This window comes from Roseospira marina (assembly GCF_014197855.1).
GTDB classification, from domain to species: Bacteria; Pseudomonadota; Alphaproteobacteria; order Rhodospirillales; family Rhodospirillaceae; genus Rhodospira; species Rhodospira marina.
Genome location: NZ_JACIGJ010000006.1, coordinates 1 through 226,887, shown reverse-complemented (window position 1 = coordinate 226,887; position 226,887 = coordinate 1). Strand labels below are relative to the sequence as shown.

Genomic DNA, 226,887 nt, shown 5'->3' with positions numbered 1-226,887 from the left:
GAGCAACTTCCGCCGCAGCCTGCTTCACCTGTAGCGGCGAGCCCTGAAGCTTGGCGACGAGTTCGTCCAGTTCGCCCAGGGATGTGACCGCGCCAAAAACGCTTCGCCTGTCTCGGGTTACGAAGACGTATGGTCTAAGATCGTTTTCGGCGAGCGGCGGATCAATGGCCGCCCACTGCTTCGCCCATTCGATGTTTGGCCAATCGGGCAACGAAGTCTCCGTGGACGGACCAGTCGTTTTCCCGTCCGCCGACTTCGTCTCCAAGCCGGAGGGAGGGGCCGCGACCACGGCTTCGAGCGCCGCGAGTTCCTCCGACGCTCCGGTGTTCGCGGAACCGCGCGCCATCGCGTCGTAGAGCTCAGGGGCGAAGCGTTCCGCGAGCATGATCTTTGCGAGTACCGAGATGTTCAGTTCATCGCGGAAGCCGCGCTCCTCCGCGATAGCCAGGCCACTTGACGAGCAAAGCTCCTCGACAAACTGCTGAGACAGATATCGCACGCGTTCATAGCTGAACGGCCCGTTGGCGTCCGAGCCATTAAGAGCGCGTGTTTCGGGTTCTCCAGCCGCCCACTTCACCCTTACCTTTGCGTCACCCACAAGTGGGCGAGCGCGAACGAGGAAGGAGGGGTTTGCCCATTCGTCTGCTTTCCAGGCATCGTCAGGGATCGAGTCGCAGCCCGCTGCGATCATGTCTGCCAGCGCCGTCTTGCCGGAACCGCGGGCCCCGATGATCGCCACCAGGCCCGGATTGAGCGGTATGGTCGACGTCTTCATCCATGGCGCATCGAGAACCTCGATCCCGGCAATCACCTGCGAAGGCGTTGCCGACGCTGGCGGCTCGCTCCCGACATGCGCCCGGTCGCCCGGGTCGATACATGCTTGCCGCAGCGCGTCGAATTCAAGCCCACCCTTGATCCAGGAGAAGCGGTCCCCGAACGGAGAAGCAACACTCTCGAGGTCATGTGCGTCGCTTCCATGCAGGCACGGCTTCAAGCCACCGTACACTTTACGAATTTCATCGGCCGACATTGAAGGTTTGCGGCCTAGCCAGAATTCCCGCTGCGCTTCGCTGCTGGCGAATATCACATGGGCAAAGCCTTCGATCTCACGTCGGATGGTTTGATCGGCCGCCTCTCGAACGCCCGATGTTCCATCGTTCGCCCCACCCGCCACGCCGATCAGAATGTTCTTCTTCGCCCAGCCGCTCTCCGCATACACTTCCCGAAGCTGCTGGAAATTGACCTTGAACTGGCTAGCGCCATAGGCGAGTGCGGCTCCATCGTCGGTAATGTTCGGATCCGCTTTCTTACCCAGCCTGATCAGGTCGGCGCGCGTGCAGTCGAACCGATCCTGCATCGCGTTGAACTGCAGACGCGACAATAGCCGTTGCAACTCTTCGATGTGCTGGGGATCTTCGGGGCTGACGAACAGGTGCAGATTGACGAAGCCTCCTTTCGAAGTCGCAACGTCGAGCCTTACCTCCACGTTCGGAAAGATGAGGGCTGTGTTCGGGAGTCTGCCCGCATCCCGGTGTCGCAGGACTTCCCGATAAGTGTCGGTAACGTAGTAGTCAGTGACAGCAATCGCCTCGATGATTGGCGTCGCCTGTTCAAGCGCCTTGAGATAGTCGTCCCATGCGTTCGGCCCGCTGAACTGATTGTTCATCACCGTGCCAGGTGCATGGATATGTGGCTCCCACCTGCGCCACTCCGATCCGCGATTTAGCATAAGCCCCCCATAAATGCTTTTGCCCCTGAATGTTTTCCTCAGTGCAACCTTCCACTCTACTACTATTGATCCAATTCATTAGCTCGTCTGGCCCGTGGCATCAAAAAGCCAGCGAGTTCTTCGAGAACCAGCGCAAGAGGCCCTGGTTCAACCGCAACATCCTCGACAAAGGCGCGCCACTGCTGCTGTTTCTGTTCGTCTGCGGCGAAAGCCGGCGTGAGCGCATCGGGCAACTCGGTCGGAACCGTGGTTTCGCGCCTTGCGAAAGTCGCGGCGATCGCCTGCGCAAGCCTGTCATCATCGAAGCTGAACGACCGGCTGAGAATCCAGATGTCGTAGAAGTCCTTCATACGGCTGTTGGCGCGGCCCAGCGCCACCATCGCCTGGAACTTCTCGGCAATGACCGTCTCCCGCGAATAGGCGCGCAATCTCGGCGCGGGGAGATCGAGCATGACCGGGTAGTCGATGACTTCCGCCCCGGGCTCCAGCGCATCGCCGAAGCCGATATCGATCGTCAGATTGATCCGGGCGCCGCCGACCGAAGCGATCGCACGCAGCCGGAGACCGCCATAGTCGAGTTCCTCGCGAATGCGGTCGACACGCAGCGTATCCGTATCGAACACGACGCCGTCTTCGACATCCTGAGACAGGATATCCCGGAATGTGGCCAGCATCGCGTCTCCGCTCGGGTCACCGAAACCAAGAAGATCAAGATCGCGCGTCCCGCGGTGCGGATCGTCGAACCAGCTCATCATCAACATCGCGCCTTTCAGCACGAAGCGGTCGGCATGGGGTGACTGGCTGAGCCGGAACAGAAGGCGCTCCAGCGCGAAGCGCGTGAGCACCAGATCGAAGCTCTGTCCGTTCGCCTTGGAGAGGTTGAGGAGCCGGGCGCGCACTGAGGCGCCAATATTCTTGATCTCCTTAGCCATTGGCGGTCAGCGCCTCCAGATAGGGGCGGATGACCGTGCCGACCCCGCCTGTATCCGCCGCCCTCGCGATCTCTGCCGGCGTGGCCTTTCGTTGGCGCAGAGCCTCCTGCAGACCTTCGAGCGCGACGGGCAGACCGATCTTGCCGCGATGCCGGAAGCAATCCGCGACGGTCTTTGCCACGCCGAACACCTTTACCGATACGCCTTCGATCACGTGGGTTTCGACGCTGTCGGCGAGCAGATCGTCCGAGAAACGCAGCACACGGATCGGCATGTCGCTTGGCTTCGGCGTCCAGTCGTTCCGGCCGATCGCCATCCACACCTTCTTGGGAAGCTGATCCGTGAGGCCATGAAAGGCGAGTGCCGAGGCGAGGCAGATCACGCCCTTGGGGAAACGCTTGGCCGCCTCGGCAAGGCTGTGGTTTGCGTCGAGCTCTGCATCAGGAAGCTGGTACAGCCCACGCGCCAGGCGGATCACCTCGCCATCCTTTTCCATGCGGCTGACGGTTGCGGCGGTGACACCGGCTTCTCTGAGTTCCGCAAGTCGCATAATCCCACGAGTCGCTAGGAGGTCATGGGCTATCGCGCGCTGGGACCGGACCTGAGGCATGGATACATATTCTCGCACTTCAACAGTCATGGTGAGAGGTTTTGTATCACGTGGAGCAGTAGAGGAAAAGACCAACGACGTTGTTGACTCGGCTGTTTGGAAGCCACCGCGCCGCTGATTGGAAGCGTATGGACCGCAACGTGGAAAGCCCGGGAGGGGAAAGCCTTCCCCTGCGGTCGAGCCCGTAGTCTCGTCCGACCCCTTCGAGCGGGGGATTCCCCCGCAACGCCCCCTTTGAGAGTGAGAGTGCGGACGGGATTGCCGTGACGGGTTGAGGGCTGGAGGAGAGGCCTCCGGCGCCCGTCGTGGAGAACCGCGATGTCCAGACTGAACCGCAAATCCGGCGCCAGGGGCGACCGGACCAATCTCTATTCCGAAATCACCGACAAGATCATCGCCGAGTTGGAGGCCAGCCGGGTCCCATGGGTCCAGCCCTGGGGCACCGCCGCCGCGAAGGCGCCGCTGTCCATGCCGCAGAATGCCTCGACCGGCCGGACCTATTCCGGGATCAACGTGCTGCTGCTCTGGGGCGCCGTCATCGAGCGCAGCTTTTCCGGCCAGAGCTGGCTGACCTTCCGCCAGGCGCTGTCGCTCGGCGGCAATGTCCGCAAGGGCGAAAGCGGAACCACAGTCGTCTATGCCGACCGCTTCGTGCCCGAGGATGAGAAGCGCCGCGCGCGCGAGACCGGCAAGGATGCCCAGGCGATCCCGTTCCTGAAGCGCTTCACCGTCTTCAACACCGACCAGTGCGAGAACCTGCCCGAGGACGTGGCAACCGCCGCGCCGCCAGTGCCGGCCGGATTGATCGAACCGCGCGTCGAGGCGCTAATCGCGGCAACGGGGATCGACTTCCGCATTGGCGGCAACCGGGCCTTCTACGTGCCGGCCCATGACTATGTGCAGGTGCCGCCGCCGCAGGCCTATTTCGAGCCGATCAATTGGCACCGCACCGCGCTGCACGAGCTTGGCCACGCCAGCGGCGCTCCCCATCGGCTCAACCGCGATTTCTCCGGCTCATTCGGTTCCAAGAAATACGCGTTCGAGGAGCTGATCGCCGAGATCAACGCCGCCTTTTGCTGCGCCTCGCTCGGCATTACGCCGACCGTCCGGCATGCGGATTACATCGGCTCCTGGCTCGAGGTGCTGCGCGAGGACAATCGCGCCATCGTCCGCGCCGCCAGCCAGGCGAGCAAGGCCGCCGACTGGCTGCTGGCCTTCGCCCCGGACGATGCCGATCAGACAAACCGGGTCGAACCTGCTTGCGACAGGAGGGTGGCATGATCCTCTTGACCGACGAGCTGCGCGACCGGCTGCTGGCCAACCACAACCGACCGATGGCGAGATAAAAGGGCGCACATTGCGCCTCGGACGGTCGGTTGTTTTTCCTGGGTTTTTCGCTGCCTCCGGCACATTGCGCAGGACTGCAGCAATGTGTCCGAACGGCTTATCTTTCTGTTTTCGTTGAAATTTGTACACATTGCGGGTTTTCGCCATGACTGACGAGCGCGAATTCCGCATCCGTCCGGGCCGCCCCCGTTCGTCCAGTACGCAGCGGGCAAAACCCTTTATCGCACAGGCCTTGGCAGCGGCGCGCAAGGCTGGCGGCAACGTCTCCCGCTCGGGCCGGATCAGTCCTGGCAACCGCTCGCGCTTCGGCCGCGGGCGAACGGCGAGCATCCAGGCGAACCGCCTGCTCACTGGCCGATCGCGCGTTGTCGTCATCAAAACCCGTGTTGTGCGCCAGACCCGCCGCTCCGCGCCGCTCACGGCGCATCTCGATTATTTGCGGCGCGACGGCGTGACCCGGGACGGGGAGAAGGCGCGGCTGTTCGGGCCGGAGACGGAGAACGCGGATGCCGGCGCCTTTGCCGATCGCTGCGCCGATGACCGACATCATTTCCGGTTCATCGTCTCGCCCGAGGATGCAGCGGACCTTGCCGACCTCAAGGGCTTCTCGCGCGATCTGATGGGCCAGATGGAGAAAGATCTTGGCACGCCGCTCGACTGGGTTGGGGTCGATCACTGGAACACCGACAATCCCCATGTGCATATCATTCTGCGCGGCCGGATGGAGGACGGCCAGGACCTTGTCATCTCCCGCGACTATATCAAGGAGGGGATGCGCGCGCGGGCCGCCGATCTCGTCACCCAGGAACTCGGGCTCCGAACCGATCTCGACATCCGGCGCGACCTGGAACGGCAGGTCGAGGCCGAGCGCTGGACCCGGCTCGATCGCCAGCTCCTGCGCGATGAACGCGCCGTCGGGGTGATCGACATGGCGCCGGTTCCCGATCGCCAGCCCGACGAATACCAGCCGCTCAAGGTCGGCCGTCTGTGCAAGCTGGAGACCCTCGGTCTCGCGGCCGAGGTCGGCCCCGGCCAATGGGTGATCGATGGCAAGGCCGAGGCAACCCTGCGTGAGCTCGGCGAGCGCGGCGACATCATCAAGCGCATGCACCGGGCACTGACGGATCGCGGCATCGACCGTGGGTCTGCGAGCTATGTGCTGGCCTCCGAAAGCCTCGACACGCCGATCATCGGCAAGCTGGTCGACCGCGGCCTCGACGACGAGTTGAAGGGCACGGCCTATGCCGTGGTCGACGGCGTCGATGGGCGCACACACCATATCAGACTATCCGACCTCGATGCAGCCGGGGACTCGTCGCCCGGCTCGATCGTCGAGTTGCGCCGGTTCGACAATGCGAAGGGAGAACGGCGTGTCGCACTCGCGGTGCGCTCCGATCTCGACATCGAACGGCAGGTGACGGCGCCGGGTGCAACCTGGCTCGACCGGCAGAACGTCGCCCGCGAACCGGCGGCATTGTCCGATGGCGGCTTCGGCGCCGAGGTGCGCCACGCCCTCGACCGGCGCGCCGATCATCTTGTCGATGAGGGCTTCGCCGAACGGGCAGGTCAACGCATCCGGTTCACCACCAATCTCATCGACAGGCTGCGCAACCGCGAGGTGGAGCAACTCGGCAAGACGCTCGCCGCTGAGACCGGCATGAGCTTCAACCGCGCGGGAAGCGGCGACTATGTCGCTGGCTCCTATCGCCAGCGCTTCTCGCTCGCCTCTGGCCGCTTCGCCATGATCGATGACGGCCTCGGCTTCCAACTCGTGCCCTGGACACCGTCGCTCGAAAAGCAACTCGGCAAACACATCTCCGGCGTCGCCCGCACCGATGGCGGCATCGACTGGAGCTTCGGCCGCAAGCGCGGCCGCGGTCTCTGATCCATCACGCAAGAAAGGCAACACCCATGTCCGGCACCAAGATCCTCTGGGGGCAGATCCTCACCGTCTTCCTGATTGTTCTTCTCACCACCTGGGGCGCCACCGAATATGTCGCCTGGAGGCTCGGGTTTCAGGCGCAGCTTGGATCGCCCTGGTTCATCCTGCTGGGCTGGCCGGTCTATCTGCCGCCGTCCTTCTTCTGGTGGTGGTACGCCTATGACGCCTACGCCCCCGACATCTTCGTCCGTGGCGCCTTCATTGCCGCGTCGGGCGGGTTCATTGCGATCGCCGTCGCGGTCGGCATGTCTGTCTGGCGCGCACGCGAAGCCAAGAAGGCGGAAACCTATGGCTCGGCGCGGTGGGCAGAGCCGCAGGAGGTGAAGTCGGCGGGGCTGCTGCATCCCGACGGCGTCGTGCTCGGCCAATATGATCGTGACTATCTGCGCCACGACGGGCCGGAGCATGTGTTGTGTTTCGCCCCGACCCGATCGGGCAAGGGCGTGGGCCTCGTCGTGCCTTCGCTGCTGACCTGGCCCGGATCGGCGATCGTCCACGACATCAAGGGCGAGAACTGGCAGCTCACGGCCGGGTTCAGATCGCGCCACGGCCGCGTGCTCCTGTTCGACCCGACCAACGCCAAATCCGCCGCCTACAATCCGCTGCTCGAAGTCCGGCGCGGCGAATGGGAAGTGCGCGACGTCCAGAATATCGCCGACATCCTGGTCGACCCCGAAGGCAGCCTCGAGAAGCGGAATCACTGGGAAAAGACCTCCCATGCCCTCCTGGTCGGCGCGATCCTCCACGTCCTTTATGCGGAGGTGGACAAGACGCTGGCCGGCGTCGCAGCTTTTCTCTCTGATCCGAAGCGGCCGATCGAGTCGACGCTGGCCGCCATGATGAAAACCGCGCATCTAGGGGAGGCGGGACCGCATCCCGTAATTGCCAGCGCCGCGCGCGAGCTGCTCAACAAGTCCGATAACGAGCGCTCGGGCGTGCTTTCCACGGCCATGTCGTTCCTCGGCCTCTATCGCGATCCCGTGGTGGCCGAAGTCACACGGCGCTGCGACTGGCGCATCGGCGACATGGTGGGCGCGAAACACCCCACCACGCTCTACCTCGTCGTCCCGCCTTCCGACATCAACCGCACCAAGCCGTTGATCCGCCTGATCCTCAATCAGGTGGGCCGTCGATTAACAGAAGAACTGCAGGCGAAAGCGGGCCGCCACCGGCTGCTGCTGATGCTCGACGAGTTTCCGGCGCTCGGCCGGCTCGACTTCTTCGAGAGCGCATTGGCCTTCATGGCCGGATATGGGCTGAAAAGCTTCCTGATCGCGCAATCGCTGAACCAGATCGAGAAGGCCTACGGCGCCAACAACTCGATCCTCGACAATTGCCATGTTCGCGTCAGCTTCGCGACCAACGACGAACGTACCGCCAAACGCGTTTCCGATGCACTCGGCACGGCCACCGAGATGAAGGCGATGAAGAACTATGCCGGGCATAGGCTGAGCCCCTGGCTGGGACATCTCATGGTCTCACGCTCGGAGACCGCGCGGCCGCTGCTGACCCCCGGCGAGATCATGCAGCTCCCGCCAAGCGACGAGATCGTCATGGTCGCGGGCACGCCGCCGATCCGGGCGAAGAAGGCCCGCTACTACGAGGACGCCCGCTTCAATGAACGCATCCTGCCACCACCGGCACACACCGCGCCGAAGGAGGGCCGCCCCGACGACTGGACCACACTGCCATTGCCGGTGCATCCGGCAGTGGTCGAACCGAAGGATGCGGCAGCGATCCAGGACAACGAGGACCCAACCGATTCCGAGCGCCGCCATCAACCCGAACTCAGCCGGGTGAAGCCCGTCGAAAAGAAGGTGCCCATCGAGAATCCCTTCGAACTGGATACTGACCGGGACGAAGATGTGGATGACGCGGCAACGCGCAATCGACGCATGACCGGGATTATGCAGGGGGTGGCGCGGCAGGTCTCGCTTGATCCGAATGACGGCATGGAGCTGTGATTGCGATGATCGCACGCAAGAAAAAGGCGCAAATCTCCGTCTATCTCGATCCCGCAATCATGGAGATGCTGGCGGATTACGCCGCACGTCGCGATCAACCGCAGTCGATGATCGCTGAAGCCGCCATCGCCTCGTTCCTGTCGCCAGATGCCGCTGAGCGGCGCGAAGCGGTCATCGTCAAACGTCTCGATCAGATCGACCGACGCATGACTCGGCTCGAACGTGATATGGGAATCGCCATCGAGAGCTTGGCCGTGTTCATCAAATACTGGGTCGCAACCACGCCGGCGTTGCCGGAACCTGCCGCTCAGGCAGCTCGCGCCAAGGCCGGGGAGCGCTACGATCAATTCGTCACGGCGCTCGGCCGCCGTCTCGCGAAGGGCCCGAAACTTCGACAGGAAATATCTGAAGACGTTGGGCAGACGCAGGAATCGGGCAGCGGAACCTGATCAGTTGCTGATTTAAAAGCTCGCTTCGCAGATCGGAGACGATCGCTGGCACGTGCAAGCTCACGCTTCGACCGCCGCCGTTTTCCTGTATTTGCACGCCACGCTACTACGACGCTAAATACTTGTTGAATCAGCTATAAATCAGGATCTTTTACTCATCCCCGCATGGGGATCGCCTTTTTGTCCCCGTTGGAATCGGGGATCGGATGGCAGCCTCACATCACAATTCGGAAGGGATCGCTCGAGGCGCGCGGATGCTGCGCACCGCGCTCGGTCCGGCCATCGCGGCCTTCCTTGAGGACCGCGGCGTCGTCGAGGTGATGCTGAACCCGGACGGGCGCCTCTGGATCGACCGCCTCTCCGAAGGTCTGTCGGATACGGGCGAGCGCCTGGCACCGGAGGACGGTGAACGCATCATCCGGCTGGTCGCTCACCATGTGGGTGCCGAGGTCCATACCGGAAGCCCGCGCGTCTCGGCGGAACTGCCCGGAACGGGGGAGCGGTTCGAGGGGCTTCTGCCGCCGGTCGTGGCGGCGCCGGCTTTCGCGATCCGCAAGCCCGCCGTGGCCGTGTTCTCCCTCGATGACTATGTCGCCGCCAGCATCATGACGGCCGAGCAGGCATCGGCCTTGCGGGCCGGGGTCGCGGCGCGCGCAAACATCCTCGTCGCCGGCGGCACATCGACGGGGAAGACCACACTCACCAATGCGCTGCTGGCCGAGGTCGCGAAGACCGCCGACCGCGTCGTCATCATCGAGGATACGCGCGAGTTGCAATGCGCCGCGCCGAACCTCGTCGCCATGCGAACGAAGGACGGCGTCGCCTCACTCTCCGATCTCGTCCGCTCTTCTTTGCGCCTGCGGCCCGACCGCATTCCCATCGGCGAGGTTCGCGGCAGCGAGGCGCTCGATCTCCTCAAGGCCTGGGGAACCGGCCATCCGGGCGGCGTCGGCACGATCCACGCAGGCACGGCGCTCGGTGCGCTGCGCCGTCTTGAGCAGCTCGTCCAGGAAGCCGTCGTCACCGTCCCGCGCGCGCTGATCGCGGAAACCATCGATCTCGTGGCCGTGCTGTCCGGACGCGGCTCCGCACGCCGTCTCTCGGAACTCGCCCGCGTCGAGGGACTCGACCCCGCAGGCGACTATCGCGTCGTCAGAGCGATGGAGGCTCCGGACACACCTCCTCCCACAGCAACCGCAAAGGAAAGCTCCCATGAACCAGATTCTGCATAAAACCCGCCAGAGACTGGTGACCGCCGCGTCGATCGTGGTCATTGCCATGACGACGGCGCCCGCCGCGCACGCCTCCGGCTCCTCTATGCCCTGGGAGGCGCCGCTCCAGTCGATCCTCGAATCCATCGAGGGGCCGGTCGCCAAGATCATCGCCGTTATCATCATTATCATCACCGGCCTGACACTCGCTTTCCCGACGCCGCATCCGCTTTGGTCGATGCCGAACGCAAAGCGAGCTTCGAGGAAGCAGGGACGCATTTCGAGTCGAGCTATTTCCTCACCTTCACCTATCTGCCGCCGGCCGAGGACGCTGCGCGCGCCGAGAGCTGGCTCTATGAAGGCCGCGAGACCAAGGGCGTCGATCCGCACGAGGTCCTGACCGGTTTCGCTGACCGCACCGACCGCGTGCTCCGCCTGGTCGACGCCTTCATGCCGGAATGCCGCTGGCTCGATGACGCCGAAACCCTGACCTATCTGCACGGCTGCGTCTCCACCAAGCGTCACCGTGTCCGCGTCTTCCAACCGCCCGAGTGCTGCGACGTCCTTCGCCCCATTCTGGACGCTTTCTAGGGCTGTTCGCGCACGGCGCAAGAAACGCTGCCCTGCTAGCGTCAGGGTGACACCTGTGCTTCTACGTTGAAACAGAGAGGCACCGAGTTGGTCTTCGAGATCACGGATCCGCCGACTGATTGCAGATTCCTGAATCCCCAGCGCAATGCCAGCTTTGCGAAAACTTCCGAGTTCCGCTGCTGTCACGAAATAGCGCAGATGTCGAAGTTCCGTTATCGCCTTGCGGCGATGTCGGACAGGTTCGGTATCGCTCCATTCGGTGTCCTCCGCCCCTGTCAGAACGTGACACCCGTCATTTCCTCACTCACTTTCCACAAATGCTCAGCAAGCGAAGGATCGATTGCCCACGGCCGTACACCGAGAAGCTCGGTGCAATCTGCCGGTACGGCTTGTGCGATATTGCAGTCCTCACAGTAGACGCCACCCATGCCATCGAGCAGTGGGCTCGTGGCGCACCACACTTGCGTTGCAGCTCCCTGTTCCGGCGTCTTCTTATTGTTCTGGGGGTCTATGATCGCCTTGCCATCGGCATCGCGATAGCCGGAGGCGATACTGGCCTCGATCGGCATATCTCGGGTAAACCCAGACTCGACAATACCGCCTGGATGCAGCGCGAAGGCCCGCACTCCATGAGGCTGGCCCAGTCGATCCAGCCAAACCGAAAACAGTGCGTTGGCGCTCTTGGACTGACCGTAGGCAACCATTGGATCGTAGCCGCGTGTTTCGAAATTGATGTCATCGAAATCGATGGCGCCGGCGGCATGACCACACGAGGATACCGTGACCACACGGGCATGCCCGTTGACCAGAGCCGACCAGAGCCGGGCAGTAAGCTGGAAATGACCGAGATGATTGGTGGCGAACTGCGCTTCGTAGCCGCGCGCATCATGCTCTAGCGTCAAACCGATATAGCCGGCATTGTTGACGAGCAGGTGGATTGCGTGATGGACGGCGAGAACCTGCTCGGCAAATGTGTCGATCGAGGTGGGATCAATGAGATCGAGCGCCGCAATCTCGACACCACCAATCCCCTTCAGGGCTTTCTCCGCCTTTTCAACGTTGCGCGCTGGTACAATCACGGTTGCCCCCGCGTTCGCGAAAGCCTTTGTGGTCTCGAGACCGATTCCGGAATACCCACCGGTGACGATGGCGACTTTCCCTGAAAGGTCGATTCCCTCGATGACATCCCGTGCCGTGCTGGCTGCCCCGAAAGGTGACCGGATCGGGGATTGAAGAGTGTTCATAGTGCATCCTTTTTATGTCGCAGCGTATTGTTGGCGACTTAGTAGATAGGAGCACAAATAGGACTTTTAATATTTGAAAGTCCTGAAAATTTGCGAGATAGTCCTGAATTTGGACTCGGCTCAAGTCAGCGCATATTTCCATAATTCACAATGAGACGCTCGTCATACAGGTCGGGTATCATGGTTGCCCGGTCGGAGGCGCATGGCTACTTCTGCCAGCATTGCTTGCAGACCGCGTTGACGAATTCTGGTCGTTGAATCCGGTGTATCCTTTCAGCCATCGACATTGCCTGAAGAGAACTGGAAGCGTTTCGGCGCGATACCTGTCACGCGTTTGAACGCGTTGCTGAATGCGCTGACAGAGGTGTAGCCAAGCATCGTTGCGATCTGCGACACCGGCTTGGTTCCTTCCTCAAGCGCCCGCACGGCCAGCCGCATGCGCCACTCGGTCAGATACGTCAGCGGCGGTACGCCACAAACCGCCTTGAAACGTGCGGCGAGCACAGAGCGGGACATGCCGGTGGTTTTCGCGAGTTCATCAAGGTGCCAGTTCCTAGACGGCTCGGAATGCATCAACGCGATCACCAGCGCAATTCGCGGGTCGCCAAGCCCGCGCAGCCAGCCGACATTCGCTTGCCCTCCAGCCTCCAGATGGGCGCGAAGCACGCGGACAAACAGTAACTGCGCCAGAGAAGCGGTCGAAAGACCCGCGCCGACTTTCTTCGTCTGCACCTCGCTCACCACTTCGCGTGCGAGCCACTGCAGCCCCGCTGCCTGCTCGGAGTCGCTGGCGACGTGAATGATTGGCGGCAATTCATCGAGCAGCAGATTGCGTCGTGTTTCGTCGAGCTCGACATGGCCGCCCAGGTAAAGAACGTCCGCTCCGTCACCCAGGGAAGCCATGTTGTTTGGTGCTTCGCGGAAGACCTTCCTGGCATCCAGCGGAGCGGCATCGAGGTCGCTTAACACGTCGAAGGCACGGTCGCCCTTAACGAAGAAGACGTCACCCGCCTGCAATTGCTGCGACGTGTCAAGACCATCGACTCGCATCCAGCATGCGCCGTTTACGACAACGCCAAACTTGATGGCGTCGGGACGCGGAAAACGAATGCCCCAGCGACCGCCGGCCGTAAACCCGCCTGCCACCTCGCAGCGCGCGCCAACAAAAGCAAGGATTTCGGAAAGCGGGTCATCAAGCATATTCAGGACTATCGCGCAAGTTATCCAGATTGACAAGCATTCACCGTCTTCCTTTGGGAGTCTATCCTCTTATCTCGACCCGATGAAACCAGCGCTGGCTGGGGCCGTAGTCCCTGAAACCCCGGGCCGCGGACAGTTCACCGCAACGAGTGGTCAATGCGACCCACCATGAAAGAACAGGCATGTTGATACGAAAATTGGGTGCGTCCGGGCTTGAGGTTTCCGAGATCGGCTTCGGCTGCATGGGACTCAATGCAGTCTATGGCGGCGCAGGGGACCGGGAGGAGATGATCGCTCTCTTGCGCGAAGCGGTGGATATAGGCGTCACCCTGTTCGACACCGCGCAGGTCTATGGGCCAAAGATCAATGAGGAACTTGTCGGCGAGGCGCTGCAGCCCGTACGCGAACGCGTTGTCATCGCCACCAAGTTCGGTTTCGAACTCGACCCATCCGGTGGTCCGGCGCCCATCGGCCTTAACAGCAGGCCGGAGGCAATCAAGGCGACTGCTGAGGACTCCCTGCGGCGGCTGAGAACGGACCATATCGACCTCTATTATCAGCACCGGGTCGATCCGCAGGTGCCGATCGAAGATGTTGCCGGTGCCGTGGCCGAGCTGATTGCCGAGGGCAAGGTTCGCTGTTTCGGCCTGTCCGAGGCCGGTGCGGCAACGATCCGCAAGGCCCATGCGGTCTGCCCCATCACGGCGCTGCAGTCGGAATACTCGCTTTGGGCGCGCGAGCCCGAGGTAGAGATTTTTCCGCTGCTCGATGAACTCGGTATCGGCTTCGTTGCCTACAGCCCGCTTGGCCGCGGATTCCTGACTGGTAGCATCACCACCGACACCTCCTTTGATGACGGTGATTTCCGCAGCTTCCTGCCGCGCTTTCAGAAGGACGCAGTGGCCAGAAACATGGCTGTGGTCGAACGCGTAAAAGCGTTGTCTGCCGCCAAGGGCATCACTCCGGCGCAACTCGCCATCGCCTGGGTGCTGGCCCAAAGGCCCTGGATCGTGCCGATCCCAGGCACCACGAAGCGAACGCGCCTTGAAGAGAACATCGACGCGGCAGCGGTGGAGCTCTCTGAGACGGAACTAGCCGCCATCATTGATGCGCTGGCATCCGTCGAAATCGACGGCACCCGCTATGCCGAAAGCGAAATGGCAAACCTGAACCGCTGAAACGGCGGCGAACACCTCTGGAGGGAAATCAAATGACAATCACCAGACGACAACTTGTCGCCAAAGCTTCCGCCATCGGCGGCGGGGTGGCAGTTGGATTGGCCTCGGTCCCCGGTCAATCGCTTGCGCAAGCGGAAACACCTGCCGTCGACCTCTCCCTCGATAGCCTCTTTTCCGCATCTATAGCGAACACCGCCCTGACCGGCGAAGCCGCCGACCGGATCGCAATCCGAAAGCTGATCGATGCCTGGGGCCATTTCGCCGACCGGCGTATGGCGGATGAGCAGGCGGCCTTGATGGAGGAGGATGGGAATATCCTGATCTACGACCGGGAACCTGAGGGGCAGAATCCCGTTGGCGTGCGCCGCGGACGCGAAGAAGTGCGCAATTCGGTGGGACCCTTTCTCGCCCAATACAAGCATACCACCCATTTCATGGGACAATCGGCGATATCCGTCTCCGGCGACGAAGCCTTCGGTGAGACATATTGCCTGGCGCATCACATCTATGACGAGGACGGCCAGAGGATGCTTAAGGTGTTGTCCATCCGATACTACGACAGCTTTCACCGCACGGATGGCGTGTGGTTGTTCTCAGAGCGCCAACTGATCATCGACTGGAGCGACACTCGCTCCTCGCAGGCCTAGCGCGCCGACGATGTTCACCCGCGGTCCGGCACCACCGGTTCCCGCCAGGCTAGAAACCAGCAAGGAGATCCCGGTGATGTCAGTCTCGCTTACGATCAACGGAAACCCGCGCACGCTCGAAGCTGACCCGGAAAGCCCATTGCTCTGGGCACTGCGCGATGAGCTCGGAATGACCGGAACGAAGTTCGGCTGCGGCATCGCGGCCTGCGGCGCCTGCACCGTCCATTGGGACGGGGTCCCGATCCGCTCCTGCCAGACCATGGTTGGCGATCTGGAAGGCGCCGAGATCACCACCATCGAAGGCGTTGGAGGTAGGGCCGCCGAGGCCGTCAAGGCGGCATGGACCTCTCTCGAGGTTCCGCAGTGTGGTTACTGCCAATCGGGCCAGATCATGTCGGCGGTGGCGCTGCTGTCCGAAACGCCAAGGCCGACCGACGGTGACATCGACGCGGCGATGGACGGCAATGTCTGTCGCTGCGCCACCTACGTCCGCATCCGCAAGGCGATCCACACCGCCGCCGACATGTTGGAGGGCTGAGCCATGCAAACGCTGTCGAGAATACCGGGCGAACTAACGAGACCGGACCGCCGCACATTCCTGAAACTTTCGGCCGGAGCCGCGGGCGGATTGCTGCTGGCGACGAGGCTGACGTCTGCAGCCTATGCGCAGGGCACGGAAACCGAGTTCGAGCAGCCCTTCCTACACATCCGACCGGACAACAGCGTCACGATCCTGTCCAAGCATCTCGACAAGGGCCAGGGCACTGCGACAGGGTTGACGACGCTTATCGCCGACGAGCTGGATGCCGCACACGACCAGATGCGCGTCGAATTCGCGCCGTCGAACCCGGACCTCTACAAGAACCTGATCTACGGGATTCAGGGAACTGGCGGTTCGTCAGCGATGGCGAATTCCTTCCTGCAGTACCGGCAGGCTGGCGCCGCGGCAAAGGCCATGCTCGTTGCCGCAGCGGCCAGGCAATGGGACGTTCCGGCAAGCGAGATTGCGGTCTCGCAGGGTGTCGTCAGCCATGCGTCCGGCCATACCGCCAGGTTTGGCGAACTTGCAGGTCTCGCCGCACAGGAAGATGTGCCGGCAGAGCCGGTTCTCAAGACGCCGGAGCAATGGGTCTATATTGGCAAGGCGTTCCCGCGCCTCGACGTGGCGAACAAATCCTCCGGCTCGCCCGATACCTTCACCATGGACTTTCAGCCCGAAGGCCTGCTGGTCGCCGTGGTCGCCCGTCCGCCGCGCTTTGGCGGAAAGGTTGCATCCTTCGACGCCACCGCAGCCAGGAACGTACCCGGCGTGGTCGATGTGTTTCAGATTCCAAGCGGCGTGGCAGTGCTTGCCCGGTCGACATGGCCAGCGATCAAAGGGCGCGAAGCCCTTGTGGTCGAATGGGATGATAGCGCGGCAGAGGTCCGCTCCAGCGATGCGATGATCGCTGAGCTGCGGGACATGACCGCGGAGCCCGGCGTGATGGTTCACGAAGTCGGCGATACCGGTGCTGCGATGGAGCAGGCGGAAAAAGTCGTCGAGCTCGATTTCGATTTCCCGTTCCTGGCTCACGGCCCGATGGAGCCCCTGGATATCGTGCTGCTCTTCGACGGGGAAACGGCGGAATTCTGGTACGGCTGCCAGAGCCAGACCGGAGACCATGCCGGCGCCGCGGAATCCCTCGGGATCGGTTTCGACAAAGTCAGCATCAACACGATATGGGCCGGCGGTTCCTTTGGGCGGCGCTCACCCCCGGATCGGCATCCGGTGATCGAGATCTGCGAGGTGGCCAAGGCGATGCTCACCGCCGGCATGGCGCCGGTGCCGGTCAAGGTGGTCTGGACGCGCGAGGACGACATCACCGGCGGCTACTACCGTCCGATGTCAGCTCACAAGGTCAGAGTCGGGCTCGACGGCGAGGGCAGTGTGACCGCCTTCAAATACGCCATCGCGGCGAAGTCGATCATCAAGGGCAGCGCCTACGAGGCGGTGATGATGCCTAACGGCGTAGACCCGAGCATGACCGAGGGTGCACACGACACGAGCTATGCCTTCCCGGCGATGCGCGTGAATCAGGCCTTCCAGGAGACACAGGTTCCGGTCCTGTGGTGGCGCTCGGTCGGGCACACGCACACCGCCTATGTCATGGAAGTCACGATGGACCGCATTGCCCTTGAGACCGGCAAGGATCCGGTCGCTTTCCGGCTGGAGATGATCAAGGACGATCCTCGCAAGGCGAACGTGCTACGGCTGGCAGCCGAGAAAGCCGGGTGGGATACTCCACTGCCGGAGGGCCGGTATCGCGGTGTCGCTGTGCACAAATCCTTCGGCTCCTATGTCGCCGAAGTCGCCGAAATTTCCCTGCGCGATGACGGGACGATCAAGGTCGAGAAGGTCACCGCTGCGGTCGATTGCGGCGTTCCGATCAATCCGGACAATATCGTCGCCCAGGTCGAGGGCGGTATCGGCTATGGCCTTGGTGCGATCCTGCGCAATCAGGTGACCCTGGCCGAGGGTGTCGTAGAAGAGACAAACTTCGACACCTACGAGCCGCTGCGCATCTCCGACATGCCGGAAATCGAGGTGCATATCGTCCCCTCGAACGAAGCGCCGACCGGCATGGGGGAGCCCGGAACGCCTCCGATCGGGCCGGCTATTGCCAACGCGGTCGCAGCGGCAACCGGCAAGTGGATCACGAGTCTGCCCATGGCGAAGGCCGGGTTGGTCTAGGCGTTTCGGCCACATCCGATGACGCGCATCGTTGATCGACAAACAATCTCAAAGGACTGCGGATGACGAAAATGGCAAGGCGCGTGCAACAGGTTGCCGGAGCATTGATCATCGTTTGCTCCTCTACGGCCATCTCCGCCCGCGCTCAGCAATCATCGGGTGAACAGCAATTCCAACGTCGCTGCGCGAGTTGCCACAGCATGGAACCGGACCAGAACCGGGCGGGACCACATCTGTCCGGAATAGTGGGCCGCAGGGCCGGCGCTGTGGAGGACGCCAACTATTCGGATGCGCTCCGGGAATCGGGAATAGTCTGGGACGAGGAAGCGCTCAATTCGTTCCTCTCAAACCCACGTGATATGGTCCCTGGATCGCGTATGACCTTCAGAGTGGCGGATGCTGAGGACCGGCAGGCCATTGTCGAGTACCTCTTGCGGAAGTAGCCGAACTCTTTCGCGGTCTAGACTCTGGCTATAAATCCAGACGAAACCGGCTCGGGTGGCGGGTGGCTTTCCACGGCTTCATCCAGTCGAGGCGATAGAACTCTCCACAAGGGTGCGATGGCGCGAGAGTTTCGCTTCGATAAATCTTTCCATGCGCCGCAGCTCTGCGATCCGCCCTTGTACGACCGCAAGCCGTTCTTCCAGAAATGTGATGGTCTCCGCCTCTGTCACTTCGCGGCTTTCGTGGACGTCGAGCAACGGTCCGATTTCTTTCAGCGTCAGGCCCAGTTGCTGCGCTTGGCGAGCCTTCTCGATCCGGTCGAGATTGGTCGGGTCGTACTCGCGGTAGATCCGGCTGCCGGCCTCACGCGGTACTGAGTAAACAATGCCCATTTCCTCGTAATGGCGGATGCCGTCCTTCGACAAGCCCGAGAGCCGCGCCAGATCGCCAATCAGCATTTTCAAAATTCCTTATTGCCGGCCCTTGACTGTGGGGTTTCCCGACAGCCTACATCACGTGTCATCGCAATTCCAGAAGCCTGAAAGGCAGATGACAATGAGCAAGCAAAAACACAAACGCGTCGCGCTGATCACCGGCGCATCGTCCGGTATGGGCAAGGATTTCGCCCTGCGGCTCCTTGAAGAAGGATATGTGGTGTACGGCGCGGCAAGGCGAACAGAGCGAATGCAGGACATCGCCAACAAGGGCGGGGTCGTCCTTGCCATGGATATGACGGACGAAGCCGCGATGCGGGCCGGTGTCGACAGGATCATTTCGGAGCATGGCCGCATCGATTTGCTGATCAATTGCGCCGGATACGGCCAATACGGGACGCTTGAAGAGGTGCCGATCGAACTGGCGCGGCGCCAATTCGAGGTCAATCTCTTTGGTCTTGCCCGCCTGACCCAGCTTTGCTTGCCGCATATGCGTGCGCAAGGGGGCGGGCGGATCGTCAATATCTCCTCCATCGGCGGCAAGATGTCCACGCCACTAGGGGGCTGGTATCATGCGTCCAAATTCGCGCTCGAAGCCTTTAGCGACGTGCTGCGTAACGAGACCCGCCAGTTCGGCATCAAGGTGGTGGTGATCGAGCCGGGCGGGATCGCCTCCGAATGGAGAGGGATCGCCGCGGATGAGGCCGCCCGCCATTCCGGTAGCGGGGTCTATGCGGGGTTAGTGACGGCCTTTGCCAAGGCGCAGGCTGCCCTTGGCAAGCAGCCCGGGCCGAAAGTCATCACCGACCTGCTGATGCGCGCACTTTCATCCCGGCGCCCGAAACCGCGCTATGTTGGCGGACAGATGGCCATGCCGATCCTGTTCCTGCGCCGCTGGTTGTCGGATCGCATGTTCGACCGGGTGGTCATGGCCTCGTTCAAATAGGAGCTAGGCGACTTTGGGAACGCGGACATGCCTATGACATGCCGCTCCCCTAAAAGACAAACGCCTTGGCCGACGGCCGAATGATCGGGCAAGGAAACGCCTGCCATTACCGCCGAAACCGATCCTGAACACCGACACCGACTAGGCAGAATCGACATTGGTCACCTTCTCGGCTGCCGGTTGGATGGTGTTTCGGAAGGAGCCGCATGAAGGTTAAGCAGCGGCGGTCATCCGTTCTCGTGCCAGACGAATGTCGCGCGCGGGCGGTTGACCAAACAGTCGCCCGTACTCACGCGTGAACTGCGGGACGCTCTCGTAGCCGACCCCATAGGCGGCATCGCTGATTGCTTCGCCTCGGGCGAGCATCCGCCGCCTGGCCTCGATCAAGCGGAGCTGCTTTTGGAATTGCAGGGGCGTCAACGACGTGATGTTGCGAAAATGAACGTGAAAGGCGGACAAGCTCATGCCAGCAGTCTCCGCCAGTGCTGCGATCCGCACCGGCTCGGCATAGTGGTTGCGGAGGAGCGTAACCGCGCGTGCGATCCGCTGGGCGTGGCTGTCGGTCACACCAAGCTGGCGGATGCTGCCGCCATGACGGCCGCTGAGCAGCCAATAGTGCAGCTCGCGGCTAAGCTGCTGGCCGAGCACAGCCAACGTGTCCGGCCGATCGCATAGCCGCAGGAGACGCAGCGCCGCGTCGGCAATCTCCGCTTCGGTTTCATCGACCCGCACCGGCTGATTCGCCCGGAGCGGCGTGGCGCCGATTTGATCAACCAGGTCGCCGATGGTCGCGGGGTCGAGTTCGAGAACCAGCGAATAATAAGGCAAGATCCTGCTGGCGCTGGTGATCTGGCTCACGGTCGGCACATCGGTGGTGATGAGGAGGGATTCACCTGCTCCGAAATCGAAGGGGCGGCGTCCCATCATGACCCGCTTTCTACCTTGAAGAACCAAGGCGACCAGTGGCTTCGAGATGGCATATTCCAGCATGCTCGGCGCTGTTTCGCGCAGGATCACCAAACCTTTGAACGGCGTTACAGCGATGCCATCCCGGCCGGCATGGGCGTCGGCATAATGGCGGGCGTGGTCGAGGAGTTGGTCGGTCATACCACTATACTATACGGCGAGCGGCTGGGCCCAACAACATATCGGGATAAATAGGCAAGAATTCCGGATGATCGCGCAACATCGACCGAGCCTGCAGGAACATAAGGATGCCACCCCAAAGGAGGCATTCATGACGACCATTTCTCTCGTGACCGGTGGCAGCCGCGGCCTGGGCCGCAACACCGCACTCAGCATTGCCCGCAACGGCGGCGATGTGATCCTTACCTATCGCAGCGGCAAAGACGATGCGGACGCCACTGTCGCCGAGATAGAGGCGATGGGCCGTAAATCCGTGGCGTTGCAGCTCGACACCGGCAAGGTCGCAAGCTTTCCGACCTTCGTGGATACGTTGCGCGCTGCGCTGACGGCCACCTGGGACCGCGACACGCTCGACCACCTTGTCAACAATGCCGGTCACGGCGAGATGGTCGACTTCGCCGACACCACCGAAGCGCAGTTCGACCTGCTGTTCAGCGTCCACGTGAAGGGCGTGTTCTTCCTGACGCAGGCGTTGCTGCCTGTGCTGGCCGATGGCGGGCGCATCATCAACTTCTCGTCGGGCCTCACCCGCGTGTCCTTCCCCGGCTTCTCGGCCTATTCGGCAGCCAAGGGCGCGGTCGAGATCTTGACGGTCTACATGGCCAAAGAACTGGGCGGCCGCGGGATCACAGCCAACACGGTCGCCCCCGGCGCAATCGAAACCGACTTCCTGGGCGGGGCGGTGAGAGACATCCCTGACTACAATCAGGCGTTCGCCGGCATGACCGCGCTTGGCCGCGTTGGTTTGCCGGGCGATATCGGGCCGATGGTGGCGAGCCTGCTCGGTTCCGACAATCGCTGGGTGACCGGTCAGCGCATCGAAGTCTCGGGCGGGCAGACAATCTGACAGGGAGGGCGAGGTACTTCATGCACAAACTCATGACCACTCTCCCGCCGGGACGTTCGATGCGGCTGGTCACCGCAACCTCACCCAGATCGGCGTTGCACCCGGCTGGACGAAGCACGGCTTTACAATACCGTTGTGGCTCGTGGCGTGTCAGGTTCATTTTACCACGCCGTCGCTGAGGAAGGTGTTCCGGTTCGCGAAGCTGCGGAGGCCATCGGCTCTAGGCTGAATATTCCCGTCAAAGTCATCTCGGTCGAAGCAGCACCGGCGCATTTCTGTCGGCTTTCCAGGATTGTGCAGGTGGATGTGCCGACATCGACCTCTTTAACCCGCGCTGAGCTCGGCTGGGATTATATGTCTGCCACCATTCGTTTGGTGGCATTCGGCGCGATCCGCAACAGCGTCGGGAGCATCTTCATCGGCCCGGGCAGCGCCATATCCCGGTGGCGTGCCAGCGCCTTGAGCGTGACGGCGGCGACTTCTGTCGTGGTCATTTTCTTCCGGGTCTCATGTGCGGTGCCGGGCGTGTCTGTCGTGGTTGGCAACAGCTCAAGCACATGGGTGCCATTGGGTGCAAGCTGGCGGCGGAGCCCTTCCGCAAACCCATGCAGTCCAGCCTTCACCGCGCCGTAGGTTGGCGCTCGCGTCGGCGACACCAGGGCAAAGCCTGAAGTGACGAAAATGAGCGCCGCGGGTTTCGGCCAGCGCTCCAGCACCTCAGCGGTCAGTTGGATCGGCGCGGTCAGGTTGAGAGTAATCTCGTCTTCGAGGTCTTTCGCTGCATCGGACCTCAGGAAATCTCGCTCGACAAACCGGCCCGCGTTGTTGACCAGAACATCAAGGCGCCCGAACCGATTGGCGACCGCCTCCAGCATGGCGGCCCTGTCCAGGCTTTTTGTCACATCAGCCTTGATTGCCAGCGCCTGCGGATGGGCGCGAGTGAAGGCCTCAAGGGCCTCTGCGGATCGCCCGCAGACCGCAACCTCGTCCCCTTGTGCGAGAAACGCTTCCGCGAGTCCCTGACCAATGCCCATCGTGCCGCCGGTGATGAGGACAACTTGCTTCATACTATCATTTCCAATCCTTGCACCCCAAAGAGGTGATTTCATTTTGTTACAAGGTATATATTGGAGAGCAGAGAGGGTCGCCAAGGAGGCACGTTTTTGAAACAAGGCAACATTCAGGAAACTTCGACCTGCAATCCCCTGACCGAGGCATTGTCACGGATTGGCGACAAGTGGACGATCCAGGTCGTCATGGAATTGGAAGCGGACCCCAAACGGTTCAGCGAGCTTCGGCGCGCTGTCGGAGGAATATCGCAGAAAATGTTGACGCTCACGCTTCGTGCGCTGGAACGGGACGGCCTTGTCACTCGGACCGTGTATCCGACGAAGCCGCCGAGTGTCGAATATGCGCTAACTGATCTCGGCAAGGAAATGGTCGTGCCGGTCAGGGCGCTCGGCGGATGGGTGATCGAGAATCTTCCCCGGATCGCAAGCGCACGCCAGCGTTTCGACGCGGAGGCCGGTTCGGCAGTGTCGGATGGATGCCGTTGATGAGATTGCGATGCAAGCCGCGGCTTGTGGGCAGGGGGCAGAACGCGTTGCGGCTCAGTCCGGTCAGACGTCCTGCTTGTTTGCTGTGGATCGCAACGTCTTTCCGTTGAAGGCGCCATGTGGACTGACAAAGTTGTAGAAGCGCTCCCATTCATCCAGCGCTGCCTCCAAGAAAACATCATCCTTGTGACGTTACCCTTGCTCAGCCACGCGCGCTCGATGCCTCGATCTCTGCTGCGAGTTGCTTGCACTTGGCGCTTGCCCATTCGTGCGCATCGGCGCCGAACAGGAGCCGTCTCGCAGGGTCGAGAGACGACGCTTCGGCGACGATCAGAGCAGCAAGGTCCTCGGGATCGTTCTGCTGCGCGCCGTTCGCTTGCTCGACAAAGCTTCGGAAGCCCTCGACGGCCTCGGCGTAATCCGCAATCTCGACGTTTCCCTGCCGCGCAGTGGTCGGATCAAGGAAGTTCGTACGCATCATCCCCGGTTCCACGATAAGAGAGCGGATGCCAAGCGGCGCGATCTCTTCGGCGAGACCCTCCATCCAGCCTTCGAGCGCGAACTTGGACGCCGAGTAGACCGATCCACCGGGGTTCGAGACGAGACCGTTCACCGACGAAATGGTAACCACGAGGCCCGAGCGCTGCCGACGCATCGTGGGCAGCACCGCGCGCGCCACGTTCATCGCGCCGAAGAGGTTGATCTCGAATTGCCGACGCACGTCCTCCTCCGGGATCGTCTCGAACCATCCAAGCTGGGCGCGTCCGGCGTTGTTGACCAGAACGTCGATCCGGCCGAACGTCTCGATCGCTGCGTCATGTGCAGCCGAGGCCGCCCCGGGATCGGTCACGTCGAGCGGCAACACGAGCAGGCTGCTGTTCGGGGCGGAGAGGCTTTCTGCAATCCCGTCGACGGACTGGCTGGTCGCAAGGACCTTGTCACCGGCCTTCAATGCATCGCGAGCGAGCAGATAGCCCAGCCCTCTGCCTGCTCCGGTGATGAACCATACCTTGTCTGTCAATGTCAGCTCCTCTTGTTTGCTGACTTTTGATTAGCACATCTATACAGCTCGCGATTATAGCCTTAATTATTGTAGGACTAAGTAGTAAGGCTACTGAATGAATCCGCGCAGATTTTCCGACCTCTTCATCTTCAACCGGGTTGCCGAACAGCGCAGCTTTACCGCTGCGGCACGCAGCCTGGGGGTGACCCAGTCCGCCGTCAGTCAGACCGTCAAGCGCCTTGAGCGGGAGATGGGGATCAGGTTGCTGTCACGCTCGACTCGCAGCCTTGCCCCGACCGCGGCGGGCGAACGGCTGCTCGCCACGCTCTCTCCGGTCATCGCGGAGATCGGCGCAGAGATCGAGGCCCTTGAACGGCTGCGCGAAGAACCGGGCGGGCGCCTGCGGGTGACCTGCGGGAAACACGCTGCGGATGCGCTTGTCTGGCCGGCCTTCTCGCGGCTGATCGCGGCCCACCCCGAGATCGAGGGCGAGCTGAGCGTGGAGGACAGATATGTCGATATCGTCACCGAGCGGTTCGACATCGGGATACGGATGCGCGACGATCTGGAGATGGACATGGTCGCCATGCCTGTGGGGCCGCCCCTGCGCACGGTGGTCGTGGGCGCGCCGCGATATCTCGATACCCGCGATCCGCCGCGCGCACCGCGCGACCTGTCGGCGCATCGCTGCATCGGCTTCAGAAACGCGGGCGGCACCTTGTCGCCGTGGTCGTTCGAGAAAGACGGAAATGCGGAAACGGTAAAGGTCTCGCCCTCCGTCATCGTCAACGACGGCGACGCGCTCGTAGGGGCGGCCTGCGCGGGAATGGGTCTGGCCTACATGCTCGAGGACCTCGCCGCGCCCGCCCTGGGCGAAGGCCGGCTCTACGAGGTGCTCGCCGACTGGTGTCCGCCGTTTCCAGGTTATCACGCCTTTTATTCGAGCCGACGCTATCCGACCCGCGCCTTCACCCTGTTTCTCGAGGCCTTGCGACAGGAGAGCCGAGGGAAGCCCGACGGATAGGCCACAGTGTCCGTAGCGAACTCGAAGCCGCTTACTCATGCGCTGGGGATGGTAATATCTGGCGACGATCCCCGACGACTTTTCCCGTTACGTCATGACCTGAAAGCTGTGCACGACGATGAAGGCCGGAGACGTCACCAACACCACTTTCACTCCGTCTGCGTCATGCGATGTTCGAATGTCCGGTGAAGCAATGTCAGGAATGCACGGACCGCTGGGTTCGCACGGCGGCTTTCCGGCCAAACGGCAGTGATGTTGTGACGTTCGATGGAAAATTCGGAAAGCACGGGGACGAGTTCACCGCGCGCGACGTAAGGTGCTGTGACAAATGTTGCGGCCATCCCGATGCCGCCATGGGCGGCGAGAACGGCAACCAATGCGTCGCTTGCGTCGACCGTCGTGCCTGATGTTGGCCCGATTTCCACGATCCTGGTTCCGATCTTGAAGGGCCAGCGGAAGGTCTGGCCCGTGCTTTGGTAGCGAAGGGAGACGGTCTGATGCTCGGCAAGGTCATCGGGGTGTTTTGGCGTCCCGTGTCTGTCGAGGTAGCGCGGCGATGCAAAACAGCAGAGCCGGTGCGGCGCGAGTTTGCGCGACAACAGCCGCGAATCCGCCAGGTCGCCGATCCGCACGGCGATATCGATCCCCTCATCGACGATATCGATAATCTGATCGCTCAGCCGGAGGTCGACCGTCACTTTCGGATATGTCTCGCGAAAGGTCGGTAGGACCGGCGCGATCACATGCAGCCCGATCGGCAGCGATGTTGCGATCCGCAAACGTCCCGACGGTTCGGAACGCGCCGTCATCGCGACCTGCTCGATCTCCTCCGCATCACGCAGCAGCCTGATCGCGCGCTCGTGCAGATCGCGGCCTTCAGCGGTCAGTGTCAGCGATCGGGTTGTCCGCGTGAAAAGCGCCACCCCCAACTGAGCCTCGAGCCGCTGGACACTCTTGCTCACGGCGGATGGTGACACCGACAAGGCACGGGCCGCCGCGGTGAAACTGCCCAGCGAACCGGCGCGCGCAAAGGCAATCAGGCCGGTCAGCCGCTCAAGTACCATTTGTTCCTTCATGGCACGACTTAACTGCTCCGGAGCCCAATAATCAATCGCAGTTCAAAAGATTACATCCGGCTGAGCAATTCAATGAATGGAGCAAGCCTGTGAACAACATGATGAAAGCGGTCCGCCTGCACGCATTCGGGGCACCAGAAGTTCTCGTTTACGAGGACGCACCGATCCCGGATCCAGGAGCGGACGAGGTGCTGGTGCGCGTCCATGCCGTGGGCCTCAACCCACCCGACTGGTATTTGCGCGACGGCTACCGGTCTCTGCCGCCGGAGTGGCGGCCAGACCCAAATTTTCCGATGATTCTCGGCTCGGACGTGTCGGGCGTGATCGAGAGGGTTGGCGCGGGCGTTACGGGGTTCTCCGTCGGCGACGCGGTCTATGCCATGGTGCGTTTCCCGGCGGACGTGATGGAGGGCGGCAAAGCCTATGCCGAATATGTGAGCGTGCCGGTCGCGGAGATTGCACCCAAACCCGATGGCATCGATCATCTCCATGCAGCCGCTGCGCCGATGTCGCTGCTCACCGCCTGGCAGTTCCTGATCGACCTCGGCCATGACGAGCCGAACCCGTTCCAGTCCTTCAAACACGCGCCGGTCCCGCTCGCGGGCAAGACGGTGCTCGTCAACGGTGCCGGGGGCGGTGTCGGCCATCTGGCCGTGCAACTGGCGAAGTGGCAAGGCGCCCATGTGATCGCGGTGGCGTCGGGCAAGCACGAGGCGCTCATGCGGGAGTTCGGCGCTGATCGGTTCATCGACTATACGCAAACGGCGGCCGACGCGATCGTGCAGGACGTCGACCTTGTGCTCGATACCGTCGGCGGAAAGGACGCGGCGCGCTTCCTGCGCGTGCTGAAACAAGGCGGCGCGCTCTTCCTTGTGTACCCGCTGGGGTTCGATGCACAGGATGAGGCAGACCGGCTCGGCATCACCGTATCCTCGACGCAGGTTCGCTCCAGCGGCGCACAACTCACCGAAGCGGCCCGTCTGCTGAATGACGGCACCCTCCGCGTCGTGATCGACAGCACCTTCCCGCTGGCCGAGGCGACACGCGCGCACGAACGCGCCGCGACCGGCGGTATCCAGGGCAAAATTGTCCTGACTGTCACGTGACCGTCCATGGTGAAAAGGAGACGGCCATGCTGATCGTGACCGGATACATCCACCTGGCGCCGGCGGATGTCGCCGCCTTCATTGAGGACATCGCGGCGTTCGGCCGAACGACGCGGGCCCGCGACGGGTGCCTGTTCTATGCGGTTGCCCCCGACGATCTGGTGAGCGGGCGGATGCTCGTGGTCGAGCGGTGGCGGGACCAGGCAGCGCTCGACGCCCATCTCGCCGCTAACGACACCGCGGCCCTGGTCGCGCGGTGGCAGCACCGGATGACCGCAAACCTCGCCAAATTCGATGCCCTGAACGAGCGCGCCCTCTTGGCTGAGTAAGGAGACAGATCATGACGCAAGACACGGACACGACGGGTGGCACCCGCTTCCTGGAAGTCGAAGGCGGGCGGATAGCCTATGACGACAGCGGCGGCGACGGCCCGCTCATTGTCACCATTCCCGGCATGGGCGACCTGCGCTCAGAATATCGCCATCTGTCACCGCGATTGCGGCAGGCGGGCTTCCGGGTCGTGACAATGGACGTGCGCGGCTTCGGCGAAACCAGCGCGACTTGGAATGACTACTCGGCGCGCGCGGTCGGTGGTGATGCGCTGGCGCTCGTCAAGCATCTGGGTGCTGGCAAAGCCGTGATCCTCGGCAATTCCTTCGCTGCCGGGTCGGCCCTGTGGGCGGCCCGGGACGCTCCCGATCGAGTGAGGGGCGTGGTTCTCCTGGGCCCCATCGTTCGCGATGGGCCAATCTCGCCGACCACCATGCTGGCGTTTCAGGTTGGGTTTGCCGGCCCGTGGCGAACCGAGTTCTGGGCGGCGTACTGGGACGCGTTGTTCCCGACGCGCAAGCCCGACGACCACGACGCCTACCGGGCCCAGCTGGTGGCCAACCTTGGTGAGCCCGGACGTATGGATGCGCTGCTGGCGATGCTCGGCTTGTCAAAAGCAGAGACAGCGACCATCGTTTCGCAAAGCCACGTGCCCGCGCTGGTCGTGATGGGCAGCCTTGATCCGGACTTTGACGATCCGGCAGCGGAAGCGAACTGGCTTGCCGGCCAGATCGGGGCAGAAAGCCTGATAATCGAGGGTGCCGGCCACTATCCGCATGCCGAGATGCCGGAACAGGTCGCACCAAAACTCCACACGTTCGTCCGTGCTCTATCCGGTTGAAGTTTTTGCGCGATCCGGATCGCTTCAACCAGAGCGTGCTCCCACATACAGGGAAGCGTGTGAACGCATACCGATTGAAGTCACGTCGAGTCTCCGACGGGAGGCAGGCGCGCGCGCCGACGGTCGCCGAGCCCCTCCATGCGTTTGGATGGTCGTCGAACCGAGTTGGATGGAAGACGACACGATCATGCGTCTCCTTGTTGAGCAAAAGCAGCCGCCGCCCTGGGCAGGTTGCCGATCGGCCCTAGGTGGGTGTGGCGGAAGCCGGCAGCGTATTTTAGCCCGTAGGCTCATGATCTTTATGTCAGCTTCGCACCCCAATTTCAGCGAATGAAGCCCTGCCGCCGTTTGCTTGGAAGCGGACAAAGGCTCATCTTCCTTCGGCTAACCTGAATATCAGCACTCCGGAATGCCGGTTCCGACCGGTCGCTTTGCGGTACCACCGTGGGGCGAGCAGGTTCGACTGCTCGGGCACGTTCGCCAAACGAAGGCTTACGGCCCAAGCAGCCTGAGTGTCGCGCGGTCGTGGGCAGTACGCAGCAGCCCCGGCCGCATTTCGGCTTACGCCGGATGACGTTCCGCTAGAGCCACGGCATCGGCACCCGCCGGAAAGTGCAGCCGGTCCTGTTTATCGGCAACAGCCTGCCAGACGGCTTCGGCAACGTCGGCTTCCTTCGTCGTCAAGGCGGGGTGGGCGAAGGCTTCCATGATGGGCTGCGCGAGGGCGGCATAGGTATCGGGAATAAGCTGGTCGACCGGGATAATGGCATTGGCGCCGAACTGCGTTGTCGGCGCATAGCCCGGCTCCACCAGTTTCGCCCGAATGCTAAAATGGTTGAGCTCATGCGCCAGCGAACCGGTGAACCCTGCGATCGCCTGCTTGCTCGCGGTATAGGCGGCGGCCAGCGGGAAGGCGCCGAGCGTGACGCTGGATGTAACGTTTACGATTATACCAGCGCGTCGTGCCCGCATCTGCGGAATGATCGCCTGGCACATTGCCATCACGCCAATGGTATTTGTCTCGAAGAGCTGGCGCACCAATGCCATCGGCATCGCCTCGAAAGCGCCAACCGCCCCAACACCGGCGTTGTTGACCAGCACATCGACCGGCCCCGCGGCCTCTATAAGCGATGCGATGCTGTTTTCGTCGGTCACGTCGAGCGGCAGTACCCGCAGCCGACTGGTGTCTCCGGCAAACTCGGCTGCTTCAGGCCTGCGCATCGTGGCGATGACGTTCCAGCCTTCGTTGAGAAAGTGTTCTGCTGTCGCTTTGCCATAACCGGACGAGGTGCCGGTGATGAGAATTGTATCGGTCATTCGCTGTCTCCTTTGGTTTGGACGCCTAGGAGATAGACAACCGATCTGGCACGATATATAATGGTAGCTCCATAATTCATTACGGATCGTACAATTGGACCCCTTGAGCGACATCATTGCGCTGTTGCGGCCCCGCGCCGCTGTCTCCAAACCCATCTCGGGCAGAGGGCAATGGGGCGTGCGCTATGCTGCGTACGATGCGCCGGGCTTTACCATCGTTCTTTCAGGTGAGGCTTGGCTGAGCTTCGACGAGGAGGAGCCGCTCAGACTTGCTCCGGGCGATTTTTTGCTGCTCCCGACGACACCGGCCTTTTCGCTGAGCAGCGCGCCCGGCCTCCGATGCGAGACGGTGGAACCGCGCAGCGATGCGGTGCGCCATGGCGAGCAGGAGGGCGATCCGGATTTTATCGCTCTCGGCGGGAGCTTCTCCTATGAACGGGTCAACGCACCCCTTCTTCTCTCCTTGCTCCCTGAACGCATCCATATTCCCGCCGCCGAAGGCAAGGCGACACGGCTTGAGCAGTTGATCAAGCTGATAGCCGAGGAGTGCGCCACCGATCATCCCGGCGGCGAACTGATGCTCCAGCGGTTGCTGGAGGCACTGTTGATAGAGACCCTGCGCTGGCCGAGTCTAAGGACGGATGGATCCGCGGCGGGCTTGTTGAATGGCATGCGCGATCCAGCGCTCGCCCGCGCGTTGCAGGCGATCCATGGGGATGTCCGCGGCAGTTGGACCGTCGCAAGGCTCGCTGGAATCGCCGGCATGTCTCGTTCGGCATTCTCTGGCCGGTTCGGAGAAGTGATGGGCTGCGCACCTATAGAATATCTAGCGCGGTGGCGCATAGCGATCGCCAAGGAGGAGCTGGTGCAAGGCGGCAAATCACTTGATCGGATCGCAGATGAGATCGGATATGAATCGGCGAGCGCATTCAGTACGGCATTTCGCAGGCGGCTGGGTTGTCCGCCAGGCAGATTTGCAAGAGAGGTGGCCGCTTAGATGCGAAGATCTGGCCGCCTGAGCAAACTGGTAGCCGGCCAGTGAAGGCGGCAGGGAGCTTCCACCCTTTACAGCGATGCGGTTGGGAGGAAGTTCGTTTGCTTGACGGAACTGTTCGTCAGCGTCCGCTATGTCGTGCGCTCGCGTTGAAATCAGAAAGACCGCTTTCGGCCCAATAATCGACTTGAAATGCTAGTAGCCACTACACTGTAACGAACTTAGAGTGACCGCGAATAGGTGGATGAGATGCTCGCGTTTCAAGCTGCTGAGTGAGTAGTGAAAGTGCTGGTGGCCACGATGGCCGCCAGCAATCGCATTAGCGGGTTTGCGCTAGCGCCACTGCATCTGGTCCTGCGGGGAGATGCGCCAATGCGAGGCCGACCGCCGGTCACTGTCCGAACGTGAATGCCTTCTGCTTGCCCAGGTAGCGGTAGTTCATTTTCCAGCTGCGGGCACCGGTGGGCCAAATCACGAGATAAAGCCCATCGCGATCGGTGAGCTTGTACGACTTTTCGCGACTCTTGACGGCTTTGATCGCAACCGCTGACAGCGCCATGATGGTCTCTCCTCAATCACTGCCGCCGAGACCATCAACTTGATAGTTAGTGATGGTTTCGAGCGGTTTCCGATGAGAAACATATACCACGACAAACGCCGGAAAACAGCCAATTCTGGGGCGTTTTGAGCCGTCCTGAGAAGGGTAGATGGTGCCAGAGATCGGTCATGGTATTCTCCTGAGTTGGGGGATGTGAGTGGGCGCGAGGATCAGAGCTTGCCGTCGGCGAGCATCTCGCGGGTGCGCTTCAGCGTGGACAGCAGGGCAGCCTTGTAGCCCTTGTCGCTGTCGAACTGCTTCTGTTCGGCTTGCTCCTCGGGGCCGTTCGGCGATTTGTCGCGTAGTCCGAGATAGCAGTAAAATTTGAGGTGAAGCGCGCCGGCTTCGTCCTCGAACAGCTCGTTGACGATGGCGCCTTCGCGCGGGCCTGTTGCCTGGAAGAAGGTGACCTTTCGTTGCGGCTCGAGCACGATGATCTCACGCAGGTCGGCGCCACCGATGGTGGCGTCACGGACGAAGTGCGTGGCGCTTTCCTCGGTGACGTCGCATTTGGTGCAAAGGCCGGGCGGGAGGAACAACCGGGCGTCGCGCGCTTTCAGCTCGAGGCCCTTCCAGACCTGTTCGCGGGTGAGCGGGGTTTCGCCTTCCGGATTCACCGGAACGGTTGCAGTTGAATAGATCATGATTTTGGTCCTTGTCGGTGTGGGTTGGTGACGTCAGCCGGCGATCTGCTTGACGTAGTCGCGGTAGGAGCGCAGCGGGCGGCCAAGCAGCGTGGTGAGCCGATCCACATCGCCAGCATCAGGCAGCATGCCGTCGGACACGAAGCGCTCGGCCATCAGGCGCATGTCGTAGGCCATCCAGCCGGGCATGAACTGACGCATGTTCTGCTCGAACCCGGCGGTGTCGTCGCCCGGATAGCCGATCTCGCGCCCCAGAACCTCGCTCCAGATGGCGGCGGCGCGCGCGCCGGTCAGCGTGTCCGGGCCGACTAGATTGATGCGGGTGAGCGGGAGCGGCGTGGGCGATTGTTCGCGGCGGATCAGCTCGATCGCGGCGATCTCGCCGATATCGCGCGCGTCGATCATCGCCAGACCCTTGTCGCCGATCGGCATCGGATAGATGCCATAGCCGGTGACCACGTCCTTGATCGTGATTTCGTTGTCCATGTAATAGGCCGGGCGCAGGATGGTGGCGTTCATCCCCATCTGCTCGATCATCCGCTCGACGCCGAACTTGCCCGCGAAATGCGGCACGTTGACGTAGATGTCGCTGTGGATCACCGAGAGGTAGACGATCCGCTCGATCCCCGCTTCGCGGGCGACGTTGAGCGCGATCAGCGCCTGGGTGAATTCGTCGGCGACGACGCCGTTCAGCAGGAACAGCGTCGACACGCCCTGCATGGCGCCGCGCAGCGAGTCGACGTCGAGCAGGTCGCCCTGAACGACTTCGACACCAGCGGGGAAATTCGCCTTCGAGGGATCGCGGGCGAGAGCGCGAACATCGGCGCCGCGGTTGACGAGCTGTTCGACGACGTTGCTTCCGACATTGCCGGTCGCGCCGGTTACGAGAATGGTCATGGCGTTGTTCCTTGGGTTCAGGTGTTTGCCTGATCTCAAAATAGCGATCCACATTCGTGCCGATAGGCGCTATATCTAGACAGACCGTCTCACTGCTGGAACATTTATGGATCTTCTTGCTCTCGCCGACTTCAACCTGGTCGCCCGCCACGGCGGGTTCGGAAAGGCATCCCGAGCCGCGGGACGTCCCAAGGCGACATTGTCCCGCCGCGTGGCTGAACTGGAGGCGAGCCTCGACCTACGGCTGTTCGAGCGTGGCGCGCGCGACCTGAAGCTGACAGAGGAAGGGCGCGCGCTGTTCGAGCGGACGAGCCTGTTGCTCACCGAGATTGACGAGACCGCCACTGCGATCGCCTCGGGTGGCCAAAACCCACGCGGAAGATTGCGGATCAGCGCACCCCTGCTCTTCTCGCAGACCGCGATGGGAAAGCTGGCCGCCGGCTTTGCGCTGAAATACCCGGAAGTCCGGCTTGAGGTGACGACCGAGGACCGGGCCGTCGATATGATCGAGGAAGCCTATGACCTGGTGATCCGGGTCAACCCGGAGCCGGATGAGAGCCTTGTCGGGCGGACCTTCCTGCGCGACCGGCTGGTGGTCGTGGCAAGCCCCGATCTGCCGCGACCGGCAAACGGAGCGGCGGCTCCCGCCGTCGTACGCGGGACGGCGCAACAGACGGAAGCATGGAACGTGATGGCGACAACAGGCCGGGTAAGCATTTCCGTCACTCCGATCCTTAGCCTGTCGTCGCTCGTCATGGTTCGCGATGCGGCCCGAATGGGCGTGGGCGCCGCGCGCCTGCCGATATCTCTCGTCAGCCACGATCTCGCCGACGGGACGCTTGTCCACTGGGGCGACGTCGAAGGATCGGAGATCTCATTGTGGACGCTCTACCCGACGCGCCGGCTGCTGAGCGCCCGCGTGTCGGCTTTCCTCGATCATTTGAGGGAAGCTTTCCCGCATGGAACGCCCGACGAACTCGCTGCCTATCTCAGGAAATGAGATCTCTTGCGCGCAAGTAGGTATCCGAGTCAGCGGTGAGAAAATTGATCTCTCGAACGGAGAAGTGGCTCGCCGCACGGCTCTTCAACCGCTCGATACACCACCTGGACTGAACTGCCGAAGGCTGCGCTTTCAAACCGGGACCGTTCAGTGTGAAGACCAAGTCATTGTATTTTACAAAAATGGCGCACCGCGCCGGGCGAAGACGAGAACTATGTCTACGCTATAGCCCTCTAAGTTCGTTCTTTTCTGAAAAATCCGGTCAGCCGGCACTCAAAAAAGCCGGGCGGTGATGCATGCCCTAGACTTACATTTTTAGACGATCCATAATTCTATATCTTTATTATTTTATGGATCATCCAAATGGACCCGCTCAGCGATGTGATTGCCTTGCTTCGACCAAATACGGCCATCTCGAAGCCCATTTCCGGGCGGGGAGCCTGGGCCGTGCGCTATGCCGCGTATGACGCCCCCGGCTTTACGATCATTCTCAAAGGTGCGTGCTGGATTCAATTCGAGGGCGAGCGGCCCATGAGGCTGGAAACGGGTGCATTTTTACTGCTGCCCTCGACACCCGCCTTCACCCTGAGCAGCCATCCCGGCATGGTTGGGACGCCGACAGACCCGATGGATGTGCCCGTCCGTCATGGCGACCAAGAGGATGAAGCGGATTTCACAGCACTTGGGGGCACGTTTCGTATCGAGGCGGCGAATGCGCCGCTTCTGCTCGCCCTGTTGCCGAGCATGATCCATGTTCCGCCGTCCGAAGGGCGATCGGCGCGGCTCGTCCGGCTGATCGATCTCATTGCCGATGAGTGCCGCGGCGACGAGCCGGGCAAGGACATTGTCCTCCAGCACATGCTCGAAGTTCTTCTCATCGAGGCGCTTCGCTCGCAGGAAACGGTGATGGACCAAAGCTGCGCCGGTTTGCTGCATGGCATGCGCGATGCGGCGCTTGCGCGGGTGCTTTCGGCCATGCATGCGGATGTCCGGGCAGACTGGACGGTTGCAAGCCTTGCCCGCATTGCCGGCCAATCGCGTTCCGCCTTTGCCGCGCGCTTTGGCGCGGTGCTCGGCTGTGGGCCGATCGAATATCTCGCCCGCTGGCGTATGGCGTTGGCTAAGGATGCCTTGCTGCGCGGGACAAAGACACTCGACCGGATCGCTGACGACATCGGCTACGACTCCGCCAGCGCCTTCAGCACAGCGTTCCGCAAGCGGCTCGGCTGCCCGCCCGGGCAATTTGCCCGGATGAATGGCAGCGCCGGGCACGCCTGAAATCGAGGCGCGGATGCGATTTATTTTGATCTGGACGATTGAGCAAAATAATTGGATCATGAATTATAGAGCGTCCAGACGATCGGGGCTATCAGGAACCATCCGAAACGAATGGAGGTTCCCATGCAAACGATCCTGATCACCGGCACATCCTCTGGCTATGGCCTGGAGACGGCGCGCCATTTCCTTGACAAGGGCTGGGATGTCATCGCCACGATGCGTCGCCCCGACGCCAGCCTTTTCCCGGCCTCGCCCCGACTGCGCATTCTGCCGCTGGATGTCACAAGCGACGAGAACATCGCCGCCACCGTCGCAGCCGCCGGCCCCATCGACGTGCTGGTCAACAATGCCGGCATCGGTGTTGTCGGCGCATTCGAGGCGACGCCGATGGCGCATCTCCGCAAGGTCTTCGCCACCAACACGTTCGGCGTCATGGCCATGTGCCAGGCCGTCATTCCGCAGATGCGTGAACGCCGCTCCGGCGTGATCGTCAACGTGACTTCAAGCGTGACGCTGGCCGCCATGCCGCTGGCCGCCGCCTACACCGCCAGCAAGCAGGCGATCGAGGGCTTTACCGGCTCGCTCGCGCATGAACTTGGCTATTTCGATGTCCGCGCCAAACTCGTTGAGCCGGGCTATGCGCCGACGACGCGCTTTGCACAAAATACGGATGTGCGGATCGAGGATCTGATCCCGCCCGCCTATGCCGGCTTCGCGGGGCCGATCTTCGCGGAGTTTGCGCACCCTGCCATGACGACCAAGGAAACCGACGTCGCCGAGGCCGTCTGGCAAGCCGTTCACGACGCGTCAAATTGGCTTCAATTTCCGGGTGGTGCAGACGCGGTCGCACTCTATGAGGCCCGTCATCGCTAAGTGCAAAATCGCTGATCATCAGGGGGCAATCACAGCGCGACATCAGCCTCCCGGCCGGTGCCGCCGGTTCGTCGACCATTTTTGCCATCCCAGAAATGCGAACTTTTCCTCCGCCGAATGCCGCCGTTCTTACAAGCGGTGAGAGGGAGCTTAGCTCTATCTATCCAATTAAGCGTATAATCGGCTGCAAAAGCGCATGATAGCGTGCAATCGGCGGAATTTTGGCGCACCCGACAGGATTGGAGCCTGTGGCTTTCGCCTTCGGAGGGTGATGCTCAAGTGTGTTGTCGCGTTGTCGCTAGCGCTAAGCCGCTGCTCGAAATAACAATCGCAAAACGCTGGCCGTCTCAGCAACCACCGCTACTTGCTTGGCGACATTCCTAACGTCATTCGGCCCCACAGGTCGACCGTCTGGCGGCAAGTTATGATGGGTGCGCCCTCCCGCAACCAACTTTACTTGCTCGGGGCGCAAGTTGTGATCAAATCCTGCCCAGGACCCGGAACATCAGACCGATGCCGAGGCTGACCAGGATGGAGGGCACGATCAGGCTGGCCACGGTCAGATAGAACAGCCCCGTGGAGCCCAGGAACCGGCGGCGGAAGGCCAGCCCGGCCATCACCGAGACGACCACGGTCACGACCATGACCACCAGGGCCAGGATCAGGGACCGCTGGAGCGAACCGCCGAAGTCGCCCACCATCTGGGGCTTGAGGAGATCGGCGAACCAGTGCAGGGACACCCCGCGCATGGGGAAGGTCAGCCCGCCCTCCGGCCCCTGGAAGGACAGGATGAAAATCGCGATCATCGGGCCGTAGAGGAACAGCACGAACAGGGCGAAGAAGGCGGCCAGATAGGGGAACGCCTTGGAGCGTCTCTCGGTGGTCACGGGCGGTCCTCCCTCACAGCTCGCGGCGGATGTCGACGGCGCGCAGCATGCCGAAGACCATGACCAGGACGACCAGCAGCAGAACCACCGCGTCGGCGGCCGCCGCCGGGTATTGCAGCAGCGAGATCTCGTTGCTCATCATGACCCCGACCGACGCCCCCTGCCCGCCGCTCATCAGGCGCACCGTGATGAAGTCGCCCATCACCAGCGTCACCACGAAGATGGAGCCGATGACGATGCCCGGGCGCGACAACGGAACGATCACCGCCCACAGGGTGCGCCAGGCGCTGGCCCCCTGGTCGGCGGCGGCCTCCAGCAGCGAGCGGTCGATGCGCATCATCGAGTTGAAGATCGGCACCACCATGAACAGCGTGTAGAGGTGGACGAAGGCCAGGATCACCGCGAAGTCCGAGAACAGCAGGAACTCCAGCGGCTGGTCGATGAGGCCCAGGCGCATGAGCCCCGTGTTGACCAGCCCGTTGCGGCCCAGCACCGGAATCCAGGAGATCATGCGGATGACGTTGGAGGTCCAGAAGGGGATGGTGCAGACCAGGAAGAGCACGATCTGCCAGGTCAGGCTTCGCACATGGAAGGCCAGGAAATAGGCCACCGTGAACCCGATGCCCAGGGTCAGGATCCAGGCCGCGATGGCATAGCCCAGGGTCGAGGCGAAAATCGACCAAGTGACCCGGGACGTCAGCAGATCGGCGTAGTTGTCGAAGATGAAGTCCGGGATCAGCGCGAACTCGCTGTAGTCCCAGAAGCTGACCACCACGATGGTCAGGATGGGGAAGATCAGGAACAGTCCCAGGACCAGCGCCAGCGGCGCGGCCTGAAGCCACGACATGGCGCTCGTGCCCAGGCGGACGAGGCTCCGGCGGGGTGCGTCGGTGCCAGTGCCGGGGCCGGTGTCGATCGTGGTATCGGCGGCGGCGTGGGACGGGGGCATGGGACGTCTCCGGGTGGGACGGGACCGGGAACACGACCCCGGCGCGGGGCGGCCGCGCCGGGGCGGGCGGGCGTCAGGCCGCGATGAACTCGTTCCACTTCCGGATCATGTAGCGGTTCTCGTCCATCACCGAGTTCCAGCAGGCCACGGCGCCCATGCGCTCCTCGAACGAGCCGCCATCGCGGCGCGCGCCCGCCTGTTCCATGACCGTGCCGTCGGGGGAGAGGATGTCCGCCTCGGCGGCCTCACCCTGCATCCAGTAGCCCCATTCGTCGTCGCTCATGAACAGCTTGGCGGTGGACGGACAGGCGGAATAGTACCCCTGGCGCAGCAGATAGGCGCCGACCCACCCCGAGAGATACCAGTTGATGTATTCGTAGGCCGCGTCGCGCTCCAGGCCGGTCAGGTGCTTGGCCAAGCCGATGCCGCCGCCCCAGGCGCGATAGCCTTCCTTCAGGGGTTGGTACTTGCAGGGAATGCCCTTGGCGCGCACGGCGGCGACGGCCGGCGACCACATGGACTGGATCACCACCTCGCCGGAGGCCATCAGGTTCACGCTCTCGTCGAAGGACTTCCAGAAGGCGCGGAACTGGCCGTCGCGCTTGGCCTTGATCATCAGGGCGATGGTCTGGTCGATCTCGTCCTGGGTCATGTTGCCCTTGTCGGCATACGTGACCTCGCCCATGGCCTCGGCGACCATGGCGGCGTCCATGATGCCGATGGACGGGATGTTGAGGATCGAGGCCTTGCCCTTGTAGGCCGGATCCAGCAGGTCGGCCCAGCTTGACACCGCCTTGGTCAGGTCGGGGCGGATGCCCAGGGTGTCGGCGTTGTAGATGGTCGGGATCAGGGTCATCCAGCCGGTGGGGGCGTCGGCGAACGTGGTGGAGGTCTCGGAGTCCACGAAGCCCACCGTGTGGGGCGCCGTTCCCTGGGCGATGGTGCTGTCCGGGGTCAGCTTGCCGGTGGTGAACAGGGGGACGATCTTGTCGTAGTTCGTGATCCGCGCGACGTCCATCGGCTGCATCACGCCGGCCGGGAACACCTTCTTGCAGATCCAGTATTCAATGTCGGCGATGTCGTAGGACTGCGGCTGGGTCACGGCGCGCTGGGCGACGGCGTCGGAGTCCAGCGCGGTCAGTTGCAGGGTGAAGCCCAGGTCTTCCTTCACCTTCTCCGCGACGGCGTTGAGGTTGGACACGCCCGTTCCGAACTGGCGCAGGGTCACGGTCTTGATGTTCTGCGCCCAGATGGTGGGGAAGCCGCCCAGCGCGCCGGAGCCAGCGGCGACGCCCGCCAGCGCGGCAGCGCCCTTGATCAGACCGCGCCGGGACGGGCCGCTGTCGGTCGCGGACGGCGCGGCGGGAGAGCCGGCGCCAGTGGTGTCGGTCACAGTGCTCATGGTGATCTCCTCGTGTGGCGCCCGGTCCCGGGCGTGGGGACGGATCGCGCGGAGCGGACGAGGCCCCGAACGGATCCCCTGATTACGGACTATCGAGCAGGTGAGCGGCGTCCGACGGCCATGTGGCGACGACGGGATCGCCCGCCTCCGCCGGAGCCGCGAAATAGGCGGCCTCATCCATCAGGACGACGAAGTCCTCCGCCCCCTCGCCGCGCAGGGTCAGGCGGACCTGCTGACCGTTGTATTCGGCCTCGGCGACCGTGGCGTTCAGGTGGTTCGCGCCCGGCGGGAGCGCGTCGGCGGCGGTCGGCGTCGGCGTCGGCGTCGGCGCTGGCGTCGGGCGGCGGGTCAGGGTGACGCGGTCGGCGCGCACGGCGAAGGGAACCGGTCCGCGCCCTGAGGCGGCCCCGGCGGAGGTCTCGGCGGTGGACACGGTAAACCGTCCGCCCTGTGGGCCGGTGAGGATCGCCGTGTCGCCCTCCACACCCTCGAGGGGAGCGGACAGCACGTTGTGACCGCCGATGAAGCGGGCGACGAAGGGGGTTCGGGGGCGGGTGAAGACCTCGCGGGGCGGACCCGCCTGCCGGATGTGGCCGTCTTCCATGACGACCACCAGATCGGCCAGGGCGAGGGCTTCTTCCTGGGAGTGGGTGACGTGGATGAAGGTGATCCCCAGTTCCCGCTGCAGGCGCCGCAGCTCGGCGCGCATCTTGACCCGCAGGAAGGGGTCGAGCGCCGACAGCGGCTCATCGAGGAGCAGGACCTTGGGGTCGGTCAGAAGCGCCCGGGCCAGGGCGATGCGCTGCTGCTGCCCACCGGACAACTGGCCGGGCATGCGCTGGGCATGGGCCTCCATGTGCACGAGCGTGAGCATCTCCATGGCCCGGCCCCGGCGTTCGGCCTTGGAGACGCCACGCATGCGCAGGCTGAAGGCGACGTTGTCGACGCAGGTCAGATGGGGAAACAGGGCGTAGTCCTGGAACATCATGGCCGTGCCCCGCTTGGCCGGGGGCAGGGTGGTGATGTTCTGGCCGTCCAGGATGAGGTCGCCGTCGGAAATGGTCTCGTGGCCGGCGATCATCCGCAAGGTCGAGGACTTGCCGCACCCCGATGGGCCGAGGAGACAGCAATACCCGCCACGAGGAATTTTCAGATTTATGGCGTCCACCGCGACGGTCGCGCCGTAACGCTTGGTAACCGCGGCCAGTTCCACCTTGCCTTGCAGGGCCATGCGTCGTCTCCGCCGGACCTTCCCCCGTCTAAGGCGCGCGGCCCGAGGACGGGGGCTTCCTTGTTGACACGATTGTCAACAATGGGTTCAACAATAAGCAATCGCTATGCCAGAAACTGAAATGGCCGGAGAACCAAGAGCTTAGGGTTCGTCCGCGCAGGGGTGTTGGTGCGCCATTGACCACAAATGGTGCGACAAAAACAGAAGTGATGAAAAAGAAGGCATTCGCGCGGTTTCGCCCGCGTTTCAGCCCGTCCGGGAGTGCGTCTGGTGAGGCGGACCCGCCGTATGGATGTGCGCCTTTGGTCTCCCGCTGACCGCGGCCCAGGTCCGGGCCGGGCCCGGTGCGATCCGTTTCAGGGATTTCGGCGGGTTTACACCCCGGAGGCGGACCGGGCGATCCCCCTGTGGGTGCCCTCTTTTTCATCACAGCCGTGCGGTGTCATCGGACCGACGGCGTGAATAGGCCTGGCCTCAGCTCCCGGCGGCACCGCCCGCGCCGTGCGAGACCGAGGCGATCGAGAGCGGCGCGATGGTTCCGGTGATGAAGGACGACGCGGGGGAGGGCATTCCGCCGAGTGCCGTCTCCGTGGACGGTCGCGCCCTGCCGCGCAAGGTCCGCGCGTCGATCGCCTTCGCCGCGCAGGACCTCACCCGGGTGAATATCATCGGGCCCAGCCGGGGCCGCGCTTGAGTCGCGCTTGAGCCGCGCCCCGGCCGGGCCGTTGCGGGGATCAGGCGGTGACCAGTTCCTCCAGTGCGGCCTCCAGGATATCCATGCCCTCCTCGGCCAGGGCTTCCGGCATGGTCAGCGGCGGCAGGAAGCGGACGACGTTGCCCAGAACGCCGCAGGTCAGCACCATCAGCCCCTTTTCCGCCGCCTTGGCCGCGAGCGCCTTGGTGAGGGCGGCATCGGGCGCGCGGGTGTCGCGATCCGTGACCAGCTCCATGGCCAGCATGGCGCCCAGGCCGCGCACCTCGCCGATGCAGGCGAACTGGTTCTTGGCGGCCATGGCCTCCAGGCGGCCCCGGATGATGCCGCCGATCACGTCGGCGCGGGCGACCAGCCCTTCCTCCTCGATCACGTCGAGGACCGCCAACGCGGCGGCGCACGACATGGGGTGACCGCCGTAGGTGCCGCCGATGGCCCCGACCTGGGGATGATCCATGACCTCGGCCTTGCCGACCACACCGGAGATCGGGAAACCGCCGCCGAGCGACTTGGCCACCGTCATCATGTCCGGGGCGACGTCCGCGTGTTCGGTCGCGAACAGCTTGCCGGTGCGGCCGAACCCGGTCTGGATCTCGTCCATGATCAACAGAATGCCGTGCGTGTCGCAGATCTGGCGCAGGGCGCGCAGAAAGGTCGGCGGCACCGGGTTGAAGCCGCCTTCGCCGCGCACCGGCTCGATAATGAAGGCGCAGACGCGGCTGGGCTCGACCTGGGCGCGGAACAGGGTGTCGATGGCGGCCAGCGCGTCGGCCTCGGAAACCCCGTGGTACGGATCCGGAAACGGCACGTGGAAGATATCGGCCGGCAGAGGGGCCACGCCGACCTTGTAGGGCACGACCTTGCCGGTCAGCGCCACGGTCAGCAGGGTGCGGCCGTGGAAGGCGCCGGTGAAGGCCACCACCGCCGGGCGGCCGGTGGCGATGCGGGCGATCTTCACCGCGTTCTCCACCGCCTCGGCGCCGCTGTTCAGGAACAGCGACCGCTTCGGCCCCGGCCCGGGCATCAGCGCGTTCAGACGCTCGGCCAACGCCACATAGGGCTCGTACGGGTTCACCTGGACGCAGACGTGCGCGTAGTCGTCAAGCTGGGCCTTGGCCGCCGCCATCACCTTGGGGTGACGGTGGCCGGTGGCCAGCACGGCGATGCCGCTGGCGAAGTCGATGTAGCGCTTGCCCTCGACGTCCCAGATCTCGCTGTTTTCGGCCCGGGCGGCATAGACCGGCTGATTGGTGAACAGGCCCCGGGGGACAGCGGCTTCGCGCCGCGCCTGAAGGGACACATTGGTGGTCATGGGTTCCGCTCCTAAGGCAGAGAAAGGGGATCACGTTCGGCGGTGGCGAGCACGGCGTCGCACAGCACGGCGCAGCCGGTCGCGGCCTGGGCGGGGTCGATGGCTTCGGCCGGGTTGTGGCTGATGCCGTCGACGCAGGGGATGAAGACCATCGCGGTGGGCACGACCATGGACATGTAGACGGCGTCATGGCCGGCGCCGGAGACAATGTCGCGGTGGCGAAGGCCGCGCGCGGCGGCGGCGGCGCGGACCCGTTCGACCAGCCCCGGGTCGAAGGGCAACACCGGGAAGCTCCAGAAGTCGCGAAGCTCGACGGTGCGGCCAGCGTCGGTCAGGCCGGCGACGGCGGCCTTCAGCTCCGCCTCCATGGTGTCCAGCACCGCCGTGTCCGCGTGGCGCAGGTCGATGGTCAGGGTGCAACGGCCGGGGATGACGTTGCGCGAATGGGGATGGACGTCCAGGATCCCCACGGTGGCGGAGGCCTCCTCGCCGTGCGCCGCGCCGATCGCCTCCACGGCCAACACCAGCGTCGCGGCCGTGACCAGCGCATCCTGGCGCAGGCGCATCGGCGTCGGTCCGGCGTGCGCCTCCCGCCCGGTGACGACGGCATCGTACCACCGTTGGCCGCGCGCCCCGGTGACCACGCCGACCTCCAGGCCGTCGGCTTCAAGCACCGGGCCCTGTTCAATATGCGCCTCGAAATAGGCCGCGACCGGATGCGCCGCCAGCGATGCGGGCCGCGTACCGCGCCAGCCCAGCCGTTCCAGATCATCGCCGAGACGCGCGCCGTCCTGGGCGACTTTGTCGAGAATCTCCGCCTCGGTGAACCGGCCGGTGAACACGCCGGAGCCCATCATCGGGGGGGCGTACCGCGCGCCCTCCTCGTTCATCCAGACCGCGATTTCCAGCGGATGGCGGGTGTGTCTGCCGGCGTCGTTCAGGCTGCGCACCACCTCCAGCGCGGCGAGCACGCCATACACCCCGTCGAAGCGTCCGCCCGTGGGCTGGGTGTCCAGGTGACTGCCCATCATCACCGGAGGCAGGGTGGGATCCGTGCCCGGACGGCGGGCGAACAGGTTGCCGATGGCGTCGGTCTCCAGGGTCAACCCGGACTCACGGCACCACCCGCTGAACAGGGCGCGGCCGGCGGCGTCCAGGTCGGTCAGCGCCTGGCGGCCGCTGCCGCCGCCGGGGATCGGACCGATTTCAGCCATCTCCATCAGCGACCGCCAGAGCCGGTTGCCATCCGGGGTGATCGTCGGTGCCGTCGGTGCCGTCATGGGGGGAACCGCCTGCGTTGTCATGATGCGGCCCGGCTGCGGGCGCGCAACTCCGTCAGGGCGTGGATGGTGCGCAGCGTCGGCACCTCCACCCCCACCCTATCCGCCAGTTCGAGGACCGCGCCGAGGATGGCGTCCAGTTCCAGACGGCGGCCCGCCTCATAGTCCTGAAGCATGGAGGTCTTGAACGCGCCGATCTCCGCCGCCATCGCGATGCGCTCATCGATGCTGGCACTGAGGGTGATCCCCAGCCGTTCGGCGACGGCGCGGGATTCGGTCATCATCCGCGCGGCCACCTGCCGAGTGCCGGGGTCGTGGCAGAGCGCGTCCATCCGCGCCCCGGTCAGCACGCTGATCGGGTTGAAGCACAGGTTGCCCCACAGCTTGATCCAGATCGCCTGGCGGATGACCGGGGTGGCCTGGGCGTCGAACCCGGCGCGGCCGAAGACATCGACCAGCGCGCTCAGCGCCGGCGTGGACCGCCCGGCGGGGTCCCCGAACACGAAGCGCTCGCCCTTGACGTGGCGAATGGCGTCGTCGCCGTGACGCTCCACCGCCACATGGGTCACCGCCCCGATCACCCGGTCCGGATCGATCGCCGCCGACAGCACGCCGCCCGGATCGACCGACGTCAGGGTCCGACCGCTGAGGGGCGCCGGCTGATCGACCGGGTACCACCACGGAATGCCGTTGAGGATGGGCACCACGACCGTGTCCGGGCCCGTCAGCGGGGACAGGTGGTGCAACACACCGGGCAGGTCGTGCGCCTTGACGCAGAGCAGCACCGCGTCCCGCGGTCCCAGAGCGACCGGATCGTCGGTTACGGTCAGGGGGGTGCGCACGACGCGCCCGTTCGGGGTGGTCAGGCTGAGGCCGCCCCGTCGGATCGCGGCGGCGGCGGCGGGGCGCCGCACCACCAGGGCCGTCTCGGGCGCGACGGCGGCGAGACGGGCGGCGACGAGGCATCCGACCGCCCCGCCCCCGATGACGGCGATCCTCACGAGGGGGGGCCTCCCGACGGCGGATGGGACGCATGCCACGCCTGACCCGGAATGGCGTCCAGAAGGGCCCGCGTATAGGGATCGGTGGGGTGTCCGAAGACCTCGGTGGCTGCCCCGTACTCCACGATGCGGCCATGCTGCATCACACCGACGGTGTCGCAGATCTGGGCCGCGACCCGCAGATCGTGGGTGATGAACAGCATGGCGAGGTTGAGCTTCGCCTTGATGTCCGCCAGCAGGTCCAGCACCTGGGCCTGCACCGAGGCATCCAGGGCCGAGACCGGCTCGTCCGCGATCAGCAGTTGGGGCTCCATGGCCAGGGCGCGGGCGATGGAGATGCGCTGGCGCTGACCGCCGGAGAACTCGTGCGGATAGCGGCCGCCCGCGCTGGCGTCCAGCCCGACGACGCCGAGCAACTCGCGCGCCCGGGCCAACGCCTCCGCCCGGGGGGTGCCGAAGGCGATCGGCCCCTGGGCGATGATCTCCGCGACCTTGTGGCGGGGATTCAGCGAGGCATAGGGGTCCTGAAACACCATCTGCACATGGCGCCGGAACGGTCGGAACCCGGCGCGGTCCAGCGACAGTAGATCGGTACCCTGGAACAGGATGCGCCCGCCGTCCGGCTTCAGCAGGCCGACGATGGCCCGCGCCAGGGTGGACTTCCCGGAGCCGGACTCGCCCACCAGACCGACCGTCTCGCCCGGATGGATGGTCAGATAAATGTTGTCGGAGACGACCAGTTCCGTGCGTTTGCTGACTCGGGTGCCGCCCGACCGGTAGACCTTGGTCACACCCTCGGCCGCCAGCAGCGCCGGACCGCCGCGCGCCACCGTCGCGTCCGTCGGCCGCCCGTGCGGCAGGGAGTCGATCAGCGCGCGGGTGTACTCCGCCTTGGGCGCCGTCAGAACCTCCTGGGCGGGCCCCAGTTCCACCACCCGCCCGTGCCGCATGACCGCGACCCGGTCGGCGATCTCCGCCACCACGCCGAAGTCGTGGGTGATGAACAGCACGGCCATCTTGTGCTCGCGCTGGATGGTCTTGATCAGATCGAGGATCTGCTTTTGCGTGGTGACGTCGAGGGCGGTGGTCGGCTCGTCGGCGATCAGGATGTCGGGCTTGAGCGCCAGGGCCATGGCGATCATGACGCGCTGCCGCTGGCCGCCGGACAGCCGGAACGGATAGCTCTTGCGCAGGGTCTCCGGCGACGGCAGCCCGACCGCGTCCAGCATCTCCACGACCCGGGCCTTGCGGGCCTTGCGGTCCAGGTCGGTGTGGATGATCAGGGCTTCCTCGATCTGGTCGCCCACGCGCATCAGCGGGTTCAGGGCGGTCATGGGCTCCTGGAAGATCATGGCGATGCGGTGCCCGCGCAGCGCCCGCTGCTCCGCCTCGCTCATGGCCACGATGTTCTGGCCGCGATACAGGATGCGCCCGGCGGCGATGCGCAGGTCGGGTTTCGGCAACAGCCCCATGATGGCGTGGGCCGTGACCGACTTGCCCGAGCCAGACTCGCCGACGACGCACAGGATTTCGTCGGGGTTGAGGGTGTAGCGGACCTTCTCCACGGCGAACGGGCGTTCCGCCTCGTCCGGCAGGGCGACGGTCAGGTTCTTGATCTCGAGCAGCGGCGGCGCGACGCCGGGGGCCTGGGTCTCTGTCTCTGTCTGGGGCATGGGTCAGGCCGTCCTCTTGCGGCGCAGGCGCGGGTTGAAGGCATCGTTCAGCCCCTCGCCGATGAGGTTGAGGCCCAGCACCGTCACCAGAATGGCGACGCCCGGGAAGAAGCTCATCCACCAGGCTTGGCGCAGCACCGTGCGGGCGCTGCCGACCATGAAGCCCCAGCTCATCGCGTTCGGATCGCCCAGGCCCAGGAAGGACAGCGAGCTTTCCAGCAGAATCGCCGTCGCCACCATCAGCGAGGCCGAAACGATGATCGGTGACAGGCAGTTGGGCAGGATCTGCTTGACGATGATGGTGCCGTTGGACTGGCCGCAGGTGACGGCGGCCTGCACGAACTCGCGCGAGCGCAGGGACAAGACCTCGCCCCGCACCAGCCGGGCCAGCGGCGCCCAGCTCACCAGGGCGATGGCCGTCACGATGCTGGTCAGACTGGGCGTGAAGATCGCGACGATCACCACCACCAGCACGAAGTTCGGGATGGTCTGGAACAGCTCGGTGAAGCGCATCAGCAGATCGCCCAGCCAGCCGCCGTAATAGCCGGCGATGGCCCCGATCAGCACCCCGATGAAGACCGCCGCGAGGGTCGAGGTCAGCCCGATCAGCAGGGAGACCCGGGCGCCGTGGACGATGCCGGCGGCGATGTCGCGGCCCAGCATGTCGCTGCCCATCAGCATGCCGTCGGTCATGGGCGGGGCGAACGGCAGGCCGACCATGTCCCAAGGGTCCTGCGGGTACAGGACATCGGCGAACACCGCCATCAGGATGATGACTGCGACGATGGCGAGCCCGATCACGGCGCCCTTGTTGCGGGCGAAGGCAAGGAGGAAATCGCGGGTCATGTCGTGATCTCCACCCGCGGATCGATCAGCACGTACAGCAGATCGGTCAGGATATTGAAGGCGATGACCAGCACCGAGGTGACGAAGAACACACCCAGCAGCACTTGATAGTCCCGCTGCAGCACGGCATCGAAGGTCAGCCGGCCGAGGCCGGGCCACGCGAACACGCTCTCCACCAGGATCGAACCGCCAATGAGCTGGCCCGCCTGGATGCCCGCGACTGTCAGGATCGGGAGGATGGCGTTGCGCAGGACATGGCGGGTGACGATGTTCCACTCGGTCTGGCCCTTGGCGCGGGCGGTCTTGACGAAGTCCATCGAGGCGACCTCAAGCGCCGAGGCCCGCATCATCCGGGTGTAGACGGCCATGTAGAACAGGCCGAGGGTCACCACCGGCAGGAACATATGGGACCCGATGTCCGCCAGCTTCTCCACGCCGGAGTAGCCGGCGCCGATGGTCTCGTAGCCGAACGCCGGCAACCAGCCGAGGTTGACCGAAAACACCAGGACCAGCATCAGGCCGACCCAATAAATGGGCGTGGCATAGGACAGCAGGGCCACGACCGTGATGGCGGAATCGGCCCATTTGCCCACGTTCAGGGCCGCCAGAAGGCCCAGGGCAACGCCACCCACTAGCGCCAGCACGAAGGCCGACAAGGTCAGCACCACCGTGGCCGGCAGCCGTTCCAGCAGCAGATCGGCGACCGGCCGTTGCTGGCGGAAGGAGAACCCGAGGTCCCCCTGAACGATGTGGCCGACATAGGTGCCGAGCTGAACGTAGAGCGGCTGATCGAGGCCGAACTGGGTGCGGAGCTGGTCGACGAAGGCCTGGTCGGCCGCGCCCGCCTCGCCGGCCATCACCGTGGCTGGATCGCCCGGTGCGGCGTGGATCAGCAGGAAGTTGAGGATGACGACGACCCCGAGGACCAGGACCGCCTTGACCAGACGACTGAGCAGAAATTGCAGCATGGGCGGCACGAGGGCAGATCCTCCGGTCCGGGGGGCGGCCGGCACGCGGACCGGGGTCCGTGTGCCGGCGCCTCGGGTGAGCGGTCCCTACTCGGGGGAGATCCACGTGTCGGCGTAGGTCTCGTTGACGCCGATGGCCGTGGTGATCGCGTCATGAACGCGGGTGTTGAGGATGTTCGGGAACTCCATCTCCAGCAGCCACGCCACCGGCACGTCCTCGACAATCAGCCTCTGGAGCTGGGAGTAGTCGTCCTGACGCTTTTCGGGATCGACTTCCTTTGCCGCCTCTTCGAACAGCCGATCCACCTCGGGGTTTTTGTAGCCCATCGTGTTGGTGAACAGCACACCCTGGCGGATGTTCGAAGACAGATAGGTGCGGCTGACCCCGATAGAGGGATCGGCGTACTGGTACAGGAAATCGGTGGTGATCTCGTAATCCCAGTTGGCGACCCGCTTGCCCCAACCGGCGGCATCGGTGCTTTCCAGAACCACCTTGACCCCGACCTTGCCCAGGGCCTGTTTGACGTATTCGGCCAGCCGCTGCCACGTCTCGCCGTAGGCCAGGGGCAGGAACTTCACCGTGGCGCGCACGCCGTCGCCGTCGGGCTCCAGACCCATCTCGTCCAGCAGGGCGATGGCCTTGTCGGGATCGTAGTCATACCGGGGCACGTTCGGGTCGTAATACTTGGTGACCGAATTGATCGGCCCGGTGGCGACACGGCCGAGGCCGAACCAGATGCGGTCGCGGATGAACTCCCGGTCCAGGGCGTACAGGATCGCCTGACGGAAGCGCTTGTCGCCCAGCGGCTCGACACGGTGGTTGATCTCCAGCCACATCAGCGGGGCCACGAACTCATAGCCTTTGCGGATGACCTGAAGGTGCGGCAGGGCGGCGAGGCGCTGGACGTCGAACGGCTCGATGTCGTTGTACTGGGACTGCATGACCTCGCCGTTTTCGAGGGCCAGGGCGCGCGACGCGGCGTCCGGAATGACCTTGAAGTAGATGTCATCCAGGTAGGGCTTGCCCTCCTGCCAGTAGTTCGGGTTCTTGACCAGGTGGATGTAGCTGCCCTTGACCCACTCGTCGAACATGAACGGCCCGGTGCCGATGGGCGTGTTGTTGTTCGGGTTGTTCTGGTAGTCGGTGCCCTCGTAGATGTGCGCCGGCATGATCGGCGTGGTGGACATCTCGAAGCCTTGCAGGAACGCCGGGAACGGCTCCTTCAGGGTGATGACCACCGTCCGATCGTCCGGCGCTGTGATGCTCTCGGCGCGCGACATCAGGGCGCGGGCGCGCGGGTGGGTGTCGGGCAGGAACTTGGTGAACGAGAACAGCACATCCTTGGACGTGAACGGCTCGCCGTCATGCCACGTCACACCCTCTTGCAAATGGAAGGTGTAGGTCAGGCCGTCGTCGGAGACCTCCCAGCTCTTGGCGAGGCTGGGGCGGGGCGACAGGTCGAAGTTGTAGGTCAGCAGGCTTTCATAGATCTTGCCGGCGACCGTCTGCGTCGGCGCCTGCTGGTTCAGGCCCAGGATCAACATCGGCGGTTCGGGCTGGATGATCGCCGTCAAGGTCCCCCCATGTACCGGGGTCTCCTCAGCGGCCACGGCCTGTGGCGGCGCCATCAGAGACGTCCCGGTGCAGGCCAGCGCCGTGGCGACCGCCAGACTGCGCAGGAAACGGATCGGGTGTTTCATATCTGAATCCCTCCTGTGGTCATCCGACCGTCGGACCGTGTGGGCCCTCCGGTCGGCTCAGCCGGCGCATAGGGCACCGACCCTCACGCTCCCCCCTGGCGAGACAGGCCGCACCACGCTGCCATGAACAGCGCCAGAACAGCCGTCACGTCCCGCAGGCTTTGCAGCGATACGGACTCGTCGATGGTGTGAATGGCGGTGGCCTCCGGGCCGTAGCAGGTCGCCGGGGTGTCGCCGTACAGGTTGAAGAAGCGGGCGTCCGTGGTGCAGGTGCAGGCGATGGTTCCGGCCGGCCGCCCGGCCACGGACCGGTGCGCGTCGTCCAGCAGGCGCAGCATGGGATGGTTGGCCGCGATCTCGAACCCGGGCGCCTGGAACCCCTGCCACGTCACCGTGGCGGCGCAGCCGGCCAGACGCGGGTCGGTCTCAAGGGCCTTGCGGATGCGCTGCTCGACGGTGGCGCTGGCCTCGGCGGCGGTCATGCCGGGGTAGAAGCTCAGGCGCCAATGGGTCGTGCAGGTCTCCGGGACGGACGAAGTCCACTCGCCGCCCTCGATGCGCCCGAGGTTGAAGTTGATGGGGTGCGGCACGTCGGCATAGGCCGGATGGGGGGCCGCGTTCCATTCGGCCTCCAGCGTCTTCATGTGCTCGGCCAGAAGCAGGGCCGCGTCGATGGCGCTGGTGCCCTTGGTGCGGTCGATCATGTGCGCGGCCAGCCCGGTTACCGTGATCGAGCACCACAGCACGCCGATCTGTGCGGTCATCAGGGTCTGCGCGAAGGGCTCGGGGATAATCGCCGCGTCGGCGCGGTATCCCCGCACCAGACAGGCGAGCGCGCCGTTGCCGGTGCATTCCTCCTCCACCACGGATTGGAGAAACACCGGCGCGGCCGGGGCGTAGCCCAGCGATTGAAGCGCCTTGAACGCCAGGGTGTAGGCCACGATGCCGGCCTTCATGTCGCCGGAGCCCCGGCCGTACAGGCGGCCGTCGCGCACCACCGGCTCGAACGGCGGATGGGTCCAACGGCTGGCGTCGCCCGGGGGCACCACGTCGATGTGGCCGTTCAGGATCAGCGATTTGCCGGTCGTCTGTGCCGGGCGGTGGCAGCCCACCACGTTCCGCCGGCCGGCGTAGGAGATCAGCGAGGGCGAATAGCCCGGATGGGTCCGGATGGCCGCCTCGTCGATCTCGAAGGCATCGACCTCCAGGCCGAGCCCGGCGAAGGTCTCGGCCATGAGGACCTGGGCGCCGGCCTCCTGCCCCATCTGGGAGTCCTCGCGCACCAGCGCGGACAAGAGGGCGATGGCGTCGTCCTGAAGCCCGTCGACCGCCGCACCGATGGCGGTTCGAAGGGCCGCATCCAGAGCGTCGAATTCCGTTGCAAGGCTCGTCCCGTCCGCCATGACCGTCCTCCCGACTCGACCTGTCGCGTCTTCGACCCCATCAGCAGAGCCCGCGCCGGGCGGATCCGGCAAATTGCGATTGTTGATTTATGACATTCGTTTGATTTATGTGAGGTGCGGAACCATCGGATCTCCACGGGCTTTTTGCCCGATGGCAGCCGGTTTTTCAGGCAGGATTTCCGCCGATAAAAGCCCAATGCCGTATTTGGGGGCACGTGTTTCGGCGTTCTCGGGTTCCGGTCTTAAACCAAATTTATGGGGAAGCCCGCCATGGAGTCTCCCGGTCACGCCGATCCCGACCGCTTTACCCGGGCGTTGGACTGGAACCTGCTGCGCACCTTTATGGTTGTGGTGCAGGAGGGCGGCATCACCAGCGCCGCCTCCCGCCTGTACCTGACCCAGCCGGCCGTCAGTCAGGCCCTGAAGCGGCTGGAGCAGAACCTCGGCCGCCAGCTTATCGAGCGCGGTGGGGGGCGCTTCCAGGTCACGAAAGCCGGCGAGCGCATCTACCGTGAAGTGGTGGAGATCTACGGCAACATCTCCCGGTTCGACCTGTTGATGCAGGATGTGAGCGACGAGATTTCCGGTCATGTGCGCATGTTGATGATCAGCCGGGTGCAGACCGCCCTGCTGGACGATGCGCTTCAGAGCTTCCACCAGCGCCACCCCCTGGTCACCTTCCGCGTCGATGTGCAGTCGGCGGTGGAGGTGCACCAGGGGCTGTTGCAGAAGACGGGTGCCATCGGGATCTGCCTGATGCGCGAGCCGATGCCGGGGCTGGACTCCGAGATCCTGGCCCGCCAGACCTACCGCCTGTATTGCGGTGCGTCCCACCGGTTCTTCCGCCAGGGCGCCATGACGGTGCGGGACCTGCGCCAGGAGAATTTCGTCTCCTTCGTGTCCGACCAGATCGACGGCATGCTGTCGCCCCTGGCCGTGTTCCGCGCCAAGGAGGGATTCGCCGGCCGCGTGATCGGGGCGTCCTCCAACCTGGACGAGGTGCGCCGCATGATCGTCTGCGGGCTGGGCATCGGCCCCCTGCCGGAACACATCGCCGCGCCCGACGTCGCGGCCGGACGGTTGTGGCCGTTGCCCCCGGAAGAAGGGGTGGCGCCGGTCGACATCCACGTGGCGTGGAACCCGTCGGCGCGGCTGCTGCCGGCCGAGCAGGCGTTTCTCGACCACCTGTTGGGCCGCATCCGCGACGTGCCCGCCTCGAAACGGCGCCCCCGGTAACGGTGTTCCCGCCGAGGACCGGTGGTGACCCGGGTTCAGCCCGCACGCCGCTCGTCCACCGCGTCCCCCGGAGAGGCGGGCACTGCGGTCGGGGTCTCTCCCTCGGGCCGTGCCGGCTTGGACACGTCACCCTACCGCGACCGCGCCGCCCCGAGTCCTCCTCATGCAAGCCGTTCGAACACGGCGGCGAGCCCCTGGCCGCCCCCGATGCACATCGTTTCGAGTCCGTAGCGCGCCGTGCGGCGCTCCATCTCACGCAGCATCGTGGCCAGGATGCGCACCCCCGTGGCGCCCACCGGGTGTCCGAGCGAGATGCCGGAGCCGTTGACGTTCAGCCGGGCAAAGTCGTCCGGCCCAAAGCCCCAGACCGTCGTGCAGGCCAGGACCTGGGCGGCGAAGGCCTCGTTCAGCTCGATGAGGTCCATGTCGGCCAGCGTCAGCCCGGCGCGTCCCAGCGCCTTCTCGACCGCCGGGACGGGGCCGATGCCCATGCGCTCCGGTCCGACGCCCGCGACACCCCAACTGACCAGCCGGCCGAGCGGCTTCAGCCCGAGGGCTTCGGCCTTTTCCCGCGTCGTAACGAGGCAGGCGGCGGCGGCGTCGTTCTGGCCGCTGGCGTTGCCTGCCGTCACGGTCGCCTCCGGGTCGGATTCGGCCAGGATCGGGCGCAGCGCCCCCAGGGAGTCGCGGGTGGCGTCGGCGCGCGGATGCTCATCGGTGTCGAAGATCTGTTCGCCCTTGCGCGTCTTCAGGGTCACGGGCACCCGTTCGTCGGCGAACCGGCCCGCTGCCTGGGCCGCGACCGCCTTGGCGTGCGACCCCACCGCGAAGGCGTCCTGGGCGTCGCGGGAGATGGCGAACTCGCGACGCAGGGTCTCGGCGGTCTCCAGCATGCCGCCCGGCACGGGGTGGAACCGCCCACCGGAGGTCACGCGCCCGCGCCCGATGCGACAATGCAGGGCCGCATCCCGGCCGCGCAGACCCCAGCGCATGCCCATGGTGTAGTACTCGGCTTGGCTCATCGATTCGGCACCGCCGGCGATGATCAGATCCGCCGCCCCGGTCTGGACGCACATCGCCGCGGTGATGACGGCCTGAAGGCCCGATCCGCACCGGCGGTCGATCTGCGTGCCCGGCACCGAGATGTCGAGGCCGGCGTCCAGCGCCGCGATGCGCCCGATCGCCGGGGCCTCGCTGTTCGGATAGACCTGCCCGAAGATGACGTCGTCGATCGCCTCACTCGTCACCCCGGTCCGGCGCACCAGCTCTTTCACCACCGTGGCGGCCAGATCGGCCGCGGGCACGTCGCGGAGGGCTCCGCCATAGCCCCCGACGGGGGTCCGGATCGGCTCGCAGATGACCGCATCACGCATATAAGGGCGTTCCTTCTCAATCCAGTCGCGGCCCGCCGGGGCGCCATGGTGCGCCCCAGTCTCGCCGCATCAGTCTCGCCGCACCCGTCCGCGCGTCAACGACGGAAGCGCCACGCCGTCCCTCAGGCGCCCCCGTGACGACGCCCGCGCCGGTGTCTGCCGTTGCTGCCGTGGACGAGAGGGGAGGCTCGCGGTGAGCGCGGCGGTCATCTCCCCGGCCGCGACCGGCGCCACGCCGATCCGGCCGGGAGCCCGGCACACGGCGACGCCGCTGCTGTCCACAATCTCGGGTGTCTGGGGGGAACCACGAGGGCTCCGTGGTGCTGTGGGCCCTTGTGCTCGCCACGCTGTGGGTGGCCGCATTGCCCTGGTGGTTCTTAAGCGCCTGGGACTCGGCCGCCGCCATGGGGTGCCGCCCGACGGCCGGCCGCAGAGCCTGTTCGTCGGGCGGCCGTCATCACTCGCACTTTTCGTACTCCGTGATCGTGCCGCTTTTCAGATTGTACTTCTTCAGCTCGATCCCGGAGACGGTGATGGTGTAGTCGGTGGTGCCGCTGTGCGGGCTGTTCAGCTTGTTCAGGCGGAATTCGATCCGGTTGGTTACGGGGCTTTCATAGCGGTAGCGCCCCCGGGCGAACCCCCAGTTGGTCGGACCATCGCGCCAGCGGTAACCGCCGTTGGACAGCACGATGAGGGGCGCGCTGTCGCTGTCGCAGGCGCCGCCGACCACCCAGGTTCCGGCGAACTGCTCCGGCAGTTCGGTGGTCCAGCCGTCGACCGGCCCCGCCGCCTCGTCGGGCGCCGTGCCGGTCTTCTCCGAAATGCTGTCCAGATAGATGACGATGGCCGCCGAGGCCCCTAGGGCCACCACGGTGCCGACGATCATTTTCCACAGGGGCGGGGCGTTCGGATTCGGATCCGGCTGGGACATCAGGCCGCCCCCGCCGTCGCCCAGGGAACGGCTTTGATGCCGCGCGTCTCGAACCGGGCGATCCGGATCGTAGTGGACCAGTGGGTGTCTGGCAGTCCGGCCTTGCGCATCAAATGGGTCAAAAACGCCTCCGGCGTCGGCAGTTGCTCCCAGACCTGGGGCAGGAAGACCCCGCGCCGGCCCTGGTCCTCCAGGATCAGGCCGTCCACACCGGGCTGCATCCGCGCCAGCAGATCGTCGCGATCGGTGACCGGCATCGGCATCGGCGGCGTCAGCACCGAGACCGACAGCCGCAACCCGGCCAGTTCATCATGATCCACCGGCGGAAACCGGGAATCCCGGAAGCCGGCGTTGAACCCGTGCTCGGCCACATCGCGGGCCAGCGGGCGCCGTGCCTCAACCGAGCCGATGCAGCCGCGCAGGGCGTCGTCCTGGGCGCGCGTCAGGGTGACGAACGCGGCCCCCGGCGCTTGTAGGGGCGGCGGCTCGTGCGTCAGATCGACCGGCCGGGGCCGACCGTACAGCGTGCCATGCTCCAGGCTTGTGGCGGCCAGCCGGAGCAGTTCGGCGCCGTGCTCGCGCACCAGGGCTTCGGTGGCCGCGACCGGGTCGTCCGCATTGGCGGCGACCTCACCCGAAGCTGCACCGGCGGCGATATGCCCGGCCCCCTGTTTGGGCGGGTCCGTCTCATGGAACGCCCAGGCGCCGTAGCCGACCACGCGGTCCCGCGAACCGGCCGTGTCGCCGCTGTTGCGCACGTCCAGCCGGTCCACCCGCAGGCCGCGCTGCCGCGCCAGGGCGAGCAGACCGTTGACGGCGGCGCAGCCGCAGGCCTCGTGCGGGCCGATGGCGGTGGGGTCCAGGGATTCGATGGCGGCGGCGGTGCCCGCGTCCTTCCGTTGGCAGGTCTCGTAGTCCAGGAAATGGCTCAGGTCCGAGCTGATGACCACCGCCGTCTCCGGCCCGCCCCACAGAGCGTCCAGCGCCCGCGCCGCCTGCGCCGGGTCGCAGCGCCCGATGACCAGCGGCACCAGCGCCACGGCGTCCAGCACGCATTGGAGGAAGGGCAGATGGACCTCCAGGCTGTGCTCGGCCGCGTGCGCCTTGTCGTAGACGGTAACGTCGGCGAGCCTCTCCAGGCGCGCGCGCGCCCAGGCCTGATCCAGCCGGATATCGCCCAAGGGGGTGTGCCACGCCGCAGCCCCCGACAGCGCGAGGCCCGCGACCGGCACCCGATGGGTCGGGCCGACGAGCACGATACGCCGCAGCCGGTCCCGCGCCGGTTCCAGCCGGACATAGGCCTGCGCGGCGACGGCGCCCGAATACACATGGCCGGCGTGCGGCGCGATGATGGCCTTCGGCACCGGGGCGTTGTGGGCGCGCCCCCGCCGCGCGGCGTCCACAAGAGCGGTGACGGACTGGCGGAGCGCGTCGGGATCGTCCGCGTAAAAGGTGCCGGCGACGGCGGGCGGCCGGATGGTGGCGGGCGCGGCGGCGTGCGTCATGACCCGGACTTTCCTTGCTGGCGATCAACAGCTTCGGCGCGAGTATACTCCCGAACCCGGCCGGTCCCAAGGCTTGTACGGACGGGACTCGCTTGACGGGTGCGCGCGGAACCGGCACGGTGAGGTGGCTCACCCGGGGAGTCTCGACAAGAGGCTGAGATACTGATGGCCGGGGCCGTAGGGCTTCCGTGCAGCGCAGTGACCCGAAGAACCTGATCCAGTTCACACTGGCGTAGGGATGGTGCCCCGGCTTCTCGGGTCTCACAGGGTCCTTCGGCGACAGCGCCGCACACACCCCGACCTCCGACACGAAGCCCCCTCCATTCTTCCACGCAGAACTGGGTCTCCATGCTTCACCGAGCGAGGAGGCTCACACCGATGACTCCGACCAAGACCACGCCGACCCCGCCCACCGTCACCACCGGTCCCCTGCCGGCCGCGCGCAAGGTGTTCCAGGCCGGAACGCTGTACCCCGACGTCCGCGTACCGACGCGCGCCATCGATCTGCACCCCTCGGCGGGGGAGCCGCCGGTGATGGTGTACGACAGCTCCGGCCCCTACACCGATCCGGCCGCCACGATTGCCATCGACCAGGGCCTGCCGCGCTTGCGGGCGGGCTGGATCGCCGCGCGCGGCGACACCGAAGCCTATGAGGGCCGGACGATCCGGCCCGAGGACGACGGCGGCACCGGCAACGCCCACCCCCTGCCGCCGTTCCCGACCGCGCATGCGCCCCTGCGGGCCAAGGACGGCGGGGCGGTAACCCAGTTCGCCTACGCCCGCCGGGGCATCGTCACGCCGGAGATGGAGTTCGTGGCGATCCGCGAAAACATGGGCCGGGACGCCGCCCGGGCAACGGCCGAACGGGACGGCGAGGATTGGGGCGCATCCCTCCCAGACTACGTCACGCCGGAGTTCGTGCGCGACGAGATCGCCCGGGGCCGCGCCATCCTGCCGGCCAACATCAACCATCCGGAAAGCGAGCCGATGATCATCGGCCGAAATTTCCTGGTGAAGGTGAACGCCAACATCGGCAACTCGGCCGTCACGTCCTCCATGGCGGAGGAGGTCGAAAAGATGGTCTGGGCCACCCGCTGGGGCGCCGACACCGTCATGGACCTGTCGACGGGCCGCAACATCCACACCATCCGCGAGTGGATCCTGCGCAACGCTGCCGTGCCCATCGGCACCGTGCCGCTGTATCAGGCGCTGGAGAAGGTGGGCGGCGTGGCCGAGGACCTGAGCTGGGAGGTCTACCGCGACACCCTGATCGAACAGGCCGAGCAGGGTGTGGACTACTTCACCATCCACGCCGGATTGCGGCTGCCGCACATCCCGCTGACCGTGGACCGGGTGACGGGCATCGTCAGCCGGGGCGGCTCCATCATGGCCAAGTGGTGCCTGCATCACCACCGCGAGAGCTTCCTGTACGAGCACTTCGCCGAGATCTGCGACATCTGCCGGGCGTACGACGTCGCGTTCTCGCTGGGCGACGGCCTGCGCCCCGGCTCCATCGCCGATGCCAACGACCGCGCCCAGTTCGCCGAGTTGGAGACGCTGGGCGAGTTGGCCCGCATCGCCTGGGACAAGGACTGTCAGGTGATGATCGAGGGGCCGGGCCATGTGCCCATGCACAAGATCCAGGCCAACATGACCAAACAACTCGCCGTCTGCGGCGAGGCCCCGTTCTACACCCTGGGGCCGCTCACCACCGACATCGCGCCGGGGTACGACCACATCACCTCCGGCATCGGCGCGGCCATGATCGGGTGGTTCGGCACCGCCATGCTCTGCTACGTCACGCCGAAGGAGCATCTGGGTCTGCCCGACCGCGACGACGTGAAAACCGGGGTGGTGACCTACAAGATCGCCGCCCACGCCGCCGATCTCGCCAAAGGGCATCCGGCGGCCCAGGCGCACGACGACGCCATGAGCCGCGCCCGGTTCGAGTTCCGCTGGGAGGATCAGTTCAATCTGGCGCTCGACACCGAGACGGCGCACCGCTTCCACGACGAGACCCTGCCGGCGGCGGCGCACAAGGTGGCGCACTTCTGCTCCATGTGCGGGCCGAAGTTCTGCTCCATGAAAATCAGCCACGATATTCGGGACGCCGCCCGGGAGGAAGGCGCCCGCACCGAAGGCATGGAGCAGATGGCGGCGCGCTACCGCGATGGTGGTGATCTTTACGTGGCGGTGGATCAAAACGCCGTGTAAAGGTGACACGATCCGGGGGTGGGGGCGGTCAAGGAGGCGGGACAACCGCCTCCGTCCGCAACGAGGCCGTTATGCGTAAGCCGGCGAGTGAAGGCGACAGGCACCCGTCATCCATGACGACCAAGACGATGGCCTGTGTACGACGTTTGACCCGGCGTGACGTCCTGCACACGACGGCTCTCGGTCTCGGATTGATGGCGATGGACGGTTCTTTCGTGATGGATGGTACGAACGCTCCCGATCCCGAAGCCCTGGCGGCCCTGCGACCAGGCATGCCCATCTCCCGTGTCGCCGAGGCCATGGGCTCGGCGTGGCGGGCCCCGCCGGACCACACGGGCGGTGTCATCGATGGTCTGGAACACAGTCATGGGGTGGTCGTTCGCCTCGACCAGGATGACGTGATCGCCTCGATTGAGTTCGGTTGGCGGTTCACCAAGGCGGCGGTGGACGGCTTTCGGATCGGCATGACGCTGGCGGACGTTCAGGCCTTGGACCCGGACGTGACGGTTGGAGACGATCTGCCGCGGATGCGGGGCGTGCGGGAGGGACGGCGCCGTCTGCCGACGGGCGTGGAGATGCGCCTGCGGTTCACACGCGAGTCGCTGCGGAGCATCCGGTTCACCGACCACTCCGCCACCTCTCGCGACCCCACCGCGCCGCCCTACCCAGAGCCCGCCGGTGAGCCAGGGGCCCCGTTCGCCGACCCCAACTTCAAGCTCGTCGTTCTGTCGTCGCTGCTGAGGGAAAAAGAGTTGGACCTGGGAACGCCGGAAATGCTGGCCACGCATGTTCTGGGCCGGCCCGTCGATCTGGAGGATGAGGGATACGATCTCATACCGGAGGTGCTGGAGTATCTCAGACGCTACCCCTTGACCGATACGCTTCTGGCCAAAGTGCGATCTCTATATTTCGATGGGGGAGAAAATATATACGTATACCCATGGTATTTCTGGGATGGCGAGTCTTACGAGTTTGAGGTCTCCAGCCTGCAAGGCATTGAGCACTGTCCAAACGTGACGGATATTGACGCGATCGCCATGATTGACGAAATCGACATTCGTCAGCTCACGTCTCTCCCTCATTTGGAATCACTGTCGATTTCGACGGACTTCGTCGGCCTTGATGCGCTCCTTGAGCTTCCCAGCCTGAAGACGTTTCGTCTGATCGATACGGACACCTACAAAGAGGCCATCACACCGGGCCATCCGACGCGATCCCTGCTGGAGAGCCTGAAATCACAAGGCGTCTCGGTCGCGGTCCGTCCCGGCACCTGGGGTGGGGGCCGGCAGCCCGTGTTCCGGTGAGGGCGGCGTGTGCCGCCCGCGCTTCCTGCGCGCGCTAGCGGACCAGCAGCACCGGACTGTGGACCGTGCGGATCGTGCTGGTCGTCGTGCTGCCCAGGAAGAACGACCGCAATGGCGAATGCCCATAGGCGCCCATGACCAGCAAGGCGTCCGGCTGGTCCGTCATATAGCCGCTGAGGGCCTTGTCGGCTGCGCCCGACAGCAGGGTCGCCACCGGGGCGGCGCCGCCCTCGGGCCGGCGCTCCGACAGCCGAATCACCGCCGTATCGAGGCACCGGCGATGCGTGGTGTCGTCGGCCCCGGCGACGATCACATGGACGTCCAGCCCCGCGAACAGCGGCGACGTCGCGACAACGTCCAGGGCACGGGTTGCGGCCGCGCTGCCGTCGAAAGCGACCACGGCCACGCGCGGGGTCGTGATCCGGCTGGAGGCGATCAGCACCGGTTTCACGCTGGCGCGCACCACCTGCTCGATCAGGGCGCCGATGTGCTCGGTATCGCCCGCGCTGGACACACCGCGCTTGCCGACCACGACCAGATCGGCATCGGCCTCGCGCTCCACGATGGTCTCGACGATGTCGCCGTGGCGATGCAGCGGGGTCACCTCGCGAACCCCGGCCTCGGTCAGGCGCTGTTCGGCGGCGGCCAGCAGGACGCGGCCGCGCTCGATCGCGAGGCGGCCCTGCTCCTGGTCGATCCGGGTCAGTTCCTCCAGCAGTTCGCTCTTCACCCCCAGGCCGATGGCCCCGCTGAGGTCGTGGCGCGCGGCCACCGCGTCCGACCGCTGGACCACCTGAAGAATCTCCACGCTGGCGTCCAGGCGCGGGGCGGCCCATGCGGTCAGGTCGCACACGCTGGTGGCGTAGGCGGAGCCGTCGATGCAGGCAAGAATGCGGGTCATGGCAGGGTCCTCAATGCCCGGGGCCGGCCGAGGCCGCATCGGGTTTGTCATGAACGGCGAAACGGTCGACCATCGCGGCACTTTCAGGGTTCAGGCCGACGATCTCGACGCTGGCGCCCTCGCGGCGGAACTTGAGCACAGCCTTGTCGAGTGTGTCGACGGCCGAAATGTCCCAAAAATGCGCGTCCGAGACGTCGATGATCACGCGGTCGAGCACCTCCTTGAAGTCGAAGGCCTCGGTGAAGCGCTCGGTGGAGGCAAAGAACACCTGACCGGACAGGCGATAGGTTCGGCACCGGCCGTCCGCCGACAGGTCCGACGTCACGGTGAACAGGCGGCGCACCTTGCTGGCGAAGAACAGGCCGCTCAGCACCACGCCGGCCACCACGCCCTGCGCGAGATCATGGGTCCAGACCACGACCACCACCGTCACCACCATGACGACCGACGACGGCCAGGGGTGGTGGCGCAGGTCGCGGATCGAGCGCCAACTGAACGTGCCGATGGACACCATGATCATCACGGCGACCAGCGACGGCATGGGGATCTGGCTGACGAACGGCCCCAGAACCACGATCAGGAACAGCAGCACGCTGCCGGCGACGAAGGTGGACAGCCGCCCACTGCCGCCCGACTTCACGTTGATGACCGACTGGCCGATCATGGCGCAGCCGCCCATGCCGCCCAGGAATCCGGTCACAAAGTTGGCGAAGCCCTGGCCCTGGCACTCCCGGCGCTTGTTGCTGGGCGTGTCCGTGAGGTCGTCCACGATCTGCGCCGTCATCATGGATTCCAGCAGGCCCACCGCCGCCATGGTCAGGGAGTAGGGCAGGATGATCTGCAGCGTCTCCAGCGTCAGCGGCACGTCCGGGATCAGGAACGACGGCAGCGCCGATGGCAGGCGCCCCATGTCGCCCACCGTGTTGACGTCCAGTCCGCCGAAGATGGAGATCGCCGAGAGCACCAGGATCGCCACCAGCGGCGAGGGCACCGCCCGGGTCAGGCGCGGGAACAGGTAAATGATCGCCAAGCCGCCCGCGACCATCGCATAGGTCACCCAGGTCACCCCGGTGAGCTGCGGGATCTGCGCCAGAAAAATCAGGATCGCCAGCGCGTTGACGAAGCCTGTGACCACCGACCGCGAGACGTACTGCATCAGCAGGTCGAGCCGCAGCAACCCGGCGACGCCTTGCAGCACGCCCATCAGGATGGTGGCGGCGAACAGGTACTCGACGCCGTGATCGCGGACCAGCGGCACCACCAGCACGGCCACCGCCGCCGTGGCGGCCGAGATCATGCCGGGCCGCCCGCCGACCAGGGCGATGATGACGGCGATGGAGAACGAGGCGTACAGCCCGACTTTCGGGTCTACGCCGGCGATGATCGAAAACCCGATGGCTTCGGGGATCAGGGCCAGCGCCACGACGAGTCCGGCGAGGATGTCGCCGCGTGGGTTGGCGAGCCAGTCGCGGCGCAGGGCGGCGAGTGTGGTCATGTCTCTATCCGTCCCGGGAGCGACACACGCACCCGCCCCTGTCGTGCCCGCGCGGCGCGTCACGGCTGTGCGATGATGGTGTGTGTCGAGAGGTTTGCGGAAAGGGGTACGGCGCGCGCAGGCGTCCGCCGGCACGCCGGACCCGATGGCAGCGACTCACCCTACCGGAGGACGGGGCCGACCCGCAAGGATTCATCCCTACGAGGGGTGCGGGTGTTGACCACGCGGCGACGCCGGAACGATCAGGTCCAGCGTATCGCCGGTGTCCACATGCGCGACGGCCGGCAGCGTGCCCGCCAGATCGCCGTCCGCCTGAAGCGGCAGCGGATCGGCCGCGTGCAGCGTGACACGGCGGGCAGCGCGTCGCTCGACACCCTCCATCCCGGCCAGCCGTCCCGTCAGCAGCCCGAGGCCATAGCGCGCCAGCGCCGGCCTCCCGCCCCGGCGCAGCACCAGCACATGCAGGCAATCATCCCCGACGTCCGCGCCCGGCAATGCGGTCAGCGGGCCGCCGTACAAGCGGGAGCGTGCAACGACGACCAGCGACCCAACGAGGGTTTCTCTTTCATCGGCGAGGCCCTCCATCTCCACCGTGATGGACGGAAAGGTGTAGGCGGGCATCTCGCGGACCAGCGCCCACAGATAGGCCAGCACGCCGGTGTGTTTCTTGAGCGCGCCATTGATCCGGCGGACCACCTGCGAATCGATCCCAACACTGGCCACCGCCACGAACGGTCGCCCGTTCAGGCGCCCCGGCCGCAACACCCGCCGGTGCCCGGCGTGCAGCACCCGCGCGGCCGCTTCAGGGGCACGCGGCGGCAAACCGATATCGCGCGCCAGCACGTTGACGGTGCCGGACGGCAGCAGCCCAAGGGCGGGACCGGGCGCTCCCGTAGCCCGGCGCGCATCCAGCAGGCCGGCCGCCACCTCGGCGACCGTGCCGTCGCCACCGGCCGCGACGACCACACCGGCGCCCTCCCGTGCGGCGCGCGCGGCGAGGGGAATCGCGTCGCCGGGCCCCTCGGTGTGCCACAGCGCAGGCGCACACCCCAGGGCGCGCAACGCCGCCAGGGCGCGGGCCAACTGCCGGGCGGAGCCGCCCCCGGCGGTGGGGTTGGCGATCACAACCAGTGCGCTGCGGCGCGCCATCGACGATCCATGGAATGAATTATTTATTTCAGGATCAAAATGCGGTGTACTCATCAGGCTTCTACACTATCCTTTGTGCTGCGGCGCAACCGCGGCCGAAATGAAATCTGCGAACGGGTGTCGTTTCCCTTGCGATGCGGCGTGTGACTGCGTAGACGGTCCCCATCGGCTGGAGGCTCGGGGACCGATCTTCCGGAAGAGTGACCGCGACCGGGGCGCCTGTCGAGCGACCGGCCGCGCCGGTGCAACGGCGGCAGGTGGTGGGACGATGCAGCCACGGCAACAGGCCCCGGGCGGTGACGCCCGACCGCGCACGACGTCAGGAACGCAGACCCAAGACATGACAGCACAGGCACCGACGCCAAGGGTCTACAAGACCATCTTTCTGTCCGACATTCACCTGGGAACGCGCGGCTGCAAGGCCGAGATGCTGCTCGACTTCCTCAAGGCGACCGAGTCCGAGACCCTGTATCTCGTCGGGGATATCGTCGACGGCTGGCGCCTGAAAAAGCACTGGCACTGGCCGCAGGCCCACAACGACGTGATCCAGAAGCTGCTGCGCAAGGCCCGCAAGGGCACCCGCGTCGTTTTTATCCCCGGCAACCATGACGAATTCGCCCGCGATTACTGCGACACCCAGTTCGGTGATATCGAGCTGAAGCGAGAGCTGATCCACGAAGGCGGGGACGGCCGGCGCTATCTCGTCATCCATGGCGACGAGTTCGACGGCGTCGTGATGTACGCCCGCTGGCTCGCGGTGCTGGGCGACTGGGCCTACGTGATCGTGCTGGAGGTGAATCACTGGTTCAACCTGCTCCGGCGGCGGCTGGGCCTCCCTTACTGGTCGGTCTCGCAGTACCTGAAGCACAAGGTCAAGAACGCCGTCCAGTTCATCACCAAGTTCGAGGAAGGCATGGCCGACCTCGCCAGCAAGCGCGGCGTCGACGGCATCATCTGCGGCCATATCCACCATGCCGAGATCCGTCAGGTTGGCGAGGTGCTGTACTGCAATGACGGCGACTGGGTGGAAAGCTGCACCGCCCTGGTGGAGCACCCCGACGGCCGCATGGAGATCCTGGACTGGACGAAGGTCCGCGACGTCTCGATGGTCGAGGAGTACCGCCGCCGGCCGAAGCGCACCAAGGGCGGGCGCGGCACGGCCAAGGCTCCGACCCCGGCGGAGGTGATGGCGCAGGTGGACGAGGGGCTGGTGTCGCGCCCGGCGCCCGGCCTTGTCTCCACGCACCCCGAGGCGGACCCGAACGCACACCAGGACCCGAACCAAACCGAGACCGAAGCGGAGACCGAGACCGGGGCCACGCCCCCGCCGGCGCGCCGCCGGGCACGGGCCTCCTTCTGACCGGCACCCCACCATGACCGTTTCGTTCCCGCCATCCTCGTCCGCCGCTTCGGAATCGCTCGGGTCCCGGGGAGCGGAGCGCATCATGATCGTCACCGACGCCTGGCTGCCCCAGGTCAACGGCGTCGTGCGAACCCTGGATACGCTCCGCGATCATCTGGAGCGACGTGGTCATGCCGTGCGCATGGTCACCCCCGACCAGTTCGACACCGTGCCCTGCCCCACCTATCCCCAGATCCGGCTGGCCCTGGTGCCGCGCCAGAAGATCGCCGCCGCCATGGACGACTGGCGCCCGACCGTGGTGCACATCGCGACGGAGGGCCCACTGGGCTGGGCCGCGCGCGGCCTGTGCATCGACCGGGGCTGGCCGTTCACCACCGCCTTCCACACCCGCTTTCCCGAGTACGTCCAGGCCCGCTTCTGGGTGCCGGTGGACTGGAGCTATGCGTTGCTGCGGCACTTCCATGGCCGGTCCAAGGCCATCATGGTCGCCACGCCGTCGATCGAGGACGAACTGACCGGCTGGGGGTTCCACAACATCCGGCGCTGGGGCCGGGGTGTGGATACCACCCTGTTTCGGCCGCGCGACAAGACCGCGCTGGACGCCGCCATTCAGGGGCCGCGCCCGTGGTTCGTCTACGTCGGCCGGGTGGCGATCGAAAAGAATATCGAGGCCTTCCTGTCCCTCGACCTGCCTGGCACCAAGATCGTCGTCGGCGGCGGCCCCCAGCTTGACGACCTGCGCGCCCGCTTCCCGGACGTGGTGTTCCCGGGCGAGAAGCGGGGCGAGGAACTGGCGCTGCACTACGCGGTCGCCGATGCCTTCGTCTTCCCCAGCCTGACCGATACCTTCGGGCTCGTACTGCTGGAGGCGCTGGCCAGCGGCGTGCCCGTGGCCGCCTTCCCGGTGGCGGGACCGCTGGACGTGATCGGCGACGCCCCGGTGGGCCGACTGGACGAAGACCTGCGCGCAGCGGCACTGGGGGCGCTGAAGGCCGACCCGATGGTCTGCCGCGCCTTCGCCGAGGCCCGCTCCTGGGGGGCCAGCGTGGACCAGTTTCTATCCAACATCTGCCCGTTCGACGCCGAGGCCCTGGCGGCGGAGGGGGCGGGGGCGAACGCGGAAGCCGGCGCGGGCGCGGGTGGCGCTTGACCCGGCTCGTTCCGGCTCGTAAGCCTCGCCCGGCGGATCCACCCTTGAGCCTGGCAATCGGATGCCCTTGCTGACTCTGTACCGGGGCCTGATCGATATGTCGGCCCCCGCCGTGCGCGCGACCCTGTGGTATCGCCGGATGCGCGGCAAGGAGGACGCCGAGCGGTTCGGCGAACGCCTCGGAGAGGCCGGCCGCCCGCGCCCCGAGGGACCGCTCGTGTGGTTGCACGGCGCCAGCGTGGGCGAGTCGCTGTCGCTGCTCCCCCTGATTGAGCGCCTGCGGGCGGAGCGGCCCGCCCTGACCATGCTGTGCACCACCGGCACAGTGACGTCGGCCGCGTTGATGGCCGAGCGGCTGCCCCCCGGTGCCGTGCACCAGTTCATTCCGGTCGACCGCACGCCTTACATCCGGCGTTTCCTCGATCACTGGCGGCCGGACCTGTTGTTGCTGGCGGAAAGCGAGCTGTGGCCGACGCTGGTGCTGGAAACCGCCGCCCGTGGCGTGCCGATGGCGCTGCTCAATGGGCGGATGTCGGACGGCTCGTTCCGGCGCTGGCGGCGCTACGCGGCCGGCGCCGCGCGGGGGTTGCTGTCGCCGTTCCGCCTGGCCCTGGCGCAAAGCGAGGCCGACGCCGAACGCTTGCGGGCGCTGGGGGCCGATCCGGTGGCCTGCGTCGGCAACTTGAAGTTCGCCGCCGCGCCCGCGCCCGCCGATCCGGCGGAGGTGGCACGGTTGCGTGAAGCCCTGGGCGGCCGGCCCTGCTGGCTCGCGTTGTCGACCCACGATGGCGAGGAGGCCCTGACCGCCCGCGTGCATCAGGCCCTTGCGGCGCGCGTGCCGGATGTGCTGACCCTGGTCATGCCCCGCCATGCGGCGCGCGGCGACGCGGGGCGCGCGGCTATGGAGGAGATCGGCGTGCGCGTGGCGCAGCGCTCCCGGGGCGAGGCGGTGACGGCGGACACCGACGTCTATTTGATGGACACCATGGGCGAGGTGGGGTTGGCCGCGCGGCTGGCCCCGGTGGTGTTCATGGGCAAGAGCCTGATCGGCGAGGGCGGCGGCCAGAACCCGCTGGAGCCGGCGCGCCTGGGTGCGGCGGTGTTGTTCGGCCCGCGCATGGAGAACTTCCGCGACATCAGCGCGCGCATGCTGGCCGCCGGGGCGGCGCGTACGGTCCCCGACGAGGCCGGTCTGGTCGACGCGGTGGCCGAACTCCTGACCGATGCCGCCGCGCGCGAGGATCTGGGGCGGCATGGCGCGGCCTTCGCGGATGGCGAACAGGGGGTGTTGCCGCGCGTGCTGGACGCGCTGGCGCCGCTGCTTGATCCCATCGCGCCCCAGGCGGCTTGCCCAGAGGAGACGACCAGCCGTGCGGGCGCCTGAGTTCTGGTGGCGACGCGACGGCGGCGGGCTGCCGGGCCGCCTGCTGGAGCCGGCCGGCTTGCTCTATGGGTGGGCGACCGCGCGGCGGCTGGCGCGGGGCCAACCGGCGCGCCTGCCGGTGCCGGTGATCTGCGTCGGCAATCTGGTCGCCGGTGGCGCAGGCAAGACTCCGGTCGTACTGGACATCATAACACGATTACGCCGGGACCTCGGCCTGAACGCGGTGGTCCTGTCGCGCGGCCACGGCGGGCGGGAGGCTGGACCGCTGCGGGTCGATCCCGGGCTTCACACGGCTGCCGACGTGGGCGACGAGCCGCTGATGATGGCGCGCGCCGGCCTCCCGGTGTGGATCGCCCGCGACCGCGCCGATGGGGGCCGGGCCGCTGTGGCGGAGGGGGCCGGGGCCGTGGTGATGGATGACGGCTTTCAGAACCCGGCGTTGGTCCAGGATCTGCCGCTGGTGGTGGTGGATGGAGCGCGCGGCTTCGGCAACGGCCGCCTCGTGCCCGCCGGTCCCCTGCGCGAGCCGGTGCCGGTCGGTCTGGCTCGCGCCGGCGCCGTGGTGGTGATGGGCGAGGACACGGCCCGCGTCGCCCGCCATGTCCCCCGGGGTGTGCCCGTCCTGGCCGCCCGCATCGAACCAGGACCGCGCGTGCGCTCCTGGGACGGGCAGCGGGTGGTCGCCTTCGCCGGCATCGGCGATCCGGACAAGGTGTTCCGCCTGCTGCGGGACGTCGGCTGCCGGGTGGTCGCGACGCACCCGTTCGCCGATCATCATCCCTACCAGCCGACCGACATTCAGCCGATCCTGGACGAGGCCTTTGCGTTGGGGGCGCTGCCGGTCACCACGGCCAAGGACGCCGCGCGTCTGACCCCCGACCAGCGCCAGCAAGTCGATATCATCGATGTCACGGTAACCTGGTCCGACCCGGTCGCGCTGGACCGGTTGCTCGGGGCGCTCGCGGCCCGCCCGCCAAAGGGCCATCCGTCCGAGTGACTGCGGCACGGGGCACGGTCACTCGGACGAGTCGGCCTACCGCGACGGATATTACAGGCCGTGGCCGTTTCGAAGTTGCTCGACCCAGGCCGTGATGCGGTCGCCGGTCTTGTTCGGCTCCTGATCCTCGTCGAGGGCGAGTCCGACGAACTGGCCGCCCCGTTCGGCGAACGAGGCCGTGAAGTCATAGCCGGCCACGTCCGTGAACCCGATCACCTCGGCGCCGCGCGCCACCGCCGTGTCATAGAGCACGCCCATGGCGTCGACGAAGGTGTCGGGGTAGGTGAACTGGTCGCCGGTGCCGAACAGGGCGACGCGCTTGCTGGCCAGATTCGCCTCCTCCAGGAGGTGATAGTTGGCCTCCCAGTCGGACTGCAGGTCGCCCATTCCGTAGGTCGGCGCGCCCAGCACCAGCAGGCGGGGGCTTTCGAAATCCGCCACGGTTGCCGCGGCGACATCGACGGCGCGGCCTTGAAGCCGTTTGGCGATGCGGTTGGCGACGGCGCGGGTTGCGCCCGCGTCGGAACCGAAAATGACGTTCACGCTCATGGTGGGGCCTCGCGGTGGTGTGAGGGGACAGGCGGGTGACTCCGCCCAGGGTGTGCGACCCTTGAGCTAACGCGAATGCGACGCATACGCAATGCGAATCGTCAAGACAAGCGCGCCCTTTATTGGCGGGCTGCCGGTCCGGCTCAGAAGAAATGGGGTGAGTAAAGACCCGTTCGAAGGCTGGGTTCGCAGAGTGCATAAAGACGGGTCCTTAATGACCCGAGTTGTCAATCCGGTGTGCCTGGCCTTCGGCGCGTACCGCGCACCGAGCGTTTCATAAGAAGACGTTTGCGCTCAAGTTTTGTCTCTCAAACGGGATACTTCACTTGAATCCACGTTGATTTTGCGACTGAGTTGCATTACCGATACCCCGCCTGATGGAGCAAGAACCCTGGGGGACTCGCAATGATCCGAAGTGACCGGACGGGCCGGCATGCCGCGCTTTTTGCCGGAGGACTGCTTGGGACCGTGTTGGCGGCGCCCGCCGTGTGGGCGCAGGCGACCGAGACATCCGAGACGTCGGCCGCCGGTCGGTCGTCTTCTGGGCAATCGTCCCCGGGGCACCTCTCAACAGGGCACCTCTCAACGGGGCCGATCCGGCTCGATCCGGTCTCCGTGACCGCCACGCGAACCGAGATCGACCCCTTCACCTACCCCGGCATGGTCACGGTGATCGACCGCCAGAGGGTCCAGGATCTGAATGCCTCGACGCCGGACGACCTGCTCAAGATGGTGCCCAACGTGCAGTTCTCCGGCGGACCGCGCCGGACGGGCGAGGTGCCCTCGATTCGCGGCTTTTCCGGGGACGATATCGTCATTCTTATCGACGGGGCCCGGCAGAACTTCGGCTCCGGTCACGACGGCCGGTTCTTCCTCGATCCGGCCCTTCTGAAGGGCGTCGAGGTGCTGCGCGGCCCGGCGTCGTCCCTCTACGGCAGCGGCGGCACCGGCGGCGTCATCGAGTTCCGCACCGTGGAGGTCGACGACTTCCTGGAACCCGGCCAGACGTTCGGGTTCACCAGCTCGCTCGGCGGCCAGACCGTGAACGATGAATGGCTGGTGACCACCACCGCCTATGGCCGCCCGATGGACGGCGTGGATCTGTTGGGCAGCGTCGCCCGCCGGCGGTCGGGCGAAATCGAGCTGGGCGACGGCAGTACGTTGACCGACAGCGACGACTCCATCGTTTCGGGGCTGGTCAAGGGCGGGGTCGACCTGACCGACCATCACCGCCTGGAGGTGTCGTTCAGCCACTTCTCGAACGACGCCGAGGAGCCGAACAACGCCCAGGGGCGCGGCGGCGAGGATCTCGTCGACAAGGAAATCGCCACCGACAACGCTCGCGTCGCCTATTCCTATCGGAATCCCGATAACGACTGGGTCGATCTGGACGTCGTCGCCTACTACACGCGCTTCAAGGCCGACGAGCTGCGGCTGGACGATCTGGGCGCGGGGCCCGAGGGTGAGCGCCTGACCCGCGATGTGGAGACCATCGGCGCGCGGATCGACAACCGCACCCGGTTCCGTCTGGCGGAGCAGTCCCGGGTGATCCTGACCTACGGGGCCGAGGCCTACCGCGACGAACAGGAGGGCGAGAGCGCCTCCGGCGACCGCGAGGGTGTGCCCAACGCCGACGGCACCTTCGCGGGCCTCTATGGGCAGGCGCAGGTCGTGCTGGTCGAGCCGCTGAGCCTGCCCGGTGAGGTCCACGTCATCCCGGGGCTGCGCTTCGACCACTACGACTTTTCCAGCGACGTCGCGTCGACCGATACGACGGAGAACCGGCTGTCGCCGCGCATCGGCCTGACCTACAAGCCGGTGCCGTGGTTCATGGTGTTCGGCAACTACGCCGAGGCCTTCCGGGCGCCGACGTTCAACGAGATGTACCTGACCGGCACCCACTTCGAAATGGCGGGCCTGGGCATCGTGAACCGCTTCGTGCCCAACCCGGATCTGAAGCCGCAGACGACGCGGACCGTGGAGTTCGGCGCCGGGCTCGATTTCAAGGACATTCTGTTCGAGCGCGATCGCTTCGACGTCAAGGTCTCGCACTTCCACATGTGGGGCGATGACTTCATCGACCTCGCTGTGAACCAGCCGGCGCCGTTCGCAGACTGCAACCCGTTTCGACCGGGCGCCTGCGACGGCACCACGACATCGACCAACGTGCCGAACGCGGAGTTGTGGGGCACAGAGATCGAAGGCAACTACGAAAACGACCGGATCCGCCTCGGTCTCGGCTTCTCCTCCATCGACGGTGAGAACACCGACACCGGCGAAAAGCTCGGCATGCTGACGCCGACGCGGGTCACCCTCGACACCGGTCTGAAGGTGCCGGAGATCGATTCGCTGATCGGCTGGCGCATGACCGTGGCCGGGCGCTTCGACAAGGTGAACGATCCGGCGGAGAAGCGGGACGCCTACGACGTCCACGACGTCTACGCCGTCTATCAACCGTCGGACGGCGTGTTGAAGGGCCTGCGCGTCGACCTTGGGATCGATAACGCCTTCGACGAGGACTACTCGCGCGTCTACACCGGCGCGTCGGAATCGGGCCGCAATTTCAAGGCCCTCGTCAGTTACAGCATGGCGTGGTGAGGCCGCGATGATGACCCGTTTTTTCCGTCCGTTTGCAGCCGCGCTGCTGCTGGTTGCCCTTGGGATCGTCCCCGCGTCGGCCGAACCGCCCGTCCGCGTGGTGTCCGTGGGGGGCGCCGTCACCGAGATCGTTTACGCCCTGGGGATGCAGGACCGGCTGGTCGCCGTGGACGCCACCAGCATCTATCCGCCGGCGGCCGAGGATCTGCCGGATGTCGGCTACATGCGACAGTTGGCGGCGGAGCCCATCCTGGCGTTGGATCCTGACCTCGTGTTGATGATCGAGGACTCGGGGCCGCCCGAGACGCTCGCCCAGCTTGAGGCCGCCGGCCTTCCCATCGCGCCCATCCCCGACACGCCGACCATCGCCGGCGTACGCGACAAGATCCGGCGGGTGGCGGACGCCCTGGACCGGCCGGAAGAGGGGGCCGCCCTGGCCGCCGAGGTGGAGCGCGCCTATACCGCCGTCGTGGATCGCCTGGAGGGGGTGACCCACCGGCCGCGCGTTCTGTTCCTGATGGCGATGGGCGGCGGCGCCCCGATGGCCGCCGGCGCCGATACCCCGGCCGCGGCGGTGATCGCGATGGCCGGGGGGCAGCCCGCCGTGCCGGAGATGACCGGCTTCAAGCCCCTGTCGCCGGAAGCGGCGGCGGCCGCCGCGCCGGACGTCATTCTCGTGCCGGACCGGACCGTTGAGGCCCTCGGCGGCGCCGAGGCCATCCTGGCGCGGCCCGAGCTGGCGGCCACGCCGGCCGGGCGCACCGGTCGGCTGGTCAGCATGGACATCATGCTGCTGCTCGGCTTCGGTCCCCGCCTGCCGGAGGCCGTGGCCGATCTGGCGACGGAGCTGCATCCCGACCGCATGGCGGCGCGGTGACGGCGATGCACGGACCGATCCCCGATCCCCGCGTCGCGACCGTACGCCAGATCACGACGGACACCGCCGGCCGGAGGCGCCGGCGCGCCGGTGCCGGTCTTGGGGTGCTGGCGGTGACGCTGGTCGGCTGCGTCGTGCTGTCCATCGGCATCGGGGCGGTCCCGATCACGCCGCTGGAGGCGCTGTCGATCCTGGCGACCCCGCTCGGGTTCGAGCCCCTGACCGGCCACACGCCGGTGCAGGAGCTGGTCCTGTGGTCGATCCGTCTGCCGCGCACCGTTCTGGGGCTTCTGGTCGGTGGCGTCCTGGCGGTCTCCGGGGCCGTCTTGCAGGGGCTGTTCCGCAACCCCCTGGCCGATCCCGTGCTGATCGGCATTTCCAATGGAGCGGCGCTCGCCGCCGCCGTGGTCATCGTGTTGTGGGGCGTGCTGCCGTTCGCGACCGCCGGCATCGGCCGCGACGTCGCCCTGCCGGTCTCGGCCTTCGCCGGGGCGCTGGTGGCGATCGCGCTGGTCTATCGCATCGCCAGCCACGACGGTCGCGCCGATATCGCCACCATGCTGCTGGCTGGGGTCGCGCTGACCGCCATGGCCGGCGCGGGCATCGGCACTCTGGTCTTCATGAGCGACGATCAGGCCTTGCGGGATCTGAACTTCTGGCTGCTCGGCAGTCTGGGGGGCGCCAACTGGGAGCGGCTGATGATCGCGGGCCCCCTGATGCTGGGCGCCGGACTGGCGGCGCTTGCCCTGGCGCGCCCCCTGAACGGGTTGCTGTTCGGCGAGACCGAGGCGCTCCACATGGGCTTCGACGTGGAGCGGACCAAGCGGATCGCGGTGCTGGTGACGGCCCTGGCCGTGGGCGCGGCGGTGGCCCTGAGCGGCGTGATCGGGTTCGTCGGCCTGATGGTGCCGCATCTGGTGCGGATGGTCCTCGGGCCGGATCACCGCGTCCTGTTGCCGGCCGCGCTGATGGGGGGCGGGGCGCTGATGCTGCTTGCCGACCTCGTGGCGCGCACCATCGTGCTGCCCGCCGAACTGCCGATCGGCATCGTGACCAGTTGTGTCGGGGGGCCGTTCTTCCTGTGGCTGCTGCTGCGGCGGCGCGCCCTGGGCCTGTGGTAGGGGAGGGGGGCGTGCTCGAGGGTCGCGATCTGACCGTCATCCGCCGGGGCCGTCGCATCGTGGACGACGTCACCCTGGACGTTCCGGCCGCCACGGTGACCGCGCTGATCGGTCCCAACGGTGCCGGAAAGTCCACCCTGCTGCACCTGCTGTCCGGGGCGTTGGCGCCGCAGGCCGGCACCGTGACCTTCGCCGGGCGCCCGCTGGCCCAGTGGTCGCGCGCCGCCCTGGCCCGCCATCGCGCGGTGCTGCCCCAGGCCTCCGAGCTGTCGTTTCCGTTCCGCGCGCTCGACGTGGTGCGGATGGGGCGGGCCGTCCACGCCGGCCGTTCGGGGCGCGACCACGATGCCGCCGTGGCGGTCGCGGCCCTGGAGGCCGTCGACGGCCTTGCCCTCGCCGACCGCGTCTATCCCACGCTGTCCGGGGGCGAGCGCCAGCGGGTCCAGCTCGCCCGCGTGCTGGCCCAGATCTGGACCGATCCCGCAAGGCCGGAGCCGGAGGGCGCCGGGCGCGCGCTGCTCCTGGACGAACCGACCAACAATCTCGATCTGACTCATCAGCATCAGTTGATGCGCTTCGCGCGCCGGCTCGCCGACGAGGGCGTCGCGGTGCTGGCGGTGCTGCACGACCCGAACCTCGCCGCGCTCTACGCCGATCGGATGGTGGTGCTGGCGGACGGGTGCGTGGCCGCCGAGGGGCCGGTCGAGGCCGTCATGACCGAGACCGTTCTGACCCGGACCTTTGGCCTGCCGGTGACCATCCAGCGCCATCCGGGTCGGGGCACCCCGCAGTTGGTGCCGTCCTAAGTCGGGCAGCGGGCCGGCCCGAAACACCGCTCAGTCAGGGAGAACGCTGCATGTTTATCGCCATGAACCGCTTTTCGGTCCTCAAGGCGCACGCCACCGAGTTCGAGGCGGTGTGGAAGACCCGCGAAAGCCGGCTGACCGACCAGCCGGGCTTCGTCGCCTTCCACATGCTCAAGGGGCCGGAGGAGGAGGAGATCATCCTGTACGCCAGCCACACGCTGTGGCGCACCAAGGCGGATTTCGAGGCCTGGACCCAGTCGCAATCGTTCCGCGACGCCCACAAGGATGGGGGCCGGACCAAGCACATGTACAGCGGGGGGCCCCGGTTCGAAGGTTTCGAGGTGATCCAGGAGGTAAAGGGTGGAGATGGCTGACGACGCGGCGACCTTGGCGTCGCCGGTCCCGGAGGCGGCGCGCGCGATCCTCGGGGGCGATCCGCTGACCGGCGCGTTTACGGCGCGCCGCTCGTCGCACTGGTTCGCGGGCCGCCCGACGCCCGTAGAGCATCCCGCGACGGCGTGGGAGGCCCTGATGGCCATGCCCCGGTCCGGTAAGACCGTGGCCTACATCCACGTGCCCTTCTGCGCCAACCACTGTCTGTTCTGCGGGTTCTACCGCAACCCGACCCGCGATCCGTTTTCGGGGCCGTACAGCCGCGCCCTGATCCAGGAGTTGGAGGCGAGCGCCGACCATCCGGCGGTTCGGTCGGGCCCGGTGCATGCCGTCTACTTCGGCGGCGGCACGCCGACCGCACTCGACGAGGCGGATCTGCACCGGGTTATCGCGGCCGTGCGCGCCAACCTGCCGCTGGCGCCGGATTGCGAGATCACCGTGGAGGGCAGGGTTCACGGCTTCGACGACGCGCGCATCGCGGCCTGCCTGGAGGCGGGCGCGAACCGCTTTTCCATCGGCATCCAGACCTTCGACACCGCCTTGCGGCATCGGTTGGGTCGCAAGGCCGACCGGGCCGGCGCGGAGGGGATGCTGGCCGCCTTGCGGGCGCGCGATCAGGCGGCGGTGGTCTGCGACCTGATCTACGGCCTGCCGAACCAGACGCTGGAGATGTGGCGCCGGGACCTCCGCTTGGTGGTCGACTTGGGGCTCGACGGCGTGGACCTGTACGCGCTGACCCTGAACCCGAGCAGCCCATTGGCCCGCTCCATCGAAAAGGGCGCGCTGCCGCCCGCCGCCGACCTGCCCGCCCAGGCGCGGTTCTACGCCGCGGGGCTGGAAACCTTGGACGCCGCCGGCTGGCACCATCTGACCCAGGCCCATTGGGCGCGCACCACCCGCGAGCGCAATCTGTACAACCAACTCGTCAAGGAGCAGGCCACCTGTCTGGCCTACGGGGCGGGTGCGGGCGGTCTGTTGGCCGGCCACCGTTATGTGCTGGACAGCGATGAGGCGGCCTACCGCCAGCGGGTGGCGGCGGGCGAAAAGCCGCTGTCCATGATGTTCGCGCCGATGCCCGATCTCTCGGCGCGCGGCGCGGTCGCCGCCAGCCTGGAAACCGGGCGCGTCTCGGCGGAACACCTGGAGGCCCGGGTCGGTCCCGGGTTCGCGGACCGCCTCGCACCCGTGCTCGCCCACTGGGCCCAGGCCGGGCTTCTGGCGCCCATGCCGGGCGGCTATGCCCTCACCCCGGCCGGCTGGTTCTGGCAGGCCAATCTGATCGCCGGCCTGCACGCGGTCATGTCGCAGCACCGCGACGGCCAGGGCGCCCCACTCCCCCCGCAACAGGAGACCCCGTCCCATGCCCGACGTCCCCATCCCGGATGAGGCCCGCGCCGCCGCGCTGGCCGCCGTCACCGCGCGGTTCGCGGCCTCCACCGACGGCGTGTTGGAACAGATCGCCGCAGACTACGGCCTGACGCCCCGCGAGGTGGCCGCCTGCCTGCCGCCGGAGGTCGGACCAACCGTCTCCGGTGCCCTGTTCGAGGCCATCCTGCATGACGTCGCAGAGTGGGGCGTGGTCCTGTTCCTGGTGCACACGCCGGATCTGATCCTGGAGTGTTCGGGGGCGGTGCCGAAGGGCGTGGTCGCGCAAGGCTACTTCAATCTGTTCGGCGACGGTCCGATCGGCGGCCACCTCCGGCACGGGCGCTGCGCCGCCATCCAGTTCATGAGCCGGCCGGTCATGGGCCGCATGAGCCACGCCATCGTGTTCTTCAACGCGGAGGGGGGCGTGATGTTCAAGCTGTTCGTCGGTCGCGACGACCACCACGCCCTGAAGGCCGATCAGGTCGAGCGGTTTCTGGCCCTGCGGGATCGTCTGAGCCGGGAGGAGGCCGCGCATGTGGCGTCGTGAGGCCTTTGGGCCGCCGCGTCTGCTGCTGTTCGGCGGCACGCGCGGCACCGGGCGGGAGGTCGCCGGCTTGGCCCGCGCCCGCGACTGGGAGGTGGTGGCGCTGGCGCGCGCCTCGGCCGCCTTCGAGCCGTTGACGGCGTTGGGCTGCACGGTGGTCATCGGCGATGCGCTGGAGCCGTCGCATGTCCACGGCATGATGCGTGTGCACGGTCGGGGCGCGGCCGTCGTCTGTACCCTCGGCGGCGGTCCGCTGGGGGCCTCGGCCGACTTTCAGGGGGTGGTCAACATCGTCGACGGCATGGTGGCGACCGGGTTGCGCCGGCTGGTTCTGGTCTCGTCCCTGGGCGCGGGGGACAGTCGCGCGTTCGCGTCGGAGCGGCTGCTGGCCGCGATCGGTGCGGTGCTGGAAGAGAAATCCCGGGCGGAGGCCCACGCACGGGCCGCCGACCTTGACCTGACCATCCTGCGGCCCGGCGGCCTTCTGTCCACGCCGGCCACGGGGGACGGCGCGCTGTTCGAGGACCCGCGGGTGCACGGCCGCATCGCGCGGGCCGATCTGGCGGCACTGATCGAGCGCTGCCTCGACGACCGGACCACGGTTGGCCGGACGCTGTCGGCCCTCGACCTGACGACCTTGCAGGCGCCGGAGGGCGTCGTGCACCTGCACTCCGTCGCGCGCGCTGTTTCGGGGGCGAGTGGCCCGCCCGATGCGCCGCCCTGGCATCCGGGCCAAACACCGCCGCACCTTACGGGTCCGCACCACGGATAGCACGCACGGTGCGCCCGTGGCGCCCCTCCGGCGGGCTCGGCGTCAGGCTGGAATCGAGGCTCAGCTCGACATGGCGGTCTGGATCGTCGGGCAGCGGCCGTTCGCCGGGACACTGCGGTCCAGCGCCGCCAGCCGAAACGGACCGGCTGACGACACTGTACGGTTTTAGAGCACGGCGCGTGATATGTGGATCACGCGCCGTGCTTGGGGCGCGCTCCCCTCGTACGGGGGAGGCCGATCAGGGCTCGCCGACCCGCTCAATCACGCCGCAGGCGATGCGCGGTCCGGCGGCACCCGAGGGCTGGCTTTCATAGTCGTCGGCGCCGTCATGCAGCACGACGGCCGCGCCATCGGAATCGAACAACGCGGCGTCCCCGAGCCAAAGGCCCTCGTCCACCGACAGCCGCTGGAGGAAGAACTCCGCGTCGAGCCGGCCGTCGTCGTGCACCGTCACGTTGGGCAGATCCCCGGGATGCGGGCCGCGCGCGTCCAAGACCCCGTGCGCATGGCCGCCGGCCAAATGCCCGCCGGCCGACTTGAAGTCGGTGTCCGCATCGCAGGTGCCCGTCTCATGGATATGGAAGCCATGGCGTCCGGGCGGCACGTCCGTGGCGTGCGCAGCCACCCAGAGCATGCCGGACGGCGTTTCGTGGAACGACACCGTGCCCAGCACCTGTCCCTCCGGGGTGCGGAGTTCGGCCGTGGCCTCGGCCTTGCCCTGCATGACCTCCTCGGTGCTCGAGGCCGCGGCGTCCGCGGCCAGGGCGGGACTGGAGGCGACGACGAAGAGGGCCGCCAGCCCGGCGGCACACGTGGGCGCGGCCCACTTGGGCATTGTCGTGGTCAGCATGGTCATCCTCGTTTTTGCGAGACACAGACACTCCGGCATCCCGGCCTCGATCCAAGGCCCGGGAGGCGCAGAGCTATCGCAGGAACGCAGGATGGCGACCGAAGGTTCCAGGAATCGCGACCATTGGTGTGCTTCCCTCGATGTTTAGTCCCCGTGTTCCATGTGGGAGTGGCCGGCGTGGCTGTGCTGCAGGGCGTCCGCGGCCTCGACCATCGCGGCGATCTCCAGGGCGCCCAGGCTGGTGTGCAGCGTCAGGTGGACGTGGCCGCCGTGGGGCAGGGGGGCGGTGATGCCGGTGAACCGCAGGGCGACCTCGTCCGGGCGCAGCACCAGATCATGGCCGGGCGCGATCGGGATGGACGGCAACGGGGTGTAGCGGCCCTCGCCGTCCTTCAGCGTGAACCCGACGATCGCTGCCGAGGCCGCCCAGTCGGCCGCGGCGCCGGTCAGGGTGATCGGGGCGTCGCCCGTGTTGTCCAGGTCCATGAACACGACGGCGTCGGGGCCTTGGGTCGCGCGCGTCCAGGGGTGGACGACCCGCAGCGGTCCCAGCGCGAAGGCATGGGCCACGCCGGTCTCATGGTCGTGGGCATGGACGCCGTGATCGTCGGAGGCAGACCCGGCGGGATCGTGATGATCCTCGGCGGCCAGAGCGGGCGCCGTGGTCAGCATCACGATTGCCAGAGCGCGGGACATGCGGGACAGCATCGGACAACCCTTTCATTGTGAGGAGGGCGGGGCGGGGTGTGCGCGGGACGGCTCAGGCGCGCAGCCCGTTGGTGATCGGCTGGCGCAGCAGGACCAGCGCGGGCAGCAGGGACAGCAGGCTGGTGATCGCCAGGAAGGCGGCGGCGAGGTGGACCTCGTTCCAGCCGAGCGAGGCCTGCACCAGAACATCGGTGCGGTGCGTGACCAGCCACGACAGCAGGGTGGCGGCACCCAGGCCCAGCCCAAGACCGAGCGCGGTGCCGGCGGCCAGCAGCGTGACGCCATAGCTCCATATCACGGCGATGACGAAGCGGCGCGGCGCCCCCAGGGCCCGCAGCATGGCGGTCTGACGCTGGAACAACCGGGTCAGGATGGACAGGCCAAGCAGAACCGACGCCGCAACCAGGACCTGCGTCAGGCCCGACATCACCGACATGGCCTGACGCACGTCACCCATGATCCGGTACAGGTTGGCGAGCACGGTGCCGGGGAAGAAGGCCATGGTCTCGTTGTCGCGGCTGAACTCGGACTTCAGGGCGTAGTTGGCCCACAGCGCCGAGGTATGGACCACGATGGCGGGCGTGCCGGGGAACAGGTCGGGATCGAACGGCGGGCCGATCTGGTCGCCCGCGCTCAGCGGATGCCCGTTGGCCAGCCCGTGGACCATCCACACGGCCTCGATCGGGATCAGGATGGCGGTGTCCCACGGCGTGCCGGTGCGGGCCATTTTGCCGACCACGGTGAAGCGCACGCCCTCGTGCGCCCCCTGTTCGGCGGCGGCGCCGTGTCCATGGGCGGGCGTGAACGTGTCCCCAAGCGCCACCGGCGCGGCGGCGCCGGCCACCGCCTCGAACGGGTCGGTCCACAGGTGGCCGGTGATGCGGTCGTCGCTGAGATAGGTCGCGAAATCGGCGATGGTTCCGACCACCGACGATCCCTTGTAGCTGTCGCCGAAGGCCAGCGGCGCGGCGATCTCGACGTTCTCGTGGGTGGCGATGGCGGTGTAGGTCGCCCCCGACAGCAGCGGCACGTCGGACGGTTGCAGGAACACCGCCGCCAACAGCATCGTCATCTCCGAGCCCGGGGCGGCCACCACCAGATCGAACTTGTCGGCGGCCTGCGCCATGCCGATGCGCAAGCCGCGCTCCTGCGCGATCAGGCCGATGCTCATGCCGACGGACAGCGCGATCAACAGCACGAAGACGAGGTTGGCCCAGCGGAAGCGGCGCAGCAGGGCGCCGATCAACGGGCCGGGTGCGTACCCCCGCAGGACAATGGCGGCGATCAGCAGCACCGGCAGCAGAAGGCCCACGAGGAGGAGCGCGTCCTGCGCCAGCGGGGGCAGTTGGTACCAGAGGTCTTCCATCACGCGGTCTCCCTCGCCGTCCTCGCCGCGCCGACGGTGTCCTCGGGGACCAGACCGCCGTCCTGGAGGGTGATGACCTGATCCATCCGCTCCAGCAGCGCCGGGTCATGACTGACCGCGACCAGCGTGGTGCCGCGCGCGCGGGCCAACTCCGCCAGATCGTCGATCAGGCGGTCGGCGGCTTCGCGGTGCAGGCTGGCGGTCGGCTCGTCGGCCAGCAGGACCGGCGCGTCCGCCGCCAGCGCCCGGGCCACGGCCACGCGCTGGCGCTCCCCGCCGGAAAACGTGGCGACGGGGCGCGGGGTCTCGGGCAGGCCGAGTTGCTCGAGCAGGGACGCGGCCCGGGCGCGCAGCGGCGCGCGGCGGCGGCGGGGATGGAACATGGCCGTCAGCGTCGCATTGGCCATCGGGCCCAATTCGTCGAACAGCAGGAAATCCTGAAAGATCATGCCGATGGTCTCGGCGCGGAAGCGGGTGCGGGCTTCCGTCCGCAGGCTCAGCAGATCGGTGTCCTCCCACGCGACGCGGCCCCGGGCGCCGTGCATGAGGCCCGCGATGGCGTAGAGAAAGGTCGACTTGCCCGCGCCCGACGGGCCGCGCACCCCAAGGCGGGCGCCGGCCGGCAGCGACAGGGTGTCGAGGCGGAGAAGAACGCGGCCGTCGGGGCCGGGCACCTCCAGCCCCTCGACGCGCAGCGACAATCCCATGCCTCAGGTCCTTTCGTAGCGGGCGTTGCCCAGGCGCACCTTGGACCAGAACCCGGTATCGGGGTCTGTGAACTCGCCCAGATCCAGCGTGCCCGTGGCCGTGATCGGCACGTTGAAGGGCACCACGTCGACGGTACGCCGCGTGTAGACCGGCAGGATGGTGCGGGGCCATTCGACGCCCGGCTCGCAGAACGGGCAGGTGGCCATGGGCATCTTGGTCAGGACGAAAAAGCGTGCGTCGGCCTTCAGGGGCGGCGCCATGTAGCCCTCGACCGTGATCCTCCGGCCCTCGTTCGCCAGGGCGAGGTCGGAGAACGAGCGGTCCTTGTTGTACAGCTCGCGCAGCTTGATGGGCGCTTCGGCAGCGCGCGAGGCCTGCCAGGGCAGGGCGCAGGCGCCAACGAGCGCGCTGGTGCCGACGAGAAAGACGCGGCGGGTGAGCATGGCGGCCTCCGTCAAACAGCGTCCAACAACACACGGCGTCAAACGGGTGCGGAGGGCCCGGGAGCCCTCCGCGGTCTGAGGTATGCGGGTGCGCTTATTCGCCGTTGTTCACGGCGTAGTTCATGACGTGGAAGATGTAGTTCTGCTCGATGGTGCCGTCGAACAGGTGCGCCCACGGGCCCTTGGCGTACAGGGCCACGTCCACGCCCGAATGCGATTCGGAGCTCTTCGGGATCAGGACCTGCTGGGTGTAGTCCAGGTCCTGCGCCTCATCCTGCGTGATCTCCGGGCGACCCTCGGGGGCGGTGTAGGTGCCGTCCGCCTGCTCGATCATCACGGAGGAGGCGCCGTTCAGGTAGCCCACCACGGTGTACGGCTTGCCGTCGGAGGCCAGCACCGGCTCATCGGCGTGCATGATGCCTTCGTTGGCGACGTCGTAGCACAGGCCGTCGATCGGGGTGCCGCGCCCGCAGTAGCCGTTCATGGCGATGGCGTGCTCATGGTCGGCGGTGACGATGATCAGGGTGTCCGCGTCGTCCGTCATCTCGTCGGCCAGGGCGATGGCGTCGGCGAAGGCCTTGCCGTCGATCATGGCGCGCTTGGCGTTGGTGGCGTGGTTGGCGTGGTCGATGCGGCCCGCCTCAACCTCAAGGTAAAAGCCGTTCTCGTTCTGGCTGAGGACCTCGATGGCCTTCTGGGTCATGTCGGCCAGCGAAGGCTCGCTCTCCGGACGGTCCGCCTCGTAGGAGGCGTGGCTATCGCTCCACAGACCCAGGATCGGCGCGTCGGTGCCGGCGGCCGCGAGGCCGGCCATATCCGCCACCACCTGAATGCCGTCCGCCTGGGCGCGTTCGATCAGATTGACGTCGTTCTCGCGGCGGCCCGACCCGCCGTTCGGGGTTTCGACGCCCTTCGGCACGAAGTAGCGCGCGCCGCCGCCCAGCGCGACGTCGACCGTGCCGGCCTCCATGGCGTCGATGAGCTGGGTCGCGATGTCCTTCGAATTGGTGCACTCGGCCGGCACGTCGCCTTCCCAGTTGCGGTACGCGGTCTTTGCGTACACCGCCGCCGGGGTGGCGTGGGTCAGGCGCGCGGTGGTGGCGATGCCGACCGACTTGCCGGCGTCGGTCACCAACTCAGAGAACAGCGTCAGCGCGTTGTCGGCCTCGGTGGTGCAATCCTCGGTGATGGCGTTCTCACCCAGGTTGATCAGGTTGAAGCGCTGCTTGACGCCGGTGTTCATTGAGCCGGCGGTCGGGGCGGAGTCCGGGGTCTGGGCGTTGATGTTGTAGGTCTTCACCAGCGCCAGCTCGGGGAAGGCTTCCTGCGGCTGCACGTAGTCGTCGCCCAGGCCGCCCGCCTGCTGGCCCGCCCACAGGCGGTTCATGTAGTTCGACGCGACACCGTTGCCGTCGCCGATGAACAGGATGACGTTCCGGGCGCGGTGGGTGTTGGGCGTCTCGCCCAGGCGCTGCTGCAGCGCGGCCTCGGCGTCGGTGTACATTTGGCTGCCCGACTGCGCGACATCCTGAGCGAACGCCGTGCCGCTGATAGCGACCGTCGCGAGCAGGGATACACTAAGGCGATGGAACATACCCGTCTCGTCCTCTGATGTGATGGGTCCGAAAGGTGATGGATTGGTTCTCGTGTTCGTTCCGAGGAAACGTCACGTGTATTACAGAAATAAACGTCCCCAATATGCGCGGTACTCCTTTAGAGATCTGCACAGAGAGTCCAAGGGCCACGTTCTTCCTAAATCAATATAACCCCATGGCACCCACAATGCTTCCGGTTCCGCGCCATAGGCGGGTGCCGAGACACTGTGGTCTGCCTGAGTCTTGAAGGATTTTCTGTGTAATCCCCGGTCCGGCGAAAGGGTGGCAACGATCGGGAAAGGGGGCAAAAGAAGTTTCTGTGAACCGCCCCGGGCATGCGGCGAGCGTGGGGCGGGCGGTCCCGGGGGCGTCCTGATGCGCCCAATCGTCGCGGCGTTTGCCCGCACGGACGACCGCCGCCCTGGGTCCAAAGGATCGCATCGTACTATCGCAGTTAGCGTATCATATACGATTACTTTACCCGAAATGGGTATACGGGTGGCGTCGGCTGCCAGTTCCAGCCATTAAAGATTGCACACACGCGCGCAAAACCATCACTCAGTCGGTTGGGCTCCCAGGCGGGATGCCGGGACCATGACACCGGGGGCCTGTGACACCACAGCCCAGGGGTGCCGTGATCCGGGGCCGGTTGCGGACAGGGTCCGCTCTATATGCGGGTTCTTCTGCGCCAGGCATACACTTCGGGTCGGTCAGGAGTCGGGCGATGCAGGCCGTTTTGCGCTCCCGGATGCGAGGCGCCGCTTATGTCTCACGCGCCGCCGTGGCCTCGCTGTCGATCAACATTTTATCGCTCTCGCTGCCAATATTCATCCGTAAAGTGTACGACCGAATCATTCCCAATCAGGCGGAGACGACCGCGCTGCTTCTGGCGTCGGGCGTCGGGACCGCCCTCGCTTTGGAAACGCTGCTGAAGGTCGGCCGCGCCCAAATCCTGGGGCCGGTGGCGTCGCGCTACGAGGCCGTGACGACCGTTGCGGCGGCGCGCCACCTGCTGGCCGCCAACCTCGCCGCGTTCGAGCGGGTTTCTCCCGGTCGTCATCTGGAGCGCCTGTCGGCGATCCCCCGCCTGCGCGACCATGGCTCAGGGCAGGCGCTGCTGCCGGTCTACGACATTCCGTTTCTGTTCGCGTTCCTGGCCCTGATCTGGGTGCTCGGCGGCGTGCTGGTCGTGGTGCCGATGGTCGGGTTTCTGGTGCTGGCCGTGGCGGCCCTACCGGCCGGGGTGCAGTCGCGTCGGGCCCTGCAGGCCGCCGCCGACACCGACGATGTCCGCTATGACTTTCTGATCGCGACCCTGACCGGGTTGCAGGCGCTGAAGATCATGGCCGCCGAGCGGCTTTTGCTGCGCCGGTACGAGGCGCTGCAGCGGCGCCGCCTGGCGGCGCAGGGCACGGCCTATATGGCCGGTTAGCGGTTTTCGGAATTCGGCCGCCTGGTGGTGCAGCTTGCCACCATCGCGACCATCGGCTTCGGCAGCACCCTGGTGCTGAGCGGCGCCATCTCGGTGGGGGCCCTGTCGGCCTGCACGCTGATCGTCGGGCGCTTTCTGGCGCAGAGCCAGACCCTGGTGCAGATCTCGTCCCGCGTTCAGGTGACCCTAACGCCGCCCCCGAACGACGCGACGGACGTGACGCCGTGGCCTATCGGCGGTGGCGGGCCATCAAGCGGGTGATCGCCTCGTACCGGCTTCCGCCGGCCTCGATCCCGGTCCCGGTTCTCGGGGACGAGGCGTAGCGCGCGGCCCACCCCCGGCCCAAGGCCCCGTAATCTTACGCTCCGCGAATTTCGGCGGACACCGCCGCCATGGCGTTCAGGAGCGTCTGAACCGCCGGATCGAGCGTGGCGGCGTCCGCCAGTCCTTCCGGCGCGGTTCCGTTGGCCAGCGTCTCCACCCGGCGGGCCACGGTCGAGATGGTCTCGTGCCCCAGGGTCTGGCCCCGTCCGGTCAGGCGGTGCGCGATCGAGGCCAGTGCGACCCAGGCCGGGGCCGCCGGGTCGGGCGCGCCACCAAGACTGTGTCGCAACATCGCGATGGCCGCGCCATCCTGATCCAGGCGGTCGGCGAACTCGCGCTGGAACTCCGCCAGAAGATCGTCGTCGTCGTCCATCACGGGGACTCCTCGGACCACAGGGCGCGGAGGTGATTGCCCAACTCGCGCGGCTCGTAGGGCTTGGTCATCACGCCCAGGGCGCCGAGAGCCTTGAAGCGCGCGACCTCCTCGGGTTGGGCCTTGGCGGTGATGAAGACCACGGGCGTCTCCCGCGTGGCGGGCAACGCGCGCAGGCGGGCGAAGGTCTCCGGCCCGTCGAGCCCCGGCATCATGACGTCGAGAAGGATCAGGTCGGGCGCGCACTCCGGTGCCAGGGTCAGCGCCTCCTCGCCGGAGCCGGCCACATGGACCTCGAAGCCGCCGAACTTTTCCAGGGCGATGCGGCCGACCTTCTGGAGCATAACCTCATCGTCGACATAGAGGATGCGACGCAGTTCACGACTCATGCGCGGTGTCCTTGCTCAGAGTGGCCGCCTCCGGGAACAGGCGGTCGATCACATCCCGGATGCGCTCCACGATGGCGCGTTCGCTTTCCCGGCCCTTCGTCAGCACGGCGGCGGTAGGGGGCATGTCGGGGGGGAGGTCGTCCTGGCCGGTCAGGATGATGAGCGGCGGGGTGCCGCCCTGGCCGTCGTGAAGGACGCTCACAAGCTCCAGGCCGTTGCCGTCGTGCAGCCCGAGGTCGAGGATGGCCACGTCATAGGTGTGCTGCTCGGCAAGGCGCAGGCCCTCCTCCAGGCTGCCGGCGCTGGTGATGCGGGCGCGTTCCGACAGCATATGGGCCACGATCAGGCGGATGGCCTCATTGTCCTCCAGGTGGAAGGCGTGGATCGTCGTGGGACCGCGCCGCTCCTCGCGCAGGGGGAAGTCGACGTAGAAGGTGGCACCCTCGCCTGGGACGCTCTCGAACCCGATGTGGCCGCCCATTTGTTCGGTCAGGGCCTTGGTGATGTTCAGGCCCAAACCCGTGCCGCCCTTGGCGCGCCGGTCCGACGAATCCGCCTGCGCGAACTTTTCGAAAATCCGGTCCTGGAATTCCAAGGCGATGCCCGGTCCCTTGTCCTCGACCGACACGCGGATCCAACCCGGGGTCTCGACCCAGCTCGCCATGCGGACGGTGCCGCCACGGGGCGAGAACTTCACGGCGTTGGAGGCGAGGTTGAGGATGATCTGCTGAAGCCGGTCGAAATCCGCCCAAACGGTCGCGTCGCTCGCCATGTCCACGATCACCGCGACATCATACTGCGCCGCGTAGGGTTCGATGTCCTTGTGGGCGCGTTTCAGCGACTCCTCGATCGACACGAGGTCGCAGTGCAGTTGCAGCTTACCCGCCCCGATCTTTTCGACGTCGAGGATGTCGTTGATGAGCCGGATGAGGCGGTCGGTGCTCTGCTCGGCGATTTCGGTCAGTTCCTTGACGTCGGGATCCAGCGGCCCGAGCATCTCGCTGTTGACCATGTTGAGGGATCCGCGCATGGCGGTCAGGGGGGTCCTCAGCTCATGGCTGACGATGGATACAAACTCGGCTTTCAGGCGCTCTACCTTTTTGATTTCGCTCAGATCCCGCACGACGCCGACGAACATAACCCGACCGGCGAACTCGACGCGGGAGACGGACAGCTCCACCGGGAACACCGTGCCGTCCTTGCGTCGGGCGGGCACCTCGCGTCCCCGCCCGATGATGCGCTCTTCGCCGGTTTGCATGTAACGCCGGATGTAGTCGTCGTGTTTGTTGCGGTGGGTGTTGTCCATCAGGATGCTGATGTTGCGCCCAAGGACCTCCTCGCGCGTGTACCCGAAAATCCGTTCCCCGGCGGGGTTCATGGACGAGACGACGCCGCTGACGTTGATGGTGAAAATGCCGTCGAGGATGTTGTCCAGGATGGCGCGTTGCCGCTGTTCGCTGAACCGCAGCGCCCGTTCCGCGCTGTGTTCGCCGGAGCGGTCCTGCGCGATCACCACATAGCCGCCGGGGCGGCCCTCGTCCCGGTGCAACGTGGAGACCGAGAGAACCACGGGAAGGGTGGAGCCGTCCTTGCGGATGTAGACTCCCTCCAGGGCGCGTCGGCTTTCGCTGAGCATGCGCAGGTCCGAGGGTACGTTGTCGTCCGCCCGGACGTCGGTCGATCGAGACGCCGCCGCATGGCTGTCCGGGTCGTAGTGGCGCGGATCGAGAGTCAGGATGGCCCACAGGCTCATGCGACCGACCACGTCCGCAACGGGATAGCCGAGAAGCCGTTCCGCAGCCTGATTGAAGAACACGATACCGGCGGCGTGGTCGCAGACGATGATCGGCAGGCCGGCGTTTTCAAGGACCGCCTCGCGGAACGACGACAGTTGGCGGGATTCGGCGTCGAGGGCTTTTTCACGTTGAAGGCCGCGCGAGACGAAGCGCTCTGTGGTCCCGATGAAAATAAGCGCAAGGATCAGGATGGCCGTTGCGATGGCGAACGAAGGCAAAACCTCCTTGAAGATCAGGGAATATGGTATGGCTGCAATGGAGTATACGTCGTAGCGGTCGCCTAGTCGTGAAAGTACAATGCTTTGTTCGCCCGTTAGAAAAGACGAGCTGTACTGACGTGTGCTTTCTGTTGGAACAAATTCATAAAATGGGGCAGGCTTCGGAAAATGAACACTAATGGAGGATCGCCCGTAGTTGTTGACAAGAAGGTCGCCTCGGTTTGTGATAAGGGCGATGTTCCCAATAATATCCGATAGAGACCGATTGAAGGTCCCTATAAAGTAATGACTGTCGACAGCAACGCCGACGAGGCCGAGGAAGAGGCCCTGCTCATTAACAATCTCTTTTGATATTGTGAAGACTTCGTCATTTATCAAGCGTGAGAAAATCGCTTCCCCGATATAGATGTCGACACCCTCGTATTTATGAGCCTTGAAATACGCTCGCCCTGAAAAATCAGGGCCGTCCGGGACAACATCGCCCGAGGCATAGTGCATACGACCGTCCGAATCGATAAGCACAAGGCCAGAGGATACCTGCGGAAGCGACGCCATCATGCCGTCGTAATTCTCAAAGACACGCGGCGTTTTTATTATATTCTCAATGCTTCCGTAGCGAAGAACGAGGTCCGCGACTTGCTCCAAAATCAGAATGGGGCCATCCAGCGATCGTTCCAAGTGCTCGTCGGCGAACGAAACGGCGAGGTTGAGCTCCAATTCATGACGATCGACGGCCAGGGAATAGATAACCCAGCAGATGACTGCCCAGGTGGCGATGGAGAGGATGAAGCTACCGGCAAAAAGATGGCGAAAAATACGCGAATACAGTGCAAGCTTCGATGCGGATTCTGAGGAGGCATTCATGTCTTAAGCCCAAGATATCATGGGTGTCGAATGCGTGCCGCACGCAAAGATTTTGATAAATTATAAAGGCAAAAACCTTCATTTTTTGTTAAGTGGTGCGTCTTCTCGGGTTTTTCTTTATAATGCGAATGGGTTTTCTCTTTAAGGTCGTGTTCCGCTATTTGACAGGGCGCCCGGCGCCGCGGTTTGGCGCCATCGCGGTGCCGGTCCCAACCCCGCCGGTCCCAACCCCGCCGGTCCTAACCAAGCGGGGGCTACCGGCGCGGGCCGCGGCGTCTTTCGTCGGCGGATGTTCGGTTTATAGTCGGGCCGGGCGTGCACGCGCGTTCCGCCGCGTTCATCGTCCATGCGTCCACGAGGACGGCGGTCGCGATACAAAGGGCCCCGATAAAAAGGGTCGCGATACAAAAGGAAGCGCATGGCGGTCCCCCCACTTCCCCGCGGTCGCGTGACACCGACGGCGCTGGTGCGCTTGGCGGCCTACGCCCTCGACGCGGGTTTGCCCGCCGTGTTCGGGCTCTGCCTCATGATCGCTGTGGCGCGCGGCGCGTCGGTGGAGGCGTTCGGTGCGTTTGCCCTGGTGCTCGCCATCGCGGGCGTCCAGACGCCGGTGGCCGTGCTCGGTCTGGCCGGCCTGTTCTATGGCCGGGCGGCCTCGCGGCCCTCGGCCTCCAATCGGCTCTACTGGCCCGGCGTCGTGGTGGTGTTGGGGTCGGGGGCCGGCCTGTATATGGCGACGCTGGCCGTCCTGTGGGTCCTGGCGGGGCCCCTGCTGCTTCATCTGTACGCCCTGGCGGGCCTTCGCGTCCTGGGCGCCGCGGCGGAGCCACTGCGGGCGATCTATCAGGCCCGCTCGCGACCCGATGCCTATGTTCCGATCCGGATCGGCACCGTGGCGGTGGCGGCGCTGGTGGCGGCCTTTGCGTTCGTCCTCCAGGCCGATGTCGTCTGGTACGCGGCCATCTGGGGGCTGGAATGGCTGCTGTTCGCCGCTGTGCTGTTGGGGGCGAGCCTGCGACGGGGCATCTGTCCGCCGGTTCGCCACCCGCGTGTGGGGCCGGTGATGGTCAAGGCCGCGCCGCTGCTCGTCCAGGCGATCTGTATCGCGATCTATATGCGCTTTGACCAGATCTACGTGGGCTGGCGCTTTGGCGCCGCCGATCTCAGCGCCTATGCGGCGGCCGCGCGGATCGCGGAGGCGGGAAATATGGCCTACGGTGTCCTCGCCGCGTTTCTCTGCCCCCGCATCATCCGGGAATGGCGGGCGGGCCGGCTCGCGGGGGACACGAAGGCGGTCCTGGTGCTGATCGGTGTCGGCACCGTGGGCGTCTCCGGGGTGGGCGCCCTGTGGGGCGACACCCTGCTGGCGGGGATCTTCGGGCCGGCCTATGCGGCCGGCGGGCTGATCCTGGCCGTGTATGTGCTGTCCACCGGCCTGACGGTGTACAGCACCTTCGGGTCGCGCCTGAACGTGGCACAGGGTGCGACCCTGCCGGGCATGATCTCCGGCCTGGTGGGGGCCGTCAGCAACGTCGGCCTCAGCGTCCTTTTGTGCGAGGTGCAGGGGCCCTTGGGCGCGGCGACGGCGACGGTCTTGAGCTACGGCCTGACCTGCATGGTCCTCTGGTACGCCGTGTGGCGCAGAACATCCATGACCCGCCGTTGATCCGTGCGGTACCGTGGGCTGGGTGCCGTGCGCTCACGCCGGTCCAGTCCGGGGCCTGGCCGGCCCGGCATCGCGGTGGTCTGGGGCGGTCCGTTCGAGAGGGGATGACACGGTCATGCAGGCGAGGCCCAGGCCGAGGCCGAAAACGGTGTATGTGTACGGGGGCAACGATCCGCACTTTCATTCGGGGCGGGCCTCCGCGCTGCTCGCGTCTTTTGCGGCGAGCGACCATGTGGATCCCGATACGCGGGTTCTGCCGCTGAACTACATCCGCACGCGCTACATGCCCGTCACGGTGCTGCGGTATCTCGTGGAGAACCGAGGCGGACGGGCCGGGTTCCTGTTTTCGGACGCCTACCATAACCGGTGTTTGCGCGATGCGCCGGCGTCCGTTCCCGACGGGAGCCTCGTGATAAGCTCTGCGCAGAATGTCGGCGATGTGGGGCGGACGCTTGTTCGGGATAAGGGCGTAAAGCTTTACTTTTATCTGGATGCCACACTGCGTCAGTACTGGGGCGCCGTCGTCGGCACAAAGGGTGCCGATCACCTGCGTCGGTTGCTTGAGAGCGAGCGTTTGAGTTTTAAGGAGGCCGCCGGGTTCTTCGTATATCATGAAGGGGTGGCGGCAGCGCTTCGGGATGATTATGGCGTCCCACGCGATAAGATTGCCGTCATTGGTCGTGGTGTGACCATCCGCCCGGACCACATTGCGGCGGTGCGCCAAGAGGGGCACCAAGAGCCGCGTCCCGCTTCGGATCAGACCCTGACGCTCATGACCGTCGGCAAGGACGCCGCCCGCAAAGGCGTGTTCAAGGTTATTGAGGCGATCGATCGCCTTCCGGAGGCGGAGCGCCGCCGGATACGCTATGTGGTCGCCGGCCCGGACCGGTCTGCGCTGCCGGCCCGGGCGTTCGTCGAGCCGCTCGGCTTTGTGACGGGCGAAGGACGGCGGGCGCTCCTGACCCGGATGCGCCGGGCGGATCTCGGGGTTCTTCTGTCGGAGTGGGAAGGCCTGCCCGGGTCGGTGTACGAGTTCCTGACTCTGGGAACGCCGTGCTGGATGTCGGACCTGCCGCATACGGAGGCTCTGCGGGCGCATCCCGGCGTCGTCTCCGAGCCGCTGCCCATTGATGGCGCGCGCGTCGCGGAGCGCCTGCGCGCGTTCCTGCACGATCCGGCCGCGCTGCGGGACCTGCGCCAGCGCGCGGAGTCTCAGTGGGATGCTTTCACCTGGGGGCCCATCGTCCAGACCATGTCGGACGTCATGGGCACGTCGCGACGGTAACGCCGCGCGACCCTGACCCCGATCCCGAACGGGCCGGATCGGGGCCATCGGGCGCGTGCCGATCCGGATCAGGCGGCCTTATGGGCAGCGACCAGGTAGTTCACGTCCAGATCGCGCGTGATGGACCAGGTGCCGGCCAGCGGGTTGAAGGTCATACCCGACAGGTCGTCCACGGTCAGGCCGCCCGCGCGCAGGCCGGCGGCGAACTCCGACGGCTTGACGAACTTCTTCCAGTCGTGGGTGCCCTTGGGCAGCCAGCGCAGCACGTACTCGGCGCCGAACTTGGCCAGCGCCAGCGCCTTTACGGTCCGGTTCAGCGTGGCCCCGATCAGCAGGCCGCCCGGCTTCACCAGCGCGCCGCAGCTTGCGAGAAAGGCGTCGACGTCGGCGACGTGCTCCACGACCTCCATGGTCAGGACGACGTCATACATCTTGCCCTCGCCCAGCAGCGCTTCGGGTGTGGCGCAGCGGTAGGTCACGTCGACACCGCTCGACTCCGCGTGCACGGCGGCGATCTTGGTGTTCTTCTCGGTCGCGTCGATGCCGGTCACCTCAAAGCCGAGGCGCGCCATGGGCTCGCACAGCAGGCCGCCGCCACACCCGATGTCGAGCAGGCGGAGCCCCGCGAACGGCTGGCGCCCGGTGACGTCGCGGCCGAACCGCGCGGCGGCATGGTCGCGAATATAGGCCAGCCGCGTCGGATTGAAGACATGCAGCGGCTTGAACAGGCCCTCCGGATCCCACCACGTATCGGCCATGGCGGCGAACTTCGCCAGTTCTGCCTCGACCGCGGAGCTTGCGGGAGCGGAGGTGGACGGAGCGGGGGCGGGGGCGGGGGCGGCGTCGGTCATGGCGGCGGCGGTCTCCGGGCAAGGGGCTGCGGTGCGGAGGCGGCGGGCGGCCTTGCCTCCGGTCGGGGGAGCGGGTATGAAGAGGCCGCCCGACGGCCCCGACCCGCGCTCCGCTGTACAGGCCGATGTACAGGGATACGCGAGCGGCGGCAACCGGATCGCCCGCAACGGCGCCGGGCCCGGCGCTCCGCCGGCCCGCGCGGGCTCCATTGCAGAACGGACAGACAGGGATCAGGCCGGCCATGGCGCGTATTGTGATGAAGTTCGGCGGCACCTCGGTCGGCGACATCCAGCGCATCAAATCCGTGGCCCGACGGGTCGCGGACGAGGTGGAGTCCGGAAACGAGGTCGCGGTGGTGGTCTCGGCCATGTCCGGCGACACCAACCGGCTGGTCGGTTTGTGTCGCGAGGTCGCGCCCCTGTATGACGCGCGCGAATACGACGTGGTCGTCTCCACCGGCGAGCAGGTGACCATCGGGCTTCTGGCGATGGCGTTGCAGGACCTGGGGGTGGAGGCGCGCTCCTGGATGGGCTGGCAGATTCCGGTGCGCACCGACGTGGCGCACGGCCGCGCCCGCATCCTGGACATCCAGACCGAGGATCTGATCCAGCGGATGGGACAGGGGCAGGTCGCGGTGGTGGCCGGCTTCCAGGGGATCGGCGATGCCGACGGCCGCGTCACGACATTGGGGCGCGGCGGCTCCGACACCTCCGCGGTGGCCCTGGCGGCCGCGCTGGGGGCCGAGCGCTGCGACATCTACACCGACGTGGACGGGGTCTACACGACCGATCCGCGCATCGTGCCGAAAGCGCGCAAGCTGAACCGCGTCACCTATGAGGAGATGCTGGAGATGGCCTCCCAGGGGGCCAAGGTGCTTCAGACGCGCTCGGTGGAAATGGCAATGAAGCACGGCGTGCGGGTTCAGGTGCGCCACAGCTGGCCCGAATACTGGACCGTGCCCGGAACCCTGGTTTGCGGCGAGGACGAGATCGTGGAAAAGGAACTTGTCAGCGGGATCACCTACAGCCGGGACGAAGCCAAGGTCACCCTGACCAAGGTGTCGGACCTGCCCGGCGTGGCGGCGCGCATCTTCGGCCCGCTGGCCGAGGGCAACATCAACGTGGACATGATCGTCCAGAACGTGTCGGACGACGGCAAGTCGACGGACCTGACGTTTACCGTGCCCACGGGGGACGTGGACAAGGCCGTCAAGCTGCTGGAAGACCGGCGCGACGAACTGGGCTATCAGGCCCTCGCCTCCAACAGCGGGGTCGTCAAGGTCTCGGTCATCGGCGTCGGCATGCGCAGCCACGCCGGCGTCGCCCAGACCATGTTCAAGGCGCTGGCCGACCGGGGCATCAACATCCAGGTCATCACGACCTCGGAAATCAAGATCAGCGTTCTGATCTCCGAGGAGTACACCGAGCTGGCCGTGCGCGCGCTGCACACCGCCTACGGGCTGGACGCCGCTTAACGCCGCGCGGCCGACGCTTGGTATCCGACGTTGCGGGGCGGCCGCGCCGCCCTCTCTTCTCCGTCTGCTGACCCCACTGCCGGACCCACCGCCATGATCGCCACCGAGACCCCGCGTCAGCACCTTGACCGCCTCTGGGCGCGCGGCCGATCCCTTCTCGGCACCGAGACCGCCATCATGGGCGGGGCCATGTCCTGGGTGTCGGAGCGCAATTTGGTGGCGGCCATCTCCAACGCCGGCGGGTTCGGTGTGCTGGCCTGTGGGTCCATGACGCCCGAGCTTCTGACGGCGGAGATCGAGGCGACGCAAGCCCTGACCAGCAAGCCCTTCGGCGTCAACCTGATCACGATGCACCCGCAGCTCGACGCCCTGATCAACGTCTGCCTGCGGCTGGAGGTCGGCCATGTTGTGCTCGCCGGTGGTCTGCCGTCGGGGCCGTCGATCCGCACGCTGAAGGACGGCGGGACCAAGGTGCTGTGCTTCGCGCCCGCCACGGCCCTGGCGCGCAAGCTGATCAAGTCGGGTGTCGACGGCCTCATCATTGAGGGCACGGAGGCCGGCGGCCACATCGGTCCGGTTTCGACCAGCGTGCTGGCCCAGGAGATCCTGCCCGCGGTCGGCGAGATCGTACCCGTGTTCGTGGCCGGCGGCATCGGCCGGGGCGAGGCCATCGTGTCCTATCTGGAGATGGGCGCGGCCGGTGTGCAACTCGGCACCCATTTCGTTTGCGCGACCGAAAGCATCGCGCATCCGAAGTTCAAGGCCGCCTTCATCAAGGCGAACGCCCGCGACGCCATGCCGACGGTGCAGGTCGATCCGCGATTCCCGGTGATTCCGGTGCGCGCGCTGCGCAACAAGGGCACGGATCTGTTCATGCAGACCCAGCGCGATGTGATTGGCCGCTTCCAGGCCGGCGAGATGGACCAGAAGACCGCCCAGCTTGAAATCGAGCACTTCTGGGCCGGCGCGCTGCGCCGCGCCGTGATCGACGGCGACGTGGAGAACGGATCCCTCATGGCGGGCCAGAGTGTCGGCCTTGTGAAGGAGGAACTGCCCACCCGGGTCATCATCGAGACGTTGGTGACCCAGGCCGAAGCCGCGCTGGCCCAGCGATCGACCGGCGTCACGGCGGCGCCGGCCCCCGACCGTCCGCTTGCCGATCCCGTTCCCTGATGCCCTTCTCGGACGCCACGGGCCGGCGCCTGCTGGGGCGCCTGCGGGAATACATGGCCGGCGGCGGCACGGTGCAGGAGCGTCTTGACCGCACGGTCCGTCTGATCGCCGAGGAACTCCGCTCTGACGTGTGCTCATGCTACGTGATGCGCGCGGGCGAGGTCCTGGAGCTGTTCGCGACCGAGGGCCTGTCGCAGACCGCCGTTCACGTCACCCGTCTGCGGGTCAGTGAGGGCTTGGTGGGCGAGATCGCCGCCCGCGCCCGCCCGCTGAACGCCCCCAATGCGTGGGACCATCCCAGCTTCGCCTACCGCCCGGAAACCGGCGAGGACGTCTACGCCTCGCTCATGGGCGTGCCGATGATCCGGGGCGGGCAGGTGATCGGTGTGCTCGTGGTGCAGAACCGCGACCGGCGTGCCTATCAGGACATCGAGGTCGAGACGCTGGAGACGGTGGCCATGGTGCTGGCCGAGCTGCTGGCCGGCACCGACCTGATTCCGCGCGACGAACTGGGGCCTGTTACCGGCAACGCGGTGCTGCCGTTCCGGATGGAGGGGCTGGCGCTGAACCCGGGCGCGGTCATCGGCACCGCCGTCTATCACCGGCCTAAGGTGCATATCGAGCGCCTGATCAGCGACGATCCGGAGGAGGAGCTCCGCCGTCTGCGCGAGGCGCTGAAGGCGTTGCGCCAGTCCCTGGACGAGTTGATTCAGACCCATGTCGACCTGAGTGGCGACTACCGCGAGGTTCTGGAAGCCTACCGGATGTTCGCCGACGACGCCGGGTGGGTGTCGCGCATCTCCGACGCCATCCGCTCCGGCCTGACGGCCGAGGCCGCCGTCCGCAAGGTGGACGACGACATGAAGGTGCGCTTGGCCCAGGCTAGCGATCCCTATATCCGCGAGCGGTTGCACGACCTGGAGGATTTGGCGAACCGGCTGTTGTTGCACCTGACGGGGCAGGGCATGACCTCGGCCCAGGGTGAGTTGCCCGAGGACACGATCCTGATCTGCCGGTCGCTCGGACCGGCGGAGCTTCTGGACTACCCCCGGGGCTTTGTGCGCGGCGTGCTGATGGAGGAAGGCGCGCCCACCATGCACGCCGTGATCGTGGCGCGGGCGCTCGATATACCGGTCATCGGCCGGCTTGACGGCGTGTTCAGCCGCATCGCGCCCTTCGACACCGTGGCGCTGGACGCCGGCAACGGGCAGATTTTCGTCCGGCCGAGCGACGATCTGCGCGAGACCTTCAGCGAGAGCGTCGCCTCGCGGCAGGCCCGCCGCCAGGCCTATCTGGCGGAGCGGGACCGGCCGTTCGAGACCCGGGACGGTGTGCCGGTTCGGATCCTGATGAACGCCGGCCTGCTGATGGACATGGGCCATCTGGAGGATACCGGCGCCATGGGCGTTGGCTTGTACCGGACCGAACTGCCGTTCATGGCCCGGCCCAGCCTGCCCGACGTCGCGACGCAGACGGTTCTGTACCAGAAGATCCGGGACCAGGCGGCCGGCCGGCCGGTGGTGTTCCGTACCCTGGACGTGGGCGGGGACAAGCTGCTGCCGTACTGGAGCAGCGACGGCGAGGACAATCCGGCGATGGGCTGGCGCTCCATCCGGATCACGCTGGACCGCCCGGCGGTGCTGCGTGCCCAGGTGCGCGCGCTGCTGCGCGCCAGCGCGGGCGCGGATCTGGACATGATGTTTCCGATGATCGCCACGGTGGCGGAGTTCGAACAGGCGCGGCGGCTGCTGGACGTCGAGGTGGCCCGCGAGCGCGCGCGCGGCGGGGCCTTGCCCAGCGCCATTCGGGTGGGAACCATGCTGGAGGTGCCGGCGCTGCTGTATCAGTTCCCGGAATTGTTGCGGAAGGTGGACTTTGTGTCGGTCGGCAGCAACGACCTGCTTCAGTTCCTGTTCGCCACGGATCGCGGCAATCCCCGCGTTTCCTCGCGCTACGACACGGTGTCGGTGCCGGTGTTGCGCCTGCTCCGGCAGGTGCGCGAGCAGTGCGACGCGGCCGGCAAGCCGGTGACCGTATGCGGCGAAATGGCGGGGCGACCGCTGGAGGCGATGACCTTGATCGGACTGGGATTCCGAAGCCTGTCGATGGCCGCGCCGGGCATCGGGCCGGTGAAGCACATGCTGCGCTCCATGGATTTCGGCGAGGTCAAGCGCTACGTCAACGCACTGGTCGAGTCCTCGGATCCGAACCCGCGCCGGGCGCTGCGGGCCTTCGCGCGCGACCATGGCATCAAAATCGACTAGGTCGCGCGGACACCCCGCGGCGTCTGGCGGAATTCCGGCCCAAACGGAAAGGCTTTTCGTCTTCCGGGCTGGTACGGTATACCTCAGATAGGCTGAGGCGGTTCGGCGGCTGTCGCACCAGAACGCCGCCCCCAGGACCGCCCCGCGCGACAAGCTGACGAGGAAACCGACTTTGGCCAACTCGGCGGAAAGGCTGAATCCGAACTCTGAGTTCATCCCGACCGATCATGTGGGAGTCCTGCTCCAGGAAGCCAGGCTCCGATCGGGTCAGGATCTACGCATTGTCGCTGACGACTTGCGGATCAAGTATCACCATCTTTTGGCGATAGAGGCCGGCCATTTCGAAGACCTGCCGGGATCCACGTACGTTGTCGGCTTCATCCGGGCCTACGCGGAATACCTCGGGCTCGACGCCGAAGAGATCGTGCGTCGCCACAAGGACGGTCCCGCCCCCCGAAGCGCCGCCCCGCACTTGGACTTCCCGTCCCCCGCCAATGACAGCGGCGTGCCCGCCGGGGCGCTTCTGCTCGTCGCCTTGATACTGGCCGGATGCGCGTATGGCGTGTGGTACTGGATGTCGTCCAGCAACACGTCGATCGCGGAGCTGATTCCCGAGATCCCGGCGCAACTCGCCGAACTGATCGGCAGCGACGACGACACCACGTCGGGGCCCGAGGCGCCCGCGCCGGAGACGGCACCCGACGCCACACCCGGCACGGATCCGGCGGGGCAGACCATCCCAGGCGAGAGCACGCGGGGCGCCGATGGCACGCAGCAGGCGCCCGGCACGCCCCAGGGGCAGACTACCACCCCACCGGCAGCGGACGCGCCGACCGGCGGGCTTGCCGCCTTGAGCCCGACCACGCCCGACGCCGCTGAGGATGCCACCGAGGACGGCGACGATGCGACGATCGACCCTGTCCCCGATGCGGTCCCCGATGCGGTCCAAGACGGGGAGGGCGCCGTTGGTGAAGGCCCCGTTGGTGATGGCCGGGGCGGCGAGGTCCCGGGCCGTGCGGTGACGGACAACGGCCGACCGGTTCCGCCCGCGCCCCCCGAACCGGCGGTCAGCGACGCGGGGCCCGATGCGTCTGCGGATCCGATGACCGATACGGCCGAGGAGCCTGCGCCTTCGGGGGGCGCCGAGTCTCCAAGCGACTCGGCGGATGCGCCCGTTGAGGCGGCGGACGCGGTCGCTCCCGAGACACCGGCTGAGACACCAGCCGAGCCGGCCGAGGCGACGGCTGACGCCGTGCCGACCCTTCCGGAGCCTGAAACCCCCGACACGGCGACGACGGAGCCGCCCGAGGTGCCGACGCCCGAGGCGACCGAAGCCGCCGAAGAGCCGGCCGCCGAGGACCCGCCGCCGGCCTACGTCGGGCGCGCCGCGCCGTCGGACGTGGCCCAGGCCGCTGGCGCCTCGCGCATCGTTCTGCGCGCCAACCAGGATTCCTGGATCCAGTTGCGGCAGGGCGGCGAGCTGGTGGTGCGCCGCCTGCTGCGGCGGGGCGACGTCTATGCGGTGCCCGGCGACGGTACCTACGCCCTCAACACCAGCAACGCGGGGGGGCTTGAGGTCTATGTGGACGGACGGCGCGTGCGCAACATCGGTCCCGTCGGCGCACCGCGCAACGGCGTCCGTCTGTCGCCGTCCGCCTTGAACTGACCCCGGCCGTCGCCTTATACCAGGGACCGTGCGCGCCGTGCGCCGCGCCCGGCGGGGTGCCCATACCGCGTGCCCAGCCGTCAGACGCCAGAGAGGGGTTCCATGTCAGTCCGACCCTATCGCGAGATTGCCCGCCGCCGCAGCCGTCAGATCCATGTCGGCCCGGTGCCGGTTGGCGGTGACGCGCCGGTGACGGTCCAGACGATGACGAACACCATTACCGCCGATGTCGCCGCCACGGTGGCCCAGATCCGGCGGATGGAAGAGGCGGGGGTGGATATCGTCCGCGTCTCCTGCCCGGACGAGGCCGCGACCGAGGGGCTGCGCGATATCGTCAAGCAGGTTTCGGTGCCGATCATCGCGGACATCCACTTCCACTACAAACGCGCCATCGAGGCCGCCGAGGCCGGCGCCGCCTGCCTGCGCATCAACCCGGGCAACATCGGCTCGGCGGAGCGTGTGCGCGAGGTGGTGCGGGCCGCCAAGGACCACGGCTGCTCCATGCGGATCGGCGTCAACGCCGGATCGCTGGACAAGCACCTGCTGGAGAAGTACGGCGAGCCCAACCCGGAGGCGATGGTCGAAAGCGCCCTGGAACACGCCAAGATCCTGGAAGACAACGACTTCCGCGAGTTCAAGATTTCGGTCAAGGCGTCCGATGTCTATCTGGCCGTCGCGGCCTACGAGGCGCTGGCGGAGGCCTGTGACTACCCCCTGCACCTCGGCATCACCGAGGCCGGCGGCACCCGCGTCGGCACCGTGAAGTCCTCCATCGGCATGGGCTGGCTGCTCAAAAAGGGCATCGGCGACACCATCCGCGTCTCGCTCTCGGCCGATCCGGTCGAGGAGGTCAAGGTCGGCTTCGATATCCTGAAGAGCCTCGACCTGCGCCACCGGGGCGTGCGCATCGTCGCCTGCCCGTCCTGCGCCCGCCAGGGCTTCGACGTCATCAAGACCGTCGAGATCCTGGAGGAGCGGCTGGCGCACATCGGCACGCCGGTGTCGCTGTCCATCCTGGGCTGCGTGGTGAACGGCCCGGGTGAGGCGCGCGAGACCGATATCGGCATCACCGGCGGCGGCACGCTCGCCAACGAAGGCTCGGCCAACAAGGTTTATATCTCCGGGCTGGCGCACCACAACGTCGGCAACGCCGAGATGATCGACCACATCGTCGATCTGGTCGAGAAAAAGGCCGCCGAGATCGAGGCCGCCAAGGCGGCCGCCGAGTCCGCTGCTACCGAGTCGGCCGGCACGGCGGCGGCCGAATAAAGCGGGCGGCGGAACAGAGCGCGCGCGGCGCACCCTCGTCCGTCCGATCCGACCACGAGGGATGCGCGATGACCCCTGAGTTTCTGTTGACGGCCTTGGTGGTCGTCCTGGTGCCGGGCACGGGCGTTCTGTACACCTTGGCCCAGGGGCTGGGGCGCGGCGCCCGCGCCAGCGTGTTCGCGGCGTTCGGCTGCACGCTCGGTATCCTGCCCCAAATCGCGGCCAGCATCGCCGGTCTGGCGGCGGTGCTGCACACCAGCGCCCTTGCGTTCCAGGTCATCAAGATCCTGGGCGTGCTCTACCTGCTCTATATGGCCTGGAGCATCGTGCGTGAGGGCGGCGCCCTGTCGGTCACGGAGGATCGCGCCGCGCCCGCCGTGCCCGCGTGGCGCATCGTGCGCGACGGAATCCTGCTGAACATCCTGAACCCGAAGCTGTCACTGTTTTTCCTGGCCTTCCTGCCGCAGTTCGTGCCGGCCTCGGCGGCCCATCCCACGCTGGCCATGTTGCCGCTGGCCGGCGTTTTCATGGCGCTGACGTTCGTGGTGTTCGTCGGCTACGGCGTGTTCGCGGCCACGGCGCGCCGCCGTGTGCTCAGCCGGCCGGACGTCCTGCGCTGGGTGCGGCGTGGAGTCGCGGGCACCTTCGGCCTGCTGGGGCTCCGGCTGGCGCTGGCGGACCGGTAAACGGCCCTGCCGGCGCCCGGTTTGTCCCCGGATCGGTCCGCGCACCGTTGCAAAACGCGGGCGCTCTGAATAAGACGGGACCACACAGGACGGGACCGCGCTGGCGGCCCCGCCGGACCCCCGTCGTTCGAGTCCCAAAGGACCCCTTCCCATGGCCGCCCTGCAACCCGTGCGCGGGACCCACGATCTTCTCCCCGACGCCGCCCGCGCCCACCGTGCCGTCGAGGCCCGCGCCTTCGAGGTCGCCAGCCGCTTCGGCTTCGGCGAGATCATGACGCCGATCTTCGAGTTCACCGAGGTGTTCAAGCGCACCCTGGGCGACACCTCGGACATCGTCACCAAGGAGATGTACACCTTCGAGGACCGGGGCGGCGAAAGCCTGACCCTGCGGCCCGAGGGCACGGCCGCCATCGTGCGCGCCTTCATCTCCGGCGGGCTGGCCCAGCAGGTGCCGGTCAAGGCGTTCTATCGCGGCCCCATGTTCCGCTACGAACGCCCGCAGAAGGGCCGCCAGCGCCAGTTCCATCAGGTGGGCATCGAGATCCTGGGCGTCGAAGGCCCCGCCGCCGACATCGAGGTCATCGCCTGCGGCGCGCATATCCTGGAGGCGCTGGGCCTCGGTGGCACCGTCACCGTGGAGCTGAACACCCTGGGCGATGTGGAAAGCCGCGCCGCCTATCGCGAGACGCTGGTCGCCTACCTCCAGGGCCGCAAGGGCGAACTGTCCGAGGACAGCCTGACCCGCCTGGAGAAGAACCCGCTACGTATTCTCGACTCCAAGGACGAGGGCGATCGCGCCGTGGTGGCCGAGGCGCCGATCCTGGCCGACAGCCTGAACGACGCCTCGCGCGATTTCTTCGCCCGCGTCCAGGAGGGGCTCGCCGCCCTGAACGTGCCGATCGAGATCAGCCCCCGGCTGGTGCGCGGCCTGGACTACTACACCCACACGGCGTTCGAGTTCACCACGACCAAGCTGGGCGCGCAGGGCACCGTCCTCGCGGGTGGGCGCTATGATGGGCTGGTCAAGCAGATGGGCGGTCCGCCGACCCCGGGCGTGGGCTGGGCGGCGGGCGTTGAGCGCCTCGCCATGCTGCTGGCCGATCCGCCGCCGGCGCCGCGCCCCCTGGCGGTCATCCCGGCCGGGGCCGAGGCCGACACCCTGGCGCTGACCGTCACCGACCGGCTGCGCCGGGCCGGCTACGCCGTCGACCTGGGCTATTCCGGCAACATGGGCAAGCGCATGAAGCGCGCCAACAAGATCGCCGCCCGTGCCGCCGTCATCCTGGGGCCGGACGAGATCGCGGCCGGCGCCGCCACCGTGCGGGACCTGGACAGCGGCGACCAGGAGGCCGTGCCGTTCGACGCCCTTGAGGGAGCCCTGGACCGCTTCCGGTGACGGACGCTTCGGCGGGCGACAGCCCCGGCGGCCACGGGGACGGGCTCGACCGAATGGTGGTGGTGGGCGTGAACCACCATACCAGTTCCATGGCGCTGCGCGATCAGGTGGCGCTGGAGGACGATGCCATCCCGGGCTTCCTCGGCCGCCTGCGGGCCAACGGCCTGACGCAGGCACTGGTGCTGTCCACCTGCGACCGGGTCGAGATCATCTGTGTTGCTGCCAACGCCGACGTGGCCGAGACCACGGCCGAGGTCGCGCTGTGGATCCTGGCCGAGAAAGGGCATGTCAGTCCCTGCGCGTTGCGGGCCGCGTGCTACGTGCTGCGTGGGGGCGATGCTGTGCGCCATGCCTTCGCGGTGGCGTCCTCGCTGGACAGCCAGGTGATCGGCGAACCCCATGTGCTGCGTCAGGTCAAGGCCGGCTACGCCGCCGCGCGGGCGGCCGGGCTGGTGGGGGCTGAACTGGAACGCGTGATGCAGTCCGCCTTCGCCTGCGCCAAGCGCGTGCGCAGCGAAACCCGCATCGCCGAGGGTCCGGTCTCCGTCGCCTCCGCCGCCGTGCAGGTGGCGCGCGACCTGCACGGGGACCTGGACGGCTGTTCGGCCTTGCTGCTGGGCACCGGCGAGATGGGCGAACTGCTGGCGGAGGCGTTCCAGGCCCACGGGCTCGACCGGCTCATCGTGCGGGCGCGCCGCCGCTTCCGGGCCGAGGCGGTGGCGCGGCGCCTGGGGGCGCACGTCAGCGCGCACGAGGCCTTGATCGACGACATCGTGGCCGCCGACATCATCATCTGCTGCACCGGCGGGCGGGAGCACATCGTGGGCGTGGACACCGCCCGGCAAGCCGCCAAGCGGCGCCGCCAGCGCCCCGTGTTCATCGCGGATGTCGCCGTGCCGGGGGACGTGGAGCCTGCGGTCAACACCGTGGACAACGCCTTTCTCTACGATCTGAACGACCTGGAGGGGGTGGCGATGCAGGGGCGCGCCCACCGCGAGGGCGAGGCCGAGGCCGCATGGCGGATCGTCCGCGAGGAAGTCTGCCGCTTCCAGAAGGGTCGGATCGAGCGCGCGGCCGCCCCGGTCATCACCCTGCTGCACGCCCGCTTCGAAGCGGAGCGCGCCCGTGCCCTGGCGGAGGCCCATGGCGATGCCGACAAGGCCACCCGCCTACTGGTCGGGCGGTTGTTGCATACCCCGTCAGAGGAACTGCGCCGTCTGGCGGTCGGTCCGACTGAGAACCTGCGCCACGCCGAGAACGTCACGCGGCGGCTGTTCCGGCTGACGGAGGCGGACGCGACGGGGGCGTCGGATGACGGGGCGCCCAGGGACACAGGGGGAACCGGCGGGTCCTCCGCGCCACCTTAGCGGACTTCGGCCTCTTGCGCGTCCCGTCCGCCCGCCGTAACACCAACGGCCCGACCGTCCCCGATCACGAAAGCGACCGCCGACCATGAGTCTGGACGAAAAACTCACCCGCGTCGTCTCGCGCCACGAGGAACTCGGCGCGCTGCTGTCCGGTCCGGACCTGGACGCCGCCGACATCCCGCGCCTGTCGCGGGAGCTGTCGGAGCTGACGCCGATCGTCGAGGCTATCGAAGCCCTGCGTGCCGCCCGTGCCGAACTGGCGGATGCCGAGGCCATGCTGGCGGACCCGGACATGCGTGAGCTGGCCGAGGAAGAGGTCGGCCGCCTGCGCAAGGCCGTGCCGGAGATGGAGCAGGCCGTGCGCGTCCTGCTGCTGCCGAAGGACGAGGCCGACGAGCGCAACGCCATCCTTGAGGTCCGCGCCGGCACCGGCGGCGACGAGGCGGCCCTGTTCGCGAGCGAGCTTCTGCGCATGTACGAACGCTACGCCGCCGCGCAGGGCTGGCGGGTCGAGATCATGGAGGCCAGCGACACCCCCATCGGCGGCATCAAGGAGGCGGTGGCGACCATCTCCGGCCGGGACGTGTTCGCGCGCCTGAAGTTCGAGTCCGGCGTCCACCGGGTGCAGCGCGTGCCGGCGACGGAGGCCGGCGGGCGCATCCACACCTCCGCCGCGACCGTGGCGGTGCTGCCGGAGGCCCAGGCCGTCGACGTGCATGTGGAGGACAAGGACCTGCGCGTGGACACCTACCGCTCCCAGGGCGCCGGCGGCCAGCACGTCAACACCACGGACTCGGCGGTGCGCATCACCCATATCCCCACCGGCATCGTCGCCGCGTGCCAGGAAGAGAAAAGCCAGCACAAGAACCGCGAGAAGGCCATGCGGATGCTGCTCGCCAAGATGTACGACGAACAGCGTCGCGCCGCCGACGAGGCCCGCGCCGCCTCGCGCAAGAGCCAGGTGGGCAGCGGCGACCGGTCGGAGCGCATCCGCACCTACAACTTCCCCCAGGGCCGTGTGACCGACCACCGCATCAACCTGACGCTCTACAACCTCGACAAGGTCATCACCGGTGAGGCGCTGGACGACGTGATCGACGCCCTGATCGCCGAAGACCAAGCGGCGAAGCTGGCCGAGGTGGAGTAGGCGCGCGCGGACGGGAGCAGAGTGGGATGACGGATCGGCCCACGCTGCCACCGGGTATCGGCCCCCACGAGGGGCGCGAACTCGACCTGATGCTGTCCGGCGAGAAGCCGCTGGCGCTGTTCTGCGATGTCGTGCCGTCCGCATTCGACTGGCCTGACGCCCAGTTCGCGCCGCATGTGGCCGCCGGCCGGATCGTCGCGCGCGAATTCTGGACAGACGGCCCGGACGACGCCCACCGGGTCCGGCACCTGTACTATGCGCAGCCGGACGAGGCGTGGCGCATCGAACGCGCCCACGCCCTGGTCACGGCGTCGTTCGACTCCTGGGGGCCGGAGGCCGCCGCCGCCTGTGCGGACCTCGGGCGCCTGCTGGGCTACCGCGAAGCCGATATCCAGGCGTTTCTGGACTGGAGCGACCGCAACGTCGGGCGTCTTCGGTAACCGGTGATCCGGAACCCGAAGGTGTGTCGGCTATGCCGCTTGTTTTCCCGTCACCCCCAGCGCCGTCCCGACACCGCCCCCTTCCACGGTCAGGGGCGGGCCGTGTCTCCGGTGTCGACGGGGGTGCCGCTGACGCGGGTGTCCTCCGGGGCCCACAGGCCCTCCAGCACCGAGACGAAGGCCGGATAGAGCACCTGGTTGCCGTGCGGACTCAGGTGGTCGCCGTCAAAGAACAGCGGCGTCTCTCCGTCGAAAGCGTGGCAGACCTCGCCCGGGCACAGCACGGGGAACGGATCCCACACCGTCAGGCCGTCGGGAAAGCGCTCCTGCAACGTGGCCAGGGAGGCGACGATGGGCGCGCGCCACTCCTCCAGAAAGGCCCGGTCGATGCTGAGCCCGCCCTTGCAGATCGGATTGCTCCGGTTGAACCAATCGGAACATCGGAACGGCGGCGACGGCAGGATCGGTTTCGGCGCGTCCACGATCACATGCAGGCCGTGGCGGTTCAGGCGCTCGATAATGGCGGACGCCTGATCGACGGCGCCGTCGCGTTCGGCCTGGCCGGCCTCCATCCAGTGCCGCACCGGCGCCTGATCGAAGGTCGCCCATTGATCGGCGAGCCGAAACACCCGCAGGGACGCGAAAAAGACCACATCGCCCGGTGTGGCCTGAGCCTCGATGGTGCTGAGGATGTGCTCCAGCGTCTGCTGGCACTCCGGGTCCGTCACCATCTTGACCATCAGGCTGACGATGCGGCAGCGGGCGTTGTGGAACGTCACGGTCTTGACGCCGAGCTGCTCCTGAAGGTCGGAAAACAGTGTCCCGTAAGCCAGGGCGTGGGAGTCGCCGACGGCGAACAGACTCCGGTCCGCAAATGGCTTGCCCGCGCGGTCTTCCGGCCTCGACGGGAGGGCCGGGATCACGTGCCACGTCGCGATATCACGGGTCACCGACAGGCTGTAGTCCATTTGCCCGCGGAACAGGTGGTTCGCGGCCCCATACACCAGCCCGATACAGACAAGCCCGCCGGCAATGCGCAGGAGCGGCGGGCGACGGGTCACCACCGGGCTGCGCCGCAGCGCGTTCTCGACCAGATGGTACGAGGCGAAGGCGCTGGCCAGGGTCACGGCCACGGCCGCGGCCATTTTGGGGACGGTGTCCAGGCCCACCGTCCAGCGGAACAGCACGTAAACCGGCCAATGCCACAGGTAGAGGGAGTAGGAGGTCTTGCCCAGGTAGACCGCCACCGGATGACGCAGCAGCCCGTGCAGCGGTGAGCCGTTGCATTCCGGGCGCGCCACGGCGGCGATCATCAGGCCGGTGCCCACCACCGGCAGGAACGCCCAGGGCCAGGGGAAGGTGTCCTCGGCGGAGAAGACAAAACCGGCGGCCGCGACGGCCATCCCGGCCCCGAGCACGAGGGTCGCGGTCCGGGGGGAGGTCGGGAGCATCCGGCCCTGGGCGTGCGCCTTGAACAGCAAGGCCCCGGCGGCCAACTCCCAGAACCGGCTGAACAGCAGGTAGTAGGCGGCCTCCGGCATGGTTCGCCCCATCCACCAGGCGGCGCCTAACGAGGCGATGGCCAGCGCGGGCAGCGTGGCCCGCGCCAGCAGGGAGCGGAGATCCCCCGTATCGCGCATGCGGGCCCACAAGAAGAAGATCGCCGGGAACACCAGATAGAACTGTTCTTCGACGCCCAACGACCACGTATGGACAAACGGATTGAACTCGACGCGCGGCGCGAAATACCCATCGTTGAAAAGAACGAGCGCAACGTTGCTGAAACCGAAGAAGGCCGCCAGCCCGGTGTTTTCGGTGGCGCCGCTCAGCCAGGACCGGGGGATGAACAGAACGGTCAGCAGCGTCACCACCAGCAGGCAGAGCAGCAGCGCCGGAATGATGCGGACGATGCGACGCGCATAGAAGTTTGTAATAAAGCGCCAGAGGTTGAGGTGGCTGGTGTCGAACAGCGATTTTGTGACCACGTACCCGGAGATCACGAAAAAGACGTCGACGCCGGTGAACCCGCCCGGCAGCAGACTGTCCTTGAGATGGAACGCCATCACCGACAGCACGGCCAAGGCGCGCAAACCATCCACTTCGGTCAGGTATCCCCGACCGTCCTGCCGCTCCTGGGGTCTCATCCCGTATGGCCTATGTCGTGACTCACGAGGTGGCACTTATAGCAGGGCCGCGCCCAGAATTGCATAGCGGACATTGGGCCGTAAACTAACGGTATGTGTGCGCGGGCGGGCGCCACACGCGGGCTTTCGTCCCCTCTCCCGCCGCGCTATCACGGGGCGGCGCCCCCAGCACTCCCGGAGCAGCCCCGTGTCCGACAGCATCTACAGCGGCCTTCAGCAACTTGGGCAGGCCACCCGAATGCCCGCCAGCCCGGACGAGGCGACCCTGGAGCGGGTCCCGAACCCGCAGGCGGACGTGGCCTATTGCGTCCGGTTCACGGCGCCCGAGTTCACCTCGCTGTGTCCACTGACCGGTCAGCCCGACTTCGCGCATCTGGTGATCGACTACGTGCCGGGCGGCTGGTTGGTTGAAAGCAAGTCCTTGAAGCTCTACCTGGGTTCGTTTCGCAACCACGGGGCCTTTCACGAGGACTGCACCGTGTCCATCGGCCGCCGGCTGGTCGCGCTGCTGGAGCCGGCGTGGCTGCGCATCGGCGGCTACTGGTATCCGCGCGGCGGCATTCCCATCGACGTCTTTTGGCAGACCGCCGCCCCGCCGGAGGGCGTGTGGATCCCGGATCCGGGCGTGCCACCCTATCGCGGACGGGGGTAGCCACTGCCGATCCCGTTGGCGCGGGGTTTGCTTGGGATATTCCCGCTTTCTGTGTCCACGCTTCCAGGGAACGCCCGCCATGACCCAGGATACCGCCGCCGTTTCCGCCGCCGCCACGCTTGCAAGCCTGACCGGTGCGTCGGACCCTGCCTCCAAGGCCGCGCAACGGGCGGCCGCCGCGGATGAGGCCTGGGCCGACACCTGGGCGACCATCAAGGAAAAGGGCTTTTCCGCCTTCGTCGAGGATCTGGAGAAGGAAAAACTGGAAAAGCTGCGCGCGGAGCTGCTGCGCACGTTGGGTGTCACCGAAGAAGACCTGGAGGAGATGGATCCCGCCGCGCGGGGCGCCCTGGAAGCTCGGATTTCACAGCAAATCCAAAAGCGTCTCGCCGCCGCCTCGCTGATGAACGCGGAGGGCAAGGACGGTCAGGACGCCGTGATCCAGGAGGCGTTGCAGGTGTTGCAGGGGGTGGGCGGCGCCTTCACCGGCGCGTCCATCCCATTGGGTGACAGGGCCGCGCTCGGCGACCCGACTCAGGGGCTTCCCGGAACACAGAGCCGCCTGGGGCGGGACATGCTGCTGACGCTTCAGCAGGCGGACGACGACACCAAGGCCGGCCTCACGGACGTCCGCGACAGCCGGGCGCGCGGGCGCGGCCTGCCCACGGGGTAGCGCCCCCGGCCGGGTCACCCGGCACATCTGACCTACGTTCCGGCAAAAGTGTCCCGGTCCGACGGGGCGCATCGCGTGCGACTCCGCGCTGTGCGCCCCGTCGGCGTGTGCGCGCACGCCGGGCATGCGTGCACCCACGATTCGCTCAAAACGCGCTAATCCAAACCGAGTGTGCGGCGCGTATCAGTGGCGCGCCTGCGTGTAGGGGTTTTTCGGAGTGACCGACGTTGAAACGCGTTAGCGTATTCAATCGTCGGTGCGACGTGCGCATTCTACGCAATGGGCGATAAACGTTCTATAAGCACTATAGGATGGCGCCATGTTGACACCGTGGTTTTCCTGTCTCCTGTTGCGGGGGGCCGTCGTCGGGCTCGCGGCGGGCCTGATCACCGGCGCAGGGCCAGCGGGCGCCGCGGCTCCCCCCCCGACGTCCCTCATCTCGGACGATTTGGTGAATGAGATCCGGGGCTGGCTCGACACGCCGGTCGTGGACCTGTCCATTGCGGCCAAGAACGAGGCAACCGCGGATCTCCGCCAATCCGACGTCGATAGGCTCGACCGGCAATGGCGTGCCGAGGTGGAGACCGACGACCAACCCCTGATTACGGAAATCCTGTCCAGTCCGCTCTCGAATTATCTGCTGCAAATTCAGGCCGGATCGCTGGGCCTGTATGCGGAGATTTTTGTCATCAACAACGTGGGTCTCAATGTCGGTCAAAGCGCCATCACGTCCGACTACTGGCAGGGCGATGAGGCCAAGTTTCAGAAGACCTATGATGTTGGCCCGGATGCCGTGTTCATTGACGCGCCGGAATTCCATGAAGGCACGCAGACGTGGCGCGCGCAGCTCAGCCTGACGATCAACGATGACCTGGGGCGCAAAAGCGGGGTCGCGACGGTCGAGATTAATTTGACCGAACTGAGTCGTAGAAAATGACTCGTTGAGACGGGGGACGAATCGGATGATGTCCTGGCTTAATTCTCAGCCTATATCACGCAAGTTCATTCTGGTGTTTGCGATCATTTTTCTGGTTATTGTGGGAAGTGGCCTTGCCATCGGATATGAAGTTTCGAACGCGCGCAGCAAGGTTCACGATTCTCAGCGCATCTCTAGTATGGCTGTCGACTTGAACGAAGTCTTCGGCGCGGCGACGGAGCAGCTTCTGGCCATCCGTGGCCTTCTGATCACCGGCGATCGCAGGATGATCGAACATTACACCGCCAGCGGTAAGGTGTTCGACGAGACGCTTGTCGATCTGAAGTCGAAGCTCATGACTCCGCGCACCAGGGCCCTGGCCGACGCAATTCAGGAGACGGTCGAAACGTGGCGCAGCACTGTGGCCGAACACCAGATTCGCCTGATGCGTCAACCTCTGACCGTGCCGGAAGCGAAGGTACTGGAATACATTGGCCGCGGCGATGTCTTTTTCGCGGACTTGAAGCGGGACTACGAGGCCTTCCAGGACCTGGCCCAATCCCTCAACACCCAAACACTGGCCGATACCGATACCGCCTTCACTGTCACCCTGATGGCGAGCGTGGCTGGTCCCGTGCTTTCCGCCGTGATCGCCGTCGTGGCCCTGCTTCTCCTGACCCAGACCATTGCCCGCCCGATTTCCAGCATGACCGGGGTTATGAAGCGGCTGTCGAACCGCGACTACGGGGTCGCTGTGACCGGCCTCGGGCGCCGCGACGAGATCGGGCAGATGGCCCAGACCATCGCCGTGTTCAAGGACGGTCTGGCCGAGGCCGACCGCCTGACCGAGGCTCAGAAGCGCGACGCCGAGGCCCAGACCGAGCGCGCGCACCGCATCGACACCCTGTGCTCCGGTTTCGACGCCTCGTCCTCGCGCACGGTCAACGCCGTCGCCAAGGCGGCGGGCGATCTGCACACCAACTCCGAGGGGATGAGCGCCACCGCCGAGGAAACCTCGCGTCAGGCGACCATGGTCGCGGCCGGCTCGGAGGAGGCGTCCACCAACGTCGGCACCGTCGCGGTCGCGACCGAGGAACTGACCGCGTCGATCGAGGAGATCGGCCGTCAGGTCACCCAGGCGTCGCAGGTCGCCTCCACCGCCGTCGCACAGGCCAACGAGACAAACCAGAAGATCAAGGGGCTGGCCGATGCCGCGCAGAAGATCGGCGACGTGGTGAGCCTCATCACCGATATCGCGGCCCAGACCAACCTGCTCGCCCTGAATGCCACCATCGAAGCGGCGCGCGCCGGGGAAGCCGGCAAGGGCTTCGCCGTCGTCGCGTCCGAGGTCAAGAACCTCGCTAACCAGACCTCGCGGGCGACCGACAGCATCGCCGCGCAGATCGGCGGGGTGCAGACCTCCACCAAGGACGCCGTGACGGCGATTGAGATCATCACCAAGACCATCGCCGACGTCGATGAAATCGCCGCTTCCATCGCCGCCGCGATCGAGGAGCAGACGGCGGCGACTCAGGAGATTGCGCGCAATGTGGAGCAGGCCTCGCACGGCACGCGCGAGGTGTCGGAGAATATCACCGGGGTGAAGGATGCCGCCGACGACACCGGGCGGGCCGCCGACGGCATCCGGCAGGCCGCGCAAAGCCTGACGGAGGAGGCCGAGACCCTGCGCCGCGAGGTCAACCGCTTCCTGTCCGACGTCCGCAACGCGTGACGCGACGGGCCGGCGTTGCCGCGTCCAGTAGACGGCCCTCTCCAGGGGTGCTACGCCGAGATCCGACCGGCTCGGCGCGGCATACGCCGCCCGCCGCGCCTTCACCATCCGTGTTGAGGGACACATGATGCAGACGGGTCCATTGCCTTTGAGCCGCCGCCGGGTCCTGACCGGTATGGCCGCCGTTGGGGCCGCCCTTGGGACCGCCACGGGAGCCCCCGGGGGGCTGGCGGGCCTGCCCTGGGTCCGCCCCGCCCGGGCACAAGACGCGATCACGCCGGGCGCCAACGCGGTGCTGCTGGTGATCGACATGCAGAACTGCTTCCTGCCCGGCGGGACCCTGCCGGTGGAGCACGGCGACGAGATCATTCCGCTCATCAACACCCTGGCCGCCAAGTTCCAGAACGTGGTCATGACGCAGGACTGGCACACGCCGGGGCACATCTCGTTCGCCTCCAGCCACGCCGGCAAGCAGCCGTTTGACACCGTCGAGTTGCCCTATGGCCCCCAGGTGCTGTGGCCGGACCACTGCGTGCAGGGCACCGACGACGCCAAGCTGGCCGCTGATCTGAACGTCGGCTACGCCCAGCTCATTATCCGCAAGGGCTATCACCCGAACATCGACAGCTATTCAGCCTTCCTGGAAGCGGATCGCGAGACTCGCACGGGGCTGGCCGGCTATCTGATCGAACGCGGCCTGACCGACGTTTATGTGGTCGGTCTCGCGACCGATTTCTGTGTCTCGTGGTCGGCGCAAGACGCCCGGGCCGCCGATCTGAAAGTGGCGGTGGTCGAGGACGCTTGCCGGGGCATCGACCTCAACGGTTCGGTCGCCGCCGCCTGGGAGGCGATGGAGGCCGCCGGGGTTCGCCGGATCCAGTCGTCCGATTTCGCCTAAGGGCGGTTAAGCCGGATCGGGCGTGCCGCGCCCGATCCGCGGTCCCGTCTTTTCGGACCGCCTGTGCGGGCCGCCTCTGTCGGATGCCGTCATGTCCTCCGCCGCGCCGCCGCGCCTGTATGTGGCCGTCACCCCGCACGGCTATGGCCATCTGGCGATGACCGGATCCGTGTTGGCCGCGCTCCGCGACCGGCGGCCGGATATCGCCGTGACGCTCGAAACCACCCTGCCCGAGTCCATTGTGCGGGCGCGGGTGCCGGGGCCCGTCACCCGGGTGGCGGAGACCGAGGACTTCGGCCTCGCCATGGTGAACGCCACCACCTTCGATCCGGGGGCCAGCGCCGCGCGGTATCAGGCGCTGCACGCGGACTGGGACGCGGTCGTGAACCGGGCCGCGGCGCGCATGGCGGCGCATGCGCCCGATCTGGTGCTGTCCAACGTCGGGTACATCGCGCTCGCGGCGGCGGCCCGGCTGGGGATTCCCGCGCTGGCCCTGGGGCCGTTCACCTGGGCTCACATCTATCGGGCGCATATCCTCCCCGCCCAGCCCGCTGCCGATCCCGAGGCATCGGCCATCCTGGACGCCATGGAGCGCGCCTATCGCGGGGCGTACGCCGTGCTGGCGGCGGAGGGCGGCCTTCCCTTCGAAACCCTGCCGAACGCCCGCCCGGTCGGTCCCGTGGGGCGGTTGGCGCGCGCGCGGCCGGACGCGCTGCGTACCGCCTTGGGAATCGGGTCGGATATCCGGCTCGCTCTGGTCACCTTCGGCGGTGTCGGGGCCGGGCTCAGCCTGAACCGCTGGCCGCGCGACACCGGCTGGCTCTGGTTGGTCCGCGGCGGTCTGGCGGCGGACCATCCGGACGTCCGCGATACGGAAGCCCTGGCCGACTGGACGTTCCAGGACCTGCTGGCGTCCTGCGACGCGGTCCTGACCAAGCTGGGCTACGGCATGACGATGGAGTGCGGTCTGAGCCAGCGTCCCACGCTGTACTGGCCCCGCACCGACGGCTGGATCGAGGAGCCGTACCTGCGGGCCTGGCTGGGGCGCTATGCGTCGCTGCGGGCCGTGGACCCGGTGCGCCTGCAAACGGGTGACATCCAGGCGGATCTGGCGGCGGTGCTCGCCCAACCGGTTCCGGGGCCGCCGCCGCGCCCCAGCGGTCCGGACGACGCCGTCGATGCGATTGAAGCCGCTCTGGACGGATGCCCCCGGTCGCGGTAGTGCGGCGCTTTTGGGGGTGGCGCGCAGCAGGGGGGGGCATGTCATGCCGCGACCGGAATGGCTCTCGGGGCCGAAGCCCTGTATAAAGGGCGCGCGTTTTGAACCACCCCTGCCACCCCATGCCGTTCTGTCTGAGCCCTTGAGTCACTTGAAATACGGGCCGTGGGCCGGCGTTCTGGCGCACGGCGTTCCAGTCCGAACCCTGTCATAGGCGGGAGACCTCTGCATGTTCACGATCGACGTCACGGATCACGCCGAGTTGATGGCCGCGCTCCAAAGTGTGCAGGGGGGGGAGACGATCGTTCTTGAGGCGGGCGACTACGGCGACCTCCACCTGAATGCCGAGGACGTCCCCAGTCTGCGGGATCTGGACACCACCGTGACGATCACGTCGAAAGATCCACGGGCGCCGGCGCTGTTTACGGGCTTGGAGGTCACCGGCGCCGACAATCTTACCTTCGATCACCTCCAGTTTTCCTACGACGCGGCGCCCGGGGCGAAATGGTTTGAGCGCCCGTTTCAGGTCGTGGACGTCGACAGCGTCACGTTCCGCCATTCCACGTTTCTCGGCGATCTCGCCGAACGAACGGGCACGCCCGTGGACGGCTATGGGACGGGCTTCGGCCTTCGAATTGCGGACAGCGAGAATATCACGGTCGAATCCAGTGTGTTCGCGACCTTCCGTCAAGGGATCGTTCTTAGTAATGTCGAGAATTCCAGGGTGACCGGCAACGCGATATTCAATATGTCGGGCGACGGGATAAAAGCTTCTGAATTAAATAAAAGCCTTATTGAAGGAAATTACGTTCACGATTTTCATGCGTCCCCCAAGGACAATTGGCATTTTGATTTGATTCAAATTTTTTCCAATGTCGGGCGCAATATTCGCCCCTCCTCGGACGTGACCATTCGCGGGAATGTCCTCGACAGTGGCGACGGCATCGCCACACAGAGTATCTTCATCGGCATTGGGGGCGCCCACGGCCGCAGACTGGATCGAGATTTTCACTTCCAGGATATTTTGATCGAGAACAACCTCATTCACAATGCCCACCTCAACGCGATCGCCGCCGCCACCACGGACGGACTGGTCATTCGCAACAACACCCTTGTGCATAACGCGGACATCAATCACGGGCGGGTGTCGATTCCGCGCATCGTGTCATCGGCCGACTCCACCAACGTTCAAATCTACGACAATATTTTGCCCGGATCGGTGGCCTTTTCCGCGACCGATCCGGGTAGCGGCGCGTGGAACAATTTCGTCACGCAGGATAAGGACCCCAGCCAGCCGACCTATGTTCAGAACGTCTTTTCGGATGCGCTGGGCGGGGGCAAGACCCAGGTCCTGACGGATCTGCAACTCCGACCCGACAGCGTGGCCGCGGGCCTCGGCGCGAGCTTGGATCGGGTCGACGCCGTTCCGAGCGGCGATCTGGCGCCCCGCATCGAACTGAGCGCCGCCCGCGCCTACATGGGCGACCCCATCACGCTTGATGCCAGCCTGGCCGGGTTGGAGGGTGGACCTTCGACCGCGCCTGGCGCCGCCTATGCCTGGACGATCGTGGACGACGCCACCGGGGCCGTTGTGGCCGACATGAAGGGGGCCGCCGTCGAGGTCACCCCGCGGGATTTCGGTTCGTATACGGTCCACCTGACGGCACGCGCCGCGGACGGAACGGTCGCGACCAATGCGACCCGGCTGGAGGTTCTCGATCCACGGTTGATGGCCCATGATTTCACGTCGGGCCGCCTGGTGGACATGTCGGGCTACGGCGGGGACGCGACCATCGAACGGGGCGCCCGGTTCGAAGAGGCCGACGGCCGCACCAGCCTGCATCTGTCGAAACACGCCACGGTCGCGTTGGACCAGCGCGGCGACTGCGATGAGCTGTATGGTCTCGACGCCTTCACGATCGAGTTCGGTATGCGACGGGACTATCTGGCCGGCGGGTGGGGCGATATCTTCCGTATGCACACGTCGACCGAAATCGGCGTCACGCGGCAGGCCGAGATCGGGGTCTCGTTGGCCACGCAGGCGGGCGAGGAGGTCCAGGTCACGACCTGGGGGGCCGGCCTGAGGGATACCGATTGGCACCTCGTCGCCGTCCGCTACGAGGCGGCGCGGGGGCAGTTGGACGTCTTTGTGGATGGCGCGTTGCGGGGGACCGGCGACATCACAGGCAAGACTCTGGGGCCCGGAGCCTGGGCCCCGACGCTGGGCAACCCCTGGAAGGACGGGTTCATCGGGGACATCTCTCATATCACCATGTACGCGACGCCCCTCCCCGACGAGGCCCTGCGCGCGGCGTGGGATGCCTTTCAGGCGGGGAAGATCGAGTCCGGCATGATCGATCTGCCGCTCTCGCATGGTCCCGATGGGATGGATTTCGGCGCCGGCGGATCGGAATAAGTCCGGCCGACGAACGACCAGACATCATTCGTCGGCGGATCGGCCCCGTCGTCTTGTCTATTCCCACTCGATGGTGCCGGGGGGCTTGGACGTGACGTCATAGACGACGCGGTTGACGCCCTTGACCTCGTTGATGATGCGGTTGGCCACGCGCCCCAGGAAGGCGTGGTCGAACGGGAAGTAGTCCGCCGTCATGCCGTCCGTCGCGGTCACGGCCCGCAGCGCCAACACATAATCATGGGTGCGGCCATCGCCCATCACGCCGACGCTGCGCACCGGCAGCAGCACGGCGAAGGCCTGCCAGATGGCGTCGTACAGGCCGGCGTTGGCGATTTCCTCCAGATAGATGACGTCGGCCTTGCGCAGGATGGCCAGCTTCTCGCGCGTCACCGGCTGGTCGGGCAGGCGGATGGCCAGCCCCGGCCCGGGGAAGGGATGGCGGCCGACCATGCTCTCGGGCAGCCCCAACTCGCGGCCCAGGTCGCGCACCTCGTCCTTGAACAGCTCCCGCAGCGGTTCCACGAGCTTCATGTTCATGCGTTCGGGCAGGCCGCCGACGTTGTGGTGTGACTTGATGGTCACGGAGGGGCCGCCTGCGAACGACACACTCTCGATCACGTCCGGATACAGCGTGCCCTGGGCCAGGAAGTCGGCGCCGCCGATCTTCTTCGCCTCTTCCTCGAACACGTCGATGAACAGCTTGCCGATGGTCTTGCGCTTGACCTCCGGGTCGGTCTCGCCCTCCAGCGCGTCCAGGAACAGGTCGTCGGCGTGGCGCACCACAAGCTGGATGTTGAAGCGGTCCCGGAATACGCTCTCCACCTGCTCGGTCTCGCCCTGGCGCATCAGGCCATGGTCCACGTAGACGCAGACCAACTGATCGCCGATCGCCTCGTGCACCAGGGCGGCGGCCACCGCGCTGTCGACCCCGCCCGACAGGCCGCACAGAACGCGACCGCCGCCGACCTGCGCGCGGATGCGGGCGATGGCCTGATCCTTGAACGCCGCCATGGTCCAGTCACCGCTGCAGCCGCACACATCGTGGGTGAAGGCCCGCAGCAGCGCGGCGCCGTGCGGGGTGTGCGTAACCTCCGGGTGGAACTGCACGCCGTAGAATCGGCGGGCGTCGTCGGCGATGGCGGCGAAGGGCGCGCCGTCGCTGGTGCCGACGATCCGGAAGCCGGGCGCCAGCGTGTCCACGCGGTCGCCGTGGCTCATCCACACCTGCTCGCGGTTGCCCGCGGCCCAGACGTCCTGGAACAGGGCGCAGTCGTCCGTCACATCCAGGAAGGCGCGGCCGAACTCCCGATGGTCGGAGGCCGCGACCCGTCCGCCCAACTGCTCCACCATCGTCTGCTGGCCATAGCAGATGCCCAGAACCGGCAAGCCCATCCCGAACAGCTCTTGCGGCGCGCGCGGGGTCCCCATCTCGGTCACCGACGCCGGACCGCCGGACAGGATCACGCCCTTGGGATCGAACGCGCGGATGCTGGACTCTGTGACGGCGTTGAACGGCTGGATCTCGCAGTAGACCCCGGATTCCCGCACCCGGCGGGCGATGAGCTGGGTAACTTGGCTGCCAAAATCGATGATGAGGATGCGGTCCATGGACGGGCGGACTCCGGCGACGGGAACAGGGGAGGAGCGTGGCCCGTTCTATATCAGGGAGCGTGGCGCGGATGCATCACTCAATTGCTCCGGCACTTGACCCCGATCCGAATCGGGTTCATGTCATGGGCGCCCAACCCCGGGGCGCAGCGCAACCACACCAGGAGCAGGCATGGCCAAGGAAGACGCCATCGAGTTTAACGGTACCGTGACGGAACTGCTGCCGAACGCGATGTTCCGCGTGAAGCTCGACAACGAACACGAGGTTCTGGCCCACACCAGCGGCAAGATGCGCAAGAACCGTATTCGCGTGCTGGCCGGAGACCGTGTGAACGTGGAAATGACCCCCTACGACCTGACCAAGGGTCGCATTACCTTCCGCTACAAGTAGGCGGCCTTCGTGACCGGCCCCGAGTTGGGTTCACCGAGGGGTGACGACCCGGACGGGACGTCCGCGACACCCGATCGGCGGGCCGACACGACACACCGGACGGGCGCGGTCCTGGTTCTGGCCTCGGCGTCACCGCGTCGGCTTGACCTTCTGGCCCGCATGGGTGTGGTGCCGGACCGTGTGGACCCCGCCGACCTCGACGAATCCCCCCTGCCGCGTGAACTGCCCCGCGACCACGCCCGCCGTTTGGCCCGGGCGAAGGCCGAGGCGGTGGCCGCGCGCCATCCCGGCGCCTTCGTGCTGGCCGCCGACACGGTGGTCGCGCGCGGACGCCGCATCCTACCCAAGGCCGAGGACCGCGAGACCGCCCGCCGCTGCCTGACCCTGCTGTCGGGGGAGGGGCACCGCGTCTATGGTGGCGTGGTGCTGATCGGGCCGGACGGCCATGTGTCGGAGCGCCTGGCCGAAACGCGGGTGGTGTTCAAGAGCCTCGATGCCGGGGAACTCGCCGGCTATCTGGATGGGGGAGAGTGGCACGGCAAGGCCGGTGGCTACGCTATCCAGGGCCGCGCCGAAGTGTTTGTGCGCCAGCTTGTCGGCTCCCATTCCAACGTCGTGGGGTTGCCCCTGTTCGAGACGCGCGCGCTGCTGCGCGGCCGGGGGTACCCCGCGCCATGAGCGGGGCCGCCCGGCGCGACCCACTTGCGGCGGCCGAGGGGGCTGAGGCCGCCCTGGTTGTTTCTCGGACCCCCGGCGAGGTCCGGGTGGCGCGGCTGGACCATGGCGCGGTCACCGGCGTGCTGCATCACCGCTCCTGGGCGGCGGGACCGGGCGCCGTGCTGCTGGGGCGCCTCGGGCGGCGGGCGCCGGACGGCCGGGCGTGGTTCGTCGATCTGGGGCCGTGGGGCGACGGCATTCTGGACGCCCGCGAGATGACGGGCGCGCCGCTGCCGGAGGGCACCGCGCTGCTGGTGCAGGTGCGCCAGACGGCCCGCGTCGAGTCCCATGGCGGCACCAAGGCGGCCCGCTTGACCCGGGCGGTGGCCCTGACCTCGCGGCGGTTGGCGTTGGGCGGGCGGCGTCCCGGCGTGGCGGCCTCCAAGCGGTTCGCTGACACGACGGAAAAGGCGCGGCTGCTGCACGTGGCCCGGGCCTGCGTGGCGACGGGCGAGTCCCTTGTGGTGCGGGCCGGCGCCGCGGGCGTGGACCCGGACACCCTGATGGCCGATCTGGCGCGGCTGCGCGGGGCCTGGGAGGACTTGATGGCCCGGGTGGAGAGCGCGAGTCCCCCGGCCCTGCTGTCGCCTGCCCCGGTGGATTGGGGGGTGGTGCTGGGCCCGCGGGATTCAGCGCCGGCCCTGGCGGTGCTGGACGACACCTCGGCGCGGAGCGCGCTGGAGGCGGACTTGGCCATGTGGTCGGATGATCCGCCGCCCATCATCCCCTGGTCCGGTGCCGACGACCTGTTCGAGGCGGCGGGGGTGGCGGAGGCGCTGGACGCGGCCCTCGATCCCGTGGTGCCGCTGCCGGGGGGCGGCCGGCTGGTGATCGAACCCACGGCGGCGCTGGTCGCGGCGGACGTGGATGCCGGTGCGGGCGATGCGCGCGCCGCGAACGCCCAGGCGCTGGCGGCTCTGCCCGGAGAACTGCGCCTGCGGGGGTTGGCTGGATCCATCCTGATGGACCTCATTCCCGGCGGCCCGCGTCTGACAACGGCGGACCGGGCGGCCTTGGAAGCGGCGCTCGCCGCCGATCCCTGGCCGGCGCGGCTGGCGGGGATCTCGCGGCTCGGCCTGCTGGAGGTGTCGCGCGAACGGCGCGGGCCGACCCTGGCGGACACCGTGTCCGGCCCTGCCGGGCGGGCCCTGGCCGCCTTGCGCGATGCTGATCGGGCGGCGCGGGCCACCCCGCCCCCGATCGCCCTTATGATACACGTGGACCCGGAGGCGGCCGCCCTGCTGCGGGGGCCGCTGGCGGCGGCCCTGCGCGATCTGAGCGCCCGCCGGGCGGTTCGTCTGAGCGTGCGGGAGGCGGCGCCGGGCCTTGACGGGGCGCCCCGCGTCGCCCCACCGTGAGCCCGTTTCGTATTCGATCCGTCCCCAAGGAGGCGCCGCATGGCTCCGGTTGATGATGCGAACGATGACACGAAGGGTGTCGCCAAACCGGTTCCGGCCCGCCTGAACACCGCCGCGTGTCCGGTCTGCGGCAAGCCGACAACGGCGCGCTATCGCCCCTTCTGCTCAAAACAGTGTGCGCATGTGGACCTGTCGCGCTGGCTTGGTGGCGGTTATGTGGTCCCGGGGCATGAGCCCGCAGACCCCGACGTCCTGGCCGAGGCTCTGAGCGCGCGGGACGGTCGGGGCGACGTCGACCGGGGAGAGGACTGACGGCGGGTCCGACCTGCGCTACTGTATGATCCGGAGCCCGGCGGTCGAGACCGCGCCGGTTTTTGCGTCGGCTCCACCCATCCCGCCCCCGTCGAGGGCGGGCTGTGGACGCGGCGCTCGGGACCGGTGCGCGTTCTCGGATCGGAGCGCGTCGGTCATCCGGGTGCTGTGTGATCCGATGCGGGAGCGGTCCTGCGTGCGAAAGGGGGATCATGGCACCGTCGTCCGACCCGGCTGCGCCGCGCGATGAGACAGATGCGCGCCGGAGCCGCCTGGCCGTCCAGGCGAACCCGGCCGAGCGCCTGGACTATCGCGTCACGTTGACCCAGCCGATTCCGGTGGACTCCGCTGGGGTCCCTGCCCGTGCGGGGCCCGCTGTGCTGGTGGTGGACTATGTGCCCGACCGCGTGGTGCTCGACCCGGTGGCGTTTTCCCGCTATGCCGCCGCCCTGGGGGCCATGACGTGGCCGGGACTGGAGGCGCTTGGGGTGGCCATCCTGGACGATGTGAACAACGAGGCCGTGCCGCGCTGGCTGCGAGTCGTGGTGCGGCGCGGCCGACACAGGGTATGGCTGATGGACCGGCAACCGGGGTGGGGCGACGCGCTTGGTCTCACCGATGGGGGCCTGACGGACGGGGCCCTGAGGGATCCGACGGGCGCCCCCGAACCGGCGTTCGGCTCCGGGGACGGAGGCTGAGCGACGCATGGCGCGGCCCAGCCTCGATCCCAAAGGCTACTATGCGGTTCTCGGCCTGACCCCGGCGGCGGACACGGCGGCGGTCAAGCGCGCCTACCGGACGCGCGCCAAGGTGCTGCATCCGGACCGCAACCCGTCGCCGCGCGCCGCCGAGGAGTTTCACGCCCTGGCCGAGGCCTACGGCGTGCTGCGGGATGCGGAGACCCGGCGGGCCTACGACAGCGGCCGCCTCGGGGCACGTGGGCCGGGCGGTTCCACCGGTGGGACGGCCCGGGGGGGCAGGGCTGCCAACCCCACGCCCCTCGGTCTGCGCACCTGCGAGGTCTGCGGGCGGACCACGCTCGACCTGCGCTATCGCGTCCTGCACCGAGTGCGGGGGCAGGGCTTCAAGGTCGTGCGCGCCCCCATCGCGGGCGTGTTCTGCCGGCTGCATGGCGAGCGCACGGTGGTGGCCGCCAGCCTGTATTGCTGGGCGCTGGGCTGGTGGGCGCTGCCGTGGGGACCGGTTGCCACAGTAGCGGCGCTGGCCCGGAATCTGCCCGGGGGCGATCTTCCGCCGACCGAGAACTATCAGCTTCTGACCGCGCAGGCGCGCGCATTCCTGGCGCGCGGGAACCTGCCGATTGCCCGCCGTCTGGTGGAGCAGGCGCGCCGCTTCGCGCGGACGCCAGCCGAGCGCGCCCACATCGCGCAGCTTCTGGAGACGCTGGCCGAACAGCCCGCGCCCCGCCGTCCTGATCGCGTCCGCTGGTTCGGCCCGGCGCAGATGGCACAGATCGCGCCGCTGCTGCTGATGGTGACGCTGGCGGTATACATCGTGGGGCCGGGCCGTCTTATCGCACCGCTGCTGAACCGCGCGGCCGATCCCACCCCCATCGTGCGCGACCAGGGCCCGGTGAGTGGCCGGACGCAGCCCGCCCCAACGACCCAGGGGCCGTTCACCGGCCAGACGGAGGCGCTGCCGGAGACCGGCGGACGCGGTGGGGGGAGCCGGCCGGAGGTGCTGGGGGCGGGGGTGCTTCATGCCGTGCAGGTCGAATCCGTGACCGTGCGGCAGGCGCCGTCGCGCAACGCTCCGGTGGTCGCGACGCTGCCGCGCGCCACGGTGGTGACGGTTTTGTCGGTCTCTGCCGATGGCGGATGGAGCCGGATCCTGTCCGCGCGCGGGGTGCGCGGGTTTGTGGTGTCCGAGGCCCTGCGTCCGCTGGCGACCGGGGCGCCTCGGGGGCCATGACCGGCCCGGCGGCGGGGCACGCCGGTGCCTCTCGCGGTCACGCCGCGCCGCCGATCCGTCCCCCGCGCGGAAAAAACCGCCGGACCGCATCATGGCGGGGCGTTTGCCTGTTTTGATTGACGCTCCGTGCGCCATCGGGTAGCCTTCAGGCTGGGACAAGCTTTGACAAGGCTGGACCCCGGTCGGAGTTCGCCGCCGGTCCGGCCCGACCCTGCCGTTCCCGACGGCGTGCCATGGTGCGCGCGGCTCTAGGCTGCGTCACGACGTCCGGCCGGGTTAGCGGCGCGCGGGACAGGGCGGGATGACCACCAGGGCTCATCCTGTATCGAGGTGTGTGGGGTGCCGGACCGCCAGGATGGGCCGCGTGTTCTGACATGTCTGGGAGGCCAGGATGGCCGCGCTAACAACGCCGATGGTTGGGCCCGCAGCGGGGCCGGTTTCCGCGCCGTCCGCGTCGCGGCCGGTGTCGGCGCCACGGGCCGGCGGGACCGGGGCGGGCGGTCTGGCGGAGATGATCGAGGCCGTCGCCGGGGCTGGCGCGCCACGCGCGCGCACCACGGACGACGACCGGGCCTTCGCCGATGCGGATGGCCGCGGCGATGGCCTTCAGCGCCGCGCCGCGCGATCGCTCGCGCCCCATGCGGTGGCGGGCGAGGCCGATGGTGGGCCGGCCCGGCGCGCGGTCACACCCTTTATGGTGGATATGGCGATCAAGGCCGTGAATGCGGTGGTCTCCGGGGCGCCCCGCGTCCTGGTGCCTGGCACGTTCGACCGCGTCACCGGCGTCTACGATCAGGCGATCCAGGCGATCGCGGGGCGCCATCCGGTCGATCTGACCGGCCGCGCCCTGGATCGCACCCTGTAGCCGTGGACCGGTGTCATAGCGGGCCGGTGTAGCCGGCCGCCAGATCGCTCGGGACTTAGCTGTTCATGGAGTCGAAGAAGTCGTCGTTGTTCTTCGTGTCCTTCAGCTTGCCGATCAGGAACTCCATCGCGTCCTGCACGCCCATCGGCATCAGGATACGGCGCAGCACCCACATCTTCGACAGCGTTCCCTTCGGCACCAGCAGCTCTTCCTTACGGGTGCCGGAGCGGGTGATGTCGATGCTGGGGAACACGCGGCGGTCGGCCAACTTGCGGTCGAGAATGATTTCCGAGTTACCGGTGCCCTTGAACTCTTCGAAAATCACCTCGTCCATGCGCGATCCGGTGTCGATCAGCGCGGTGGCGATCACGGTGAGCGAGCCGCCTTCCTCGATGTTCCGGGCGGCGCCGAAGAACCGCTTCGGCCGTTGCAGGGCGTTGGCGTCCACACCGCCGGTCAGCACCTTGCCCGAGCTGGGCACCACGGTGTTGTAGGCGCGCGCGAGACGGGTGATGGAGTCGAGCAGGATCACGACGTCGCGCTTGTGCTCGACCAGCCGCTTGGCCTTTTCGATCACCATTTCGGCGACCTGAACGTGCCGGCTCGCCGGCTCATCAAAGGTGGAACTGACCACCTCGCCCCGCACCGAACGGTCCATGTCCGTGACTTCCTCCGGGCGCTCGTCGATGAGCAGCACCATGAGGTAGACTTCGGGATGGTTTGCGGCAATGGCGTGGGCGATGTTCTGGAGCATCATGGTCTTGCCGGTGCGCGGCGGCGCGGTGATGAGCGCGCGCTGCCCCTTGCCGAGCGGCGTGACCAGATCAATGACCCGCGTCGTGTATTCGCGTCGCGTCGGGTTGTCGATCTCAAGCTTGAGCTTTTCGTCCGGGTAGAGCGGGGTCAGGTTATCGAAGTTGATGCGGTGACGGACCTGATCCGGTTCCTCGAAGTTGATCGTGTTGACCTTCAGAAGCGCGAAATAGCGCTCCCCATCCTTTGGGGCCCGGATCTGGCCTTCCACCGTGTCGCCGGTTCGCAGCGAGAAGCGGCGGATCTGGCTGGGCGACACATAAATATCGTCGGGGCCGGGCAGGTAATTCGCTTCCGGAGACCGGAGGAAACCGAACCCGTCTTGCAGGATCTCCAAAACGCCTTCGCCGAAGATCGCCGTGTCGTTATCAGCCAACTGCTTGAGGATGGCGAACATCATTTCCTGACGTCGCAGCGTGCTGGCGTTTTCAATCTCAAGTTCCTCGGCAAAAGCCAGAAGGTCCTTGGGTGTCTTCTTTTTCAGATCCTGAAGATGCATGGTGGTCTCGACAATCGAGCGGGGAAGGAATGGGGAGGGACGCGGGCGGGAAACGGGAGTCCACGCCAGCCGCGTGCCGAGCGAGTGGACCGTTCTTCCGGCCGGCGGACGATGGACCGACGGTACGCGGCGATATCCGGGGCCGGGCACGGGGACCGTGGGACGGTCCGCGCTTGGTGGTGAGGCGGGCAAAAGGGGAAGTGGAGAGTGCCTGAGGCCGCGCCTGTCGGGAGGGTCTCGGTCTCGGATTGGCCGGGAGGTCCGTCCGGACACGGCGGGTCGGTCACCCAATCCCCGAAACGAAAGATACGATTCCACCCCGCTTCGCCAGACGCGACGACGGTTCACAAGGGTGGGACGGACGTTTCATGGAGAAGGAGGTCCGGGCGCACGAGCCCCCGAACGAATGAAACTATACGCGTGGTCCTTCGCGCGCGCAAGAAAAATCGGTGTCGCGCGTCGACGTTATGCGTCGGGGGGGCCCGTGTCGGCGGGATCCGGGCCGGCGACCAAGCGATCCAGGATGAGGGCGTGAAACACGGAGGGCGCGCCCGCGCCCGTGAACCGCCATCCCAGGTGCGCGCGGCAGCGGGCGCAGAGGGCGACGGTCCAGGCGTAACTGGGGAACCAACTGAAGACCGTGCTGTGCGGCCCCAAGGGATGCGCGCCGGGGGCGCGTTCGAAGCATCCAATATGGAACACGACGCCGGCTGGGTTGAAGACGCGGTGATCGTGGGCGCCGCGCACCACGATGGCTTCGGCCGGCCAGGTCACCAGAGCCCCGCAGGCTCGGCAGAGCAGCGCCGGCCGGTCGGGGCCCTCCGCGTTCTGCACGCCCGGCCGTGCTTGGGTGCCGGGCGGCGATGGCCGGTCCGCGCCGCGCCGGGCCTCGACCGGCGGCGCCCCCCGGAGGGAGGTCGCCGTGCCGGGCGCCGTCACTCCTTCGGCACCATGCGTCCCAGTTTGCGGCCGGCGAACACATGAATGTGCAGGTGGGGAACCTCCTGGTTGGCGTCGGGGCCGGTGTTCGACAGGGTGCGGTAGCCGTCCTCGGTGACGCCGGCCTGCTTGGCGACCGTGCCGACCGCCCGCACCAGGGCCGCGATCTCGGCGTCGCTGGCGGTGTCGCTGAAGTCGGTCCAGCTCACGTACGCTCCCTTGGGGATCACCAGGATGTGCGTGGGCGCCTGCGGGTTGATGTCGTGGAACGCCAGGGTATGCTCGTCCTCGTACACCTTGGAGCAGGGGATCTCGCCCCGCAGGATCTTGGCGAAGATGTTGTCCGGATCATAGGCCATGGTGTCGCGCCTCCCTCTCGGGGCGGCCCGGGCCGGAGCGGGCCGTCCGCGTTGTCGGTCTGCACGGCACGATAGGGCCCGAACCCCGGATCCCCAAAGCGGAAAACGTCCGGGGGCCAGCCGAAGACCCATACCAAAGGACTTTCTTATGACCCCTACGGATGCCCCGCCCCGCCTTGCCACGGTCCTGTCGGCGCATGGCCTGCCCCCCACCGTGTATGCCTATCCGGGCTCGACACGCACCGCCGCTGATGCCGCGGCGGCGATCGGCTGCCCGGTGGCGGCCATCGGCAAGTCGCTGGTGTTCATGGGGGCGGAGAGCGGCACGCCCGTGGTGGTGATCGCCAGTGGGGCCAACCGGGTCGACGAGGCCCGGGTCGCGGCCCTCATCGGGGAGCCGATCCGCAAGGCCTCCGCCGACGAAGTGCGCGCGGGCACCGGTCATGCCATCGGGGGGGTGCCGCCGTTCGGGCATCCCACGGACCTGCGCACGATTCTGGATCCGGACCTGCTGGTGTTCGATCCGGTCTGGGTGGCGGCCGGCACGCCGAAAACCGTGTTTCCGATCACGCCCGACGCGCTGCGCGCGGCCAGCCGGGCGACGGTGGCCCCGATCGCCTAACCGTGAGGCCGCGGAGGCCCTGAACCCGACGTGTCCGGTTCAGGGCCGATCCGTCACACACCATATATTATACGTAATATTATACGTAATGCGCGGCCAGCGGCGCGAAGCCGTTGAACCCGATCGAGGCATAGGTGGTCGTGTACGCCCCCGTCGACAACAGGCGAAGGCGGTCCCCGGCCCGCAGCGCCAGGGGCAGCCGCAGGTCGGCGCGGTCGTACAGCACGTCCACGCTGTCGCAGGTCGGCCCCGCCAACACCACCGGTCCGGTTCCGGCGTCATCGCCGTCGCGTCCGGTGACGATGGGGTAGCGGATGGCCTCGCCCTCGGTCTCGGCGAGGCCGTTGAACCGGCCGGCGTCGATGTAGACCCAGCGGCGGTCCTCGGTGTCGTCCTTGCGGGACACCAGCACCACCTCGCTTTCCAGCACGCCGGCATTGCCGACCAGGCCGCGCCCGGGCTCGACGATCAGCGCCGGCACATCGCCGTCGAACAGGCGCTCCAGTGCCGCGCGCAGGCTGGCGCCGTAGGCGTCGACCTCGGGCACCGGCCGGCCGTAGCGCGTCGGCAGACCGCCGCCCAGGTTGACCAGCGTCGGGGTCAGGCCGTCCGCGCGCAGGCCGCGGAACAGGTCGGCGACCAGCGCGAGGGCGTGATCCCACTGCGTCAGGTCGGTCTGCTGCGAGCCGACGTGGAACGACAGGCCGACGGGGTCCAACCCCAGGTCCGCCGCCAGCCGCATTAGGTCGCGCGCCATGGTGGGCGCGCAGCCGAACTTGCGCGACAGCGGCCATTCGGCGCCGGCGTTGTCGGTCAGAATGCGGCAGAACACGCGGGCGCCGGGGGCGTTCTCGGCGATCTTGCGCAGTTCTTCCTCGGCGTCGAAGGCGAACAGGCGGATGCCGCGCTCGTACGCGGCCGCGATGTCGCGCGCCTTCTTGATCGTGTTGCCGAATGAGATGTGTGCGGGGTCGGCGCCGAGCCCCAGGCACAGGTCGATTTCGGGCAGGCTGGCGGTGTCGAAGCGCGCGCCCAGCCCGACCAGACGCGCGACCAGCGGCGGCGCCGGGTTGGCCTTGACGGCGTAATAGACCTCGGCCTCGGGCAGGGCGGCGCGGAGCGCGTGGTAGTTCGCCTCCACCACGTCCACATCGACGACCAGGCAGGGCGTGGCCGGACGGGTGGCCAGGAAGGCCGCCATCTTGCGGGTCAGGCCGGGGGCCACCCACTCGGGCGGTTGGGCAACGAGGCTGAGCGGGGGGCTCAACATCGGATTCGACAGCGCGGTGTGGGCCGACGCATCCAAGCGGCACGCGGGCAGGGTTGCGGCGCCGGGCGCAACGCCCGGGACATCCGCGCGCAGGGCAACGGGAATCATGGCCTCTCTCCACGCGGGCGCGCGGTCACGGGCGGTGCCGCGACCGTCGCCGGTCTGCAATCGTGTGTCGGGTCAGCGCTTAACGGGGCAGCGCTGAACGGGGCAGGACGGGGCGACGATCAGACGACGCCGCGCTTGTGCTCCGCCAGATGCGTGCGGTCGGTCTCGAACGCTTCGCGGAACACCGGCACCGCCTTGAGCGGCTGGGCATCGCCGCACATGAAGATGTCGAGCGCCGCGTAGCCGCACTCCGGCCACGTGTGAATGCTGATGTGGGACTCGGCCAGCACGGCCACCCCGGACACCCCGCCGTTGGGCGTGAAGTGATGCAGGTGGATGTGCAGCAGGGTGGCGCCGGCGACGCGGACGGCCTCCCTCATGGCGTGTTCGACACGCTCCAGATCGTCGATCCCCTTGGCATCCCAAAGGTCGAGGATCAGGTGGCGACCCGCAAATGTGAGCCCATTTTCGGTGATGAAGTGGTCAAGTCGGTCGTCGCCCATCGGCGGTGTGCTGGGCACGGCCTTCAGGTGGACGGACGGAACGGATCTTACCTCTGCTCGGGCTTCGCGGGCCTCCGCTTCAGTATTCACCGCCAATTGGGGGGATGCGTAACGCATGTTTCCTGATCCCTCTAACCAGCGTTGAACCCGAAGGGTCTTGTTTCGTGGAACAAGCCTCATCATTGGATTGAAAAAAAGCAGACGCACCGGGCGGGTCCACGAAGGGGGCCGGGTGCGTCCGCAATCCGGCGGACCATACGCATGTTTGGCCCTGAATCAAGTGAAATTCCATCTCGCAGACCGTTTTTTCATGCGCACGGTGTGCGCCTGTCTCCGGAAGCGGCGGCGGTTGGTGCGGGGCCTCGAAAACGACGCAATGCGTGCCGGCCGTGTGCTAACATCAAGGGCGCCGCGACGAGCTTGGGTGCGTGGGGCGTTCCCGGCGACTCACCGGGCCGGCGGGAGGAGGGCAGGACCATGACCGACGATATCGGGCGATCGCCGCCACCCCAGCCGGTGTTCTGGCGCCGCGACCGTCGCCAGGGCGGCGGCGCCGAGTCGGGGGATTGGGAGTATGCCCGCGCCGCCGACGCCTACGGCCGCCTCGCTGATGATGATGGCCGCGACGTGGACGATACCGTAACCATGTTCGGCATCCCGCCCGCAGAGCTGACGCCGGCCGTGCGGCGTGCGATCGGCCGCCTGGTCGCCGAGGTGGATCGCCTGCGTCAGGAGCTTGACGCGCGGCCGAGCGGACCGCTGCCGGCACCGCACCCTTTCGAGTCGGAGGGGGCCGAGGCGACGGCTCCCCCTGAGGTGACGGCGTCCGAGGCGGAGTCGGTGGCGCTCTGCACGCCGGAGGCTCTGGACGAGGCCCTGCGCGCCCGCCTGGACGTGTTGGCGGCGGGCGGGGCGGCCCCCGCCATCGCCGTGCTGTCGCTGGCGAACGGCGAAGACCTGCGCGCCCGTTATGGCCCCGCCGCCCTGCGCCATGCCACCAGCGCGCTGGCGGAGGCCATCGCGGCCATTCGGGCGCCGGACGAAATTCTCGGCTGGACGCGCGGGGGCAGTCTGGCCGTGGTGCTACCGTTCGATGGCCAGATGGATCACCTGTGGTCGCGGGTGCGGGCCCTGGCGCAGGGTGGAGAGGTCGAGGTGGCGTGGCACGCCGACACCCTGCGCACCTATGTCCGTCTGGGGGTGCATGTCTGCCGCCGCGGCGACGATCCGGCCGAGGCGGTGGCGCTGGCCGAACAGATGCGGCGCCGGGTGGTGCGCCCGCGCGCGGAGACGGATCCGCGCCCCGACGATCCGGACGCGGATGGGGCCTGACGGGCGGCCCTCGCCGCCTGTCAGGCGATGATGTCGGGAGTCAGCCGGTTTTGCAGCCGCGCGATATCGTCCTTCAGCGCCAGCTTGCGCTTTTTCAGGCGCTGAAGCTGAAGCATATCGTAGGGCGCTGTGTCCATCAGGCGGGCGATCACCTCGTCCAGATCCCTGTGTTCAAGCAATAGCCCCTCGAGCTTGTGGCGCAGGGCATTGGTTTCATCGTCGTCAATCATGCGCGGTCAAGACTGGATAAGGTGCGGTACGCGGGGCGGGGCGGGGCAGGGTCCGGGGAGCGTTGGATGCCGTAGCAACCACGGCCCAAGGAGCCATGGAAGCCACGGTGAACCCGGCGTTCGGGACCGAATGACCGCATTCTAGCAGAAAAGCCGTGACGGCAATACGTCTCTTGGCGCACCCTGCCAACCGTGACACGGCGCACCGCCTGCGCCGGCCCGTCCAACCCATTCTCTGTCCCGGCGTTTACCCGCCCCTCCCGCCTGACCGCTGCGGTTGTCGGTCCGCTTTTCGGGGGCGGTCGCGACGCCGGGCCGACCCCCACCCTTCAAGCCTGCTGATGACGATGGAGAGAACGCATGGGGAAAGTACGACGTCTTGGCGTCCTGACCAGCGGCGGTGACTGCGCCGGGCTGAACGCCGTCATCCGCGCGGTGACGTATCGCGCCGTCCGCACCTATGGGTGGAAGGTTTTCGGCATTATCGACGGCTCCATGGGCCTGATGGAGCGTCCGCTGCGCTACCGCGAGCTCGACCTGGACATGTTCTCCGGCAACATGCTGCGCGAGGCCGGCACGTTCCTGGGCACGGTGAACCGGGGCGATCCGTTCAACTTCCCGATGCCGGATGGCTCCACCAAGGACCGCTCGCTCGACTTCGTGGACGGCTTCAACAAGCTGTCGCTTGATGCGCTGGTGGTGATCGGCGGCGACGGCTCGATGAAGATTCTGAAGCAGCTCTGCGACCGGGGCAGCATCAATATGGTCGGCGTGCCGAAGACCATCGACAACGATGTGCATGGCACCGACTTCGCCGTTGGCTTCACGACCGCGGTCAACGTGGTGACGGAGGCACTGGACCGCCTACAGCCGACCGCCGCGAGCCATCATCGCGTCATGATCCTGGAGGTCATGGGGCGCGACGCGGGCCACATCGCCATCAATGCGGCCATCTCCGGCGGCGCCGACGTCGCCCTGGTGCCGGAGATTCCGTACAAGCTGGACAGCATCGCCCGCAAAATCGAGGAGGTGATCCGCGAGGGCCGGAACCACGCCCTCGTCGTCGTCGCCGAGGGCGTCAAGACCGAAGACGGCACACCGGCCACCAAGGCGCAGTCCCATGGCCAGATGCGCTACGGTGGCATCGGCCAGTACCTGTCGGAGCATCTGGCGGCTAAGACCGAGCTGGAAACCCGCGTGACCACCCTGGGGCACGTGCAGCGCGGGGGCACGCCCTCCACCCGGGACCGGTTGCTGGCCTCGGCGTTCGGGGTGCACGCCGTGGACATGGTGGCCCAGGGGCAGTCCGGGCATATGGTGGCCTGGCGCGACAACGCCCTGGTCGAGGTTCCGTTGGAGGATGTCTGTATCGGGCCGCGCACGCTGTCGCCCGACGACGCCCTGGTCACGGCGGCGCGGGGCCTTGGCATCTACGTCGGTGAGGAGGGCGCCTGATCGGGATGTCCTGATCGGGGCGACCATCCTCAGCGACCGGCGTCAGTGGGTCTCGTCGTCCTCCGACCGCCAGCGGGCGACGAGTCCGGCGTCGATATCGAACAGGTCCAGCACGCGACCGACGCCGTGGTCCACCACGTCGTCGAGCGTGCGGGGCCGGGTATAGAAGGCCGGCATGGGGGGCGCGACCACCGCCCCCATCTCGGTCACGGCCGCCATGGACCGGATGTGGCCCAGATGCAGCGGCGTTTCCCGCACCATCAACACCAGCCGCCGCCGTTCCTTCAGCGTGACATCGGCCGCCCGGGTCAGCAGGTTCTCGCCCGCGCCGGCGGCGATGGCGCCCAGCGTGCGGGCGGAGCAGGGCGCCACGACCATGCCCCGGGTGCGGAACGAGCCGGAGGACGGCGCGGCGGTGAGGTCGTCCACCCGGTGCCACGTGTCCGCCAGGGCCCGGACCTCGGACACCTTCCGGTCCATTTCATAGGCGAGCGTGATCTCGGCCGTCCGGGTCATCACGAGATGGCTGGGGATGCCGAGTCGCCGCAGCACCTCCAGCATCCGCACACCATAAGCGATTCCAGAGGCGCCGCTGATGCCAACGACGAGTGGGTGCGGAGGGGTCATTTCAAAAAAATCCCTTACAATACGGATCCGTTTTCACGGATCAAGACCAAAATCCCACATTTCATGAACCTGTCGTCGGATTCACTTTGCGGGCGGGGAGGGTTTGGATAAGCTGGTCGGGTTGTTAGACCAGATGAGGAGGATCATGTCATGGGTCGTGATGCAAGGATGGATGCGCTGAACACGCGCCATACCGAACTTGAGGCTCGCCTGGACTCCGAATCGTCTCGACCGCAGCCTGATACCAGTCTGATCGCGACGCTGAAACGCCAGAAACTGGCCATTAAGGACGAAATGGCACGTATGGCGCACCCGTCCTGACGGTTGCGGCCCACTGTTCGTCTTCTCGAAGGTTCATCGTTGCAAGGGAGAGCGTTGCTGGACATTGGCCTTGACGCGGGCTCCGTCGGATTGGGGGAGCCCGGCCGGTCGCGAGATGGCTCGCGACTGGAACTCCAAAGGAAGGGGACTGTTCACATCGATAGCGACAGACGGCCTGTCCCCGCTGCCGACGCGAATGCCCTCTGACGGACGCGCATGACGCCGTCCACCGGTCTCGGTCCAAGCACCGAACCGCCCGCGTAGCGGGACTGACAGGATACATTCCCTGCGTGGAATGCGACGCGAGGCGGTCCCAGGATATGGGGCCGCCTCGACTGTGTTTGGTCCTCGCCCCGTCCTCGCTGAGCTGCCCCGCCCTCGCTGAGCTCGAGCCTGGGCCCGCGTGCGGCGTCCTACGCCATCCCGACTGTCTGAAACCGCGAAAACCCGGCCCCTTGGGAGGGGCCGGGTTTTCGTTCATTCCGTCCGGCGCCAGGCCCCGCGAGGCGGCCGTCGGCCGGCCGGGCCGGCGGAGCGGTAGGGCGCTTACGCAGCCGCCGAAGCATCCTTGCGCAGCCACCGGGTGCCGAACAGGCCGCCCACGGCCGTGATCAGGAACCACACGGCGGCCGGCAGCGGGGTCACGCTCATGCCGACCACGAGGTCATCGTGGTTGTCGTCCCAGTCCTTCCCGCTGTCGTCCAGCGCCAGCCACAGGGATCGGCCTGAGGTCGCGGTGCCGTCGCCGTCCGGCGCGAAGGAGCTGAAGAAGTTCGGCGCGCCGTTGACCCGCGTGTTGTCCACACCGTTGGTCACCTTGTCGGCGCCGTCGTTGACCTCGAAGCGGAACGCCAGGGCGCCCTGGCCGGAGTAGCCGGTCAGCGTGACCAGGGTGGTTTCACCTTCGGTGCTCTCGGTCGAGAAAATCGTCTCCCAAATGCCGTCCGCGTTGGTGTCCATCTGGAACGTGTTGTACCAGCCCGCGCTCATCCCGACATAGGTCAACCGAAGCTGTCGGCCGCCAATCGCGTCGAAGTCCGCTTCCACAGTCTGCTCGAAGAACCCGAGCGTGCTGCCGGGGATGACCTGGTTCTTGTTATCCGGCGATGTCGGAACGGCGGCCCCGGTGCCGGGCGTCAGCTGGAGGTACGCGGCCTGGGCCGGGGCGAAACTCAGGGCGCCGAACACGGCGGCGGCGCCGGCGATGGTGGCAATGGTCTTCATGGTGCTTTCCTCTTCGTTCGCGGTGTTTGGGTCCCGCTGCGTGGTGAACCCGTTTGATCCTGCGTATCGACCGAAGAGGACTCCTTCAGCCGATGGTTCTATCGTGATGGACTCCGCAGCCTCGGAGCCCGGGGAATCTTGCGCCCCGTCGCGGAGCGCACGGTAAACCCATGCGTTATATCCCTCGTTTGGCCCCTCGTTTGGTATCCCTCCGAGCCGCGGCTGTTCCCGTGGAGCGGCGCTGCGGCGCGCTCCTGAGCATCCGGTCTGACGTGAACATTCGACCGGAATGTCCGATGCGGCGACTGCGGCGTCTCGAATGCCAAAGGCCATCCGTTTTTTTCGACACGGTGAGTATCTCCCGGCGGCCCGGCCAATGCTATCCGCTGCATGGTGCCCCCCCCTATTCGGTGGGGTCGGCCGCGGGCGCGACGCGCGTGGGGTCACTTCACTCCATCTTTCGGTGGACATGGAAGACGGGCAACTAAGCTCGATCGGCTCGCATTCCGTACAATTCAGACCGAAACCGTCTTGTTTAGGGCCCGCACCGAGAAAAGACGCCAGGGCCCGGCCGCGATGCGCCGCCGGGGAAGAGGGCGAGGCCGGGGCCGGCCGGCAGGACTCGCCGTCCATGCCGGTCAACCATCCTGGCCGTCGGCCCGGGTCTCGCGTATGGCGGATCCACCGAAAGGAGGAGGGGTGGCGGGCGGCTCAGCTTTTGGTCATCACCCGTTCCATGGCCTCGGCAACGGTTCGGATGACTTTCACGCGGGCGTGGCGCTTGTCGTTGGCCTCGACCAGCGTCCAGGGCGCCGAATGTGTGCTGGTGCGCTCCACCATTTCGTTGATGGCCTGCTCGTAGGCGTCCCACTTGTCGCGGTTGCGCCAGTCTTCCTCCGTCAGCTTCCAGCGCTTGTACGGCGTCTCCTCGCGGTCCTTGAACCGCGCGAACTGCTCATCCTTGGTGATGTGCAGCCAGAATTTGCACAACACCATCCCGTGTTGGACGATCTGCTCCTCGAAATCGCGAATTTCCGCGAAGGCGCGGGCCCATTCGTCCTGCGACGCATAGCCCTCGACGCGCTCGACCAGGACGCGGCCGTACCAGGAGCGGTCGAACACCGTGACCCGGCCGGCCCGCCCCAACTGGCGCCAGAACCGCCATAGGTAGTGCTGCGCCTGTTCCTCGTCGGTGGGGGCCGCCACGGGGATCACCTGCAATTGGCGGGCGTCGAGGGCCCGGGTCAGGCGCCGAATCGCGCCGCCCTTGCCGGCGGCGTCCCACCCTTCGAACACCAGCACGGTGGAGATGCCCTGCTCCCGCGCCTGACGCTGGAGCACCGCGACACGCCCCTGCTGTTTGGACAGGGCCGCCCGGTAGTCTTCCTTCGGCAGCGTCCGGGTCATGTCGAGGGTGTCGAGCACCGTGGGCAGGCCCGCCACCAGATCGGGCAGCACCGCGTCCCCGGTGCCCGAGGGCGTGCCGGGCCACGCGGCGGCCTCCGCCTGAACTTGCCGCTGCCGTCGGCGGCGCTCCAGATGATGCAGCAGAGCGTCGCGCACGCTGCACAGCACGGTCAGCGCCCGGTAGCGGTGATCCTGACCTTCGACGATCGTCCAGCGGGCGGCCGCCACCGAGGTGCGCGCGATCAGATGCTCGGCGGCCCGGATGAAGGCGTCGTACATCTCCCAGTTTTTCCAGTCCTGGGCCGTCACCCGCCAGCTTTGCTGCGGATCCTTCTCCAGCGATTTCAGCCGTTTCTTCTGGGCCTCCTTGCCCAGGTGCATCCAGAATTTGAGGATCAGGGCACCGTCGTCGGCCAGCGTGGTCTCGAACGCCTGGATGCGCTTCAGCTCCTCGTCGAACGCCGCTTCGTCGATGGCGCCCGTAGCGAAATCCCGAAACGGCCGCGAATACCACGCCGAGAGGAACTGCCCGATGCGGCCCTTCGGCGGCAGATCGCGCCAGAACCGCCAGAACTCGGGCCGCTCGCGTTCCTCGTCGGAGGGGGGGCCGTAGGCGCAGGTGACGATCCAGCGGGGATCGAGCCACTCGTTCAGCAGGTTCATGCTCTCGCTCTTGCCGGCGCCGTCGACCCCGGCGAACACCAGGATCACCGGGACGTCGGCCGCGCGCAGTTTCTGCTGCAACTCCAGCAGTTCGATGCGTAGCGGCTCGGCCTGCCGGTCGAACTCCTCCTTACTGACCTTGCGTCCGAGTTCGGCGGTGCGGAACATAACGATCTCCTTCAGTGCGCCTCCGTAGCGTAGCGCCGTGAGGCCGGGCTTGTCATGGGCCGCCCATCGCGGTGGGCGCAGGGGCGCGCAGGACTCTTGCGCCGTGCGCTTGGGGGTGGGAAAACGCCAAGGCCTCTGCTAGGGTGTGGCCATCCTGGAGGGCTGGCTTCCCCGGGGCCGGGCGTCGTCGCCACCGTGTGACGATGCCGATCGGTCACAACGACGGAGGGAGAGACATCGGTGGTTCCCGACGACCGGTGTGACCGCTTGTGCGCGGAAGCCATGCTCAATCGTCATACACACTGTCTGACCGTCCCCCGGACCGCGTCTTCGAGGAGGAAACCTGAATGGCTGTTCGTGTTGGAATCAACGGCTTCGGCCGCATTGGTCGTCTTGTGCTGCGCTCCCTGCTGGAGTACGGCCGGACCGACATCGAGGTGGTGGCCATCAACGACCTCGGGTCCGCGGAAGCCAACGCCCACCTGCTGAAGTACGATACCGTCCATGGCGTGCTGCCGATGGACGTGTCAGCGACCGCCGACGCCATCGTCGTGGACGGCACGCCCATCAAGGTTCTGGCCGAGCGCGACCCGGCCAAGCTGCCCTGGGGTGAGCTGGGCGTCGATCTGGTCATGGAATGCACCGGCATCTTCACCGCCCGCGACAAGGCCGCCCTACACCTTGAGGCCGGCGCCAAGCGCGTTCTGGTCTCCGCCCCGGCCTCCGGCGCCGATCTGACCGTGGTCTACGGCGTGAACCACGACCAGCTCACCGCCGAGCACATCGTGGTCTCCAACGCCTCGTGCACCACGAACTGCCTCGCCCCGGTCGCCAAGGTGCTGAACGACACCTTCGGTCTGGTGCGCGGATTCATGACCACCATCCACAGCTACACCGGCGACCAGCGCACCGTGGACACCCTGCATAAGGATCTGCGCCGCGCCCGCGCCGCCGCCGCCAACATCATCCCGACTTCGACCGGTGCCGCGAAGGCCGTCGGTCTGGTGCTGCCCGAGCTGGCCGGCAAGCTGGACGGTGTCGCCATCCGCGTGCCGACCCCGAACGTCTCCCTGGTGGACCTGAAGTGTGAGCTGTCCAAGACGGCCACCGCCGAGGAGATCAACGCCGCCATGACCGCCGCCGCCACGGGCCCGCTGAAGGGTGTGCTGGCCGTCAACACGGCGCCGCTGGTCTCCAGCGACTTCAACCACAGCAAGGACAGCTCGGTGTTCGATGCCACCGGCACCAAGGTGATCGACGGCAACTTCGCCCGCGTCGTGAGCTGGTACGACAACGAGTGGGGCTTCTCCACCCGGATGGCCGACACGGCCATTGCGATGGCCGCGACCATCTAAAGGGAAGACCCGAACCGGCCCGCCCGCGCATCCCCGCCGATGCGCGGGCGTGGCGCGCCGGGAGGGCGTCCGGAACGGACGGCCCCGCATCCATCCGGAGAGAGCCCCATGCCCGACTTCAAGACCATCGACGACCTGGATGTGAACGGCAAGCGCGTGCTGGTGCGCGCCGATCTCAACGTGCCGGTGCGCAATGGCGTCGTCACCGACACCACCCGAATCGACCGCTCGGCCCAGACCATCAAGGACCTGATGGAGAAGGGCGCGTGCGTCGTCATTATGTCCCACTTTGGCCGGCCCAAGGGCCAGCGCGTGCCCGACATGTCGCTTCAGCCGGTGCTGGAGCCGCTGTCGAAGGCGCTGGGCGGCGTGCCGGTGGCGTTCGCCGACGACTGCATCGGCGCCGGCGCCGAGACGCTGGTGAACGGGCTCGCCCCGGGCGATGTGGCGTTGCTGGAAAACGTGCGCTTCCATGCCGGCGAAGAGAAGAACGACCCCGATTTCGCCCGCAAGCTGGCGGAGCTGGGCGACGTCTACGTCAACGATGCCTTTTCCTCCGCGCACCGCGCGCACGCCTCGACCGAGTATCTGGCCCAGGTGCTGCCGTCGGCCGCCGGCCGGCTGATGGAGGCGGAACTTGAGGCCCTGGGCAAGGCGCTGGAAAGCCCGGCCCGCCCGCTGGCCGCCATCGTCGGCGGCGCCAAGGTCTCGTCGAAGCTGGACCTGCTCGGCAACATGGTGGCCAAGGTCGACATGCTGGTGATCGGCGGCGGCATGGCCAACACCTTCCTGTTCGCCCAGGGTGTCGAGATCGGCGCCAGTCTGTGCGAGAAGGACATGGCCGACACCGCCCGCGCTATCCTGGAAAAGGCCAAGGTGGAGAACTGCGAGATCATCCTGCCGGTCGACGCTGTGGTGGCCTCTGAGTTCAAGGACGGCGCGGCCAACGAGACGGTCGATATCAACGCCGTGCCGGCCGACAAGATGATCCTGGACGTGGGCTCCATGTCCGCGCAGACGGTCATCCAGAAGCTCGCCGGCTGCAAGACGCTGGTCTGGAACGGCCCGATGGGCGCGTTTGAGATCAAGCCGTTCGACGCCGCGACCAACGCGGTGGCCCAGGCGGCGGCCAAGATGACCAACGAGGGCACCCTGCTGACCGTGGCCGGCGGCGGTGACACCGTGTCGGCCCTGGCCAACGCGGGCGTCGTGGATCAGTTCTCGTATGTCTCCACGGCCGGCGGCGCCTTCCTGGAGTGGCTGGAAGGCAAGGTCCTGCCGGGCGTCGCCGCGCTGAAGGACTGAGGCGGGCGGCCCGAACCGGAACCCGCCGGAACAGGGCCGACCGTCGGTTCCCGGCGCCATGTGTCGCGGCGAGGCCGGGCGGATGCGTCCCCCGCCCGGCTCGCACCGGATCGGGGACGCGCGCGGCTCGCGTGCCGGCGGACGGGTGCCTTTGGCCCCGGCGGGGCACGGCAGACCGCGAGCCGGAGACCCCTGTTGAACGTTCTGGTCCTTGGCGCCGGTGTGATCGGCGCCACCACGGCTTGCTTGCTGGCCCGCGACGGGCACCGGGTCACGGTCGTCGACCGACAGCCCGGCCCGGGGCTGGAGACCAGCTTCGCCAACGGCGGCCAGATCGCCGCCAGCCATTCGGAGCCCTGGGCGGGCCCGCAGATTCCGGGCCTGCTGCTCCGCTGGCTGGCGCGGGACGACGCGCCACTGCAATTCCGCTGGCTGCGGGCGGACCCGGCCCTGTGGTCGTGGGGCCTGCGCTTCCTGCTCAATTGCAGTGCGGGGGCACGGGCGCGCAACGTGGACCGGGCCGTGCGGCTCGCGCTGTACAGCCGCGACCGCCTGCGGGTCATCCGCGAGACGATGGCGCCCGACTACGACGCCCGCACCGAGGGCATTATCCATATCCACCGCGACCCCAAGGGGTTCGAGCGCGCCCGCGCCATCGCCGACCTGATGACTGCGGCGGGGCTGGAGCGGCGCCCGATTTCCATTGAGGAGGCCGTGGCGCTGGAGCCGGCCCTGGCGCATGCGGCGCCCAGTCTTTCGGGCGCGTTCTTCAGCCCGGGCGACGAGAACGGCGATGCGCACAAGTTCACCGTCGCGATGGCGGAGGCGGCGGCGCGCCACGGCGCCACCTTCCACTATGGGGTCGAGGTGCACGGCCTGTACCGCGCTCTGCGCGTGCGGCGGACCGTGGGCGGGGCGACCACCAGCCTCGGCCCCATGCCGGCGGATGCGGTCGTGCTGGCCCTGGGCAGCTTCTCGCCGCAGGTGGCGCGGAGCATCGACATGAACCTGCCGATCTATCCGGCGAAGGGCTATTCGATCACCCTGGACACACAGGGCGCCACCGGCGTGCCCTCGGTCAGCGTGACCGACGACGAGGTGCGGATGGTGTATTCCCGGCTGGGGGACCGCCTGCGTTGCGCCGGCACGGCCGCGTTCGAGGGCTGGAACACCACGCTCAACCCGGCCCGCGTCGCCCTGACACTCCGCAACGCCCGCGCCCTGTTCCCGGAGGGCGGGAACTACGACGCGCCAGACCCCTGGTGCGGCTTGCGTCCGGCGACACCCGACTCGGTGCCGCTGCTGGGACCGTCGCCCCGCCTGGACAACCTGTTCCTGAACACCGGGCATGGCACCATGGGCTGGGCCATGGCGGCCGGTTCGGCGCAGGTGACGGCCGATTTGATTGCGGGCCGAACCCCGGCCATCGACCTTAGGGGCTTCGGCCTGGAGCGCTTCCGGCTGCCCTGAGCGGCCCCGCCCTCGACGGGGGCTCTGGACGTTGCCCCTGGACGTTGCCCCTGGACGTTGGGTGTCCGGGTGCCAATCTGTGCCAGGGGCCGGGTCCCGCGCCCCGTGGGTTTCGCGCGTCCGCGTGCCCTCCGTCCCACACCGTTGTCCCTGATCCGGGAGATCCGATTCGTGAGTGACACATCCTACGACCTGATCGTCGTTGGCGGTGGCCCCGGCGGCTACGTTGCCGCGATCCGCGCCGCCCAGCTTGGCCTCGAGACGGCCGTGGTGGAGCGCGAGCACCTGGGGGGCATCTGCCTCAACTGGGGCTGCATCCCGACCAAGGCGCTGCTGCGCTCGGCGGAGGCGCATCGGATCATCCGTCACGCCGGGGACTTCGGGCTAGCGGCGGACAACCTGCGTGTGGACATGGCGGCAGTGGTCAAGCGGTCGCGGGCCGTCGCGGCCCAGCTCACCCGGGGTGTCACCCACCTGCTGAAGAAGAACAAGGTCACGGTCATCGACGGCCACGGGCGTCTGACCGGACAGGGCGGCGTGGCGGTCACCAAGGACGGCAAGCCGGTCGCCGAACTGAGCGCGAAGCACATCATTCTGGCCACCGGCGCCCGCGCTCGCAGCCTGCCCGGCCTGGAGCCGGACGGACAGCGCATCTGGACCTACAAGGAGGCCATGGTCCCCGAGACCATGCCCAAGTCGCTGCTGGTCGTCGGCTCCGGCGCCATCGGCATCGAGTTCGCCAGTTTCTTCCACGAACTGGGCGCGAAGACCACGGTGGTCGAGGTCATGGATCGCATCCTGCCGGTCGAGGACCCGGAGATCTCCGCCTTCGCCCGCAAGGCGTTCGAGAAGCAGGGGATGACGATCCACACCGCCACCACCGTCAAGGCGCTTAAGACCGGCGCCGACTCGGTCACCGCGACGCTGGAGGGCAAGGACGGCACACCCCAGGACATCACCGTGGATCGGGTCATCCTGGCCGTCGGCATCGTCGGCAACGTCGAGGACATCGGCCTGGACGCCACCAAGGTCAAGGTCGACCGCAGCCACGTGGTCACGGACGAATGGTGCCGCACCGACGAGCCCGGCGTGTATGCCATCGGCGATCTGACCGGACCGCCCTGGCTCGCCCACAAGGCCAGCCACGAGGGCGTGCTGTGCGTCGAGAGGATCGCGGGCGTCGAGGGTGTGCACCCGCTGGACACACGGCGAATCCCCGGCTGCACCTACTGCCATCCGCAGGTGGCTAGCGTCGGCCTGACCGAGGAAAAGGCCAAGGAGCAGGGCCACAAGGTTCGGGTCGGGCGCTTCCCGTTCATCGGCAACGGCAAGGCGATTGCGCTGGGCGAGACCGAGGGCTTCATCAAGACCGTGTTCGACGCCGACACCGGCGAGATGCTGGGCGCGCACATGATCGGCGCCGAGGTCACGGAACTGATCCAGGGCTACGCCGTGGGCATGACCCTGGAAACGACCGAGGCGGAGTTGATGCACACGGTCTTCCCGCATCCCACACTCTCCGAAATGATGCACGAGTCCGTGCTTGACGCTTACGGGCGGGCCCTCCATTTCTAGGCGTATGGATGACATCACCATGACATCGACGGCCGTGGACGACCCGGACGAAGCCCCGGCCGTGGAGGCGCGCGCCGGGCGGCCGCGCCACCCTGAGAAGGCCAAGCGGCCGGATCAAGCCTCGCCGCGCAAGCCGCACTGGATCCGCGCCAAGGCGCCGACCTCGCAGGAGGCCGCCGAGGTGCGCCGCCTGATGCGCGACAAGAAGCTTGCGACCGTGTGCGAGGAGGCGGCCTGCCCGAACATCGGGGAGTGCTGGAAGCGCCGCCACGCCACCTTCATGATCCTGGGCGAGACGTGCACCCGGGCGTGCGCGTTCTGCAACGTGCGCACCGGCCGGCCGGACGCGCTGGACGAGGGCGAGCCGGATCGTGTGATCGAGTCCGTGGCCGCGATGAGCCTGAAGCATGTCGTCATCACCTCGGTGGACCGCGACGACCTGCCGGACGGCGGGGCGCGCCAGTTCCAGCGCTGCGTCGCCGGCATTCACGCTGCCGCGCCCGAAACGACGGTGGAGATCCTGACGCCCGATTTCCGCGACAAGCCGGGCGCGCTGGACATCGTGCTGGAAAGCCCGCCGGAGGTCTTCAACCACAACCTGGAGACCGTGCCGCGCCTGTATACCTCTATCCGCCCCGGCGCGCGCTACTTCAACAGTCTGCGTCTGCTGCAACGGGCCAAGGAACAGGCCCCAGAGGTGTTCACCAAGTCCGGCATCATGGTCGGGTTGGGCGAGAGCCGCGAGGAAGTCTGGCAGGTCATGGACGATCTGCGGTCCGCCGACGTGGACTTTCTGACCATCGGCCAGTATCTACAGCCCACCCGCAAGCACGCGCCGGTGAGCCGCTTCGTGACCCCGGAGGAGTTCGAGGACTATGCGCGCGCGGCGCGTGCCAAGGGCTTCCTGCTGGTCTCGGCCACGCCGCTGACCCGCTCGTCCTATCACGCCGACCGGGACTTCGAGGCTCTGCGCCGCGCCCGTCTGGACCGCCTGAGGACCACCTGATCCAATGCCGACACATGGCGAAAAGCGATTTCTGCCCTACCAGCCCTCGGAGCTGTACGACCTCGTCGCGGACGTTGAGAAGTACCCGAAGTTCCTGCCGTGGTGTCTGGCGTCACGGATCAAAAAGCGTGAAGGCGATGTCTTTTACGCGGATTTGGTCATCGGCTTCAAAATGGTGCGCGAGCGGTTCACGTCGCGGGTTCAGTTGACCAGCGGCAAGCGTATTGATGTGTCGTACACCGAAGGGCCGTTCCAGTACCTGAACAACCACTGGATTTTCGAGCCCGCCGAGGGCGGCACCATGATCGACTTCTATGTCGATTTCGAGTTCCGCTCGGCCTTCCTGCAGAAAATCATGGGCGCGCTGTTCAACGAGGCGGTGCGGCGCATGGTCGCGGCGTTCGAGCGCCGGGCGGAACAGTTGTACGGTCAGCGGCCGTCATCGCCCGGTGCGGGCAGCGAGGCCCGACCGCATCCCTCCACGCTCTGATCCTCGGACGCGACAGGCTCGACAGGGCTCCGTCGGTTCGCTAGACACGGTGAACGGGGGGTCGCGCGTGCGCGGCCCTGGTGCATCGGATAGGGCGCAGAGAGGATCCGCGATGGGCTCCATCGGCTTCGGCGACACACGCGGCGTCCGCTTCGCGGCGGCGCTGGCGGCGGGTCTTCTGATGCAGGGCGTGTCCCTCCACATGGCCAAGGCCCAAATGGGCGCCGGCATGCAGGAAGACGGTGTGACCGACAGCGTCCTGGGAGCACCCTCCGATGATGCCCCAGAGACGGCTCCGGGGGATGCCACGCGCGGGGCCGCCGATGGTGCCGGCGACACGGCCGAAGCTGGGGCGGACGCCGATGCCACCGAAGCCGAACCCCCGCCGCCGATCGTCGTCAGCGAAGCGGAGGCCAGGACCTGCGCCGCGCGGCTGGAGCCGATGCTGGCGAGCTACGAGGACCCCACCGAGGCGATGTATCTGCGCCGTATGGGCGAGACCGGAATTCAGGTCTGGGCGCCGCGCGCGGCCCGTCCGGGGGCGCCCATGCACCCCTGGTGCGTGACCACCCTGGCGGCGATTGCGGGAGTGCCGTTCCTGTCCGTGGACGCCCGCGCGCTGGTCATGGAGCTGGTCGCTGCCGCCGGGGATGCGCCGCCGCCGCAGCCCGACGCTCCGCCCGCCGAGGAGACGGCACCGCCCCCCGCGCCGGAGGTCGTGGTTGAGGGCGAGGAGGAGGAGGAACCCCGAGGCCTGCCCGCCGCCTACCAGCGTGTGCCGCCCAAGGGCGGCCGGTCCGCGCCCCAGATCGGCCTACCGGTTCCCGTGACCGCCGCGTTGCCACTCGCCGCGCGCGTCGAGGCGGATGCCTGCGTGAGCGAGGGCGGCCAGCCCACGGCCGTGGTGGACCGCTTCTCCGGGCGCATGTTGGGCGGGGCCTGTTGGCTCGCCGATGGCACGGCCCGCACCCTGCCCGCGCTGGCGGACCATCTGGGGGCGAATTAGAGCAAATCCCGAGCAATCTGGAACAGATTGCGACGACGATGTGCTTAAACATCAAACCGAACACGCCCCCACCGAACACGCCCCCACCGAACACGCCCCACTGAACACGAAGGGGGCGTGTGTCGGCGCGGTCGCGTTTGCCGCGTCACTCGCCCGTCCGATGCTCCCGCAGGCGGGGCATGAGCTCCACGAAATTGCAGGGCCGGTAGCGGCTGTCGAGCTGGGTGGCCAGGATGCCGTCCCAGGCGTCCTTGCACGCCCCCGTAGAGCCGGGCAGCGCGAACAAATAGGTGCCGTCGGCCACCCCCGCGATCGCCCGCGACTGCACGGTCGAGGTGCCGATGGTCTGGTAGCTCAGCATCCGGAACAGTTCGCCGAAACCCGGAATCTCTTTTTCCAACACCTGGGCCATCGCCTCCGGCGTGACGTCGCGGCCGGTCACGCCGGTGCCGCCGGTGGAGATCACCGCGTCCACGCCCGGATCGGCGATCCAGGCCCGCAGGCGTTCCACGATGACGGCGGCCTCGTCGCGCACGATGGCGCGGTCGGCCAGCGTGTGCCCGGCGGCCTCCAGCCGCGCGACCAGGGTGTCGCCGCTGCGGTCATCGGTCCGGGTGCGGCTGTCGGAGACGGTCAGGATGGCGATGCGAACCGGCAGGAACGGCAGGGATTCGTCGAGACCCGGCATGGCGTGTCCTCATGATGGCGGTGACGATGCAACGCTACCCCGGCACCGTGCGTTTGACAAAGAGACGGACCGAGGACGGTTCGGCCCGCCGGGCGGGAACCAGACTGTTGCCCAATCGGCAACAGGGCGGCCCGTTGATTGGGCGCGCGCAACCTCCATGTGAACACCAGCGTCGCCGGCCGGTGGCGTGTCACGCGAAGCGACAAGGGAGCCGTGCGATGGGCCTGTTGATCGAGGGACACTGGCATGACCAGTGGTATGACACCAAGAGCACCGGAGGGCGATTCCAGCGCCAAGACAGCGCGTTTCGGGCGTGGGTGAGTGCGGATGGCTCCACGCCGTATCCGGCCGAGAAGGGGCGGTATCATCTTTATGTATCGCTAGCCTGCCCCTGGGCGCATCGGACGCTCATCGCCCGTGTCCTGAAGGGCCTGGAGGATGTGGTGTCGGTGTCCGTGGTCGATCCGCTGATGCTGGAACACGGCTGGGAGCTGCCGGAGGGCGCCGATCCCATCCTGGGCGCGCGCTTCCTCTATCAGGTCTACACGGCAGCCCAGTCGGATTACACCGGCCGGGTGACGGTGCCGGTGCTGTGGGACACGAAGACCGGGACCATCGTCAGCAACGAGAGCGCCGATATCCTGCGTATGTTTAATCAGGGCTTCGGCGACCTGGCGTCCGGGCCGGATCTGTATCCGGCGCGCCTGCACCGGTCGATCGACGCGGTCAATGCGTGGGTGTACGACACGCTCAACAACGGGGTCTACAAGGCCGGGTTCGCGACCCAGCAGGACGCCTACACCGAAGCGGTGGTGGCCGTGTTTGATACGCTGGACCGTCTGGAGGCGCGGCTGGGCGACCAGCGGTATCTCGCGGGCGACCAGATTACCGAGGCCGATTGGCGCGCCTTCACCACGCTGATCCGCTTCGACGCCGTCTATCACGGGCACTTCAAGTGCAACATCCGCCCGCTTTCGGATTATGACAATCTGTCCGGCTATGTGCGCGAGCTGTATCAGGTCCCGGGCGTGGCCGATACGGTCAACCTGGATCACATCAAGCGGCACTACTACGGCAGTCATGCGACCATCAACCCGACGGGGATCGTGCCGGTGGGACCGGCCCTGGATTTCGCCCGGCCGCACGGGCGCGATCGGCTGCGGGTGGCGTGACCGGTCGCCGAGGCCTGTCCGAACGGCTCCGAAACAGGCCCGCGCAATGGGTCCCGCACCGGCCAAGAGGTTGGAGCGGGGCGCGGACGGGACTAGAGTGCGCCCTGGCGCCGCCCCGCATAGAAGCCCGGCAGAGAGGCTCGGCGAAAAAGGACACCACCGGATATGAAGCAGTCTTGGGCCTGGACATGGGCGTTGGTACGGCGGCGGCGGTCTGCGGCCGTTGTGGTGATCGTTGGGCTCTTGGCGGTCGGCGCCGCTGGGCTGGATCCGGCCCGGGCGGAGTCCGCCGGGGTTGTGACCGTGGCGCCGCTGTCGGCGACCGTGAATGCGGCCGCCTATGGCCCGATGCCGACCGACGCGGCCCGCTACGTGTTCCAGCGGTACGACGACTCCCGCGAGACCGATGCCATCCAGCAGGCGCTGGAGGATGCCCTGGCGCGGACCCATCCGGCGGCCGGGACGGCGGCGGGGCCACTTCTGGAGATGGAGTTCGAGTACTACGTCATCCGCTCGGGTGTGCCGGAGATGGCCAAGGGGATTCTGGAGACCGAGGACGTGCGCCGTCGCGACGGCGCGGGCGACGATGCGCCCGCCAACGGGATCGACGTCACGGACCTTCAGGGGCGCACGGCGGGCGTCGAGGGCAACGTGTTTCATCGGCGGCAGGACTCGTTTTCGGCCGTGATGCGTCTTCAGGTGTCGGTGCGGGATCCGGCCTCCGGCGACGTGCTGTGGCGCGGCTGGGTCGACACACCCCTGCACGGCCTGTCCCGGGTGCAGGCGGCGGAGTTGGTGGCCGAGCCGCTGATGGATACGCTCGGGACGACGGTGGCTGGCCGCGAGGTCGTGGTCTCGGTGCCGGAGGCCATGGGCGGGGCACCCGGGCCGGCGGCGCCGCGGTCGGAGTAGTGTCGCGCCGCGGTCGGTCCGGGGTGTCCGGTCGGTCGTCGCCTTCTTTTTGCCAGAGACATGACTCCCTATGTGAGCGGGCAGTCCGGGCCAGAAGGACCGGGCTTCGCCCCTTTTTTCTTTGTGTCTTCCAAATAGAGACCACTTCATGGCGCGCCTGACCATCAACGGTACGGTTCAAACCCTCGACGTTCCCCCCGAAACCTCTCTGCTCAATGCGTTGCGCGACGAACTCGGTCTCACGGGCACGAAGTACGGCTGTGGCCTGTCGCAATGCGGCGCCTGTACGGTCCATGTGAATGGCGACGCCGTGCGTGCCTGTCAGACCTATGTGCGCGATCTCGGCGACGCCAGGGTCACGACTATTGAGGGTGTGTCCGGTCCGGTGGCGGATGCCGTCCGCGCGGCGTGGCTGGAGCACGATGTGGCGCAATGCGGCTACTGTCAGCCGGGCCAGATCATGCAGGCGATCGCCCTGCTCACTCGGCAGCCGAACCCGGACGACGCCGCCATCACCGCCGCGATGAACGGCAATCTGTGCCGCTGTGGCACGTATGGGCGGATCCGGGCGGCCATCCGTTCGGCCGCGCGGATGCTCTCCCTGGCGACGGAAGGGGCCGAGCCATGACCGCGTTCATCGAGCGCCGGGCCGCTCGGTCCGGCGGTATCGAGTCGCCGCGGTTCAGTCGACGGACCCTGCTGCGGAGCGTGGCCGGTGCCGGCGCGGGGCTGACGCTCGGACTTCTGCTGCCGAGCAGAGGCGCCGAGGCCGCCGCCGATGCCGGTGAGGGGCCGGCGGATGCGCGGGACGGCGAACCGTTCGCTCCCAACGCCTTCGTTCGCCTGGCGCCGGACGGCACCGTGACCGTGATCTGCAAGCACCTGGAGATGGGGCAGGGAGTGTACACCGGCCTGTGCACGCTGGTGGCGGAGGAATTGGACGCCGCGTGGTCCCAGGTGCGGCCGGAGCCCGCCCCCGCCGATGCGGCCCGGTACAACAATCTATTCTGGGGGCCGTTGCAGGGCACCGGGGGCAGCACGTCGCTGGCCAACGCGTTCGAGCAGATGCGGCGCGCGGGGGCGGTGGCGCGGGCCATGCTGGTGACGGCGGCGGCCCAAGAGTGGGGCGTGGCTCCGGCGGAGATCGAGACCGCCGAGGGCGTGCTGCGGCATCCGGCCAGCGACCGGTCCGCGCCCTATGGCGCGATGGTCGAGCGCGCCGCCGGCCTGACGGTGCCCGACCCGGACTCCGTGGCGCTGAAGGCACCGGAGCAGTTCCGCCTGATCGGCAAGGGTGATTTGCGCCGGCCGGATGCCGAGGCCCGGATCAACGGGACGGCGATCTTCGCCAGCGACATCCGCCGGCCCGGCATGCTGGTCGCGCGTGTGCGTCGGCCGCCGCGATTCGGCGCCGTGCTCAAGACGCTGGATGAGGACGCCGCCAAGAGTGTGCCCGGGGTCAAGGCCGTGCTTGTCCTTCCGCGCGGTGTCGCGGTGGTGGCGGAAAAGAGCTGGCAGGCGGATCAGGCGCGCGCCGCCCTCAACATCACCTGGGACGACAGCGCCGCCTTGACGGTCGGCACCGATGCGATCCGAAAGCAATACCGGGAGTTGGCCGAGCAGCCGGGCACGGTGGTCCGCAACGACGGGGACGCGGCCGCCGCGCTGTCCGATCCCGAGGGGCGCACGCTGGAGGCGACCTACGAGGTGCCCTATCTGGCCCACGCGCCGATGGAGCCGCCGAGCGCTGTGGCCCACCTGACCGACGCGGGCATCGAGGTCTGGACCGGCTCGCAGGTTCCGACCATGGACGTGCTGACGATCGCGGAAGCGGCCCGGGTCAAGCCGGAGGCAGTGACGCTGCATGTCACCCTCGCCGGGGGCAGTTTCGGCCGGCGTGCCAATCCCGCCGGGGATTGTGTGGCCGAGGCGGCCGGCATCGCGCGTGGCCTGCTGGACCGGGGCATCGTCGCGCCGGTCCAACTGGCCTGGACGCGCGAGGACGACATCCGCGGCGGCTTCTACCGCCCGATGGCGCTGCACCGGGTGTCCGGGGCGCTGGACCCGAACGGGCGCCCGGTGGCCTGGCGCCAGCGGGTGGTGTGTCAGTCGGTGCTGAAGGACACCCCGTTCGCGCCCATCCTGGGGGCGCCGGGGATCGATCCCATGGCGGTGGAGGGGGTGAAGGATCTGCCCTACGCGGTGCCGAACGTGCACGCCGACCTGCACATGCCCGAGACGGGCGTGCCGGTGCTCTGGTGGCGCTCCATCGGGCATTCGCACACGGCCTTCGCGGTCGAGAGCTTTATGGATGAGATGGCCCACGCCGCCCACGTGGATCCGCTGGTGCTGCGGCTCGATCTGCTGCGGGACCATCCGCGCGCCCTGGGGGTGCTGATGCTGGTGGCGGAGCAGGCCGGGTGGCACGCGCCGATGGAGGGCGGGCGAGGCCGGGGCCTCGCGGTGCATGAGTCCTATGGCTCGGTCGTGGCCACGGTCGCCGAGGTCACGGTGCGCGAGCAGACGATCCGGGTGGACCGCATGGTCTGCGCGGTGGACTGCGGCCTGCCGGTCAATCCGGACATCATCCGCGCCCAGGTGGAGGGCGGTACGGTGTTCGGCCTGTCGGCCACCCTGCGCAGCCGCCTGACCCTGGATGAGACCGGTCTGGTGCGGCAATCCAACTTCCACGATTTCGAGGTCTTGCGACAGGCCTCGACGCCCGAGATCGCGGTGCACATCGTGCCCTCGACGGATCCGCCGAGCGGGATCGGCGAGCCCGCCGTGCCGCCGGTGGCGCCCGCCGTGGCCAATGCCGTCTTCGCCGCCACCGGGCGACGCCTCCGGTCGCTGCCCCTGCGCGTTCCGAGCTAGGGCCGGCGTCGGCGCCATGACCGCTCGCTCCTTCGTGTCCCGGCGTGTCTTGGGCCTGCGCGCGGCCACGCGGGTGGGCCTGTTTTACGGTCTGATGTTCACCGGCATCGGGGTTATGCAGCCGTTCTGGCCGGCGTGGCTGGAAACGCGCGGGCTGGGCGCGGTTGAGATCGGCTTGGTCATGGCGGCGGCACAGTGGTCCAAGGTGTTGGTCAATCCGGTTGTGGCCAGCCATGTGGACCGCACCGGGGCGCGCCGCGCGACCATGGTCGGGCTGGCGCTGGTCAGTCTGCTCTGTTTCGCCCTGTTGCAGCCGCTGATGGGCTTCTGGCCGATCCTCCTGATGGCGGTGCCGGCGACGGCCTGCATGGCGGGCCTGATGCCGCTGGCCGAGTCCGTGGCCATGGGGGTGGTGCGGGCGACCGGCGCGGACTACGGCCGCATGCGGCTGTGGGGGTCGATCACCTTCATGGTGGCCGCCGTGGCGGCGGGCGCGCTGCTGGACGTGCTGCCGGTGACGGTGGTGGTGCCGACGGCCATCCTGAGCGCGCTCTCGCTCACCGTTCTGAGCGCCGCCGCTCTGCCGCCGGACGAGATGCGCGTGGGCGCTCCCCGCGGCGCCCGTCGCCCGGTCTTCGGCGGGGACGGGGTGTTGCGGCTGCTGCGGGATCGCCGGTTCCTGCTCTTCCTGGGCTGTGTCGGTCTGTCGCAGGGCAGCCACGCGCCCTATTACGGCTTTTCCACCCTGCACTGGCGCGCCGCCGGGCTGTCGGACACGACCATCGGCGTCCTGTGGGCGTTCGGTGTCGTCGTCGAGGTCGCGTTGTTCGCCTTCGGCAACCGGATGGTGGCGCGTCTGGGGCCGCTCGGCCTGCTGCTGGCGGCGGCCGCGGGCGGCCTGGTCCGCTGGTCCGTGCTGGCGGTGACGGTCCATCCCGTGGCCCTGTTCGCCGTGCAGGGGCTGCACGCTCTGACCTATGCCGCCGGTCACCTGGGCGCGATGCACTTCATTGCCCGCGCCGTGCCGCACAGTCACGCCGTGCGCGCGCAGGGTCTGTACTCCGCCCTCGCCATGGGGGCCGTGCTGGGGCTGTCGATGATCCTGTCGGGCTGGCTGTATGCCCGGGTCGGCGGGCTCGCCTTCTTTCTGGGGACGGGCCTGTGCGCGGGGGCGAGCGTGTTTGGTCTCCTCTTGGCCCGGACGTGGGACGGCGGCGCGCTGTGGGGCGAGGACCCGCCGACGGAAGTCGTGGAACCCGCGCCGCGCGTTTCGTAGACTGGCCCCGGATTGTACCAACGGCCGTTGACACGGGCCGGTGCCGCCTCGGCGGGTGAGTCCGTCTCATCCGCCGTTGGTGTGTTCGAACGCAAAAGAGGGGATTGTTCGATCATGACGATGTTTGGTGGCCGGCGCCGGGGGGCGATCCGCGCGCTGTCCGGCCTGCTTTTGTGCGGTCTGGTCCTGGCTTCGGCGCCCGTGGCCCGCGCCGCGGAGGGCGAGCCTCTGACGATCCTGCTCGACTGGTTCGTGAACCCCGACCACGCGACGCTGGTGGTGGCGAAAGAGAAGGGGTTCTTCGCCGACGAGGGGCTCGATGTGACCCTGGTCGCGCCGGCCGACCCGAACGATCCGCCCAAGCTGGTCGCCGCCGGTCAGGCCGCGCTGGCGGTGTCCTACCAGCCGCAGCTTCATATCCAGGTGGACAAGGGCCTGCCGCTGATCCGCGTGGGTACCGTGGTGGCGACGCCGCTGAATTCCGTCGTGACGGTCGCGGACGGGCCGGTGGAGTCCCTGGCGGACTTGAAGGGGCGCACCGTCGGCTTCTCGGTCGGCGGGTTCGAGGACGTGCTGCTCGGCGCCATGCTGGAGGACGCCAGCCTAAGCCTGGACGACGTCACCCTGGTCAACGTCAACTTCAGTCTGTCGCCGTCCATCCTGTCCGGGCAGGTCGACGCCGTCGTCGGCGCGTTCCGCAATTTCGAGCTGAACCAGATGGAGCTGGTCGGCCGGCCCGGCCGTGCGTTCTATCCCGAGGAACACGGCGTGCCGGTCTATGACGAGCTGATCCTGGTGGCGAACACCGACGCTGTGGATGATCCGCGCCTGCCGCGCGTGATGCGCGCGCTGGAGTCCGCGACACGCTACCTCATCAACCATCCGGATGAATGCTGGGACCTGTTCGTGGCCGCCTACCCCGATGTGGACGACGCCCTGAACCGGCGCGCCTGGGCCGACACGCTGCCGCGCTTCGCGCTGCGCCCGGCGGTGGTGGACGCGCCGCGCTACACGGCGTTCGGGGCCTTCTTGAAGGCGCGGGGCATGATCGACGAGACGGTTCCGGCGGAAAGGCTGGCGGTGGACGTCCGGACGCGGTAGAGGGGCGGGGCGTCGCGCCTTTCTCTCTTCCGGACGACAGGACTGCCCATGACTCCCGGTGCTCGTTTGGCCGCAAGCCTCGATCTGCTGACTGCGATCGCGGGCGATCCGCGCCCCGCCGACGCCGTGGCGCAGACCTTCCTGCGCGCGCGTCGCTACATCGGCGCGGGCGACCGCCGCGCCGTGACGGAGCGGGTCTATGGTCTGCTTCGCCGTCACGCCCGGCTGGGCTGGTGGACCGGGCATGGCACCCCGCGCGACCGCCTGATCGCCGATCTGGTCCTGACGGACGGTCTGACCGTGAAGGCGATCAAGGCGCTGTTCTCAGGGCAGGGGCACGAGCCGGAGCCGTTGACCGGGCCGGAGCGCACGCTGGCGGAGCGCCTTCAGGGCCAGCCGCTGGAACCGCCGGAAATGCCGGAGGCCGACCGGTTGGAACTGCCCGAGTGGCTGCTGGAGCCCCTGTCGGCCAGCCTGTCCGCGACTGTGGGACCGGACTGGCGGGCCGCGCTCGCCGCGCTGAACGGCGAGGCGCCGCTGGACCTGCGCGTCAACACGCTGAAGGCGGACCGGGAGGGCGCCCGCGCCGCCCTGGCCGAGGCGGATATCACGGCCGTGGATGGGCCGCTGGCACCCCTGGCCTTGCGGGTCGAGGGACGGGTGAATCTGGCCGCGACCGCGCCGTTCCGCGACGGACTGGTGGAGGTGCAGGACGCGGGCTCCCAGGTCGCCGCCGCGCTGGTCGGCGCCACGCCCGGGATGGCGGTGTGCGATCTGTGCGCCGGGGCCGGCGGCAAGACCCTGGCGCTGGCCGCCGCCATGGCCGGCAAGGGCCGGCTGCTGGCCTGCGACGTGTCCGCGCCGCGCCTGGACCGCGCCAAGGTCCGCCTGCGCCGGGCGGGTGTGCACAACGCGACCCTTCATGTGCTCGACGAGTCGGGCCGCAAGTGGCTGAAGCGGCAGGCCGGCGCCTTCGACCGCGTGCTGGTGGACGCCCCGTGCAGCGGCACCGGCGCGTGGCGCCGCAACCCCGATGCCCGCTGGCGGCTCGATCCGGAGGATCTGGTCAACCTGGCGGCGGAGCAGGACGCCATTCTGGTGCGGGCCGCCCGGCTGGTGCGGCCCGGGGGCCGGCTGATCTATGTGACATGTTCGGTGCTCACGGCGGAGAACGAGGACCGCGTGGCGGCCTTCCTCACCGGTCCCGCCGGGGCCGGGTTCGCGCCCGTGCCGGTGGTGGAGGCCTGGGCCGAGGCCGGGCTACCGCCGGACACCTGCCCCGCCGCCGGGGACGCCCTGTCCCTGCGCCTGGTGCCGTCGGTCCACGCGACCGACGGGTTTTTCGCTGCGGTGCTGCGCCGCGCGGAGGAATAGGGCGCGTCCCGCCCGCCCCCGTTTCCCCCCCTCTCAGTCGCTGTAACCAAACTTTCACCGTTGTGTCACAAGGGAGTCGCCGTCCCTGAGTAGGGTCACGCCAAATCCGGATGCCCCGCGTTGGGCATTCGGTGCGTGTCCGCATCGGTGCGTCTCAGCCACGCGCGCCGGGGCGGGGCGGCTCGGGGGATCCTCCCCGGCCGAACGCTCCCATCCAGACGTGCCCATCCAGATTTGGAGGTCCTCGTGATCAAGAAGAGCATTCTGCTGGCCGCCGTGGCGACCGTCGGCCTGACCGGCGTGGCCGAGGCCCGCGACCAGATCCGCATCGTCGGATCGTCCACCGTCTACCCGTTCACGACTGTCGTTGCCGAGACCTTCGGCAAGAAGACCGGCATGCCGACCCCGGTTGTCGAGTCGACCGGGTCCGGCGGCGGCTTCAAGCTGTTCTGCGCGGGCCTGGGTGTCGAGCACCCGGATTTCTCCAACGCCTCGCGCGCTATCAAGAAATCCGAGATCGAGACCTGCGCCAAGAACGGCGTGACCGCGATCACCGAGATGAAGGTCGGCTACGACGGCATCGTCCTGGCCAATGCCAAGAGCGCCCCGGCCTTCACCCTGACCAAGGAACAGATTTATCTGGCCCTGGCCAAGGACGTGCCCGTGGACGGCGCCTGGGTGGCCAACCCGAACAAGAACTGGAGCGACATCGACTCGTCGCTGCCCGATGAGCCCATCGAAGTCCTGGGTCCGCCCCCGACCTCCGGCACCCGCGACGCGTTCCTGGAACTGGTCATGGAGCCGGGCTGTGAAGAGCTGGCCGAATGTCAGGGCTTGTCCAAGGACGAGTTCAAGGCCCGCGCCTTCACCATGCGTGAGGATGGCGGCTTCATCGAGGCCGGTGAGAACGACAACCTGATCGTTCAGAAGCTGGAAGCCAACCCGGCCGCGCTGGGCATCTTCGGCTTCTCCTACCTCGACCAGAACCACGACAAGATCCAGGGTGCCGTGGTCGAGGGCGAAGCCCCGACCTTCGAGAACATCGCCTCCGGCGCCTACCCGGTCTCCCGTCCGCTGTTCGTCTACGTCAAGACGGCGCACATGGGCGTGATCCCGGGCATGGAAGAGTTCCTGGCCGAGTACACCTCGGACGCCGCCTGGGGTCCGGAAGGCTACCTCGCCGACAAGGGCCTGATCCCGATGCCGGATGAGGAGCGCGCCAAGTACCGTGAAGCGGCCATGAACAAGGTTGACAACGTCAACATGTAACGGGCGCCGCGCCTCGCGGCCGTCATGGCGGACGTGAAGACCGCGACGCGTGCCAGCGACCGGCTCCCGGGCCGGTCGCTGGTGCCGTCGAGGGCGGTCCTTCCGGTGAACACCGCCAGACGTGGCCGGTCGCTCGGACAGACAGCCGCATGTAGCAGTACTGGACGTCATCCATGGAAACCCTCTACGTCATCGCCGCCATTCTGGGTCTGACGTTGATCAGTTTTGCGATGGGCCGCCAACGGGCCGTCGCCCGCAGCGAGGGCCAACCGCGCGCGCTGCATTCCCTGCCCAATTACCACGGGCATTTCGTCGCGCTGTGGTGCGCGGTGCCGGCCCTGATCCTGCTGGTGATCTGGGTGCCGCTGGAGCCGATGCTGGCCATGAGCGCCGCCCTGGACTACTTCCAGGCCCACATCGCCGATCCGGCCCATATGGAGAGCGTGCGCCAGTCCAAGCTGGCCCTGCTGCTCAGCCTGGAGCCAAACGCCACCACGATTGACCTGTCCGCGCTGCGCGCCGACCAGTACAACCTGCTCCAGACCGAAATCCGCAACATGGCGGCGGGCACGGCCTCGACGGGCCATGCGGCCTTCATGCAGGAGGTCGCGGACTACTACCAGGGCTACCGGGACACCAGTTTCCTTCTGATGGTCGCCGCGTGCGTCGCGGTGGCCGGCGCCGGCGCCGGTGTGGCCTGGCGGTGGATCGCCCCCGAGATGCGGGCGCGCAACCGGGTCGAACAGGCCGTCACGGCCTTCATGATCCTGTGCTCGACCGTGGCGATCCTGACGACGCTGGGCATCGTGCTGTCGCTGCTGTTCGAGGCGATCCGCTTCTTCGCGCAGATCCCGCTCACCGAATTCCTGTTCGGCCTGCATTGGAGCCCGCAGACCGCCATCCGGGCGGATCAGGTCGGGTCCACCGGGTCGTTCGGCGCGGTGCCGCTGTTCGCCGGCACGCTGTTGATCTCCTTCATCGCCATGTGCGTGGCGGTGCCGATCGGCCTGCTGTCGGCGATCTACATGGCGGAATACGCGCACAGCAAAGTGCGCGCGGTCGTCAAGCCGCTGCTGGAGATCCTGGCTGGCATTCCGACCGTGGTCTACGGCTTCTTCGCCGCGCTGACCGTGGCGCCGTTCTTCCGCGACGTCGGCGAAAGCATCGGCCTGGACGTCTCCTCGGAGAGCGCGCTGGCCGCCGGCATGGTCATGGGGATCATGATCATCCCGTTCGTCAGTTCGCTGTCGGACGACGTCATCACGGCCGTGCCGCAGTCGATGCGCGAGGGGTCGTACGGCCTGGGCGCCACCAAGTCCGAGACCGTCCGCCGGGTCATCCTGCCGGCCGCGCTGCCCGGCATCGTGGGCGGCATCCTGCTGGCCGTCAGCCGGGCCATCGGCGAGACCATGATCGTGGTCATGGCCGCGGGCCTGGGATCGAACCTGACCGCCAACCCGCTGGAAGCGGTCACCACCGTCACGGTGCAGATCGTCACCCTGCTGGTGGGCGACCAGGAGTTCGACAGCCCCAAGACGCTGGCGGCCTTCGCCCTTGGCCTTGTGCTGTTCATCATGACGCTGTGCCTGAACATCATCGCCCTGCACGTGGTCCGCAAATACCGCGAGCAGTACGACTGACGGGCCGGTTGCCGTGCCCCCACCGCGACCCGAGTTCGAGCCCGACCGAGCGAGACACATCATGACCGAATCCACCGCGCCCACCGACCCGAGGTCCCCATCGGGTCCCTCCTCGGGCTCCACCGCGTCCGCGAAGGAGAAGATGCAGGCCTCGCTGGCCCGGCGCTACGCGGCCGAGAAGCGCTTTCAGGCCTATGGCATCGGCGCCATCATCCTTGCGCTGGCCATGCTGGTCACCCTGTTCGTGACCATCATCGGCTCCGGCTACACCGCGTTCGTGCAGTACACCGTCCGCCTGGACGTCACGCTGTACCCGCAGGACATCGACCCTCAGGGAACGCGCGACCCCGAGGTGCTGGCGCGGGCCGACTACCAGGGTGCCATCAACGACGCGATGTACTCCCTGTTTCCCGACGCGAGTGGGCGGAGCGCGCGCCGCGATGTGCGCGCCCTGGTGAGCCCCGGGGCCAACTTCGTCATCCGCGACATGGTGTTGGACGATCCGACCCTGGTGGGGCAGCGGATCAGTGTGTACGTGCCGCTGGCGACCGAGTTCGACCAGATCCTGAAGGGCAATATCGATCCGGCCGTGACCATGCGGACCATCCGGGAGGCCAGCACCGGGATTCCCTGGTCGCTGCCGCCCGGAGAGCGGCTGATCAGCGAAAACCAGGGGCGTTACCTGCAACAGCTCGTGCGTCAGGGCGAGGTCGAGGGTTCCTTTAACCGGTGGTTCTTCACCAATGGTGATAGCCGCCAGCCGGAACTCGCCGGCATCTGGGGCGCGGCCGTTGGGTCGTTCTTCACCCTCCTGGTGACGCTGGCGCTGTCGTTCCCCATCGGGGTCGCGGCGGCGGTCTACCTGGAGGAGTTCGCGCCGAAGAACCGGTGGACCGACGTCATTGAGGTCAACATCAACAACCTCGCCGCCGTGCCATCGATCGTGTTCGGCCTGCTGGGTCTCGCCGTGTTCCTCCAATTCTTCGGCATGCCCCGTTCCGCCCCCGTGGTCGGCGGTCTGGTGCTGACCCTGATGACGCTGCCGACCATCATCATCGCCAGCCGCGCGGCGTTGAAGTCGGTGCCGCCGTCGATTCGAGAGGCCGCGCTGGGTGTTGGCGCATCGAAGCTTCAGACCATCTTTCATCATGTGCTGCCGCTGGCGATGCCCGGCATGCTGACCGGCACCATCATCGGCATGGCGCAGGCCCTGGGCGAGACCGCGCCGCTGCTGATGATCGGCATGGTGGCTTTCGTGGTGGACATTCCGGCCACGCCGATGGACCCGTCCACCGTGCTGCCGGTGCAAATCTTCCTGTGGTCGGACAGCCCGGAGCGCGGCTTCACCGAGCGGACATCGGCCGCCATCATGTGCCTGCTGGGCTTCCTGATCCTGATGAACGCGGCGGCGGTCCTGCTGCGCAAACGTTTCGAGAGAAAGTGGTAAGAGCCATGAAAGATGAGCAGCATTCCGAGTCCGCGCAGGAGCACGCGTACCCGGAAACAACCGCCGGCAAGCCGACGGTGGAGGACAACGCCAAGGTCTCCGCGCGCGGCGCCAACGTGTACTATGGCGAGAAGCAGGCCATTAAGAATGTGAGTCTGGATGTGGGCGCGCACGAGGTCACGGCGTTCATCGGGCCGTCGGGCTGCGGAAAGTCGACGTTCCTGCGCGCGCTCAACCGGATGAACGACACAATCGACATCTGCCGGGTGACGGGGGACTTCCGGCTGGACGGCGAGGATATCTACGACCGCAAGGTGGACGTGGTGCAGTTGCGCGCGCGCGTCGGCATGGTGTTCCAAAAGCCGAACCCGTTCCCCAAGTCGATCTTCGAGAACGTGGCCTATGGCCCGCGTATTCACGGGCTGGTGGCGCACAAGAGCGAGCTGGACGAGATCGTCCACACCAGCCTGGAGCGCGCCGGCCTGCTGGGCGAGGTCAAGGACCGGCTGGACACGCCGGGCACCGGGCTGTCCGGTGGCCAGCAGCAGCGCCTGTGCATCGCGCGCGCCATCGCGGTCAGCCCGGAGGTGATCCTGATGGACGAGCCGTGCTCCGCGCTGGATCCGATCGCGACCGCGAAGATCGAAGAGTTGATTGACGAACTGCGCGAGAACTACACCATCGTGATTGTGACCCACTCGATGCAGCAGGCGGCCCGGGTCTCGCAGCGTACGGCGTTCTTTCATCTGGGCAATCTGGTCGAAATGGGCGATACCGAGACCATCTTCACCAATCCGGAACACAAACTGACCCAGGGATATATCACGGGCCGGTTCGGCTAGGCCGGATACAGCACTCCCGAAGGGAAGAAGCGATGGCCCCGACGGCGGAAACACACGCGAACGATCACACGGTGCGCTCCTTCGACGCGGAGCTGGACCGCCTGTCCAATACCGTTGTGCGGGCCGGTGGGCTGGTGGAAGCCCAGCTTGCCGCCGCGCTACAGGCGCTGGTCAAGCGCGACGCCGCGCTGGCCGCCGAGGTGTCGGCCAAGGATAACGAGGTCGACGCCCTGGACCAGGAGATCCAGGACCACGCGGTGCGCCTGCTGGCGTTGCGCCAGCCGGTGGCGGAGGATCTGCGCCACATCGTGGGTGCACTGCGCATCGCGGGCGATCTGGAGCGCATCGGGGACTATGCGGCCAACGTGGCGCGCCGGTCGCTGGTGGTGAACCAGTCGCCGCCGGTCAAGGCCATCACGGCCCTGGCGCGGATGGCGCGGCTGGCGCAGGAGATCGTGAAGGACGTCCTCGACGCCTACGTCGAGCGCGACGTAGACCGCGCGATCGTGGTGTGGCGGCGCGATGAGGAGCTGGACGCCCTGCACACCAGCCTGTTCCAGGAACTGGTGAGCTACATGATGGAGGATTCGCGCAACATCACCGCCTGCTCGCATCTGATGTTCATCGCCAAGAACCTCGAACGAATCGGCGACCACGCCACCAATATTGCCGAGACCGTTCACTATTTGGCGCTGGGCCGTCCGTTGCGCGCCGCGCGGCCGAAAGGCGCCGAGGTGCCGACAGAGCCCTCGTCGGGACCGGAGAGTCCGACCTGACGCGCGGGCCGCGCGGAACCCGATGGCGCGCGTTCCGCGTAAGCCAGACAGCCGCTGGAGGCATGAGGGACCATGGAAGCGATGAAGCCCCTGGTGATGGTGGTGGAGGACGAAGCCGCGCTCGTCACCATGCTCCGGTACAATCTGGAGAAGGAAGGCTATCGGGTGTGCGAGGCGATGGACGGCGAGGAGGCCCTGACGGTCTTCGCCGAGTCGGACCCGGACCTCGTGCTGCTGGACTGGATGCTGCCCGCGTTGTCGGGGATCGAGGTCTGCCGCCAGATCCGGCGTAAGTCCTCGGACCGCGCGGTGCCCATCGTCATGCTGACGGCGCGCGGCGAGGAGGCGGACAAGGTGCGCGGCCTCAACACCGGCGCCGATGACTACATCACCAAGCCGTTTTCGGTTCCGGAGCTGCTGGCGCGCGTCAAGGCGCAGCTCCGCCGGGTGCAGCCGGCCCAGCCCAAAGGGGTGCTGGAGTACGACACCGTGGCGATGGACCTGGGCGCGCACCGGGTGACCCGCAGCGGCCGGCACGTTCATCTCGGCCCCACCGAGTTTCGTTTGCTGCGCTTCCTGATGCAGAACCCGGGCAGCGTGTTCTCGCGCGAGGCGCTGCTGAACGCGGTGTGGGGACCCGACATCTACGTGGAACCGCGCACCGTGGACGTGCATATCCGACGCCTGCGCAAGGCCTTGAACGGACCGGGCGAAACCGACCTGATCCGCACGGTGCGGGCGGCCGGCTACGCGCTCGACGCCACCGTTCCGGTCGCCTGATCCGCAGCGGTCCGGGTGCCGAGCGCTCGCGCGCTTCACCCGGCCGGAGTCGCGCCGGCCCGACGAATCGGGGCCGGGTGGCCCGGCGCCCCCTTCCATGCCTTTACGCCCTGGTGTACCACCGACCCGTGGATCGGGCGGCCCGGTGGCCCGGCGTTGTGCCACTCCGGTGCCCCGACCAACACCACGAGGGAGAGACAGGCATGACGTTTACCTTGAAGAGCGCCGCCACCGGCGCGCTGATGGCCTGCGCGGTGGCCGTCGGCGCCGATGTCGCGGGCGTGGCGCCGGCCGATGCCAAGACGCTACGCATGGCCTACGACGCGGATCCGGTGTCGCTGGACCCGCAGGAGCAGCTGTCCGGCGGCACCCTTGAAATGGCGCATATGGTGTTCGACCCGCTGGTGCGATTCACCCAGGACATGGCGTTCGAGCCGCGTCTGGCCGAAAGCTGGGAACGCATCGACGACACCACCATGCGGTTCCACCTGCGTGAGGGCGTGACGTTCCACTCCGGCAACCCGTTCACGGCCGAGGATGTGGTCTTCACCTTCAATCGCATGAAGAAAAGTCCAGATTTCAAGGGTCTGTTCGAGCCGTTTGAGGCCGCCAAGGCGATCGACGACTATACCGTCGACCTGATCACCACGGAGCCTTACCCGCTGGTCTTGAACATGGCCACCTACATCTTCCCGATGGACAAGGAATTCTACACCGGGACGGATGAGAACGGGAAGCCGAAGGACATCATCATCAAGCACGGCGACGCCTTCGCCACCAGCCATGAGTCGGGCACCGGTCCGTTCGTCGTGACCGCCCGCGAGCAGGGCGTGCGCGTGGAGTTCACGCGCTTCGCCGACTACTGGGACACCGAATCCCCGGGGAACGTCACCGAGATCATCTTCACCCCGATCAAGGAAGATCCGACCCGCGTGGCCTCGTTGCTGTCCGGTGGTGTGGACTACATCAAGCCTGTGCCCCCGAACGACCTGGAACGCCTGGGCAATGACCCGAACGTCAATCTGGTCACCATGGGCGGCACCCGCATCATCACCTTGCAGATGAATCAGAAGCGGGTCGAGGCGTTCAAGGACCCGCGCGTCCGTCAGGCCATTGTCTACGCGATCAACAACGCGGGCATCGTCGACAAGATCATGAAGGGCTTCGGCACCGTGGCGGGCCAGCAGAGCGCCCCCGGTATGGTCGGCTACAATCCGGACCTGACGCCGCGCTATGATCTCGCCAAGGCCAAGGCCCTGATGAAGGAGGCCGGCTACGAGGACGGCTTCTCCGTCACCATGATGACGCCGAACAACCGCTATGTGAACGACGCCAAGATCGCGGAAGCCGTCGCGGCTATGCTGGCCCGGATCAATATCAAGGTCGACCTGACCACGCTTCCGAAGGCGCAGTACTGGCCCGAATTCGATGTGCGCGCCGCCGATATCATGATGATCGGCTGGCATGCCGACACGGAGGACTCGGCCAACTACACCGAGTTCCTGACGATGACCCCGAATGCCGACACCGGCTTCGGTCAGTACAACGCCGGCAACTACTCCAACCCCAAGGTCGACGAGATGATTCTCCAGTCTCAGACCATGGTGGATCTGGAGGCGCGCGCCGCACTCTTGCAGGACGTCGAGCGCATCCTGTATGACGACGCCGCGTTCGTGCCGTTGCACTGGCAGAACCTGTCCTGGGCCGCCCGCAAGGGTGTCCACATCGAGGACATCGTCAATGTGATGGACTTCCCGTACCTGGGCGATCTCGTCATCGACGACTGATCCGCTCGGTTCGGGCGCTGTCATCGCCATCGCGGGGCGCGTCGCGCCGAACACCGCCCGGGTCGTCCGCCGTGCCGTCGACCCGGGTTCCGTTCGCCCCCGTCTTTCGGGACGGGGGCTCGCCTTGGCACGGCGCATCCTTGGTGCCGGGCGGAGTCCAACCCACGCCGGCCTTTGTTCGTTAGGGTCCCCCATGGCGTTCGTAGCCTTCCTCATCAAGCGCCTGCTTCAGGCCGTCTTGGTGATGTTCGTCATCAGCCTCATCGGCTTTTCCATTCAGGACAATCTCGGAGACCCGCTGCGCGAGCTGGTGGGCCAATCCGTCTCCGAGGCCCAGCGCGAGGCGATGCGCGACGAGTTGGGGCTCAATGATCCCTTCCTGGTGCAATACGGCCGGTTTCTTGGCAAGGCGGTTCAGGGCGACCTGGGGCGGTCGTATTTTTTCAAGCGCCCCGTGCTGGACGTGATCGGGGACAAGTTTCCGGCGACCGCGGACCTAGTGCTCGGTGCCACGCTGATCATCGTGCTGGTCTCCGTGCCGCTGGGCTGTTGGTGCGCCATCCGGCCGCGCCACTGGCTGTCCAGGATCGCCATGGGGGCCAGCATCATCGGCATTTCGATCCCGGTGTTCCTGACCGCGATCTTCCTGATCTACCTGTTCTCGGTGAATCTGGGCTGGCTGGCCTCGTTCGGGCGCGGCGAGCATCTGGTGGAGATCGCTCCCGGCTGGACGACCGGCTTCCTGACGCTGGATGGGCTGTCCCATCTGATACTGCCCAGTATCGCGTTGTCCTCGATCATGATGCCGCTGTTCATCCGGCTCATCCGCTCCGAGATGATGGAGATCCTGGAGCAGGACTACATCAAGTTCGCCTGGGCCAAGGGACTGGCGGCGCGTCGTGTGTGGTTCCTGCATGCCTTCAAGAACACGCTGCTGCCGGTCATCACGGTCGGCGGTGTGCAGATCGGCACCATGCTGGCCTACACCATCCTGACCGAATCCGTGTTCCAGTGGCCCGGCCTGGGCTTCATGTTCATTGAGGCCGTGACCCGCGTCGATACCCCCCTGATCATCGGCTACATCATCGTTGTCGGCCTGATTTTCGTTGTGACCAACACGGTGGTCGATCTGATTTACACGATGGTCAACCCGACCGTCCGCCTGATGGGGGCCGCCCGATGAGCCGCCTTTCCGCCGTCCTCGGATCGGACTTCGTATATCGATTCCGCCGCGATCCGATCGCCATCGTCGCCTTCGCGGTGACGGCCGCGTTCATGCTGGCGGCCCTTCTGGCCCCCGTGCTGTCGCCGATGAACCCGCACGATCCGGCGCAGCTCGACATCATGAACTCCGAGATCCCGCCGGTGTGGCAGAGCGGCGGCGATCCCGCCTTTCTGCTGGGCACGGACGACCAGGGCCGCGACATGCTGAGCGCGATCCTGTACGGCCTGCGCATCTCCATCACCATTGGGATTTTCGCGGTGATGGTGCAGATGGCGCTGGGCATCGTCATCGGCCTGATGTCCGGGTATCTCGGTGGCAAGGTGGACGCCTTCTTCATGCGGCTGGCGGACATCCAGCTTGCCATGTCCACGCTGATGCTGGCGATCGTGGCCCTGGCCGTGTTCAAGGCGGCGTTCGGCGCCGAGTTGTTCTCGGACATGGCCATCATCATGCTGGTGCTGGTCATCGGCATCGCCGAGTGGCCCCAGTACGCACGCACCATCCGCGCGTCGGTGCTGGCGGAGCGCAAAAAGGAATACGTCGACGCGGCCCGCGTCATCGGCCTGTCGGCGCCCACCATCATGCGCCGCCACATCCTTCCGAACACGCTGTCGCCGCTGCTGGTGATCTCCACGGTGCAGGTCGCCAACGCCATCATCAGCGAGGCCGCGCTGTCCTTTCTGGGGCTTGGCATGCCGGTCACGATGCCGTCGCTCGGCTCTCTCATCAGCGCAGGCTTCGCCTACATCTTCAGCGGATCGTGGTGGATCACAACCATCCCATCAATCGTGCTGATCGTGCTGATCTTGTCGATCAACCTGCTCGGCGACTGGCTGCGCGACGTTCTCAATCCCCGTCTGTACAAGGGCTGATCCGATGCCCCTTCTTGATGTTCGCGACCTCCGGGTGGAGTTTCCCACACGCCACGGGGTGCTGACCGCGCTGCACGACGTCAGTTTTTCGGTGGACAAGGGCGAGCGCCTGGGGATCGTCGGTGAATCCGGGGCCGGCAAGTCCGTGGCCGCCTTCGCCATCCTGAACCTGCTCAGCCGCCCCGGCCGCATCACCGGGGGGCGGATCCTGTTCGAGGACCGCGACCTGGCCACGCTGTCGCGGGCGGACATGCGCGCCATCCGGGGCGACCGCATCAGCATGATCTTCCAGGATCCCATGATGACGCTGAACCCGGTGCTGACCATTGGGACCCAGATGGTGGAAACGCTGAAGGCGCACCGCGACATCTCCGACGCGGAGGCGCGGCGCATCGCCATCCAGCGCCTGGGCGAGGTCAAGATCCCCTCGCCGGAGAAGCGGATGGCGTCCTATCCGCACGAACTGTCCGGCGGCATGCGCCAGCGGGTCGTCATCGCCATCGCCCTGCTGACCGAGCCGGCGCTGATCATCGCCGACGAGCCGACCACGGCACTGGACGTCACCATCCAGGCGGAAATTATGAGCCTCATGCTGGATCTGTGTCGCACGCATGGGGTCGGGCTGATTCTGATCACACACGACCTCGCCGTGGTGTCGCAGGTGACCCAGCGCGTGGTGGTGCTGTACGCCGGCCGCGTGGTGGAGTCGGGCCAGACCGCCCGGGTCGTCCAGAACCCCGTGCATCCCTACACCCGGGGCCTGCTGTCGGCCCTGCCGGGCGAAGGGGAGCCGGGCGCGCGCCTGAACCAGATCCGCGGCTCCATGCCGCCGCTGACGGCCATTCCGCCGGGCTGCGCCTTCCATCCGCGCTGCGATTACGCCGAGGAGCGCTGCCGGGTGGGCGTGCCGCCTCTGGATGTGATCGAGGATCATAACGTCCGCTGCACGCGGGCGCGGGAACTGATAAGGGGAGTCGCGGCATGAGTGGACACACCCAGACCGCCGCCGCCCCCGCCGCGTCCGGGACGACGGCTCCAGCCGCCGTCGCCGACCGCCCCCTGGTCGAGGTGGACGGTCTGATCAAGCACTTCGATCTGGGGGGGCACTTCCTCCAGCGCGAGCGGCCCACGGTCAAGGCCATCAACGATGTCTCGCTGGGCATTCGCCGGGGCGAGGCGTTCTGTCTGGTGGGCGAATCGGGCTGCGGCAAGTCCACGCTGGCCCGCATCGTCATGGGCCTGTTGGACCCGACGGGCGGGGCGATCCGATTCGACGGCACCCGCATCGACGGCCTGAAGCACACGGCGCGCAAGCCGTTTCACCGCCGCATGCAGATGATTTTCCAGAATCCCTATGCCTCGCTCAATCCGCGCCGGACCGTGCAGAAGACGTTGGAAGAACCGTTGCGGTTTCACTTCCCGAATCTGTCCGACGCCGATGTCAAGACCAAGGTCGAGCAGGTCATGGTCTCGGTCGGCAACGATCCGAGCTGGGGCACGCGCTATCCGCACGAGTTCTCCGGCGGCCAGCGCCAACGGATTTCCATCGCCCGCGCGCTGATGGTGGACCCGGATTTCGTGGTGGCCGACGAGCCGATCTCGGCGCTGGACGTCTCCATTCAGGCGCAGGTCCTGAACGTGATGATGGACACGCAAGAGGCACGCGACCTGACCTATCTGTTCATCACCCACGACCTGTCCGTGGTGCGCCACTTCGGCACCCGGGTGGGGGTGATGTACCTGGGCACGCTGTGCGAACTGGCGGACACCGCGACGCTGTTCGAAAATCCGCGCCATCCTTACACGCGGATCCTGCTGTCGGCGATCCCGCGCATCTCCACGGAGGAGATGAAGCCGCCCGGTCTGCCCGGCGAGGTGCCCTCGGCCATGAACCTGCCCTCGGGCTGCGTGTTCCACGACCGCTGTCCGCTGGCCAACGCCCGTTGTTCGGCCGAGGTGCCGCGGGCCCAATGTCAGGCGGACGGCACGCTCGTCGCCTGCCACGCCGTGGAGGAAGGGCGCGGCTGATCCCATGCGGCGGTGAGGCCCTGCCGCCGCCGTAGGGCCTTGCCAAACGCGCCGCCTGGCGCTGCCCGCCTGGCCGCGGCCCACCGGCCGCTGAGCATCGCGGTCCCCGGCATGGACTTCCCCCCTGTCTGTCCGGCGGCTGGCGTGAGAGCGCCGGCGCCGCACCGGTGCGCATGGCCCTGAGGCATGCAAAGCCGTGAGGCACCCGGGTCGCTGAGGCGCTCCGGGGCCGCATCAAAGCCGGCCAAACGCGCCCTGAACGCGGCCCTCCCTGGTTTTCCCGTCCACGTCCCGTGTCGGTCCGCGTTTGCCGGACGTGCAGGGGCCTTGGTGTGCCTTGGCCCCTTTCGAGCTATGCGCGCGCGCGAGGCGGCGTGTGCGATGTGAAGACAAGATATCGAAAACTTGATGCTTTTTTGTAGAGAACAGAGAGAAGAGACCCGATCCAATTTTCTATAAAATGTCGTGAAGAGTCATTTGGACCTCGGAGAAGCACTGCGATCGCGTTTGTATCGAAGGTCACTTCTTAAAAGCCCCGCGCCGTCTACTCTCCAACTCATGGAAATCAACCACGGGCGACAGAATGGTTCAGCCCGATAGCGCGGGAGTAACATACATGGCGGCGATCCTTGTGACCTCGCTTCAGGACCTTGTTGCGACCCTGAACTCCGTCAAGGGTGGGGAAACGATCGCGCTGGCCGCCGGGAACTATGGCGGCCTGACTATCGATGGCGGCTCGCTGCCCAACCTCCAGGGCCTGAGCGCTCCCGTGACCATCACGTCGGCCGACCCCGGTCATCCGGCGACCTTTTCCGGCCTGAACGTCAGCGACGCCGCTAACCTGACCTTCGACGGTGTCACCTTCGATTACGACGCCGCGCCGGGTTCCGCCTGGTGGGACAAGCCGTTCCAAGTCAATGGCTCGTCGAACATCACCATTCGCGATGCCATCTTCGACGGTGACGTGGCCGAGGGCACCCACTCGATCCTCGACGGCTACGGCACGGGGTTCGGTCTCTACGTCAAGGGCTCCACCGGCGTCACCGTGGAGAACAGCCACTTCTCCATGTTCCGGCAGGGCATCGTCGTGGCCGACTCTGAGGACACGCGGGTGCTCGGCAACGAGATCGTCGCCATGTCCGGTGACGGTATCAAGGGCTCGGAACTGCAGACCGCGCTGATCGAGGGCAACTACGTCCACGACTTTGTCACCGCCCCCGGCGACGACTGGCACTTCGACCTCATCCAGATCTTCGCCAACTACAATGGTGGCATCGCGCCGTCGTCCGACGTGACGATCCGCGGCAACGTTCTCGACAACGGGTCCGGCGTCGCCACCCAGAGCATTTTTGTCGGCGTCGGCGGCGGCTACGAGCCCGGCAGCGACCCCGACTTCCACTACTCCAACATCCTCATCGAGGATAACCTCATCCACAACGCCCTTAAGAACGCCATCGCGGAAGAGCGCACGGACGGCGCCATCATCCGCAACAACACCCTGGTCCACAACACGGACGTCGATGCCACCGCCTCCTCCGTGCCCAGTATCGTGACCAACCCCGAATCCACGAACGTCCAGATTTACAACAACATCCTGCCGGGCACGCTGACCCTCGCCGCCACGGACGGCGCCAGCGCCGCCTGGAACAACATCATCACCCAGACCGACGACCCGTCCGCGCCGACGTATCTCGGCAAGGTCTTCGCCGATGCGTTCGGCGGGGCCACCACCGATCTGCTGACCGACCTTCAGGTGCTGCCCGACAGCGTCGCCGCGGGCCTCGGGGCCTCGCTGAGCGCCTTCGACACCACGCCCGACACGCTGACCGCTGCCATTCAGGTGCAGGGCGGGACCCTGTTCGCCGGCGAGGCGATCGCTCTCGACGCCGGCCTGACCCGGGACGCGGCCGGTCTGGTGGGCGACGGCGCTCACTTCGTCTGGACCGTCACCGATACCGACACCGGCGCCCGTGTCCAGGCGGGCGAGGGCTCCAGCTTCGCCTTCCGTCCGGATGCGGTCGGCGAGTACACCGCCCAGCTTATCGTCACCCAGGCGGATGGCACCGTCGCCACCAACACCACGCAGGTCAGCGTCGCCGACAGTCGACTGATGGCGCACGACTTCTCCGGCGGGTCCCTGCGCGACGGCTCCAGCTACGGCGGTGCCGCCACGTTGAACAATGGCGCCGCTCTGGTGTCCGTCGACGGCCGCACCGCCCTGCATCTCACCGCCGACAGCTCCCTGACCCTCGGCGACCGCGGCGCCAACGACGAACTCTACAGTCTCAACGCCTTCACCCTGGAAATGGGCCTCCAGCGGGACCGCGCCGACGGCGGCGCCGGCGTTCTGTTCAACATGCACGGGGCCACCACGGTGTCCGTCACCGACACCGGCGAAGTCTCGGTCGACTTTAAAACCCTCAATGGGGACGCGGTCTCGCTCACGACCCACGGCGCCGGCATCACCGATACCGCGTGGCACCACCTCGCGGTCAGCTACGATGCCGCGCAAGGCGACCTGCTCGTCTTCGTCGACGGTGCCTTGCTCGGGCAGGCCGAAGCCTCCGGCGCGTCACTGACGGAGCTGTCCTGGGTGCCGACCATGGGCCGCCTGTGGGGCCGCAGCTTCGAAGGCAACGTCTCGCATGTCACGATGTCCAGCACCGCCCTTGACGCCGACGACGCGGCCGCGCTGGATACCGGGTTCGAGGGCATGATCCGCTCCGGCGGCTCGCTCGACGCCATGAAGGCCTTCACGGCGGGCGAGGCCGACTCTCCGGTCGACGCGGCGCCGAGCGCGCCGACCCCGGTGTGGCATCTCAACGAAACCCTCGACGTCGACGGCGACAGTGCTCCCGACGCCGTGTTCCAGGGTGACATGGCGTTCGCAACCGAGGCGGACGGCAACGTCTACGTCGACGGCAACGGTGGTTACCTGGACGTCCAGGACCCCGCCATGCTGTTTGGTCGCGATCAGGTCAGCCTGTTCGTTGACATGCGGCTCGACGACATGCCCGACGGGCGCACCCGTGTTCTGTGGCAGAAGGACATGGTGACGGTGTCTGCGGATGACGATGGCGGGCTGACCTTCCAGGTTTACGACGAGGCCGGCGGGCGGACCAACGTTCGTGTCGGCGACGCCGGCATCGACGCCGGCGCGTGGCACAACGTGGGCTTTGCGATCGACACCGAGGCGGATCGCTTCAACGCCTACGTCGATGGGCAGCTTGTCGCCAGCGAAACCATCGACGTCGCCGTGCCCGACGCTTCCGACTGGGGCCTCTGGCTGGGTGGCTCGCCCTGGGGTGACCGCGTCGACGCCGGCTTCGATAATCTGGCCGTCTACGACACGTTCATCGACGCCGCGACCGCCGACGTCCTCTTCAACGCCGATCACGCGGATCTGGCCATTGCCTAACCGTTGATCGACCTCCGACACTGCAGACGCGGCGATGACCTTCTGTCATCGTCGCGTCTGCGCGTTCACATCACCCGCTCGATCGGTGCGTTTGAGCCACAGATCGCCGCTTTTTTTTGCCGCAGCGCACAGGCGGGCGGACGCGGCGTCTTGGTTTTTCGGGACCGGCTCCCAATTGTCTGGGAGCGCAATGGAAAACGCCGTGGAGGGCGGGCGAGCAATTATAGGATTAGGGTGTGGGCAAAGGTCCGCGCGCGGCCCGGATGTCGATTGCGGAACGGTTCTGGGTCCTTCATACTGATGGCGAGGGTGAGCAACGACGAATGAGCTCAATTTGTCTGGGAGTGCTTTGGTAGGTTGTCTGCACCCCACTCCCTCGTCGCTATGGTTCTTCGGAACATTCTGTAACACCGGCACCGCAGCGTTTCCCGGTACCCCAGGCAGACGCGCGCGTCTGGTGGCGTGGCCGTGCGTCACGACGGGTTCCCTTAGATCGGGGTGAAGATGAGCACCAGTGCCTATGACGACGACACCGAATCGCTGGATATCGACGTGGCCGCGATCTGGCGCGCGGTCAAGCGGCGGTTCTGGCTGTTCGTTCTGCCGGTCCTCGTGTTTGGCAGCCTGTCCGTCCTGATCGCCAAGCTCGTCCCGCCCGTCTACCGGTCGTCCGGCATGATCGTCATCGAGCAGCCGAATGTGCCGCCGGATCTCGTGGATTCGACAGTGACGAGCCTCGCGGCCGAGCGCATCGAAGTGATTAAGCAGCGCTTCATCGCGACCGACAACCTGATCTCGCTTATCCGCGAGCATAACCTCTATCCTTGGCTGCGCCAGAGCCAGACGCTCACACAGGTCGCAAGCGCGATGCGCAAGGATATTCTGGTGAACGTCTACAACCAGAACTACGGCCGTCAGACCTATACTGTCGCGTTCCAGGTCGGGTTCACATACCGAGAGCCGGAGAAGGCGCGCGTCATCGCCGATGCTCTAGCGTCGTGGTACCTGAGCGAGAACGCACGAAACCGGCAGGAGCGCGCCCAGGAAACAGCCGTATTCCTGGAACAGGAGACCAAGGCCGCCGAAACGGAGGTCAACCGCCTGGAAGCCGAACTGGCCGAGTGGACCAACACATACAGCGGTCGCCTTCCGGCGCAGCAGTCGCTGATGCAGCAGCGGCTGGATGAGGCGCGGCAGCGGCGCCGCGACATGACGCTGCGCCTGGAAGTGCAGGAGAGTGAACGGTCCAGCCTGGCGGCCCGTCTTAGCAGCCTGCGCAACAGCGGAGGCGGGAGCGGCAGCGTGGCCTCCCCGGACCGCGCCCGGCTCCTGGACCTGTTGCAGTCGCTTCGCAACGAGCGGGCATCGCTGTCCACGGTCGTGACCGAGCGGCACCCCGACATGGCGCGGTTGAACCGGCAGATTGCCGATGTGGAAGCCCAACTCGCTGGGTTGCCGGCCGCCTCCGGCACGGCCAGCGCCTACGATCCGGCGGTGGAGCAGGAGCTGTCCCTCCGCCTGGATCAGCTGGATCGCGAGATCGCCGCCTCGAAACGGGCCATGGCGGCGCTGGACGACGACATCAAAGCCTTGGAGGACGATCTCTCGGAGTCTGCCGAGATCAGCGACAAGTATCAGGCCCTGGTGCGCGAGCGCGACAACGCGGTCGAAGACTTCAATCTGCTGCGGCGTAAGTTGCTTGAGGCGGAAATGGGCGCCTCTCTGGAGATCAGCCAAAAATCGGAGCGTTTTACGCTTGTTGATCCGCCGCAGGTGCCGGTGGACCGGGAAGGCCTGCCTCCGATGCTGATCGCCCTCGGCGGAATCGTGGCGTCCGGGGGGCTGGGTGTGGTTGCCATGGCCGGGGCGGAATTCTTCGATACGCGGCTGCGCAGTGCGCGCAAGGTCGAGCAACTGGTGGGCGCGGCGCCCCTGGTGGTGATTCCAGAAATCAGCACCCGGCGCGAGCGCCTGTTGCGATGGGGGGTCCGCCTTCTGGTCGCGGCGGCGACGCTTGCGGTCGTCGCCGGCGGTGTGTGGTACGTCGACTCCCAGATTATGCCGCTGGATGTTCTCTACCTTGTGCTCCAGCGCAAGATCGAGGCACAGATCAACTTGCTCGGGTGGTAGGCCCGGAAAGACACCATGGAAAAAATTCAAAAGGCTTTGGAGAAATCGCTGCTCAGCCGCGGCCAGCAGCCCCCGTCCGTGCGGCCTGTGCCGGTGGCGCCGCGGCGACCCGCGGACCGGCCGGCGATCGCGGACACGGAGAGCTCCGCCATCGCCTACACCCGCACGCGCGTAGCCCCGGTGTCCGACAAGGAGATGGAGAAAAGGCGACTGGTCGCGGGCCTCTCGACGCACGACCAGAGCGACACCTTCCGTATCCTGCGCACCCGCGTTCTGAACCGGATGGAGGAGAAGGGATACCGAACGCTCGGGATCGTGAGTTCGGTCGGGCAGGAGGGCAAGAGCCTGGTTGCCAGCAATCTGGCGCTCAGCCTGGCGAGTATCCTGACCAAAACGGTTCTTCTGGTGGATCTGGACCTGCGGGCGCCCAGCGTTCACACCTATTTCGGGATAGACCCCGAGCCGGGTTTGCTGGGGTACTTGCGGGACGGCCGGGCGCTGTCGTCCTGCCTCGTCAATCCCGGTATCAACCGTCTCGTACTGCTGCCCAACGGACGCCCCGTGCGCTCCTCGGCGGAGCTTCTGACCATGCCGCGCATGTTGGGTCTGTCCAAGGAACTGCGCGAAACCTACGCGGACCGGATCATCATCTATGACCTGCCGCCGCTGTTGCATACCGACGACGCCCTCGCCTTCATGCAACACATCGACTGTTTCCTGCTGGTCACGAGCGAGGGCCACACCAAGGAGCATGAGCTCAAGCAGGCGGTCAGCCTCATGAAGGGCTATCCCCTGATCGGCACGGTCATGAACCGGTCGTCCGAGACGTCGAAGCACGTGAAGAAGAGCCGCATGACGCGCCAAAACCGCCCGTGAGCCCGCCGCGTTGGCGAATCAGGAGGTGACGCATGACGACAGGGCCGGCCCGTATCCGAGAGTTGGGGCGACGGGCTAGAGCAAATCCCGAGCGATCTGGAACAGATCGCGGCGACGATTTGCTTCAATATCAAAAGCCTAGAGCATTTTGCATGACTCACATGTCGAGCAAAGTGCTCTAGCGGTTCACCGTGCGCCAGGACGCGCCCGCCGCGTGACCATCGGACGTGACCATCGGAGAAGCAGAAAGGTCGCCGAATGTACGCTTCGTATTTCGGACTGCAACGGAAGCCGTTTTCTTTGCAGCCCGACGCCTCGTTTATCTTCCTGGGGCGGCGGCACAAGCTGGCGTTTCATCTGTTGCAGTATGGTCTGCTGGAAGAAACGGCGCTGACGGTTATCACCGGCGAGATCGGCGCGGGGAAGACCACCCTGATCCAGTATGTGATGGAAAACATTCTGGATGAGGTCGAGGTCGGCGTCATCACCCACACGCATTCCAACTTCGGGCACATCATGCGATCGATTGCCGGGGCGTTCGGGATCAAGAGCGCCGACGCCGACAATCACGGCCTGTACGAGGCGTTCGTGGCGCATATCCGCGACGTCTATGCCAGCGGCAAGCGGGCGGTGCTGGTGATCGATGAGGCGCAGAACCTGTCCCTCGACACGCTCGAGGAAATGCGGATGCTGCTGAACATCAACACCGGCGAGCACTTTATGTTGCAGATCGTGCTGGTGGGCCAGCCCGAGCTTCTGGAGCTTTTGAAGCGGCCGGAGTTGGTGCAGTTGGTGCAGCGCATCGGCATCAGCCACCATCTCGACCGGCTCGACCAGCAGGAAACGCTGGCCTACATCCGTCATCGCCTGCGTCTGGCCGGTGCGACCCGCGACCTGTTCAACGATCTGGCCTGCGCGGCCGTTCACTTTTTTTCGAGCGGGACGCCGCGCCTCATCAACCAGCTCTGCGATTTCTCGCTGGTCTATGCGTTCAGCGACGACAAGGAGTCGGTGACGTTCGAAACCGTGTGCGAAGTGGCCGAGACCCGCATCGCCAGCGGCCTGAGCGCCTATCGACCGCTGCCGGACGATCTGACCGTTGACCGGCTGAAACAGCGCCTGATGGCCGAGCTGTACCCCCCGGACCGTCCGGCCGACGCGCCGGCGGCGGCCCCGCGCGGCCGCGCGTCGTCGGGCTGACCCCCGGGCTGCTGTCTCGCCCGCCGGGCCCGCAGGCGGTTACTTTCCGATGCAGAAATCGCGGAAGATGACGTCCAGGAGATCCTCGACGTCGACGCGGCCGGTGATCCGCCCCAGCGCCCGGACCGCAAGGCGCAGATCTTCCGCCACCAGTTCGGGCAGTGGCGCGTCAAGGGCGCGCGTGAGCGCGTCCCGGGTCTCCGCCAGCGCGTGACGATGGCGCGCGCGGGTCAGCGGGGGCGGCGCGCCGGCTCCGGCTTCCGCCAGGGCGCGGACGCGATCGGTCACGGCGGCCAGAAGCGCCTCGAACCCCGCCCCGGTGGTCAGCGACAGGCCGAGCGGGGCCCGACCGTCCGGCAGGGCCAGCGCGTGCTGCGCGCCGTCGGGCCGCAGGTCGGTCTTGTTGAGGACCACCAGCGCCTCGGGATCGGCCGTCAGCGCCGCCACTGCCGGATCCAGCGGATCGCCAGCCCCGCCGTCGAGCAGCACCAGCCGGACATCGGCCGCCGCCGCCCGCGCGTGGGCGCGGCGCACGCCCTCCTGTTCGATCACATCCGCCGACTCCCGCAGGCCGGCCGTATCCGCCAGCACCACGGGAAACCCGTCCAAATCCAGATGCACCTCGACCACATCGCGGGTGGTGCCGGCGATGGCGGAGACGATGGCGGCCTCCCGCCGCGCCAGCGCGTTGACCAGACTGGACTTGCCCGCGTTCGGCGGCCCCAGGATGGCGACGTGCACCCCGTCGCGCAGCCGCTCCCCCCGGGGCGGGGCGGCGAGGTGCGCGGTGATCTCCGCCACCAGGGCGGCCACGTCGGCTTGCAGCGCGGGCAGCAGCGCCTCCGGCAGATCCTCGTCGGAAAAGTCGATGGTGGCCTCAAGGTGCGCCAGCGCGCGGACCAGCCGGTCCCGCCAGCCCTCCGTCAGCCGCGCCAGCGCGCCGCCCATCTGGCGCAACGCCTGACGACGCTGGGCCGCCGTCTCGGCGTCGATCAGGTCCGCCAGTCCTTCGACCGCGGTCAGGTCGAGCTTGCCGGCGTCGAACGCCCGCCGCGTGAAGGCGCCGGGTTCCGCCGGCTCCAGGCCCGGCACGCCGGCCAGGGCGTCCAGCAGCGCCCGGGTCGTGGCCCGGCCGCCGTGGCCCTGGAACTCCGCCACATCCTCGCCGGTGAAGCTGTCGGGACCGGGGAAGAACAGCACCAGACCGTCGTCGAGGACCTCGCCGGTCGCCGGGTCGCGAAAACGCGCCCGAACCGCCCGGCGCGGGGCCGGTGGCGTGGTCCGGCCGGTGAGGGCGCACAGCGCCGCCTCGGCATGGGGACCGGAGACCCGCGTCACCGCGACCCCGGCGCGCCCGGGAGCGCTCGACAGGGCGAAGATGGTGGGGACGTCGGTCGGTGGTGGGGCAGGGGGGCTCTTCATGCCGGATACAGTGCCCGGCGGGCGCGCGGACCGCAAGGTGATCCCCGCCGGATGTCAGGGCTCGGCTAGGGACCTCAGCAGAGCCAGGAAGCTCTGGCGGACGTCCGGCGGTGAGGTCCGATAGGCCTCCAGCAGGGCGCGGGTCTCCTCCGTGTCGTAAAGCTGTGGGGGCATCGGGTGGGGCGGTGCGTTTGACGCCTCGTCGGCGCTCAGGGGGGCATAGGGGCCGTAGAACGCGGACACCGGCACGTCAAGGCAGCGAGCCGCCGCCGCCAGATGGTCGATCCGGATGATCACGGTGGCGTTTTCCAGCCGACGGAGTTGAGCCGGACGCAGACCCATGCGCGCCGCCAAGTCGTCGCGCGACAGACCCGCGCGGAGCCTCGCCTCCCGCACCGCGTGGCCGATGGTCCGTTCCAAGGTGATGTTGCGCCGCCCGCGGACGCCGCGCCCGTTCCTGCCTTGGGTCACCCATCCCCTCCCTAGTCACACGCCCAGAGCGCATATACGATAGTAAGCGCGTTCAACCTGTGTAAACGACAGGCGAGAGGCGATCAAGAGAGAGAATGTCCGATAAAGTTGCACGTGCGCCGTTGGCCGGCGCGAGGGCGCCGGGCCAGGGAAGGACGGCAATGGCGGAATCGTGGATCAGGCGGTCGTGGCCGGCGCGCCCAAGGCGCTTGCGGCTGTGCCCAGCGCGGCTTCGGCGGCGGCGCTGCGGCGGGCGAGGGCGATCAGGGTCGCCACACGCCAGGGGCCGGTGAGGAGGCGCCGGATTGCCATGCCGGCGTTGGGTGTGCCGTCGCGGTTCAGCACGCCGGCAAGCCAGGGCGGCAGCACGTCGCTGGCGGTGTCGGCAACGGTGCGCAACGCCAGGAACGGCACTCCGGCCTCGGCCGCGACGCGCGCGACAGCGTGGCTTTCCATGTCGACGGCGACGGCCCCGCTGCGGGCGGCCAGGGCCTGCTTGCCGTCACGCGAGGCCACGGCGCGGTCCGAGCCCAACAGCGTGCCGGTGTTCGGCCGGAGAACGGGGGGGAGGGCGGCCACAACGGCCGCGTGCCACGCCGGATCGACCACCCAGGACTCGCCCTCGGCATGGCGGCTCACCACCCGGGCGGGCACCACGAGAGACCCCGGGACCAGGGCGGGGTCGAGCCCGCCGCAGATACCGGCGCTGACCAGCGCGCGGGCGCCGCCGTCCAGCAGCGCGCGGGCGGCAGCGGTGGCGCGCTCGGGACCGGGACCGTGGCACAGGACGGTGAGCCCGTCGCGGCCCGCAAGCACGTGCGCCTCACTGGCGAGGCCGGTTACGACGCCGACGCCGACGCCGATGGCGGAGGGGCGGGAGGTGGCGGGTGCGGCGGGCATGGGCCGGCCGGCGTCGGTCACAGACCCCACGACACCTGACCCGAGTTGCCCCGCGTCAGGTTGCGGTAGCGGGCCATGGCCCACAGCGGGAAGAACGCCGGGTAGCCGTGGTACTTCAGATAGAACACGCGCGGGAAGCCGACGGCGTTGTACAGCTTCTCGTCCCACAATCCGCCAGTGCGTGGCGCCTTGGACAGATAGGCGATGCCGCGCCGGACTTCGGGGCTGTCCACCTCGCCGGCGGCCATCAGCGCCAGAACGGCCCAGGCGGTTTGGGTTGGCGTGGACGCCTTCACGAAGTCGCGCTTGTCGGTCCAGTAGCTTTCGCAGCCTTCGCCCCAGCCACCATCCGCCTGCTGGCGGCGGTGCAGCCACGCCACGGCGGCGCGGATGTGCGGCGCCTGCGGGTCCTCGCCGGTGGCGTTGAACGCCGCCAGGGCCGACCATGTGCCGTAGATGTAGTTCGTGCCCCAGCGGCCGAACCACGACCCGTCCGGCTCCTGCTCCTTCTTCAGGTAGGCCAGACCGCGCGCGATGGCCGGATGATCGCGGTCATAGCCGATCTGCGCCAGGAACCCGATGCAGCGGGCGGAGACGTCCACCGTCGGCGGGTCGAGCAGAGCGCCATGGTCGGCGAACGGAATGTTGTTGAGGATATAGTACTCGTTATCGGCGTCGAACGCGCCCCAGCCGCCGTTCTTGGACTGCAGGCCCAGGATCCACTCGGCGGCGCGCTCAATGGCTTCCTTGTTCTGGGGCAGACGGGCGCGGTCCAGCAGCATGCCGATCACCGCCGTGTCGTCCACGTCGGGATAGAAATCGTTGTTGTACTGGAACGCCCACCCGCCGGGTCGCACGCCGGGACGGGTGGCGGCGTAGTCGCCCTCCACATCCAGCACCTGCTTGTCGCGCAGCCAGGCGCAGGCGCCGGCGACGGCGGATTCCCGGCTGCCGGAGGTGGCACCGTCCCCGTGAGCCTGGGCGTCGACCTCGGTCAGCGCCATGGAGGCGAGGCCCGTATCCCAAACCGGCGACAGGCAGGGCTGCACATAGGCGTGATCGCCCTTTTCGATCACCAGCCCGTCCATGGCCTTGCGCGCCATCCGCACCTGCGGGTGGCTCTTCTCGTAGCCGAGGATGTGGAACATCATCAGCGTGTTGGCCATCGCCGGGAAAATCGCGCCCAAGCCATCCACGCCGTTCAGGCGTTCGGTGACGAATCGCAGCACGCGCTCGGTGGCGCGGCGCTCGACCGCCGCCGGGAACAGCGGCTCCAGCAGGCGGGCCACGGCGTCCACGCGGAGGAAGGCGGAGCCGATCCAGTGCCCGGTCGGGTTGCTGTGGTAGCGCCGCTCCTTCTCGGGCGGGGTCACGAACAGCTCGCGAATGTCCACACCGCGCGGGTTCTCGGCGCGCGCGCGGCGCGAGTACAGCACGAACAGCGGCATCATCACCGTGCGCGCCCAGTACGAGACCTTGTCCATGTGGAACGGGAACCAGCGCGGCAGCAGCGCGGCCTCCACCCGGGCGACCGGGCAGGCCCGCCATGGCACCTGTCCGAACATGGCCAGGGTGTAGCGGGTGAAGACGTTGCAGCGCGCCGCGCCGCCCCGCTTCAGGATGGCCTCGCGGGCGCGGACCATGTGCGGCTCGTCCGGCGCGTCGCCGACGAGCTTGAGTGCGAAGTACGCCTTGACCGACGCGCTCATGTCGAAGTCGCCGTCATGGAACAGCGGCCAGCCGCCATGCGCGGCCTGGATGCGGCGCAGGTAGACGGCGATGCGCCGCTCCAAGGGGTCGTTTATTTCGTCCAGGAAATGATTAAGCAGAATGTACTCGGACGGAATGGTTGCGTCCGCTTCCAGTTCGAACACCCAGTGGCCGTCGCCCTTCTGGTGCGTGCGCAGCCAGTCGGAGGCCTCGTCGATCACGCGGTCGACGGCCGCCGGATCCACGGCGCCGTCCGGCGTGGCGTCGACGGATTTGTCCGGTGCGCCGTGAGGTGCGCCGTCTGGGGGGGCGGCAGCTTCGGCTGGGTCCGCGCCACCATCGTTGGCCGCGTCGGTGTCCACGGACGTCCGCCGGTCGAAGGGGGGGCTACCGGACGAAGAAAAAGAGGTCTGGGAGTCGAGATCGATGACCGGTGTCTTGTGCAACGCTTGATTCATCGGACACGGCATTCCCTGGCTGGCGCAACGCTATGGCTCGGACCGCGACGGCGGCGATCCGGGAGAAACGAATTGGGGGTCATCCCGACCACAGACCCATGACAGGATTATGGCAATCCTAGCCGTGTGCCCGTCCGTCGGTCCCCCGTCGGTCCCGCCCCTGGACGATCGCGGCGGACGAAGGCCGCCGCCCTCCCTTTCGGCGCCATCCCGGTGGCGGCAAGGCCGCTCCCCGGACCCTCCAGCGTCCGGCGGACGCGCGGTGTCGTGGTCCCGGTGGCGATGGCGCACCCACCCGGCATCAGCATGGCGCCGATACGGACGGACCTCGACTTTGGCAGCCTGTTCTTATTGACCCCAAATGTTTCAGGGTTTTTCCTTTTGGCGTGCGATTACGAACCTTTGACCCCGGTCGTTAAGACCTGGAATCGGCGCGTTTCACCCATACCTTAAGGGGTTCTGAACTGTCGGAGGCGTTTTCGTCAAGACGTGCGTTGCAATGCAGTGACGGTTTCGGCCGCCCTGTGGCCCGAACGCACCGCGCCTTCGATGGTCGCTGGCAACCCGGTATCGGTCCAGTCGCCGGCCAGCACGACGTTATGCCGGGGGGCGCGCGGTCCCGGGCGACGCACCACCTGCTCCGGCGTCTGGGCGAAGGTGGCCCGCTTTTCCTTGATGACCTTGAACGGCGGCATGGGGGTCTCGGGCGGCAGGCCCAGGGCACGCGCGACCTCGGGCCAGACCGGCTCGGCGATGGTCTCGGGCGGCAGATCGACGATGGGCGAGGCCGCGCTGATGGTGACGGACGCCACATCGCCCCGCACGAACAGCCACTCCGCCGTGCCGCCCAGTAGGCCCAACGGCTGCGCCACCCGCGCCGGGGGTGTCGGCAGGCGGAAATGCAGATTAACGATCGGCCGGAACTGGGTGGGGACCCGTAGGTCCGGTATCAGCAGGTTGGCCGTCCAGGGCGGCACCGCCAGCACCACCTGGTCGCCCGGCGGAACGTCCACGGTGTCGTCCGGGAACACCAGCCGCGTCACCCGGCCGTCCGTGCAGTCCAGCGCCTTCAGGCGGCGGCCGAACACCGTCGGCGCCCCATTGCGGGCCAGCCAGTCCAGGGCGGGGGTGACGAAGGTCTCGCTCAGGCCATCGCGCGCCCACAGCGGCCGGCAGGCGCGTCCGCCGCGCCCGAAGGTCTCCAGCAGCACGGGCCACAGCAGCCGGGCTTGGGCGCGCTCCGCCTCCGTGTTGAGCGCGGAGACGGCCAGCGGATGCCAGAAGCGCGCGTACAGCGCTCCCGCGCCGCCCAGCACGTCCGAGACCGTGGCGTCGGGCCGCGCCCGCGCCAGCTTCAGGCCGGAGAGGTAGTCGTGGGCGCGTGTGCCCGGCACCCGGCGCGTCGGGTCCAGCACCCAGCCGGGCCACAGGCCGGCGCCGATCCGCACCACCCAGTGTTCCCCGGTTGTCAGGTCGAGGAAGGGGTAGCGCGTGCTCGGCGGCCCGACGAGTCGGTCGCGGGTGCCGATTCGGTCGAGAAAGCGGAAGACGGAGCGGTTGCCGGACAGCAGCAGGTGGTTGCCGTTGTCGATCACGCGGTCGAAGGTCGCGTCGTAAAACGAGCGCGCACGCCCGCCGGCCTGGCCCGCCGCTTCATACAGCCGCACCGCCTGCCCGGTCTCGGCCAGCGCGACGGCACAGGCCAGCCCCGCGAGGCCGGCGCCGATCACATGGACCCGCGATCCGTCCGGCACCATCACAGCACCCCGTGGCGCAGCGCCAGCCACGCCTTGACCGCTTTCGGCACCCGCGGCGGGTGGCGGACCGCATCCCAGCCCTGCGCCGACAGGCGGCGGAACAGGGCGTGGTAGACCTCTTTCATCACCCGCGCCGGACGGGCTGGACCCCGGGGCAGGCGGGCGAACAGCGCGTCCGCCTCGGCGAAGCGTGCGGCCGCCAGCGCGGCCAGCTCGGCGCGCACGGCGGGCACCGCCGGGTGATCCAGGATCGCGGTGGCCGGCGCGTGGGCGTGCAGGGCCAGCCCGTGCGCGGCGAGGCGGTCGGCCGGCAGATAAACGCGGTCGCGCTCGGCATCCTCCGCCACGTCGCGCAGGATGTTGGTCAACTGGAGCGCGCCGCCGACGGCGCTGGCCAGCGGCGCACTGTCGGCGGGCGCGATGCCGAACACCGGGTTGGACAGGCGCCCGACCGCGCAGGCCACCTGATCGCAATAGCGCATCAGGCTGGGCAGGTCGGGCAGGCGCACCCGGGCCTCGGCGTCGGTATCCATGCCGTCCAGCACGGCCAGGAAATCCGCCTCCTGGCAGCCGAAGCGGGACACGACCCACGCCAGCGCCCGGTCGAGCGGTTCGTCGGCGCGCGGCCGGCCGTCGCAGATCAGGGCGACGCGGACACGCCAGTCGGCAAGGCGGGCGCGCTTCTCGTCCAGCGGGGCCGGCTCGTCGGCGATGTCGTCCACCACCCGGCAGAAGGCATAGACCGCGAACATGCCGTGGCGGCGCTCCGCCGGCAGGAGCCGCATGGCGCCGCCGAACGACGTGCCGGACGCGGCCATGATGCGGGTCGCTGTCTCGCGCGCGTCGTCGTCCAGAACGGGCCGCACAACGGCCGGCGCGGCCGGCGCCCCGCTGTCGGCCGCGCGATCGATCGGCCGTACGGTCATTGGTAGGTCCGCCCCTTCCAGACGCGCCCATGGCCCATCCAGTGGCGCCGCGCCGAATCCAGCGTCATTCCCCCGTACAGCAGGGCGGCCAGGGGCAGGGTCAGGCTGCGCCACATCGGCATGTGATAGACCTTCAGCGTCGGCCAGTACGCCACCGCCATCATCAGCCAGCCCACCAGACCGAAGCCGGCCGCCAGCCAGTCCCCGGCCAGGACGCCCCAGACGACGGCGACCGGCGGCCACAGGTAGGCCAGGATCATGAACAGGATCATCAGCATCAGATAGACCGCGGAGTAGCCGAGCTGCGTAAAGGCCGTGCGGGTCACGATGCGCCAGATCTCGCCCTGGTCTTCGTAGCGCCGCAGGGACCGCGTGCGGGTCGCCAGCCCCAGCCAGATCGAGCCCTGCTTCTTGATTTTGCGGGCCAGCGCGCAGTCGTCGATCAGCTCACTGCGGATCGCCTCGATCCCGCCGGCCGCGTCCAGCGCGTCCAGCCGCACCAGCATGCAGCCGCCGGCCGCGCCCGCCACCGGCGACGACGGGTCGTTGACGCGCGGGAACGGATAGAGCTTCTGGAAGAAGAATACGAACGCTGGAATCAGGATCTTTTCCCAGGCCGACACGCAGCGCAGCCGCACCATCAGCGAGACCAGCACCCGAGTCTCGCGCACGGCGCGCGCCATCAGGCGGCTCAGGTTGCCGGGGTTGTGCTCGATCTCGGCGTCGGTCAGCAGCACATAGCGGGCGTCGGGTGCGACGGCCCGCGCATGCTTCAGGCCCTGGTGCACGGCCCACATCTTGCCGGACCACCCGGGCGGCAGCGCCTTGCCCTGGATGACGTGCAGGCAGGCCTTTTCGTCCGGGCGCTCGGCGACGGCGCGGGCCGCTTCGGCGGTGCCGTCGCCGCTGTTGTCGTCCACCACGACGACCGTCAGCGGCCCCGGATAATCCTGGCGCAGCAGCGATTTGACAGCGCGGCCGATGGTGTAGACCTCGTCCCGGGCCGGGATCACCGCAATCACGGGATCGGCCTCGGTGTGCGTGATGCCGGCGCTTTCCAGCTTCTGGTCGGCGCGCCAGAACCCGCCGCGCCCGAACAGCAGGCCGAGCCACACCGCCACGGCCACGAGGGCGATCCAGGCGGTCGAGGATACAGCGGCGACGGTTCCCATCACCTCGGCGACACCCATGACGTTGTGAGCCTCCCCTCTCGTGCGGCGTGATTCAGCGGCGCGATTCATCGGTCGCCGGATGTGCCCGACCCGGCGTTCCGGACTGTTCTAGCGCCGGATCAAGCCGCGCGCCACCCCGCGCAGCGCGCAGACGGCGGCCTGTCCCTTCGACAGCTTGACTCGCCCGGATAGAGGGTCCTGCCGGGACAGGTGCCCGATAAGGGTGTGGGCCACGTCCACGATCACCGCGCTTTCCAGGCCGAGCCGCCGGTCCAGGCAGCCGGCGGGCAGGGCGTCCGCCTCGCGCATCAGGGTGCGGCATCCGTCCAGGCACTGGTCGAGCACACGCCGGAGGGCCGGCGTCGCGGCCGGCGCGTCCAAGTCCGCGACCCGCGCCCCCGCCGCGCCCATCCAGTCCTGCGGTAGATAGACGCGGTCGAGGGTGCGGTAGTCGTCCTGGCAGTCCTGCAGGTGATTGATGACCTGAAGGGCGGCGCACAGGGCGTCCGAGGGGCCGTAACCGTCGCGGGAGCCGCCATGCAGGTCGATCAGGTAGCGCCCCACCGGTGCCGCCGACAGCCGGCAATAGCCCATCAGGTCGTCCCAGTCGGCGTAACGGCTCTGGACCGCGTCCTGCTTGAAGGCGGCGATCAACTCCACGCCGTGCTGGTCGGGCACCCCGGTGGCGCGCAGGCTGTCCCGCATCGCATGGGCCTTGGCGTAACCCGGAGTCGTGGTGTCGCGCCCGGTGAGCGCGGCCTCGAACCCGTCCAGGCGGGCGATCTTCTCGTCGGCGGACAACTCGGGCGCGTCGCCGATGTCGTCGATGGCGCGGGCGAAGGCGTAGAACGTCGCCACATGCGGGCGCAGCCGCTTGGCGATCAGGATCGAGCCGACGGGAAAGTTCTCCGTGCCCGCGGTCTTGCCGGAGGGCGCTTCCACGGGAGACGGAGACGGAGACGGGGCGGGGGGCATGGGGGCAGCGTCCGGGGCGCTTTTGGAGAACGATGGGGCGGGATGTAGCAGACCGTGTGAGGGAAGGCGAGATGGCGCGGGATGGGTTACCCCGCCGGCCGTGCCGCCAGCCACGCCGGCCGCCATCGCAGCACGCCGAGCAGCGCCAGCACCAGCGCCACGGCACCTATGACGGGCGGCCAGCGTGTCCAGACCGTGGCCAGCAGTGCGAGCCCGATCAGCAGGACGTTCACGGCGGCCACGATGCCGCTCACCCGGGCGTGGGAGAGACCGGCCTGGACGGCGACCTGATACGCGTGCTCCCGGTGGGCGCGGAACGGGGCGTGCCCGCGCGCCAACCGGCCGAGCAGGGTCAGGCTGGCGTCGGCGAGGTGATACAACGGCAGGATCAGGGCCGGGGCCCACGCGCCCTGCGCCGCCAGCATCAGCAGCAGCCCGCCCAGCAGGTAGCCCAGGGTGACGCTGCCCACGTCGCCCAGGAAGATGCGCGCCGGGTGCCAGTTCCACACCAGGAATCCGGCGGCCGCGCCGGCCAGGATCAGAGGGGCGGCGATGGGCAGGGCGAGGCCGCCCGCGACCGTGACCAGCGCCAGACCGACGCCGACGGTCCCGGTTTCCACGCCCGTGATTCCGTCGATGCCGTCCATGAAGTTGTAGAGATTGACGAACCAGCCCCAGAGCAGAACCGCCGCCACGCTGTCGAGGGGCCCCGGCACCAGGCCCTGGAACACCGGCCCAGGGAGGTCCAGAAGGAGCCACACGCCGGCACAGGCCAGCAGGTGCCCCGCCAGACGCGGTCCGGCGGGCAGGGGGCGCAGGTCGTCCCGCCACGACAGCGCGGCAAGCGCCGTGCCGGCCGCGAGCATGGCCCAGGGCACGCCGCCGTCTGCTGCGCCCTCTGGCCGCATGAGCGCGTCCCAGGCGAGCAGGGGCAGCGCGGCCGCCAGCACGCCCAGGCCGCCGCCGCGCGGCGTCGGCACGGCATGGCTGGAACGCTCGTTCGGGTGGTCGAGCAGGGCGCGCGCGCGCAGGACACGCTCCACGGCCCAGACCGCGCCCGCGCTCAGCACGGCGGCGATCAGGGCCAGGAGACCGGCCAGAATCAGGGCGGGCAGGGGGGGAAACGGAGACGGCATCATGGCCCGGGATATACCCGAGCCCGCCGCCCCTCACAACGTGTCTGGACTTACGCCCGCAGGCTGGCGCCGCAGGCCTGATAGCCACGCTTCTCCAGGTACTGCTGGTGATAGTCCTCGGCCGCCCAGAACGGTCCGGCGGGCTCGATCCGGGTGGCGATGGGGCGCCGGAACCGGCCCGAGGCGGCCAGGGTGGCCCGGCTGGCCTCCGCCGCCGCCGCCTGCGCGGAGTCGTGGGTGAAGATCACGCTGCGGTACTGGGTGCCGATGTCCGGCCCCTGGCGGTCCACCTGGGTCGGGTCGTGGCAGTCCCAGAAGACGACCAGCAGGCTTTCATAGGGCACGACGGCGGGATCGTACTCCACCCGCACGACCTCGGCGTGCCCGGTCGTGCCCGAACACACCATCTTGTAGGTGGGGTCGTCGACATGGCCGCCGGCATAGCCGACCGTAGTGCCGATCACGCCGTCCGTGTTGCGAAAGGCCAGTTCGACCCCCCAGAAACAGCCGGCGCCGAAGGTTGCGACTCGTGTGCTCATGGGGTCTTGCCCTCCCTAAAGGACCAGGGGCGGATGCGCGTGACGCCTCCGCAACGGCAGGCTCAGCCCTCGCCCCTACAGGAGCAGGATTCACCCGCGATAGGGCATATGGGCCACCACGGGCGGCCCGGCAAGGCGCTGGCCTGGGCCCGCGCCGGATTGTGGTTACTCCGCGGGGGCGGCCGCCGTCGGCTCCGGCGCGGGGCGTTCCCGGGGCAGCCGCACGCCGGCGATCAGCACCAGGCCGGCCAGCGTCGCCAGCACCAGGTACAGCACCATGAAGTCGCCCGTGGTCGCGCGCAGCCACGCCACCAGGGGCACCGCCAACCCACTGATCCCGAACGACAGCACGAACTTCATGCCGTAGGCGGTCGAGCGCCACGAGGGCGGGGTGTAGCGGGCCAGCAGGCTGTTCTCCGCCGGCAGCGCGCCGATGTTGAACGACACCATCATCAGCATGACCATCAGCAGCGGCAGCCCTGTGGCGGTCGCCGCCAGCGCCAGAACCGGCACCTGCAGCAGATACATGGAGACGTAGACGGTCTTCAGCGGGAAGCGGTCGGCCAGATGCCCGGTCCAGATCTGGAACAGCCCGGCCAGCCCGTAGACGATCATGACGCCCAGGCCGACGCCGCTGGCGCCGTCGCCCAGCAGGCCGCCCAGCCGTTCCTCGAACACCTTCGGCATGCTGGCCTGGGTGGCCTGATAGATGATGCCGCCCACCAGCATGGTCATGGCGACGATGGCGTAGACCCGCGCGGTGTCGCGCCGGTCCGGCGGCGGGTCGCTGCGGGCGTCCACCTTGGTCTCGATGATGACGCCGCGCGCCACCATCCAGATGAAGGCCACGCCCAACAGCAGGGTTACGCCGCCCGGAATCAGGAAGGCGGAGCGCCACCCGAACGTGTCGATCAGCACGCCGGCCATGACCCCGCCCAGCGCCGGGCCGAAGCCGCCGAACGCCCCGTTGATACCCAGCGCCTTGCCGCGATTGACGGCGGTGCGGACCAGCCACGCGATGCCCACCGGGTGGTAGATGGAGCCGAACACGCCGAGCAGTCCGAGCGCCAGGGCCATCTCCAGCGGGCTTTGCGCCAGCCCGGCCCAGACCGCGCCCGCCCCGATACCCAGGAAGTACACGGCCATCATGCCGGTGGCGCTCCACCGGTCGCCCAGCCAGCCGGCCAGCGGTGCCACGATGCCGAACATGAGCTTGCCGCCCAGGATCAGGGCCAGCGCGGCCTCGTACGAAATGCCGAACTGGGCCGGCAGCACCAGGGCAACGACGTAGAAGATCGGCTCGAAGATATGGCTGATCGAATGGCCGACGCAGGAAAAGCCCAGCGCCGTGCGGGCCTGCACGGGGCTCATGTGCACGGGGGTCATGGCGTGTGGTCCTGTAGGAAAACGCGACAGACTCGCACTCTCGCACCGCGCGTGCGGTGGCGCAAGCCGACAGTCGGCGTCCCGGGACCGTGGGTCTTGATGCTCGCCCGCCCCGATGGGCGCGTTCCGATGGGCGCGTTCCGATGGGCGCGTTCCGCGCCGTCAGGCCGAAGGCGGCGCGGGGTCAAGCTCGACGGTGGCCTGGACGCGGGCGACAGTGTCCGGCATGTCCGTCATCACCCGCGCGACCAGCCCGGCGAGCGGCGTCGCCGACGTCAGCGCGGCCTCGGTGGAGCCGGTGCGGCACATCTCGATCACGCGGCAGGCCTGGCGGTGCAGCGGCTCGGCGCCAAAGGTGCTCGCGCATCCCGCCAACGCATGGGCCTGAAGCTCGAGGGCCACGATATCGCTCCGGCTTACGGCCGCGTCGATGCGCCGCATCTGCTGGCCGATGTCGTCCAGGAACCCGGCCACCAGGTCCGGCAGAAGGTCCACGTCGGTGTCGAGGGCCAGACGCACCAGAACGTGGTCCTCGCAGATCCGAGGGGCCGAATCGGGCGCGCGCTCCGGGACCCACACGGAATCCAGGTTCTCGGTGTCGTGGGCGGGGTACGGAATGGCATTCATGACGGGGACGTCCGTTACAGCGGTCCAGGGGTGGCGGGACCCTCAGGCCCGGCCGTGGCCCTCCTCACATCAAGCGCTGTGCCACGTGCGGCGTGCTGGACGTACTCGCTGTGGTGATCCTTCCGCCACGAAGACGGGCCGTCCGGCGGGACATGTGTCATTCTGGCGGTCAAGTTGGGCGTCAGAGGTCCTCGACCGGTCACGTCGCCTCTCGTTTTGGGAGGACGTCTTACTCGGTTTTCGGCTTCACCGGCTTTTGCCGGTAGCGGCGGGTCTGCGGCTGGCCGTTCCAGACCACGGGCCGTTCCAGCCACTTCTGGATGAAGTTCCAGGACCCTTGATAGCCGTTGTGCGGCAGGGTGCAGGCCGAGCAGTCCTTGCGCGTGACGCCGTTCTTGTCGGTGAACACCTCGTAGGGACCGGGGCACTCGAACGCGATCAGCGGGCAATAGCAGAACAGGCAGTTGAACGCGCCCCGCACGCCCTCGTGACAGGGCAGGAAGGGGCACCGCGTGTTGGTGAAGCCCTTGAAGCCCTCGTTCGTCGTGCTGTCCTTGGGTTGCATGTCTCCGGGTCTCCGATCCAGTCCCGTGTTCCCACCATATGGGGCTCACCGGGTCGGTGTGAAGGCGCGCACCCAATCGGTGCGTGCGGGCGGTGAGCACCCCCTGTGCGCACGGGCATTGCCCCGGTTCGCCGTGGGGCCTAGTGTTTGAAGCATCCCCCTCTCGTCTTCAAGGATCGCTGTGTCTACCCGCCCCGTTTCCTCCGGGCCGACGGACCCGGATCGCCGTCTGTCGGTGCTGTTCACCCCCAAGCTTGTCACCGTGCTCCGTGAAGGCTACGGCCTGCGCGAGCTGCGCGCCGACGCCGTCGCCGGCTTGACCGTTGCGGTGGTGGCGCTGCCGCTGTCCATGGCCATCGCCATCGCCTCGGGCGTCTCGCCGGACCGGGGGCTGTATGCCGCCATCGTCGGCGGCTTCATCATCTCGCTGGTCGGCGGTAGCCGGTTCCAGATCGGCGGCCCGGCCGGTGCTTTCATCGTGCTGGTGTCCGCCACGGTTGCGCAGCACGGGGTGGACGGCATGCTGCTGGCGACCATGATGGCCGGGGTGATCCTGCTGGGGATGGGCGCGCTGCGCCTGGGGTCGTACATCCAATTCATTCCGTACCCGGTGACGGTAGGCTTCACGTCTGGCATTGCGGTGATTATTTTCGCCAGCCAGATCAAGGATCTGCTGGGGCTCAGCCTCCAGGCGCCCGAACCGGGGCCGCTGTTCGCCAAGATGCCGGTGCTCTGGCACAGCTTGCCGACGGTGACGCCGGAGGCGGTGGCGGTTGCCCTTGGCACCATCGTGGTCATCGTGGGCGTGAAGCGGTTGCGGCCGGGCTGGCCCAACCTGCTGATCGCGGTGGCGCTGGCGGCCGGCATCACCGCCCTTGCGGACCTGCCGGTGGCGACCATCGGCAGCCATTTCGGCGGCATTCCTCAGGGGTTGCCGCTGCCGTCGCTGCCGGCCCTGGACTGGGCGAAAATGCAGGCGGTGCTGCCCAGCGCGGTCGCCTTCGCCCTGCTGGGCTCGATCGAGTCGCTGCTGTCGGCGGTGGTGGCCGACGGCATGACGGGCCGCCGCCACCGCTCCAACTGCGAGTTGTTGGCCCAGGGCACGGCCAACATCGGCTCGGCGCTGTTCGGCGGCCTGTGCGTGACCGGGGCCATTGCCCGCACCGCCACCAACATCCGCGCCGGGGCGCATGGGCCGGTGGCCGGCATGATCCACGCCGTGGCGCTGCTGGTGTTCGTGCTGGTGGCGGCGCCCCTGGCGGCCTTCATCCCGCTGGCCGCGCTGGCCGGAGTGCTGACCATCATCGCCTGGAACATGGTGGAGAAGGAGGCGGTATGGACCCTGCTGCGGGCCAGCCGGGGGGACGCGGCGGTGCTGCTGGTCACCTTCCTGCTGACCGTGTTCCGCGACTTGACCGAGGCCATCATCGTCGGATTTGCCCTTGGGGCGCTGCTGTTCATCCACCGCATGTCGCACGCGGTGTCGGTCGAGGCCCATGTGCCCCCGGTCGGCGTGGACAAGGCGGACGGCACGCCGGCCGAGCGCGCGCCCTACCGCCCGCGGGTCACGACCGATCCCGGCGTGGTGGTCTACCGCATCAGCGGCGCGTTCTTCTTCGGGGCGGTGTCCACGGTCGGCTCGGTGCTGGACCGCATCGCGGCCGCGCACAACGTGCTGGTGTTGGACTTCGCCGCCGTGCCGTTCATCGACTCGTCGGCGGCGAACACCATTTACGGTCTGGCGCGCAAAGCGCAGCGCAGTGAGGTCACGGTCTATCTGGCCGGAGCCTCGTCCGGCGTGCGGCGCGACCTGCTGACCCACGGGCTCCGCCAACCGCTTGTGCACTGGACACCCACGGTCGACGAGGCCCTGGAGCGGATCCGCGCTGCCGGGGCCGACACCTCGGCGACGTAGCGGAGCCGCATGACTCTTAAGACGCGGCCGCGGCCGGGGCGCTCTCGGCTTCGGCCGCGACCGCCGCGCGGCCGGCATCGAAGGCCTGTGCGTTCAGATCGGCCAGCGCCGGCTTGCGGGCGCGGAACACGTCCACCACAAGCGCGCGCAGCGCATCCGGCGACAGCGGCAGCAGGTCCGCGACCGCGCCCAGCATCGCCGTGTTGATGAGCTTCATGTTGCCCAGGTCGTCGGCGATGGCGCGCGCGTCCAGGCTGCGTACGTCGATGCCCCGGTCCGCGCCCTTGGCCCGGGCGGCGCCGATCGGGTCGTCCGGGTAGGCGAACAGGCCCTGGTGCACCACCGGCGGCTTAACCCGCAGGGCGTTGGCGACGATGCGCCCGCCCGCGCGCACCTGCCCGATCCAGCGCAGGGCCTCGGCGGCCTCGAACCCGATCAGCAGGTCGGTCTCGCCGTCGGGAATCGCCGGGGCCAGCACGCGTGGCCCGAATCGCAGGTGCGAGGTCACCACCCCGCCGCGCTGGGCCATGCCGGCGACCTCGGTTTTCTTGACGTCGTGGCCGGCGGCGATGGCGGCGCGGGCCAGAAGCTCGGCGGCGGTGAGAACGCCCTGGCCGCCGATCCCGCACAGCAGCACGTTGGTGACACGATCCACGGACATGAGGCTACACCCTTTCCAGGCGCGGATGGGCCGCCGGGTCGAGCGGCACGATGGCGTTGGGCGCGCAGGTTTCCACGCAGGCGTTGCAGCCGGTGCAGAAGGCGCTGTCGATGCGGGCGAAGGTCAGTTCCTTGGGCTTGCCGCTCTTGGTCGTCGTGGTCTCGCGCCGGGCGACCTGGATGGCCGGGCAGCCGATGGCGATGCAGCCGCCGCAGCCGGTGCAGTCTTCCTCGACCACCGTCAGGGCCGGATGCGGCACATGGCGGTCGGTCAGCACACACGGCTGGTTGGTGATGATGACCGAAACCTCGGGGACCTGGGTCTCCGTGCGAATCAGCTTGAACAGGTCGGGCAGGGCGTAGGGATTGACCGAGTGCACCCGCTCCGGCTTCACACCCATGGCCTTGACCAGGGCGACGAAGTCGACGCGCGGCGCCTCCTCCCCATGGATGCCGAAGCCGGTGCCCGGGTGCTCCTGCCCGCCGGTCATGCCGACGGTGCGGTTGTCCAGCAGCATCACCGTTACGTTGGCCCGGTTGTAGACCAGATTGAGCAGCCCCTGCATGCCCATGTGCAGGAAGGTCGAATCGCCGATCACCGCAACCACGCCCTTGGCGGCGTCGTCGCCGTCCTTCCCGATGGCCAGCCCGTGCGCCATGGTGACCGAGGCGCCCATGCAGGTGCAGGTGTCCATGGCCTGCCAGGGGTGGCCGGCGCCCAGGGTGTAGCAGCCGATATCCCCGGCGATCAGCACCGCGCGGCGCAGCTTCGACAGACAATAGAAGGGACTCAGGTGCGGGCAGCCCGGGCACATGGTCGGCGGGCGCGGGAACACGTCCGGGTCCGGCCCGGCGGCCGGAGCCGGCGCGGCGGCGTCCGCCGTGCCGCGCAGGCGGGCAGCTGCGGCGCGCAGTACGCCCACCGACAGCTCGCCGTGACGGGGCAGGGTGTCCTTGCCGAGCACGTCGAGGCCGGCGGCCTTCAATTCGGTCTCCACCAGGGGCTCGGTCTCCTCGACCACCAGCACGCGGTCGACACCGGCGGCAAAGGCCCGGATGCGCTCCAGCGGCAGCGGCCACGTCTGACCCATCTTAAGAATGGGCGCGTCCGGCAGCGCCTCGCGCGCGGACAGCGCCGCCGGCCCGCTGGCGATCAGGCCGAGCGAGCGGTCGGGGCCGTCCAGGATCGTGGTCAGGTCGGTGGTGTCCGATTCCCGTGACAGTGCGGCATCGCGCGCGTCCTGCTTGGGCAGCATGGCTTTGGCGTTCGCGGGCAGCATGACCCAGCGGCGGGCGTCGCGGATGAAGCCCTTGTGCGCTGGAGTCTGGCGTTCGCCCACGGCCACCACGGTCTTGACGTGGCACACGCGGGTGGTCAGGCGCAGGATCACCGGGCAGGCCGCCTGTTCGGACAGCGCATAGGCCGCCAGGGTAAAGGCGTGCGCTTCCTGGGCGTCGGCGGGCTCCAGGATCGGCAGGTGGGCGAAGCGGCCCCAGTAGCGGCTGTCCTGCTCGTTCTGGCTGGAGGACAGGCCGACGTCGTCGGCCACGGCGATCACCAGGCCGGCGTTGATGCCGGCCAGCGCCTGACTCATCAGGGCGTCGGCGGCGACGTTCATGCCGACATGCTTCATGGCGCAGAAGGCGCGGGACCCGGCCAGCGCGGCGCCGATGGCGACTTCCAGCGCGACCTTTTCATTCACGCCCCACTGGGCGTTCACATCCGGATAGCGCGCCAGCGTCTCCAGAATCTCGGTCGAGGGTGTTCCGGGGTAGGCGCTGGCGACCCGCGCGCCGGCCTCCCACACGGCGCGGGCCACGGCATCGTTGCCGGACAGCAGCGCGCGGCTGCCGGCCGAGACGTCGGTCAGGGCGTTCATGGTATCGGCCTCCCCCATCACGCGCCGCGACCGCCTGTGCTGGTGATGGTTGCGCCGGGCCGGGCGACGGTTGAGCGATCCGGCCCGATCCCGGATCGCCCTCATTTCGGTCGAGGCTTTACCGTGATGACCCCTCAGCGTCAAGGGAGACCCGGGCGCGGGACCACGCTGGCGTGCGCGGCGGCAGTCACCGGCGCGTGTTTCCGGGCCTGTGAGGCATGCTTGACAGGAAATTACGTGCTCACTATGGTGCCCGCGCTTCCGGCCCCGCCGAGCGCCTGATCGGCGCGGCGAGGGTTGGTTTTTTTTGCGAGGGGCGGTTTCGGTGAGCGACGACCGCGATCAGCGCGAGGCCCTGGACGACCTGGGGGCGCGGATTCGTGCCGCCGGCGGCGGAAAGCCCGGGGCGGCCAACGGATTGGACGGTCCCGGCGAACCGGACGCCGGGCCGGGGCGCGGTGCGGGCCTTGGGCTCGGCATGCGCATCGGGGTCGAGCTGGTGGCCACACTGGCGGTCGGCGGCGGGATCGGGTACATGATCGACGCCTGGGCCGGGACGGCGCCGCTGTTCATGGTTGTGTTTCTGTTTCTCGGCGGCGCCGCCGGGGTCAGTAACGTCTACCGGGTCGTCAAGGGCCTGGACGAAGGGGTTGGGCTCGGCCGCGCCATCGAGGCGAAGAAGCGGCACGACGCCGAACAAGGTCAGGCCGAACAAGGTCAGGCCGAACACGGTCAGGCCGAACACGGTCAGGCCGAACACGGTCGGGGCGAACACGGTCGGAACGGCTCCTGAGGGGGCGGCCCGCGCCGAAAACGGGTCAAAACGGCCCCTGAGGACGGACACGCGCCCGGCGGATGCCGGGCTGGGACAAGACGGGTAGGGAAACAGACACGTGGCGAATCCGGTCCAGCAGTTCCAGATCGAGCCCATTGTGCCCATCAATGTGGGGCCGATCGATCTGTCTTTCACGAACTCGTCCCTGGCCATGGCCTTCGCCGTCGGCGTGTCGGCCCTGCTGTTCTACGCGGGCACGCGGCGCCTGTCGCTGGTGCCGGGGCGGATGCAGTGCGTCGCCGAGTTGATGTATGAGTTCGTCGCCAACATGGTCCGGGACAACGTCGGTAAGGAGGGTATGAAGTACTTCCCCCTTATCCTGACACTGTTCCTGTTCGTGTTTTTCGGTAATCTTTTGGGGATGGTCCCCGGCAACTTCACCTTCACCTCGCACATCGTGGTGACGGGGGCGCTTGCCGTGGCGATTTTCATTGCGGTCACCATCATCGGCTTTATGCGCCACGGTCTCGGGTACCTGCGCATGTTTTTCCCGCACGGGGCGCCGATCTTGACCGCGCCGATCCTGATCCCGATCGAGATCATCTCCTACCTGTCCCGCCCCTTCAGCCTGTCCGTCCGACTGTTCGCCAACATGACGGTCGGTCACATCATGCTGAAGGTGCTGGCCGGCTTCGTGATTTCGCTGGGCCTGCTGGGTGGTATCGTGCCGCTCGCCGCCGTGGTCGGAATCACCGTGCTGGAGTTCTTTATTGCCGCCTTGCAGGCCTATGTCTTCGTGATCCTGACCTGCATCTATCTCAACGACGCCATCCACATGCACTGACCACCTGCTCGGATCACGACCGGGTCGTGCGCGGCCCGGTCCGGGGACGGTATCGTTCGTCTCCTTCTCCTTTTTTGTGAACACCTGATCCGCGTCAACCAAGGGAACCTGGGAACATGGAAGCTGAAGCCGCGAAGATGATTGGTGCCGGTCTGGCCGCCATCGGCATGATTGGGTCCGGTATCGGTGTGGGCAACATCTGGGCCAACCTGATCGCCACCGTGGGCCGGAACCCGGCCGCCAAGGCGAACGTCGAGCTGTACGGCTGGATCGGCTTCGCTGTGACCGAGGCCATTGCGCTGTTCGCCCTAGTGGTGGCGCTGATCGTCCTGTTCAGCTAGGACCCGCGCCGGTGTGCGGGTGGAACGGGGTCCGTTCCTTCCGCCACCGCCGATCCCGGACGCGGGGACCGGGGCTCGCCCTCGCGTGGGCCCCGGCTGTCCCCACCGCCGCATGGCCTGATGCCGCGTGGCCCCCTTTTCCGGGATGTGTTCCCCGCTGACCCCGTGGACCCCCGACCGACCGGAGTCCTGCAGGATGCCGCAGTTCGATCCGTCCAGTTTCCCGTCCCAGATCTTCTGGCTGGTGGTGGCGTTTTTCGTCCTCTACCAGCTCGTGGTGAAGCTGGTGATGCCCAGCCTGGGCGGCGTCATGGAAAGCCGCCAGCGCACCATCGACGAGGACCTGGCCAAGGCCGCCGACCTGAAGGCGCGCACCGACGCCGCCATCGAAAGCTATGAGGCGGCGCTCGCCGAAGCCCGGGGCAAGGCCCAGGCGCTTCTGCGTGAAACCAACGAAGAGCTGGCCCGCGCCGCCGAGGCGCGCAACCGTGAGGTGGCCGAGGCGCTGGGCCGTCGCATTGAGGAAGGTGAGGCCCGCATCGCCGCCGCTCGGGCCGAGGCCCTGGACGGCGTGCGCGAGGCTGCCACCGATGTCGCCGCCGCCCTCACCGCGAAGCTTATCGGCGACGGCCCCGATGAGCGGACCACCCGCGAGTCCGTTGACGCCGTGATGCGGGAGGCCCGCTGATGTTCCAAGCCATTGCCGCCGAAACCGCCGCGCACGGTGCGGAAGCCGCTGCCCACGGGGCGGAGCATGCGGGCGGGTTCTTCGCCGAAGCGGAATCGTGGGTGCTGGTCGCCTTCGTGCTCGTGGTGGCCTTCGTCATCGTCAAGGCCCGCACGCGCGTTCTGGACGCCCTCGACGGGCGCGCCGCGCGCATTCGCGGTAAGTTGGACGAGGCCCGTACGCTGCGCGAGGAGGCTCAGGCGCTGTTGGCCGAGTATGAGCTGAAGCAGCGCGAGGCCCTGAACACCGCCAAGGAGATCGTCGAACACGCCCGATCCGAGACCGAGCGCATGCGCAAGCAAGCGGCCGACGATCTCGAAGATGCGATCGCCCGCCGCGAGCGGCAGGCGGAGGAGCGGATCGCCCAGGCCGAGGCCCAGGCGGTGCGCGAGGTCCGGGCGCATGTGGTCGATGTCGCGGTGGCCGCCGCCGAGCGTGTCATCGCCGAGCGGATGGACGAGCGCCATCAGGCCACCCTGGTGGATGCCGCCATCGACGATCTGCCGCGTCGCTTGCATTAGGCGGGATCGGCTGCGGCGCGGGTCGGTCCGGTGGCGGGCTTCGCGGGCGACTGACCCGGGGCCCGCCGCGCAAACCCGCCGGCCCGAGGCCGTACGATGAAAAACGGCGGGGTCTGGCGCTCGGCCGGACCGGCGACGGGATGCAGACGGCTGGCGGCCGGCACTGGTATCCGGTGGCGCCGCACCGTCATCCGGCTGGCTGGGCGTGTCCAGACCGGCGAGGCCCCGTCGAGCGCCTCCAAGCGGGCGTGACGCACCTCGCCCGATCAGAGCACGCGGTATCAGCCCGAGCAATTCCAAGCCCCGCGCGTCCAGACCGTCCGCCGCGCGAAACGCCGGTCATGCGATGGGCGCCTCCCGCCGTGGGACGGCGCGATGATGCTGGCCCGGCGCCAGATCGCGCGGATGCGGCAAGAGATGTTCAAGGTGTCCGCTCCAGCGGGCCGGACTGCCACCGCTTGCCCACCCGCGAACCCTGGCATAGTCCAGCACGGTCTCGATCCGCGCGCGCAAACGCGATGCGGTCTCCGGATGGGTGCGCCAGACCGGGGCAAGAACGGCCAGAACGTCCTCGGTCGTAATGGAGCCCGCCGGCCGCGTGCCGAGGGTAGGCAAAACATAGGTGGATCGGGTCGAGTCCCACGCGTGCGCGGACGTGCGGGAAAACCAGGGGGCCAGCGGGCTTCCCGCCCGGCCTCCGTGGCATCGGCCACCGTCGGGCTGGCAAGCCGGAGGGGGCTCCACCATCGTGGTCTTGGCATGGTCACGGGCGTTGACCGGATCGGCACGGGCGTGCCCCTGGGCACGCACCGCGGTCGCCAGGGGTCTGGCATCCGTCCGCCCCACGTCGGACTATCGCCCGCGGCCCATGTCCCGGCGGCGTCCACCGAGACGGTAGCGAAAAATCCAGCGTCCGACCCCGAATGCTCCAATCTTGAGATAAAGCCCGTCGCCGTCGGCATACAGCCCCGGCTCGGATAACGTCGCCACGCGACGCGCGCTGAGTCGCGCTGCCACAGCCACGCTCCGCCTTGGTGGATGGGCTAGGATAGCGGCTCTGCTCCGGCGCGCCAACTGGCGGCGCTAGCCCATCCATCAGCCCATCCAAGGACGCGCGATTGGGGGCATCAGCGGCAACAGTGTGCGACGGTGCAAACGTCAGTTTTTGGCGGATTCTCAAAGAAAATGCGGCGCCCCGGAGTGCGAGGCGCCGCATGATTGGCGGAGGGCCAGGGAGTCGAACCCTGTCACCCAGTTTCCCAGGTGTACGGATTAGCAATCCGCTGCATTACCGTCCTGCCCGCCCTCCGCAGGGCGACCGGTGTTCCGCCTTCGACGGGGCGACCGGCTTTGATGACGGGCCTTTTACACGCCCGGGGCACCGGGCGTCAACGACCGCCATGCATCGTTTGGCATCCGTGCGGGATGTGGCTGACTCCGATGCCACCGATGTGGACGGTGGGCCGGCCGGTGTCAACACGCTGGTGCTGGCGTTCCGTCCAGGCTGGCCCGCAGCGCATCGGCGAGCAGGCGGTAGTCCGCGTCCCGCGCCGCGCCCGGTCGCCAGGCGAGGACCAGTGTGCGTGCGGTGCCGGCGCCAGTCAGGTCACGGGTTACGACGCCGCCACCGGGCGTGATTTCCCGGTCCACCGCCATGCGCGGCAACAGGGTGAGCCCCAGGCCGGCGGCCACCATCTGGGTCAGCATGGTCAGGCTGGTGGCCTGAAAGGCCTCGTTGGCGCGGGCGCGCGACATGTGGCAGGCGGTCAGGGCGTGGTCGCGCAGGCAATGCCCGTCTTCCAGCATCAGCAGGGGCTGGTCGGTCAGGTCCGCCTCGCGCAGGGTTTTTTGCGCCGCCAGGGCGTGGTCGGCGGGCAGGGCCACCACGATATCCTCGGCGCCGATCGGGACGGACACCATGCCGCGGAGGTCGAACGGCATGGCCACCAGCGCGACATCGAGTACGCCGGCCGCGAGCGCGGACAGCAGGGCGTCGGTCAGGTCCTCGCGGAGGTACAGCCTCAGGTCCGGATAGGTCCGGCGCAGGCCCGGCAGCACGCCCGGCAGGAGGTAAGGGCCGATGGTGGGAATGACACCGAGCCGCAGCAGGCCGCTTAAGGGCGCGGCGCGGGCGGCGGCCGTGTCCACGAGGGCTTCGGCGTCCGCGAGCAGGCGCTGGGCCCGGGCCACCACCTCCTGCCCGACTGGGGTCAGGATGACGCGTCGGCGGGTCTGGCGTTCGACCAGGGTGACGCCCAGCAGGGTCTCCAACTCGCGCAGGCCGGCCGACAGGGTGGATTGGGTCACGTGGCACCGCTCGGCCGCGCGCCCGAAGTGCAGCGTTTCGGCCACGGTCACGAGATACAGGAGTTGGCGGGGCGTGGGCAACGCGCGCATCGGTGTCGACTCGCGGCCGGAGGGGACACGGCGGTCCCGGCGGGGATGGGCGATCGGAAGGGGAAGGATACGCGACGGCCCCCCGGGTTGTCATCGGGCGCGGGTGTGGCGGGCGTGAGGGAGGCGCAGCGATTTTTCTGGACGTGCGAATGGGTCGCAATTACAGTGCTCCACAGTCCATACGTCGTGTGCCGGGATGCGCGCATCGTGAGCCCGGCCCATCCTTCCGAAATAGGTGTTCGATGACCGATCGACCCGACGACACCCCGGCTCCCTCCGAGGACTCATGGTCCGGCCCTGTAACCCCCGGCGAGACGGGGCGCCGTGCCCGGCGGGGATGGGGGTGGCGGGACCGTCTGCGCGGCGGGTTCGGTCCGCGCGCCGGGGGGCATGGTCATGGCCTGGGTGCGGGGCGCGGCCGGGGGCCGGGACCCCATTTCGCGGGCGCGTCGCTGGGCGATATCGCGCCGGGCGGGGACTGCCAGATCGTTGCCCTGCACGGGCGGGGCGCCATCCGTCAGCGGCTGATGGACCTGGGCCTCGTGCCGAACATGTCCGTGACCGTGGTGCGCCGCGCGCCGCTAGGGGATCCGATTCAGGTGCGGGCCGACGAAACCTTTATCACGCTGCGCCGCGCCGAGGCCTCCCGTGTCGAGGTGGTCCCCGCCTGATCCATAGCGCCTGATTGATCCATAGCGTCTGATCCTTGGCGCCAGAGGGATCCTTGCGACGACAAAGGCCCCGGAGGGACACTCCGGGGCCTTCGCCTGTGTGGGGTCCGGTTGGTTCCGCGCCGTCTTACGGCCGCCAGATCGTCTCCACGTTGAATTCGCCACCCTGCACCGAAATGACCGAAATCGGCTTCGGCGGCACCATCGAGTCACGGGTGTAGGAGATTTCGCCCGTCACCCCCTTGTGCCCCATGGTCTTCGCCAACTCGTCGCGAATGGCGTCGGGTTCGGCCACGCCCGCGCGCTTGATCGCCTCGACCACCAGCATCAGGGCGTCATAGCCCAGCGGTGCGAACGCGTTCTCCGGTTCGATGCCGTATTCATCCTTGTACGCTTCGATGAACGCGGTGACCTCCGGCCGGTCGTCGCCGCGGTAGGTGTGGGTCGAGAAATACACATCGTTGGCCAGCTCCGGCCCCGGGGTGGTGGCAACCAGATCGGTGTCGAAGCCGTCCCCGGAGACGACGGGAAGTGTCAGGCCGGCTTCGCGGATCTGTTTGACGGACAGCCCCGCCTCGGTGGGGATAGCGGAGACAAACACCACATCCGGGGCCGGATCCACCGCTTTCAGACGCGCGATCTGGGCGGAGAAATCGGTGTCGCCCATCATGAACGAGTCCTCGGCGAGGACCGTTCCGCCGCGCGCCTTCAGGCGTTCGATAAAGAACGTGCTGAGCGCCTTGGTGAAGTCCATGGACTGGTCGGTCCAGACCACGGCTGTTTTGGCGTCCAAGGTATCGACGACATAGTCGGCGATGGCGTAGGACTGGTCGTCATCGCCGAACGGCGTCATGAAAAAGTAGTCGCCGACCCATTGCGGCAGTTCGGGATGGGTGGCGCCGGAGGTCACGAACGGCACGCCTTCCTCCTGGAACAGCGGCGCGGCCGCCATCACGAAGGTGGTGTCGGACTGGCCGATGCCGGCCACGACGCCCTCGGATAGGGCGCGTTGCGCCGCCTTGGCCGTTTCCTGCTGGTCGGTGCGGGTATCGATAGCGATCAGCTCGATCTCGCGGCCCAGCACGCCCCCCGCCTCATTGACCTGCTTGGCCGCGAGTTCGGCGCCCTTCAGCGACGGGCCGTCCAGAGAGGACATGCCGCCGGTGACGTTGTAGAGCGCGCCAATCTTGATCGGGTCTTCGGCCAGCGCCGGGCCCGCAAGGACGGTGCCGGTGAGGGCCCCGGCTAGGGCCGTCGTCGCGAGGGCGGTCTTGAAGACGGAGAAGGGGTTCATGCGCGGGACCTCCGTTGAGCGGAAACGGCGACGGAAACGGCACGACCTGGGGAACCGAAACCGTGCCGGCCTCACGGTCGCCGCATGAGCAAAAGGTTGAAACGCAAGCATAGGTGACTACCGACCGATGTCAATTATATTTTTCATGCTGGCCTTGGCCATCTTGAAATGTATGAATAGTGTGTTCTGTGGAGGATCAAAGGATCGTGCGACCCGACCCTCGCGCCGACGGCCTGGACAGCGTGGCCACGCGGCTTCAGCAGATGTTCGAAACCCTGGGACGGCGGGAAAAGGATGTCGCCCGGGAGATTCTGCGCGACTACCCGATTTCAGCCCTGACCACCGTGGCCAGCCTCGCCGACCGCTCCGGCGTCAGCACGGCAACCGTGCTGCGCCTGGTGCAGCGCCTGGGCCTGGAGGGCTACGGCGAGTTTCAGGAGGCCATCAAAGGCGATCTGAACCGCTTGCTGCACTCGCCGTCCGACCGCCTGTCTGCGTTCCAGGCGACCGAGGATAAGGCGTCTCCTTTCCTGCAGCGCATGCTGGAGCGCTCCGCCGGCAACCTGACCCGCAGCTTCGACGGCGTGGTGGACGCCGATTTCCGCCAGGTCGTGGAGACGCTGGCTGATCCGAAGCGCCGCATCTACTGCATCGGCGGGCGCTACTCGCACCACATCATCGGGCTTCTGGTGGACTACCTGGGCGTTTTGCGCGACGGCGTGCAGATGGTCAGCGGGCAGCCGGACGTCTGGTCGCGCTATCTGCTGGAGGTCGACGCCCGCTCCGTGGTGATCGTGGCCGATATCCGCCGTTACCAGCGCACCGTGCAGCGGTTCTGCCGCCTCGCCGCCGAGCGGGGGGCCAGCGTGGTGGCGCTGTCCGACCCCTGGGCGGAGCCCGGCGACTTCGGGGCGGAGCATCTGTTCCGGCTGCCGACGGCCTCGCCGTCTCTGATGGACAGCTACGCGGTGCCGCTCGTGTTCGTCGAGGCGCTGGTCGGCGCCCTGGCGGAGCGCCTCGGGCCGGCGCTGAAAGCCCGCCTCGCGGAGTGCGAGGCGATGGACTGCATCGAAACCGATCTTCGCCGGGCCTGGCCGGGTACCGGCAAGCAGGAGGAGTAAGCATGGCGCGTGCCGAGACCGACCTCATCATGGTGTGCACCAACGACATTGCCGGTCAGGTGCGCGGCAAGGCGATGCCCCGCTCGGCCATGGACGCGCGCCGCGACACCGGCGTCGGCTGGACGCCGACCAATGTGTTCATCACGGCGTTCGGCCCCATCGCCCCGTCGCCCTGGGGGGCGTTCGGCGATCTGTACATCCGGCCCGACTGGCGGACGCAGGTGGACCTCGATCTGCCGGCGTTCGGCGTGGACGAGTCGTTCGTGCTGGGCACCGTCTGCCAGCTCGACGGGACGCCGTGGTCCTGTTGCCTGCGCGGGCAGTTGGCCGCCGCCGCCGACCGCTTGTGGGAGCGCCACGGCCTGACCATCCAGGCCACGTTCGAGCACGAGTTCCACTACTTCGGGACGGAGGCCCAGCCCGGCCTGGGCTATGGCCTGCGGGCGTACCGCCGGCTCGGTCCGTTCGGCAACCGGGTGATGGCGGTGCTCGACGCGGCCGGTCTGTCCATTGACACCTTCATGCCGGAGTACGGGCCCGGGCAGTGCGAGGTCACGGTCGGGCCGAAGCCTGCGCTGCGCGCCGCCGATGAGGCCGTGATCCTGCGCGAGCTGGTGCGCGCCACCGCGCGCGGCCTGGGCGCGCGGGCCAGCTTCGCGCCCATCCTGGATCCGGCCAGCGTCGGCAATGGTGTGCACATCCACTTCAGCCTGTTGGATGCGGACGGCCAGCCGGTGTCCTACGATCCGGCGCGGCCCAATGCCATGTCCGCGACGGCGGGCGCGTTCGTCGCCGGCCTGCTGAAGCACATGCCGGATTATCTGGCGCTGACCGCCGCGTCGGTGCCGTCGTACTACCGGCTGACGCCGCACCGTTGGAGCGCCGCGTTCAACAATCTCGGCAGCCAGGACCGCGAGGCCGGGGTGCGCATCTGCCCGGTGTTCGGCGCCACCGACGCGGTGGACATGGCGCGCAAGTTCCACTTCGAGTTTCGCGCCGCCGACGGGGCCGCGAGTCCCTATCTGGTGCTGGCGGCGCTGCTGAACGCCGGCCTGTCGGGCCTGGACGACGGCCTGTCGGCGCCGGCGGTGACGGACCGCGATCTGGCGGAGCTGGACACCGCCGCGCTGTCCTATCTTGGTGTGGAGCGGCTGCCGCAAAGCCTCGACGCGGCGCTGTCCCGGCTGATGGACAGCACCTGGGCGCATGCGGCGTTCGGCGATGATCTGCTGACCGCGTTCGAGATCCACAAGCGGACCGAGATCGGGCTCATGGACGGTCTGTCGAAGGAGGCGATCTGCGACCGGTACGCGGCGGCGTACTGACCGGCAAGGCGGGCTGACCGGAAAAGCTCGGCTGACGGCCGTGGTCGGGCGGGTGGCGCGCGCCACCCGCGATCCGCCGCGTGCTGCCTATTGCCGTTGGAAGCCGGCCTTTTCCTGATATTTGAACAGGTCAGAGTCCAGGTCCACCCCGAATCGGGGCGCGAACAGGGTCACCGTCACCTCGATGTTCTGGGCATCCCGCACCCGCCATTGGCGCAGTTCCATCGGGCTGTCGGCGAACACCAGCGTCAGCACGCCCTGACCCGGATCCTCGGTCTCGACCAGATCGATCTCAAGCAGACCGCCGCCGTGGCGCATGCCGGTCACGGTGATGTCCGGGTCCGTGAACTCGACCTCCTCGCGCAACAGGATGCCGAGCGGCGTGTCGCCCAGGCCGATGTAGTTGACCTGTTCCAGTTCCCCGTCCTCGTAGATGACGTAGGAGCCGTTGGCGACGACCAGGATCTGCGCCGGCGGATCGTATTCGATGCGCAGCCGGCCCGGGCGCCGCATGTAGACCGTCCCCTCGACGTAGTTGCCGCGCGACGAGGTCTGGGCGAAGCGCGCGCGCATCGACTGGACGGTGTTCAGATACGCGGCCGCCTGCTTCAGGCGGACGGCCTCCTGCGTGGTCATCAGGTAGGGCTGGGCCCGGCTGCTCTGGGCCTGGGCGGCGGGGACGAACGGGCCGCCCGCGACCGCGAGACCGGCGACCAGGGTGGCGGCGGCGGACAGGCAGGCGCGGCGGGTCGGGCGGGACATGGCGGCTCCTCACGGGATAAACGGGGGCGGCAACCGGTCTTATCCGGACAGGGGCGCAACCCTAGCGCCGGATTATGGCGTGAAAAAGGGGCGGAGCGCCCGGCAACTTCTGCCGAGGCTCCGCCATCGAATGGCCCCTTTTCTGCCCGAATCCTGTCGTGGGACGGGAATGGCGCGTCCCGCACCCCTTTGGGGCCGGGGCGTTCCGCGTTGGCACGGCGGTTGCCTGAGCCTGCGCAAGGAGGATCGCCCTATGGCCGTTGATGCCGTCGCATCCGATACAGTGGCTCCGGGTTCGCGCGTGGCGCCTCGTCCCGTGTACGAGGGGCAGCCGTACTACAGCTTCGACGATGTCGTGAACAGTTTCAGCTTCTGGGACGTCCTCGACATCTTCAACCCGCTCCAGCACATTCCGCTGGTCGGGTCGATCTATCGCGAGCTGACGGGCGATACCATCACCGGGTTCGCCCAGGTCGCCGGGGGGGCCCTGTTCGGCGGCCCGATCGGCGCCGGGGTCGGTGTCGTCAGCATGGCGCTGAGCGAGACGGCCGGCGGCGACGCCACGCAGATCGCCATGGGGGCGGTGGGGTCCCTCTTCGGGGACGATCCGGCCGTGGCCGGAGGCGACGCCAACGTAGCGTCCGCGCCGCTCGGCGGCACCCTGTTGACGGGGGAGGCGGACGCGACGCAACTGGCCTCCGCCGGATCCGGAGCGGCACGCGGCCCGTTCATTTCCTCGCTGGACCGCGACGGCGCCCATACCAGCGTGTTCGCGCGCTCTTCGGCCCCATCGTCGGCGGCCATGCTTGCCGCCGCGTCGCCGCCCCCAACCGGGACCGTGGCCCTTGCCGGTACCCCATCCGGTGCCGGGGCGCCGCTCGGCGGGCAACTGCTGGCCGACGCCTTCGCGTCGGGGCTCGCGGGTCGCGCCGATGCGCCGGCCGGGTCGACGGGCGATATACTGACCCTGAACAGCGCCCAGTCCGCTGCCCTGGCTGCGTTCGTGTCCCAGAACGGGGGCGCGCCGCGCGGCGGTGGCGACCCGGCTGGGCGGACGGCGGCCGGCTCGGTCGCGCTCGCGGCGGCGGATGGCGCCGGCCGATCCGCGATTCCGGCCGCCGCGCCGAGCAGCCCGGACACACAGAGCGAGGACATGACCCAGACCCCGAATCAGAACTTTTCCGGTGGCGCGTCCGACCGGGACAGCGGCCGCCAATCCTCCGAACCGGCCATGCCGGAGTCCATCCGCCGGGGACGGGAGGCGCAGCGCCTTCGTCTCGCCCAAGCGCAAGCCCAGGCCCAGGCCCTCGCCGCCGCGCAGGCCGCCCAAAGTCAGGGCCAATCCCAGGCGGAGGCTCTGGCGCAGGTTCCGGCCGGTCCGGCCAGCGGGTCCACCACCCCCGACAACCGGCCGACCGGGATGACGCTGGCCGACTACCGCGCGCGGCCCAACCGGCAGGTGGAGACCGCCCGGACCCGCGCGAGTGCGGAGCGGTCCCACGGAACGGTCGGCGCGGGCGGTGGCCGGGCCCTGGCCGGTGTGTTGCCCGATGCGGCGACCATGGCCGGGCTGATGGAGCGTGGCGAAACGCTTGCGACCGTCGCGGCGCGCCAGGGGGAACGGGTCGCCCAGGAGGCCGCGCAGGCCGTGACGCCGCCGGTTCACGGTGCCGGAGACCTCGACTTCCGCGCCATGCCTCTGACCGACACGGCGTCTGCGTCCACGACACCCGACCGCGCGGCCCACACTCGCGCGGCCCCCACCCGCGCGATCGAGGCGAGCGCGCCCGTGGCCATGCAGCCCTGGTTCTCCGACCGGGTGATGGACGCCATGCGCCGCTATGACGCGCTGCGCGACGCCGAGACGCCGACGTCGTGACGCCCGACAGTCTGACCGTCGGCGTGGCGGGCGATCCGTCGGCCGTCGCGCTTGACGTGGGCGCGAACGGCTGGCTGCGCGGGCCGGACGGGCGGCGCTGGCCCTGTGCGCTCGGTCGCGCCGGGGTGACTGCCGCGAAGCGGGAGGGCGATGGCGCGACGCCCTTGGGCACATGGCCGCTGCGGCGCGTGTTCCACCGGGCCGACCGCGTGCCGGCATCGCCGGATGTGGGCCGGTCCGGACTTTCGGTCGCCCCTCTCACGCCGACGATGGCCTGGTGTGACGACCCCGGGCACGCGGACTACAACCGGCTCGTGACCTTGCCGCACCCCGCCGGGCACGAGACGCTGTGGCGGGACGATCCGCTTTACGACGTCGTGGTCGTGCTCGGGCACAACGACGCCCCGCCGGTCCCCGGCCAGGGCAGCGCCATTTTCCTGCATTGCGCCCGCGCCGATTCCGCCGGCCGCCATGGCCTGCATCCGACCGCCGGCTGTATCGCCCTGCCTCGGGCCGATCTGCTGGCGATTCTGGCGGCGTTGCCTCCCGCACCCGTGCTGTTGCGCGTCCGTGTCGAGTCGGCGTGACACCGGCGGAGCGGTCGGTGTCACGTCGCGCGGGATCCCATGGCCGCGGCACCGGAACCATGGGCCGCGCCGGCTGATAGCCGGGCCCATCGGCCCGGCATCACCCTAGCCTTCACCCTATCCCTACCCTAGACCATCGAGGTGGTTGACGCGCGCGTCACAAAAAAGCAGGGTGCCCGCATCTCGCGCGTCTGAACCCCGGCCCGTGCGCCCCAGGGTGGCTCTTCCGCCACCGTTCGGCGGGCGTCACCCGCGTGCTTGGGTCCGCGTGCCCTGGCTTGCGTGCCCTGGCTCGCGTGATTGGGTTGGCAGGGTCCGGGTGGACCGGCGGACGTGCCGGGGCAGACCGCGTAACGACGACAGGTGGCAAGCGATGCGAAATCTGAAGTGGGTAGTCCTTTTGGCCGGTCTGATGACAACTGGGCTTGCGATGTCCGCGCCCGCCCAAGCCACGCCGGAAACCGACACGTGCAACGTGGTCGGCGTGTACGGCACCATTGCCCTGGTGGTCTGCCCCGATGCGAAAACCGACGCGGCGTTCATCGCGGCGGGACAGGAAGCCTGCAAGCCGATTGCCGTGCGCAATATCTGCAACGCCTGGATCTGGCGCAACGATTCCCACGCCGCCCGGGTCCTTCCGATGGACCATCGCCAGCTCGATAATGTGACGGCCCTCTGGATCAACCGACCGGGGCAGCTTAAGGTCTGCGCGCGCGACGGCTGCTACGCGGGCCAGAAAACTCGTTAATCTCAAACCGTTCACGGGCGACGCGACGCCATCCCCGTCCGGGTCAGGGATCCGGGCGGACGGCGTTGTCGTGTGTGAGCGCCGTCCCCGGTCCTTCGCTCGCGTTGGCTCCATTATGGGGGGGGGCCTTCTGGGGCGCCCCCTTCTGGGAGGCGTCACTGGGGGCGGCCCCGCTGTGATTCGCGTAGGTGGCCCAGTCGGGGCGGTAGGCGTCGTGCGCCTGGTTGCCCCAACTGACCCACCCGGGGCGCACGCCGCGCGCGAACAGCTCCAGCCGCGGGCCGGGTGAGCAGGCCTCGATCAGCTCATACAGGGCGTCCGGCTTGCGGGAGTGCTCCTGCTTCAGGCTGGCGAACAGGTTGACCTGCCGCCGGGCGGGCGCGAGCGTGCGGGCATGGCGGCCGCGCACGCCGAACAGCACCATCTCCGTCACATTGCGGAAGTAGAACCCGACGCCGCGCCCGTCACTGCCGCCGTCGCGGCGGACCTTGTGCCAGATCAGGTTGGTCTTGTACGTGAAGCCCCAGGCGGCCAGCACGGCCAGACCATCCGGCAACAGCGCGTTCGGCACCCAAAGGTAGCAGTGTGCGGGCTCGACCGTCAGATCCGCCACCGGCAGGGCGGCGATCGCGGGCGTGTCGAGCGTGCCATAGCGGGTCAATCGCCGATGCTCCGGCGCCATCTTGCCGGTGCGGTTGGTGAACCGCCACGGTGGATCGGCCAGCAGGGTGGCGAACCGCCCTTGCTCGGCCAGGGCGCGCAGTTCGGCGGCGGGATCCGGCGGGGCGGCGACGGGCGCCGACGAGCGCGATCCTGGCGGTGAAGACGAAGACGATGACGGGGCCTGGGGCTGGGTCACGGACCATCCTGGAGCGGGGTGGGCGAGGGCACCCTGACACGGGCACCCTGGCACTGTAGCATCCCGGGAGCCGTGCGCGCGACGCCGGCCCGTCGCTCTGTTCACATCCATCCCGAGACCCGTGCCCATGCCCATCACTCTGCGCGCGCTGACCGGCGCCGATCTCGACGCCCACCTGGATGCCCTTGCGCGGCTGCGGATCGCGGTGTTCCGCGCCTTTCCCTATCTGTACGACGGCGATGAGGCTTACGAGCGGCGCTATCTGCGCACGTATGCGGACGCCCACGGCGGCGTGCTGGTCGCGGCGCTGGACGGCGACACGGTCGTGGGTGCGGCCACGGGTGTGCCGTTGGTCGCCGAACCGCCGGAGGTGCGGGAGGCGGTCACGGCGGGGGGGCTCGACGTCGCGACGACGTTCTATTTCGGGGAGTCGGTGCTGATGCCGGCGTGGCGCGGCCGGGGCATCGGGGTCGGATTCTTCGAGGCGCGGGAGTCGCACGCCCGTGCCCTGGGCGGGATGACCCATGCGGTGTTCTGCGCGGTGCAGCGTCCGGCGGACCATCCGCGCCGGCCGGCCGACTATGTGCCGCTGGATGCGTTCTGGTGCCACCGGGGCTATGCGCCGCTGCCGGGGGCGCGCTGCACGTTCTCGTGGCGGGATCTCGACGAGACGGCGGAAAGCCCGAAGCCCATGGCCTTCTGGGCGCGCCGGCTGGATCACAGACAGGGACGCTGAAGGGCGGGCCGCGAACCCCACGACCCGCCTCCTGGCGCGTGGATCACTCCGGCTTGAGCTGGTCCGGGATGGTCACGCCCTGCTCCTCGAAGTAGCGGGCGGCGCCCGGGTGCAGCGGCGCGGGCAGGCCGGCAATGGCCTTGTCCAGCGCCATGGCCTTGGTCGCTGGGTGAATGTTGTTCAGGAACGGCAGGTTCTCATAGATCGCTTTGGTGATCTGGTAGACGGACTCCTCGTCCACGTCCTGATGCACCGCCAGAATGTTCGGCTGGGCGATGGTGTTGATGTCCTTGCCCTGACCCGGATAGGTGCCGGCCGGGATCACGAAGCGCGTCCACAACTCGCCCTCGCCGTTTGCCTTGGCTATGTCCTCGTCGGTGAAGTCCAGGATGGTCAGGTCGTCGCCCGCGCCCGCGAAGGCCTGGGTGATGGCGCCGACCGGCGGCCCGGCGGGGATGTTGAAGCCGTCTATGGTGCCGTTGACGAAGGCCTCGGCGCTGGGGCCGTAGCCCAGATAGGCGACGTCGAACAGATCGTCCACGTCATAGCCCAGGTTGGTCAGGATCTCCCGGCCCGATCCCTCGGTGCCCGAGTTCTTCTTGCCGATGGAGAAGCCACGCCCCTTCAGGTTGGCGAGGTCGGCGACGGTGCCGGTCGAGGCCATGCCGCTGCGGATGCCGAAGTGCTCGACGTTCTGCCACAGCATGGTGACGGAGCGCAGCCACTCCTGCGGGCCTTCGCTCTCCATCGCGCCCGTGCCGTTCCAGGCCCACTTGCCATAGAGACCCTGGAGAATGGCGAACTGGGCCTGATCCTCGCGCAGCAGCTTGACGTTCTCGCCCGAGCCCGCGGAGGTGATCGCCGACATGGACACCCCGGTTTTCGGTTCCAGCTTGACCTTGGTCAGCGTGGCGAGGGCCACGCCCACCGGATAGTAGGTGCCGCCCGTTGTGGCGGTCGCCAGGGTGTAGCTGGTGGTCTCCTGCGCCTGGGTGGTGGCCGCGCCCGTCCCAAGGCCGGCGGCCAGAAGGGCGGCTGCGCCAAGAGCGGTCAAGCGGGTCCCGAACGTGCTGGGCATGCGTACATCCTCCCCGTAAGTCGGTCGTGCGGTTGTCTGTCTCGCGACGGCGGGCGGTCGTTTTGGGCGCGCCCGCTCCGAGGATGATATGGCGTCGGGTTCGACAATTTCGAGGAAAAAGCTCGGATTTCGGGCGGGTCAGCCGGCGGTTTCGGAGAGTTTGAGGCGCGCGCGGGCGGTCTGCGCGATCGTCTCCGCCGGGTTGATCGCCGCCCCCTGCCAGGTCGCCCAGGCCGTGTCATCCGCCAGGGGCCGGGCCACCCCGGCCTCGATCAGGGCGGTGTGGTAGCGGGCGTGCGGCCCGCGCGCCCAGCCCGCCGGGGCGAAGATGAACAGCGGCCGGGCGGTGGTGGTCGCCTCCGTCAGCATGGAGATCGAATCGCCCGTCACCACGCTGGCGTCAGCCAACCCCAGGAACCCGAGGTAGGGGTTGCCGGCCGGGTCCGGTGTCCAGGCGTACAGGGTATGCGGTGCCGGTCCTGCGCTTAGCTCGGCACGCAACGCGGCGACGGCGTCCGGGCGCGTGCGCCGGCTCGTGGTGACCAGCAGCGACCCGCCGGCCCGCGCCGCCAGGGCGGAGGCCTGCGCGGCGAGCTGGGTCGCGACCGCCGCGTCGAGCCGCCGCCGGCCCGAATCGCCCCCCACCAGAACGGTGATCCACGGGCGGGGCAGGGCAGAGACCGTGGGGCGCCAGGCCTCCGCCGCCTCGGCCAGCCGGGCGGCGGTGAGGGGATGCGGCGCGCCGGTGACCACCAGGACGTTGTCGCGCTGGCGCAAGGTCTCCAGCGACCGGTCGTGCGCCGGGACCGCGATCAGGTCAAAGGCGTCGTGGGCGAAGCGCGGATCCTGGATGTGCAGCAGGCGCGGTCCGGCCCCGCCGTCCCGTCGTCGGAGCGTGTCCTTCAGCCAGCGCGCGGCCGCGCCAGCTCGCCGGCCGGTGCTGACCACCAGGGCGGGCGCCGGCCCGTCCAGCAGCGCCGCCGCCGTCGGCGGAGTCGGCCGGACGTGCCCGACCAGCCGCGCCCACGGCCACTCCCGGGCATAGGTCACCGCAACGTCGCGCGCGGGCAGGCCGAGCGCCTGAACCACGCCGCGGGTCTGGCTGTTCGACCCGGCGAGCCCGTCCAGGAGAGCCAGCACCGTCGGGGCCGGGGCGGATTCGGGCGCGGGCGGGGCGATAGGATGCGAGTGTATCATGGCGCGGGCACTATAGAGTGGTTCCGGCGCGTCGTGCCAGAGGACGGCCCCAGAGGGCGGCACCAGAGGGCGGCACCAGAGGACGGTCATCGCGACACCCGTGCGCGTCCGGGGTTGCCGTGCGGGCTGTTGAGCGCCAAGTGAGGGCGACGTGGTGTCCCCGTCCCACGTCCTTGTATCCACCCTTCCGCCGCGACAGGAGCAGCACGACCATGGCGACCTACGACTACGACCTTGTGACCATCGGCGCCGGATCCGGCGGCGTTCGCGCCAGCCGGCTTGCGGCCAGCCGCCACGGCGCCAGGGTCGCCATCGTCGAGAACAGCCGGGTCGGCGGCACCTGCGTCATGCGCGGCTGCGTGCCCAAGAAGCTGCTGGTCTACGGCGCCCACTTCGCCGAGGACTTCGAGGATGCGGCCGGCTACGGCTGGACGCTGGAGGGGGCCCGCCACGACTGGGGCGCTCTGATCGACCACAAGCAGCAGGAATTGACGCGGCTGGAAGGCGTCTATCACCGCCTGCTGCGCGACGCCGGCGTGACCCTGCTGGAGGGGCGCGGTCGCGTGGTCGATCCGCACACCGTGGAGGTCGACGGCCGTCGCGTGACGGCGGAGAGAATCCTGATCGCCGTGGGCGGCTGGCCGACCCTGCCCGATATCCCGGGCATCGAGCACGCGATCACCTCGAACGAGGCGCTGGACCTGCCGACGCGGCCGGAACGCATCGTCATCGTCGGCGGCGGCTTCATCGCGGTCGAGTTCGCCGGCATCTTCAACGCCCTCGGCTCGCGCGTGACGGAGGTCATCCGTGCCGGCCAGATCCTGCGCGGCTTTGACGAGGATCTGCGGGCCTCGCTGGCGAGCGAGATGGAGAAGAAGGGCATCCGCATCCGCCGCGAATGCCAGGTCCGCTCGATCGAAAAGCGCGCCGATGGCACCCTGTCCCTGCTGTCCGACTGCGGCGAGGAGATGGAGGCCGATGCGGTGATGTACGCCACCGGCCGGGCCCCGAACACGGCGAACCTGGGGCTGGAGGAGATCGGGGTGACCCTGGGCAAGGGCGGCGCGGTCGTGGTGGACGAATGGAACCGCTCGTCCGTCGACAGCATCTACGCTATCGGCGACGTCACCGACCGGGTGAACCTGACCCCGGTGGCGATTCGCGAGGGCATGGCCTTCGTCGCCACTGTGTTCGGCAACACACCGACCCCGGTGGACTACGGCGCCGTTCCCTCGGCTGTGTTCAGCCAGCCGCCGGTGGGCACCGTGGGCCTGACGGAGGCGGAGGCCCGCAAGCAGGAGGCCGTCGATGTGTACGTCTCGCGCTTCCGCCCCATGCGGTTCACGCTGTCCGGCCGCGACGAGAAGACGATGATGAAGCTGATCGTCTCGCGCGAGACCGACCGCGTGCTCGGCGCCCACATGGTCGGCGTGGACGCGCCGGAGATCATCCAGGGGATCGGAATCGCGATGAAGGCGGGCGCGACGAAGGCCCACTTCGACGCCACCATCGGAATCCACCCGACGGCGGCCGAGGAGTTCGTGACCATGCGGGACCCGCTGCCGGACCCGTCGTTCGAGAACACGGAATAGGTATGATCTTGGGCGCGGGACCTGCACATACGCATCGTCCGTGCGGACGGCGGCCTGAGTCGTCAGAAGGGTGTGGAACAACGCGCCCGGGTTGCCTAATGTAGAATAACTGAAACAGGGGGACGTTGACGGGTTGCGTCGACGGCCTATCGGTCCCCCGTCCAGCGGCGGTTCGGTTGCCAGGGGCTGGACCCCGAAAACCGCCCCGGTTCAAGGCCGGGACGGCGTCATCCGACCCGACGCGCCGCCGCCCGGCCCAGATCCGGAGCCGGCCCAAGACCAGGAGGAAACGCGGCGTCCCGTCCGCGTTCGAGCGCGCCCCATGGATACACTCTTTGACTCCGGCCTTCCGTCGTCCTTCCTCTCCGGCGCCAACGCGACCTACATCGCTGAGTTGTACGAGCGATACCTCGCTGATCCCGACAGCGTGGATACGGCGTGGCGGTCCTTCTTCGCGGAGCTGAGCGACGGGGCCGACGACATCCGGGCCGAGCTGCGCGGGCCGTCCTGGAACCGGCAGGACCGCGCCGTTATCGGCACGCTGGACCCGGACGCGGAGCCGGCCAAGGAGGCCCTCAAGGGCGGCGCCAAGGGGAAAGGTAAGGGCACGGCCGCGCCGGCCGAGGCCGCCCCGTCGACCGAGGCGATGCGCGCCCACACGCTCGACTCCATCCGCGCGCTGATGATGATCCGCGCCTATCGCGTGCGGGGCCATCTGGAAGCGCAGCTCGACCCCCTGGGCCTGAACGAACCGGAACCGCACCCGGAGCTGGACTACCGCAGCTACGGCTTCACGGACGCCGATCTGGATCGAGAAATCTTCATCGACAACGTGCTGGGGCTGGAATCCGCGACCCTGCGCCGGATCGTCGAGGTGGTGCGCGAAACCTATTGCGGCCACATCGGCGTCGAGTTCATGCACATCCAGTACCCGGATCAGAAGGCCTGGATCCAACGCCGGGTCGAGAGCGAGTTGAACCGCACCGCCTTCACCGACCTCGGCCGTAAGACCATCATGCAGCGGATCATCGAGGCGGAGACCTTCGAGACCTACCTGCACCGCAAGTACATCGGCACCAAGCGCTTCGGGCTGGAAGGTGCGGAAAGCACCATCCCCGCCATCGAGCAGATCCTGAAGCGCGGCAGCCAACTGGGCCTTGAGCATGTGGTCATCGGCATGGCCCACCGGGGTCGCCTGAACATCCTGACCAACGTCATGCACAAGCCGCTGGAGGCCATCTTCAGCGAGTTCGAGGGCAACGCCGCCAACCCGGAGGACGTCCAAGGCTCCGGCGACGTGAAATACCACCTCGGTACCTCGGCGGATCGCGATTTCGACGGCAAGACCATCCATGTGTCGCTGAACGCCAACCCGTCGCACCTGGAGGCCGTGGACCCCGTCGTGCTCGGCAAGGTCCGCGCCCGGCAGACCCAGATCGGGCCGGAGGGGCGGAGCCAGGCCATGGGCCTCCTGCTCCACGGCGACGCCGCCATGGCGGGGCAGGGCGTGGTGGCGGAGTGCTTCGCGCTGTCGCAGCTCATCGGATACCGCACCGGCGGCACCATCCATATCGTGGTCAACAACCAGATCGGCTTTACCACCAACCCGAAGTACGCCCGCTCCGGCCAGTACTGCACCGACATCGCCAAGATGATCCAGGCGCCGATCCTGCATGTGAACGGCGACAATCCCGAGGCCGTCGTGCACGCCGCGCGCGTGGCCATCGAATTCCGTCAGGAGTTCCATTGCGACGTGGTGCTGGACATCGTCTGCTACCGTCGCCACGGCCACAATGAAAGCGACGAGCCGGCCTTCACCCAGCCGCGCATGTACAAGCGCATCGGCGAGCATCCGACGACGCGGGAAATCTATGCCCGGCACGTGATCGACTCCGGCCTGCTGACGCAGGAGGACGTGGACGGCATGCTGAAGGACTACACGGACCGCCTGGATGCCGCGTTCAAGGTGGGAGAGACCTATCGCCCCAACCGGGCCGACTGGCTCACGGGAAGCTGGGAAGGGCTCGAGGCCGCGTTCGGCGAGGAGGAATACAAGCAATACGTCACGGCTGCCAAGCGACCGGCGCTGGAGACCGTGTTCAAGGCCATCTCCTCGCCGCCCGAAAACTTCGACCTGAACCCGAAGATCGCCCGCCAGCTCAAGGCCAAGGCCAAGATGGGCAAGACCGGTGAGGGCATCGATTGGGCCACGGCGGAGGCGCTGGCCTTCGGCACCCTGGTGTTGGAGGGCCACCCGGTTCGCCTGTCCGGCCAGGACGTCGGGCGCGGCACGTTCTCGCAACGGCACGCCGTGCTGGTGGACCAGACGGACGAGACCAAGTACTTCCCCCTCAACTCCATCCGCGAGGGGCAGGCCGAATTCAACGTGTTCGACAGCCCGCTGTCCGAATACGCGGTGCTTGGGTTCGAATACGGCTACTCCGCGCAGGACCCCATGGCGTTGGTGCTGTGGGAGGCCCAGTTCGGCGACTTCGCCAACGGCGCCCAGGTGATCTTTGACCAGTTCATCGCCGCCGCCGAATACAAGTGGCTGCGCATGTCCGGGCTGGTCGTGCTGCTGCCCCATGGCTACGAAGGCCAGGGGCCGGAGCATTCCTCGGCGCGCCTGGAGCGGTATCTGCAGTTGTGCGCTGAAGACAACATGCAGGTCTGCAACCTGACCACGCCGGCGAACTACTTCCACGCCCTGCGCCGCCAGATCCGGCGGAACTTCCGCAAGCCGCTGATCATCATGTCGCCCAAGTCGCTGCTGCGTCACAAGCTGTGCGTCAGCCCGCTGGACGCGCTGAGCGAGGGCGGCCGGTTCTATCGCGTGCTGCCCGAGACGGACGATCTGGTGCCGGATGAGGATATCCGCCGCGTCGTGCTGTGCACCGGCAAGGTGTATTACGACCTGCTTCAGGCCCGCCGCGACCAGGAGATCAAAGACGTCGCCCTGGTGCGGGTCGAGCAACTCTATCCCTGGCCCAAGGACAGCGTGCAGCGCCAGCTTAGCCGGTATCCGAAGGCCGAGGTCGTGTGGTGCCAGGAAGAGCCGGCCAACATGGGCGCCTGGGTGTTCGTCGACCGCCGCCTTCAGTACGCGCTGGAGGAGTTGCGCAACACGGCGCGGCGGGCGCACTATGCGGGACGCAAGGCGTCGGCCTCGACCGCCGCCGGTGTCGCCCGCAACCACACCCGGGAGCAGGCCCAGTTGATCGAACAGGCGCTGACCTGGTCGCTGGATGCGCTTCCGCAACCGTTCGTGCGGCCCACCGGCCTGTCGCAAGTGAACTGAGGGCGTCCGCCGCCCGGACCAGAAACCCTCGGGGTTCCTTTCCGATGTTCGATGCGCACCCGTTTCACGATCCATGGCCGGGGACCGCCGCCACGGGCGGTCCGGCACCGGACGCGCGACCACCAGACGCGCGACGACCGGGCGCCCCACCCTGGCCGCAGGGGGCGGGCCGGGTGGCCCGTCGGCCGGCTGCCGTCGGGGCGCGTCTCCATTTCACAGCACCGTCGGCGTTGGGGCGCCTCGTATAGGGGTGCCGCCGAGCGGCACAGGACAAACACCGCCGATCCATCGGCACGGGACGCACCGCCACACCGGGCCCCGGAACGCGAAGAAGGATGGAAGGAACATCGATGGCCACCGAGATCACCGTCCCCGCCCTGGGCGAATCCGTCAGCGAGGCCACCGTGGCCAAGTGGCTGAAGAAGGAAGGGGACGCGGTCGCCGCCGACGAACCCCTTGTGGAGCTGGAAACCGACAAGGTCACCGTTGAGGTGAACGCGCCGGAGGCGGGCGCGCTGTCCGAGATCGTCGCCGCCGAGGGCGCCGAGGTCGAGGTCGGTGCGCTGCTTGGCCGCATCGAGGCCGGCGCTTCCGGGGCCAAGGCCGCGCCGAAGGCCGGAAGCAAGCCGGAGCCCAAAGGCGACAAAAAGGCCGAAAGCAAGCCCGACCCGAAAGCCGAGCCCAAAGAAAAGGCGCAGCCCGCCGCGTCCGGTGGCACCGCCAATCTGGACCATCCGCTGTCGCCGGCCGTGCGCCGTCTGGTGGAGGAGCGGAGTCTGGATCCGTCCGCAATCCCCGCGACCGGCAAGGACGGTCGCCTGACCAAGGACGACGTCGTCACCTTCCTGGAACGCGGCCAGCCGGCCAAGGCCGCCGAGCCCGCGAAAAAAGCTCCGGCTGCCGCCAAGGCGCCGCGCGCGGACGATCCGCGCGAGGAGCGCGTGCCCATGAGCCGCCTGCGCCGCCGTATCGCGGAGCGCCTGAAGGAGGCCCAGAACAACGCCGCCATGCTGACCACCTTCAACGAGGTGGACATGACGGCCATCCTGAAGGTGCGCGAGCAGTACAAGGACGCCTTCGAAAAGAAGCACGGCGTCCGCCTGGGCTTCATGTCGTTCTTCATCAAGGCGGCGGTGGTCGCCCTGCGCGAGGTTCCGGCGGTCAACGCCGAGATCGACGGCACCGACATCGTCTACAAGAACTACTACGACATCGGCGTGGCCGTGGGCGGACCGCAGGGTCTGGTCGTGCCGGTGGTGCGCGACTGCGACACCAAGAGCTTCGCCGAGATCGAGGCCGACATCGCCGGCTACGGCAAGAAGGCCCGCGACGGCAGCCTGACCATGGAGGAGATGACGGGCGGTACCTTCACCATCTCCAACGGTGGGGTGTACGGATCGTTGATGTCCACGCCGATCCTGAATCCGCCGCAGTCCGCCATCCTGGGCATGCACAAGACCCAGCAGCGGCCGATGGTCATGCCGGACGGCTCCATTCAGGCGCGACCGATGATGTATCTGGCCATGAGCTACGATCACCGCATCATCGACGGCAAGGAGGCGGTCACCAGCCTGGTGCGCATGAAGGAATGCCTGGAGGATCCGCAACGGATTCTCCTCGACATGTAACGAGCCGCCCGCCGACGGGGCGTCCGGAAACGGGCGCCCCGTTGGTTCATGGGGGGCCGGGAACGGGGACACGAGGCGGACCGGCCGGGCGCGGGGGCGCCGGGCCGATCCGGACAAAGAAGTCGCAAGAGGAAGGACCTATCCGATGAGTGACAATCCGTATGATCTGGTCGTGATCGGCGGCGGCCCGGGGGGGTACGTCTGCGCCATCCGCGCGGCCCAGTTGGGCATGAAGGTCGCGTGCGTGGACATGCGCAAGACGCTGGGCGGCACCTGCCTGAACGTCGGCTGCATCCCGTCCAAGGCGCTGCTGCACAGCTCGCACCTGTTCGCGGAGGCCAAGCACGGCGCGGCCGATCACGGCATCAAGATCACCGGAACCGTGAAGGCGGACCTCGCTGCGATGATGGCGCGCAAGGACAGCGTGGTGAAGGCCAACGTGGACGGCATCGCCTACCTGTTCAAGAAGCACAAGATCGACTGGATCAGCGGCATGGGCCGCATCGACGCCGCCGGTGAAGTGGGTGTGGCCCTGCACGACGGCGGCGACATGACGCTTGTGACGGATGCCATCGTGCTGGCCACCGGCTCCGAGGTCGCGGCTCTGCCGGGCGTGGAACTGGACGGGCGCATGATCGTCGATTCCGCCGGCGCGCTCGCGCTGCCGAAGGTGCCCAAGCGCATGACCGTGATCGGCGCCGGCGTCATCGGCCTGGAGCTGGGCTCGGTCTGGAGCCGTCTCGGTGCCGAGGTGACGGTGATCGAGTACCTGGATCACGTTCTGCCCAACATGGACGCCGAGGTGCGCAAGCACACCCAGCGCATCCTCAAGAAACAGGGCCTCACCTTCCGCCTATCCACCAAGGTGACCGAGGCCAAGAAGACCAGCAAGGGCGTCTCCCTGACCGTCGAACCGGCGGCGGGCGGCGAGCCGGAAACCCTCGTCTCCGACGTCGTGCTGGTGGCCATCGGGCGCGCGCCGCACAGCCTGGGCCTCGGCCTGGACAAGAACGGCATCGAGCGGACGGAGCGTGGGTTCATCAAGGTCGATGAGCGCTACCAGACCACCGCCAAGGGCATCTACGCCATCGGCGATGTCATCGGCGGGATGATGTTGGCCCACAAGGCGGAGGAAGAGGGTGTCGCGGTCGCCGAAATCCTGGCCGGGCAGGCGGGGCATGTGAACTACGACGCCATTCCGTCCGTGGTCTACACATGGCCGGAGATCGCCGCCGTCGGCAAGACCGAGGAGCAGCTCAAGTCCGCCGGCACCGACTACAAGGTTGGATCGTTCCCGTTCACCGCGAACGGCCGGGCGCGCGCCAACAACGACACCGACGGTTTCGTGAAGATCCTGGCGGACGCCCGCACCGATCGGGTGCTCGGCTGCCATATCATTGGGCCATCGGCCGGTGACCTGATCCAGGAGGTCGTGGTCGGCATGGAGTTCGGCGCCTCCGCCGAAGACATCTTCCGCGCCAGCCATGCCCACCCGCAGCTTGGCGAGTCCATCAAGGAGGCCGCGCTGGCCGTCCACGGCCGTCCGCTGCATTTGTAAGACTGACCGCGCCGGGGACCGATCCGTTGGGATCCGGCGCGATCTGCTTTGACCCTCCTATGCGCGGGGCATGCTTCCCTCCGAAAAGGCCCGTTCCAAAAAGGATCATTCCGTGACGACCGCCGCTCCCGTCGCCGCCCCCGCTCCCGCGCCGACGGACCCCATCCCCGGGCCGGGGGCGCCCATCCGGCTTCGTCCGCACCACGTTCTGTGCATCCTGACCTTTCTGGGCAAGGGCTACACCCCGGGCTTTACGGTCAACATGAACGCGGTGGTGCGGCGGCTGGCCGCGGGTGCCGAGATCGAGGTGGTCACGGGGCCGGACGATATCTGCGCCCCCCTGCTCGTGGAGCAGGAGCAGCCGCATTGCCACCGCGAGAGCGTGACCGCCCGGGACGACCGGGCGGCCGCCGATGTCGCACGCCTGTTGCAGACCCCTATCCAGCCCGGGGCTCGCCTGGTGCTGACGGCGGAACGGCTCCGGCAGTTGCGGAACGCCTATGCGGCGGGGCCGCTGCGCGGCGCCTGTTCGGGCTGCGACTGGAGCGACCTGTGTGCCGCGGTCGCCAACGCCGGGTTTTCGGGCGCCGTGCTTCAGATACCCTGATCCGGGCCGGTCTTACCGCGTCTTGAACACGGATTCAGCGGCGGCCTTGGCGCCACCCTTGGCGTCGATGGTGGCGCGCGCCCGCGTGATTTCGGCCTCAAGCTGGGTGATGTAGTGCTCCAGGTCGCCGACCGACATCACCTCCAGGTTCGGCGGCTGGGCCAGCACCGGGCGCGGCTCCAGATCGTCGGTATCGATGGGCATGGTGTCCGACCTTCCCTATCCCGTGATGTGCGTGCGATCAGGCGCGTGACGGCGCCTTGACCGCGCCGTCGGCGTCGCGCGAGGGCACCATCAGCGTGGCCTCGCCGTCCACCACCACCGTGCCGCCCACGGTCCCCCAGGTGTGGAACGTGGCGAATTTCTTCTTCGGCACCAGCGCGGTCAGCTCCACATGCGCGCGCAGGGTATCGCCGATGCGCACCGGCGCCTTGAACGTCAGGGACTGCGACACATAGATAGAGCCCGGCCCTGGAAAGCGGGTGCCGAACAGGGCCGAGATGACGGCACCGCTGAGCATGCCGTGGGCGATGCGGCCCTTGAACAGGGTGGTGGCGGCGTATTCCTCGTCCATATGGGCGGGGTTGGTGTCGCCGGACACACCCGCGAACAGCAGGATATCCGCCTCCGTGATGGTCTTGCCCATGGAGGCCGTCTGTCCGACCGCCAAATCCTCGAAATACGTGTGTACCGGACTGTCCATGGAGCGTCCCCGTGTGCCAGCGTGCAACCAGAGCACACGGTAGAACCATTACGGTAAGGGTGCAAGGCAGGCGAGAACGCCCGCCTATTTCGCAGGCGTAATATTTCGGTTGCGCGGGTCGGCGCTTCGCCTAGACTGTCCGGCGGCGCGGGAATGTTTCGCGAGGCGGACCCCAGCCGCCACAGGACTCCGTCCGGGGATTGGACCGGGACGTCCATGTGTCGGGAGCTTTCGGGAGCGCCTCAGGCTCACCTGTGGCGTCGGGAGACCCCCATGGTACCGTCCTCGGACCGGGCGCGGCTTAGGGCCGGGAGCGCCAAGCCGGGCTCCATCCAAAGTTCCGCCCGAAGCCCAAAACCCTCCAGTCTTCTCCAGCCCGACCTTCTTCAGCGCCAGGTCGTCCTGGATGTCGGCCGCGCCTCGCTCTCGAGTCGGCGGGGGTGGTCTCCTCGGGGATCGCAAGGGTGGCGCATTCGATTACCAAAGAGAGATGCGCGGGTGCCCTGGCAGCCCGTAGGACCCATTGTGCGGGGGCTCGGCGGGTACGGCAGGATGGCCCCCACTCCCGCCGCCGCGCGGGACCTATCCGATCCGGGGCGTGCGGTCGGCACGGAGGAAGGGAATGACCGGACCGTCATGAAGGGTGCTGACCCGCGATGCGCGCGGGTTCATGGACCGCCCTGTGCGATCCTGTTGCGTATCGCACACACGGCACGCCGGACATAACGCCCGAGCGTGACTCGGCCCCTTGACGATCGGCACCCGAGAGCAAACAGTCTGGGCCAATTTCGTTCGCGTTCGCGAATTTTTCTGTGTGCGTCGCGGCAGAACGTCGCACCGGCCGCGCCACCGGATCACGCCAAAGGGGGTCCCATGACGGCCAACCAAACCCGCGCCAACCGTACCTACGACGAGATCGCCATCGGGGATGAGGCGACGGTGCGTCGTGTGTGCACGGGGCGCGATATGATCGTGTTCGCCCATGCCTCGGGGAACTACAACCCCCTCCATCTGCCGCATGCCAACCGCGACGGCGAACACGGGGTCGTGGCCCCCAGCATGTGGGTCGGCTCGCTGTTTTCGGCGGTGCTGGGGAACCTGCTGCCGGGGTTCGGGACGCTTTACCTGGGCCAGACGCTGAAGTTCCACGGCCGCGCCCATGTCGGCGATCACCTGAGCGTGCGGGTCACCGTGGTGGACAAGCGGCCGGATAACATCGTCGTGCTGTCGTGCATCGTGGTCCGCGACCCGGACGAGAACGGCGCCGGCGAAACCTTGCTGTGCGAGGGGCTGGCCGAGGTGGTCGCTCCGACGGAGGCTCAGCACATCGCCGCCGATGCCCTGCCGGACCTGTTGGTGGAAAGCCATCGCCACTTCGACGCCCTGATGCACGCCTGCGAGGGGTTGCCCCCGCTGCCGACGGCGGTGGTGGCGCCCGAGGAGGAATCGGCGCTCGCCGGGGCGTTCCTGGCTGCCGATCAGGACCTGATCGCGCCGGTTCTGGTCGGTGATGCCGCCCGGATGGCCGAGGTCGCGGCGACGATGGGCCGGACGCTGGACGGCTACGAGGTGATTGACGTGCCCGACCATCTGGCGGCCGCCGCGCGCGCCGTCGCCCTGGTGCACGAGGGGCGCGCCAAGGCGCTGATGAAGGGCCACCTGCACACCGACATCCTGCTGGGGCAGGTGACGAAGCGCGACGGCGGGCTGCGCACCGGACGGCGCATCAGCCATGTGTTCGTCATGGATGTGCCGGGGCTGGACCACCTGCTGCTGATCTCGGATTCCGCGATCAACATCGCGCCCGACCTCGACGCCAAGGTGGACATCACCCAGAACGCCATCGACGTCGGCCGCGCCCTCGGCCTGGGCACGCCGCGCGTGGGTGTGCTGTCGGCGGTGGAGACGGTCAACCCGAAGATCCCCTCCACGCTCGACGCCGCCATCCTCTCCAAAATGGCCGAGCGCGGGCAAATCAAGGGTGGCATCGTCGACGGCCCGCTGGCGATGGACAACGCCATCGACATCCACGCCGCCGAGACCAAGGGCATCACCTCGCTGGTCGCCGGCCGCGCCGAGGTGCTGATCGTCCCGAACCTGGAATCCGGCAACATGCTGGCGAAGGAACTGGCGTTCGTCGCGCACGCCGAAAGCGCCGGTCTGGTGCTGGGTGCCAAGGTTCCGCTGATGGTCACCAGTCGCGCCGACAACGACCGCGCCCGGCTGATCTCCTGCGCCGTCGCGCTGCTGTACCAATACTGGGCCTCCACGGGCTCGTCCCGTCTGGACGAGGACGCCGAGACGCCCGCGCGGCCGATGCGGGCGGCGCAGTAGCCCGCCCCCCGCACTCCCGGCCACCCCCGCCGCTCACCCCGGGTGCGGCGGCCGTGACGCGCGCCCGTGCTCTCGGGGCGCACGCGCACGGGCCGCGCCCCCCCCCGATCACTCCTGGATCGCAGGACGCCCCATGACCGATCCCCGCCATATCCTGACGCTGAACGCTGGGTCTTCGAGCCTGAAGGTGTCGCTCTGGCATCTGGGCGAGACGCCCGACGCCCTGGAGGAATTGGCCCGCGGCCAGATCGAGGGCGTGGGCGACGCGCCGCATTTCGTGCTCAAAAAACCGGATGGGACCCTGCTGGCGGAAAACAGCTGGCCGGCGGGGCAGGGGCCGGGCACGCACAAGCAGGCGCTGGACCTGATCCTCGATTGGAAGCGCGACCATGTGGGCGCTCTGGAGATCGCCGCCATCGGCCACCGCGTGGTGCATGGTGGACCGTACATCACGGAACCGACCGTGCTGGACGACGAGATCCTGACGCGGCTGGAGACCTATGTTCCGCTCGCGCCCTTGCACCAGCCGCACAACATTCGGGGTATCCAGGCGGCGCAGCATGCGTTTCCGGACGCGCTTCAGGTCGCATGCTTCGACACCGCGTTTCACCGCCGCCATCCGTGGGTCAACGACACCTATGCGCTGCCGCGCGAGTTGTACCGGGAGGGCGTGCGCCGCTACGGGTTCCACGGCCTGTCGTATGAGTATGTGGCCGGGGAACTGCGACACTTGGCGCCGGAGACTCTGAAGGGGCGCGTCGTCATCGCCCACCTCGGCAACGGTGCCAGTCTGTGCGCCATGGAGAACGGCCGCAGCATCGACTGCACCCTGGGCTTTACGGCCCTCGACGGGCTAGCCATGGGCACCCGCTGCGGCCAGCTTGATCCCGGTGTCGTCCTCTACCTGATCGAGGAAAAGGGGATGAACGCCAAGGGCATCAGCGATCTGCTGTACAAGCAGTCCGGCCTCAAGGGCCTGTCGGGGCTGAGCCACGACATGCGCACCCTGGAAGAGGTCGGCACGCCGGAGGCCCAGGGCGCCATCGCCTACTTCGTCAACCGGATCCGGCGCGAGATCGGGGCCATGGCGGCGCTGTTGGGCGGGCTCGACGCGCTGGTGTTCGCGGGCGGCATCGGGGAGAACGACGTCACCCTGCGCGCTCGGGTGTGCGAGAACTTCGAGTGGATGGGCCTGATCCTTGATCCGCTGCGCAACGGGGCGCGCGAGACCTGCGTGTCGGCCGAGACCTCCAAGGTCGGGGTGTACGTCATTCCCACCAACGAAGAGGCCATGATCGCCGCCCACACGCGCGCACTGATGACCTAACCAGAGGCGGCAAACCCTGCCATCTTGGGGCCGGACGGTCCGCGCCGGCTCGCCGTTGCGCGCGGCCTTCGGTCCGAAGGCTGGACGCCGGTGGTCGCGGCGCGTGATCCGAAAGCACACGCGCACGCGGCTGCCACCGCCAGTCTGACGTTTCGCGCCAGTAAAGAAGGCATAATATTTTTATATGTACCTATCGTGCAAACAAAAACAGACAAATTGCAGCCTTAAAACTTCGTTAATACATGGGAGTCTAACCTGGGTGCACTTTTGAATTAGTAGTGGTTTAATTGGCGGCCGTGTTCGCCTGGGCGTATCTGCGCCACCCTCTGTTTTACCACTGCATGCAGGGCGATCGAGCCGGGCATGGGCCGCGTCGCCCCACGCCGTATCGGAGAGGGGACCACCATGGCAGGCACCTGGAAATACAGCAACGGAACCGACTGGACCGACGTGAGCGCGGACGTTATCGCCGTGACCGGCGGTGCCCCCTTCGAGGCCGCGGACGATACGTTGGATGTCGTGATTGCGCGGTCGAGCGGCACGTTTTCCGAGACCGAATCAGGGCAGATTCTGTACCGGAGCGGCGGTGCCCTGGAACTGTCGACCAGTGACGGCTTGTACCTGGACTACAGCGACGCTTTTAGCGGCACGCTGACCGCGACCGGCGGTGATGCCGGCGATTCCATGGTCGGCTCGGACAACGCCGACAGCCTGAGCGGCGGCGCCGGCGCCGACACGCTGAGCGGCGGAGCCGGTAACGACAGCCTTCAGGGCGGTCTAGGCGCGGACGGGCACCGAGGCGCAAGGCGAGCTTGTCGGCCAGATCGAGGCGGTAACCGACCCAGGACCCTCAACCCAAAATAATAGTGTTCGTGCGGTCGGCCACTTCTTGGATGGCCTGGATGATACGATCGACCTTGTCATCAGGACGATGGTGCCGACGAGCCCCGGCTCGGCGCCGTCGGACGCAACGATCCACCTTAGGGGCGGGTCGTCCTCGAAAGAGGCCGTTGTCCTAGACACGACCGGGGTCCCCTCGGGAGGAGCGCACTTCCAGGCCGACGACATCGATTTCATCGCCGTCACGGGCCAGGCCACGCTCACGGGTGGCGCGGGGGACAATTACGCGACCGCCGACGACGCGGTGCAATTTATTAAACTGGGGGAAGGCGATGACACCCTCGACGGTGGCGGGGGCGACGATGAGGTGGGCTCCGAAGGCGGTGACGACATTCTGATCGGTGGGTTTGGTGACGACACCATCACCGGCGGCACCGGCTCGGATACGGCCGAGTTCGCCGGATCGTTCGCGGCGGCGGCCATCGGACGCGGCGAGACCGTCACGGTGACCGACTCCGCCACGGACGGGGGCGGTACGGACCTCATCGGCGACGACGTGGAGATTCTGGCCTTCACCGCGGATCAGGAGATGACCCTGGTCCACACCGACGGCCATGCCTCCGTCGCGGGCGTGGGCTTCGACGCGGCGTTCTACCTCGCGCAGAACGCGGATGTGGCGGCGGCGGTCGAGGCGGGTGTGTTCGCCGACGCGGCCGAGCACTTCGCGGCCTTCGGTCTGGCCGAGGGCCGGGCCGGCAACCCGGTGTTCGATGGTGCGTGGTATCTGTCCACCTACACCGACGTGGCCGACGCGGTCGCGGCGGGGGTGTTCGCCTCGCCCGACCAGCACTATGCGCTGTTCGGGGGGCAGGAGGGTCGCGATCCGGGGGCGTGGTTCGATGCCTCCGCCTACATGGACGCCAACACGGACGTGGCGACGTCGGACTTCTCCGCGCTGGAGCACTTCATCCTGCATGGTGCGGGCGAGGGGCGGGCCGGCATCGTGCTCGACACCGATCTGCTGTTGGCGTAGCGCAGAACGGCTGGACCCGGTCTCCAGGGGCACGAAACCGTCGTTGCCCCTGGACGGCCCCCCGCCGAGGTACGATGCCGCATCTCGCGTCGTCTGTTCATGCCGCCGGCTGATACACTGCGCGATCCGCGCGGACACGAAGAGGACGGATCATGGCGCTGGACACGTGGATCGCCTTTACCATCGCCTGCGTGGTCCTGACGGTGATCCCCGGCCCGAGCGTCATGCTGGTGATCGCGCAGGCGCTGACGCGGGGTCGGACGGCCGCCGTGATGTGCATCCTCGGCGACGTCGTTGGCAGCATTGTGCTGATGGGCCTGTCTTTTGCCGGCGTCGGCGCCATCCTCGCGGCCTCCGCCCTCCTGTTCCAGGTCGTCAAGTGGGCCGGCGTTCTCTACCTGGCATGGCTTGGGATCCGCCAGATCCGGGCGGCGCGGCACGACGCGCCAGACATGGCCCGCCACGCGGGGCACGCCTCGTCCTGGGGCAGCTTCTGGGCCGGAACCGTGACGGCGGTGCTGAACCCCAAGGCGATCGTGTTCTACATGGCTTTTCTTGCGCAGTTCATCGAACCACACGGCGATCTGGCGTTTCAGCTTGCGGTGCTGACGGTCACATCCAGCCTTGTCGTCGTGGTGCTGCTTGCCGGCTACGCCGTGATTGCCGAGCGGGCGGGGCGGCTCTTCGACAGCCGGCGCGCGCGCCGTCGCATGGGCTACGCCGGCGGCGGTTTCATGATCGGCGGCAGTGCGGTGATGGCGGTGACGCGCTAGCTGCCTGGGCCTCGAAGGCGCGGATCACGGCGATCATGTCCTGCTCGTGGGCGCCCATCGCCTCCGTGGCTTCGTACAGTCCGGCGCAGAGCGCCATCAGCGGATGGGCGGTGCCGGCGGCCCGTGCGGCCTCGACGACGAGCCGGCTGTTCTTCAGCACGTCCGAGATGCCGGCCTGACGGCTGAAGTCGCGGGTCCGAAGCTTGTCGACCTTCACCCGCGACACGTCACTGGCCATCGGGCCAGCGTTGAGGATATCGGCGAAGCGGTCCATGTCGAGCCCGTGGCGTGCCGCGAAATGCCCGGCTTCGGCAAGGCCGGTGACCATGGTGATCAGGAAGGTGTTGACCGCGAGCTTCATCTGCAGAGCGGCGGGTACCGCGCCGCACTCGAAGACCTGCTTGCAGATCGGCGCGAGCAGGGCGTGCATTCGGTCGACGTCGTCCGGCGCGCCCGCCACCATGCCGACGAGCTGCCCGGCCTCGGCGGGTTTGCGCGAACCCGAGACGGGGGCCTCGACATAGCGTCCGCCGGCGGCGGTGATGTCGTGGGACAGGGCGTGGGAGTACGTGGCCGAGGTCGTGCCCATCGCCACGATGCAATGCCCGGCGACGCGCCGGGAAAACGCCTCCGTTCCGCGCCCGAGCACGGCGTCGGTCGCGGCCTCGTTCTCGAGCATCAGGAGCACGGTGCCGCAGCGCGCGAACAGGTCGTCGGCGTCGGCGGCCACGGTGGCGCCGCATTCCGCCAGCGGCGCGCAGCGCGCCGCGGTCCGGTTCCAGACCACCAGCGGATGGCCGGAGCGGACAAGGTTCTGTGCCATCGGCGTGCCCATCGTGCCAAGGCCAATGAAACCGGTCGGTGGCTCTGTGTGCATGGCGTCGTCCCCCTCGCGTTTGCGTCAGTCTAGCCGTGTCCGAGGGTTCCGAAAAACGAATTAAACGCAGGCTAAAAGCCTGAAAACGGGTACGGTTGCAGGGGAATCGCATTTGAGAAATCGGGGTAGCGGTCGGGCTTGAAATGGATTCTGTAGGGGACTCCCTTGGATTAAGCGGGAGGCTCCATGTCCTGGTTGCTGGACGCATTTGCCGATGTTCCCGAACCTCGGGCGCCCAATGCCCGGCACGACCTTCTTGAGGTTCTGACGATCGCCTTGGTGGCGTCGATCTGCGGGGCGGAGGACTGCTCGGATTTCGCGGATTTCGCGGGCGACCGCGAAGGCCTGTTCCGCGAGTTTCTGACGTTGAAACACGGGATACCCAGCCACGACACTTTTTCCCGGATCTTCCGG

202 protein-coding genes, 1 tRNA gene, 4 pseudogenes and 1 riboswitch (1 of these 208 only partly in view) are annotated in these 226,887 nt (G+C 67.6%); of the genes and pseudogenes, 124 read left to right on the top strand and 83 right to left on the bottom strand.

Annotated elements, in window-relative coordinates; translation table 11 throughout:
* From GGD82_RS20820 to GGD82_RS10420, 3 genes are all read right to left on the bottom strand, one after another.
* Positions 1-1,666, bottom strand: partial view of a hypothetical protein gene (locus GGD82_RS20820; protein WP_211364713.1) — the 5' portion only. 344 nt of this gene lie to the left of the window's left edge; 1,666 of the gene's 2,010 nt are visible here — the first part of the coding sequence; it begins with the start codon at positions 1,664-1,666; its stop codon lies beyond the left edge, outside the window.
* A 125-nt stretch (positions 1,667-1,791) separates the two neighbouring features.
* On the bottom strand, positions 1,792-2,661 hold the full coding sequence (locus GGD82_RS10425; protein WP_150061446.1) for a nucleotidyl transferase AbiEii/AbiGii toxin family protein: 870 nt from the start codon (positions 2,659-2,661) through the stop codon (positions 1,792-1,794).
* Entirely contained in the window at positions 2,654-3,211 is a 558-nt protein-coding gene (locus tag GGD82_RS10420) for a type IV toxin-antitoxin system AbiEi family antitoxin domain-containing protein (RefSeq protein ID WP_211364714.1), read from the bottom strand. Before GGD82_RS10420 ends, GGD82_RS10425 begins: the two co-directional genes overlap by 8 nt.
* Positions 3,212-3,589: 378 nt before the next feature.
* On the opposite strand from GGD82_RS10420, the gene GGD82_RS10415 reads away from it, so the two are divergent.
* The 7 genes and pseudogenes from GGD82_RS10415 (at position 3,590) to GGD82_RS10385 (ending at position 10,775) form a co-directional block, all read left to right on the top strand.
* Complete coding sequence (locus tag GGD82_RS10415) at positions 3,590-4,552, top strand: ArdC family protein (RefSeq protein WP_150061447.1); 963 nt, start codon at positions 3,590-3,592, stop codon at positions 4,550-4,552.
* A 211-nt stretch (positions 4,553-4,763) separates the two neighbouring features.
* Positions 4,764-6,503, top strand: a complete 1,740-nt coding sequence (locus GGD82_RS10410) for a relaxase/mobilization nuclease domain-containing protein (RefSeq protein WP_150061448.1) — start codon at positions 4,764-4,766, stop codon at positions 6,501-6,503.
* 26 nt (positions 6,504-6,529) lie between these two features.
* The gene (locus GGD82_RS10405; RefSeq protein ID WP_150061449.1) at positions 6,530-8,524 is read left to right on the top strand and encodes a conjugal transfer protein TraG; all 1,995 of its coding nucleotides are present in this window, start codon (positions 6,530-6,532) and stop codon (positions 8,522-8,524) included.
* Positions 8,525-8,529: 5 nt separating this feature from the next.
* Positions 8,530-8,973 carry a CopG family transcriptional regulator gene (locus GGD82_RS10400; protein WP_150061450.1) on the top strand — a complete coding sequence of 148 codons (444 nt, stop codon included), beginning with the start codon at positions 8,530-8,532 and terminating at the stop codon, positions 8,971-8,973.
* A gap of 254 nt (positions 8,974-9,227) precedes the next feature.
* Positions 9,228-10,205 carry a P-type conjugative transfer ATPase TrbB gene (trbB, locus tag GGD82_RS10395; protein ID WP_425468501.1) on the top strand — a complete coding sequence of 326 codons (978 nt, stop codon included), beginning with the start codon at positions 9,228-9,230 and terminating at the stop codon, positions 10,203-10,205.
* A pseudogene (locus GGD82_RS10390) lies at positions 10,186-10,338 on the top strand (TrbC/VirB2 family protein); the annotation flags it as partial. The gene trbB and the pseudogene GGD82_RS10390, both read left to right, overlap by 20 nt.
* A 77-nt stretch (positions 10,339-10,415) precedes the next feature.
* Entirely contained in the window at positions 10,416-10,775 is a 360-nt protein-coding gene (locus GGD82_RS10385) for a hypothetical protein (protein ID WP_425468505.1), read from the top strand.
* Positions 10,776-10,814: 39 nt separating this feature from the next.
* On the opposite strand, the pseudogene GGD82_RS21715 reads toward GGD82_RS10385, so the two are convergent.
* From GGD82_RS21715 to GGD82_RS10370, 3 genes and pseudogenes are all read right to left on the bottom strand, one after another.
* Positions 10,815-10,973, bottom strand: a pseudogene (locus GGD82_RS21715) (helix-turn-helix domain-containing protein); the annotation flags it as partial.
* 77 nt (positions 10,974-11,050) lie between these two features.
* The gene (locus GGD82_RS10375; RefSeq protein WP_150061452.1) at positions 11,051-12,019 is read right to left on the bottom strand and encodes an oxidoreductase; all 969 of its coding nucleotides are present in this window, start codon (positions 12,017-12,019) and stop codon (positions 11,051-11,053) included.
* 273 nt (positions 12,020-12,292) lie between these two features.
* Positions 12,293-13,219, bottom strand: a complete 927-nt coding sequence (locus GGD82_RS10370; RefSeq protein ID WP_150061453.1) for an AraC family transcriptional regulator — start codon at positions 13,217-13,219, stop codon at positions 12,293-12,295.
* A gap of 182 nt (positions 13,220-13,401) precedes the next feature.
* Between GGD82_RS10370 and GGD82_RS10365 the strand changes: the two genes are divergently transcribed.
* From GGD82_RS10365 to GGD82_RS21575, 5 genes are all read left to right on the top strand, one after another.
* Positions 13,402-14,397: an aldo/keto reductase gene (locus GGD82_RS10365; protein WP_150061454.1), complete on the top strand. Its 996-nt coding sequence runs from the start codon at positions 13,402-13,404 to the stop codon at positions 14,395-14,397.
* A 32-nt stretch (positions 14,398-14,429) separates the two neighbouring features.
* The gene (locus GGD82_RS10360) at positions 14,430-15,044 is read left to right on the top strand and encodes a nuclear transport factor 2 family protein (protein ID WP_150061623.1); all 615 of its coding nucleotides are present in this window, start codon (positions 14,430-14,432) and stop codon (positions 15,042-15,044) included.
* A gap of 76 nt (positions 15,045-15,120) precedes the next feature.
* Complete coding sequence (locus GGD82_RS10355) at positions 15,121-15,582, top strand: (2Fe-2S)-binding protein (protein WP_150061624.1); 462 nt, start codon at positions 15,121-15,123, stop codon at positions 15,580-15,582.
* A gap of 3 nt (positions 15,583-15,585) precedes the next feature.
* Positions 15,586-17,775, top strand: a complete 2,190-nt coding sequence (locus GGD82_RS10350) for a xanthine dehydrogenase family protein molybdopterin-binding subunit (RefSeq protein WP_150061455.1) — start codon at positions 15,586-15,588, stop codon at positions 17,773-17,775.
* Between the two features lie 62 nt (positions 17,776-17,837).
* Positions 17,838-18,218, top strand: coding sequence for a c-type cytochrome (locus GGD82_RS21575; RefSeq protein WP_211364715.1), 381 nt, complete (start codon positions 17,838-17,840; stop codon positions 18,216-18,218).
* Between the two features lie 78 nt (positions 18,219-18,296).
* On the opposite strand, the gene GGD82_RS10340 is transcribed toward GGD82_RS21575, so the two are convergent.
* A complete protein-coding gene (locus GGD82_RS10340) occupies positions 18,297-18,677 on the bottom strand; it encodes a MerR family transcriptional regulator (RefSeq protein WP_150061456.1) in 381 nt (126 codons plus the stop codon).
* A gap of 91 nt (positions 18,678-18,768) precedes the next feature.
* On the opposite strand from GGD82_RS10340, the gene GGD82_RS10335 reads away from it, so the two are divergent.
* A complete protein-coding gene (locus GGD82_RS10335) occupies positions 18,769-19,599 on the top strand; it encodes an oxidoreductase (protein ID WP_260178374.1) in 831 nt (276 codons plus the stop codon).
* 213 nt (positions 19,600-19,812) lie between these two features.
* Here the strand turns inward: GGD82_RS10335 and GGD82_RS10330 are convergent, their stop codons facing one another.
* The gene (locus GGD82_RS10330) at positions 19,813-20,706 is read right to left on the bottom strand and encodes an AraC family transcriptional regulator (RefSeq protein WP_150061458.1); all 894 of its coding nucleotides are present in this window, start codon (positions 20,704-20,706) and stop codon (positions 19,813-19,815) included.
* Positions 20,707-20,836: 130 nt separating this feature from the next.
* Here GGD82_RS10330 and GGD82_RS10325 point away from each other — a divergent pair, with 130 nt between their 5' ends.
* Positions 20,837-21,592 (top strand): SDR family NAD(P)-dependent oxidoreductase, encoded by a 756-nt coding sequence (locus tag GGD82_RS10325; protein WP_150061459.1) that lies wholly within the window; start codon positions 20,837-20,839, stop codon positions 21,590-21,592.
* 350 nt (positions 21,593-21,942) lie between these two features.
* Here GGD82_RS10325 and GGD82_RS10320 read toward each other — a convergent pair whose 3' ends face one another.
* Entirely contained in the window at positions 21,943-22,659 is a 717-nt protein-coding gene (locus GGD82_RS10320; RefSeq protein WP_170284179.1) for an SDR family NAD(P)-dependent oxidoreductase, read from the bottom strand.
* A 96-nt stretch (positions 22,660-22,755) separates the two neighbouring features.
* Between GGD82_RS10320 and GGD82_RS10315 the strand changes: the two genes are divergently transcribed.
* A complete protein-coding gene (locus tag GGD82_RS10315; protein WP_150061461.1) occupies positions 22,756-23,148 on the top strand; it encodes a winged helix-turn-helix transcriptional regulator in 393 nt (130 codons plus the stop codon).
* A gap of 202 nt (positions 23,149-23,350) precedes the next feature.
* Here GGD82_RS10315 and GGD82_RS10310 read toward each other — a convergent pair whose 3' ends face one another.
* Entirely contained in the window at positions 23,351-24,169 is an 819-nt protein-coding gene (locus tag GGD82_RS10310) for an SDR family oxidoreductase (protein ID WP_150061462.1), read from the bottom strand.
* Between the two features lie 97 nt (positions 24,170-24,266).
* Here GGD82_RS10310 and GGD82_RS10305 point away from each other — a divergent pair, with 97 nt between their 5' ends.
* Positions 24,267-25,175, top strand: a complete 909-nt coding sequence (locus GGD82_RS10305; RefSeq protein ID WP_150061463.1) for a LysR family transcriptional regulator — start codon at positions 24,267-24,269, stop codon at positions 25,173-25,175.
* A gap of 149 nt (positions 25,176-25,324) precedes the next feature.
* On the opposite strand, the gene GGD82_RS10300 is transcribed toward GGD82_RS10305, so the two are convergent.
* On the bottom strand, positions 25,325-26,251 hold the full coding sequence (locus tag GGD82_RS10300; RefSeq protein ID WP_150061464.1) for a LysR family transcriptional regulator: 927 nt from the start codon (positions 26,249-26,251) through the stop codon (positions 25,325-25,327).
* Between the two features lie 98 nt (positions 26,252-26,349).
* On the opposite strand from GGD82_RS10300, the gene GGD82_RS10295 reads away from it, so the two are divergent.
* Genes GGD82_RS10295 through GGD82_RS10285 form a run of 3 tightly spaced genes read left to right on the top strand, consistent with a single transcriptional unit; the run spans position 26,350 to position 28,528 of the window.
* Positions 26,350-27,357, top strand: coding sequence for an NADP-dependent oxidoreductase (locus GGD82_RS10295; protein WP_211364725.1), 1,008 nt, complete (start codon positions 26,350-26,352; stop codon positions 27,355-27,357).
* Between the two features lie 26 nt (positions 27,358-27,383).
* Positions 27,384-27,686, top strand: a complete 303-nt coding sequence (locus GGD82_RS10290) for a putative quinol monooxygenase (RefSeq protein ID WP_150061466.1) — start codon at positions 27,384-27,386, stop codon at positions 27,684-27,686.
* A gap of 11 nt (positions 27,687-27,697) precedes the next feature.
* Positions 27,698-28,528: an alpha/beta fold hydrolase gene (locus tag GGD82_RS10285; protein ID WP_150061467.1), complete on the top strand. Its 831-nt coding sequence runs from the start codon at positions 27,698-27,700 to the stop codon at positions 28,526-28,528.
* Between the two features lie 561 nt (positions 28,529-29,089).
* On the opposite strand, the gene GGD82_RS10280 is transcribed toward GGD82_RS10285, so the two are convergent.
* Positions 29,090-29,845, bottom strand: coding sequence for an SDR family oxidoreductase (locus GGD82_RS10280; protein WP_150061468.1), 756 nt, complete (start codon positions 29,843-29,845; stop codon positions 29,090-29,092).
* Between the two features lie 103 nt (positions 29,846-29,948).
* Here GGD82_RS10280 and GGD82_RS10275 point away from each other — a divergent pair, with 103 nt between their 5' ends.
* A complete protein-coding gene (locus tag GGD82_RS10275) occupies positions 29,949-30,842 on the top strand; it encodes an AraC family transcriptional regulator (RefSeq protein WP_211364716.1) in 894 nt (297 codons plus the stop codon).
* Between the two features lie 388 nt (positions 30,843-31,230).
* On the opposite strand, the gene GGD82_RS10270 is transcribed toward GGD82_RS10275, so the two are convergent.
* The 3 genes from GGD82_RS10270 to GGD82_RS10260 all read right to left on the bottom strand — a co-directional run bounded on the left by GGD82_RS10270 (position 31,231) and on the right by GGD82_RS10260 (position 32,978).
* A complete protein-coding gene (locus tag GGD82_RS10270; RefSeq protein WP_184013266.1) occupies positions 31,231-31,398 on the bottom strand; it encodes an Arm DNA-binding domain-containing protein in 168 nt (55 codons plus the stop codon).
* Positions 31,399-31,607: 209 nt separating this feature from the next.
* On the bottom strand, positions 31,608-32,081 hold the full coding sequence (locus GGD82_RS10265; protein WP_150061470.1) for an SRPBCC family protein: 474 nt from the start codon (positions 32,079-32,081) through the stop codon (positions 31,608-31,610).
* Positions 32,082-32,114: 33 nt separating this feature from the next.
* Positions 32,115-32,978 (bottom strand): SDR family oxidoreductase, encoded by an 864-nt coding sequence (locus GGD82_RS10260; protein ID WP_150061471.1) that lies wholly within the window; start codon positions 32,976-32,978, stop codon positions 32,115-32,117.
* Between the two features lie 106 nt (positions 32,979-33,084).
* On the opposite strand from GGD82_RS10260, the gene GGD82_RS10255 reads away from it, so the two are divergent.
* The 3 genes from GGD82_RS10255 (at position 33,085) to GGD82_RS10245 (ending at position 36,129) form a co-directional block, all read left to right on the top strand.
* Complete coding sequence (locus tag GGD82_RS10255; RefSeq protein WP_150061472.1) at positions 33,085-33,978, top strand: LysR family transcriptional regulator; 894 nt, start codon at positions 33,085-33,087, stop codon at positions 33,976-33,978.
* A 363-nt stretch (positions 33,979-34,341) separates the two neighbouring features.
* Positions 34,342-35,256, top strand: a complete 915-nt coding sequence (locus GGD82_RS10250; protein WP_150061473.1) for an AraC family transcriptional regulator — start codon at positions 34,342-34,344, stop codon at positions 35,254-35,256.
* 123 nt (positions 35,257-35,379) lie between these two features.
* Positions 35,380-36,129, top strand: coding sequence for an SDR family oxidoreductase (locus tag GGD82_RS10245; RefSeq protein ID WP_150061474.1), 750 nt, complete (start codon positions 35,380-35,382; stop codon positions 36,127-36,129).
* Positions 36,130-36,608: 479 nt separating this feature from the next.
* Here GGD82_RS10245 and GGD82_RS10240 read toward each other — a convergent pair whose 3' ends face one another.
* The 4 genes from GGD82_RS10240 to GGD82_RS10225 all read right to left on the bottom strand — a co-directional run bounded on the left by GGD82_RS10240 (position 36,609) and on the right by GGD82_RS10225 (position 40,598).
* Positions 36,609-37,016 (bottom strand): ABC transporter permease, encoded by a 408-nt coding sequence (locus tag GGD82_RS10240; protein WP_311731937.1) that lies wholly within the window; start codon positions 37,014-37,016, stop codon positions 36,609-36,611.
* Positions 37,017-37,029: 13 nt separating this feature from the next.
* Positions 37,030-37,965: an ABC transporter permease gene (locus tag GGD82_RS10235; RefSeq protein ID WP_425468502.1), complete on the bottom strand. Its 936-nt coding sequence runs from the start codon at positions 37,963-37,965 to the stop codon at positions 37,030-37,032.
* A gap of 73 nt (positions 37,966-38,038) precedes the next feature.
* Complete coding sequence (locus tag GGD82_RS10230) at positions 38,039-39,367, bottom strand: ABC transporter substrate-binding protein (protein WP_150061475.1); 1,329 nt, start codon at positions 39,365-39,367, stop codon at positions 38,039-38,041.
* An 82-nt stretch (positions 39,368-39,449) separates the two neighbouring features.
* Positions 39,450-40,598, bottom strand: a complete 1,149-nt coding sequence (locus GGD82_RS10225; RefSeq protein ID WP_150061476.1) for an ABC transporter ATP-binding protein — start codon at positions 40,596-40,598, stop codon at positions 39,450-39,452.
* 532 nt (positions 40,599-41,130) lie between these two features.
* Here GGD82_RS10225 and GGD82_RS10220 point away from each other — a divergent pair.
* Positions 41,131-41,292, top strand: a complete 162-nt coding sequence (locus GGD82_RS10220; protein ID WP_184013265.1) for a hypothetical protein — start codon at positions 41,131-41,133, stop codon at positions 41,290-41,292.
* Between the two features lie 40 nt (positions 41,293-41,332).
* On the opposite strand, the gene gabT is transcribed toward GGD82_RS10220, so the two are convergent.
* From gabT to GGD82_RS10180, 8 genes are all read right to left on the bottom strand, one after another.
* Positions 41,333-42,622: a 4-aminobutyrate--2-oxoglutarate transaminase gene (gene gabT, locus GGD82_RS10215; protein WP_150061477.1), complete on the bottom strand. Its 1,290-nt coding sequence runs from the start codon at positions 42,620-42,622 to the stop codon at positions 41,333-41,335.
* An 11-nt stretch (positions 42,623-42,633) separates the two neighbouring features.
* Positions 42,634-43,902 (bottom strand): Zn-dependent hydrolase, encoded by a 1,269-nt coding sequence (locus GGD82_RS10210; protein WP_150061478.1) that lies wholly within the window; start codon positions 43,900-43,902, stop codon positions 42,634-42,636.
* A 20-nt stretch (positions 43,903-43,922) separates the two neighbouring features.
* A complete protein-coding gene (locus GGD82_RS10205) occupies positions 43,923-44,903 on the bottom strand; it encodes a ketopantoate reductase family protein (RefSeq protein ID WP_150061479.1) in 981 nt (326 codons plus the stop codon).
* Positions 44,900-46,576, bottom strand: a complete 1,677-nt coding sequence (locus GGD82_RS10200) for an ABC transporter ATP-binding protein (protein ID WP_150061480.1) — start codon at positions 46,574-46,576, stop codon at positions 44,900-44,902. Before GGD82_RS10200 ends, GGD82_RS10205 begins: the two co-directional genes overlap by 4 nt.
* Positions 46,577-46,579: 3 nt before the next feature.
* On the bottom strand, positions 46,580-47,422 hold the full coding sequence (locus tag GGD82_RS10195) for an ABC transporter permease (protein WP_150061481.1): 843 nt from the start codon (positions 47,420-47,422) through the stop codon (positions 46,580-46,582).
* Positions 47,419-48,390 (bottom strand): ABC transporter permease, encoded by a 972-nt coding sequence (locus GGD82_RS10190; protein ID WP_150061627.1) that lies wholly within the window; start codon positions 48,388-48,390, stop codon positions 47,419-47,421. The genes GGD82_RS10195 and GGD82_RS10190 overlap by 4 nt, the downstream gene beginning before the upstream one ends.
* Before the next feature lie 87 nt (positions 48,391-48,477).
* Positions 48,478-50,091: an ABC transporter substrate-binding protein gene (locus tag GGD82_RS10185; RefSeq protein WP_150061482.1), complete on the bottom strand. Its 1,614-nt coding sequence runs from the start codon at positions 50,089-50,091 to the stop codon at positions 48,478-48,480.
* A gap of 83 nt (positions 50,092-50,174) precedes the next feature.
* Positions 50,175-51,494: a M20 family metallopeptidase gene (locus GGD82_RS10180; RefSeq protein WP_150061483.1), complete on the bottom strand. Its 1,320-nt coding sequence runs from the start codon at positions 51,492-51,494 to the stop codon at positions 50,175-50,177.
* Between the two features lie 270 nt (positions 51,495-51,764).
* Between GGD82_RS10180 and GGD82_RS10175 the strand changes: the two genes are divergently transcribed.
* On the top strand, positions 51,765-52,730 hold the full coding sequence (locus GGD82_RS10175) for a LysR family transcriptional regulator (protein WP_150061484.1): 966 nt from the start codon (positions 51,765-51,767) through the stop codon (positions 52,728-52,730).
* A gap of 161 nt (positions 52,731-52,891) precedes the next feature.
* Here GGD82_RS10175 and GGD82_RS10170 read toward each other — a convergent pair whose 3' ends face one another.
* The 3 genes from GGD82_RS10170 to amrB form a co-directional block, all read right to left on the bottom strand.
* Positions 52,892-54,103 carry an acetyl-CoA C-acetyltransferase gene (locus GGD82_RS10170; protein WP_150061485.1) on the bottom strand — a complete coding sequence of 404 codons (1,212 nt, stop codon included), beginning with the start codon at positions 54,101-54,103 and terminating at the stop codon, positions 52,892-52,894.
* A 457-nt stretch (positions 54,104-54,560) separates the two neighbouring features.
* Entirely contained in the window at positions 54,561-55,034 is a 474-nt protein-coding gene (locus GGD82_RS10165) for a hypothetical protein (RefSeq protein ID WP_150061486.1), read from the bottom strand.
* Positions 55,034-56,539, bottom strand: a complete 1,506-nt coding sequence (gene amrB, locus GGD82_RS10160) for an AmmeMemoRadiSam system protein B (protein WP_150061487.1) — start codon at positions 56,537-56,539, stop codon at positions 55,034-55,036. The genes GGD82_RS10165 and amrB overlap by 1 nt, the downstream gene beginning before the upstream one ends.
* A 124-nt stretch (positions 56,540-56,663) precedes the next feature.
* A riboswitch (TPP riboswitch) is annotated at positions 56,664-56,796 on the top strand.
* Positions 56,797-56,917: 121 nt separating this feature from the next.
* On the opposite strand from amrB, the gene thiC reads away from it, so the two are divergent.
* Both thiC and GGD82_RS10150 read left to right on the top strand, forming a co-directional pair.
* Entirely contained in the window at positions 56,918-58,753 is a 1,836-nt protein-coding gene (gene thiC, locus GGD82_RS10155; RefSeq protein WP_150061488.1) for a phosphomethylpyrimidine synthase ThiC, read from the top strand.
* 200 nt (positions 58,754-58,953) lie between these two features.
* Entirely contained in the window at positions 58,954-60,057 is a 1,104-nt protein-coding gene (locus GGD82_RS10150) for a DUF7256 domain-containing protein (RefSeq protein WP_221240762.1), read from the top strand.
* 34 nt (positions 60,058-60,091) lie between these two features.
* On the opposite strand, the gene GGD82_RS10145 is transcribed toward GGD82_RS10150, so the two are convergent.
* From GGD82_RS10145 to GGD82_RS10135, 3 genes are all read right to left on the bottom strand, one after another.
* A complete protein-coding gene (locus GGD82_RS10145) occupies positions 60,092-60,958 on the bottom strand; it encodes a universal stress protein (protein ID WP_150061489.1) in 867 nt (288 codons plus the stop codon).
* Positions 60,959-60,968: 10 nt separating this feature from the next.
* Positions 60,969-62,453 (bottom strand): SulP family inorganic anion transporter, encoded by a 1,485-nt coding sequence (locus GGD82_RS10140; RefSeq protein WP_150061490.1) that lies wholly within the window; start codon positions 62,451-62,453, stop codon positions 60,969-60,971.
* A 198-nt stretch (positions 62,454-62,651) separates the two neighbouring features.
* Positions 62,652-63,602 carry a diacylglycerol/lipid kinase family protein gene (locus GGD82_RS10135; RefSeq protein ID WP_170284181.1) on the bottom strand — a complete coding sequence of 317 codons (951 nt, stop codon included), beginning with the start codon at positions 63,600-63,602 and terminating at the stop codon, positions 62,652-62,654.
* 340 nt (positions 63,603-63,942) lie between these two features.
* On the opposite strand from GGD82_RS10135, the gene GGD82_RS10130 reads away from it, so the two are divergent.
* The 4 genes from GGD82_RS10130 to lpxK all read left to right on the top strand — a co-directional run bounded on the left by GGD82_RS10130 (position 63,943) and on the right by lpxK (position 68,496).
* Positions 63,943-64,962, top strand: coding sequence for a UDP-2,3-diacylglucosamine diphosphatase (locus GGD82_RS10130; protein ID WP_211364718.1), 1,020 nt, complete (start codon positions 63,943-63,945; stop codon positions 64,960-64,962).
* Positions 64,963-65,047: 85 nt separating this feature from the next.
* Positions 65,048-66,115 (top strand): glycosyltransferase family 4 protein, encoded by a 1,068-nt coding sequence (locus tag GGD82_RS10125; RefSeq protein WP_246163737.1) that lies wholly within the window; start codon positions 65,048-65,050, stop codon positions 66,113-66,115.
* 61 nt (positions 66,116-66,176) lie between these two features.
* A complete protein-coding gene (locus GGD82_RS10120; protein ID WP_150061494.1) occupies positions 66,177-67,499 on the top strand; it encodes a 3-deoxy-D-manno-octulosonic acid transferase in 1,323 nt (440 codons plus the stop codon).
* Positions 67,486-68,496, top strand: a complete 1,011-nt coding sequence (lpxK, locus tag GGD82_RS10115; protein WP_150061495.1) for a tetraacyldisaccharide 4'-kinase — start codon at positions 67,486-67,488, stop codon at positions 68,494-68,496. The genes GGD82_RS10120 and lpxK overlap by 14 nt, the downstream gene beginning before the upstream one ends.
* 51 nt (positions 68,497-68,547) lie before the next feature.
* Here the strand turns inward: lpxK and fldA are convergent, their stop codons facing one another.
* Positions 68,548-69,045, bottom strand: a complete 498-nt coding sequence (gene fldA / locus GGD82_RS10110) for a flavodoxin FldA (RefSeq protein WP_150061496.1) — start codon at positions 69,043-69,045, stop codon at positions 68,548-68,550.
* Between the two features lie 405 nt (positions 69,046-69,450).
* Between fldA and GGD82_RS10105 the strand changes: the two genes are divergently transcribed.
* From GGD82_RS10105 to GGD82_RS10070, 8 genes are read left to right on the top strand one after another with little or no spacing between them, the layout of a single operon-like run.
* Positions 69,451-71,643 (top strand): TonB-dependent hemoglobin/transferrin/lactoferrin family receptor, encoded by a 2,193-nt coding sequence (locus GGD82_RS10105; RefSeq protein ID WP_150061497.1) that lies wholly within the window; start codon positions 69,451-69,453, stop codon positions 71,641-71,643.
* 7 nt (positions 71,644-71,650) lie between these two features.
* Positions 71,651-72,520, top strand: a complete 870-nt coding sequence (locus tag GGD82_RS10100; protein WP_150061498.1) for a heme/hemin ABC transporter substrate-binding protein — start codon at positions 71,651-71,653, stop codon at positions 72,518-72,520.
* 5 nt (positions 72,521-72,525) lie between these two features.
* Positions 72,526-73,641 (top strand): FecCD family ABC transporter permease, encoded by a 1,116-nt coding sequence (locus tag GGD82_RS10095; protein ID WP_150061499.1) that lies wholly within the window; start codon positions 72,526-72,528, stop codon positions 73,639-73,641.
* Between the two features lie 11 nt (positions 73,642-73,652).
* Positions 73,653-74,447 (top strand): heme ABC transporter ATP-binding protein, encoded by a 795-nt coding sequence (locus tag GGD82_RS10090; protein ID WP_150061500.1) that lies wholly within the window; start codon positions 73,653-73,655, stop codon positions 74,445-74,447.
* 50 nt (positions 74,448-74,497) lie between these two features.
* Positions 74,498-74,821 carry a heme-degrading protein HmuQ gene (hmuQ, locus tag GGD82_RS10085; RefSeq protein WP_150061501.1) on the top strand — a complete coding sequence of 108 codons (324 nt, stop codon included), beginning with the start codon at positions 74,498-74,500 and terminating at the stop codon, positions 74,819-74,821.
* A complete protein-coding gene (hutW, locus tag GGD82_RS10080; protein WP_150061502.1) occupies positions 74,814-76,226 on the top strand; it encodes a heme anaerobic degradation radical SAM methyltransferase ChuW/HutW in 1,413 nt (470 codons plus the stop codon). The genes hmuQ and hutW overlap by 8 nt, the downstream gene beginning before the upstream one ends.
* Positions 76,201-76,755: a heme utilization cystosolic carrier protein HutX gene (gene hutX, locus GGD82_RS10075; RefSeq protein ID WP_150061503.1), complete on the top strand. Its 555-nt coding sequence runs from the start codon at positions 76,201-76,203 to the stop codon at positions 76,753-76,755. The genes hutW and hutX overlap by 26 nt, the downstream gene beginning before the upstream one ends.
* Positions 76,742-77,524: an NAD(P)H-binding protein gene (locus GGD82_RS10070; protein ID WP_150061504.1), complete on the top strand. Its 783-nt coding sequence runs from the start codon at positions 76,742-76,744 to the stop codon at positions 77,522-77,524. Before hutX ends, GGD82_RS10070 begins: the two co-directional genes overlap by 14 nt.
* A 238-nt stretch (positions 77,525-77,762) precedes the next feature.
* Here the strand turns inward: GGD82_RS10070 and GGD82_RS10065 are convergent, their stop codons facing one another.
* The 6 genes from GGD82_RS10065 to GGD82_RS10040 all read right to left on the bottom strand — a co-directional run bounded on the left by GGD82_RS10065 (position 77,763) and on the right by GGD82_RS10040 (position 83,193).
* Positions 77,763-78,374: a superoxide dismutase family protein gene (locus GGD82_RS10065; protein ID WP_211364719.1), complete on the bottom strand. Its 612-nt coding sequence runs from the start codon at positions 78,372-78,374 to the stop codon at positions 77,763-77,765.
* Between the two features lie 144 nt (positions 78,375-78,518).
* Complete coding sequence (locus tag GGD82_RS10060; RefSeq protein WP_221240761.1) at positions 78,519-79,070, bottom strand: copper chaperone PCu(A)C; 552 nt, start codon at positions 79,068-79,070, stop codon at positions 78,519-78,521.
* Positions 79,071-79,134: 64 nt separating this feature from the next.
* On the bottom strand, positions 79,135-80,448 hold the full coding sequence (locus GGD82_RS10055) for an FtsX-like permease family protein (protein WP_150061506.1): 1,314 nt from the start codon (positions 80,446-80,448) through the stop codon (positions 79,135-79,137).
* Positions 80,448-81,155, bottom strand: a complete 708-nt coding sequence (locus GGD82_RS10050; protein ID WP_150061507.1) for an ATP-binding cassette domain-containing protein — start codon at positions 81,153-81,155, stop codon at positions 80,448-80,450. The genes GGD82_RS10055 and GGD82_RS10050 overlap by 1 nt, the downstream gene beginning before the upstream one ends.
* 3 nt (positions 81,156-81,158) lie before the next feature.
* Entirely contained in the window at positions 81,159-81,599 is a 441-nt protein-coding gene (locus GGD82_RS10045; protein ID WP_150061508.1) for a hypothetical protein, read from the bottom strand.
* A gap of 94 nt (positions 81,600-81,693) precedes the next feature.
* A complete protein-coding gene (locus GGD82_RS10040) occupies positions 81,694-83,193 on the bottom strand; it encodes an alkaline phosphatase (protein WP_150061509.1) in 1,500 nt (499 codons plus the stop codon).
* A gap of 725 nt (positions 83,194-83,918) precedes the next feature.
* Here GGD82_RS10040 and GGD82_RS10035 point away from each other — a divergent pair.
* Both GGD82_RS10035 and GGD82_RS10030 read left to right on the top strand, forming a co-directional pair.
* A complete protein-coding gene (locus GGD82_RS10035; RefSeq protein WP_150061510.1) occupies positions 83,919-84,626 on the top strand; it encodes an ABC transporter transmembrane domain-containing protein in 708 nt (235 codons plus the stop codon).
* Between the two features lie 24 nt (positions 84,627-84,650).
* Positions 84,651-84,887 (top strand): hypothetical protein, encoded by a 237-nt coding sequence (locus GGD82_RS10030; RefSeq protein ID WP_150061511.1) that lies wholly within the window; start codon positions 84,651-84,653, stop codon positions 84,885-84,887.
* A 97-nt stretch (positions 84,888-84,984) separates the two neighbouring features.
* Here GGD82_RS10030 and GGD82_RS10025 read toward each other — a convergent pair whose 3' ends face one another.
* From GGD82_RS10025 to GGD82_RS10015, 3 genes are read right to left on the bottom strand one after another with little or no spacing between them, the layout of a single operon-like run.
* Positions 84,985-85,323, bottom strand: a complete 339-nt coding sequence (locus GGD82_RS10025; protein ID WP_150061512.1) for an Hpt domain-containing protein — start codon at positions 85,321-85,323, stop codon at positions 84,985-84,987.
* Complete coding sequence (locus GGD82_RS10020; RefSeq protein WP_150061513.1) at positions 85,323-85,712, bottom strand: response regulator; 390 nt, start codon at positions 85,710-85,712, stop codon at positions 85,323-85,325. Before GGD82_RS10020 ends, GGD82_RS10025 begins: the two co-directional genes overlap by 1 nt.
* Entirely contained in the window at positions 85,702-88,590 is a 2,889-nt protein-coding gene (locus tag GGD82_RS10015; protein WP_150061514.1) for a PAS domain S-box protein, read from the bottom strand. Before GGD82_RS10015 ends, GGD82_RS10020 begins: the two co-directional genes overlap by 11 nt.
* Positions 88,591-89,008: 418 nt before the next feature.
* Here GGD82_RS10015 and GGD82_RS10010 point away from each other — a divergent pair, with 418 nt between their 5' ends.
* Both GGD82_RS10010 and GGD82_RS10005 read left to right on the top strand, forming a co-directional pair.
* Positions 89,009-90,256, top strand: coding sequence for an oligosaccharide flippase family protein (locus GGD82_RS10010; protein WP_150061515.1), 1,248 nt, complete (start codon positions 89,009-89,011; stop codon positions 90,254-90,256).
* A 148-nt stretch (positions 90,257-90,404) separates the two neighbouring features.
* Positions 90,405-91,541, top strand: a complete 1,137-nt coding sequence (locus GGD82_RS10005; RefSeq protein ID WP_170284184.1) for a glycosyltransferase family 4 protein — start codon at positions 90,405-90,407, stop codon at positions 91,539-91,541.
* A 68-nt stretch (positions 91,542-91,609) separates the two neighbouring features.
* Here GGD82_RS10005 and ubiG read toward each other — a convergent pair whose 3' ends face one another.
* Positions 91,610-92,392, bottom strand: a complete 783-nt coding sequence (gene ubiG / locus GGD82_RS10000) for a bifunctional 2-polyprenyl-6-hydroxyphenol methylase/3-demethylubiquinol 3-O-methyltransferase UbiG (protein WP_150061517.1) — start codon at positions 92,390-92,392, stop codon at positions 91,610-91,612.
* Between the two features lie 242 nt (positions 92,393-92,634).
* Between ubiG and GGD82_RS09995 the strand changes: the two genes are divergently transcribed.
* From GGD82_RS09995 to GGD82_RS09950, 10 genes are all read left to right on the top strand, one after another.
* On the top strand, positions 92,635-93,867 hold the full coding sequence (locus tag GGD82_RS09995) for an aspartate kinase (protein WP_150061518.1): 1,233 nt from the start codon (positions 92,635-92,637) through the stop codon (positions 93,865-93,867).
* 93 nt (positions 93,868-93,960) lie between these two features.
* Positions 93,961-95,040: an NAD(P)H-dependent flavin oxidoreductase gene (locus GGD82_RS09990; RefSeq protein WP_150061519.1), complete on the top strand. Its 1,080-nt coding sequence runs from the start codon at positions 93,961-93,963 to the stop codon at positions 95,038-95,040.
* On the top strand, positions 95,040-97,304 hold the full coding sequence (ptsP, locus tag GGD82_RS09985; protein ID WP_150061520.1) for a phosphoenolpyruvate--protein phosphotransferase: 2,265 nt from the start codon (positions 95,040-95,042) through the stop codon (positions 97,302-97,304). The genes GGD82_RS09990 and ptsP overlap by 1 nt, the downstream gene beginning before the upstream one ends.
* A 172-nt stretch (positions 97,305-97,476) precedes the next feature.
* Positions 97,477-98,970 carry a RodZ domain-containing protein gene (locus tag GGD82_RS09980; protein WP_150061521.1) on the top strand — a complete coding sequence of 498 codons (1,494 nt, stop codon included), beginning with the start codon at positions 97,477-97,479 and terminating at the stop codon, positions 98,968-98,970.
* 102 nt (positions 98,971-99,072) lie between these two features.
* The gene (gene ispG / locus GGD82_RS09975) at positions 99,073-100,239 is read left to right on the top strand and encodes a flavodoxin-dependent (E)-4-hydroxy-3-methylbut-2-enyl-diphosphate synthase (protein ID WP_150061522.1); all 1,167 of its coding nucleotides are present in this window, start codon (positions 99,073-99,075) and stop codon (positions 100,237-100,239) included.
* A 68-nt stretch (positions 100,240-100,307) separates the two neighbouring features.
* Positions 100,308-100,925 carry a LysE family translocator gene (locus GGD82_RS09970; protein WP_150061523.1) on the top strand — a complete coding sequence of 206 codons (618 nt, stop codon included), beginning with the start codon at positions 100,308-100,310 and terminating at the stop codon, positions 100,923-100,925.
* 151 nt (positions 100,926-101,076) lie between these two features.
* Positions 101,077-102,321, top strand: coding sequence for a histidine--tRNA ligase (gene hisS, locus GGD82_RS09965; protein ID WP_150061524.1), 1,245 nt, complete (start codon positions 101,077-101,079; stop codon positions 102,319-102,321).
* Positions 102,318-103,688 (top strand): glutamyl-tRNA reductase, encoded by a 1,371-nt coding sequence (hemA, locus tag GGD82_RS09960; protein WP_246163739.1) that lies wholly within the window; start codon positions 102,318-102,320, stop codon positions 103,686-103,688. Before hisS ends, hemA begins: the two co-directional genes overlap by 4 nt.
* An 85-nt stretch (positions 103,689-103,773) precedes the next feature.
* Positions 103,774-104,835, top strand: coding sequence for a peptide chain release factor 1 (gene prfA / locus GGD82_RS09955; RefSeq protein WP_150061525.1), 1,062 nt, complete (start codon positions 103,774-103,776; stop codon positions 104,833-104,835).
* A 26-nt stretch (positions 104,836-104,861) separates the two neighbouring features.
* The gene (locus GGD82_RS09950; RefSeq protein ID WP_150061526.1) at positions 104,862-105,275 is read left to right on the top strand and encodes a hemin receptor; all 414 of its coding nucleotides are present in this window, start codon (positions 104,862-104,864) and stop codon (positions 105,273-105,275) included.
* Positions 105,276-105,364: 89 nt separating this feature from the next.
* Here GGD82_RS09950 and GGD82_RS09945 read toward each other — a convergent pair whose 3' ends face one another.
* Complete coding sequence (locus GGD82_RS09945) at positions 105,365-107,419, bottom strand: acyltransferase family protein (RefSeq protein WP_150061527.1); 2,055 nt, start codon at positions 107,417-107,419, stop codon at positions 105,365-105,367.
* A 238-nt stretch (positions 107,420-107,657) separates the two neighbouring features.
* Here GGD82_RS09945 and queF point away from each other — a divergent pair, with 238 nt between their 5' ends.
* From queF to GGD82_RS09910, 7 genes are all read left to right on the top strand, one after another.
* On the top strand, positions 107,658-108,071 hold the full coding sequence (queF, locus tag GGD82_RS09940; protein WP_221240766.1) for a preQ(1) synthase: 414 nt from the start codon (positions 107,658-107,660) through the stop codon (positions 108,069-108,071).
* A 79-nt stretch (positions 108,072-108,150) separates the two neighbouring features.
* Positions 108,151-108,744, top strand: coding sequence for a hypothetical protein (locus tag GGD82_RS09935; RefSeq protein WP_150061529.1), 594 nt, complete (start codon positions 108,151-108,153; stop codon positions 108,742-108,744).
* A gap of 319 nt (positions 108,745-109,063) precedes the next feature.
* Complete coding sequence (locus tag GGD82_RS09930; RefSeq protein ID WP_211364720.1) at positions 109,064-109,681, top strand: hypothetical protein; 618 nt, start codon at positions 109,064-109,066, stop codon at positions 109,679-109,681.
* Between the two features lie 178 nt (positions 109,682-109,859).
* Positions 109,860-111,392, top strand: a complete 1,533-nt coding sequence (locus GGD82_RS09925; RefSeq protein ID WP_170284185.1) for a methyl-accepting chemotaxis protein — start codon at positions 109,860-109,862, stop codon at positions 111,390-111,392.
* Positions 111,393-111,516: 124 nt separating this feature from the next.
* Positions 111,517-112,290 (top strand): bifunctional nicotinamidase/pyrazinamidase, encoded by a 774-nt coding sequence (gene pncA, locus GGD82_RS09920; RefSeq protein WP_246163742.1) that lies wholly within the window; start codon positions 111,517-111,519, stop codon positions 112,288-112,290.
* A gap of 91 nt (positions 112,291-112,381) precedes the next feature.
* Positions 112,382-113,512 (top strand): hypothetical protein, encoded by a 1,131-nt coding sequence (locus GGD82_RS09915; protein WP_150061531.1) that lies wholly within the window; start codon positions 112,382-112,384, stop codon positions 113,510-113,512.
* A gap of 226 nt (positions 113,513-113,738) precedes the next feature.
* Complete coding sequence (locus tag GGD82_RS09910) at positions 113,739-115,925, top strand: right-handed parallel beta-helix repeat-containing protein (RefSeq protein ID WP_150061532.1); 2,187 nt, start codon at positions 113,739-113,741, stop codon at positions 115,923-115,925.
* 57 nt (positions 115,926-115,982) lie between these two features.
* Here the strand turns inward: GGD82_RS09910 and guaA are convergent, their stop codons facing one another.
* Positions 115,983-117,533, bottom strand: a complete 1,551-nt coding sequence (gene guaA / locus GGD82_RS09905) for a glutamine-hydrolyzing GMP synthase (protein ID WP_150061533.1) — start codon at positions 117,531-117,533, stop codon at positions 115,983-115,985.
* 172 nt (positions 117,534-117,705) lie between these two features.
* Between guaA and infA the strand changes: the two genes are divergently transcribed.
* The 7 genes from infA to GGD82_RS09870 all read left to right on the top strand — a co-directional run bounded on the left by infA (position 117,706) and on the right by GGD82_RS09870 (position 123,108).
* Positions 117,706-117,924 (top strand): translation initiation factor IF-1, encoded by a 219-nt coding sequence (infA, locus tag GGD82_RS09900; protein WP_150061534.1) that lies wholly within the window; start codon positions 117,706-117,708, stop codon positions 117,922-117,924.
* A gap of 159 nt (positions 117,925-118,083) precedes the next feature.
* On the top strand, positions 118,084-118,602 hold the full coding sequence (locus GGD82_RS09895) for a Maf family protein (protein ID WP_246163755.1): 519 nt from the start codon (positions 118,084-118,086) through the stop codon (positions 118,600-118,602).
* Positions 118,599-119,999 (top strand): ribonuclease E/G, encoded by a 1,401-nt coding sequence (locus GGD82_RS09890; RefSeq protein ID WP_150061535.1) that lies wholly within the window; start codon positions 118,599-118,601, stop codon positions 119,997-119,999. Before GGD82_RS09895 ends, GGD82_RS09890 begins: the two co-directional genes overlap by 4 nt.
* Positions 120,000-120,038: 39 nt before the next feature.
* On the top strand, positions 120,039-120,311 hold the full coding sequence (locus GGD82_RS09885; protein WP_150061536.1) for a DNA gyrase inhibitor YacG: 273 nt from the start codon (positions 120,039-120,041) through the stop codon (positions 120,309-120,311).
* A gap of 212 nt (positions 120,312-120,523) precedes the next feature.
* Positions 120,524-121,009, top strand: a complete 486-nt coding sequence (locus tag GGD82_RS09880) for a hypothetical protein (RefSeq protein WP_184013262.1) — start codon at positions 120,524-120,526, stop codon at positions 121,007-121,009.
* A gap of 7 nt (positions 121,010-121,016) precedes the next feature.
* Positions 121,017-122,243: a DnaJ domain-containing protein gene (locus GGD82_RS09875; protein WP_150061537.1), complete on the top strand. Its 1,227-nt coding sequence runs from the start codon at positions 121,017-121,019 to the stop codon at positions 122,241-122,243.
* Between the two features lie 391 nt (positions 122,244-122,634).
* Positions 122,635-123,108, top strand: coding sequence for a hypothetical protein (locus GGD82_RS09870; RefSeq protein WP_150061538.1), 474 nt, complete (start codon positions 122,635-122,637; stop codon positions 123,106-123,108).
* 55 nt (positions 123,109-123,163) lie between these two features.
* Here the strand turns inward: GGD82_RS09870 and rho are convergent, their stop codons facing one another.
* The 3 genes from rho to GGD82_RS09855 all read right to left on the bottom strand — a co-directional run bounded on the left by rho (position 123,164) and on the right by GGD82_RS09855 (position 125,718).
* Positions 123,164-124,420 (bottom strand): transcription termination factor Rho, encoded by a 1,257-nt coding sequence (gene rho, locus GGD82_RS09865; protein ID WP_150061539.1) that lies wholly within the window; start codon positions 124,418-124,420, stop codon positions 123,164-123,166.
* A 465-nt stretch (positions 124,421-124,885) separates the two neighbouring features.
* Positions 124,886-125,359, bottom strand: coding sequence for a cereblon family protein (locus tag GGD82_RS09860; protein WP_150061540.1), 474 nt, complete (start codon positions 125,357-125,359; stop codon positions 124,886-124,888).
* Complete coding sequence (locus GGD82_RS09855) at positions 125,356-125,718, bottom strand: histidine triad nucleotide-binding protein (RefSeq protein ID WP_150061541.1); 363 nt, start codon at positions 125,716-125,718, stop codon at positions 125,356-125,358. Before GGD82_RS09855 ends, GGD82_RS09860 begins: the two co-directional genes overlap by 4 nt.
* Positions 125,719-125,866: 148 nt before the next feature.
* Between GGD82_RS09855 and GGD82_RS09850 the strand changes: the two genes are divergently transcribed.
* Positions 125,867-126,340, top strand: a complete 474-nt coding sequence (locus tag GGD82_RS09850; RefSeq protein ID WP_150061542.1) for a YbaK/EbsC family protein — start codon at positions 125,867-125,869, stop codon at positions 126,338-126,340.
* Between the two features lie 79 nt (positions 126,341-126,419).
* Here the strand turns inward: GGD82_RS09850 and GGD82_RS09845 are convergent, their stop codons facing one another.
* The gene (locus tag GGD82_RS09845; protein WP_170284192.1) at positions 126,420-127,553 is read right to left on the bottom strand and encodes a type III PLP-dependent enzyme; all 1,134 of its coding nucleotides are present in this window, start codon (positions 127,551-127,553) and stop codon (positions 126,420-126,422) included.
* Positions 127,554-127,837: 284 nt separating this feature from the next.
* The gene (gene speD / locus GGD82_RS09840; protein WP_150061543.1) at positions 127,838-128,338 is read right to left on the bottom strand and encodes an adenosylmethionine decarboxylase; all 501 of its coding nucleotides are present in this window, start codon (positions 128,336-128,338) and stop codon (positions 127,838-127,840) included.
* A 360-nt stretch (positions 128,339-128,698) separates the two neighbouring features.
* On the opposite strand from speD, the gene GGD82_RS09835 reads away from it, so the two are divergent.
* Positions 128,699-129,553 carry a hypothetical protein gene (locus tag GGD82_RS09835; protein ID WP_150061544.1) on the top strand — a complete coding sequence of 285 codons (855 nt, stop codon included), beginning with the start codon at positions 128,699-128,701 and terminating at the stop codon, positions 129,551-129,553.
* Between the two features lie 20 nt (positions 129,554-129,573).
* On the opposite strand, the gene GGD82_RS09830 is transcribed toward GGD82_RS09835, so the two are convergent.
* A complete protein-coding gene (locus tag GGD82_RS09830) occupies positions 129,574-129,783 on the bottom strand; it encodes a YdcH family protein (protein ID WP_150061545.1) in 210 nt (69 codons plus the stop codon).
* A 360-nt stretch (positions 129,784-130,143) separates the two neighbouring features.
* Here GGD82_RS09830 and GGD82_RS09825 point away from each other — a divergent pair, with 360 nt between their 5' ends.
* The gene (locus tag GGD82_RS09825) at positions 130,144-131,238 is read left to right on the top strand and encodes an ATP-dependent 6-phosphofructokinase (RefSeq protein ID WP_150061546.1); all 1,095 of its coding nucleotides are present in this window, start codon (positions 130,144-130,146) and stop codon (positions 131,236-131,238) included.
* Between the two features lie 42 nt (positions 131,239-131,280).
* Here GGD82_RS09825 and GGD82_RS09820 read toward each other — a convergent pair whose 3' ends face one another.
* Positions 131,281-131,865, bottom strand: coding sequence for a UbiX family flavin prenyltransferase (locus GGD82_RS09820; protein WP_150061547.1), 585 nt, complete (start codon positions 131,863-131,865; stop codon positions 131,281-131,283).
* A gap of 150 nt (positions 131,866-132,015) precedes the next feature.
* Between GGD82_RS09820 and GGD82_RS09815 the strand changes: the two genes are divergently transcribed.
* Positions 132,016-132,186: a YdcH family protein gene (locus tag GGD82_RS09815; RefSeq protein WP_150061548.1), complete on the top strand. Its 171-nt coding sequence runs from the start codon at positions 132,016-132,018 to the stop codon at positions 132,184-132,186.
* Between the two features lie 546 nt (positions 132,187-132,732).
* On the opposite strand, the gene GGD82_RS09810 is transcribed toward GGD82_RS09815, so the two are convergent.
* Complete coding sequence (locus tag GGD82_RS09810) at positions 132,733-133,410, bottom strand: VPLPA-CTERM sorting domain-containing protein (RefSeq protein ID WP_150061549.1); 678 nt, start codon at positions 133,408-133,410, stop codon at positions 132,733-132,735.
* Between the two features lie 711 nt (positions 133,411-134,121).
* Positions 134,122-135,648 (bottom strand): polyphosphate:AMP phosphotransferase, encoded by a 1,527-nt coding sequence (pap, locus tag GGD82_RS09805; RefSeq protein ID WP_150061550.1) that lies wholly within the window; start codon positions 135,646-135,648, stop codon positions 134,122-134,124.
* 347 nt (positions 135,649-135,995) lie between these two features.
* On the opposite strand from pap, the gene gap reads away from it, so the two are divergent.
* From gap to GGD82_RS09770, 7 genes are all read left to right on the top strand, one after another.
* Positions 135,996-137,003 carry a type I glyceraldehyde-3-phosphate dehydrogenase gene (gap, locus tag GGD82_RS09800; protein ID WP_150061551.1) on the top strand — a complete coding sequence of 336 codons (1,008 nt, stop codon included), beginning with the start codon at positions 135,996-135,998 and terminating at the stop codon, positions 137,001-137,003.
* Positions 137,004-137,111: 108 nt separating this feature from the next.
* A complete protein-coding gene (locus tag GGD82_RS09795; protein ID WP_150061552.1) occupies positions 137,112-138,308 on the top strand; it encodes a phosphoglycerate kinase in 1,197 nt (398 codons plus the stop codon).
* A gap of 195 nt (positions 138,309-138,503) precedes the next feature.
* Positions 138,504-139,778 carry a D-amino acid dehydrogenase gene (locus GGD82_RS09790; protein WP_150061553.1) on the top strand — a complete coding sequence of 425 codons (1,275 nt, stop codon included), beginning with the start codon at positions 138,504-138,506 and terminating at the stop codon, positions 139,776-139,778.
* A gap of 171 nt (positions 139,779-139,949) precedes the next feature.
* Entirely contained in the window at positions 139,950-141,353 is a 1,404-nt protein-coding gene (gene lpdA, locus GGD82_RS09785; RefSeq protein ID WP_150061554.1) for a dihydrolipoyl dehydrogenase, read from the top strand.
* A 19-nt stretch (positions 141,354-141,372) separates the two neighbouring features.
* Positions 141,373-142,359, top strand: a complete 987-nt coding sequence (lipA, locus tag GGD82_RS09780) for a lipoyl synthase (RefSeq protein ID WP_150061555.1) — start codon at positions 141,373-141,375, stop codon at positions 142,357-142,359.
* 4 nt (positions 142,360-142,363) lie between these two features.
* A complete protein-coding gene (locus GGD82_RS09775) occupies positions 142,364-142,849 on the top strand; it encodes a type II toxin-antitoxin system RatA family toxin (protein ID WP_150061556.1) in 486 nt (161 codons plus the stop codon).
* 112 nt (positions 142,850-142,961) lie between these two features.
* Positions 142,962-143,855 (top strand): hypothetical protein, encoded by an 894-nt coding sequence (locus tag GGD82_RS09770; protein WP_150061557.1) that lies wholly within the window; start codon positions 142,962-142,964, stop codon positions 143,853-143,855.
* A gap of 145 nt (positions 143,856-144,000) precedes the next feature.
* Here GGD82_RS09770 and moaB read toward each other — a convergent pair whose 3' ends face one another.
* Positions 144,001-144,543: a molybdenum cofactor biosynthesis protein B gene (gene moaB / locus GGD82_RS09765; protein WP_150061558.1), complete on the bottom strand. Its 543-nt coding sequence runs from the start codon at positions 144,541-144,543 to the stop codon at positions 144,001-144,003.
* A gap of 218 nt (positions 144,544-144,761) precedes the next feature.
* Between moaB and GGD82_RS09760 the strand changes: the two genes are divergently transcribed.
* From GGD82_RS09760 to GGD82_RS09655, 22 genes are all read left to right on the top strand, one after another.
* Entirely contained in the window at positions 144,762-145,715 is a 954-nt protein-coding gene (locus GGD82_RS09760) for a glutathione S-transferase family protein (RefSeq protein ID WP_150061559.1), read from the top strand.
* Between the two features lie 165 nt (positions 145,716-145,880).
* Complete coding sequence (locus GGD82_RS09755; RefSeq protein ID WP_150061560.1) at positions 145,881-146,627, top strand: hypothetical protein; 747 nt, start codon at positions 145,881-145,883, stop codon at positions 146,625-146,627.
* Positions 146,628-146,775: 148 nt separating this feature from the next.
* Complete coding sequence (locus GGD82_RS09750) at positions 146,776-147,255, top strand: (2Fe-2S)-binding protein (protein WP_150061561.1); 480 nt, start codon at positions 146,776-146,778, stop codon at positions 147,253-147,255.
* On the top strand, positions 147,252-149,501 hold the full coding sequence (locus tag GGD82_RS09745; protein WP_150061562.1) for a xanthine dehydrogenase family protein molybdopterin-binding subunit: 2,250 nt from the start codon (positions 147,252-147,254) through the stop codon (positions 149,499-149,501). The genes GGD82_RS09750 and GGD82_RS09745 overlap by 4 nt, the downstream gene beginning before the upstream one ends.
* 16 nt (positions 149,502-149,517) lie before the next feature.
* Positions 149,518-150,777 (top strand): MFS transporter, encoded by a 1,260-nt coding sequence (locus tag GGD82_RS09740; RefSeq protein ID WP_170284186.1) that lies wholly within the window; start codon positions 149,518-149,520, stop codon positions 150,775-150,777.
* 114 nt (positions 150,778-150,891) lie between these two features.
* Positions 150,892-151,878, top strand: coding sequence for an ABC transporter substrate-binding protein (locus GGD82_RS09735; protein WP_375782123.1), 987 nt, complete (start codon positions 150,892-150,894; stop codon positions 151,876-151,878).
* Between the two features lie 48 nt (positions 151,879-151,926).
* Entirely contained in the window at positions 151,927-153,252 is a 1,326-nt protein-coding gene (locus tag GGD82_RS09730) for an RsmB/NOP family class I SAM-dependent RNA methyltransferase (RefSeq protein WP_150061564.1), read from the top strand.
* A gap of 246 nt (positions 153,253-153,498) precedes the next feature.
* The gene (locus tag GGD82_RS09725; protein WP_150061565.1) at positions 153,499-154,521 is read left to right on the top strand and encodes a PstS family phosphate ABC transporter substrate-binding protein; all 1,023 of its coding nucleotides are present in this window, start codon (positions 153,499-153,501) and stop codon (positions 154,519-154,521) included.
* A gap of 173 nt (positions 154,522-154,694) precedes the next feature.
* On the top strand, positions 154,695-156,161 hold the full coding sequence (gene pstC, locus GGD82_RS09720; RefSeq protein WP_150061566.1) for a phosphate ABC transporter permease subunit PstC: 1,467 nt from the start codon (positions 154,695-154,697) through the stop codon (positions 156,159-156,161).
* Between the two features lie 142 nt (positions 156,162-156,303).
* Entirely contained in the window at positions 156,304-157,608 is a 1,305-nt protein-coding gene (gene pstA, locus GGD82_RS09715; RefSeq protein ID WP_246163758.1) for a phosphate ABC transporter permease PstA, read from the top strand.
* Positions 157,609-157,613: 5 nt separating this feature from the next.
* Positions 157,614-158,450 carry a phosphate ABC transporter ATP-binding protein PstB gene (gene pstB / locus GGD82_RS09710; RefSeq protein WP_150061568.1) on the top strand — a complete coding sequence of 279 codons (837 nt, stop codon included), beginning with the start codon at positions 157,614-157,616 and terminating at the stop codon, positions 158,448-158,450.
* A gap of 32 nt (positions 158,451-158,482) precedes the next feature.
* Positions 158,483-159,226 (top strand): phosphate signaling complex protein PhoU, encoded by a 744-nt coding sequence (gene phoU, locus GGD82_RS09705; protein WP_150061569.1) that lies wholly within the window; start codon positions 158,483-158,485, stop codon positions 159,224-159,226.
* A gap of 81 nt (positions 159,227-159,307) precedes the next feature.
* Positions 159,308-160,006 (top strand): phosphate regulon transcriptional regulator PhoB, encoded by a 699-nt coding sequence (phoB, locus tag GGD82_RS09700; RefSeq protein WP_150061636.1) that lies wholly within the window; start codon positions 159,308-159,310, stop codon positions 160,004-160,006.
* Positions 160,007-160,209: 203 nt separating this feature from the next.
* Complete coding sequence (locus GGD82_RS09695; RefSeq protein WP_150061570.1) at positions 160,210-161,793, top strand: ABC transporter substrate-binding protein; 1,584 nt, start codon at positions 160,210-160,212, stop codon at positions 161,791-161,793.
* 193 nt (positions 161,794-161,986) lie between these two features.
* Positions 161,987-162,976, top strand: coding sequence for an ABC transporter permease (locus GGD82_RS09690; RefSeq protein ID WP_150061571.1), 990 nt, complete (start codon positions 161,987-161,989; stop codon positions 162,974-162,976).
* Entirely contained in the window at positions 162,973-163,890 is a 918-nt protein-coding gene (locus GGD82_RS09685; RefSeq protein ID WP_150061572.1) for an ABC transporter permease, read from the top strand. Before GGD82_RS09690 ends, GGD82_RS09685 begins: the two co-directional genes overlap by 4 nt.
* A 4-nt stretch (positions 163,891-163,894) precedes the next feature.
* The gene (locus tag GGD82_RS09680; protein ID WP_150061573.1) at positions 163,895-164,875 is read left to right on the top strand and encodes an ABC transporter ATP-binding protein; all 981 of its coding nucleotides are present in this window, start codon (positions 163,895-163,897) and stop codon (positions 164,873-164,875) included.
* On the top strand, positions 164,872-165,918 hold the full coding sequence (locus tag GGD82_RS09675) for an ABC transporter ATP-binding protein (protein WP_150061574.1): 1,047 nt from the start codon (positions 164,872-164,874) through the stop codon (positions 165,916-165,918). The genes GGD82_RS09680 and GGD82_RS09675 overlap by 4 nt, the downstream gene beginning before the upstream one ends.
* Before the next feature lie 616 nt (positions 165,919-166,534).
* Positions 166,535-169,336, top strand: a complete 2,802-nt coding sequence (locus tag GGD82_RS09670; RefSeq protein ID WP_170284187.1) for a LamG-like jellyroll fold domain-containing protein — start codon at positions 166,535-166,537, stop codon at positions 169,334-169,336.
* A gap of 504 nt (positions 169,337-169,840) precedes the next feature.
* On the top strand, positions 169,841-171,466 hold the full coding sequence (locus tag GGD82_RS09665) for a GumC family protein (protein ID WP_150061576.1): 1,626 nt from the start codon (positions 169,841-169,843) through the stop codon (positions 171,464-171,466).
* A 15-nt stretch (positions 171,467-171,481) separates the two neighbouring features.
* Positions 171,482-172,342 (top strand): CpsD/CapB family tyrosine-protein kinase, encoded by an 861-nt coding sequence (locus tag GGD82_RS09660; protein ID WP_150061577.1) that lies wholly within the window; start codon positions 171,482-171,484, stop codon positions 172,340-172,342.
* A 258-nt stretch (positions 172,343-172,600) separates the two neighbouring features.
* On the top strand, positions 172,601-173,542 hold the full coding sequence (locus tag GGD82_RS09655; RefSeq protein WP_150061578.1) for an ExeA family protein: 942 nt from the start codon (positions 172,601-172,603) through the stop codon (positions 173,540-173,542).
* A gap of 39 nt (positions 173,543-173,581) precedes the next feature.
* On the opposite strand, the gene mnmE is transcribed toward GGD82_RS09655, so the two are convergent.
* The 13 genes and pseudogenes from mnmE to GGD82_RS09590 all read right to left on the bottom strand — a co-directional run bounded on the left by mnmE (position 173,582) and on the right by GGD82_RS09590 (position 187,586).
* Positions 173,582-174,964 (bottom strand): tRNA uridine-5-carboxymethylaminomethyl(34) synthesis GTPase MnmE, encoded by a 1,383-nt coding sequence (mnmE, locus tag GGD82_RS09650; protein ID WP_150061579.1) that lies wholly within the window; start codon positions 174,962-174,964, stop codon positions 173,582-173,584.
* A gap of 54 nt (positions 174,965-175,018) precedes the next feature.
* Positions 175,019-175,435 (bottom strand): helix-turn-helix domain-containing protein, encoded by a 417-nt coding sequence (locus tag GGD82_RS09645; RefSeq protein ID WP_150061580.1) that lies wholly within the window; start codon positions 175,433-175,435, stop codon positions 175,019-175,021.
* Positions 175,436-175,612: 177 nt separating this feature from the next.
* The gene (locus tag GGD82_RS09640; protein WP_150061581.1) at positions 175,613-176,335 is read right to left on the bottom strand and encodes a phosphorylase family protein; all 723 of its coding nucleotides are present in this window, start codon (positions 176,333-176,335) and stop codon (positions 175,613-175,615) included.
* 17 nt (positions 176,336-176,352) lie between these two features.
* A complete protein-coding gene (gene shc / locus GGD82_RS09635; RefSeq protein ID WP_150061582.1) occupies positions 176,353-178,503 on the bottom strand; it encodes a squalene--hopene cyclase in 2,151 nt (716 codons plus the stop codon).
* Between the two features lie 482 nt (positions 178,504-178,985).
* A complete protein-coding gene (gene hpnE / locus GGD82_RS09630) occupies positions 178,986-180,260 on the bottom strand; it encodes a hydroxysqualene dehydroxylase HpnE (RefSeq protein ID WP_150061583.1) in 1,275 nt (424 codons plus the stop codon).
* A complete protein-coding gene (hpnD, locus tag GGD82_RS21080; protein ID WP_150061584.1) occupies positions 180,260-181,186 on the bottom strand; it encodes a presqualene diphosphate synthase HpnD in 927 nt (308 codons plus the stop codon). The genes hpnE and hpnD overlap by 1 nt, the downstream gene beginning before the upstream one ends.
* Complete coding sequence (locus tag GGD82_RS21075) at positions 181,183-182,376, bottom strand: glycosyltransferase (RefSeq protein ID WP_246163745.1); 1,194 nt, start codon at positions 182,374-182,376, stop codon at positions 181,183-181,185. Before GGD82_RS21075 ends, hpnD begins: the two co-directional genes overlap by 4 nt.
* Before the next feature lie 90 nt (positions 182,377-182,466).
* The gene (gene hpnC / locus GGD82_RS09615; RefSeq protein ID WP_150061585.1) at positions 182,467-183,333 is read right to left on the bottom strand and encodes a squalene synthase HpnC; all 867 of its coding nucleotides are present in this window, start codon (positions 183,331-183,333) and stop codon (positions 182,467-182,469) included.
* A gap of 86 nt (positions 183,334-183,419) precedes the next feature.
* The gene (locus GGD82_RS09610; RefSeq protein ID WP_246163747.1) at positions 183,420-184,472 is read right to left on the bottom strand and encodes an MraY family glycosyltransferase; all 1,053 of its coding nucleotides are present in this window, start codon (positions 184,470-184,472) and stop codon (positions 183,420-183,422) included.
* 52 nt (positions 184,473-184,524) lie between these two features.
* Positions 184,525-185,008: pseudogene (msrA, locus tag GGD82_RS09605) on the bottom strand (peptide-methionine (S)-S-oxide reductase MsrA); the annotation flags it as partial.
* Positions 185,009-185,173: 165 nt separating this feature from the next.
* Positions 185,174-186,394, bottom strand: coding sequence for an MFS transporter (locus tag GGD82_RS09600; RefSeq protein ID WP_246163749.1), 1,221 nt, complete (start codon positions 186,392-186,394; stop codon positions 185,174-185,176).
* A 162-nt stretch (positions 186,395-186,556) separates the two neighbouring features.
* Positions 186,557-187,021: an Hpt domain-containing protein gene (locus GGD82_RS09595; protein WP_150061587.1), complete on the bottom strand. Its 465-nt coding sequence runs from the start codon at positions 187,019-187,021 to the stop codon at positions 186,557-186,559.
* A gap of 229 nt (positions 187,022-187,250) precedes the next feature.
* The gene (locus tag GGD82_RS09590; RefSeq protein ID WP_150061588.1) at positions 187,251-187,586 is read right to left on the bottom strand and encodes a cysteine-rich small domain-containing protein; all 336 of its coding nucleotides are present in this window, start codon (positions 187,584-187,586) and stop codon (positions 187,251-187,253) included.
* Between the two features lie 181 nt (positions 187,587-187,767).
* On the opposite strand from GGD82_RS09590, the gene GGD82_RS09585 reads away from it, so the two are divergent.
* Positions 187,768-189,501: a SulP family inorganic anion transporter gene (locus tag GGD82_RS09585; protein ID WP_211364721.1), complete on the top strand. Its 1,734-nt coding sequence runs from the start codon at positions 187,768-187,770 to the stop codon at positions 189,499-189,501.
* A gap of 16 nt (positions 189,502-189,517) precedes the next feature.
* Here the strand turns inward: GGD82_RS09585 and GGD82_RS09580 are convergent, their stop codons facing one another.
* Positions 189,518-190,162 carry an indolepyruvate oxidoreductase subunit beta gene (locus GGD82_RS09580; protein ID WP_150061590.1) on the bottom strand — a complete coding sequence of 215 codons (645 nt, stop codon included), beginning with the start codon at positions 190,160-190,162 and terminating at the stop codon, positions 189,518-189,520.
* A gap of 4 nt (positions 190,163-190,166) precedes the next feature.
* Positions 190,167-192,041: a thiamine pyrophosphate-dependent enzyme gene (locus GGD82_RS09575; RefSeq protein WP_150061591.1), complete on the bottom strand. Its 1,875-nt coding sequence runs from the start codon at positions 192,039-192,041 to the stop codon at positions 190,167-190,169.
* 325 nt (positions 192,042-192,366) lie between these two features.
* On the opposite strand from GGD82_RS09575, the pseudogene GGD82_RS09570 reads away from it, so the two are divergent.
* The 5 genes and pseudogenes from GGD82_RS09570 to GGD82_RS09550 form a co-directional block, all read left to right on the top strand.
* A pseudogene (locus GGD82_RS09570) lies at positions 192,367-192,750 on the top strand (AtpZ/AtpI family protein); the annotation flags it as partial.
* Between the two features lie 184 nt (positions 192,751-192,934).
* Positions 192,935-193,660 carry a F0F1 ATP synthase subunit A gene (locus GGD82_RS09565; protein WP_150061593.1) on the top strand — a complete coding sequence of 242 codons (726 nt, stop codon included), beginning with the start codon at positions 192,935-192,937 and terminating at the stop codon, positions 193,658-193,660.
* A 116-nt stretch (positions 193,661-193,776) separates the two neighbouring features.
* The gene (locus GGD82_RS09560) at positions 193,777-194,001 is read left to right on the top strand and encodes an ATP synthase subunit C family protein (RefSeq protein WP_150061594.1); all 225 of its coding nucleotides are present in this window, start codon (positions 193,777-193,779) and stop codon (positions 193,999-194,001) included.
* A 196-nt stretch (positions 194,002-194,197) separates the two neighbouring features.
* Positions 194,198-194,689, top strand: a complete 492-nt coding sequence (locus tag GGD82_RS09555; RefSeq protein WP_150061595.1) for a F0F1 ATP synthase subunit B family protein — start codon at positions 194,198-194,200, stop codon at positions 194,687-194,689.
* On the top strand, positions 194,689-195,249 hold the full coding sequence (locus GGD82_RS09550) for a F0F1 ATP synthase subunit B family protein (protein WP_150061596.1): 561 nt from the start codon (positions 194,689-194,691) through the stop codon (positions 195,247-195,249). The genes GGD82_RS09555 and GGD82_RS09550 overlap by 1 nt, the downstream gene beginning before the upstream one ends.
* A gap of 339 nt (positions 195,250-195,588) precedes the next feature.
* Here the strand turns inward: GGD82_RS09550 and GGD82_RS21570 are convergent, their stop codons facing one another.
* The 4 genes from GGD82_RS21570 to GGD82_RS09540 all read right to left on the bottom strand — a co-directional run bounded on the left by GGD82_RS21570 (position 195,589) and on the right by GGD82_RS09540 (position 197,646).
* Positions 195,589-195,996: a phage integrase central domain-containing protein gene (locus GGD82_RS21570; RefSeq protein WP_375782124.1), complete on the bottom strand. Its 408-nt coding sequence runs from the start codon at positions 195,994-195,996 to the stop codon at positions 195,589-195,591.
* Positions 195,997-196,101: 105 nt separating this feature from the next.
* On the bottom strand, positions 196,102-196,266 hold the full coding sequence (locus GGD82_RS21565) for an integrase arm-type DNA-binding domain-containing protein (RefSeq protein WP_375782122.1): 165 nt from the start codon (positions 196,264-196,266) through the stop codon (positions 196,102-196,104).
* Positions 196,267-196,468: 202 nt separating this feature from the next.
* Positions 196,469-196,558 (bottom strand) — tRNA-Ser (locus tag GGD82_RS09545).
* Between the two features lie 164 nt (positions 196,559-196,722).
* Positions 196,723-197,646 carry a LysR substrate-binding domain-containing protein gene (locus GGD82_RS09540; protein ID WP_150061597.1) on the bottom strand — a complete coding sequence of 308 codons (924 nt, stop codon included), beginning with the start codon at positions 197,644-197,646 and terminating at the stop codon, positions 196,723-196,725.
* Positions 197,647-197,888: 242 nt separating this feature from the next.
* Between GGD82_RS09540 and GGD82_RS09535 the strand changes: the two genes are divergently transcribed.
* Positions 197,889-198,317 carry a FeoA family protein gene (locus tag GGD82_RS09535; protein WP_150061598.1) on the top strand — a complete coding sequence of 143 codons (429 nt, stop codon included), beginning with the start codon at positions 197,889-197,891 and terminating at the stop codon, positions 198,315-198,317.
* A gap of 127 nt (positions 198,318-198,444) precedes the next feature.
* Here GGD82_RS09535 and GGD82_RS09530 read toward each other — a convergent pair whose 3' ends face one another.
* Complete coding sequence (locus tag GGD82_RS09530; protein WP_150061599.1) at positions 198,445-199,611, bottom strand: ABC transporter substrate-binding protein; 1,167 nt, start codon at positions 199,609-199,611, stop codon at positions 198,445-198,447.
* Between the two features lie 206 nt (positions 199,612-199,817).
* On the opposite strand from GGD82_RS09530, the gene GGD82_RS09525 reads away from it, so the two are divergent.
* Both GGD82_RS09525 and GGD82_RS09520 read left to right on the top strand, forming a co-directional pair.
* Positions 199,818-200,732, top strand: a complete 915-nt coding sequence (locus tag GGD82_RS09525) for a MurR/RpiR family transcriptional regulator (protein ID WP_150061600.1) — start codon at positions 199,818-199,820, stop codon at positions 200,730-200,732.
* A 2-nt stretch (positions 200,733-200,734) separates the two neighbouring features.
* The gene (locus GGD82_RS09520; RefSeq protein WP_150061601.1) at positions 200,735-202,057 is read left to right on the top strand and encodes a type I glutamate--ammonia ligase; all 1,323 of its coding nucleotides are present in this window, start codon (positions 200,735-200,737) and stop codon (positions 202,055-202,057) included.
* Positions 202,058-202,144: 87 nt separating this feature from the next.
* Here the strand turns inward: GGD82_RS09520 and GGD82_RS09515 are convergent, their stop codons facing one another.
* A complete protein-coding gene (locus GGD82_RS09515) occupies positions 202,145-202,819 on the bottom strand; it encodes a LolA family protein (protein WP_150061602.1) in 675 nt (224 codons plus the stop codon).
* A 253-nt stretch (positions 202,820-203,072) separates the two neighbouring features.
* Between GGD82_RS09515 and GGD82_RS09510 the strand changes: the two genes are divergently transcribed.
* From GGD82_RS09510 to GGD82_RS09500, 3 genes are all read left to right on the top strand, one after another.
* Positions 203,073-204,698 (top strand): hypothetical protein, encoded by a 1,626-nt coding sequence (locus tag GGD82_RS09510; RefSeq protein WP_184013261.1) that lies wholly within the window; start codon positions 203,073-203,075, stop codon positions 204,696-204,698.
* Positions 204,695-205,285 carry a L,D-transpeptidase family protein gene (locus GGD82_RS09505; RefSeq protein WP_311731935.1) on the top strand — a complete coding sequence of 197 codons (591 nt, stop codon included), beginning with the start codon at positions 204,695-204,697 and terminating at the stop codon, positions 205,283-205,285. Before GGD82_RS09510 ends, GGD82_RS09505 begins: the two co-directional genes overlap by 4 nt.
* A gap of 373 nt (positions 205,286-205,658) precedes the next feature.
* Positions 205,659-206,033, top strand: a complete 375-nt coding sequence (locus GGD82_RS09500) for a hypothetical protein (RefSeq protein ID WP_170284188.1) — start codon at positions 205,659-205,661, stop codon at positions 206,031-206,033.
* Between the two features lie 43 nt (positions 206,034-206,076).
* Here GGD82_RS09500 and GGD82_RS09495 read toward each other — a convergent pair whose 3' ends face one another.
* On the bottom strand, positions 206,077-206,892 hold the full coding sequence (locus GGD82_RS09495) for an MT-A70 family methyltransferase (RefSeq protein ID WP_246163751.1): 816 nt from the start codon (positions 206,890-206,892) through the stop codon (positions 206,077-206,079).
* 127 nt (positions 206,893-207,019) lie between these two features.
* Between GGD82_RS09495 and GGD82_RS09490 the strand changes: the two genes are divergently transcribed.
* Positions 207,020-207,628, top strand: coding sequence for a GNAT family N-acetyltransferase (locus tag GGD82_RS09490; RefSeq protein WP_150061606.1), 609 nt, complete (start codon positions 207,020-207,022; stop codon positions 207,626-207,628).
* A gap of 43 nt (positions 207,629-207,671) precedes the next feature.
* Here the strand turns inward: GGD82_RS09490 and GGD82_RS09485 are convergent, their stop codons facing one another.
* The gene (locus GGD82_RS09485) at positions 207,672-208,706 is read right to left on the bottom strand and encodes a TAXI family TRAP transporter solute-binding subunit (RefSeq protein WP_150061607.1); all 1,035 of its coding nucleotides are present in this window, start codon (positions 208,704-208,706) and stop codon (positions 207,672-207,674) included.
* A gap of 138 nt (positions 208,707-208,844) precedes the next feature.
* Positions 208,845-209,903 (bottom strand): mitochondrial fission ELM1 family protein, encoded by a 1,059-nt coding sequence (locus GGD82_RS09480; RefSeq protein ID WP_170284189.1) that lies wholly within the window; start codon positions 209,901-209,903, stop codon positions 208,845-208,847.
* 212 nt (positions 209,904-210,115) lie between these two features.
* On the opposite strand from GGD82_RS09480, the gene gor reads away from it, so the two are divergent.
* From gor to GGD82_RS09455, 5 genes are all read left to right on the top strand, one after another.
* Entirely contained in the window at positions 210,116-211,495 is a 1,380-nt protein-coding gene (gene gor, locus GGD82_RS09475) for a glutathione-disulfide reductase (protein ID WP_150061609.1), read from the top strand.
* Between the two features lie 322 nt (positions 211,496-211,817).
* Positions 211,818-214,793, top strand: coding sequence for a 2-oxoglutarate dehydrogenase E1 component (locus tag GGD82_RS09470; protein ID WP_150061610.1), 2,976 nt, complete (start codon positions 211,818-211,820; stop codon positions 214,791-214,793).
* A gap of 350 nt (positions 214,794-215,143) precedes the next feature.
* Positions 215,144-216,421 (top strand): 2-oxoglutarate dehydrogenase complex dihydrolipoyllysine-residue succinyltransferase, encoded by a 1,278-nt coding sequence (gene odhB, locus GGD82_RS09465; RefSeq protein WP_150061611.1) that lies wholly within the window; start codon positions 215,144-215,146, stop codon positions 216,419-216,421.
* A 145-nt stretch (positions 216,422-216,566) separates the two neighbouring features.
* A complete protein-coding gene (gene lpdA / locus GGD82_RS09460) occupies positions 216,567-217,979 on the top strand; it encodes a dihydrolipoyl dehydrogenase (protein WP_150061612.1) in 1,413 nt (470 codons plus the stop codon).
* Between the two features lie 112 nt (positions 217,980-218,091).
* Positions 218,092-218,586 carry a DUF1284 domain-containing protein gene (locus GGD82_RS09455; RefSeq protein WP_211364722.1) on the top strand — a complete coding sequence of 165 codons (495 nt, stop codon included), beginning with the start codon at positions 218,092-218,094 and terminating at the stop codon, positions 218,584-218,586.
* A gap of 12 nt (positions 218,587-218,598) precedes the next feature.
* On the opposite strand, the gene GGD82_RS09450 is transcribed toward GGD82_RS09455, so the two are convergent.
* Positions 218,599-218,790, bottom strand: a complete 192-nt coding sequence (locus GGD82_RS09450) for a DUF1192 domain-containing protein (protein ID WP_221240758.1) — start codon at positions 218,788-218,790, stop codon at positions 218,599-218,601.
* Between the two features lie 37 nt (positions 218,791-218,827).
* A complete protein-coding gene (locus GGD82_RS09445; protein WP_150061614.1) occupies positions 218,828-219,289 on the bottom strand; it encodes a MaoC family dehydratase in 462 nt (153 codons plus the stop codon).
* An 873-nt stretch (positions 219,290-220,162) separates the two neighbouring features.
* On the opposite strand from GGD82_RS09445, the gene GGD82_RS09440 reads away from it, so the two are divergent.
* From GGD82_RS09440 to GGD82_RS09420, 5 genes are all read left to right on the top strand, one after another.
* Positions 220,163-221,623: a bifunctional enoyl-CoA hydratase/phosphate acetyltransferase gene (locus GGD82_RS09440; protein WP_150061615.1), complete on the top strand. Its 1,461-nt coding sequence runs from the start codon at positions 220,163-220,165 to the stop codon at positions 221,621-221,623.
* A gap of 133 nt (positions 221,624-221,756) precedes the next feature.
* Positions 221,757-222,950: an acetate/propionate family kinase gene (locus GGD82_RS09435; protein ID WP_150061616.1), complete on the top strand. Its 1,194-nt coding sequence runs from the start codon at positions 221,757-221,759 to the stop codon at positions 222,948-222,950.
* A gap of 405 nt (positions 222,951-223,355) precedes the next feature.
* Positions 223,356-223,814 carry a calcium-binding protein gene (locus GGD82_RS09430; protein WP_150061617.1) on the top strand — a complete coding sequence of 153 codons (459 nt, stop codon included), beginning with the start codon at positions 223,356-223,358 and terminating at the stop codon, positions 223,812-223,814.
* Between the two features lie 67 nt (positions 223,815-223,881).
* Complete coding sequence (locus tag GGD82_RS21415) at positions 223,882-224,823, top strand: hypothetical protein (RefSeq protein ID WP_150061618.1); 942 nt, start codon at positions 223,882-223,884, stop codon at positions 224,821-224,823.
* Between the two features lie 152 nt (positions 224,824-224,975).
* Positions 224,976-225,596 carry a LysE family translocator gene (locus GGD82_RS09420; protein ID WP_150061619.1) on the top strand — a complete coding sequence of 207 codons (621 nt, stop codon included), beginning with the start codon at positions 224,976-224,978 and terminating at the stop codon, positions 225,594-225,596.
* Here GGD82_RS09420 and GGD82_RS09415 read toward each other — a convergent pair.
* Positions 225,556-226,473, bottom strand: coding sequence for an NAD(P)-dependent oxidoreductase (locus GGD82_RS09415; protein WP_150061620.1), 918 nt, complete (start codon positions 226,471-226,473; stop codon positions 225,556-225,558). The two genes, GGD82_RS09420 and GGD82_RS09415, sit on opposite strands and share 41 nt — an antisense overlap.
* A gap of 186 nt (positions 226,474-226,659) precedes the next feature.
* Between GGD82_RS09415 and GGD82_RS09410 the strand changes: the two genes are divergently transcribed.
* Positions 226,660-226,887: transposase family protein (locus GGD82_RS09410; protein ID WP_184013259.1), on the top strand; the 228-nt coding region annotated here is incomplete at its 3' end.

What these genes read in the sequence shown, in the direction of transcription:
- GGD82_RS10425 (WP_150061446.1), bottom strand. Translation starts at nt 2,661, where the DNA reads ATGGCTAAGGAGATCAAGAATATTGGCGCCTCAGTGCGCGCCCGGCTC.
- GGD82_RS10420 (WP_211364714.1), bottom strand. Translation starts at nt 3,211, where the DNA reads ATGCGACTTGCGGAACTCAGAGAAGCCGGTGTCACCGCCGCAACCGTC.
- GGD82_RS10415 (WP_150061447.1), top strand. Translation starts at nt 3,590, where the DNA reads ATGTCCAGACTGAACCGCAAATCCGGCGCCAGGGGCGACCGGACCAAT.
- GGD82_RS10410 (WP_150061448.1), top strand. Translation starts at nt 4,764, where the DNA reads ATGACTGACGAGCGCGAATTCCGCATCCGTCCGGGCCGCCCCCGTTCG.
- GGD82_RS10405 (WP_150061449.1), top strand. Translation starts at nt 6,530, where the DNA reads ATGTCCGGCACCAAGATCCTCTGGGGGCAGATCCTCACCGTCTTCCTG.
- GGD82_RS10400 (WP_150061450.1), top strand. Translation starts at nt 8,530, where the DNA reads ATGATCGCACGCAAGAAAAAGGCGCAAATCTCCGTCTATCTCGATCCC.
- trbB (WP_425468501.1), top strand. Translation starts at nt 9,228, where the DNA reads ATGCTGCGCACCGCGCTCGGTCCGGCCATCGCGGCCTTCCTTGAGGAC.
- GGD82_RS10375 (WP_150061452.1), bottom strand. Translation starts at nt 12,019, where the DNA reads ATGAACACTCTTCAATCCCCGATCCGGTCACCTTTCGGGGCAGCCAGC.
- GGD82_RS10370 (WP_150061453.1), bottom strand. Translation starts at nt 13,219, where the DNA reads ATGCTTGATGACCCGCTTTCCGAAATCCTTGCTTTTGTTGGCGCGCGC.
- GGD82_RS10365 (WP_150061454.1), top strand. Translation starts at nt 13,402, where the DNA reads ATGTTGATACGAAAATTGGGTGCGTCCGGGCTTGAGGTTTCCGAGATC.
- GGD82_RS10360 (WP_150061623.1), top strand. Translation starts at nt 14,430, where the DNA reads ATGACAATCACCAGACGACAACTTGTCGCCAAAGCTTCCGCCATCGGC.
- GGD82_RS10355 (WP_150061624.1), top strand. Translation starts at nt 15,121, where the DNA reads ATGTCAGTCTCGCTTACGATCAACGGAAACCCGCGCACGCTCGAAGCT.
- GGD82_RS10350 (WP_150061455.1), top strand. Translation starts at nt 15,586, where the DNA reads ATGCAAACGCTGTCGAGAATACCGGGCGAACTAACGAGACCGGACCGC.
- GGD82_RS21575 (WP_211364715.1), top strand. Translation starts at nt 17,838, where the DNA reads ATGACGAAAATGGCAAGGCGCGTGCAACAGGTTGCCGGAGCATTGATC.
- GGD82_RS10340 (WP_150061456.1), bottom strand. Translation starts at nt 18,677, where the DNA reads ATGCTGATTGGCGATCTGGCGCGGCTCTCGGGCTTGTCGAAGGACGGC.
- GGD82_RS10335 (WP_260178374.1), top strand. Translation starts at nt 18,769, where the DNA reads ATGACAATGAGCAAGCAAAAACACAAACGCGTCGCGCTGATCACCGGC.
- GGD82_RS10330 (WP_150061458.1), bottom strand. Translation starts at nt 20,706, where the DNA reads ATGACCGACCAACTCCTCGACCACGCCCGCCATTATGCCGACGCCCAT.
- GGD82_RS10325 (WP_150061459.1), top strand. Translation starts at nt 20,837, where the DNA reads ATGACGACCATTTCTCTCGTGACCGGTGGCAGCCGCGGCCTGGGCCGC.
- GGD82_RS10320 (WP_170284179.1), bottom strand. Translation starts at nt 22,659, where the DNA reads ATGAAGCAAGTTGTCCTCATCACCGGCGGCACGATGGGCATTGGTCAG.
- GGD82_RS10305 (WP_150061463.1), top strand. Translation starts at nt 24,267, where the DNA reads ATGAATCCGCGCAGATTTTCCGACCTCTTCATCTTCAACCGGGTTGCC.
- GGD82_RS10300 (WP_150061464.1), bottom strand. Translation starts at nt 26,251, where the DNA reads ATGAAGGAACAAATGGTACTTGAGCGGCTGACCGGCCTGATTGCCTTT.
- GGD82_RS10295 (WP_211364725.1), top strand. Translation starts at nt 26,350, where the DNA reads ATGATGAAAGCGGTCCGCCTGCACGCATTCGGGGCACCAGAAGTTCTC.
- GGD82_RS10290 (WP_150061466.1), top strand. Translation starts at nt 27,384, where the DNA reads ATGCTGATCGTGACCGGATACATCCACCTGGCGCCGGCGGATGTCGCC.
- GGD82_RS10285 (WP_150061467.1), top strand. Translation starts at nt 27,698, where the DNA reads ATGACGCAAGACACGGACACGACGGGTGGCACCCGCTTCCTGGAAGTC.
- GGD82_RS10280 (WP_150061468.1), bottom strand. Translation starts at nt 29,845, where the DNA reads ATGACCGATACAATTCTCATCACCGGCACCTCGTCCGGTTATGGCAAA.
- GGD82_RS10270 (WP_184013266.1), bottom strand. Translation starts at nt 31,398, where the DNA reads ATGGCGCTGTCAGCGGTTGCGATCAAAGCCGTCAAGAGTCGCGAAAAG.
- GGD82_RS10265 (WP_150061470.1), bottom strand. Translation starts at nt 32,081, where the DNA reads ATGATCTATTCAACTGCAACCGTTCCGGTGAATCCGGAAGGCGAAACC.
- GGD82_RS10260 (WP_150061471.1), bottom strand. Translation starts at nt 32,978, where the DNA reads ATGACCATTCTCGTAACCGGCGCGACCGGCAATGTCGGAAGCAACGTC.
- GGD82_RS10255 (WP_150061472.1), top strand. Translation starts at nt 33,085, where the DNA reads ATGGATCTTCTTGCTCTCGCCGACTTCAACCTGGTCGCCCGCCACGGC.
- GGD82_RS10250 (WP_150061473.1), top strand. Translation starts at nt 34,342, where the DNA reads ATGGACCCGCTCAGCGATGTGATTGCCTTGCTTCGACCAAATACGGCC.
- GGD82_RS10245 (WP_150061474.1), top strand. Translation starts at nt 35,380, where the DNA reads ATGCAAACGATCCTGATCACCGGCACATCCTCTGGCTATGGCCTGGAG.
- GGD82_RS10235 (WP_425468502.1), bottom strand. Translation starts at nt 37,965, where the DNA reads ATGCCCCCGTCCCACGCCGCCGCCGATACCACGATCGACACCGGCCCC.
- GGD82_RS10230 (WP_150061475.1), bottom strand. Translation starts at nt 39,367, where the DNA reads ATGAGCACTGTGACCGACACCACTGGCGCCGGCTCTCCCGCCGCGCCG.
- GGD82_RS10225 (WP_150061476.1), bottom strand. Translation starts at nt 40,598, where the DNA reads ATGGCCCTGCAAGGCAAGGTGGAACTGGCCGCGGTTACCAAGCGTTAC.
- GGD82_RS10220 (WP_184013265.1), top strand. Translation starts at nt 41,131, where the DNA reads ATGGTTCCGGTGATGAAGGACGACGCGGGGGAGGGCATTCCGCCGAGT.
- gabT (WP_150061477.1), bottom strand. Translation starts at nt 42,622, where the DNA reads ATGACCACCAATGTGTCCCTTCAGGCGCGGCGCGAAGCCGCTGTCCCC.
- GGD82_RS10210 (WP_150061478.1), bottom strand. Translation starts at nt 43,902, where the DNA reads ATGACGGCACCGACGGCACCGACGATCACCCCGGATGGCAACCGGCTC.
- GGD82_RS10200 (WP_150061480.1), bottom strand. Translation starts at nt 46,576, where the DNA reads ATGCCCCAGACAGAGACAGAGACCCAGGCCCCCGGCGTCGCGCCGCCG.
- GGD82_RS10195 (WP_150061481.1), bottom strand. Translation starts at nt 47,422, where the DNA reads ATGACCCGCGATTTCCTCCTTGCCTTCGCCCGCAACAAGGGCGCCGTG.
- GGD82_RS10190 (WP_150061627.1), bottom strand. Translation starts at nt 48,390, where the DNA reads ATGCTGCAATTTCTGCTCAGTCGTCTGGTCAAGGCGGTCCTGGTCCTC.
- GGD82_RS10185 (WP_150061482.1), bottom strand. Translation starts at nt 50,091, where the DNA reads ATGAAACACCCGATCCGTTTCCTGCGCAGTCTGGCGGTCGCCACGGCG.
- GGD82_RS10180 (WP_150061483.1), bottom strand. Translation starts at nt 51,494, where the DNA reads ATGGCGGACGGGACGAGCCTTGCAACGGAATTCGACGCTCTGGATGCG.
- GGD82_RS10175 (WP_150061484.1), top strand. Translation starts at nt 51,765, where the DNA reads ATGGAGTCTCCCGGTCACGCCGATCCCGACCGCTTTACCCGGGCGTTG.
- GGD82_RS10170 (WP_150061485.1), bottom strand. Translation starts at nt 54,103, where the DNA reads ATGCGTGATGCGGTCATCTGCGAGCCGATCCGGACCCCCGTCGGGGGC.
- GGD82_RS10165 (WP_150061486.1), bottom strand. Translation starts at nt 55,034, where the DNA reads ATGTCCCAGCCGGATCCGAATCCGAACGCCCCGCCCCTGTGGAAAATG.
- amrB (WP_150061487.1), bottom strand. Translation starts at nt 56,539, where the DNA reads ATGACGCACGCCGCCGCGCCCGCCACCATCCGGCCGCCCGCCGTCGCC.
- thiC (WP_150061488.1), top strand. Translation starts at nt 56,918, where the DNA reads ATGACTCCGACCAAGACCACGCCGACCCCGCCCACCGTCACCACCGGT.
- GGD82_RS10150 (WP_221240762.1), top strand. Translation starts at nt 58,954, where the DNA reads ATGGACGGTTCTTTCGTGATGGATGGTACGAACGCTCCCGATCCCGAA.
- GGD82_RS10145 (WP_150061489.1), bottom strand. Translation starts at nt 60,958, where the DNA reads ATGACCCGCATTCTTGCCTGCATCGACGGCTCCGCCTACGCCACCAGC.
- GGD82_RS10140 (WP_150061490.1), bottom strand. Translation starts at nt 62,453, where the DNA reads ATGACCACACTCGCCGCCCTGCGCCGCGACTGGCTCGCCAACCCACGC.
- GGD82_RS10135 (WP_170284181.1), bottom strand. Translation starts at nt 63,602, where the DNA reads ATGGCGCGCCGCAGCGCACTGGTTGTGATCGCCAACCCCACCGCCGGG.
- GGD82_RS10130 (WP_211364718.1), top strand. Translation starts at nt 63,943, where the DNA reads ATGACAGCACAGGCACCGACGCCAAGGGTCTACAAGACCATCTTTCTG.
- GGD82_RS10125 (WP_246163737.1), top strand. Translation starts at nt 65,048, where the DNA reads ATGATCGTCACCGACGCCTGGCTGCCCCAGGTCAACGGCGTCGTGCGA.
- GGD82_RS10120 (WP_150061494.1), top strand. Translation starts at nt 66,177, where the DNA reads ATGCCCTTGCTGACTCTGTACCGGGGCCTGATCGATATGTCGGCCCCC.
- fldA (WP_150061496.1), bottom strand. Translation starts at nt 69,045, where the DNA reads ATGAGCGTGAACGTCATTTTCGGTTCCGACGCGGGCGCAACCCGCGCC.
- GGD82_RS10105 (WP_150061497.1), top strand. Translation starts at nt 69,451, where the DNA reads ATGATCCGAAGTGACCGGACGGGCCGGCATGCCGCGCTTTTTGCCGGA.
- GGD82_RS10100 (WP_150061498.1), top strand. Translation starts at nt 71,651, where the DNA reads ATGATGACCCGTTTTTTCCGTCCGTTTGCAGCCGCGCTGCTGCTGGTT.
- GGD82_RS10095 (WP_150061499.1), top strand. Translation starts at nt 72,526, where the DNA reads ATGCACGGACCGATCCCCGATCCCCGCGTCGCGACCGTACGCCAGATC.
- hmuQ (WP_150061501.1), top strand. Translation starts at nt 74,498, where the DNA reads ATGTTTATCGCCATGAACCGCTTTTCGGTCCTCAAGGCGCACGCCACC.
- hutW (WP_150061502.1), top strand. Translation starts at nt 74,814, where the DNA reads ATGGCTGACGACGCGGCGACCTTGGCGTCGCCGGTCCCGGAGGCGGCG.
- hutX (WP_150061503.1), top strand. Translation starts at nt 76,201, where the DNA reads ATGCCCGACGTCCCCATCCCGGATGAGGCCCGCGCCGCCGCGCTGGCC.
- GGD82_RS10070 (WP_150061504.1), top strand. Translation starts at nt 76,742, where the DNA reads ATGTGGCGTCGTGAGGCCTTTGGGCCGCCGCGTCTGCTGCTGTTCGGC.
- GGD82_RS10065 (WP_211364719.1), bottom strand. Translation starts at nt 78,374, where the DNA reads ATGCTGACCACGACAATGCCCAAGTGGGCCGCGCCCACGTGTGCCGCC.
- GGD82_RS10060 (WP_221240761.1), bottom strand. Translation starts at nt 79,070, where the DNA reads ATGTCCCGCGCTCTGGCAATCGTGATGCTGACCACGGCGCCCGCTCTG.
- GGD82_RS10055 (WP_150061506.1), bottom strand. Translation starts at nt 80,448, where the DNA reads ATGGAAGACCTCTGGTACCAACTGCCCCCGCTGGCGCAGGACGCGCTC.
- GGD82_RS10050 (WP_150061507.1), bottom strand. Translation starts at nt 81,155, where the DNA reads ATGGGATTGTCGCTGCGCGTCGAGGGGCTGGAGGTGCCCGGCCCCGAC.
- GGD82_RS10045 (WP_150061508.1), bottom strand. Translation starts at nt 81,599, where the DNA reads ATGCTCACCCGCCGCGTCTTTCTCGTCGGCACCAGCGCGCTCGTTGGC.
- GGD82_RS10040 (WP_150061509.1), bottom strand. Translation starts at nt 83,193, where the DNA reads ATGTTCCATCGCCTTAGTGTATCCCTGCTCGCGACGGTCGCTATCAGC.
- GGD82_RS10035 (WP_150061510.1), top strand. Translation starts at nt 83,919, where the DNA reads ATGCAGGCCGTTTTGCGCTCCCGGATGCGAGGCGCCGCTTATGTCTCA.
- GGD82_RS10025 (WP_150061512.1), bottom strand. Translation starts at nt 85,323, where the DNA reads ATGGACGACGACGACGATCTTCTGGCGGAGTTCCAGCGCGAGTTCGCC.
- GGD82_RS10020 (WP_150061513.1), bottom strand. Translation starts at nt 85,712, where the DNA reads ATGAGTCGTGAACTGCGTCGCATCCTCTATGTCGACGATGAGGTTATG.
- GGD82_RS10015 (WP_150061514.1), bottom strand. Translation starts at nt 88,590, where the DNA reads ATGAATGCCTCCTCAGAATCCGCATCGAAGCTTGCACTGTATTCGCGT.
- GGD82_RS10010 (WP_150061515.1), top strand. Translation starts at nt 89,009, where the DNA reads ATGGCGGTCCCCCCACTTCCCCGCGGTCGCGTGACACCGACGGCGCTG.
- ubiG (WP_150061517.1), bottom strand. Translation starts at nt 92,392, where the DNA reads ATGACCGACGCCGCCCCCGCCCCCGCCCCCGCTCCGTCCACCTCCGCT.
- GGD82_RS09995 (WP_150061518.1), top strand. Translation starts at nt 92,635, where the DNA reads ATGGCGCGTATTGTGATGAAGTTCGGCGGCACCTCGGTCGGCGACATC.
- GGD82_RS09990 (WP_150061519.1), top strand. Translation starts at nt 93,961, where the DNA reads ATGATCGCCACCGAGACCCCGCGTCAGCACCTTGACCGCCTCTGGGCG.
- ptsP (WP_150061520.1), top strand. Translation starts at nt 95,040, where the DNA reads ATGCCCTTCTCGGACGCCACGGGCCGGCGCCTGCTGGGGCGCCTGCGG.
- ispG (WP_150061522.1), top strand. Translation starts at nt 99,073, where the DNA reads ATGTCAGTCCGACCCTATCGCGAGATTGCCCGCCGCCGCAGCCGTCAG.
- GGD82_RS09970 (WP_150061523.1), top strand. Translation starts at nt 100,308, where the DNA reads ATGACCCCTGAGTTTCTGTTGACGGCCTTGGTGGTCGTCCTGGTGCCG.
- hisS (WP_150061524.1), top strand. Translation starts at nt 101,077, where the DNA reads ATGGCCGCCCTGCAACCCGTGCGCGGGACCCACGATCTTCTCCCCGAC.
- prfA (WP_150061525.1), top strand. Translation starts at nt 103,774, where the DNA reads ATGAGTCTGGACGAAAAACTCACCCGCGTCGTCTCGCGCCACGAGGAA.
- GGD82_RS09950 (WP_150061526.1), top strand. Translation starts at nt 104,862, where the DNA reads ATGACGGATCGGCCCACGCTGCCACCGGGTATCGGCCCCCACGAGGGG.
- GGD82_RS09945 (WP_150061527.1), bottom strand. Translation starts at nt 107,419, where the DNA reads ATGAGACCCCAGGAGCGGCAGGACGGTCGGGGATACCTGACCGAAGTG.
- queF (WP_221240766.1), top strand. Translation starts at nt 107,658, where the DNA reads ATGCCCGCCAGCCCGGACGAGGCGACCCTGGAGCGGGTCCCGAACCCG.
- GGD82_RS09935 (WP_150061529.1), top strand. Translation starts at nt 108,151, where the DNA reads ATGACCCAGGATACCGCCGCCGTTTCCGCCGCCGCCACGCTTGCAAGC.
- GGD82_RS09930 (WP_211364720.1), top strand. Translation starts at nt 109,064, where the DNA reads ATGTTGACACCGTGGTTTTCCTGTCTCCTGTTGCGGGGGGCCGTCGTC.
- GGD82_RS09925 (WP_170284185.1), top strand. Translation starts at nt 109,860, where the DNA reads ATGGCTGTCGACTTGAACGAAGTCTTCGGCGCGGCGACGGAGCAGCTT.
- pncA (WP_246163742.1), top strand. Translation starts at nt 111,517, where the DNA reads ATGATGCAGACGGGTCCATTGCCTTTGAGCCGCCGCCGGGTCCTGACC.
- GGD82_RS09915 (WP_150061531.1), top strand. Translation starts at nt 112,382, where the DNA reads ATGTCCTCCGCCGCGCCGCCGCGCCTGTATGTGGCCGTCACCCCGCAC.
- GGD82_RS09910 (WP_150061532.1), top strand. Translation starts at nt 113,739, where the DNA reads ATGTTCACGATCGACGTCACGGATCACGCCGAGTTGATGGCCGCGCTC.
- guaA (WP_150061533.1), bottom strand. Translation starts at nt 117,533, where the DNA reads ATGGACCGCATCCTCATCATCGATTTTGGCAGCCAAGTTACCCAGCTC.
- infA (WP_150061534.1), top strand. Translation starts at nt 117,706, where the DNA reads ATGGCCAAGGAAGACGCCATCGAGTTTAACGGTACCGTGACGGAACTG.
- GGD82_RS09895 (WP_246163755.1), top strand. Translation starts at nt 118,084, where the DNA reads ATGGGTGTGGTGCCGGACCGTGTGGACCCCGCCGACCTCGACGAATCC.
- GGD82_RS09890 (WP_150061535.1), top strand. Translation starts at nt 118,599, where the DNA reads ATGAGCGGGGCCGCCCGGCGCGACCCACTTGCGGCGGCCGAGGGGGCT.
- GGD82_RS09885 (WP_150061536.1), top strand. Translation starts at nt 120,039, where the DNA reads ATGGCTCCGGTTGATGATGCGAACGATGACACGAAGGGTGTCGCCAAA.
- GGD82_RS09880 (WP_184013262.1), top strand. Translation starts at nt 120,524, where the DNA reads ATGGCACCGTCGTCCGACCCGGCTGCGCCGCGCGATGAGACAGATGCG.
- GGD82_RS09875 (WP_150061537.1), top strand. Translation starts at nt 121,017, where the DNA reads ATGGCGCGGCCCAGCCTCGATCCCAAAGGCTACTATGCGGTTCTCGGC.
- GGD82_RS09870 (WP_150061538.1), top strand. Translation starts at nt 122,635, where the DNA reads ATGGCCGCGCTAACAACGCCGATGGTTGGGCCCGCAGCGGGGCCGGTT.
- rho (WP_150061539.1), bottom strand. Translation starts at nt 124,420, where the DNA reads ATGCATCTTCAGGATCTGAAAAAGAAGACACCCAAGGACCTTCTGGCT.
- GGD82_RS09855 (WP_150061541.1), bottom strand. Translation starts at nt 125,718, where the DNA reads ATGGCCTATGATCCGGACAACATCTTCGCCAAGATCCTGCGGGGCGAG.
- GGD82_RS09850 (WP_150061542.1), top strand. Translation starts at nt 125,867, where the DNA reads ATGACCCCTACGGATGCCCCGCCCCGCCTTGCCACGGTCCTGTCGGCG.
- speD (WP_150061543.1), bottom strand. Translation starts at nt 128,338, where the DNA reads ATGCGTTACGCATCCCCCCAATTGGCGGTGAATACTGAAGCGGAGGCC.
- GGD82_RS09835 (WP_150061544.1), top strand. Translation starts at nt 128,699, where the DNA reads ATGACCGACGATATCGGGCGATCGCCGCCACCCCAGCCGGTGTTCTGG.
- GGD82_RS09830 (WP_150061545.1), bottom strand. Translation starts at nt 129,783, where the DNA reads ATGATTGACGACGATGAAACCAATGCCCTGCGCCACAAGCTCGAGGGG.
- GGD82_RS09825 (WP_150061546.1), top strand. Translation starts at nt 130,144, where the DNA reads ATGGGGAAAGTACGACGTCTTGGCGTCCTGACCAGCGGCGGTGACTGC.
- GGD82_RS09820 (WP_150061547.1), bottom strand. Translation starts at nt 131,865, where the DNA reads ATGACCCCTCCGCACCCACTCGTCGTTGGCATCAGCGGCGCCTCTGGA.
- GGD82_RS09815 (WP_150061548.1), top strand. Translation starts at nt 132,016, where the DNA reads ATGGGTCGTGATGCAAGGATGGATGCGCTGAACACGCGCCATACCGAA.
- GGD82_RS09810 (WP_150061549.1), bottom strand. Translation starts at nt 133,410, where the DNA reads ATGAAGACCATTGCCACCATCGCCGGCGCCGCCGCCGTGTTCGGCGCC.
- pap (WP_150061550.1), bottom strand. Translation starts at nt 135,648, where the DNA reads ATGTTCCGCACCGCCGAACTCGGACGCAAGGTCAGTAAGGAGGAGTTC.
- gap (WP_150061551.1), top strand. Translation starts at nt 135,996, where the DNA reads ATGGCTGTTCGTGTTGGAATCAACGGCTTCGGCCGCATTGGTCGTCTT.
- GGD82_RS09795 (WP_150061552.1), top strand. Translation starts at nt 137,112, where the DNA reads ATGCCCGACTTCAAGACCATCGACGACCTGGATGTGAACGGCAAGCGC.
- lipA (WP_150061555.1), top strand. Translation starts at nt 141,373, where the DNA reads ATGACATCGACGGCCGTGGACGACCCGGACGAAGCCCCGGCCGTGGAG.
- GGD82_RS09775 (WP_150061556.1), top strand. Translation starts at nt 142,364, where the DNA reads ATGCCGACACATGGCGAAAAGCGATTTCTGCCCTACCAGCCCTCGGAG.
- GGD82_RS09770 (WP_150061557.1), top strand. Translation starts at nt 142,962, where the DNA reads ATGGGCTCCATCGGCTTCGGCGACACACGCGGCGTCCGCTTCGCGGCG.
- moaB (WP_150061558.1), bottom strand. Translation starts at nt 144,543, where the DNA reads ATGCCGGGTCTCGACGAATCCCTGCCGTTCCTGCCGGTTCGCATCGCC.
- GGD82_RS09760 (WP_150061559.1), top strand. Translation starts at nt 144,762, where the DNA reads ATGGGCCTGTTGATCGAGGGACACTGGCATGACCAGTGGTATGACACC.
- GGD82_RS09755 (WP_150061560.1), top strand. Translation starts at nt 145,881, where the DNA reads ATGAAGCAGTCTTGGGCCTGGACATGGGCGTTGGTACGGCGGCGGCGG.
- GGD82_RS09750 (WP_150061561.1), top strand. Translation starts at nt 146,776, where the DNA reads ATGGCGCGCCTGACCATCAACGGTACGGTTCAAACCCTCGACGTTCCC.
- GGD82_RS09745 (WP_150061562.1), top strand. Translation starts at nt 147,252, where the DNA reads ATGACCGCGTTCATCGAGCGCCGGGCCGCTCGGTCCGGCGGTATCGAG.
- GGD82_RS09740 (WP_170284186.1), top strand. Translation starts at nt 149,518, where the DNA reads ATGACCGCTCGCTCCTTCGTGTCCCGGCGTGTCTTGGGCCTGCGCGCG.
- GGD82_RS09735 (WP_375782123.1), top strand. Translation starts at nt 150,892, where the DNA reads ATGACGATGTTTGGTGGCCGGCGCCGGGGGGCGATCCGCGCGCTGTCC.
- GGD82_RS09730 (WP_150061564.1), top strand. Translation starts at nt 151,927, where the DNA reads ATGACTCCCGGTGCTCGTTTGGCCGCAAGCCTCGATCTGCTGACTGCG.
- pstC (WP_150061566.1), top strand. Translation starts at nt 154,695, where the DNA reads ATGGAAACCCTCTACGTCATCGCCGCCATTCTGGGTCTGACGTTGATC.
- pstA (WP_246163758.1), top strand. Translation starts at nt 156,304, where the DNA reads ATGCAGGCCTCGCTGGCCCGGCGCTACGCGGCCGAGAAGCGCTTTCAG.
- pstB (WP_150061568.1), top strand. Translation starts at nt 157,614, where the DNA reads ATGAAAGATGAGCAGCATTCCGAGTCCGCGCAGGAGCACGCGTACCCG.
- phoU (WP_150061569.1), top strand. Translation starts at nt 158,483, where the DNA reads ATGGCCCCGACGGCGGAAACACACGCGAACGATCACACGGTGCGCTCC.
- phoB (WP_150061636.1), top strand. Translation starts at nt 159,308, where the DNA reads ATGAAGCCCCTGGTGATGGTGGTGGAGGACGAAGCCGCGCTCGTCACC.
- GGD82_RS09695 (WP_150061570.1), top strand. Translation starts at nt 160,210, where the DNA reads ATGACGTTTACCTTGAAGAGCGCCGCCACCGGCGCGCTGATGGCCTGC.
- GGD82_RS09690 (WP_150061571.1), top strand. Translation starts at nt 161,987, where the DNA reads ATGGCGTTCGTAGCCTTCCTCATCAAGCGCCTGCTTCAGGCCGTCTTG.
- GGD82_RS09685 (WP_150061572.1), top strand. Translation starts at nt 162,973, where the DNA reads ATGAGCCGCCTTTCCGCCGTCCTCGGATCGGACTTCGTATATCGATTC.
- GGD82_RS09680 (WP_150061573.1), top strand. Translation starts at nt 163,895, where the DNA reads ATGCCCCTTCTTGATGTTCGCGACCTCCGGGTGGAGTTTCCCACACGC.
- GGD82_RS09675 (WP_150061574.1), top strand. Translation starts at nt 164,872, where the DNA reads ATGAGTGGACACACCCAGACCGCCGCCGCCCCCGCCGCGTCCGGGACG.
- GGD82_RS09670 (WP_170284187.1), top strand. Translation starts at nt 166,535, where the DNA reads ATGGCGGCGATCCTTGTGACCTCGCTTCAGGACCTTGTTGCGACCCTG.
- GGD82_RS09665 (WP_150061576.1), top strand. Translation starts at nt 169,841, where the DNA reads ATGAGCACCAGTGCCTATGACGACGACACCGAATCGCTGGATATCGAC.
- GGD82_RS09660 (WP_150061577.1), top strand. Translation starts at nt 171,482, where the DNA reads ATGGAAAAAATTCAAAAGGCTTTGGAGAAATCGCTGCTCAGCCGCGGC.
- GGD82_RS09655 (WP_150061578.1), top strand. Translation starts at nt 172,601, where the DNA reads ATGTACGCTTCGTATTTCGGACTGCAACGGAAGCCGTTTTCTTTGCAG.
- mnmE (WP_150061579.1), bottom strand. Translation starts at nt 174,964, where the DNA reads ATGAAGAGCCCCCCTGCCCCACCACCGACCGACGTCCCCACCATCTTC.
- GGD82_RS09640 (WP_150061581.1), bottom strand. Translation starts at nt 176,335, where the DNA reads ATGCCCGCCGCACCCGCCACCTCCCGCCCCTCCGCCATCGGCGTCGGC.
- shc (WP_150061582.1), bottom strand. Translation starts at nt 178,503, where the DNA reads ATGAATCAAGCGTTGCACAAGACACCGGTCATCGATCTCGACTCCCAG.
- hpnE (WP_150061583.1), bottom strand. Translation starts at nt 180,260, where the DNA reads ATGGTGCCGGACGGATCGCGGGTCCATGTGATCGGCGCCGGCCTCGCG.
- hpnD (WP_150061584.1), bottom strand. Translation starts at nt 181,186, where the DNA reads ATGACCGTACGGCCGATCGATCGCGCGGCCGACAGCGGGGCGCCGGCC.
- GGD82_RS21075 (WP_246163745.1), bottom strand. Translation starts at nt 182,376, where the DNA reads ATGGGTGTCGCCGAGGTGATGGGAACCGTCGCCGCTGTATCCTCGACC.
- hpnC (WP_150061585.1), bottom strand. Translation starts at nt 183,333, where the DNA reads ATGCCCCCCGCCCCGTCTCCGTCTCCGTCTCCCGTGGAAGCGCCCTCC.
- GGD82_RS09610 (WP_246163747.1), bottom strand. Translation starts at nt 184,472, where the DNA reads ATGATGCCGTCTCCGTTTCCCCCCCTGCCCGCCCTGATTCTGGCCGGT.
- GGD82_RS09600 (WP_246163749.1), bottom strand. Translation starts at nt 186,394, where the DNA reads ATGACCCCCGTGCACATGAGCCCCGTGCAGGCCCGCACGGCGCTGGGC.
- GGD82_RS09595 (WP_150061587.1), bottom strand. Translation starts at nt 187,021, where the DNA reads ATGAATGCCATTCCGTACCCCGCCCACGACACCGAGAACCTGGATTCC.
- GGD82_RS09590 (WP_150061588.1), bottom strand. Translation starts at nt 187,586, where the DNA reads ATGCAACCCAAGGACAGCACGACGAACGAGGGCTTCAAGGGCTTCACC.
- GGD82_RS09580 (WP_150061590.1), bottom strand. Translation starts at nt 190,162, where the DNA reads ATGTCCGTGGATCGTGTCACCAACGTGCTGCTGTGCGGGATCGGCGGC.
- GGD82_RS09575 (WP_150061591.1), bottom strand. Translation starts at nt 192,041, where the DNA reads ATGAACGCCCTGACCGACGTCTCGGCCGGCAGCCGCGCGCTGCTGTCC.
- GGD82_RS09560 (WP_150061594.1), top strand. Translation starts at nt 193,777, where the DNA reads ATGGAAGCTGAAGCCGCGAAGATGATTGGTGCCGGTCTGGCCGCCATC.
- GGD82_RS09555 (WP_150061595.1), top strand. Translation starts at nt 194,198, where the DNA reads ATGCCGCAGTTCGATCCGTCCAGTTTCCCGTCCCAGATCTTCTGGCTG.
- GGD82_RS09550 (WP_150061596.1), top strand. Translation starts at nt 194,689, where the DNA reads ATGTTCCAAGCCATTGCCGCCGAAACCGCCGCGCACGGTGCGGAAGCC.
- GGD82_RS21570 (WP_375782124.1), bottom strand. Translation starts at nt 195,996, where the DNA reads ATGGTGGAGCCCCCTCCGGCTTGCCAGCCCGACGGTGGCCGATGCCAC.
- GGD82_RS09540 (WP_150061597.1), bottom strand. Translation starts at nt 197,646, where the DNA reads ATGCGCGCGTTGCCCACGCCCCGCCAACTCCTGTATCTCGTGACCGTG.
- GGD82_RS09535 (WP_150061598.1), top strand. Translation starts at nt 197,889, where the DNA reads ATGACCGATCGACCCGACGACACCCCGGCTCCCTCCGAGGACTCATGG.
- GGD82_RS09530 (WP_150061599.1), bottom strand. Translation starts at nt 199,611, where the DNA reads ATGAACCCCTTCTCCGTCTTCAAGACCGCCCTCGCGACGACGGCCCTA.
- GGD82_RS09520 (WP_150061601.1), top strand. Translation starts at nt 200,735, where the DNA reads ATGGCGCGTGCCGAGACCGACCTCATCATGGTGTGCACCAACGACATT.
- GGD82_RS09515 (WP_150061602.1), bottom strand. Translation starts at nt 202,819, where the DNA reads ATGTCCCGCCCGACCCGCCGCGCCTGCCTGTCCGCCGCCGCCACCCTG.
- GGD82_RS09510 (WP_184013261.1), top strand. Translation starts at nt 203,073, where the DNA reads ATGGCCGTTGATGCCGTCGCATCCGATACAGTGGCTCCGGGTTCGCGC.
- GGD82_RS09500 (WP_170284188.1), top strand. Translation starts at nt 205,659, where the DNA reads ATGCGAAATCTGAAGTGGGTAGTCCTTTTGGCCGGTCTGATGACAACT.
- GGD82_RS09490 (WP_150061606.1), top strand. Translation starts at nt 207,020, where the DNA reads ATGCCCATCACTCTGCGCGCGCTGACCGGCGCCGATCTCGACGCCCAC.
- GGD82_RS09485 (WP_150061607.1), bottom strand. Translation starts at nt 208,706, where the DNA reads ATGCCCAGCACGTTCGGGACCCGCTTGACCGCTCTTGGCGCAGCCGCC.
- GGD82_RS09480 (WP_170284189.1), bottom strand. Translation starts at nt 209,903, where the DNA reads ATGATACACTCGCATCCTATCGCCCCGCCCGCGCCCGAATCCGCCCCG.
- gor (WP_150061609.1), top strand. Translation starts at nt 210,116, where the DNA reads ATGGCGACCTACGACTACGACCTTGTGACCATCGGCGCCGGATCCGGC.
- GGD82_RS09470 (WP_150061610.1), top strand. Translation starts at nt 211,818, where the DNA reads ATGGATACACTCTTTGACTCCGGCCTTCCGTCGTCCTTCCTCTCCGGC.
- odhB (WP_150061611.1), top strand. Translation starts at nt 215,144, where the DNA reads ATGGCCACCGAGATCACCGTCCCCGCCCTGGGCGAATCCGTCAGCGAG.
- lpdA (WP_150061612.1), top strand. Translation starts at nt 216,567, where the DNA reads ATGAGTGACAATCCGTATGATCTGGTCGTGATCGGCGGCGGCCCGGGG.
- GGD82_RS09450 (WP_221240758.1), bottom strand. Translation starts at nt 218,790, where the DNA reads ATGCCCATCGATACCGACGATCTGGAGCCGCGCCCGGTGCTGGCCCAG.
- GGD82_RS09445 (WP_150061614.1), bottom strand. Translation starts at nt 219,289, where the DNA reads ATGGACAGTCCGGTACACACGTATTTCGAGGATTTGGCGGTCGGACAG.
- GGD82_RS09440 (WP_150061615.1), top strand. Translation starts at nt 220,163, where the DNA reads ATGACGGCCAACCAAACCCGCGCCAACCGTACCTACGACGAGATCGCC.
- GGD82_RS09435 (WP_150061616.1), top strand. Translation starts at nt 221,757, where the DNA reads ATGACCGATCCCCGCCATATCCTGACGCTGAACGCTGGGTCTTCGAGC.
- GGD82_RS09430 (WP_150061617.1), top strand. Translation starts at nt 223,356, where the DNA reads ATGGCAGGCACCTGGAAATACAGCAACGGAACCGACTGGACCGACGTG.
- GGD82_RS21415 (WP_150061618.1), top strand. Translation starts at nt 223,882, where the DNA reads ATGGTGCCGACGAGCCCCGGCTCGGCGCCGTCGGACGCAACGATCCAC.
- GGD82_RS09420 (WP_150061619.1), top strand. Translation starts at nt 224,976, where the DNA reads ATGGCGCTGGACACGTGGATCGCCTTTACCATCGCCTGCGTGGTCCTG.
- GGD82_RS09415 (WP_150061620.1), bottom strand. Translation starts at nt 226,473, where the DNA reads ATGCACACAGAGCCACCGACCGGTTTCATTGGCCTTGGCACGATGGGC.